Origin of the sequence: Sphingomonas sp. Leaf357 (assembly GCF_001423845.1) — a bacterium.
Taxonomy (GTDB): domain Bacteria; phylum Pseudomonadota; class Alphaproteobacteria; order Sphingomonadales; family Sphingomonadaceae; genus Sphingomonas.
This window is the reverse complement of the sequence record NZ_LMPM01000001.1, coordinates 2,565,376-2,777,194: the sequence shown is the minus strand read 5'-3', so window position 1 is coordinate 2,777,194 and position 211,819 is coordinate 2,565,376. Positions and strand designations below refer to the sequence as shown.

184 protein-coding genes, 2 tRNA genes, 1 pseudogene and 1 riboswitch (1 of these 188 cut by a window edge) are annotated in these 211,819 nt (G+C 65.4%); of the genes and pseudogenes, 77 read left to right on the top strand and 110 right to left on the bottom strand.

Translation table 11 applies throughout. The features are described 5' to 3' along the window. The 6 genes from ASG11_RS12975 to ASG11_RS12950 form a co-directional block, all read right to left on the bottom strand. Positions 1–1,053: 1-deoxy-D-xylulose-5-phosphate synthase N-terminal domain-containing protein (locus ASG11_RS12975; RefSeq protein ID WP_156363760.1), on the bottom strand; the 1,053-nt coding region annotated here is incomplete at its 3' end. A 286-nt stretch (positions 1,054–1,339) separates the two neighbouring features. Continuing rightward, the gene (locus ASG11_RS18430; protein ID WP_082472747.1) at positions 1,340–2,467 is read right to left on the bottom strand and encodes a tetratricopeptide repeat protein; all 1,128 of its coding nucleotides are present in this window, start codon (positions 2,465–2,467) and stop codon (positions 1,340–1,342) included. A 139-nt stretch (positions 2,468–2,606) separates the two neighbouring features. Continuing rightward, positions 2,607–4,367 (bottom strand): vWA domain-containing protein, encoded by a 1,761-nt coding sequence (locus ASG11_RS12965; RefSeq protein WP_156363759.1) that lies wholly within the window; start codon positions 4,365–4,367, stop codon positions 2,607–2,609. A 229-nt stretch (positions 4,368–4,596) separates the two neighbouring features. Next, positions 4,597–5,124 (bottom strand): RNA polymerase sigma factor, encoded by a 528-nt coding sequence (locus ASG11_RS12960; RefSeq protein WP_082472746.1) that lies wholly within the window; start codon positions 5,122–5,124, stop codon positions 4,597–4,599. A 241-nt stretch (positions 5,125–5,365) separates the two neighbouring features. Beyond that, positions 5,366–6,067, bottom strand: a complete 702-nt coding sequence (hutC, locus tag ASG11_RS12955; RefSeq protein WP_055779895.1) for a histidine utilization repressor — start codon at positions 6,065–6,067, stop codon at positions 5,366–5,368. Next, a complete protein-coding gene (locus ASG11_RS12950; protein ID WP_055779892.1) occupies positions 6,064–7,419 on the bottom strand; it encodes a formimidoylglutamate deiminase in 1,356 nt (451 codons plus the stop codon). The genes hutC and ASG11_RS12950 overlap by 4 nt, the downstream gene beginning before the upstream one ends. A gap of 105 nt (positions 7,420–7,524) precedes the next feature. On the opposite strand from ASG11_RS12950, the gene hutI reads away from it, so the two are divergent. From hutI to hutU, 4 genes are read left to right on the top strand one after another with little or no spacing between them, the layout of a single operon-like run. Then, the gene (hutI, locus tag ASG11_RS12945) at positions 7,525–8,730 is read left to right on the top strand and encodes an imidazolonepropionase (RefSeq protein ID WP_055779889.1); all 1,206 of its coding nucleotides are present in this window, start codon (positions 7,525–7,527) and stop codon (positions 8,728–8,730) included. Then, positions 8,727–10,256 (top strand): histidine ammonia-lyase, encoded by a 1,530-nt coding sequence (gene hutH / locus ASG11_RS12940; RefSeq protein WP_055779885.1) that lies wholly within the window; start codon positions 8,727–8,729, stop codon positions 10,254–10,256. Before hutI ends, hutH begins: the two co-directional genes overlap by 4 nt. Then, positions 10,253–11,074, top strand: a complete 822-nt coding sequence (gene hutG / locus ASG11_RS12935; protein WP_055779883.1) for an N-formylglutamate deformylase — start codon at positions 10,253–10,255, stop codon at positions 11,072–11,074. The genes hutH and hutG overlap by 4 nt, the downstream gene beginning before the upstream one ends. Continuing rightward, positions 11,071–12,723, top strand: coding sequence for a urocanate hydratase (hutU, locus tag ASG11_RS12930; protein WP_055779879.1), 1,653 nt, complete (start codon positions 11,071–11,073; stop codon positions 12,721–12,723). Before hutG ends, hutU begins: the two co-directional genes overlap by 4 nt. Here the strand turns inward: hutU and pobA are convergent. The 6 genes from pobA to ASG11_RS12900 form a co-directional block, all read right to left on the bottom strand. Then, a complete protein-coding gene (gene pobA, locus ASG11_RS12925; protein ID WP_055779876.1) occupies positions 12,720–13,895 on the bottom strand; it encodes a 4-hydroxybenzoate 3-monooxygenase in 1,176 nt (391 codons plus the stop codon). The two genes, hutU and pobA, sit on opposite strands and share 4 nt — an antisense overlap. Continuing rightward, positions 13,892–14,830 carry a Gfo/Idh/MocA family oxidoreductase gene (locus tag ASG11_RS12920; RefSeq protein ID WP_055779873.1) on the bottom strand — a complete coding sequence of 313 codons (939 nt, stop codon included), beginning with the start codon at positions 14,828–14,830 and terminating at the stop codon, positions 13,892–13,894. Before ASG11_RS12920 ends, pobA begins: the two co-directional genes overlap by 4 nt. A 119-nt stretch (positions 14,831–14,949) precedes the next feature. Next, positions 14,950–15,792 carry a class III extradiol dioxygenase subunit beta gene (locus tag ASG11_RS12915; protein ID WP_055779870.1) on the bottom strand — a complete coding sequence of 281 codons (843 nt, stop codon included), beginning with the start codon at positions 15,790–15,792 and terminating at the stop codon, positions 14,950–14,952. After that, on the bottom strand, positions 15,792–16,274 hold the full coding sequence (gene ligA / locus ASG11_RS12910; protein WP_055779868.1) for a protocatechuate 4,5-dioxygenase subunit alpha: 483 nt from the start codon (positions 16,272–16,274) through the stop codon (positions 15,792–15,794). Before ligA ends, ASG11_RS12915 begins: the two co-directional genes overlap by 1 nt. After that, a complete protein-coding gene (locus tag ASG11_RS12905) occupies positions 16,271–17,296 on the bottom strand; it encodes an amidohydrolase family protein (RefSeq protein WP_055779865.1) in 1,026 nt (341 codons plus the stop codon). The genes ligA and ASG11_RS12905 overlap by 4 nt, the downstream gene beginning before the upstream one ends. A gap of 53 nt (positions 17,297–17,349) precedes the next feature. Continuing rightward, positions 17,350–18,561 (bottom strand): LysR family transcriptional regulator, encoded by a 1,212-nt coding sequence (locus ASG11_RS12900; protein ID WP_055779864.1) that lies wholly within the window; start codon positions 18,559–18,561, stop codon positions 17,350–17,352. A 92-nt stretch (positions 18,562–18,653) separates the two neighbouring features. On the opposite strand from ASG11_RS12900, the gene ASG11_RS12895 reads away from it, so the two are divergent. From ASG11_RS12895 to ASG11_RS12885, 3 genes are read left to right on the top strand one after another with little or no spacing between them, the layout of a single operon-like run. Further along, on the top strand, positions 18,654–19,328 hold the full coding sequence (locus ASG11_RS12895) for a 4-carboxy-4-hydroxy-2-oxoadipate aldolase/oxaloacetate decarboxylase (protein ID WP_055780876.1): 675 nt from the start codon (positions 18,654–18,656) through the stop codon (positions 19,326–19,328). Continuing rightward, complete coding sequence (locus tag ASG11_RS12890) at positions 19,321–20,376, top strand: 4-oxalomesaconate tautomerase (RefSeq protein ID WP_055779861.1); 1,056 nt, start codon at positions 19,321–19,323, stop codon at positions 20,374–20,376. Before ASG11_RS12895 ends, ASG11_RS12890 begins: the two co-directional genes overlap by 8 nt. Beyond that, positions 20,373–21,275 carry an amidohydrolase family protein gene (locus tag ASG11_RS12885; protein WP_055779858.1) on the top strand — a complete coding sequence of 301 codons (903 nt, stop codon included), beginning with the start codon at positions 20,373–20,375 and terminating at the stop codon, positions 21,273–21,275. Before ASG11_RS12890 ends, ASG11_RS12885 begins: the two co-directional genes overlap by 4 nt. 222 nt (positions 21,276–21,497) lie before the next feature. On the opposite strand, the gene ASG11_RS12880 is transcribed toward ASG11_RS12885, so the two are convergent. The 7 genes from ASG11_RS12880 to cysD all read right to left on the bottom strand — a co-directional run bounded on the left by ASG11_RS12880 (position 21,498) and on the right by cysD (position 27,855). After that, complete coding sequence (locus ASG11_RS12880; protein ID WP_055779855.1) at positions 21,498–21,965, bottom strand: winged helix DNA-binding protein; 468 nt, start codon at positions 21,963–21,965, stop codon at positions 21,498–21,500. A 150-nt stretch (positions 21,966–22,115) separates the two neighbouring features. Continuing rightward, the gene (locus ASG11_RS12875; RefSeq protein WP_055779853.1) at positions 22,116–22,805 is read right to left on the bottom strand and encodes a hypothetical protein; all 690 of its coding nucleotides are present in this window, start codon (positions 22,803–22,805) and stop codon (positions 22,116–22,118) included. An 87-nt stretch (positions 22,806–22,892) separates the two neighbouring features. Beyond that, on the bottom strand, positions 22,893–23,201 hold the full coding sequence (locus tag ASG11_RS12870; RefSeq protein WP_055780873.1) for a hypothetical protein: 309 nt from the start codon (positions 23,199–23,201) through the stop codon (positions 22,893–22,895). Positions 23,202–23,398: 197 nt separating this feature from the next. Continuing rightward, positions 23,399–24,016: a hypothetical protein gene (locus ASG11_RS12865; RefSeq protein WP_236697476.1), complete on the bottom strand. Its 618-nt coding sequence runs from the start codon at positions 24,014–24,016 to the stop codon at positions 23,399–23,401. Between the two features lie 129 nt (positions 24,017–24,145). Further along, complete coding sequence (locus ASG11_RS12860; RefSeq protein WP_055780869.1) at positions 24,146–24,895, bottom strand: 3'(2'),5'-bisphosphate nucleotidase CysQ; 750 nt, start codon at positions 24,893–24,895, stop codon at positions 24,146–24,148. 8 nt (positions 24,896–24,903) lie between these two features. Then, on the bottom strand, positions 24,904–26,826 hold the full coding sequence (gene cysN, locus ASG11_RS12855; protein WP_055779850.1) for a sulfate adenylyltransferase subunit CysN: 1,923 nt from the start codon (positions 26,824–26,826) through the stop codon (positions 24,904–24,906). Positions 26,827–26,949: 123 nt separating this feature from the next. After that, on the bottom strand, positions 26,950–27,855 hold the full coding sequence (cysD, locus tag ASG11_RS12850) for a sulfate adenylyltransferase subunit CysD (protein WP_055779847.1): 906 nt from the start codon (positions 27,853–27,855) through the stop codon (positions 26,950–26,952). 186 nt (positions 27,856–28,041) lie between these two features. On the opposite strand from cysD, the gene ASG11_RS12845 reads away from it, so the two are divergent. Then, entirely contained in the window at positions 28,042–29,115 is a 1,074-nt protein-coding gene (locus ASG11_RS12845) for a LacI family DNA-binding transcriptional regulator (protein ID WP_236697475.1), read from the top strand. 183 nt (positions 29,116–29,298) lie between these two features. Beyond that, positions 29,299–29,643: pseudogene (locus ASG11_RS12840) on the top strand (aldose epimerase family protein); the annotation flags it as partial. A 16-nt stretch (positions 29,644–29,659) separates the two neighbouring features. Here ASG11_RS12840 and ASG11_RS12835 read toward each other — a convergent pair. From ASG11_RS12835 to ASG11_RS12820, 4 genes are all read right to left on the bottom strand, one after another. After that, positions 29,660–30,910, bottom strand: a complete 1,251-nt coding sequence (locus ASG11_RS12835) for a histidine-type phosphatase (protein WP_055779840.1) — start codon at positions 30,908–30,910, stop codon at positions 29,660–29,662. Between the two features lie 9 nt (positions 30,911–30,919). Next, the gene (locus ASG11_RS12830) at positions 30,920–33,502 is read right to left on the bottom strand and encodes a TonB-dependent receptor (protein WP_156363758.1); all 2,583 of its coding nucleotides are present in this window, start codon (positions 33,500–33,502) and stop codon (positions 30,920–30,922) included. 143 nt (positions 33,503–33,645) lie between these two features. Further along, positions 33,646–33,981 carry a hypothetical protein gene (locus tag ASG11_RS12825; RefSeq protein WP_055779835.1) on the bottom strand — a complete coding sequence of 112 codons (336 nt, stop codon included), beginning with the start codon at positions 33,979–33,981 and terminating at the stop codon, positions 33,646–33,648. An 88-nt stretch (positions 33,982–34,069) separates the two neighbouring features. Then, positions 34,070–34,798 (bottom strand): FadR/GntR family transcriptional regulator, encoded by a 729-nt coding sequence (locus ASG11_RS12820; protein WP_168371734.1) that lies wholly within the window; start codon positions 34,796–34,798, stop codon positions 34,070–34,072. A gap of 67 nt (positions 34,799–34,865) precedes the next feature. On the opposite strand from ASG11_RS12820, the gene ASG11_RS12815 reads away from it, so the two are divergent. Continuing rightward, a complete protein-coding gene (locus tag ASG11_RS12815; RefSeq protein ID WP_236697513.1) occupies positions 34,866–36,263 on the top strand; it encodes an aromatic ring-hydroxylating dioxygenase subunit alpha in 1,398 nt (465 codons plus the stop codon). A 25-nt stretch (positions 36,264–36,288) separates the two neighbouring features. Here ASG11_RS12815 and gtdA read toward each other — a convergent pair whose 3' ends face one another. After that, the gene (gtdA, locus tag ASG11_RS12810) at positions 36,289–37,344 is read right to left on the bottom strand and encodes a gentisate 1,2-dioxygenase (RefSeq protein ID WP_055779829.1); all 1,056 of its coding nucleotides are present in this window, start codon (positions 37,342–37,344) and stop codon (positions 36,289–36,291) included. 81 nt (positions 37,345–37,425) lie between these two features. On the opposite strand from gtdA, the gene ASG11_RS12805 reads away from it, so the two are divergent. Together ASG11_RS12805 and maiA are read left to right on the top strand one after the other, a co-directional pair. Further along, complete coding sequence (locus ASG11_RS12805; RefSeq protein WP_055779826.1) at positions 37,426–38,130, top strand: fumarylacetoacetate hydrolase family protein; 705 nt, start codon at positions 37,426–37,428, stop codon at positions 38,128–38,130. Further along, complete coding sequence (gene maiA, locus ASG11_RS12800; RefSeq protein WP_055779824.1) at positions 38,127–38,741, top strand: maleylacetoacetate isomerase; 615 nt, start codon at positions 38,127–38,129, stop codon at positions 38,739–38,741. The genes ASG11_RS12805 and maiA overlap by 4 nt, the downstream gene beginning before the upstream one ends. 83 nt (positions 38,742–38,824) lie before the next feature. On the opposite strand, the gene ASG11_RS12795 is transcribed toward maiA, so the two are convergent. Further along, positions 38,825–39,313, bottom strand: a complete 489-nt coding sequence (locus ASG11_RS12795; RefSeq protein WP_236697474.1) for a MarR family winged helix-turn-helix transcriptional regulator — start codon at positions 39,311–39,313, stop codon at positions 38,825–38,827. Positions 39,314–39,418: 105 nt separating this feature from the next. After that, positions 39,419–40,666, bottom strand: a complete 1,248-nt coding sequence (locus ASG11_RS12790; RefSeq protein WP_055779818.1) for a flavin-dependent oxidoreductase — start codon at positions 40,664–40,666, stop codon at positions 39,419–39,421. Between the two features lie 106 nt (positions 40,667–40,772). Here ASG11_RS12790 and ASG11_RS12785 point away from each other — a divergent pair, with 106 nt between their 5' ends. Genes ASG11_RS12785 through ASG11_RS12765 form a run of 5 tightly spaced genes read left to right on the top strand, consistent with a single transcriptional unit; the run spans position 40,773 to position 44,816 of the window. Then, complete coding sequence (locus tag ASG11_RS12785; protein ID WP_055779815.1) at positions 40,773–41,777, top strand: amidohydrolase family protein; 1,005 nt, start codon at positions 40,773–40,775, stop codon at positions 41,775–41,777. A 16-nt stretch (positions 41,778–41,793) separates the two neighbouring features. After that, positions 41,794–42,807 (top strand): protocatechuate 3,4-dioxygenase, encoded by a 1,014-nt coding sequence (locus ASG11_RS12780; RefSeq protein WP_055779812.1) that lies wholly within the window; start codon positions 41,794–41,796, stop codon positions 42,805–42,807. 1 nt (position 42,808) lies between these two features. Beyond that, complete coding sequence (locus tag ASG11_RS12775) at positions 42,809–43,471, top strand: RraA family protein (protein ID WP_055779810.1); 663 nt, start codon at positions 42,809–42,811, stop codon at positions 43,469–43,471. After that, entirely contained in the window at positions 43,468–44,139 is a 672-nt protein-coding gene (locus tag ASG11_RS12770) for an RraA family protein (RefSeq protein WP_055779807.1), read from the top strand. The genes ASG11_RS12775 and ASG11_RS12770 overlap by 4 nt, the downstream gene beginning before the upstream one ends. After that, the gene (locus ASG11_RS12765) at positions 44,136–44,816 is read left to right on the top strand and encodes a 4-carboxy-4-hydroxy-2-oxoadipate aldolase/oxaloacetate decarboxylase (protein ID WP_055779804.1); all 681 of its coding nucleotides are present in this window, start codon (positions 44,136–44,138) and stop codon (positions 44,814–44,816) included. Before ASG11_RS12770 ends, ASG11_RS12765 begins: the two co-directional genes overlap by 4 nt. A 1,077-nt stretch (positions 44,817–45,893) precedes the next feature. Here the strand turns inward: ASG11_RS12765 and ASG11_RS12760 are convergent. Beyond that, positions 45,894–46,961: a helix-turn-helix domain-containing protein gene (locus ASG11_RS12760; protein WP_236697473.1), complete on the bottom strand. Its 1,068-nt coding sequence runs from the start codon at positions 46,959–46,961 to the stop codon at positions 45,894–45,896. Positions 46,962–47,076: 115 nt separating this feature from the next. Here ASG11_RS12760 and ASG11_RS12755 point away from each other — a divergent pair, with 115 nt between their 5' ends. The 4 genes from ASG11_RS12755 to ASG11_RS12740 are packed head-to-tail and all read left to right on the top strand — an operon-like array spanning position 47,077 to position 53,720. Then, entirely contained in the window at positions 47,077–49,293 is a 2,217-nt protein-coding gene (locus tag ASG11_RS12755; protein WP_055779797.1) for a TonB-dependent receptor, read from the top strand. 3 nt (positions 49,294–49,296) lie between these two features. Next, positions 49,297–50,556: a cytochrome P450 gene (locus tag ASG11_RS12750; protein ID WP_055779794.1), complete on the top strand. Its 1,260-nt coding sequence runs from the start codon at positions 49,297–49,299 to the stop codon at positions 50,554–50,556. 57 nt (positions 50,557–50,613) lie between these two features. Beyond that, positions 50,614–52,551 (top strand): S9 family peptidase, encoded by a 1,938-nt coding sequence (locus ASG11_RS12745; protein ID WP_055779790.1) that lies wholly within the window; start codon positions 50,614–50,616, stop codon positions 52,549–52,551. Next, positions 52,548–53,720: an MFS transporter gene (locus ASG11_RS12740; protein WP_055779787.1), complete on the top strand. Its 1,173-nt coding sequence runs from the start codon at positions 52,548–52,550 to the stop codon at positions 53,718–53,720. The genes ASG11_RS12745 and ASG11_RS12740 overlap by 4 nt, the downstream gene beginning before the upstream one ends. 40 nt (positions 53,721–53,760) lie before the next feature. Here ASG11_RS12740 and ASG11_RS12735 read toward each other — a convergent pair whose 3' ends face one another. Beyond that, the gene (locus tag ASG11_RS12735; RefSeq protein ID WP_055779784.1) at positions 53,761–54,387 is read right to left on the bottom strand and encodes a TetR/AcrR family transcriptional regulator; all 627 of its coding nucleotides are present in this window, start codon (positions 54,385–54,387) and stop codon (positions 53,761–53,763) included. Between the two features lie 153 nt (positions 54,388–54,540). On the opposite strand from ASG11_RS12735, the gene ASG11_RS18780 reads away from it, so the two are divergent. Continuing rightward, positions 54,541–54,717: a M24 family metallopeptidase gene (locus tag ASG11_RS18780; protein WP_156363756.1), complete on the top strand. Its 177-nt coding sequence runs from the start codon at positions 54,541–54,543 to the stop codon at positions 54,715–54,717. A 14-nt stretch (positions 54,718–54,731) separates the two neighbouring features. On the opposite strand, the gene ASG11_RS12730 is transcribed toward ASG11_RS18780, so the two are convergent. The 8 genes from ASG11_RS12730 to recJ all read right to left on the bottom strand — a co-directional run bounded on the left by ASG11_RS12730 (position 54,732) and on the right by recJ (position 64,565). Next, complete coding sequence (locus ASG11_RS12730; RefSeq protein ID WP_168371733.1) at positions 54,732–56,042, bottom strand: aromatic ring-hydroxylating oxygenase subunit alpha; 1,311 nt, start codon at positions 56,040–56,042, stop codon at positions 54,732–54,734. A 261-nt stretch (positions 56,043–56,303) separates the two neighbouring features. After that, positions 56,304–57,161, bottom strand: coding sequence for a formyltetrahydrofolate deformylase (purU, locus tag ASG11_RS12725; RefSeq protein WP_055779778.1), 858 nt, complete (start codon positions 57,159–57,161; stop codon positions 56,304–56,306). Further along, a complete protein-coding gene (locus tag ASG11_RS12720) occupies positions 57,161–57,709 on the bottom strand; it encodes a sarcosine oxidase subunit gamma (protein WP_201781315.1) in 549 nt (182 codons plus the stop codon). Before ASG11_RS12720 ends, purU begins: the two co-directional genes overlap by 1 nt. Continuing rightward, the gene (locus tag ASG11_RS12715; RefSeq protein WP_055779772.1) at positions 57,702–60,662 is read right to left on the bottom strand and encodes a sarcosine oxidase subunit alpha family protein; all 2,961 of its coding nucleotides are present in this window, start codon (positions 60,660–60,662) and stop codon (positions 57,702–57,704) included. Before ASG11_RS12715 ends, ASG11_RS12720 begins: the two co-directional genes overlap by 8 nt. Next, entirely contained in the window at positions 60,659–60,955 is a 297-nt protein-coding gene (locus ASG11_RS12710) for a sarcosine oxidase subunit delta (protein ID WP_055779769.1), read from the bottom strand. The genes ASG11_RS12715 and ASG11_RS12710 overlap by 4 nt, the downstream gene beginning before the upstream one ends. Before the next feature lie 10 nt (positions 60,956–60,965). Further along, positions 60,966–62,225: a sarcosine oxidase subunit beta family protein gene (locus ASG11_RS12705; RefSeq protein ID WP_055780861.1), complete on the bottom strand. Its 1,260-nt coding sequence runs from the start codon at positions 62,223–62,225 to the stop codon at positions 60,966–60,968. Positions 62,226–62,649: 424 nt separating this feature from the next. After that, positions 62,650–62,724 (bottom strand) — tRNA-Glu (locus ASG11_RS12700). Positions 62,725–62,801: 77 nt separating this feature from the next. After that, complete coding sequence (gene recJ, locus ASG11_RS12695) at positions 62,802–64,565, bottom strand: single-stranded-DNA-specific exonuclease RecJ (RefSeq protein WP_055779766.1); 1,764 nt, start codon at positions 64,563–64,565, stop codon at positions 62,802–62,804. A gap of 51 nt (positions 64,566–64,616) precedes the next feature. Between recJ and ASG11_RS12690 the strand changes: the two genes are divergently transcribed. The 9 genes from ASG11_RS12690 (at position 64,617) to paoC (ending at position 74,792) form a co-directional block, all read left to right on the top strand. After that, a complete protein-coding gene (locus tag ASG11_RS12690) occupies positions 64,617–65,402 on the top strand; it encodes an N-formylglutamate amidohydrolase (protein ID WP_055779763.1) in 786 nt (261 codons plus the stop codon). 3 nt (positions 65,403–65,405) lie between these two features. Next, positions 65,406–65,732 (top strand): DMT family transporter, encoded by a 327-nt coding sequence (locus ASG11_RS12685; RefSeq protein WP_055779761.1) that lies wholly within the window; start codon positions 65,406–65,408, stop codon positions 65,730–65,732. Between the two features lie 87 nt (positions 65,733–65,819). After that, positions 65,820–66,060, top strand: a riboswitch (cobalamin riboswitch). A 234-nt stretch (positions 66,061–66,294) separates the two neighbouring features. Next, positions 66,295–68,220, top strand: a complete 1,926-nt coding sequence (locus ASG11_RS12680) for a TonB-dependent receptor plug domain-containing protein (protein ID WP_055779758.1) — start codon at positions 66,295–66,297, stop codon at positions 68,218–68,220. Continuing rightward, on the top strand, positions 68,220–69,041 hold the full coding sequence (locus tag ASG11_RS12675; protein WP_055779757.1) for an ABC transporter substrate-binding protein: 822 nt from the start codon (positions 68,220–68,222) through the stop codon (positions 69,039–69,041). The genes ASG11_RS12680 and ASG11_RS12675 overlap by 1 nt, the downstream gene beginning before the upstream one ends. After that, on the top strand, positions 69,038–70,021 hold the full coding sequence (locus ASG11_RS12670; RefSeq protein WP_055779754.1) for a FecCD family ABC transporter permease: 984 nt from the start codon (positions 69,038–69,040) through the stop codon (positions 70,019–70,021). Before ASG11_RS12675 ends, ASG11_RS12670 begins: the two co-directional genes overlap by 4 nt. Beyond that, positions 70,018–70,782 carry an ABC transporter ATP-binding protein gene (locus tag ASG11_RS12665; RefSeq protein WP_055779751.1) on the top strand — a complete coding sequence of 255 codons (765 nt, stop codon included), beginning with the start codon at positions 70,018–70,020 and terminating at the stop codon, positions 70,780–70,782. The genes ASG11_RS12670 and ASG11_RS12665 overlap by 4 nt, the downstream gene beginning before the upstream one ends. Positions 70,783–70,983: 201 nt before the next feature. Further along, complete coding sequence (paoA, locus tag ASG11_RS12660; RefSeq protein WP_055779749.1) at positions 70,984–71,631, top strand: aldehyde dehydrogenase iron-sulfur subunit PaoA; 648 nt, start codon at positions 70,984–70,986, stop codon at positions 71,629–71,631. Beyond that, the gene (locus ASG11_RS12655) at positions 71,628–72,578 is read left to right on the top strand and encodes an FAD binding domain-containing protein (RefSeq protein ID WP_055779746.1); all 951 of its coding nucleotides are present in this window, start codon (positions 71,628–71,630) and stop codon (positions 72,576–72,578) included. The genes paoA and ASG11_RS12655 overlap by 4 nt, the downstream gene beginning before the upstream one ends. A 3-nt stretch (positions 72,579–72,581) precedes the next feature. Then, entirely contained in the window at positions 72,582–74,792 is a 2,211-nt protein-coding gene (gene paoC, locus ASG11_RS12650) for an aldehyde oxidoreductase molybdenum-binding subunit PaoC (protein ID WP_055779743.1), read from the top strand. A 90-nt stretch (positions 74,793–74,882) separates the two neighbouring features. Here the strand turns inward: paoC and acs are convergent, their stop codons facing one another. Then, positions 74,883–76,832: an acetate--CoA ligase gene (gene acs, locus ASG11_RS12645; protein ID WP_055779740.1), complete on the bottom strand. Its 1,950-nt coding sequence runs from the start codon at positions 76,830–76,832 to the stop codon at positions 74,883–74,885. A gap of 10 nt (positions 76,833–76,842) precedes the next feature. Further along, complete coding sequence (locus ASG11_RS12640; RefSeq protein WP_156363806.1) at positions 76,843–78,858, bottom strand: TonB-dependent receptor; 2,016 nt, start codon at positions 78,856–78,858, stop codon at positions 76,843–76,845. A 685-nt stretch (positions 78,859–79,543) separates the two neighbouring features. On the opposite strand from ASG11_RS12640, the gene ASG11_RS12635 reads away from it, so the two are divergent. The 5 genes from ASG11_RS12635 to ASG11_RS12615 all read left to right on the top strand — a co-directional run bounded on the left by ASG11_RS12635 (position 79,544) and on the right by ASG11_RS12615 (position 87,120). After that, entirely contained in the window at positions 79,544–81,949 is a 2,406-nt protein-coding gene (locus ASG11_RS12635; protein ID WP_055779738.1) for a TonB-dependent receptor, read from the top strand. Positions 81,950–81,962: 13 nt separating this feature from the next. Next, positions 81,963–83,351: an MFS transporter gene (locus tag ASG11_RS12630; protein ID WP_055779735.1), complete on the top strand. Its 1,389-nt coding sequence runs from the start codon at positions 81,963–81,965 to the stop codon at positions 83,349–83,351. 40 nt (positions 83,352–83,391) lie between these two features. Then, positions 83,392–84,333 carry a TauD/TfdA dioxygenase family protein gene (locus ASG11_RS12625; protein ID WP_055779732.1) on the top strand — a complete coding sequence of 314 codons (942 nt, stop codon included), beginning with the start codon at positions 83,392–83,394 and terminating at the stop codon, positions 84,331–84,333. Positions 84,334–84,505: 172 nt separating this feature from the next. Next, complete coding sequence (locus tag ASG11_RS12620; RefSeq protein ID WP_156363755.1) at positions 84,506–86,179, top strand: arylsulfatase; 1,674 nt, start codon at positions 84,506–84,508, stop codon at positions 86,177–86,179. Beyond that, positions 86,176–87,120, top strand: a complete 945-nt coding sequence (locus ASG11_RS12615) for a formylglycine-generating enzyme family protein (RefSeq protein WP_055779730.1) — start codon at positions 86,176–86,178, stop codon at positions 87,118–87,120. The genes ASG11_RS12620 and ASG11_RS12615 overlap by 4 nt, the downstream gene beginning before the upstream one ends. On the opposite strand, the gene ASG11_RS12610 is transcribed toward ASG11_RS12615, so the two are convergent. The 5 genes from ASG11_RS12610 to ASG11_RS12590 all read right to left on the bottom strand — a co-directional run bounded on the left by ASG11_RS12610 (position 87,113) and on the right by ASG11_RS12590 (position 93,844). Then, positions 87,113–87,703, bottom strand: coding sequence for an alpha/beta hydrolase (locus ASG11_RS12610; protein WP_055779728.1), 591 nt, complete (start codon positions 87,701–87,703; stop codon positions 87,113–87,115). The two genes, ASG11_RS12615 and ASG11_RS12610, sit on opposite strands and share 8 nt — an antisense overlap. 149 nt (positions 87,704–87,852) lie before the next feature. After that, positions 87,853–91,053, bottom strand: a complete 3,201-nt coding sequence (locus ASG11_RS12605) for an efflux RND transporter permease subunit (RefSeq protein WP_055779725.1) — start codon at positions 91,051–91,053, stop codon at positions 87,853–87,855. 4 nt (positions 91,054–91,057) lie between these two features. Continuing rightward, positions 91,058–92,206 (bottom strand): efflux RND transporter periplasmic adaptor subunit, encoded by a 1,149-nt coding sequence (locus ASG11_RS12600; protein ID WP_055779721.1) that lies wholly within the window; start codon positions 92,204–92,206, stop codon positions 91,058–91,060. Beyond that, the gene (locus ASG11_RS12595; protein ID WP_055779718.1) at positions 92,203–93,465 is read right to left on the bottom strand and encodes a TolC family protein; all 1,263 of its coding nucleotides are present in this window, start codon (positions 93,463–93,465) and stop codon (positions 92,203–92,205) included. The genes ASG11_RS12600 and ASG11_RS12595 overlap by 4 nt, the downstream gene beginning before the upstream one ends. 55 nt (positions 93,466–93,520) lie before the next feature. Further along, positions 93,521–93,844: a hypothetical protein gene (locus ASG11_RS12590; RefSeq protein WP_156363754.1), complete on the bottom strand. Its 324-nt coding sequence runs from the start codon at positions 93,842–93,844 to the stop codon at positions 93,521–93,523. Between the two features lie 464 nt (positions 93,845–94,308). On the opposite strand from ASG11_RS12590, the gene ASG11_RS12585 reads away from it, so the two are divergent. The 3 genes from ASG11_RS12585 to ASG11_RS12575 are packed head-to-tail and all read left to right on the top strand — an operon-like array spanning position 94,309 to position 97,960. After that, positions 94,309–95,598 (top strand): MFS transporter, encoded by a 1,290-nt coding sequence (locus tag ASG11_RS12585; RefSeq protein ID WP_055779713.1) that lies wholly within the window; start codon positions 94,309–94,311, stop codon positions 95,596–95,598. After that, positions 95,595–96,713: a metallophosphoesterase family protein gene (locus ASG11_RS12580; protein ID WP_156363753.1), complete on the top strand. Its 1,119-nt coding sequence runs from the start codon at positions 95,595–95,597 to the stop codon at positions 96,711–96,713. Before ASG11_RS12585 ends, ASG11_RS12580 begins: the two co-directional genes overlap by 4 nt. Next, positions 96,710–97,960: an arsenic transporter gene (locus tag ASG11_RS12575; protein WP_055780852.1), complete on the top strand. Its 1,251-nt coding sequence runs from the start codon at positions 96,710–96,712 to the stop codon at positions 97,958–97,960. Before ASG11_RS12580 ends, ASG11_RS12575 begins: the two co-directional genes overlap by 4 nt. Here the strand turns inward: ASG11_RS12575 and ASG11_RS12570 are convergent. Then, positions 97,950–99,089 carry an acyltransferase family protein gene (locus tag ASG11_RS12570; protein ID WP_055779711.1) on the bottom strand — a complete coding sequence of 380 codons (1,140 nt, stop codon included), beginning with the start codon at positions 99,087–99,089 and terminating at the stop codon, positions 97,950–97,952. The two genes, ASG11_RS12575 and ASG11_RS12570, sit on opposite strands and share 11 nt — an antisense overlap. 88 nt (positions 99,090–99,177) lie before the next feature. Between ASG11_RS12570 and ASG11_RS12565 the strand changes: the two genes are divergently transcribed. Further along, positions 99,178–100,023 (top strand): LytR/AlgR family response regulator transcription factor, encoded by an 846-nt coding sequence (locus ASG11_RS12565; RefSeq protein WP_055779708.1) that lies wholly within the window; start codon positions 99,178–99,180, stop codon positions 100,021–100,023. On the opposite strand, the gene ASG11_RS12560 is transcribed toward ASG11_RS12565, so the two are convergent. Both ASG11_RS12560 and ASG11_RS12555 read right to left on the bottom strand, forming a co-directional pair. Then, positions 100,018–100,536, bottom strand: coding sequence for a YdcF family protein (locus ASG11_RS12560; protein ID WP_055779705.1), 519 nt, complete (start codon positions 100,534–100,536; stop codon positions 100,018–100,020). The two genes, ASG11_RS12565 and ASG11_RS12560, sit on opposite strands and share 6 nt — an antisense overlap. 54 nt (positions 100,537–100,590) lie before the next feature. Beyond that, on the bottom strand, positions 100,591–100,971 hold the full coding sequence (locus ASG11_RS12555; RefSeq protein ID WP_055779702.1) for a winged helix-turn-helix transcriptional regulator: 381 nt from the start codon (positions 100,969–100,971) through the stop codon (positions 100,591–100,593). A gap of 96 nt (positions 100,972–101,067) precedes the next feature. Between ASG11_RS12555 and ASG11_RS12550 the strand changes: the two genes are divergently transcribed. From ASG11_RS12550 to ASG11_RS12525, 6 genes are all read left to right on the top strand, one after another. Further along, positions 101,068–102,129 carry an SDR family oxidoreductase gene (locus tag ASG11_RS12550; RefSeq protein ID WP_055779698.1) on the top strand — a complete coding sequence of 354 codons (1,062 nt, stop codon included), beginning with the start codon at positions 101,068–101,070 and terminating at the stop codon, positions 102,127–102,129. A gap of 309 nt (positions 102,130–102,438) precedes the next feature. After that, complete coding sequence (locus tag ASG11_RS12545) at positions 102,439–102,828, top strand: PEPxxWA-CTERM sorting domain-containing protein (protein WP_156363752.1); 390 nt, start codon at positions 102,439–102,441, stop codon at positions 102,826–102,828. A 77-nt stretch (positions 102,829–102,905) separates the two neighbouring features. Next, on the top strand, positions 102,906–103,484 hold the full coding sequence (locus tag ASG11_RS12540) for a L,D-transpeptidase family protein (RefSeq protein ID WP_236697472.1): 579 nt from the start codon (positions 102,906–102,908) through the stop codon (positions 103,482–103,484). Between the two features lie 174 nt (positions 103,485–103,658). Beyond that, positions 103,659–104,186, top strand: a complete 528-nt coding sequence (locus ASG11_RS12535; RefSeq protein WP_055779694.1) for a CAP domain-containing protein — start codon at positions 103,659–103,661, stop codon at positions 104,184–104,186. Positions 104,187–104,310: 124 nt separating this feature from the next. After that, the gene (locus tag ASG11_RS12530) at positions 104,311–105,777 is read left to right on the top strand and encodes a L,D-transpeptidase family protein (RefSeq protein ID WP_055779691.1); all 1,467 of its coding nucleotides are present in this window, start codon (positions 104,311–104,313) and stop codon (positions 105,775–105,777) included. An 8-nt stretch (positions 105,778–105,785) separates the two neighbouring features. Then, positions 105,786–106,130 (top strand): hypothetical protein, encoded by a 345-nt coding sequence (locus tag ASG11_RS12525; RefSeq protein ID WP_082472837.1) that lies wholly within the window; start codon positions 105,786–105,788, stop codon positions 106,128–106,130. Positions 106,131–106,140: 10 nt separating this feature from the next. On the opposite strand, the gene ASG11_RS12520 is transcribed toward ASG11_RS12525, so the two are convergent. From ASG11_RS12520 to ASG11_RS12510, 3 genes are all read right to left on the bottom strand, one after another. Beyond that, positions 106,141–107,046: a D-alanyl-D-alanine carboxypeptidase family protein gene (locus ASG11_RS12520; RefSeq protein WP_055779686.1), complete on the bottom strand. Its 906-nt coding sequence runs from the start codon at positions 107,044–107,046 to the stop codon at positions 106,141–106,143. A 113-nt stretch (positions 107,047–107,159) separates the two neighbouring features. Further along, complete coding sequence (locus ASG11_RS12515) at positions 107,160–107,636, bottom strand: group I truncated hemoglobin (protein ID WP_082472739.1); 477 nt, start codon at positions 107,634–107,636, stop codon at positions 107,160–107,162. 15 nt (positions 107,637–107,651) lie between these two features. Then, positions 107,652–108,506 carry a DUF3034 family protein gene (locus tag ASG11_RS12510; RefSeq protein ID WP_330218899.1) on the bottom strand — a complete coding sequence of 285 codons (855 nt, stop codon included), beginning with the start codon at positions 108,504–108,506 and terminating at the stop codon, positions 107,652–107,654. 137 nt (positions 108,507–108,643) lie between these two features. Between ASG11_RS12510 and ASG11_RS12505 the strand changes: the two genes are divergently transcribed. Both ASG11_RS12505 and ASG11_RS12500 read left to right on the top strand, forming a co-directional pair. Next, positions 108,644–109,246 (top strand): methylamine utilization protein, encoded by a 603-nt coding sequence (locus ASG11_RS12505; RefSeq protein WP_055779683.1) that lies wholly within the window; start codon positions 108,644–108,646, stop codon positions 109,244–109,246. Next, on the top strand, positions 109,243–111,618 hold the full coding sequence (locus tag ASG11_RS12500) for a putative bifunctional diguanylate cyclase/phosphodiesterase (protein ID WP_055779680.1): 2,376 nt from the start codon (positions 109,243–109,245) through the stop codon (positions 111,616–111,618). The genes ASG11_RS12505 and ASG11_RS12500 overlap by 4 nt, the downstream gene beginning before the upstream one ends. A 385-nt stretch (positions 111,619–112,003) precedes the next feature. Here the strand turns inward: ASG11_RS12500 and ASG11_RS12495 are convergent, their stop codons facing one another. The 16 genes from ASG11_RS12495 to ASG11_RS12420 all read right to left on the bottom strand — a co-directional run bounded on the left by ASG11_RS12495 (position 112,004) and on the right by ASG11_RS12420 (position 133,066). After that, positions 112,004–113,188 (bottom strand): acyl-CoA dehydrogenase family protein, encoded by a 1,185-nt coding sequence (locus tag ASG11_RS12495; protein ID WP_201781313.1) that lies wholly within the window; start codon positions 113,186–113,188, stop codon positions 112,004–112,006. A gap of 119 nt (positions 113,189–113,307) precedes the next feature. Beyond that, positions 113,308–115,020: a tetratricopeptide repeat-containing sulfotransferase family protein gene (locus tag ASG11_RS12490; protein ID WP_082472738.1), complete on the bottom strand. Its 1,713-nt coding sequence runs from the start codon at positions 115,018–115,020 to the stop codon at positions 113,308–113,310. 81 nt (positions 115,021–115,101) lie between these two features. Beyond that, positions 115,102–115,749 (bottom strand): PEPxxWA-CTERM sorting domain-containing protein, encoded by a 648-nt coding sequence (locus tag ASG11_RS12485; protein WP_055779676.1) that lies wholly within the window; start codon positions 115,747–115,749, stop codon positions 115,102–115,104. A 272-nt stretch (positions 115,750–116,021) separates the two neighbouring features. Then, a complete protein-coding gene (locus tag ASG11_RS12480; protein WP_055779672.1) occupies positions 116,022–116,678 on the bottom strand; it encodes a DsbA family protein in 657 nt (218 codons plus the stop codon). A gap of 140 nt (positions 116,679–116,818) precedes the next feature. Next, positions 116,819–117,274 carry a DUF983 domain-containing protein gene (locus tag ASG11_RS12475; RefSeq protein ID WP_055780838.1) on the bottom strand — a complete coding sequence of 152 codons (456 nt, stop codon included), beginning with the start codon at positions 117,272–117,274 and terminating at the stop codon, positions 116,819–116,821. A 115-nt stretch (positions 117,275–117,389) separates the two neighbouring features. Continuing rightward, positions 117,390–118,097, bottom strand: coding sequence for a FadR/GntR family transcriptional regulator (locus ASG11_RS12470; RefSeq protein WP_055779670.1), 708 nt, complete (start codon positions 118,095–118,097; stop codon positions 117,390–117,392). Beyond that, positions 118,094–118,828: a helix-turn-helix transcriptional regulator gene (locus tag ASG11_RS12465; RefSeq protein ID WP_055779667.1), complete on the bottom strand. Its 735-nt coding sequence runs from the start codon at positions 118,826–118,828 to the stop codon at positions 118,094–118,096. The genes ASG11_RS12470 and ASG11_RS12465 overlap by 4 nt, the downstream gene beginning before the upstream one ends. A 51-nt stretch (positions 118,829–118,879) precedes the next feature. After that, positions 118,880–120,154 (bottom strand): MFS transporter, encoded by a 1,275-nt coding sequence (locus ASG11_RS12460; protein WP_055779665.1) that lies wholly within the window; start codon positions 120,152–120,154, stop codon positions 118,880–118,882. Continuing rightward, positions 120,151–121,551, bottom strand: coding sequence for an FAD-binding oxidoreductase (locus tag ASG11_RS12455; protein ID WP_055779661.1), 1,401 nt, complete (start codon positions 121,549–121,551; stop codon positions 120,151–120,153). The genes ASG11_RS12460 and ASG11_RS12455 overlap by 4 nt, the downstream gene beginning before the upstream one ends. A 28-nt stretch (positions 121,552–121,579) precedes the next feature. Continuing rightward, entirely contained in the window at positions 121,580–123,832 is a 2,253-nt protein-coding gene (locus tag ASG11_RS12450) for a TonB-dependent receptor (RefSeq protein WP_055779658.1), read from the bottom strand. A gap of 162 nt (positions 123,833–123,994) precedes the next feature. Next, the gene (locus ASG11_RS12445; protein ID WP_055779655.1) at positions 123,995–125,302 is read right to left on the bottom strand and encodes a glycoside hydrolase family 1 protein; all 1,308 of its coding nucleotides are present in this window, start codon (positions 125,300–125,302) and stop codon (positions 123,995–123,997) included. A gap of 10 nt (positions 125,303–125,312) precedes the next feature. After that, entirely contained in the window at positions 125,313–126,086 is a 774-nt protein-coding gene (locus ASG11_RS12440) for an SDR family NAD(P)-dependent oxidoreductase (protein ID WP_055779653.1), read from the bottom strand. A 13-nt stretch (positions 126,087–126,099) separates the two neighbouring features. Continuing rightward, the gene (locus ASG11_RS12435) at positions 126,100–127,587 is read right to left on the bottom strand and encodes a carboxylesterase/lipase family protein (protein ID WP_236697471.1); all 1,488 of its coding nucleotides are present in this window, start codon (positions 127,585–127,587) and stop codon (positions 126,100–126,102) included. 9 nt (positions 127,588–127,596) lie between these two features. Then, positions 127,597–129,120 carry a carboxylesterase/lipase family protein gene (locus ASG11_RS12430; protein WP_168371732.1) on the bottom strand — a complete coding sequence of 508 codons (1,524 nt, stop codon included), beginning with the start codon at positions 129,118–129,120 and terminating at the stop codon, positions 127,597–127,599. Between the two features lie 853 nt (positions 129,121–129,973). Beyond that, a complete protein-coding gene (locus ASG11_RS12425) occupies positions 129,974–130,534 on the bottom strand; it encodes a PEPxxWA-CTERM sorting domain-containing protein (RefSeq protein ID WP_055779648.1) in 561 nt (186 codons plus the stop codon). A gap of 552 nt (positions 130,535–131,086) precedes the next feature. Continuing rightward, on the bottom strand, positions 131,087–133,066 hold the full coding sequence (locus ASG11_RS12420) for a FecR family protein (RefSeq protein WP_236697470.1): 1,980 nt from the start codon (positions 133,064–133,066) through the stop codon (positions 131,087–131,089). A 205-nt stretch (positions 133,067–133,271) separates the two neighbouring features. Here ASG11_RS12420 and ASG11_RS12415 point away from each other — a divergent pair, with 205 nt between their 5' ends. Together ASG11_RS12415 and ASG11_RS12410 are read left to right on the top strand one after the other, a co-directional pair. Then, complete coding sequence (locus tag ASG11_RS12415; protein WP_055779644.1) at positions 133,272–134,927, top strand: ShlB/FhaC/HecB family hemolysin secretion/activation protein; 1,656 nt, start codon at positions 133,272–133,274, stop codon at positions 134,925–134,927. A gap of 29 nt (positions 134,928–134,956) precedes the next feature. Beyond that, entirely contained in the window at positions 134,957–137,242 is a 2,286-nt protein-coding gene (locus ASG11_RS12410) for an EAL domain-containing protein (protein WP_236697469.1), read from the top strand. A gap of 164 nt (positions 137,243–137,406) precedes the next feature. Here ASG11_RS12410 and kynA read toward each other — a convergent pair whose 3' ends face one another. Genes kynA through ASG11_RS12360 form a run of 10 tightly spaced genes read right to left on the bottom strand, consistent with a single transcriptional unit; the run spans position 137,407 to position 147,345 of the window. Further along, positions 137,407–138,246, bottom strand: a complete 840-nt coding sequence (gene kynA, locus ASG11_RS12405; RefSeq protein ID WP_055779638.1) for a tryptophan 2,3-dioxygenase — start codon at positions 138,244–138,246, stop codon at positions 137,407–137,409. Continuing rightward, complete coding sequence (gene kynU, locus ASG11_RS12400) at positions 138,243–139,436, bottom strand: kynureninase (RefSeq protein WP_055779635.1); 1,194 nt, start codon at positions 139,434–139,436, stop codon at positions 138,243–138,245. The genes kynA and kynU overlap by 4 nt, the downstream gene beginning before the upstream one ends. Next, a complete protein-coding gene (locus ASG11_RS12395) occupies positions 139,433–141,028 on the bottom strand; it encodes an AMP-binding protein (RefSeq protein WP_055779633.1) in 1,596 nt (531 codons plus the stop codon). Before ASG11_RS12395 ends, kynU begins: the two co-directional genes overlap by 4 nt. Beyond that, positions 141,025–141,429, bottom strand: coding sequence for a RidA family protein (locus tag ASG11_RS12390; RefSeq protein WP_055779630.1), 405 nt, complete (start codon positions 141,427–141,429; stop codon positions 141,025–141,027). The genes ASG11_RS12395 and ASG11_RS12390 overlap by 4 nt, the downstream gene beginning before the upstream one ends. Then, entirely contained in the window at positions 141,426–141,839 is a 414-nt protein-coding gene (locus tag ASG11_RS12385; RefSeq protein ID WP_055779627.1) for an acyl-CoA thioesterase, read from the bottom strand. Before ASG11_RS12385 ends, ASG11_RS12390 begins: the two co-directional genes overlap by 4 nt. After that, the gene (locus ASG11_RS12380) at positions 141,836–143,002 is read right to left on the bottom strand and encodes an acyl-CoA dehydrogenase family protein (RefSeq protein WP_055779625.1); all 1,167 of its coding nucleotides are present in this window, start codon (positions 143,000–143,002) and stop codon (positions 141,836–141,838) included. Before ASG11_RS12380 ends, ASG11_RS12385 begins: the two co-directional genes overlap by 4 nt. Beyond that, positions 143,002–143,811, bottom strand: a complete 810-nt coding sequence (locus ASG11_RS12375) for an enoyl-CoA hydratase family protein (protein ID WP_055779622.1) — start codon at positions 143,809–143,811, stop codon at positions 143,002–143,004. Before ASG11_RS12375 ends, ASG11_RS12380 begins: the two co-directional genes overlap by 1 nt. Next, positions 143,808–144,305 carry a MarR family winged helix-turn-helix transcriptional regulator gene (locus ASG11_RS12370; RefSeq protein WP_055779618.1) on the bottom strand — a complete coding sequence of 166 codons (498 nt, stop codon included), beginning with the start codon at positions 144,303–144,305 and terminating at the stop codon, positions 143,808–143,810. Before ASG11_RS12370 ends, ASG11_RS12375 begins: the two co-directional genes overlap by 4 nt. Continuing rightward, positions 144,302–145,066: an SDR family NAD(P)-dependent oxidoreductase gene (locus ASG11_RS12365; RefSeq protein WP_055779615.1), complete on the bottom strand. Its 765-nt coding sequence runs from the start codon at positions 145,064–145,066 to the stop codon at positions 144,302–144,304. Before ASG11_RS12365 ends, ASG11_RS12370 begins: the two co-directional genes overlap by 4 nt. Next, entirely contained in the window at positions 145,063–147,345 is a 2,283-nt protein-coding gene (locus tag ASG11_RS12360) for a bifunctional salicylyl-CoA 5-hydroxylase/oxidoreductase (RefSeq protein ID WP_055779612.1), read from the bottom strand. The genes ASG11_RS12365 and ASG11_RS12360 overlap by 4 nt, the downstream gene beginning before the upstream one ends. 554 nt (positions 147,346–147,899) lie before the next feature. Between ASG11_RS12360 and ASG11_RS12355 the strand changes: the two genes are divergently transcribed. Then, entirely contained in the window at positions 147,900–149,132 is a 1,233-nt protein-coding gene (locus tag ASG11_RS12355) for a PQQ-dependent sugar dehydrogenase (protein ID WP_082472734.1), read from the top strand. A 268-nt stretch (positions 149,133–149,400) separates the two neighbouring features. Here the strand turns inward: ASG11_RS12355 and ASG11_RS12350 are convergent. The 6 genes from ASG11_RS12350 to ASG11_RS12325 all read right to left on the bottom strand — a co-directional run bounded on the left by ASG11_RS12350 (position 149,401) and on the right by ASG11_RS12325 (position 155,461). Further along, positions 149,401–149,476 (bottom strand) — tRNA-Lys (locus ASG11_RS12350). A 118-nt stretch (positions 149,477–149,594) separates the two neighbouring features. Then, complete coding sequence (gene rodA / locus ASG11_RS12345; RefSeq protein ID WP_055779606.1) at positions 149,595–150,707, bottom strand: rod shape-determining protein RodA; 1,113 nt, start codon at positions 150,705–150,707, stop codon at positions 149,595–149,597. After that, on the bottom strand, positions 150,704–152,779 hold the full coding sequence (mrdA, locus tag ASG11_RS12340) for a penicillin-binding protein 2 (RefSeq protein ID WP_055779603.1): 2,076 nt from the start codon (positions 152,777–152,779) through the stop codon (positions 150,704–150,706). Before mrdA ends, rodA begins: the two co-directional genes overlap by 4 nt. An 8-nt stretch (positions 152,780–152,787) precedes the next feature. After that, entirely contained in the window at positions 152,788–153,312 is a 525-nt protein-coding gene (gene mreD, locus ASG11_RS12335) for a rod shape-determining protein MreD (protein ID WP_055779600.1), read from the bottom strand. Beyond that, positions 153,309–154,223, bottom strand: a complete 915-nt coding sequence (gene mreC / locus ASG11_RS12330; RefSeq protein WP_055779598.1) for a rod shape-determining protein MreC — start codon at positions 154,221–154,223, stop codon at positions 153,309–153,311. The genes mreD and mreC overlap by 4 nt, the downstream gene beginning before the upstream one ends. Before the next feature lie 191 nt (positions 154,224–154,414). After that, positions 154,415–155,461 (bottom strand): rod shape-determining protein, encoded by a 1,047-nt coding sequence (locus tag ASG11_RS12325; protein WP_055779595.1) that lies wholly within the window; start codon positions 155,459–155,461, stop codon positions 154,415–154,417. Positions 155,462–155,625: 164 nt separating this feature from the next. On the opposite strand from ASG11_RS12325, the gene mutL reads away from it, so the two are divergent. Next, positions 155,626–157,470, top strand: coding sequence for a DNA mismatch repair endonuclease MutL (gene mutL, locus ASG11_RS12320; protein WP_055779591.1), 1,845 nt, complete (start codon positions 155,626–155,628; stop codon positions 157,468–157,470). A gap of 363 nt (positions 157,471–157,833) precedes the next feature. Here mutL and rplI read toward each other — a convergent pair whose 3' ends face one another. The 5 genes from rplI to ASG11_RS12295 form a co-directional block, all read right to left on the bottom strand. Beyond that, positions 157,834–158,445, bottom strand: coding sequence for a 50S ribosomal protein L9 (gene rplI / locus ASG11_RS12315; RefSeq protein WP_055779589.1), 612 nt, complete (start codon positions 158,443–158,445; stop codon positions 157,834–157,836). Between the two features lie 13 nt (positions 158,446–158,458). Continuing rightward, positions 158,459–158,683 (bottom strand): 30S ribosomal protein S18, encoded by a 225-nt coding sequence (rpsR, locus tag ASG11_RS12310; RefSeq protein WP_034158365.1) that lies wholly within the window; start codon positions 158,681–158,683, stop codon positions 158,459–158,461. Positions 158,684–158,697: 14 nt separating this feature from the next. After that, positions 158,698–159,123, bottom strand: a complete 426-nt coding sequence (gene rpsF, locus ASG11_RS12305) for a 30S ribosomal protein S6 (RefSeq protein ID WP_055779587.1) — start codon at positions 159,121–159,123, stop codon at positions 158,698–158,700. Between the two features lie 183 nt (positions 159,124–159,306). Beyond that, positions 159,307–160,089 carry an acid phosphatase gene (locus ASG11_RS12300; protein ID WP_055780832.1) on the bottom strand — a complete coding sequence of 261 codons (783 nt, stop codon included), beginning with the start codon at positions 160,087–160,089 and terminating at the stop codon, positions 159,307–159,309. A 125-nt stretch (positions 160,090–160,214) separates the two neighbouring features. Beyond that, a complete protein-coding gene (locus ASG11_RS12295) occupies positions 160,215–160,574 on the bottom strand; it encodes an RcnB family protein (RefSeq protein WP_055779584.1) in 360 nt (119 codons plus the stop codon). A 170-nt stretch (positions 160,575–160,744) separates the two neighbouring features. On the opposite strand from ASG11_RS12295, the gene fabD reads away from it, so the two are divergent. The 7 genes from fabD to mltG all read left to right on the top strand — a co-directional run bounded on the left by fabD (position 160,745) and on the right by mltG (position 166,373). Next, on the top strand, positions 160,745–161,680 hold the full coding sequence (gene fabD, locus ASG11_RS12290) for an ACP S-malonyltransferase (protein ID WP_055779581.1): 936 nt from the start codon (positions 160,745–160,747) through the stop codon (positions 161,678–161,680). A 40-nt stretch (positions 161,681–161,720) separates the two neighbouring features. Next, on the top strand, positions 161,721–162,140 hold the full coding sequence (locus ASG11_RS12285) for a GxxExxY protein (RefSeq protein ID WP_055780829.1): 420 nt from the start codon (positions 161,721–161,723) through the stop codon (positions 162,138–162,140). 11 nt (positions 162,141–162,151) lie between these two features. Continuing rightward, positions 162,152–162,889 (top strand): 3-oxoacyl-[acyl-carrier-protein] reductase, encoded by a 738-nt coding sequence (gene fabG, locus ASG11_RS12280; RefSeq protein ID WP_055779578.1) that lies wholly within the window; start codon positions 162,152–162,154, stop codon positions 162,887–162,889. Positions 162,890–162,914: 25 nt separating this feature from the next. Beyond that, positions 162,915–163,568: a hypothetical protein gene (locus ASG11_RS12275; protein ID WP_055779575.1), complete on the top strand. Its 654-nt coding sequence runs from the start codon at positions 162,915–162,917 to the stop codon at positions 163,566–163,568. A gap of 79 nt (positions 163,569–163,647) precedes the next feature. Continuing rightward, positions 163,648–163,884 carry an acyl carrier protein gene (locus ASG11_RS12270; protein ID WP_034158361.1) on the top strand — a complete coding sequence of 79 codons (237 nt, stop codon included), beginning with the start codon at positions 163,648–163,650 and terminating at the stop codon, positions 163,882–163,884. A 136-nt stretch (positions 163,885–164,020) separates the two neighbouring features. Beyond that, positions 164,021–165,280: a beta-ketoacyl-ACP synthase II gene (gene fabF / locus ASG11_RS12265; protein WP_055779571.1), complete on the top strand. Its 1,260-nt coding sequence runs from the start codon at positions 164,021–164,023 to the stop codon at positions 165,278–165,280. Between the two features lie 124 nt (positions 165,281–165,404). Continuing rightward, positions 165,405–166,373, top strand: coding sequence for an endolytic transglycosylase MltG (gene mltG, locus ASG11_RS12260; RefSeq protein WP_055779568.1), 969 nt, complete (start codon positions 165,405–165,407; stop codon positions 166,371–166,373). A gap of 143 nt (positions 166,374–166,516) precedes the next feature. On the opposite strand, the gene ASG11_RS12255 is transcribed toward mltG, so the two are convergent. The 9 genes from ASG11_RS12255 to ASG11_RS12215 form a co-directional block, all read right to left on the bottom strand. Then, positions 166,517–166,897, bottom strand: a complete 381-nt coding sequence (locus ASG11_RS12255) for an STAS/SEC14 domain-containing protein (RefSeq protein ID WP_055779565.1) — start codon at positions 166,895–166,897, stop codon at positions 166,517–166,519. Between the two features lie 23 nt (positions 166,898–166,920). Then, positions 166,921–167,529 carry a bifunctional 4-hydroxy-2-oxoglutarate aldolase/2-dehydro-3-deoxy-phosphogluconate aldolase gene (eda, locus tag ASG11_RS12250; RefSeq protein WP_236697468.1) on the bottom strand — a complete coding sequence of 203 codons (609 nt, stop codon included), beginning with the start codon at positions 167,527–167,529 and terminating at the stop codon, positions 166,921–166,923. Further along, a complete protein-coding gene (gene glk, locus ASG11_RS12245; RefSeq protein WP_055780824.1) occupies positions 167,526–168,494 on the bottom strand; it encodes a glucokinase in 969 nt (322 codons plus the stop codon). Before glk ends, eda begins: the two co-directional genes overlap by 4 nt. Positions 168,495–168,627: 133 nt before the next feature. Further along, on the bottom strand, positions 168,628–170,448 hold the full coding sequence (edd, locus tag ASG11_RS12240) for a phosphogluconate dehydratase (protein WP_055780820.1): 1,821 nt from the start codon (positions 170,446–170,448) through the stop codon (positions 168,628–168,630). Between the two features lie 2 nt (positions 170,449–170,450). Further along, a complete protein-coding gene (gene pgl / locus ASG11_RS12235) occupies positions 170,451–171,164 on the bottom strand; it encodes a 6-phosphogluconolactonase (RefSeq protein WP_055779562.1) in 714 nt (237 codons plus the stop codon). A gap of 112 nt (positions 171,165–171,276) precedes the next feature. Continuing rightward, entirely contained in the window at positions 171,277–172,740 is a 1,464-nt protein-coding gene (gene zwf / locus ASG11_RS12230; RefSeq protein ID WP_055779559.1) for a glucose-6-phosphate dehydrogenase, read from the bottom strand. Between the two features lie 124 nt (positions 172,741–172,864). Continuing rightward, positions 172,865–173,794, bottom strand: coding sequence for an N-acetyl-gamma-glutamyl-phosphate reductase (gene argC, locus ASG11_RS12225; protein WP_055779556.1), 930 nt, complete (start codon positions 173,792–173,794; stop codon positions 172,865–172,867). After that, positions 173,791–173,922 carry a hypothetical protein gene (locus ASG11_RS19375; protein ID WP_269083388.1) on the bottom strand — a complete coding sequence of 44 codons (132 nt, stop codon included), beginning with the start codon at positions 173,920–173,922 and terminating at the stop codon, positions 173,791–173,793. Before ASG11_RS19375 ends, argC begins: the two co-directional genes overlap by 4 nt. Positions 173,923–174,103: 181 nt before the next feature. Continuing rightward, a complete protein-coding gene (locus ASG11_RS12215) occupies positions 174,104–174,424 on the bottom strand; it encodes a MarR family transcriptional regulator (protein ID WP_055780817.1) in 321 nt (106 codons plus the stop codon). Positions 174,425–174,678: 254 nt separating this feature from the next. Between ASG11_RS12215 and secG the strand changes: the two genes are divergently transcribed. Both secG and ASG11_RS12205 read left to right on the top strand, forming a co-directional pair. Further along, on the top strand, positions 174,679–175,068 hold the full coding sequence (gene secG / locus ASG11_RS12210) for a preprotein translocase subunit SecG (protein ID WP_055779551.1): 390 nt from the start codon (positions 174,679–174,681) through the stop codon (positions 175,066–175,068). A 91-nt stretch (positions 175,069–175,159) separates the two neighbouring features. Next, positions 175,160–176,794, top strand: coding sequence for a CTP synthase (locus tag ASG11_RS12205; RefSeq protein WP_055779547.1), 1,635 nt, complete (start codon positions 175,160–175,162; stop codon positions 176,792–176,794). A gap of 60 nt (positions 176,795–176,854) precedes the next feature. On the opposite strand, the gene ASG11_RS12200 is transcribed toward ASG11_RS12205, so the two are convergent. Further along, positions 176,855–177,322 (bottom strand): Hsp20 family protein, encoded by a 468-nt coding sequence (locus ASG11_RS12200; protein WP_055779544.1) that lies wholly within the window; start codon positions 177,320–177,322, stop codon positions 176,855–176,857. A gap of 244 nt (positions 177,323–177,566) precedes the next feature. On the opposite strand from ASG11_RS12200, the gene ASG11_RS12195 reads away from it, so the two are divergent. From ASG11_RS12195 to ASG11_RS12170, 6 genes are all read left to right on the top strand, one after another. Next, positions 177,567–180,014, top strand: a complete 2,448-nt coding sequence (locus tag ASG11_RS12195) for a TonB-dependent receptor (protein ID WP_055779541.1) — start codon at positions 177,567–177,569, stop codon at positions 180,012–180,014. Between the two features lie 534 nt (positions 180,015–180,548). Then, positions 180,549–181,799, top strand: a complete 1,251-nt coding sequence (locus ASG11_RS12190) for a lipoprotein-releasing ABC transporter permease subunit (RefSeq protein WP_055779538.1) — start codon at positions 180,549–180,551, stop codon at positions 181,797–181,799. A 113-nt stretch (positions 181,800–181,912) separates the two neighbouring features. Continuing rightward, positions 181,913–182,584 carry an ABC transporter ATP-binding protein gene (locus ASG11_RS12185; RefSeq protein WP_055780814.1) on the top strand — a complete coding sequence of 224 codons (672 nt, stop codon included), beginning with the start codon at positions 181,913–181,915 and terminating at the stop codon, positions 182,582–182,584. A gap of 18 nt (positions 182,585–182,602) precedes the next feature. Beyond that, positions 182,603–183,082: a glutathione peroxidase gene (locus tag ASG11_RS12180; protein ID WP_055779534.1), complete on the top strand. Its 480-nt coding sequence runs from the start codon at positions 182,603–182,605 to the stop codon at positions 183,080–183,082. 218 nt (positions 183,083–183,300) lie between these two features. Continuing rightward, entirely contained in the window at positions 183,301–186,780 is a 3,480-nt protein-coding gene (dnaE, locus tag ASG11_RS12175; RefSeq protein ID WP_055779531.1) for a DNA polymerase III subunit alpha, read from the top strand. 115 nt (positions 186,781–186,895) lie between these two features. After that, on the top strand, positions 186,896–188,485 hold the full coding sequence (locus ASG11_RS12170) for a long-chain fatty acid--CoA ligase (protein ID WP_055780810.1): 1,590 nt from the start codon (positions 186,896–186,898) through the stop codon (positions 188,483–188,485). A 323-nt stretch (positions 188,486–188,808) separates the two neighbouring features. On the opposite strand, the gene ASG11_RS12165 is transcribed toward ASG11_RS12170, so the two are convergent. The 5 genes from ASG11_RS12165 to ASG11_RS12145 form a co-directional block, all read right to left on the bottom strand. After that, entirely contained in the window at positions 188,809–189,480 is a 672-nt protein-coding gene (locus ASG11_RS12165) for a cyclic nucleotide-binding domain-containing protein (RefSeq protein WP_055779529.1), read from the bottom strand. Between the two features lie 55 nt (positions 189,481–189,535). Continuing rightward, positions 189,536–190,609 (bottom strand): PA0069 family radical SAM protein, encoded by a 1,074-nt coding sequence (locus ASG11_RS12160; RefSeq protein ID WP_055779526.1) that lies wholly within the window; start codon positions 190,607–190,609, stop codon positions 189,536–189,538. 69 nt (positions 190,610–190,678) lie between these two features. Beyond that, positions 190,679–191,206: a molybdenum cofactor biosynthesis protein B gene (gene moaB / locus ASG11_RS12155; protein ID WP_055779524.1), complete on the bottom strand. Its 528-nt coding sequence runs from the start codon at positions 191,204–191,206 to the stop codon at positions 190,679–190,681. Continuing rightward, positions 191,196–192,977, bottom strand: a complete 1,782-nt coding sequence (locus tag ASG11_RS12150) for a lytic transglycosylase domain-containing protein (protein ID WP_443024464.1) — start codon at positions 192,975–192,977, stop codon at positions 191,196–191,198. The genes moaB and ASG11_RS12150 overlap by 11 nt, the downstream gene beginning before the upstream one ends. Continuing rightward, complete coding sequence (locus tag ASG11_RS12145) at positions 192,974–193,720, bottom strand: uracil-DNA glycosylase (RefSeq protein WP_055779521.1); 747 nt, start codon at positions 193,718–193,720, stop codon at positions 192,974–192,976. Before ASG11_RS12145 ends, ASG11_RS12150 begins: the two co-directional genes overlap by 4 nt. A 116-nt stretch (positions 193,721–193,836) precedes the next feature. On the opposite strand from ASG11_RS12145, the gene ASG11_RS12140 reads away from it, so the two are divergent. The 6 genes from ASG11_RS12140 to ASG11_RS12115 all read left to right on the top strand — a co-directional run bounded on the left by ASG11_RS12140 (position 193,837) and on the right by ASG11_RS12115 (position 201,385). Continuing rightward, entirely contained in the window at positions 193,837–195,495 is a 1,659-nt protein-coding gene (locus tag ASG11_RS12140) for an electron transfer flavoprotein-ubiquinone oxidoreductase (RefSeq protein WP_055779518.1), read from the top strand. Positions 195,496–195,630: 135 nt separating this feature from the next. After that, complete coding sequence (locus ASG11_RS12135) at positions 195,631–196,455, top strand: 4-(cytidine 5'-diphospho)-2-C-methyl-D-erythritol kinase (protein ID WP_055779515.1); 825 nt, start codon at positions 195,631–195,633, stop codon at positions 196,453–196,455. A gap of 257 nt (positions 196,456–196,712) precedes the next feature. Further along, positions 196,713–198,434 (top strand): dihydroxy-acid dehydratase, encoded by a 1,722-nt coding sequence (gene ilvD / locus ASG11_RS12130; protein ID WP_055779513.1) that lies wholly within the window; start codon positions 196,713–196,715, stop codon positions 198,432–198,434. Positions 198,435–198,441: 7 nt separating this feature from the next. Beyond that, on the top strand, positions 198,442–198,804 hold the full coding sequence (locus ASG11_RS12125) for a hypothetical protein (RefSeq protein WP_236697467.1): 363 nt from the start codon (positions 198,442–198,444) through the stop codon (positions 198,802–198,804). Next, positions 198,801–200,177, top strand: coding sequence for a bifunctional ADP-dependent NAD(P)H-hydrate dehydratase/NAD(P)H-hydrate epimerase (locus ASG11_RS12120; RefSeq protein WP_055779509.1), 1,377 nt, complete (start codon positions 198,801–198,803; stop codon positions 200,175–200,177). The genes ASG11_RS12125 and ASG11_RS12120 overlap by 4 nt, the downstream gene beginning before the upstream one ends. Then, positions 200,174–201,385, top strand: a complete 1,212-nt coding sequence (locus tag ASG11_RS12115) for a class I SAM-dependent RNA methyltransferase (protein ID WP_055779506.1) — start codon at positions 200,174–200,176, stop codon at positions 201,383–201,385. Before ASG11_RS12120 ends, ASG11_RS12115 begins: the two co-directional genes overlap by 4 nt. A 60-nt stretch (positions 201,386–201,445) precedes the next feature. On the opposite strand, the gene truA is transcribed toward ASG11_RS12115, so the two are convergent. Then, entirely contained in the window at positions 201,446–202,207 is a 762-nt protein-coding gene (truA, locus tag ASG11_RS12110) for a tRNA pseudouridine(38-40) synthase TruA (RefSeq protein WP_055779504.1), read from the bottom strand. Then, complete coding sequence (gene fmt / locus ASG11_RS12105) at positions 202,204–203,109, bottom strand: methionyl-tRNA formyltransferase (protein ID WP_055779501.1); 906 nt, start codon at positions 203,107–203,109, stop codon at positions 202,204–202,206. The genes truA and fmt overlap by 4 nt, the downstream gene beginning before the upstream one ends. 54 nt (positions 203,110–203,163) lie before the next feature. Between fmt and recR the strand changes: the two genes are divergently transcribed. From recR to ASG11_RS12090, 3 genes are all read left to right on the top strand, one after another. Further along, positions 203,164–203,760 (top strand): recombination mediator RecR, encoded by a 597-nt coding sequence (gene recR, locus ASG11_RS12100; protein ID WP_055779498.1) that lies wholly within the window; start codon positions 203,164–203,166, stop codon positions 203,758–203,760. 125 nt (positions 203,761–203,885) lie between these two features. Next, positions 203,886–204,416: a peptide deformylase gene (gene def / locus ASG11_RS12095; RefSeq protein WP_055779497.1), complete on the top strand. Its 531-nt coding sequence runs from the start codon at positions 203,886–203,888 to the stop codon at positions 204,414–204,416. A gap of 1 nt (position 204,417) precedes the next feature. Continuing rightward, the gene (locus ASG11_RS12090; protein ID WP_055779492.1) at positions 204,418–204,825 is read left to right on the top strand and encodes a hypothetical protein; all 408 of its coding nucleotides are present in this window, start codon (positions 204,418–204,420) and stop codon (positions 204,823–204,825) included. Between the two features lie 15 nt (positions 204,826–204,840). Here ASG11_RS12090 and ASG11_RS12085 read toward each other — a convergent pair whose 3' ends face one another. Continuing rightward, entirely contained in the window at positions 204,841–206,505 is a 1,665-nt protein-coding gene (locus ASG11_RS12085) for a formate--tetrahydrofolate ligase (RefSeq protein WP_055780805.1), read from the bottom strand. A gap of 201 nt (positions 206,506–206,706) precedes the next feature. On the opposite strand from ASG11_RS12085, the gene rmuC reads away from it, so the two are divergent. After that, positions 206,707–208,161: a DNA recombination protein RmuC gene (gene rmuC / locus ASG11_RS12080; RefSeq protein ID WP_055779489.1), complete on the top strand. Its 1,455-nt coding sequence runs from the start codon at positions 206,707–206,709 to the stop codon at positions 208,159–208,161. Between the two features lie 52 nt (positions 208,162–208,213). Here rmuC and ASG11_RS12075 read toward each other — a convergent pair whose 3' ends face one another. The 6 genes from ASG11_RS12075 to ASG11_RS12050 all read right to left on the bottom strand — a co-directional run. Beyond that, positions 208,214–208,750 carry a hypothetical protein gene (locus ASG11_RS12075; protein ID WP_082472733.1) on the bottom strand — a complete coding sequence of 179 codons (537 nt, stop codon included), beginning with the start codon at positions 208,748–208,750 and terminating at the stop codon, positions 208,214–208,216. 222 nt (positions 208,751–208,972) lie between these two features. Next, positions 208,973–209,776, bottom strand: a complete 804-nt coding sequence (locus ASG11_RS12070; RefSeq protein WP_055779481.1) for a TrmH family RNA methyltransferase — start codon at positions 209,774–209,776, stop codon at positions 208,973–208,975. 6 nt (positions 209,777–209,782) lie between these two features. Beyond that, on the bottom strand, positions 209,783–210,055 hold the full coding sequence (locus ASG11_RS12065) for an HPr family phosphocarrier protein (protein WP_055779479.1): 273 nt from the start codon (positions 210,053–210,055) through the stop codon (positions 209,783–209,785). Continuing rightward, positions 210,055–210,462: a PTS sugar transporter subunit IIA gene (locus ASG11_RS12060; protein WP_055779476.1), complete on the bottom strand. Its 408-nt coding sequence runs from the start codon at positions 210,460–210,462 to the stop codon at positions 210,055–210,057. Before ASG11_RS12060 ends, ASG11_RS12065 begins: the two co-directional genes overlap by 1 nt. Continuing rightward, a complete protein-coding gene (gene rapZ / locus ASG11_RS12055) occupies positions 210,459–211,397 on the bottom strand; it encodes an RNase adapter RapZ (RefSeq protein ID WP_055779474.1) in 939 nt (312 codons plus the stop codon). Before rapZ ends, ASG11_RS12060 begins: the two co-directional genes overlap by 4 nt. Then, a protein-coding gene (locus ASG11_RS12050; RefSeq protein WP_055779471.1) for an HPr kinase/phosphorylase crosses the window boundary here: on the bottom strand, positions 211,397–211,819 show its 3' portion. 12 nt of this gene lie beyond the right edge of the window; the window shows 423 of its 435 coding nt (coding positions 13–435); its start codon lies off the right edge, out of view; its stop codon occupies positions 211,397–211,399. The genes rapZ and ASG11_RS12050 overlap by 1 nt, the downstream gene beginning before the upstream one ends.

Here is a 211,819-nt window from a genome sequence, read left to right as displayed (position 1 = left end):
GGTGCCCGAGGGCATCGCGGCGGTGATCGCGACGATCCGGTCGTCGCTCGCCGCTTCCTTGACCAGCTGCGCGCCGAACACGTTCTGGTATTGCGGCGGTCCCGGCGGGGCCTTCGCCTGCGCGCCGGTGATCACGTCGAACTTCTGCACGCCGTGATATTTGTCCGCCGCCGCCTCGGCCGGTGCGTAGCCCTTGCCCTTCTTGGTCACGACATGGACCAGGATCGGCCCGTCCTCGGCATCGCGGACATTCTCGAGCACCGGGATCAGGTGATCGAGATTGTGCCCGTCGATCGGCCCGACATAATAGAAGCCCAGTTCCTCGAACAGCGTGCCGCCGGTCGCCAGCCCCCGCGCATATTCCTCCGCCTTGCCGGCCGCGTCGTGGACCCGCTTGGAGAGCTTGCGCGTCACCTTCTTGGCGAAGCTCCGCAGGCCGAGATATTCGCTGGAGGAGACCATCCGCGCGAGATACGCGCTCAAGCCCCCGACCGGCGGCGCGATCGACATGTCGTTGTCGTTCAGGATCACGACCAGCCGGTTGCCGGCGCCTTGCGCGTTGTTCATCGCCTCGTACGCCATGCCCGCCGACATCGCGCCGTCGCCGATCACCGCGATGCCCTTGCCCGGGCGGTCCGACAGCTTGTTGGCGACCCCGAAGCCCAACGCCGCCGAGATCGAGGTCGACGAATGCGCCGCGCCGAACGGATCGTACTCGCTCTCGCTGCGCTTGGTGAAGCCGCTCAGCCCCCCGCCCATGCGCAGCGTGCGGATGCGMTCGCGACGACCGGTCAGGATCTTGTGCGGATAGCATTGGTGCCCGACGTCCCACACCAGCTTGTCGCGCGGCGTRTCGAACACGTAATGGATCGCCACGGTCAGCTCGACCACCCCCAGCCCCGAACCRAGATGTCCCCCCGTCGTCCCCACCGCCGAGATCGTCTCCACCCGCAACTCGTCCGCCAGCTGGCGTAACTGGCCAACCTCCAGCTTACGAAGATCGGAAGGCATCGATACGGTATCGAGAAGCGGCGTGGTGCTGACGTCGGACATCGAACCGGTCTAGCCCAGCCCCAAACGCCTGTCGATTGCCNCGAAGATCGGAAGGCATCGATACGGTATCGAGAAGCGGCGTGGTGCTGACGTCGGACATCGAACCGGTCTAGCCCAGCCCCAAACGCCTGTCGATTGCCAGAACACCAAAGCTTGAAAGGTCAGGCCAAGGTGAGATCAAAAACTTCCGTTCAAAGGCGCGCGACAGGAAAGACGGCGTGTCCGAAAGCCGAGATGCGCCCGGCCGGGCACGTCGGATATTTCCAGCCGCGTTTCGTCGAGCCATTTAGCGGATGACAGTTTCGTAGCGGGAATCGAGTTCGATCGCGCGTCGTTCGTCGGCCTCGGCTTTGCGCGTATCGCCCTTTTGACGCAGCGAAATACTGCGATGATAGCGATAGCGCGCGGTGTTCGGAGCGAGGCGCACCGCTTCATCGAGATCTAAGAGGGCAAGGTTCAGATCACCGCTGCGCCGATAGGCCAAAGCGCGGTTGAGGCGAGCCGGAGCGTCGCGGGGCGCGAGCGCGATCGCGCGGTCGAACTCGGCGATCGCGCCCGTCAATTCGGCCTGCCATGCCAGCGCCAGCCCATCGGCGAGGTGGGCCGCCGCACGCCCCCTGACGCCGGGTGCGGCTGGATCGACCTGCTTTCGGCAGGCCGAGAGATCCTGTTTCGGATCGTCGATCGTGCACGCATTCCAGTCGCCGCGCCGGAGCGGTTGCTGGGAACGGACCCGTGATCCCGTGACGACGATGTCGTTATCGGGCGTCGCAACGCGCGCCGAAGCGATGGCCGGGGCGGGCGACGCAGCCATCACCTCGTTCGGGGCCGGCGGAGGAGGGGGCGGCGGCGGAGGGGGAGGCGGCGGCGGGGGGGGAGGGGGCGGTGGTGCGACATCGGCCAGCGCGTCGCTTTGCGCGCTTTCCTCCGTTCGTGAAGATAGCGCAGGCGCCATCGGAGCGGACACCATCGGCGGAGCAGGCGAGGGGGCCGCGACGATCGCAGGAACAGCCGCTCTCGGGGAAGATCGGGTCGCCAGTGGCGCGGGAGGGTTGATGACCTCCAGCGCAGCGACCGGTGGGCTGCGACCAACCGCGTTTCCCGCCATCGAAGCGCGGTCTGGTGCCGCCGTCGGCGCTTCCCGTGGGGGCGGTGACAGGCCAAGATCGCCGGACCGCCATATCGGCACGCCGATCGTCACGACCAGCGCGACCCCGGCCAGGGCAGCAATCTGCGGCCGCGCGATCCAGCCGTGCCTCGGCTTCGGCGCGACCGTACCGTGACGACCCGTCGCCGGCGCGTCGCCCGGTGCATCGAAGCGCCGCATCGACTCCGCGATCGCCGCCTCGCGCCGCGCAGGGCGGGGTGAAGGCGGATCGGGCAGAGCCGCCGCGATGTCGTCGTTGGTCGCCATCACATCGCCTGCATGGTCGTGAGCGGTCGTACGCAATGGGCGGGACGGAGCGGCATCTGCCGGGCCTTATAGCTTCAATTGTCGGCGGGTCGAATGGGCATGAGGGTGCGACGCAGAACCGCCGCACCCTCGGCCGACCTTATTGCCCGGGTTGCGGCATCGATGCCGCCGATTTGGCGGCGCGGACCAGTTGCACGAACTCCGAGCGATAGCCGAAGCTATCCTCGCCTCGCGCACCCAGCGCAATCTTCAGGACATCGTCATATCCCATCGATCCGGTGTAGCGTCCGCCGCGCAGCAGTTCCGCGAACGCCGCGACCCCGGTTGCGAAGCGCGCATCCTGCGGTGCGTCGCCGAAGCGGGCGACTTCCGAACGCCGGTCGATCGGGGTCGAGATCAGTCGGCTAGCGCTGGATTTCGGCAATTTGTAGCGGATCTTGACGAAGCCATACTCGCCGGTGCCGGGCTCTACCGTGACCGGCGTCGCCCTAGCATAACGCAGATCGCCGACCGCGCGCGGCCCGCCGACCGGTACGATCTCGTACAAGGCGGTCACCGTCTGGCCCGACCCGACATCTCCGGCATCGACCTTGTCATTGTCGAAATCCTCGCGGTTCAGCAAACGCGTTTCATATCCGATCAGGCGATATTCGGCGACGGTGGCCGGGTTGAACTCGACCTGGATCTTCACGTCCTTGGCGATCGGGAACAGCGTCGACGTCGCCTCGTCGACCAAGGTCTTCCGCGCCTCGCCGATCGTGTCGATATAGGCGGCCGCGCCGTTGCCGTTCTGCGCCAGCGCCTGCATCAGCGCATCGTTGTAATTGCCCATGCCGAAGCCCAGCACCGACAGGAACACGCCCTTGCCGCGCTCGCGCTCGATATAGCCCTTCAACTCGTCCTGATTGCTGATGCCGATATTGAAATCGCCGTCCGTCGCCAGGATCACGCGATTGACGCCCTTGGGATCGAGATTGGCCTCGGCCAGCGCATAGGCCTGGCGGATGCCTTCCGCGCCCGCCGTACCGCCGCCCGCGCCGAGCCCGTCGATCACCGCCTTGATCCTGCCTTTCTGGCTGGCCGGCGTGGGGGCGAGCGCGGTGCCGGCATATCCGGCATAGGTAACGATCGCGACGCTGTCGTCGCCGTCCAACTGGTCGAGCAGCATGGTCAGCGACTGTTTCACCAGCGGCAGCTTGTTCGGCTCGTTCATCGATCCCGACGTGTCGATGAGGAAGACGAGATTCGCGCGCGGGCGGGTCGCACGCTGGATCTCATAGCCCTTTATGCCGATGCGGACGAGCTTGCGCCCCGCCGTCCACGGGCTGGGGAAAACCGCGACATTGCTGGTGAAGGGTTGTTCCGCGGTGCGGGGGCTGGCGTAATCGTAGGGAAAATAGTTGATCATCTCTTCGGTCCGCACCGCCGCCGGCTGCGGCAGGACATTGCGGTTCAGCGAGGCGCGCGTGAACGCGTAGGAGGCGGTGTCGACATCGATCGAGAAGGTCGAGACCGGTTCCTCGCGCACGGCCTTGAACGCGTTTTGCGCGACGCTGTTGAACTTGTCGCGGCCGACATCGTGATAGGGCGTCATGTAGCTGCGCTCCATCGGCACGATGCGCGATCCAGTGACCATCACCGGTGCCGAGACCATCGGTGGAGGCGGCGGCGGGGGAGGTGGGGGCGGGGGTGGCACCATGAGTTCGGCCGTCGCTGAATCGCGCGCCGTCGTGCGTGATGCTTTCGCACTGGTGACGACGATGTCGTTGGACGCCTCGGCGGCGGCATCGGACGGGACGGCGGCGGGCGCGTCGACGCCGGTCTTGCTGCAGGATACGACGAGCATGGCGATGGCCATGGCGACGGGGCCGGTGGCAACCGCGCGGTGGAAACGGGGCATGGATTTTCTCCCAGGACAGCGGCGCAGGATCGTCCGCATATTCACTGGGACGCGCTGGCGGCTGATTTCCTTGAGAAGTTTTTTCGAATTATTTTTCGACTGGGCACACTCCGCCAGCCGGGGCCGCTTCTCACCGTTCGTGCTGACCTTGTCGCGGCACGGTTCGGGGCACCCCATTCAGGGCGCACGGGGGTGGGGTGGCGAGGTCGATCCGGTAGCGATCGAAGACTCAGCTCCCGATTATACGCCGCACTTCATGCATGCGCCAGGACACCGTCGCTTCCGCCACACCGAGGATTTCCGCCGCTTCGGCGTGGGTCAATTGCTGCCCGGCGACCAGCACCGCCGCGTCGCGATAGGCCGGCTTCAGTCTGGCGATCGCACTTTTCAGCCAGATCGCGTCATAGGCGTCGCGGCCATCGGGAGCCTTTGTAAGGCCGGCCAGCACCGCCAGCCGATCGGTGAGACCGGCGAACGAGCGCCGCCGCCGCCGGAAGTCGCGCGCCGCGTTGAACACGATGCTGCACAGCCACGTGGTGAACTTCGCCTCGCCCCGGAAATACCGGATCTTTTCGACCAAGGTGCAGCAGACGTCCTGCGCGATGTCATCGGCATCGGCGCGCGATCCGGTAAGCTGCCAGGCGAGGCCGTGAATGCGATCGTAATGTCGCCTGAGCAACGCCTCGAATGCCGCGCGATCTCCGCCGATCGCGGCGGCGATCAGGTCCGTGTCGGGAAAAACCGTGTCTTCGCCCATCAGCGCAAGGCGCTGAACGCAGGCGACCACGGCGCGGCGGCGCTAGAGATTTCTGACCCGAATGTCGCCGCGCCCGCCACGTTTAGCTCTGTGCATCATTCCCGGCGGGGATGCCATCGCGGAGAGGGGCGTGTTATCCGGACCCTCACCGACATTCGGCCTGAGCCGGTCGAGGTGCCGGTGCCATGTCTTGCCCTTCGACAGGCTCGGGCCGAACGGACGGGGACGGATGCAGGATGTATCAGGCCAGAAAATGCGCGACGAATCCATGACGGTCCCCCGGATAGATCTGCCGGGCATAGGTGATCCGCTCCGCACCCCGCCACGTCCAGCGTTCGAGTTGCATGCAGGCCTGGCCCGGCGCGACATCGAGCGCGGCGGCCAGCACTCCGTCGGCATTGATGGCGGTGATGCGATGCTCGGCCTCGGTCCAGGCGACATGATCGAGCAGCCACGAGCCGGGCGGATCAATCGCGAAATCTGCCTCGGCGGCCGACGGTACGACATCCAGATTGATCAGCCGATATTCGAGCGCATAGGGGACATGATCGGCGAGATGGCGGCATTCCATCGCGAGGATCCGTCCCGCCCCGGATGCCAGCAATATACGATCGGCGGCGGTCGCGCGGCGGGCCTCGCGGGCATTCAGCTCGAAGCCATAGGCCTTGCCCTGCGCGGCAACCTCGTTGCGGATGTCGGGGATTTCCAGCGCGGCGCGGTGGAAGCGCGGGGTGGCGACGAACGATCCGGCGCGGCGGCGGCGGTCGAGCAATCCGGCCTGGGCAAGCGCGCCTAGCGCGCGATTTACCGTCATGCGCGAGCACGCATACTCCGTCATCAATTCGTGTTCGTAGGGGATGCGGTGGCCGGGCTTCCATTCGCCCGACATGATCCGCGCCTCGATCTCGCGCCGGATACGGTCGTGAAGGGCCGGGGGCTTCACGCCAGCAGGCCCTTCATGACATCAACATAGCGCGCCGTGATGCGCTCGCGATCATGATGACGGCCACCGCTGACGCACTTGCGCCCGGCCCGCCACACGGAGTCGATATGATCGCGCGCGCCACCGAACACCCAGCTGTCGATCAGCTGGTCGCCGTGCCGCCCGACCGAGGCGGGATGACTGGGCAGAAACGAGACGAGGTCCGCCGGTGCGCCGACGGCGAGGCCGGCGCCGGATGCGCCGAGCGCTCGAGCGCCGCCCTGGAACGCCATGCTCCACAGCGTCGCACCGGTCGAGCGGCCCGGGCCATTGGATAGGACGTTGCGCATCTCGTGTGTCAGGCGCTGGCCATATTCGAGCAGGCGCAGTTCCTCGCCGGCATCGATCCGTACGTTGGAATCCGATCCGACGCCGAAGCGCCCGCCTTGCGCCTGAAACGCGCGAGCGGGGAACAGGCCATCACCCAGATTGGCCTCGGTGATCGGGCACAGCCCGACGACCGCTTCGCTGGCCGCGATCTGCCGCAACTCGGCCTCGACGACATGTGTGGCGTGGACGAGGCACCAGCGGCGATCGACCTCCGCACGATCGAACAACCATTCGACCGGTCGCTGTCCGCTCCATGCCATGCAGGCCTCAACCTCACGGGTCTGTTCGGCGATATGGATATGGATCGGAGCGTCGGGAAGAAGGGTCGTGACGACGGCCAGTTCCGCCGCCGTCACCGCGCGCAAGCTGTGCGGAGCGACGCCGATCACCGCCTGATCCAGCCCGGCGAGCGCATGGCGGCTGTCGTCGATCAGCCGCGCGAACCCGTCGAGATCGTTGACGAAGCGGGCCTGCGTGGTGCGGGGCGGGGTGCCGCCGAAATCGGCATGGGCGTAGAAGACCGGTAGCAGCGTCAGCGCAATGCCGCTCTCCTGCGCGGCGGCGGCGATCGCCGCGGCCATCGCCGCGCGATCGTCATAGGCGCGACCGTCCGGACCGTGGTGCAGATAATGGAACTCGCCGACCCGCGTGAAGCCGCTTTCGAGCATTTCGATATAGGCCAAGGCGGCGATCGCCTGCAGCGTGTCGGGATCGAGCGCGGCGACGAAGCGGTACATCGTCTCGCGCCACGTCCAGAAACTGTCTTCGCTCCGGCCGGAAACTTCGGCGAGGCCAGCCATTCCGCGCTGGAAAGCATGACTGTGGAGGTTAGGCAGGCCGGGCATGGCGGGGCCATGGCGATCGTCGCCGGGCTCGGGCTGGACGCCGAACATCACTGCGGCGATCAGGCCGTTAGCCACGTCGATCCGTACGTCTTTCCGCCACCCTTCAGGCAGCAAAGCGGATTCGAACCACAGTCGCATGTGAAGCTCCTCGACTGGATGGCTTGGGCGAATGGACAGCGCGTAGCGCGCATGGTTATGTATATACATATTCGATTCGATGCCACCCTCCACCCGGAGTTGCCGATGTTGTGCGATCGCCTTTGGACCCGCGCCCGGATCGCGACCCTGCGTGCCGATCAGCCGGGGTCCGGCGTGATCGACGATGGGGTGATCGCGGCCAAGGATGGCCGCATCGTTTATGCCGGTGCGGCGGTGGATGCGCCGAGCTTCGCGGCGGCGGATGTCGTGGACTGCGCCGGCCGGCTGATCACGCCGGGGCTGATCGATTGCCACACGCATCTCGTCCATGGCGGCAACCGCGCGCTGGAATTCGAGCAGAAACTGGCTGGCGCGTCGTATGAGGAGATCGCGCGGGCAGGGGGCGGCATTCTGTCGACGATGCGCGCCACCCGCGCGGCGAGCGAGGAGGAATTGGTCGCCAGCGCGCTGCCCCGCCTCGACGCGCTGATCGCCGAGGGCGTGACGACGATAGAGGTCAAATCGGGTTACGGTCTGTCGTTGGACGGCGAACGCAAGATGTTGCGTGCGATCCGGGCGCTGGCCGATCGGCGCGACGTCGCGATCCGCGCAACGTTCCTCGGCGCGCATGCCCTGCCGCCGGAATATGCCGGCGATCCGGATGGGTACATCGCTCTCCTATGCGACGAGATGCTTCCGGCGCTGGCGGTCGAGGGGCTCGTCGATGCAGTGGATGGGTTCTGCGAGGGCATCGGCTTCAGTCCTCAGCAGATCGCCCGCGTGCTCGAGGTCGCTGCCCGATACGAACTACCCGTGAAGCTTCACGCCGAGCAGCTCTCGAACCTCGAAGGGGCGGCGCTTGCTGCGCAGCATGGAGCCTTGTCGGCGGACCATCTCGAATATCTCTCGCCCACCGGCGTCGCCGCGATGGCGCACGCCGGCACCGTCGCGGTGCTCCTGCCGGGCGCCTATTATTTCATGCGCGAGACGCAGCTTCCGCCAATCGCCGCGCTGCGAGCCGCAGGCGTTCCGATCGCACTGGCGACCGATTGCAATCCCGGCACGTCGCCGCTCACCTCGGTCCTGCTGGCGATGAACATGGCGGCAACCCTGTTCCGGCTGACGGTCGACGAATGTCTTGCCGCGGTCACGCGGAACGCCGCGCGGGCGCTGGGGATGGCGGACGATATCGGCACGCTGGAAGCCGGCAAGTCCTGCGATCTCGCGATCTGGGACGTCGGGCGCCCGGCGGACCTGGTCTACCGCATCGGGTTCAACCCGCTGCATGCCCGTATCTGGAGAGGGAAATGAACCGCGTGATCCTGAAGAGCGGGGGCGTGTCGCTGGCCGAATGGCGTGCGGTGTATCGTGGCGCGGACATGGCGTTGGATCCCGCCAGCGGACCGACCATCGCCGCCAGCGCCGCCGGCGTGGAGCGTATCCTCGCCCGCGGCGAGCCCGTCTACGGGATTAATACCGGTTTCGGCAAACTCGCCAGCGTGCGCATCGCGTCCGAGGATCTGGCGACGCTGCAGCGGAACATCGTGCTGAGCCACGCGGCGGGCACCGGTGAATCCAGCCCGATCGCGGTGATCCGCTTGATGATGGCGCTCAAGCTCGGCAGCCTGTCGCAGGGGGCCTCCGGCGTGGCACCGGCGACGATCGCGCTGATGGAGGCGATGCTGGCGCGGGGTCTGACACCGGTGGTGCCGTGCCAGGGATCGGTCGGGGCATCGGGCGATCTCGCGCCGCTCGCGCATATGGCGGCGGCGATGATCGGGGTGGGGGAGATGTTTGTGGAGGGGCGGCGCGTGCCGGCCGACGCGGCGTTGGCGGCGGCGGGGCTCGCGCCGCTCACGCTCGGGCCGAAGGAGGGGCTGGCGCTGCTCAACGGAACGCAATTCTCCTGCGCCAACGCGCTGGCCGGTTTGTTCGAAACGGAAACCGTGTTCCGTTCGGCGCTGGTCACCGGCGCGCTCTCGACCGAGGCAGCGCGAGGGTCGGATGCGCCGTTCGATCCGCGGATCCATCGCCTGCGCGGCCATGCCGGGCAGATCGCGGTCGGAGATGCGCTGCGCGGGCTGATGCAGGGATCGGCGATCCGCGCGTCGCATCTGATCGGCGATACCCGGGTGCAGGATCCGTATTGTCTGCGCTGCCAGCCGCAGGTGATGGGCGCGGCGCTCGACATCCTGCGCCAAGCCGCGACGACGCTTGCGATCGAGGCCAATGGCGTGACCGACAATCCGTTGATCTTTCCCGATACCGACGAGGCGTTGTCCGGCGGGAATTTCCATGCCGAACCAGTGGCCTTCGCCGCCGACATCATCGCGCTGGCGATCTGCGAGATCGGATCGATTTCCGAACGCCGCATCGCGATGCTGGTCGATCCGGCGCTGTCCGGTCTGCCGGCGTTCCTGACGCCGAAGCCCGGGCTGAATTCGGGCTTCATGATCCCGCAGGTGACGGCGGCGGCGCTGGTGTCGGAGAACAAGCAGCGCGCCTATCCGGCCAGCGTGGATTCGATCCCGACCTCGGCCAATCAGGAGGACCACGTGTCGATGGCCGCGCATGGCAGCCGGCGGCTGCTGGCGATGGCGGAGAATGCCAGCGCGGTGATCGGGATCGAGGCGTTGGCGGCGGCGCAAGGCTGCGACTTTCACGCGCCGCTCAGGTCGAGCGAAGCGCTGGAGGCGGCCCGAGCGATAGTGCGGTATCGGGTACCGCACCTGGACGACGACCGCCATTTCCATCCCGATATGGAGGCGGCCAATGCGCTCGTGCGGTCGGGTGCGCTGATCGACGCGGCCGGCGTTGACCTGCCAGGGCTGGCATGACCGATTGGTTGCAGGTCTCGCCGGGCGATGCGCCGCTGGTCGTGGCATTCCCACATACCGGCACCGACATTCCTGAAAGTATCGCAAGTCGGTTTCGCTCACCCTGGCTGGCGCGCAAGGATGCGGACTGGTGGATCGACCGGCTCTATGATTTCGCCGGCGCGCTCGGCGCGACCACCGTCCGCACGACGATCTCGCGATCGGTGATAGACGTGAATCGCGACCCTTCCGGTGTGTCGCTATATCCGGGGCAGGCGACGACGGGGCTTTGTCCGATCGAGACCTTCGATGGCGAGCCGCTGTACCGGGAAGGGCCGGAACCTAGTCCGCAGGATATCGCTGAGCGGCGCGCGATATGGTTCGATCCCTATCATGCCGCGATCGCCGACGAATTGCAGCGGCTGCGGCGCCAGTATGATCGCGTCGTGTTGTACGATGCTCATTCGATCCGGTCGATCGTGCCGCGCCTGTTCGATGGTGAACTGCCGCAATTCAACATCGGCACCTTTGACGGTGCGGCCTGTGCGTCCCGACTGACGCAGGTCGTGGCCGCGCACGCGGCGTTCTCCGGCTACAGCCACGTCGTCGATGGTCGCTTCAAGGGCGGGTGGACGACGCGCCATTACGGCGAACCGGAGGCAGGGGTGCATGCCATCCAGATGGAGCTCGCCTGTCGCGGTTACATGGCCGATCCGGCGGGCGCGATCGACGAACATAGCTGGCCGGCCCCGTATGATCCTGAAACGGCCGCGCCGTTGCGCACAATATTGCGCAACATACTCACCGCCTGCATCGATTTCGCGAGAGGATCGTCATGACGCGTCTGGACAATAATCGCATCATCCGCGCCGCCACGGGCACAGACCTCACAGCGAAAGGCTGGCTGACCGAGGCACCTTTGCGGATGCTCATGAACAACCTTCATCCGGACGTGGCCGAGAACCCGCAGGAGTTGGTCGTCTATGGCGGCATCGGTCGGGCGGCGCGCGATTGGGAGAGTTTCGATCGCATCGTGGATACCCTGCGCCGCTTGGAGGATGACGAAACCCTGCTCGTACAGTCGGGCAAGCCGGTGGGGGTGTTCCGCACGCATGCCGACGCGCCGCGCGTGCTGATCGCCAATTCCAACCTCGTGCCGCATTGGGCGACCTGGGAGCATTTCAACGACCTCGATCGCAAGGGGCTGGCGATGTACGGCCAGATGACGGCGGGATCGTGGATCTATATCGGCACGCAGGGCATCGTGCAGGGCACCTACGAAACCTTTGTGGAGATGGGGCGCCAGCATTATGGCGGCACTCTTGCCGGCAAGTGGTTGTTGACGGCGGGACTTGGCGGGATGGGCGGTGCGCAACCGCTGGCGGCGGTGATGGCGGGTGCGTCGTGCCTGGCGATCGAATGCCAGCCCAGCCGGATCGAGATGCGGCTGCGTACCGGCTATCTCGATCGCGCGGCCGAAACGATCGAGGAAGCGCTCGATCTCGTCACCAATGCCACCGCGCCGATCTCGGTCGGGCTGCGCGGCAATGCGGCGGAGATACTGCCCGAACTGTTCCGGCGCGGGGTACGGCCCGATCTGCTGACCGACCAGACGTCGGCGCACGATCCAGTGAACGGGTACCTGCCCGCGGGCTGGTCGCTCAATCGCTGGTTCGCCGAGCGCGAGCGCGATCCGGCGGCGGTCGCGACGGCAGCGAAAGAGTCGATGGCGATCCATGTCCGCGCGATGCTCGATTTCCAGGCGGCGGGCGTGCCGACGGTCGATTACGGCAACAATATTCGTCAGGTCGCGCTCGACGCGGGCGTGACGAACGCGTTCGACTTCCCCGGCTTCGTGCCGGCCTATATCCGCCCGCTATTCTGTCGCGGTATCGGGCCGTTTCGCTGGGTTGCGCTGTCGGGGGATCCAGAGGACATCTATCGGACCGACTCCAAGGTGAAGGAATTGCTGCCCGACGACGCGCATCTGCACCGCTGGCTCGACATGGCACGCGACCGCATCAAGTTTCAGGGCCTGCCGGCACGCATCTGCTGGGTCGGGCTGGGCGATCGCCACCGGCTCGGCCTCGCGTTCAACGAGATGGTCGCGAGCGGCGAGTTGAAGGCACCGGTCGTGATCGGTCGCGATCACCTCGATAGCGGATCGGTCGCCAGCCCCAATCGCGAAACGGAGGCGATGCGCGACGGCTCCGACGCGGTATCGGACTGGCCCTTGCTCAATGCGCTGCTCAACACCGCGAGCGGCGCGACCTGGGTATCGCTGCATCATGGCGGTGGCGTCGGAATGGGCTTCTCGCAGCATAGCGGCATGGTGATCGTCGCCGACGGCACCGAGGCGGCGGCGAAGCGCCTGGCCCGCGTCTTGTGGAACGATCCCGCCACCGGCGTGATGCGCCACGCCGATGCGGGGTATGAGGACGCGATCGCGTGCGCAGGGGAGCAGGGGCTGGATCTGCCCTCGATTTAGAGTGGCAGACCCACGTAATTCTCGGCGATCGCGGTCTGCATCGCCTGCGATTGCGCGACGTAATCGAGTTCGGCGATCTGCATCCGCCGCTCGAACGCGCCGTCTTCGGGGAAGCGGTGCATCAGCTTGGTCAGATACCAGCTGAAGCGCTCGGCCTTCCAGATTCGCGCGAGCGCCCTGGCCTGATAGCCGGTCAATCCGCTCTCATCGCCGCGATAGTGCGCGATGAAGGCATCGGAGAGATAGGCGATATCGGAGGCAGCCAAATTGAGGCCCTTGGCCCCGGTCGGCGGCACGATGTGTGCCGAGTCCCCCGCCAGGAACAGTCGCCCGTGGCGCATCGTTTCGAACACGTAGGATCGCAAGGGCGCGATCGAGATTTCGAGTGCAGGGCCGCGAACGACCGGGCGGCTGGCAAGCGGCGCGAAGCGGCGTTCGAGTTCGTCCCAAAGCCGGTCGGCGGGCCAATCCTCGACCCGTTCGGTCAACGGCACCTGGATGTAATAGCGGCTGCGCGTCGCCGAGCGCATCGAAGCGAGCGCGAAACCGGCATCGGTGTTCGCGTAGATCAGCTCGTCATGGCAGGGCGGCACGTCGGCGAGGATGCCGAGCCAGCCGAACGGATATTCGCGCTCGTATTCGCAGGCGACCGCCGGGATCGCCTTGCGCGACGGGCCGTGGAACCCGTCGCAGCCGGCGATGAAATCGGCGTCGATTCGCTGCGTCACCCCGTCCCGGGTGAAGGTCACGAAAGGGGCATCGCCGGTCACGTCGTGCAGCACCACGTCCTTGGCCTCGAACATGATATCCAGGTCGCGCTCCGGCGCGGCGGCGATCAGGTCGCGCGTCACCTCCGTCTGGCCGTAGACGGTGACGGGCTGGCCGGTGAGCGCGCTGACGTCGATGCGGATCAGCAGGTCGTCATGGGCGAGGTTGAAGCCGTGTTCGATCAGCCCTTCGGCGTTCAGCCGGGCGTCGATGCCGAGCCGGCGCAGCAGATCGGTGGTGGTCCGTTCGAGGACCCCGGCGCGGATGCGGCTCTCGACATAGGCACGGTCCTGCCGCTCGACGATCACGCAAGCGATGCCGGCGGCACGCAACAGATGGCCGAGCAGCAGCCCCGCCGGCCCGGCACCGATGATCGCGACCCCGGTCTTCGACGGCGCTGTCACGCGAGCTGTTTCTCGAGCGCGTCGAGCACGCGGTAGCAGGGCAGAACCTGAGCGACCGACGAATTGGGTTCGCGGCCTTCGCGGATCGCGGCGATGAATTCGCGGTCCTGCAGTTCGATGCCATTCATCGACACCGCGACGTTCGACACGTCGATCTGCTCGTCCTTGCCGGTGAACAGGTCGTCGTAGCGCGCCAGATAGGTGCCGTTGTCGCAGATGTAGCGGAAGAAGGTGCCGAGCGGCCCGTCATTGTTGAAGCTCAGCGACAGGGTGCAGATCGCGCCGCTCTCCGCCTTCAACTGGATCGACATGTCCATCGCGATGCCGAGTTCGGGATGGATCGGCCCTTCGATCGCGTTGGCCTTGACGATCGGACCGGCCTGATAGGCGAACAGATCGACGGTGTGCGCGGCGTGATGCCAGAGCAGGTGATCGGTCCAGGACCGTGCCTCGCCCTTGGCGTTCATGTTCTTGCGGCGGAAGAAATAGGTCTGCACGTCCATCTGTTGGATCGCGATGTCACCCGCGACGATCTTGTCGTGGACGAACTGGTGGCTTGGATTGAAGCGTCGCGTGTGGCCGACCATGCAGGTGAGGCCGGTCTCGCGGCTCTTGGTGAGCACCGCCTCGGCATCGGCGAGGCTGTCGGCGAGCGGGATCTCGACCTGCACGTGCTTGCCCGCGTCCATGCACTGGATCGCCTGGGCGGCGTGCATCTGCGTCGGCGTGCAAAGGATGACCGCATCGACATCGTCCCGCGCGAGCGTCTCGGCGAGATCGCTCGTGGCGTGGCCGATGCCGTATTTCGCCGCGATCTCCTGCGTCGGTTCGAGGCGGCGGCCGACGAGGCTGGTGACCTCTACGCCGTCGATCAGTTTCAGGCCGTCGAGATGCTTTTCTCCAAACGCGCCGGCTCCGGCTAGGGCGATTTTCATGCGATGCCTCCAAATTCAAAAGCGTCACCCCAGCGCAGGCTGGGGTCTCGTGGTGTAGGTCGCGCCCATTGCCGCAAGGCCCCAGCCTGCCCTGGGGTGACGGTCGGGCTGGGATAAGGTTAGCCCACCGGCTCCAGCACGATATGCCCGACCGCCGTGTTACTCGCGGGCACATGATAGTGCCGATGCAGCACCTTCGTCGTCTTGCCGAGCGCGCCGCGCATGATCAGCCACATGACCATCTCGATCCCCTCCGAGCCCGTCTCGCGCAGGTATTCGATGTGCGGAATGTGGCGCAGTTCCTGCGTGTCGCCCTCCAGCCGATCGAGGAAGCGGTTGTCCCACTCGGCGTTGATCAGGCCGGCGCGCGGCCCCTGAAGCTGGTGGCTCATCCCGCCGGTGCCCCAGACCTGGACGTTCAGATCCTCCGGGAAGCTGGCGACCGCACGCGCGATCGCTTCGCCCAGCGCCCAGCAGCGATTGCCCGAGGGCGGCGGATAGGTGACGACGTTGACCGCGATCGGGATGACCTTGCACGGCCAGGCCTCGGGCTGCCCGAACATCATCGACAGGGGCACGGTCAGGCCGTGGTCGACGGTCATCTCGTTGATGATCGTCATGTCGAATTCGTCGAGGATCAGGCTCTGCGCGATGTGCCAGGCGAGATCGGGGTGGCCGATGACGGTCGGCACCTTGCGCGGCCCCCAGCCCTCGTCGGCAGGTTCGTATTCCTCGCCGCAGCCGATCGCGAAGGTCGGGATGATCTTCATGTCGAACGCCGAGGCGTGGTCGTTATAGACCAGGATCACGACGTCCGGCTTCTGTTCGGCTTCCCAGCGCTTGGTCCAGTCGTACCCGGCGAAGGCTGGCGCCCAATAGGCCTCGGCCGTCTTGTCGAGATCAACCGCGACGCCGAGGGCCGGGATATGGCTGGTCGCGACGCCGGCAGTGATGCGCGCCATTATTTGTCCTCCATGCCGGTGACGTCGGTCGCCTCGATCGCGGCGTCCGCCTCCGCCGAGGCGTTCGCCTTGATCGAGCGCACGCCTTCGGGCGACCGGCCGCCGGCGATCATCATCGCCGAATAATCCTCGACGCTCATGCCGCTCATCGTGCTGACCGCTTGCAGGAAGCTGAGGCCGTCGGTCGAGAAGACCTTGGCGAGGAAATATATGTTGCCGCCGAGATCGAGCAGGCGGTTATAGTCGCGATCCAGCACCGCCTGCTTCTGGTCGGGCGTGATCTTCCACTCATCGAGATAGGCAGCCTCGTCTGCCTTCCAGCGTTCGCGATTCTCGGGTTTCATCAGGCTCATGGCGAACTGGTTGAGCTGATAGCCCTGCCGCGCCCGCGCCGCGGTATACACGCGCGTGCCGGGGATATCCTCGAATTCGGCGAGATAGGCGTGGATGTCGCCGACGCGGGATTCAGGGTTGTCGCTCACAGCCCGCGGGCCTTCAGCTTGGTGTCGAGGCGGGGGAACACGCGGCGGGCATTGCCCTCGAAGATCGCATGCTTCTGTTCGGCGCTGACCGGCAGGGCATCGACATAGCGCTTGGTGTCGTCGAAATATTGCCCGGTCTGCGGATCGATACCGCGCACCGCGCCGACCATCTCGCTGCCGAACAGGATGTTCTTGGTATCGATCACCTCCGCCAACAGATCGATGCCCGGCTGGTGATACACGCAGGTGTCGAAATAGACGTTGTTCATCACATGCGTGTCGAGGCTCGGCTGCTTCAGCATGTCGGCCAGCCCGCGATAGCGGCCCCAATGATAGGGCACCGCGCCGCCGCCATGCGGGATGATGAAGCGCAAGGTCGGGAAATCCTTGAACAGGTCGCCCTGGATCAACTGCATGAACGCGATCGTATCGGCGGCGATGTAGAACGCGCCGGTCGCGTGCAGTGCCGGGTTGCAGCTGCCCGAGACGTGGATCATCGCCGGGACGTCCAGCTCGACCATCTTCTCGTAGAAGGGATACCAATACCGGTCGGTCAGCGCCGGGAAGGCGAAATGCCCGCCGCCGGGATCCGGGTTGAGGTTGCAGCCGATGAAGCCCAGTTCGGTGACGCAGCGTTCCAGCTCGGCGATCGACCCCGAGAGATCGGCCTCGGGGCTCTGCGGCAGCATGCAGACGCCGGCGAAGGTTTCGGGATACAGAGCGCAGACGCGCGCAATCAGGTCGTTGGAGGCGCGGCTCCACGCCACGCTGACGGCCTCGTCGCCGATATGATGGCCCATCGTCGAGGCGCGGGGCGAGAAGATCGTCATGTCCGCGCCGCGCTCCTTCAGGAGCTTCAGCTGGTTCGCCTCGATCGTCTCGCGAATCTCGTCGTCGTGGATCGCGGGGTAAGGCGGGGGCGTCTCGCCCGCCTTGAAGGCCGCCTTCTGCGCATCGCGCCACGCGTCGTGCTGTGGCGGCGCGGTGGTGTAATGGCCGTGGCAATCGATGATCATCGTCATGTGCGCGGCGTGGCGCAATGCCGGAGACGCGGCCAATCGAATGCTCTACCGCGCTATTGGTTTTGTTGAATTCTTGTCATCGCCGCTGCATCGATCAGACAATCTAGAAAGGCGCTTTGCGCGGCGGTGGGGTGCCAGTCCACGCGCGTGGAAATACCGATCGTGCGGATCCCCTGATTGCCCGGCAGCGGAATACGCGTCAGCATGCCGGTGGTTACTTCGATCGCGATCTGGTCCGGCGACAGAAGTGTCAGCAGGTCGCTGTCGACCAGCAGTCCGCGCACGACCATGACCGACCCGCACTCGATCGGCGCGGGCGGATGGTCGCGGCCTTCGAAAAGTGTTTCCCATTGCGCGCGAAGTGGCGTGCCGGCCTGGCCGACGATCCAGCCATAGAGGGCCAGATCGTCCAGCGTCGGGGCGGCCTTCCTGGTGAGCGGATGACCGGCGCGGGCGACCACGGTCAGGCGATCCCGAAACAAGGGGCGCTGTACGATCCCCGCCGGAGCCTCGTCGCGCAGCGCGCCGAGCATCAGATCGATCACGCCGTCGCGCAACGGCTCGACCAGATCACGCCACGCGCCTTCGAAGATTTCGATCGCTACGTTCGGCCCGGTGCGCAGGAATGCGCCGAGTGCATGCGGCAACACCAATGCGCGCGACAGCGGCATCGCGCCGATCGCCAGCCGGGCGGGCTGCCCGGCATCGCCAGCGATCTCGCTGAGGCCGGCGGCGATCTCGCTGGCGGCGAGCCGAAGGCCGCGGGCGAAGCGCTTGCCGACGATGCTGAGGGCAACGCCACGTCCGCGACGCTCGACCAGTGCAACGCCGCAAATCTGCTCCAGGTCGCGCACTGCCCGGTGCAAAGCGGGTTGCGACAGACCGGTCGCGCGCGCGGCATCCACGAAACTTCCGGCATCGGCGAGCTGCAGAAAGGCGTGCATCTGGGTCGTCGTCATCAACGCCTCCGGCCGCGCGAAGCCGCGTGAGGATCCGCGGAACGCGGCGCGCGTCGCGGCGGATAGCTGGGCGAAGGCGGCATCGACGCGTTCCGCCAGCATCCGGCCCGCGGGCGTCGGCGTCACACCGTCGCTGCGCCGGTCGAACAGCGTAGCGCCGATGCGGCGCTCGAGTTTCGCCAGCCCCTGAGTCAGCGCCGGTTGCGACAGGTTGACCGCGGATGCTGCGGCGCTCATCGTGCCGTGCGTCGCGATGACGGAAAGGGCACGCAGGTGGCGCAGGTTGAGGTCGAATACCGAGATCATCCACCAGCTTTAGCAAAAACTTATTGCCGTGCCAGGATATCGATTGGCCGCTGGGCAGTTCGTCCCGCCATGGCCAAATCGAGGAGAACATCATGGCTGGTCGGGTCGTCACCAATATCGCGCGGGCGGATCCCGCGGTCATCGCCGGCCTTGCCGCCGCCGGTGTCGCCACCGTGCATGAGGCGCAGGGGCGGATCGGTCTACTCGGTTCGCGGTTGCGGCCGATCTACGCTGGCGCGCGGATCGCTGGATCGGCCGTGACGATCTCATCCCCGCCTGGCGACAACTGGATGCTGCACGTCGCGATCGAGCAGTTGCAGGAGGGCGATATCCTCGTACTGGCTCCGACCAGCCCGTGCGAGGACGGCTATTTCGGCGATCTGCTCGCCACCTCCGCGATGGCGCGTGGCTGTCGCGGACTGGTGATCGACGCCGGCGTGCGCGATGTCCGCGATCTGACGCAGATGGGCTTTCCGGTCTGGTCGAACGCGGTGTTCGCACAAGGCACGATCAAGGCGACGTTGGGATCGGTGAACGTGGCTATCGTCTGCGCCGGTGCGGCGATCGCGGCGGGCGACGTGATCGTCGCCGACGATGACGGCGTCTGCGTCGTGAAGCGTGTCGATGCCGCAGCGGTGTTGGCCGCGGCGCAGATGCGTGAGGCGAACGAGGAATCCAAGCGTCAGCGGCTTGCGGCGGGCGAACTCGGCCTCGACATCTACGACATGCGCGGCAAGCTCGCGGCATTGGGCCTGACCTATGAGTGACGGCATCGCGTGCATGTGGATGCGCGGCGGCACGTCGAAGGGCGGATTTTTCCTGCGTGACGATCTGCCCGCCGACACGGTCCAACGCGATGCGATCCTGCTCCGCGTCATGGGATCTCCGGACCTGCGCCAGATCGATGGCATGGGTGGTGCCGACCCGCTGACATCCAAGGTTGCGATCGTGGCCGAGTCGACCCGCGACGGCGTCGATGTCGATTACCTCTTCCTTCAGGTGTTCGTGGATCAGGCGATCGTCAGCGATCGGCAGAATTGCGGCAATATCCTGGCCGGCATCGGCCCGTTCGCGATCGAGCGCGGGCTGGTCGCGGCGCAGGACGGGGAGACGAAGGTCGCGATCTTCATGGAGAATACCGGACAGATTGCCGTCGCCACCGTTGCGACGCCGGGCGGCATCGTCACCTACGCCGGCGACGCGCGGATCGATGGCGTGCCGGGCAGTGCGGCACCGGTATCGCTGGAATTCCGAGACACCGCCGGGTCGTCGTGCGGGGCCTTGCTCCCCACGGGCAATGCGGCCGATACGATCGATGGCGTCGCCTGCACGTTGATCGACAACGGCATGCCGTGTGTCGTGCTGCGTGCCGAGGATGTCGGGGCGACCGGTTATGAGGATCGCGAGACGCTCGACGCGGCGGACGCCGTCAAGGCTAGGATAGAGGCGATCCGCCTGCAGGCCGGGCCGCTGATGAACCTCGGCGATGTCGCCGATGCGTCCGTACCCAAGATGATGCTGGTCGCGCCGCCGCAAAACGGCGGGGCGGTGACGGTGCGCAGCTTTATCCCCAAACGCGCTCATGCCTCGATCGGCGTGCTCGGCGCGGTGAGTGTCGCGACCGCCTGCCTGATCGACGGATCGCCCGCCGCCGCCGTCGCACAGGCTACCGACGGCAAGGTGAAGACGCTGTCGGTCGAACATCCGACCGGCGAGATGACCTGCGTGTTGTCGCTGGACGATGACGGGCAGGTGGCGACCGCCGCCCTGTTGCGGACGGCGCGGAAACTAATGGACGGAGAGGTGTTCGCATGAGTGTCGATGCGCAGGGGCGGATCCGGAGCTGGACCCAGACGCCGTCCAAACCCCGCTTCGTGCCGCCCGCCGGCGCGGTTGACGCACATTGCCACGTGTTCGGTCCCGCCGATCGCTTCCCGTTCAGCGCCAAGGCCAAATATCTGCCGCAGGATGCCGGATCGGAAATGCTGTTCGCGTTGCGCGATCGACTGGGCTTCGCCCGCAACGTGATCGTGCAGGCGAGCTGTCACGGCACCGACAATGCCGCCGTGCTGGATGCCATTGCACGATCGGACGAACGGGCGCGGGGCGTCGCAGTGGTGGATCCCGCGATCGATGCGACCGCGTTGCAGGGGTTGCACGACGGCGGCGTGCGCGGCATCCGCTTCAACTTCCTGAAGCGGTTGGTCGACGATGCGCCGAAGGATCGGTTTCTCGACGTCGCGGGGCGCCTGCCGGCGGGCTGGCATGTGGTGGTGTATTTCGAGGCGGATATCCTGGAGGAGCTTCGCCCGTTCCTCGATGCGATTCCGGTGCCGATCGTCATCGATCACATGGGGCGTCCGGATGTCGCGCAGGGGCCGGACGGTGCCGATATGCGCGCGTTCCGCGCGCTGCTGGATTCACGGGACGAGGTCTATTTCAAGGCGACCTGCCCAGATCGGCTCGATGCCGCGGGGCTGCCCTGGGATGCGTTCGTCGATGCAGTCGCGCCTCTGGTCGCCGATTATCCCGATCGCGTGATCTGGGGTACGGACTGGCCGCACCCGAACATGCAGGATGCGATCCCGGACGATGGCGCTCTGGTCGATATCATCCCGCGCATCGCGCCGACGGCAGAATTGCAGCGCAAGATGCTCGTGGACACTCCAATGCGGCTGTACTGGTCGGATTTGGCATCGGTACCGACACCGTGACGTTCGCGGCGTCGATTATCCGGCAGGGAGGATCGACGCGCCGCCGAACCAACGGGCGCGCCATCGCGAAATACTCCGGTTTGGAGAGAACCAAATCGGGATGGCTGGCGAGATCGTCAGGATTTCGATTTCGGACAAACACGCCGGCTGGTCTGCCCGCTCCCGATCAAAAAGTCGCTCGATCTCACGTCGAAATGCCTCGATCTGCAAGCAAATCAGGCGTCAGGTTGCGGTGTTGTACAATATCGCCTTCATCCGCAGCAGCCACCCGCCGACGGTATCGAGCCCCGACGGGGTAAGGCGGATCATGGTCGAGCGGCGGTCGCTCGGCCTTTCGTACATCTCGAGCAAACCGCGAGCGGACAGCAGATTGATCCATCTGAGGGCCGTCGTGCGCGGAACGCCCGCCGCCGCGCAGCACGCGCCCGACGTCGTGCCGCGGTCTTCCTGATGGTCGATGAAGAGACGCAGCACGATGTTTGTGGCGGGATCCACGAACAGCGCGGGATCGAAAAAGGCCGCCGTAGCCTCCTGTCCGGCGGCGATCCTCCGGGCCAGAGCAAGCGGTGTGATCTCTTCGGGGATGGCTTCGATATTTCTGGTGTTGCCGAGTTCGATCGCTACCGCATCCAGGTCCGTACATAAAGCTTTGATGCGGCCAACCAGACGATCGTTACTGCCGCTGTCCATAAGATATAGTCCAAGCTCTTCGGTGCTTTAGTCCGGACATGACCTATCCGATCCGATCGCGGGGCGAAACCCGCGCCCGGTGCTTGAGCTGGTCAACAGAGCGTCTGACGCCAGCACCGCGCGATCTATCGCGAACCGGGTTTGCCGTCGTCAACGCACCGCGCTGTCAGCGGCCTGCACCAGCAAGCGGGGGAAGACAGCCTCCAGCGGCTTGGTATCGGGCAAGATGTAGACGTAAGCGCCCTTTTTCTGAGCGAGCGGGCGGAGCACTCTGCCGTAGAAGGTCATGGGCACGTTGATGCACCCGAAGGTTATGCGGTTGTCGTCCGGTGTGGGTGACAGCATTCGTTCGCGGCGGCGCTCCTTTTTACTCGCGCCTTTTGGAATCGGGTGCAGCGCCACGGAGGTGGCGTAATCGACCCACAAGATCCGTTCCCGTCCAGCGGCCAGTCCGAATTTGGCGAGGAAACGCCCCGCGGGCGTCGTCTTTTCGGCGGGGCCGATTTCGGCGAGATTCTTGCTGCCGATGCCGGGCGTGGCGTCGTCGCCGACCGCCACGCCGATCAACACCGGGACCGCACCGAGCGAGGTCCCCTTTGCACTGAACGGGAAAAGCGCGGCATTCGTCTTGTCGACGATGATGTACGGCAATCCTCTGTTGTCGCCCGAGGCCGCGATCCAATCGGCGACACGAATGGTCGCGGACGATGGGATCATCGCTGCTTCAGCCTCCTGGCCTGTGAGCCGCAGGGGCGGCTGGGCCGTCTCCACCGACTGAGCGCTGGCCAAGCCAGGGGCGAATAAAGCAAACCCGGCTAGCGCCAGAAGAACGTTCACCATCTATTCCAGCGCTCAAATGTAATCGGTCGCTCCACCCAGGAACGACCGATACGGGACAATGACACGATCAGCAAAGGCTGCCCGGTATCAGTTGCGCGGGCGCTTCCGCTGTTTTTCCTGCACCTGCAAGCGCTGATCGATGCCGTCCACCCGGCCGGTGATCTGATCGAGACGCTGACCATTGTTCTGCGCCTGCCCGGATGCAGCCTGCGCCTCGGCCAGCGCAGACTTGGCCGTGCCGTCGGTCTGCTGCAATCTTGTCTCCAGCGAGTCGACGCGCTGGCTGACGGGCGCGATCTGCTCGCGCACATAGGATTTCGTAGCGCAGCCGCCAAGGCCGACCGCGCCCGCCAAAATCACAAAGGCTGGGGCAAGTTTCGTCATAGATTGCGACATCATGTTTTTTCCAATCGTTAACCAACCGAATCATTCCAAGCCCAGCGCCGGTGTCCCGACAATCCGATTCTGTTCAGTCGTGCATCTTACCGGGCCAGCGGATGTCGGCGAGATGCGCGCGATCGTCAGCCTTTCCGGCGATATCACAGGCATCGACGCGTCTCGCGCGCGGGCAAGAAAGCCGCGCGGCGCTGCCCTCAGTCCTTTGATCGCCGCTTCGGTTCGACAGCAAATGGATCGATCGGGATATCGTCGTCCCGTTCCGCCCGGTCGGCCTTGATCCCGGGGTTCGCGCGCTGAATTTCGACGCAACGGCGCAACTCCGCCACCGCCGCGCCGCTACCGGCGAGGTTCAGCTTCTCTACGGCCACATCGCCACGATCAATGTCGAGGAACTCGGAGGTGGCGAAGAAGGACGGGAATTCCGTTTCGAAATTCGTGACGAACCCTTGCTTGCCATCCGCCGCCATGCCCACCGCAGGGTGTTTGGAATAAACGCCTTTCGACAGACGGAAATTCAGCTCCAAGCGATCCTTCGACCGGATCGACCAATTCCGATTCAGCACCGAGAGATGGTTGGACCCGTCGATATCCAGCCCCAAAAGCAGCGTTGTCGCCCCGGGCCGATCGTATTCCTTGGTCACAAAGCAGCCTTTCCGGTCCTTGCTGGCCGCCACCGCCCAGCCACCGACATTCCGCGCGGAATAGCTGCGGGCGGACGCATGAGCGGTCGCGCACAGTCCGGTACCCACGATGACCGAAAGGAGTGCGGGCCGGACAGCTGCCCCTAGCCGTGCATGCAGCATCTCACGCATTCGGCGGACATCCGATCGATCGTTGCGACATCGCCATGGCTGCATTCCTTCGAGTCGACTTTAACCGGCGGCGGCGAGATAGGCCACGCCTTCGGCCGGGGCCGGGCCCGATGTCATGTTGGGGAGCTATCAGGTTTCAAGCAACGCCGCGACCAAGGCCAGCACGCGCTCGGCAAGCTCGGCGCGGCAGATCAGCAGATCGGGCAGATACGGGTCGGCACAATTGTAGACCAGGGGCGATCCATCGACGCGGCTCACGTGCAGCCCCGCGGCTTGCGCCACCGCGATGGGGGCGCAATTATCCCACTCATATTGGCCGCCGGTGTGCAGATAGATGTCCGCCTCGCCGCGCACCACGGCCATCGCCTTGGCCCCGGCGGAGCCCATCGGCACGAGATCGGCGCCGAATGCCTCGGCCACCGCAAGCGCCTCGCGCGCGGGGCGCGTGCGGCTGACAAGCATGCGCAGCGGCGTGCCGGCGGGCTTCAGCGGCTGCGGCGCGCCGGACGTCAGGGTGAGGCCAAGCCCCGGCAGCGCGACCGCGCCGACCGTGGCGACGCCGTCGATCGACAAGGCGACATGCACCGCCCAGTCGGTGCGGCCTTCGCCATATTCGCGCGTGCCGTCGAGCGGATCGACGATCCAGGCGCGACGGACCGAGCAGCGGTTGATGTCGTCCTTTTCCTCCTCGGACAGGACCGCGTCGTCGGGGCGTGCGGCTTTCAGCGCACGCATCAGAAAGGTGTTGGCCTGTTCGTCACCGGCCTTGCCCAAATCCTTGCCGGTGAGGCCGCTCCCGGCCTGAAGGCCGAGCAGGATCTCGCCCGCTTCGGTCGCCAGACGCTCGGCGAGCTTCACGTCGCTTTCGATGATCGTCATTTTCATGGTCACTTCAGGGGCATGATCTTGCGGACGATGAACTCGGCGGCTTCGGCCGGAGTCATCTCGACCGTGTTGACCCGAATTTCTGCGTTCAGCGGGGCTTCGTACGGGCTGTCGATGCCGGTGAAGTTCTTCAGATCGCCGGCACGGGCCTTCTTGTACAATCCCTTCACGTCGCGCTGTTCGGCCACCTCCAGCGGCGTATCGACGAAGATCTCGATGAACTCGCCCTGCGGCAACATCGCCCGGATCATGTCGCGTTCGGCGCGGAAAGGTGAAATGAACGCGGTGAGGACGATCAGGCCCGCATCCGCCATCAGCTTCGCGACCTCGCCCACGCGGCGGATGTTCTCGATCCGGTCGGCCTCGGTGAAACCGAGATCCTTGTTGAGCCCATGGCGGACATTGTCGCCGTCGAGCAGGAAGGTGTGGCGGTTCATCAGGTTGAGCGACTTCTCGACCTCGTTGGCGATGGTCGATTTGCCCGAGCCCGACAGGCCGGTGAACCACAGGACGCGGGGGCGTTGGTTCTTCAGATCGGCATGCGCAACGCGGCCGATGTCGGTCGCCTGCCAATGCACGTTCTGGGCGCGGCGCAGCGAAAAGTGCAGCATGCCCGCCGCGACGGTCGCGTTGGTGATCTTGTCGATCAATATGAAGCCGCCGAGGGTGCGGTTCTGCGTATAGGGTTCGAACACGATCGCGCGGTCGGTGGTGATCTCCGCCACGCCGATCGCGTTCAACTCCAGAGTCCTGGCCGCCAGATGCTCCATCGTGTTCACGTTGACCTGATATTTCGGCTCCTGCACGGTCGCCGACACGAGCTGCGTGCCGAGCTTCAGCCAGTAGGCCCGGCCGACGACGAGGGGATCGTCGTCCATCCAGACGATCGTCGTCTCGAACTGGTCGGCCGTTTCGGGCGGGGCATCGGCGGCGGCAATGACGTTGCCGCGCGAGCAATCGATCTCGTCGGCGAAGCAGAGGGTGACCGACTGGCTGGCGACGGCTTCATTCAGATCGCCGCCGAGCGTGACCACGCGGCTGATCGTGCTGGTCTTGCCGCCGGGCAACACGCGGATCGCATCGCCCGGCTTGACCGTGCCGGTCGCCACTTGCCCCGAAAAGCCGCGAAAATCGAGGTTGGGGCGGTTGACCCATTGCACCGGCATGCGGAACGGCCGCGCCTGATCCTCGTCCACGCCGACCTCGACGCTTTCGAGATGCTCGATCAGCGTCGGGCCGGAATACCACGGCATGTTGTCCGACTTCAGAGATACGTTGTCGCCCTTGAAGCCCGAGATCGGCATCGGCGTGAACGCGGTAATGCCGATCTCGCGCGCGAACGCGGTGTAATCGGCGAGGATCGCGTCGTATTTCGCCTGATCGTAGCCGATCAGGTCCATCTTGTTAATCGCCAGAACCAAATTTTTGATGCCGATCAGGTGTGCCAGATAGGAATGTCGGCGGGTCTGCGTCAGTACGCCCTTGCGCGCATCGATCAGGATCACGGCGAGATCCGCGGTGGATGCGCCCGTCACCATGTTGCGGGTATATTGCTCGTGGCCGGGCGTGTCGGCGACGATGAATTTGCGTTTCTCGGTCGAGAAGAAGCGGTAGGCGACATCGATCGTGATGCCCTGTTCGCGCTCGGCCGCCAAACCATCGACCAGCAGGGCAAAGTCGATCTCTCCGCCCTGCGTGCCGACGCGCTTGCTGTCGGCCTCGAGCGCGGCGAGTTGGTCCTCGAAAATCATTTTCGAATCGTAGAGCAGGCGTCCGATCAGCGTGGATTTGCCGTCATCGACCGAGCCGCAGGTGATGAAGCGCAGCATCGTCTTGTGCTGATGCCGGTCGAGATAGGTGTCGATATCCTCGGCGATCAGCGCTTCGGCTTGGTAGACGGAGTCTTGGGATGCGATGTCGTTCATGTCTTTATCTCGTTATCCCGGCGGAGGCCGGGATCGCCATGTCGAGGGCGCGCACATCACGTCGAGCGAACCCGGCCTCCGCCGGGGTCGACGCCACGTCATGCATGGGCGTGACGTGGCGCGTCAAAAATACCCCTCCTGCTTCTTCTTCTCCATGCCTGCCCCGCCAGCGTCCTTGTCGATCGCGCGGCCCTGACGTTCGCTGGTGGTGGTCAGCAGCGTCTCCTGGATGATTTCGGACAGGGTAGAGGCCGTGCTTTCGACCGCGCCGGTCAGCGGGTAGCAGCCCAATGTGCGGAAGCGGATCGAACGTTCGACCGGAACCTCGCCGGGCGCGAGCGGGAAGCGTTCGTCATCCACCATCAGCAACATACCGTCGCGTTGGACCGTTGGGCGATTGCCGGCAAAATAGAGCGGGACGATCGGCACGTCGTTCAACTGGATGTATTGCCACACGTCGAGTTCGGTCCAGTTGCTGATGGGAAAGACGCGGATGCTCTCGCCCTTCGATTTTCGCGCGTTGTAGAGGTTCCACAATTCCGGGCGCTGGCGCTTCGGATCCCAGCCGTGGCTGGCGGTGCGGAATGAAAAGATGCGTTCCTTGGCGCGAGACTTCTCCTCGTCACGCCGCGCGCCGCCGAACGCCGCGTCGAAGCCGTATTTATCCAGCGCCTGCTTCAGCCCTTCGGTCTTCCACATGTCGGTGTGCAGCGCGCCGTGATCGAACGGGTTGATGCCGCGTTCGATCGCTTCGGGATTTTGATAGACCAGCAACTCCATCCCGGCATCACGCGCAGCCTTTTCGCGCAGTTCGTACATCGCGCGGAATTTCCACGTCGTATCCACATGCAGCAGAGGGAAGGGCGGGGGCGAGGGGTAGAAGGCCTTGCGCGCGAGGTGCAGCATGACGGCAGAATCCTTGCCCACCGAGTAGAGCATCACCGGCTTGTCCGCCTCGGCGACGACCTCGCGCATGATGTGGATCGCCTCCGCTTCGAGCCGTTCCAGATGGGTAAGTGTTCGCGTCATCGTGTCATGTCTCCGCGGAGGCCATGCCTCGGACGGAAAGGTCCGGCAATCAATCCATTCTTGGGGGTGGGGATGTGCTGCTATCTTCCAAGCGACGGTAGCGCTGCCATCGATCGTCGAGCTTGTGCATTATCGAGTGGTATGACGGTCCTTGTCGGAGGCGGTCGGGCCGATTAGGCGAGGGGAATGGCGACGAACGACATGGAACCCGCCGGGCGCAGGCCCCGCGCCGGCTCGCGCGGCCCGACGGTGTCGGATGTCGCGCGTCTGGCCGGGGTTTCGCCGATGACGGTCTCGCGCGTGATCAATTCCGAGCCAAATGTCCTGCCGCCGACGCGCGACAAGGTGCTCACGGCGATTGCAACGCTCGGCTACGTACCGAACCCGGCCGCACGCAGCCTGGCGGGCGGACAGCAATGCCGCATCGCTCTGCTCCACGCCAATCCGAGCGCGGCCTATCTCAGCGAGTTCCTGATGGGCAGTCTCGCACAGGCGAGTCTGGTCGACTTGCAACTGGTCGTCGAGCATTGCGATCTGTCGGACGCGCCTCAAGCGCTGGTTCGGCGGCTATCAGCACACCGCGTCGATGCGGTGTTGGTGCCGCCGCCGCTCTGCGACGATGCCGAGCTGCTGGCGGCGCTGCTCGCGGCAGGATTGCCGATGGCGCAGATCGCCACCGGGCGGCCGGTCGCCTTCGCGCATGCCGTCACGATCGACGATGAACGGGCGGCCTACGCGATGACCGCGCATCTGATCGCGCTCGGGCATCGCCGCATCGGTTTTATCGCCGGGGCCGTGGACCAGACCGCGAGCGCGGCGCGCCGTGCCGGTTACGACCGGGCGCTGGCCGAGGCAAAGATTCCTGCCGATCCCGACCTGGCGGTGCAGGGCGACTTCACCTATCGCTCGGGCCTGAGCGCCGCCGAAACTCTACTGGCGCTGGTGCAGCGCCCAACTGCGATTTTTGCCAGCAATGACGACATGGCCGCCGCCGCCGTGGCGGTCGCGCATCGCCACCAACTGGATGTGCCGGCCGACCTGTCGGTCTGCGGTTTCGACGACACGGCGATGTCGACCACGATCTGGCCCGAGATCACCACCATCCATCAGCCGATCGCCGACATGGCGCGGCAGGCGACGGCCCTGCTAACGGAAACGGTGCGCGGTCGACCCGCCGCGGGCGATCCCGACGTCCAGCACGTGCGACTCGATTTCGAGGTGATCTGTCGTGCCTCCGATGGGCCACCCCGGGCCGCTTGACTCCACACGCCTGCTGGTCATGTTAGGGCTCACGACGCAATGGCGGGCGGGGATGAGATTGCGCACACCACTGGCGAACGCGAGAGCCTGACCTTCATCTGCCTGATCTTGGCCGTTGCGACGATCGGCGGTTTCATTTTCGGTTACGATTCGGGCGCGATCAACGGCACGCAGGAAGGTCTGCGGCATGCGCAGATCGCGATCGGTCGTGGGTACGACCACAATTTCTGTCTCGACAAGGGCATGACGCTGGAGCCGCAGTTGGCTGCCCGGCTGGAAGATCTCACCTCCGGCCGGCGTCTGGATGTGTTGACGACCGAACCCGGGCTGCAACTCTACACCGCAAATGCCTTCGACGGCAGCGTGCGCGGCAAGCAGGGGGTTCTGTATCGCATGGGCGACGGAATCGCGCTGGAGCCCCAGAAATTTCCCGATACCCCCAACCAGCCGGCGTTCGGATCGGCTCGCCTGGATCCCGGCCGGAGTTATCGCCACACGATGATTTATCGCCTGTCCGTCATCAGCTGAAGGGCGATGGAACCGGTTACTTGGCGGTCGCCAAAACGGGCTCTAGCCGCGCTGCCAACAGCGCATCGAACGCGGCGGCGGAACACAGGCCTTGCGTCCGCAACGCGAAGCACCCCTTGATCGGCATGATGCTGTACATCGGGCGCGTCGACGTCAGCGTCCGGATACCGTCCAGCGTCTGGGATCGATACGCCGCGCGGACGTAACGGTGCCCGGCGGAGTCGACGAGCCGCTCGAGGATGATCGCGCCGCCGGGCGAGGGGTCGTCGGCCGCCAATCCCGGAACGCGCCAGTGCAGGTCGAGCAATCCGGCGAAGCTGGCGATATTGGTGTCGTGGCCCGACACCATCGTCACGGCGGCGGCACCGGACCGTGTGTCGCTGATTGCGCGGCGCATCAAAGCGCCGATCCCCGACATGTTGCGCGCGGCGACATAAAGCGGGCGAGCAAGCAGCTGGAATTCGACCGCATGAAGTTCCGATGCGCGGGCGATATCGCCGGGCGTGGCGCGGCCCCAGCCGACCTCCGCCATCGGCTTGCCATCCGCATATTCGAGCAGCAGGATCTGGGCGACGGTCGAAGCGCGATCGAGCACGCCCGCCAGCTTGGGACGACTGTCCGGCTTGGTCGGTGCCAGGCCGGAAGGCTCGCGCGGCAGCCCGCAGGCTTCTTTCGCCGGGCCGCAAAGGATCGCATCGAGCCGCGCGAGCACCGGCTGTAGACGACGCTCATGTGCGGCGATGCCGCCCGTTCCGGCGTCGGCCAACACGGCGGCGCGGGCCTGCGCGGCGTCGAACGCCACGGCACCCTCGTCGATCGGCGAGAATAATGTATCGGGCTGGTCCTGCGGCCGGTGGACGATATCGACCGTACAGCCGGGCGCGATTGCCGCTGCCCACACCGTCGCGGTGGCAATGGTGCGCTGATCGCTGTCGGCAACTATGCGTACGGCATTTTGCCTGCATCCGGCCTTCGGCAACAGCCCGTCGGCGATGAAACGCGTCCGATCGGCCGCCCCAAGCCGTTTCAGGGCTTCGGCCCCGTGGGGGGTAAGGTAGCCTGGGGCGACCGGCCAGGTCGGCCATGGCTCGGCCGCGACCCCGGCTGGCATCGGCGGTGCCTTGGTCGGCGGGCGCACCCCGTGGCGCATCAAAATGACCACGCGATCGACGCGCAACCCGTTCGCCCGCGCGGGTGTCCGTGCATCGGCCGCCCCGCCGGCACCCAGAACCAGCATTGCTGCCGTGAAGTATCCGATCCAACGCATCGTCTGCTCCTAGAAATGCAGCTGCGCGCCCCAGCGAAAGCTGACGTCGTAGCGTTCGCGCTCGACCAGTTGCGCCTTCGTGCCGATGTACCGCCGCCACGGCGCATCGGTAAGGTTCGTCGCGCTCGCGAAGAACGTCAACTGGGGGGTGACCTGGTAGCTCGCATTGACGTCGAGCTGGCCGTTATTGTCGGTATATTGGTCGAGCGCTGGGGTGGCGCCCAGCGTGTCGAGATAGGCCGAACGATAGGAATAGGCCGCACGTATCGCGAAGCCGTATTTCTCGTAGAAGATCTGCGCGCTGCCGACATTCTTGGACTGAAGAAACAAGGGAATGTCGCCGGTGCGCGGAATCGGGCCCTGGATCGTGCCGTTTCCATTGCCCTCGATCCGCGTATAGTTCGCCGCCACGCCGAAGCCGTCGAGCGGCGAGGGCAGGAACGTGAAGCGGCTCTGCAGATTGACCTCCACGCCGTACACCTTGGCCCGGTCGATATTGAGCGGGGTCGAGACGCTGGCATTAATCAACGCCTGTCCCGCGAAGGTGCCGGTCTGGCCGAGCAGCACCTGCGCGTAGATCGGATCGTCGAGCCGCTTGTAGAATCCTCCGATTGAGATCAGCCCTTGGCCGGGCAGATAATATTCGATCGCGCCGTCGAAGTTCAGCGCCTTGTAAGGCTTAAGGTTCGGATTGCCCTGCGCGACCGAGTTCGGGCTGGTGGTCAGATCGACCGAGACGTACGGCGCAAGCTGCGCGTAATTGGGCCGGCCGATCGATGTCGTCACAGCGGCGCGCAGGACCAGATTGTCGGTCGCATCGTAGCGCGCGTTGAGGCCCGGAAACACGTCGGTATATTGCTTCGACCCGAAGCTGTTGAAGTCTGAATTGATCGCCGACGTCGCGGTGATCAGCTTGGCCTTGGTGCGATCGCGGGTCGATTCCACGCGGACGCCAGGCACCAAGGTGAATTTGTCGAACTTCAGCGTCGCCATGGCATCACCGGCGACGATCCGTTCCTTGACGTCATAATCGTTGGCCAGGCTGTTGTTGAGCGAACTCGCCGTGTTGAGCGTGATGGTGCCTGGATTGGCGGCGAGGAAGGCCTGCGCCGTGTCGTACCCAATCCGCGGCCCGAACGTATAGTCGCTGCCATAGAAGCTGGTGTCGCCAAGATAGGAGACATTGGCGAGCGTGAACGTACGACCACTGGTCAAGCCATAGGTCACGTAATCGCGATTGTTGGTCTTGTGTCGGTCGAGATATTTCGCGCCGATCTTGATCGACGATGCGCCGCCCCCGATCGCGATCGGCAGGGTGTAATCGATCCGCCCCTGCGCCAGCTTCTCGACCGCGAGGCGCTGATCGTAATTGACGCTGTTCAGCGTGAACGCCGTCTGCGCCACGGCGTTGGTCTGGACGAAATCGTACGGAGTATCAGACACATCGTAGTTGACCGTCAGCGCGGTGCCGCCGGTGCGGAAATTATATTCCGATCGCAACGGATCGCGCTTTTCGGCGCGGGTGTAGCCGCCGCTGATCGCCAGCGTACCGGTGCCCAGCAACGTCTCGCCACCACCCTGTATCGATTTCGTATTGTCCTTTTCCTGCCGGCGTCGGACGCGCACGCTGCCACGGCCGCGAAAGGTGCCGGTGGTCGCGGTCTGGTTGGTGAACGCGGATTCGTTGTCGATGATGAACTGGTCGCGCGTCTCGTTGTCGTCGAATTTCGAATAGGTGCCGCGCAGGAACAGCTTGGTCGTGTCGCTCGGCCGCCAGTCGAGATTGAGCACGACGCCGGTGCGCTTGCGCGTCAGATTATAGTCGCGCAGGCCATATTGGTCGGGCACGACGAAGCCGTTGGCGGGAACGGGCACACGATAATTGGTCGAGCCCTGGAAATTCTCCGATTCGATCGGTCGTTCGGAATGGTTGACCGACAGAACCGCGCCGAACTGCCCGTCCGGCCCGAACAATCCGCCGATCTGCGCGTCCGCCTCGTAAGGATGCGCCCTGTTGAGCTTCGACCAGCCGTACGCGATGCGGGCATCGGCGAAGTATCGTTTGTGGCGATCGAATGCCGACAGGGTGCGGATATCGACGGAACCGCCGATCGCATTGGCGTCCTGGTCGGCGGTCAGCGACTTGGTCACGACCACCGCGTTGATCAGCGCCGAGGGGATGTCGTCGAGCTTGACCTGGCGGCCTTCCGGTTCGGGCGCCGGCAGCGTCATGCCGTTCAGCGTGACGTTGACGAGATCCGGATTGATGCCGCGAATGATGACGTAGCGCCCTTCGCCCTGATCGTTGGCGACCGACACGCCGGGCAGGCGGCGCACCGCTTCGGCGACGTTCTGGTCGGGCAGCTTGCCGACATCGTTGGCATAGATCGCCTCGACGAAATTATCCGACTTGCGCTTTTCCTGGAGCGCGCGGCGTTCGCCGGCACGCGTGCCGGTGACGACGATGTCCGCCGTATCGGGCACATCCGCAGTCTCTGGCGTCCCGGCCATATCCTGGGCCGATGCCGTACCCACCAGCAGGCTGCTCACCGCAGCGCTGGCAACCAGCGCGACCTTCAACGTCCTAATCACGATATTCCCCCGGGCCAATCGCGGCCGCGCCGGCCTTACGGAGCGTCCGCGACAAATCGGCGAACATCCGGTGACAGATTTAAGACAGCGATCGCGCCTCGATCAGGACATCACGGCTTTGGCAATCTCCTGCCGGATGACGGTCAATCGTCGCCGACCGACGCATACCAATCGGCATATGGCGTGGTGCGCGCCATCCGTCGCGTGAGATCGGGAGCGTCGTCGTCCCACCACACCGGGCCGCGCTCGCCCAACAAGGTTTTTGCCCTGCCGACGGCTTCATGGGCGCTGTTTTCCGCATCCTTGTCGCCGGTCCGCCTCGCCGCCGCGACCGCACGGCGGGCATCCATCAGCTGGCCCACCAGATCCGCACGCCGTTCGTCAGCGAGGCGTGGATCGGACGCTCGCCACAATCTCCCGCGAACGACGAGGTAGCGGCCATCGGGCGTCGTCAGCGGCGGACTGCGCTCTTGGCTCATGCGTGCATCGCCGCTCGGCGCGAGGATTTGTCCCCCGTCGCGACAGTGCATGGCCTGTCCGGAACCGGAACGGCATCTCGGAAGACGTTCACGCGGATGGCGGTTTGCGCAGAGCATGCGCGCGCACCTCTTCCAGATGATGGCGCATTCTCGTTGCCGCTTGATCGGCATCGCCCACGGCAATGGCATCCACGACGGCATGATATTTGACGAGCACGCCGCGCGCACGCGCCGGGGTGGTATCGCTGCCGTAAGTCGCCTCGAGCAGTTGGAGAATGCCCCGCAGGACCACCGCCAGCGCGACGTTGCGCGCGACCCGCGCCAGTTCGGCGTGGAAGGTGCCGAGCAGCCGCGCGAACCCGGCACCGTCCGCGACGGTATCGGCCGCGCCGGTCAGGAGCGCACGCAGATGCTCGACGTCGAGCGCACTGGCCCGCTCGGCGGCGAGCCGGGTGATCATCGCCTCGGTCGCGATCTGCGCCTCGATCAGATCGCCGCGCGAGACGCCCAGCAGCGTCATCTGGATCGCCAGCGCATCGGCGAACCGGCCGAGTTCGGCGACGGCGATGCGGATGCCGCCGCCGGCACCGCGGCGGATCTCTATCACACCGGTCGCCGACAGCGTCCGCAACGCATCGCGCATCGCCATGCGGCTGACCGCGAAGGCCTGAGCCAACGACGCCTCGCTGCCGAGATAGTCGCCGGGTTTCAGCTCGCCGGCGAACAGTTGGTCGCGAATCTGCGCGATGATGTCTGCGGAGAGCGTTCCCTCACTCCGGGCCTCGCGCCACGTTCCGCGATGGGGAAGGTCTGCCATGGTCGTCATAAACCACCAAGCCGCGACGCGGTCGAGGCCCGTCTAAATATGATATATTTGATTGACGATGCGGCGCGGCGGGTGCCATGACATCTCCGCCAAAGATGGCCTCGGGCCGGTGCAGGAGAGCGATATGGACGCGGCGCAGAACGAACTGTTGACGCGGGTCGGGCCCGGAACGCCGATGGGCGACGTCCTGCGCCGCTACTGGTTTCCGATCGCCGGCGTCAGCGAGTTCGACACGCAACGCATCAGGGCGATCCGCCTGATGGGCGAGGATCTGGTCGTCTATCGCGACCTGAGCGGCAATTTCGGGTTGATAGAGCGGCAATGCGCGCACCGTCGGGCCGACTTGTCCTACGGCTTCGTCGAAAAATGCGGGCTGCGATGCAGTTATCACGGCTGGGCCTATGACCAGGGCGGCCAGTGCGTCGAGATGCCGTTCGAGGATACGGTCGTCCCCAAGGCCAGGTACCGGGACAAGATAAGGATCAAGGCCTATCCGGTCCGGGCGCATGCCGGATTGCTCTGGACCTATATGGGGCCGGCACCCGCGCCCGAACTGCCCGATTGGGAGCCGTTCGGCTGGCAGAACGGCTTCCGTCAGATCGTCATTTCCGAACTGCCGTGCAACTGGCTGCAGGCGCAGGAAAATTCGATCGACCCGGTGCATTTCGAGTGGATGCACATGAATTGGGGGCGGCGCCAGGAGGACGAGAATGCCGAACTCGGGCCCCGGCACATGGAAATCGCGTTCGACGAATTCGAATACGGCCTGATCTACAAGCGCAAACGCGAAGATCTGATGGAAAAGCATGCGATGTGGACCGTCGGTCGCGTGTGCCTGTGGCCCAACGCCTTCTATCTCGGCGACCATTTCGAATGGCGTATCCCGATCGACGACGAAAACATGCTCAGCATCGGCTGGATGTTCAATCGCGTGCCCAACGAACAGGAGCCGTATGTGCAGGATCGCATCCCGACTTGGCGCGGCCCGATCGTCGATCCCGAGACCGGTCGCTGGCATAGCCGCCATGTGATGAACCAGGATTTCGTCGCCTGGGTTGGGCAGGGCGTGATTGCCGACCGCACCAAGGAAAAGCTCGGGCTCAGCGACCGGGGCATCCAGATGTTGCGCAAGCAATTGCTGAAGGACATTGCCGCCGTCGCGAAGGGCGAGGATCCCAAGGGTATCATTCGTGATCTCGCCAAAGCGGGCAACGTCGAACTGCCGACGGCGGAACGCGATCTGTTGGTCGGGGGCGCGTCGCTCGCTTCCTTCATGAACCACCCGTTCTTCGGCCACCATATGCACGAGTTCCTGTTCCAGGCCGGCCAACCGCGCGAGGTCTGGGAGGAGTTCTGCGCGGCGATGGGGATTGCGCCGGGCGAGGGACATGGCGCTCCGCCCCCCGCCGCGCGGTTCGGCGTCGCCGTCAAGGAGGAAGAAACCGCGGAAGCCTGAGCGGCGACCGCCGCAGGCCTTCGCTTTACCCCAAGGTCTGCCGCCACAGGAACAGCTTTTCCTGCGTGGCGCGGTCCGAATAGCTGAACAGCACAAGGTCGCTGTCGGCGAGAAAGCGTCGTTCGGACCAGGAGGGCACGACCACGATCTCGCCCGGGGTAAGGGGGAAGGACTTGCCGTCGATGACTAGCGTGCCGGTGCCCTCGACTACCACGTTGATCATGCCGTCGCTGGAGTGTGCCGGCGCGGTCTCGAACCCGGCGGGGACCAGTCTGGCGAAGGCGGACATCGTCGCCATCACCGGACCGCCGTCGACCGGATTGGTGAACTCCATCAGATAGGCATCGTGCGCGTGCGGGGTTTCGCTGCGGCGCAGCACTTCCAGCGTCTCGCGCCAGTCGGCGAATTTGTAGATGAACAGCGGGTTGCCCTGGCCGGCAAGCCGCCCGGCATGCACCGGACGCATATTGCGACCCCAGCGCATGGCCGCATCGCCCGCGGGCCGCGAGGTCGGCCACGCGCCGCGATCCTCGCGATGTTCGGCGAAGCTCGCATCGAGCATCTGGACCAGCGGGATGTCGAGCCCGTCGAGCCAGATCATCGGCTCGTCGGTCTCGTTGCCGTGATCGTGCCAGAGCCAGGCCGGGGTCAGGATCAGATCGTGCTTCTGCATATACGCCCGCTCGCCGTCCAACGCGGTGAATGCACCTTCGCCCTGCATGATGAAGCGTAGCGCGTTCTGCGCATGGCGGTGCGCCGGGGCGACCTCGCCGGGCAGGATCAGTTGGAGCCCGGCATACAGCGTGTTGGTGATTCTCGACTGGCCGGGAAGCGCGGGGTTTTCGAGGATCAGCACGCGGCGCTCGGCCTCCGCCGCGGTGATGAGTTCGCCTGCTTCGATCAACAGCGGTTGGACGCGATCGAAGCTCCATGCCGCAGGAACGGCCGGGGTGCGCGGCGTCGGCGTCACCAGGGCGGACAGTACGGCCCATAAAGGTGCCAGCGCCTCCGGCTTCAGCCGATCGTAGAAGTCGTTGCGCGCCGCCTCGAGATTGGTCGGCATTCCAGTGATCGTGGCCATGACGGAAAATGTCCTCTTTATGCTTGCGTCGGCATACGCTCTTGTCCACGGTTTTTCCAGACAATCGTCAGAGGACTGATCATGCCGCATGTTTTCACCCTGCCCGAACGCCCTGCCGCCGCCATCGCGGGAACCGACGATACCTTCCCGGTCGGCCGCATCATCTGCATCGGTCGCAACTACGAGGCGCATGCCCGCGAGATGGGGAAGGATCCGAACCGCGAGGCACCGTTCTTCTTTGCCAAATGGGCCGACGCGCTGACGCCCAATGGCGCGACGATCCCGTATCCGCCCGAAACGAAGAACTACCATTTCGAGGGCGAACTCGTCATCGCGATCGGCAAGGAAGGCGCGAAAGTCAGCGAGGCCGACGCGCTGGGCCTGGTGTTCGGCTACGCCGTGGGGCTCGATATGACGCGGCGCGACCTGCAATTCGAAGCGCGCGACAAGGGCCGGCCGTGGGAGATCGGCAAGAATTTCGCCTTTTCGGCACCGATGGCGGCGATCCGCCCGGTGAGCGAGGGCCATGTCGCGTCCGGCGCGATCCAGTTGCGCGTGAACGGGGACCTGAAGCAGGACGGCGACGTCCGCGACCTGATCTGGGATTGTGCCGAACAGATCGCCTATGTCAGCCGCTTCGAACGCCTGCTGCCGGGGGACCTGATCTTCACCGGCACGCCCGCGGGCGTGGGTGCGGTGGTGCCGGGTGACGCGATCGACGTGACGATCGAGGGTCTGGCACCGCTTCGGGTGACGATCGGCGAGACCGAGGCGGATTTCGCATGATCCTGCACGACTTCCCGCTGTCTTCGGCGAGTTACCGCGTGCGCATCGCCCTCAATCTCAAGGGGCTGGCATATGAAAAACGCAATTACGTGCTGCGCGCGGGCGAGCATCGCATGCCTGCGTACCGGGCGGTCAATCCCGCCGGGCTCGTCCCGACGCTGGAAACCGACGGGGTGCGACTCGGGCAGAGCCTGGCGATCATCGAATATCTCGACTCCGTCTGCCCGACACCGCGGATGATCCCCTCGGATCCGATCGTGCGCGCGCGGGCGATGGAGATGGCGCTGACGATCGCTTGCGACATCCACCCGATCAACAATCTGCGGGTGTTGCAATATCTCGAGCATGAGATGGGACAGGACAAGGCGGCGGTCGACGGCTGGTATCGTCATTGGGTGGAGCAGGGTTTCGCGACGCTGGAAGCGCTGCTGCCCGACACGCCGTTCGCCGGGGGCGAGGCGCCCGACATCGTCGATGCCTGTCTGGTGCCGCAGATATACAATGCACGCCGCTTCAAGGTCGATCTGGCGCCATTTCCGAGGCTCACGGCGATGGCGGATCGCGCCGGCGCATTGCCTGCGTTTCTAGAAGCTGCCCCGCCTGCCGCCTGAAAAGGCCGGTGTTGCTCGTCATACGTTCTCTCCACGTTTGGGGGAGAACGGTGCCATTTCCAAGCGGGGCGGCCGATCGTAGTTCAGCGACGCTTTTTCGCCGTGTTCGGCACTCCACTCGGTTCGGCTCGGATCGGCGCCCGGGTCTGCTCGTTGAACATTTCGACGAACTGTTCCAGCAAGCTCAGGAACTTGGCCGCGTCCTTGGCCGAAAACGGCTCAAGCGCGCGTTCGCGTGCGCGTTGCGCTGGTTGTGAAACCCGATCGAGGATCGCGTGCCCCGCGTCCGAAAGCGTGATGATCTTCCGCCGCCGGTCGATCGGGTCGTCACGGCGCTCGATATAGCCCGAATCCGCCAGTTTGCTGACGACGAGCGCCGTTGTCGACCGGTCGATACCGACCAGAGTCGCGATGCCCACCTGATCGAGGCTTCCGCGCGCTCGCAGGGCCAACATCGTACCGAATTGCGTGGTGGTGAGGCCGAGTTCCGCGGTCTCTTCGAGAAAGAGCGCCACGCTGATCTGGTGCGCCCGCCGCAGCAGGAAGCCTGGTCGCCCGTAAAGCGAGTCCAACGATTCCCCGCCCGGTTCTCCATCCTGCACCATGCTTAAGCCTCACGAATTTCAGTCCTCCGCCGCTATTAGCCGATCTGTCCGGTCGTGTAAGCCGCTCGCCGGTCAGGCAGGATTCGGGTGCTGCAGGCTGAAACCGGCAACCTGCTTGTACCGGTCGGAAAGGTCGCGCAGTTCGTGCTGCGATATATAGTCCTCGAGATTGTCGAAGGGACGATCGCCGACCAGTTCCTCGACCTTCAGGTTGATGATGTCTGGCGGGCTGGTACGGTTGGTGCGCACGATCTCGGCCGTCGCCGGGCGGCGTTCCGCCTCATATGTCGCGAACGCGGCGCGCGGATCCTCGCTGCAAGCGAGCAGGTCGGCCAGCGTGCGCACGTCGATCAGCGCCTGCGCCGACCCGTTCGATCCGCGCGGATACATCGGGTGCGCGGCGTCGCCGGCGAACGTCACGCGACCGAACGTCCAGCGCTCGACCGGATCCTTGTCCACCATCGGATATTCGAGCACGGTCTCGGCATCGCGGATCAGCTGGCCGACGTCGAGCCAGTCGAACCTGAAGCTCTCGTAGATCGGCAGGAAGTCGGCGCGGTCGCCTGTCGTGTTCCAGTCGTTGCGATGCGCACGCTCGGTTTCGATCTCGGCGATCCAGTTGATCAGCTGGTCACCTGTTCCGTCGATATCGTCGACGATCGGATAGACGACGATCTTGCCGGTCTTGATCGATCCGATCCGCATATAGGTTCGCCCCCCCAGGATCGGCCGGTGACGGGTCACGCCGCGCCACGTGTTGATGCCGGTGAACGCGACCGTCTCGTCGGGGTAGAACAGGCGCCGCACCGCCGAATTGACGCCGTCGCAGGCGATCGCGACGGCGGCGGTGACCGCCGGGCGCGACGATCCGTCCGACGTCGCCCGGAAGTGCAGCGTGACGTCGGCGTCGGTCTGGTCGAGGCCCACGAACTGATGATCGCAGGCCACGGCATCCGCGCCGAGCCGCTCGCGCACCGCCGCAAGCAGGATGCCGTGCAGCCGCCCGCGATGGATACCGACTTCGGGCTGGGGATAGCCGGCGAGCTTCCCGCGCGGCTCGCCGAACAGTTTCTGCCCGAAGCGGTTGAAGAACGCGCTCTCCCGATTCTCGATGCCGGTCGCGAGCACGGTACCCGCCAGGCCAAGCGTCGCGATCTCGCGCATGCCGTGCGGCAGCAGCGTGATGCCGACGCCGATCTCGGCGATCTCGGGTGCCGCCTCGTAGACCCGGCACGCAATGCCGTCGCGATGCAGGCCCAGCGCGAGGGCAAGCCCGGCGATCCCGCCGCCGATGATCGCGATGCTGCTCGGGGTATCCATGACCGGTCCGTCCTAAATGGGTTGCACGTCGGACCAGCATATAATATCAGACGTCTGACAATGTCGAGACCGATCGATTCATGCCGGGATTGGCGGAGAGGGCCAGATGATCATTGATTGCCACGGGCATGTGAGCGCCCCGCCCGAACTGTGGGCATACAAGTCCGCCGTCCTGTCGCATCGCGGCAGCCACGGGCGCGGCGGCGTCCGCGTCACCGACGACCAGATCCGGGCGGCGGCGAACAAGAAGGAGATGGCGCCGTGCGGGCATCTCGACATGCTGCACCGGCACGGCACCGATCTGCAGCTGATCTCGCCGCGCCCGTTCCAGATGATGTCGAGCTTCGAGCCGGGCCGGGCGGTCCATTGGTTCGTTGAAGAGTGCAATACGATCATCCACCGCAACGTCACGCTGTTTCCCGACAGGTTCGTCGGCATCTGCGGTCTGCCGCAGGTCGCGGGCGAGCCGATCGAGAACACCTTCGCCGAGTTCGACCGCTGCGTGTCGCTTGGGTTCAAGGGCTGCCTGCTCAACCCCGATCCCTATGAGAATAGCGGCACCCACCCGCCGGGGCTAGGCGAGCGTTACTGGTATCCGCTGTACGAGAAGTTGTGCGAACTCGATCTGCCGGCGCACATTCACGCGACCGGATCGCGGCAGGACCGCGAGCCCTATTCCTTGCATTTCATCAACGAGGAGACGACCGCGGTCTACAACCTCGTCAATTCGGACGTGTTCACCGACTTCCCCGATCTCAAGATCGTCGTCAGCCATGGCGGCGGTGCGATCCCCTATCAGATCGGCCGTTTCATCGCCGGCAACATCTATGCCGGCAAGGACTTCCGCGAGAATTTCTCCAAACTCTATTTCGATACTGTGCTGTATACCGAAGGCGCGCTCCGGCTGCTGATCGAGACGGTCGGCGCAGACCATTGCCTGTTCGGATCTGAATGCCCGGGGGTCGGATCGCAATACGATCCGCAAGGCTCGCAGGTCCGGACGATGGATGACATCGCGCCGACCATCGCCGGATTCGACTGGCTGTCGGACGCGGACAAGAAGCTCATCTTCGAGGACAATGCGCGCCGGGTCTTCAAGCTCGACGTCTGATAGCGGAGAATAGGTCATGGCAGAGATCGTACTCGGCATGTGGACCACCCACGGCCCGACATTGTCGACCACGCCCGACGAATGGTTGCTGCGGCTGCCCGCCGATCACGCCAACAAGGCGCATTGGTATCAGACGGGCCGCTATGACTTCGCGACGCTGGTCGAGATGCGTAAGAGCGAGGGGTTGGCCGAGAAGAGTTCGCTCGATGAGCGGACGAAGCGCAATGCCGCCTGCCGGGCCGCGATGAACGAGATGGCCGACGTGTATGCGGCCACCGGGTCGGACGTCGCGGTGATCTTCGGCAACGACCAGCAGGAACTGTTCAACGACGCCCTGATGCCGGCGTTCACCGTCTTCAACGGCGAGGCGGTGTGGAACGAGCCTTCGTCGGACGAGCAGGCGGCGCGCCATCCGCCCGGCATCCATGCCGCCGAACCGGGGCATAAGCCGCCGGTCTATACCGAATATCCCGGGCATCCCGAACTCGCCAATTACCTGATCGGGGATCTCGTCTCGAACGGCTTCGACATCACGCGCGCGAGCAAGCTGCCGCGGCTGGAGAACCACTGGCACAGCGGTATCGGCCACGCCTTCGGCTTCGTCTATCGCCAGATCATGCGCGATCAGGTGTGTCCGCACGTTCCCATAATCACCAACACCTTCTTCCCGCCGAACCAGCCGACCGCGCGGCGCTGCTTCGAGATGGGGCGCACCGTGGGCCGGGCCCTCAAGGCCTGGAAATCGGATGCGCGGATCGCGATCTTCGGCTCCGGGGGCATGTCGCATTTCGTCATCGACGAGGCATTCGACCGGAAGATCTTCGACGCGCTCGCGGCGCGCGATGCCGAGACGCTGTGTGCGATCGGCGAGGATTGGCTGCAATCCGGGACCAGCGAATTGAAGAACTGGATCGCCGCCGCCGGCGCGCTGTTCGAGACCGATCTGGCCGGCGAGGTGGTCGATTACCAGCCCTGCTACCGGTCCGAAGCCGGCACCGGCACGGCCAACGGCTTCGTCTACTGGAACTGAGATGGATGACTTCGCCACCCGCCTTGCGCGGCTCGATGCCTGTGCGATCTCCGATGCGCTCGATCAACTGGGTTTGCCCCCGTCGGTAACGGGGCTGGGGTCGCATGCCGCACGGGGCCGTGTCTCCGGATCGATCATCACCGTCAAGCTCGCGGCGGGCAAGCCGCCCGAGGGCACGACGCCGCGTCACCTGTGCACCACCGCGATCGACTTGGCGCAGCCCGGGCAGGTGATCGTGGTCGAGCAGCGCACCGGTATCGAGTGCGCCGGCTGGGGTGGCATCCTGTCCAACGCGGCGCGCGGGCGCGGGGTGTCCGGCGTGATCGTCGAGGGCCTCGCGCGCGATGTCGATGAGGCTGCCGATATCGGCTTCCCGGTCTATGCCCGGGGCAGCACGGCCCGCACCGCGCGTGGCCGCATCTACGAGACGGCGACGGGCGAACCCATCACGGTGGGCGATCTCACCGTCGCGACCGGAGACTGGGTGATCGCGGATGGCAGCGGCGCGGCGTTCGTGCCCGCCGACCGCATCGCCGACGTGCTTGCCGCCGCCGAACGGATCGCCGCGCGCGAGGGCGGCATGACCAAGGCGGTTCTCGCCGGCCATCCCGTGTCGACCGTGATGGGCGGGGATTACGAACATCTGCTGGAGACGTTTGCATGAGCGAGGGGCGAGTGACCGACACCAACGTGGCACGCGCGGCGAAGCTGGAGACCGCGACGCTCAGCGACGCGCTCGACAAGCTCGGCATCGCCGGACAATGCCTCGGCATCAAGCCGCTGGACCACAAGTTTCGCTTGGCGGGGCGTGCCTTCACATTGGCCTATGCCCCGGTCGGCCACCCGCTCGGCACGGTCGGCGATTTCATCGACGACGTGCCCGAGGGCCATGTCGTGGTGATCGATAATGGCGGCCGGCCCGACGCGACGGTGTGGGGCGACATCCTGACCTTCACCGCCGACAAACGCGGTTTGGGCGGCACGGTGATCGACGGGGCGTGCCGCGACACGCATCTGGCGCTCGACCTCGGCTATCCGATGTACAGCCGCAGCTATTCGATGCGCACCGGCAAGGACCGGGTGCAGCTCGACGCGACTCAGGTGATCGTGACGATCGGCGACGTGCGTGTTGCGCCGGGCGACATCGTGCGCGGCGATTCGGACGGCGTCGTGGTGATCCCCGCCGATCGCGAGAACGAGGTACTCGACGCCGCCGAGACGATCGACGCTGCCGAGATGCGGATTCGCGATGCCATCGCCGGCGGGCTGCGGCTCGACGAGGCGCGCAAGGCTCAGCAATACCACCTGCTCCAGCGCCGCGACGCGCAATGACCTACAGCGCCGAACAGCTGGCCGAAGCGACCCGGCTCGGCGCTGCGACGTTGCACGAGGCGGCGGGGCGGATCGGCGCGCTGCCCTCCGCAATCAAGCCGGTCGCATCCGAGATGCGCATCGCGGGACCAGCCTTCACCGTGCATATTCCCGCCGGCGACAATCTGTGGATCCACCGGGCGCTCTATCAGGCCGCGCCAGGCGACGTGCTGGTCGTCTCGACCAGTGGCGGTACCGAATGGGGCTATTGGGGTGACATCCTCAACACCGCGGCGATTGCGCAGCGGCTTGGCGGGCTGGTGATCGATGGCGGCGTGCGCGATGTTTCCGCGCTGTTGACGATGCCGTTTCCGGTCTTCTCCAACGGCATCTGCATCAACGGCACGATCAAGGGTTATGACGCGACCGCATGGATGCGCCAGCCGATCCGGATCGGCGCGGTCGTCGTACGGCAGGGCGACCTGATCGTGGGCGATCGCGACGGCGTCGTTGCGCTGCCCGAAGCGGTCGTGGCGGACGCGCTGGTGCGCGGCGCGGCGCGCGAGCGCGACGAGACCGAAAAGATCGCTCGCATCACCGCCGGCGAGCGGACCATCGACATCTACGGTTTCGGCGAGAGGGGGGGCGTACTAGCGTGTGACCCGATTACAGGCGCGTTTTCCTCGTGGAGAGGGTAGTTGCTGCATCCCTCTGCGTTGAAGCGGTCGAGTAGCGACCCGATCCGTTTCCATGTTGCCTCTGCGATTAGTTCATCAGCTTTTCGGAGTAGCGTCTTGAGCTTGAAGAACATCTGTTCGATCGGGTGAGGTTGGGACTATATGGCAGCAAGAACGGAAAATGGGCGCCGGCCTTGCGGGTCGCCTGGCGGACGACTTGGCCCATGACGGAGCGCGGCGATGAAGATGACGTTCGCCCGCGACAGTGCTGGAGCTTGGCCACCAGACGCTCGCCGCGCAGGGATCGCCAGTGGGCCCGGGTCATGTTCGGTCTCGCTCACGTCTCGTCGATAAGGACGAGGCGGCGCGGATCGGCTCATGCCGATGGCGTCGCCAACGTTCCTGCTTGCGGGCCAAGTCCGGCCACTTTTGCTCGGCTGCGTGCAGGCATTTTGAACGTCAGTCCCGCCTGCCGGTAGGAAACGCGAGGCCGCCTCGTAGCTGACCCGCACGTAGCGCGCCGTCAGCTAGGCGACGATCGTCCGCAACCTCAGGTACGGACTCTCGGCGATCCGCGCCAGCAACTACTCTCAGTCGCCTGCAAGAGCCGTCCGCCAGAAGCCACCCGTCGGGCGCGCCGATGCATCGCCGGTTGTGCGCTGCCGATATGACCAGTGTACCGCCGTCGCCACGCGCACCCCGAAACGCGTAGCCGCCCCGCAAAACGTCGCTCCCGACGCACGCATGACACAACACTTTGCCGAAAATCCTGAGAATAGGAAAGCGCCATCGCCGTCGGCCTTCTACCAGGCCAGCGGCTTGACCCACATGTTATTCAGTAGGAAAACTTTCAATTCGTCAGGTACGATCGCGCTTTGGCGACCGTGGGTGGCAAGAGCCGGCGACATTGTCTCGTCGGTCGAGGTCTAGTTCCATCTTCAATTTCTTTCTTCTTGATGGGCAGCTGAAACGCTGAGACCTGTAAGTCCCCAAGGTACTCCTGCCCATGCTAGGTCCTAAGCGGAACTGTCGGTCGAGTACAATCCTCATCGCGTGCCGATGCGCTGCCGCGCATGGTATTCCCGCGGGCAAGATCGATCAGGTGTCTCCGGAAGTGCCGTGCCCGCGAAACCGTGATGGCGGCACTCCGAAATGTTTGCGGAACGCGGCGGTGAAGTTGGTCGGTTCCGAAAATCCCAGCGCGATCGCGATCGATCCGATCGAGTTTGCCGGGTCGCGGAGCATTTCGCATGCCTTTTGCATGCGTTGATCCAGACAGTATTGCTGCAGCGACAGGCCAAACATCTGGCGAAATCCGAGTTGCAATTTGTTGCGATTCAGCCCCGTCATCGCCGCCGCGTCTTTCAGCAAGATGCCCTCCGCCGCCACGGCATCGGCGTGATTGCGGAGCGCTACGAGGGCGCGACGATCGTTAGCCCCCAAACGGATGGCGGCACGCGTTCCGACGGGTTGTCGCTCCCAAGATTGCAGCGCCTGCCTGACCGTGTCGAGGGCGAGCGCTTTGACCTGAACCCGGCGCCAATTGTCCGAGCCTTCCAACGTGAACATCCTGCTCGCCAGTGCGAGGGTGGCCCGATCGAGCGGGAATTGGCCGATGACGGTCTGGTCCCGTTGCCAATTGGAGAACAGCGCAGGTGGCAGGTCCGTCGCGTCAAGGCCAAGCGTCTCGCCCAGAAAGCGCCGGGACATGTTGATCGCGCAGAATTTATATGCGGTATCGCGGCGAAATACCCCCGTTAGGCTCGATCCGGACGGCTGGATGATGAATGTGCAAGTGGATGCCTTTTCGTGCAGCATTGCGTTCGCCGCACTGTACAGAGCTCCCCCCAAAAATGCGAAGCGCAGGCGCAGGCAGTCTTCGGCCGCAGAGGCTGTCAGGCGCCACGCACGCGACACAAATCCGTCCATAAGATGGACGCAGCATCCAGGGTCGGTAGCGTAAAATCGTTCGCCACCGCTTGCAAACATATTGGGGATGGCATCGGACGGCGTGACCGGACGGTGATCCAGGTGCATGGATACCGGTGTGCCCGAGACCGCAGGATCCCGTGCGATCAGCCAGCGCAGCTTCGCATCGACCGTCGATTCCTGGGCCCAAATCGCCTCGCTCGCCGGAAACAGGCCAGTCGGTGATGCTGATTTCATCATTCCATGCTGTGTACATCTTGTTCTCGAGCACGCCAAGCATAGCATCGTAACGCTAACGTCACATCCGACAGGACGTTGCAGAGGCTGATGGCATCACCGGGAACGGGAAACGATGAAACAGGATTTTATTGCGCAGCTACGCAAAAATGGCAGCTTGGTGGCAGCATGCATCCTTTGCACGTCAACGGCACATGCACAATCCAACGCAAGTCCCACGGAGTCCGAGGCCACGGGCGACATCATCGTCACCGCCCAGAAGAAGAGCGAGCGTCTGCGGGATGTGCCGCTGGCCGTATCGGCTATCCTGGGTGACGTTCTGGCGGAGCGTAATCAGGTGAGGTTGCAGGATTACTTCGCGACCGTTCCGGGCCTGAATATCAGCGCGCAGGGCAATGGGCAGGTCAACGTGGCGGTCCGCGGTATTACCACCGGCCAGACCACCAATCCGGCGGTCGGAATCGTTATCGACGACGTTCCGTTCGGCTCGAGTAGCGTCCTCGGATACGGGTCGCGCATCATTCCCGACCTCGATCCCGCGACGCTCGACCGCGTCGAAGTGCTGCGCGGCCCGCAGGGGACGTTGTATGGCGCGAGCAGCATCGGCGGCTTGATCAAATTCGTCACCAAGGATCCGTCGACAGCCGGCGGCGAAGGCCGAGTGGAAGGCGGGATCAACAGCGTTGCGCATGGCGCGATGGGCTTTTCAGGCCGTGGTTCAATCAATGTGCCGCTCGGCACGACGCTGGCGGTGCGTGCCAGCGGTTTCTATCGCCGTGACGGCGGCTATGTCGATAATCTGACCACCGGCCAGAAAGACGTCAATCGCACCGATACTTATGGTGGTCATATCGCATTGCTGTGGCGGCCCGTGGATCCGTTGACCATCAAGCTTGCCGCGCTGCTGCAAAACGTCGAAGGTGACGGCTCGGGAGATACCGACACCGATTATCGCACCCAGCCCTTGTTCGGTGACTTGACGCAGCGGCGTGTTCCCGGCGCTGACCATTATGACTTTCGGTCGCGCCTCTATTCCGCCACCTTGTCCTATGATTTCGGCGCAGCGACGCTGACATCTCTTAGCAGCCTAGGCACGAGTGACTACCGCGCCTCCGTGGAATCGACATCGCGCTATGGTGACTTGGCCGATTCGGTTTCCGGCGTGCCCGGTGCGGCGCTCGTCAACGATTTCCATACGCGCAAGTTCAGCCAAGAAGTGCGCCTGGCAGGGGAGGGCGCGGTCCTGGACTGGCTGGTTGGCGGATTCTACACCGACGAGAAGACCGACGCCGATCAGAAAATCTTCGCGCTGGCCGCGACCGGTGCCAATCGCGGGTTGTTGCTCGAAGCCCTCTTTCCGAGCACGTTCCGCGAATATGCCGGTTTTGCCGCACTGACCGTGAAGCTCGGCGAGCGGTTTGATATCCAGTTCGGCGGCCGTTACGGCAGCAACAGGCAGGTCTACACAGAAATCGGCAGCGGGCCGCTGGCCGGCGATTATCGCCTCGACCAGACGTCAAAGGACAGCAAGTTCACTTATCAGGTCACCCCGAGGTTGCGGCTCAACCCCAATCTCATGATCTACGGGCGTCTCGCGACCGGCTATCGGGTCGGCGGCCCCAACCCGCTGTCGACGGCGGACGCGACCTCGGCAGGCGTGCCCAAGGAATTCGGCCCCGACACGACGACCAATTACGAATTGGGCGTGAAAGGCAGTCTGCCCGATCGCAGCGTCTCGTTCGATGTCTCGGTCTATCGGATCGATTGGAAAAACATCCAGTTGGCGCTGACCAACCCGACCAACGGCTTCTTCTATTTCATCAACGGTCCGCAGGCGAAGAGCCAGGGCGTCGAGGCCAGTGTAACGCTGGCGCCGGCCAAGGGCACGAGCTTCGTTCTGAACGCGGCCTATAACGACGCGCGGCTGACCAGGGATTTGCCGACCGGCAGCGGCTATGGTTTCGCGGGAGACCGCCTGCCATTCAGCGGAGACCTTTCCGCCAGTGCGGCGTTCGATCAGGATTTCACGCTGGGTGCCGATACCACGGCGTTCCTCGGCGGCACGGTGACGCTGGTCGACGATCGCAAAGGCGAATTCGGCGCCAACGCCGCCGCTCCGCGTGTGGAATATCCCGGCTATGCCACGCTCGATCTGCGCACCGGGGTGAAATATGAGGGCTGGTCGCTGACTGCGTTCGCCACCAACCTGACCGATCAGCGCGGTGTCGTCGGCGCGACCGCTAATGCGCGCCGCGTCACTGTCACCACCTCCTTTGGCGTGAACTACATCCGGCCTCGCACGGTCGGATTGTCCATCGCCAAAACGTTCTGATCGGTGAGCGAGGAGAATCAGAAGACGGACGTCGTGGCTGCATTGCCTCCGTTGTCGACGGATTTAGACTGGCCTGATGACCTGACGCCGTTCGACCCGTTCGACGTGGGCATCCAAACGTCGCCTTATGCGCATTACCGATGGATGCGGGCCAACGCGCCCGTCATTCGTGCCGGCAACTCCGATGCGCCGCTGTATATCGTCAGCCGTTTCGCTGACGTGACCGCGGCCTTGCGCAACGCGGCGGTCTTTCTGTCGCAACCGCCCGGCGCGGTAGTGCCGCCGGGATTTCTGCTGAGCCTTGATGCGCCCGACCATCCGCGCCTGCGGCAGATGGCGAGCAAGGCGTTTACGCCCCGCGCGGTTCAGGAGTTCACGCCGCGGATCGCCGAGCTGATCGCGAAACGTTGGAATGTCGTTCTCCAAAATGGCGGCGGTGAAGTCATGGGGCTGTTTGCCAGTCCGCTGACCATCAGCGTCATTTCCACCCTGCTTGGAGTACCCGTAGAACATTCGGCGCAGATGCGCGATTGGACTACGAAAATCCTGGACTATGTGGCGATCCTGCTGCGCGGCGTGCCCGGCGGTGCGGACGATGCCGCCTATGTGGCGTTGACATCTTACATTGGCAACGTGCTCGACGCAGCCAGCGACAGCCAGGCCGACAATGTTGTGAGTAACCTCGCAAGGCTTCGGGCGAGCGGCGAACTGACAGCCGAGGAAGCGTCCGGCTTCGCCGCACTGATCTTCATGGCCGGGCACGAGACGACGACGTTGCTGACGGGAAACTGCCTCGACTTCCTCAGCCACAATCCCGTGTGGTTGCCGTTTCTGCGGACCGAAAAAGGGGCCGCAGCCTTCCTGAACGAGATGCTACGATATCGCCCGCCGGTGCATCGGCTCTCCCGGTTTGTGGGCGAGGATACGGTCCTCGGCGGATATCGCTTGCCGGCAGGTGCGAGCGTGCGCCTCCTCGTCGCATCGGCCAATCGCGACGATACGGCATTTCCGGATGGCGACACCTTCGACCCGGCACGCTCCAATGCGGCGCATGCGGCATTCGGGTATGGGCCACATATGTGCATGGGCTCGTGGCTGGCGCGGCTGGAGGTTCGTCTGATTCTCGAGCGGATCGGTGCGACAGTGTCGGATATGAAGCCCGATCCGACGATCGAGACCGAGGCATTGACAGGCGGCGCCTTCGCAACAGTCGGCCTGAAGAATCTGGGTTTAAGCGTTACCCCACTTCGCAACGTCACGTAAAATGGGTTGGTGCATGAGGATCAAGGCGGATGCGCCGTCACAGGAGAGTGCATTCGCATGGCCATGTCCGCACACGATACCGTCACCCGAATCTACGCGCGGCTGATGCGCGCCGGCAGTGGCAAGCCGTACGACGCCACCGATCTCTGCACGCCCGACGGCGGACGAACCATGTTTTTCATCGGCAAGGTCTGCGGCGCCGACGTCACCGAAACCCCGCGATCGGTGGTGTATCGCGACGACCGGTCCGGCGATCTTGTCTCCCTGCACGATGGGCCCGCCAAGCTGCTTACACTGTCCGCCATATCGGGCCGTCTCGCTTTTGCGGTGAGCAACGCCGATGGGGCGGACCGGCTGGTCGTGATGGCGTCCGACGGATCGGTCGAGGACGAGTTTTGCACGCTCGGAAGACTCGAACAGATCGATTGGTCGCCGGACGATACCGCGCTCCTGCTGCTGGTGGCCGGTCCCGGTACAGATACCACCACGCTTGCCGGATCGGTCAGCGTCGGACGGCACGATACGGCATCATCCTGGGATCCCGTGATCGATGATGGGGCACCGGACCCAGACGATTGGCGTCACCTATCGATTTACCGTCCAAGCAAGGGGGCGCCGGCGACTTCGTTGCCAGTTCCCGGCATGGTGTGGGAGGCATCGTGGTGCGGCGATACGGCCATCGTTGTGCTGCGCAGCGATCGCAGCGGCGAGGCCGCTTGGTATCGCGCCTCCCTTGCGATGCTGGACCTCACCTCCCTCAAGCTGCGTCCGCTATTGGAACCCGCCGATCAGATCGGCCATGTCCGGGGTGCACCCGATGGCCGAAGCGTCGTCTTCGTCGAGGGCGTGGCAAGCGATCGCGGCATCGTCTGCGGCAGCCTGAAGCGCATCGACGCATGCGGCGGGGCAGTCGACTGGCTCGATACGGGCAGGGCCGAAATCACATCGGTTGCGTGGCGAGGCCATAGCCTGCATCTGGCCGGACAGCGCGGCCTGACCACGGTGATCGCGGATCATGACCTGACGCCGGCGGGATACGCCGAACTCTGGTCGGCCGACGATTGGTCTTGCGGCGCGCAGTTCCCGACATCGCGGCCGAGCGGGGCGGCGGGCGCGGTCGCCGTGCTGGAAAGCCAGACCAGCGCACCGCGCTTGGCGGCAATCGGCGTCGACGGGATCGAGGTCATCCGCGTCCTGGCCGACGGCAATGATCGCGGTGATGGCGTCATGACGACGGTCCGCTGGCCCGCACCGGACGGCAGCGAAATCGAGGGATTGCTGGTGCGGCCGGTAGGCGCGGCCGGCCCGTTGCCGACGGTCGTCGAAATCCATGGCGGCCCGGTCTGGGCGTTTCGCGCGCGTTGGGAAGGGCGGCAGCGCGCCGCGCCGGCGCTGATCGCGAACGGCGTCGCGATGTTTTACCCCAACCCCCGGGGCAGCAGCGGTCGCGGGCAGGATTTTGCGCGCGCAGTGCTTGGCGACATGGGCGGGGCCGATGCCGGAGACATCATCGCGGGGATCGAATATCTGATTGCCCAGCGACTGGCGGACCCAGAGAGGATCGGCCTGACCGGATCAAGCTATGGCGGCTATATGTCGGCCCTGCTGCCCAAGCTGATGCCGCAGATTGCGGCAGCGGTCTGCATCTCGCCAGTCAGCAACTGGTTCAGCCAGCATTTCACGTCCAACATGCCGATCCTGGAAGACCTCTTCCTCGGCGGCAGGCCCGCCACGCTCAGCAACACCTACGTCGGGCGCAGTCCTGCCCTGTCTGCGGCAAAGACCCAGGCGGCTACGTTGATCCTCGCCGGCGCGCTCGACCGCTGCACACCGATCGGCCAGTCGATCGAACTGCATCGATCGTTGCTCGAGCAGGGATCGTCGAGCATGCTGATGACCTATCCAATGGACGGACATAGCCTGCGCGGCCCTCGCAGCTACATCGACAGCGCCGCGCGCGTTCTCGACTGGTTCACGCGGCACATGTCGGCATGAGGAGCATCCTGCGCCCGGCCGGTTTCCTGGGCCTCGATGCCTGCGAATGGGCAACGATCGCGATCGCTCTAGCCGCAGCGACACTGCCGGCGGTGTTGCCGCTGATGGTCGGCGTCCTAGCCCGACAGTTCGGTATGGGGTTGGATCAGGCCGGGTATGTCATCGCCATCAACATGGGCAGTATCCTGCTCGGCTCGCTGGCCTGCGCCGTGCTGGGCCGACGATTTTCCTGGTTCGCGCTGATCGTGGGCGGATTGCTGGTCATGACCGCGGGCAACGTGCTGACGTTGAGCACCAGCGGGCTGACCGCGCTGGTGGCGACGCGGCTGATCTCGGGGCTTGGCGAAGGCGTCGTCGCCGCATGCTGCTATGCGCTGATGGGACAGGCCCGACTGCCCGGCCGGTCGATCGCGATCTATGCCGGCGGCCAATCGATCGTTGGCGCGGCAGCGATGGCGGTACTGCCGACGCTGATCGCGCATCATGGCTGGCATGTGTTCTACCTGTTGGTGGTGTTCGCGGCGCTCCCGGCGTTCGCGCTCGTGCCACTCGCAGTGCGCGGCCGCGAGCAGGTCCAGCGCGCTGCCGGTGCGGGACGACCGGCGTTGAATATCTCGGCATTTGGCGGGCTGCTGGCGATCTTCGTTTTCTTCGTCGGTCTGGCGATGGTCTGGGCGTTCATGGAGCGGCTGGGCAGCGCCCGGCACTTGAGTTTGTTGCAGCTGTCGGCCGCGATGTCGGCATCGTCCCTGGCGGGCCTGGCCGGGTCGCTGGCGTCCGGTGCCGTGACCGACCGCCTGCGCCTCGGCATCGGGCTGGGCTTCGGTATCGCATTGATCGTCGCTAGTCTGGTGATGATGTTCGTCGGTGGATTCGCTCCGTTCACGGTTGGGGTCTGCGGCCTCTATTTTGCCTGGACGTTCCAGTTTCCATTCTTGTTCGAATGCCTTGTCGCTGTTGATCGCGACGGCCGCGCCACCGTCCTGACGCCGGTTGCCACGGGTGGCGGCTTGACAATCGGCCCCGCCATCGGTGGCTTCGTCTTGCAGAACGGCAGTTTGTCGTTGCTGTGCTTGACGTGTCTGGCGCTGACGCTGGCGGGAACGGTCTTGGCGTGGCGCATCGGCGGCAAGAGGCGTTCCGCGGCGGTCGAAGAAGCGACAGCGTAACGGCGTAGGCGTGAACACAGTGCCCCTGCGTCGCAAACGATCAGGCCGGTGTCGCGCCCGCCTCCCGCCGCAGCTGCAGCCGCTTAGTTTCCAGCAGCGATCGCAGGACGGTTTCCTGCTCGGGCGTGGACCGCTGCCCGGTCAGCACCTCGTTGTAGAACGGTGCCAGTCGAATACGTTCTTCCAGATCCTCCTGGATCGCCAGCGCGTAATAGCCGATCTGGTGGAAATATACCACACGCGCACGGACCAGCGACTCGTCTGGACCCATCCCCATTTTGCGAAAGTGGTTCTGCAACAAGGCGACCCAAGCATCGTCGGTTTCGTGGACCAGCCGCGCCACATCGGGGCTTTTGCGCGCCCAGGCGCGGATGGCGGTATCGACTTGCGGCACGATCGGATCTTCGCCCAGCCAAATGTGCATGACCTCTACGAAGTCAGGTGGATTGGTTGCCCACCGCGCGGAAATCTCCTCGATCTCGCGCAGGTTGTGCCCGCGCCAATCATCAAGCAGCGCATCGAGCAAGGCCTCGCGGTCTTCGAAATGCCAGTAGAAGCTGCCGCGTGTGACGTGCATCAGTTTGGCGAGCCGATCGACCTTGACGTCGTCGATGCCGGATTTGACCAGCACTTTCTGCGCCACCGCCACCCAATCGTCGCGGGTCAATCTTCGGCCAAACGCCATATCTTTGCTCCAGTCCCGATAATCAGACGAATACTCGAGCGGATACAGGGAGCCGCGGCTAAGCGGAAGCACCACAAGGATCGCGACGGCGCAAATGGTGAAGTCGCGCCGGGTCCGGGAGGGGGGGGCAGGGCTGTGATGGATGGCACCGGATCCCTGCTGTTCGACGTACCACTCCGATCCGGCATGGTGTTCAGTTCGGAAGCGTTCCTGACACACACCCGTGTGGGGGCGGCAACGTTCGAACAGAACTTCATCATCACGGACACCGGGACCGAGTTGCTGACGAAGACACCGATGATCTTCTGGTAAGCGTCGTTCGACTATTAGGTCGATAGCGGGGCGGTCACAATCGTTTCAGGCATCCCCTGCTCGTCGCGTGGAGGACGAGTGGGGCGGCTGCGATCGCTCGCCCCCGCGACCAATTGCGCCATTTCGGCTAGATAGGTCTTCACGAACAGCGCCGTTTCGCTCTCGAGCAGAGTATAGGGTCCAGGCCGGTAAGCGACCGATCGCACGCCCGCCGCATTATCCTCGACAATGCGCTTGTCCTGCACAGTCGTCACGTCCCACATCCAGCTTACGGCATCGACGTCGATCGTCTCCGGATCGGCTTCTTCATCGACCAGCCAAGTCAGGATCATATTCGTCTGCTCGGGTCCGAGTGGTACGATTTGGACGAGGGTCGCATAGTCGTTGGCCGCGCTCACGAACGCCAACCGGCCGAGTCGGACCTGGGTCTCGCCACCGTCGAAGACGGCATAGTCACCCATCAGCGCGGCCACCGGCTTTCCGTCGCGCGATAGGCTGAGGCGGCCAGATCCGATCGGCCACCTATTGATCCGATACGGCACGCGCGCGAGGCCGCCATCGGCATCGACCCGCGCGTTGAACGATCCGTCCGCGCTGACCTCCTCGCGCCAGAGCGCAACATTCTCGTGCCAGGCCGCCGCCTTTCGGTCGTCGCGAACGGCACTGACGCTGACGTGGCCGTTCGCGCTGAAATATTCCGGATGAGCGGGACGGCAATGGTAGCATTCATAAGCGTTCTCGACGACGAGCTTCCAATTGGCGTTGGTCGGGTACGATTTGCGCGCGACGATGCGCGCCCGGGCCAGTCCGTGCCGCCGGAGCATCGGTGTCAGTCCGGCGATCGCGGGCTCGATGTCCGGCAGATCCTTTCCAGCGGGCACGCAGAAGATCAGCCCCTCGACGACGCGTACCGGAACGGCATGAAGGCCGAGTTTGGCCGGATCCACCCCCTCAGGCACGTCTTGGCGGCTCTGCAATTCTCCCGTCAGGCGGAAGGACCAGGCGTGATACGGACATACCAGGAAGGGCGCACGGCCATCGGTCTTGCATAGCCGAGATCCGCGATGCGTACATACGTTGTAATAGGCATGGACGTCCGTGTCGCTCGCCCGCACGACGATGATCGACTGGCCGTAGAGCTCGCGGACGATATAGCTGCCCTTGGCCGGTACTTCGCTGATGTGCCCCACTACCGTCCACTGGCGAGCTATCCACTCGTTCTCCTCGAAAGCGTAGATGTCGGGATCGATGTAGAACGGCTGTTCGAGCGACCAGTCCGGGCGCTGCCGGGCGAGCAACGATGTGAGCGTGGCGAGGTCTGTCATCTGCGGTCCCTTGACGCGATACATCTGGCGACGGCCAACTGGTCGAGCAGCATACAATACTGTATGGTGTGGACGGTTATAGTGTCAATTGTGCTAATAGGCCGATGCTGGACGTGGCTTGATCAGATCGGTTCGCTCACCGGCGCTCGAGCAGAGCCTGCCGAAGCACTGCTTTTCCACGCCTCTGATCGGCATGAACAGTTGAGCTCTTGGACAAGTTTGACGCATCGAGGTGAGGGGCTAAGGCCGTCGAGAGCAAGTCTAATCGAAAACTATTGTCTGCCGTCCGTTCAACATCACCCGGTGATCGACCTGCCAGCGTACTGCCCGCGCCAGCACAGAACATTCGACTTCCTCGCCGATCGCAACCAGATCGTCGGCGGTGCGCGCATGGCTGACGCGTCGTGTTTCCTGTTCGATGATCGGCCCTTCGTCGAGATCGGTGGTCACGTAATGGGCGGTCGCTCCGATGATCTTCACGCCGCGTGCATGGGCCTGATGATATGGCTTCGCGCCCTTGAAGCTGGGGAGGAAGCTGTGATGGATGTTGATGCAGCGACCTGACACGACTTCGCAGAGCCGGGGCGAGAGGATTTGCATGTATCGTGCGAGGACCACCAGATCGACTGCCAGACCGTCGAACATCGCAATGATCTGGGCCTCCTGCTCGGCCTTGGTGTCCTTCGTGATCGGCAAATGGTGATAGGGCAGGCCGTGCCACTCGGTGATTCCCCGCATATCGTCATGGTTCGATACGACGCCCACGATATCGATCGGCAAGTGACCGCTCCGCCAGCGGTGCAGCAGGTCGTGAAGACAGTGGCCGAATTTCGAGACCAGGATCAGCACGCGCGGCCGGACGGCGCAATCGAACACCCGAGCCTCCATCTCGAACCGCGCCGCGATCGGCGCGATGCCCGTGCGCAAATCTTCGACCGTCGGCGGCACCGCGCCTTCCGCGGCGAACGTCACGCGCATGAAGAAGGCCCCTGTGCCTGAATCCTGGTGCTGGTGCGCCTCGACGATCGAGCATTCCCCGTCCGACAGCCATGTCGCCACGCTGGCAACGATACCGCGCCGGTCGGGGCATCGGATGGTAAGGGTATAGGTGGGGTACATCAATCCACGTCCTGGGAGCGAAATTCGATCGCGGCATCCTCGAACCAAAGATCGAGATGCCGTGCGTAGCTGGCGTCGGCATAGACGTGGAACACGTCTTGACCGGGGACGCGATCGATGATGACGAAGATTTGTGCGAGCGATGACTGGGCGCAGCGTCCCTCGCCGAAGACGCGCGGATGAAGGTCTAACGGGCAGCCCTTCGCGATCAAGTCGCGGGCGCGGCGCCCTTCGACGGCATAGACGACAAGGCCTGCGCCGACATCCGCGAGATGCGCGACCCTAGTCCCCCGCGCTGCATTGTGGAACGCGCCGCGGTCGAGCGGGCGACTGACGAGCATCCACTCGCCCGGTGCGAGCACGAGCGCCCGCGGCGCTTCGCCTGCGGCATGATTGGTTGTGCGGGGCAGCACGATGTCCAGAGCCTGGCACAGCCCGCTGAGCAGCGCGTCGTCATGGCCGCGCAGGCGCACGATCTGGATTGCCGGTGTGACCAGCCGCCGAACCCCGACGCCATGGGCGACAACGTTCAAATGATCCTCAGCCACGCAGACGCTCCCCGGCGGCATCGTAGAACGTCGGTGAGACCACCGTGGCTGTGTGCGTCGTGCCACCGCCCTCAATCCGCACCGTTTCGCCCATCCGAGCAAACCCGCCGCGCAGCATGCCGAGCGCGACCGGATGCTTCAGCGTCGGGCTAAAGGCGCTCGACGTGACATAGCCTTCGCTATGGCGCGTGCCGGTCGTATCGGGCGCGGTCGCATGACCGCCGATCGGTAGCGGCGGTGCTCCGGCAGGCGAAGCGAAGCCGACGAATTGCAAGCGATCGGCCCGTTGGTCCTCGGCGCGCATCAGCGAACGCTTGCCGATGAAGTCGTTGCCCTTTTTCAGGACATGCGACCATCCGACATCGAGCGCGTTGGTGGTGCCGTCTGTGTCGACGCCGATGTGCAGGTATCCCTTTTCGGTCCGCAGCACCATCCAGGCGTCGATGCCGACCGGCGTCAGCCCATGCCCCGCCCCGACCTCCATCAGCTTCGTCCACAGAGCTGACGTGCTGGTCGCGGGTACATTGATTTCGTAGGAGGTCTCGCCGCTATAGCTGACGCGGAACATCCGCGTCGGCAGGCCCGCGATCGTCCCTTCGGCGAAGCTCATGTGCGGAAAGTCGTCCAGGGGAACCGTGGTCCCGGTCTCGTGCACGATATGGCGTGCCTGGGGACCGGTGATCGTCAGGACGCCCCAGGCCGACGTTACGGGCGCGACCAGCACGTCCAAGTCGAGCCACTCGCACTGGAGCCATTCCTCCATCCACGCCGCGATCCTCTCGGCACCGCCGCTCGACGTGCAGATAAGGAAATGGTCGTCGCCCAGCCGCGTCGTCACGCCGTCGTCGATGACGACGCCCAGTTCGTTCAGCATCAGGCCGTAACGGACTTTGCCCCGCTTCAGCGTCGACATGGTGTTGGCATAGACGAGGTCGAGGAAACGGCCGGCGTCAGGCCCTGTCACCTCGATCTTGCCCAGCGGCGACCCCTCGAAAAGCCCGGCTGTCCGGCGCACTGTTCGAGCCTCGCGCTGTTCGGCATCGTGCGGGCTCTCGCCACTGCGCGGATAATAAGCCGGGCGCATCCAGCCGCCATAATCCTCGAACACCGCGCCGGCCGAGACGTGATCGTCGTGCGCCGGCATATGGCGGCGCGGTCGAAACAGCTCGCCGCGATTGCGCGCCGCCATCGCGCCGAGCGGCACGGGCGTGAAGGGATAGCGATAGCGGGTATGGCCGGTCTCTTGCACGCTGCGACCGGTCAGCGCGCCGAGAATGGCGAGAGCATTCACGTTCGAGGTCTTGCCCTGATCCACCGCCATGCCGAGCGTCGTGTAGCGCTTGAGATGTTCGACCGACCGGAAGGATTCGCGCGCCGACAAGGCGATGTCGGTGACGCTGACATCGTTCTGGAAATCGACGAACGCCTTGCTCCGCCCGGCGTCGATTGACCAGCACGGCATCAACGATGCCTCGGCACGTTCGTTGGCGACCACGGGCTTTGCATCAGACGCGGGCGCAAACCCAATGGCCATCGCCGCCGCCGCGCCTGCCGTCGTGCCCGATTGCACGGCAGCGTGCGTAGAAAACGCGCCCGCGGCGGCACCGACGGAGCATTCGTTTTGGACCGAGTGGTCAGGGACGAAGGCTGCAATGTCTTCGGCGTATCGCGTGGTACCGCCCGACTGGCTGAACAGATGCGTCGTCGGATTAAAGCCGCCCGACATGGCGAGATGATCACAGGCGATCCATTCCTGGCCGTGGCTAGTACGGACCTGCGCGCCGGACAGGCGGTTGCGGCCGCGCGTGTCGATCACCGCGCCGCCAGCGATCGATCGAATGCCACGTTGGCTCAGCGCGTTCGCCAGATCCGAAGCCACGGTTTCGCGTACATCGACGACCGCCGCGATCGTAACGCCGCTGTCGGCCAGCGGGAATGCGGTGCGATAGGCAGAGTCGTTGTTCGTGAACACGAGTCCCCGGCGGCCCGCTAGCGCCGCGAACCGGCGGGCGTAATGGCGTACCGCCGAGGCGAGCATGATGCCGGGCCGGTCGTTGCCTGGAAACACCAGCGGTCGCTCGATGGCTCCGGTGGCGAGCACGACGCGCGCCGCGCGGACCTGCCATGTCCGGTAACGCGCCCGGGTCGGGTCGGCGGCGCATGCCATCTCGTTACCGAGCTGCTGCACCATCGTCAGGCTGTTATGGTCGTGATAACCCAGTACGGTCGTGCGCAACAGCAGCTTGGCATCATGCCGCCCTGCAATGTGTTCACCCACCCGCGTGGCCCAAGCGTCCCCGTTCTCGCCATCGATGACGATTTCGTCGTACAGCAGGGCACCGCCCAGACTGAAATCTTGCTCTGCCAGGATGACGCGGGCACCGGCGGCCGACGCCGCGTCAGCGGCGGCGAGGCCGGCCGGGCCACCGCCCACCACCAGAACGTCGCAATGCGCGTATCGGCTTTCGTAACGGTCCGGATCGACGTCTGTCGCGACCTTGCCGAGCCCAGCGGCGCGACGGATGATGCCCTCGTACAGGTGCCAATCCGGCCACATGAACGTCTTGTAGTAGAAGCCCGCAGGAAGAAAGCGCGCGACCAGATTGTTGATGCCGCCGACGTCGAACCGGCTGTTTGGAAAGCAGTTGACCGGCTTGGCCACCAGTCCGTCATAGAGGAGCACCTCGGTCGCGCGCATGCTGGGCGTTGAGCGCGCGCCCTGGCCCAGCTGTACCAGCGCGTTGCTCTCCTCGACACCCGCAGCGATGATGCCGCGCGGACGGTGATATTTGAAAGATCTGCCCACCAGCGTGATGCCATTCGCCATCAGCGCGGATGCCAGCGTATCCCCTGCATAGCCCGTATAGCTGCGTTTCTCCCAAGTGAAACTCAGCGGCCGGGATCGATCGACGCGTCCGCCGGCGGCGACGCGAGCTGTTTGCCCGCCCGTCACAGCCCGTCGCTTCCGTCGAAGGCGACCGGCGGACGCTCGTGCATCGCATAGATCGCTTCGATGCGATGCGTGACGGTGTGACGCGCCACGTTGAACCAGCGCCGGCAGCCGAAGGCGTGGACCCAGCGTTCGTAATGCACGCCCTTGGGGTTGCTACGCGCGAACAAGTACGCGCTCCAGTCGGTATCCGATACGGTTTCGGCGGGGCCGGGCCGGCTGACATGGCTTTCACCACCGCACCGGAACTCCAGTTCGTCGCGTGGCCCGCACAGGGGGCAATTGATCAGCAGCATGGTTCGTCCCTCAATGCGCGATGCCGGAGGCGGCGGCTTCGTCAATCAGCGCGCCGGTCGAAAAGCGCGCAAGCGAGAAGGGCGCTGCCAGGGGATGCGGCGCGCCGGTCGCCATGTGGTGCGCCAGCAGCGTGCCGCCTGCCGGGATCGCCTTGAACCCGCCCGTGCCCCAGCCGCAATTGATCAGGAGATTGGGGATTGGTGTCGCCCCGAGGATCGGGCTCGAATCCTGCACGACATCGACGATGCCGGCCCATTGCCGCAACAACCGCACACGCCCCAAGCGCGGAAACTGCTGCGCCACGGCGCCCAGCACGTTGCGCGCCATCGGCATGTTCCCGCGTTGCGCATAGGATGGGTAGAGATCGAGGGCGCCACCGATCACCAGTCCGCCCTTGTCGGACTGGCTGAGATAGACTCCGGTGGCCAGCGACAGCACGACGGTATCGAGCACCGGTTTTAGGGGTTCGGTGACGAAGGCCTGCAACGCATAGCTGGTGACGGGCAGGCGAAAGCCCGCCATTTCGGCAAGCGTGGTCGAATGTCCCGCCACCGCGAGTGCGACCGAGCGGGCGGCGATCGGTCCGCGGCTCGTATCGACGCCAGCGATCGTGCCGTCGGTCGCGCGGCGAAATCCGGTCACCTCGCATTGCTGGATGATGTCGACTCCCAGTGCGTCTGCGGCGCGCGCATAGCCCCATGCTACGGCATCATGGCGTGCCGTGCCGGCCCGTTTCTGCAGAAAGCCGCCCATCACCGGGAAGCGTGCTTCCGGCGACATGTCGAGGATCGGCACTCTGCGCGCGATCTCTTTGGTGTCGACCATGACGGTATCGACGCCGTTTATGCGCATCGCTTTGACCCAGCGGGCGGCGGCTTCCAGATCGTGCCGGCTGTGCGCCAGCGTGATCATCCCGCGCTGGCTGAACATCACGTTGTAGTTCAGTTCACGAGCCAGCCCTTCGTAGAGCTTGAGCGACATGTCATAGAGCGCAGCGCTCTCGCGGTAATAATAATTCGAACGAATGACCGTCGTGTTGCGGCCCGTGTTGCCACCCCCCAACCAGCCCTTTTCCAGCACGGCGACGTTGCGCATGCCGTGGGTCTTGGCGAGGTAGTAAGCCGTGGCCAAGCCGTGGCCGCCGCCGCCAACGATAATGGCGTCATAGGCGGCCCTGGGCTCGGGATTGCGCCAGGCCTCGCCCCAGCCGCTCTGACTTCGCAGGCCTTCCCGCACTACGCGCCAGCCCGAATAGTCCAGCTTTGCCAACGGAACCACCTCGCGAACATACACAACTGTATGTAAGACTTGTATGGCGGGGCTTACTGAGATTGCAAGGATCTTGTGCACGGAGGCGATCGGGCGTGCGGTCGCACATCGTTGCGCACCGGGCCGCGCCGCGCGCATCGAGCCGACATCGCGGCGCACGGCACCTCCGGTGACGCATCCGGGACACCTTACGGCCCTGCTTGCCAGCGCCGTAAGGCTTGGAGATTCCGACAGCGCATTCCAGTCGTTGGTGGAGCCGTGTCCTAGCTCAGTCGGATACCGCAATCCGAAGTTTCAGGGGTCACCGACCGTTTGCGGTACGTTCTGGCATTCGCATTTGTCGGTCGAGGTAGTGCCCGTGTCAGTCCAAGCTGTCCCGGCCGGTGGGTCGGCACATACCACCGGTCCCGCAACTTCAATGATTTGGTGACCCCTACGGGAATCGAACCCGTGCTTCAGCCGTGAAAGGGCCGCGTCCTAACCGCTAGACGAAGGGGCCATGCCGGCAGCGCCGGTTGGTTGGAGGCGGTTAGGGAAATGCGCCGCGCTGGTCAACCCGCTGATTTGTCCGTTTGGTTAATCGGCCCAGGCGGCGTCGTCCAGATGGAGTTCCGCCGCCGGTTTCGCGCCCCAATCGTCGATCTTCACCCGGCCCGCGAGCCAGAGTCGCCGATGGGGCGGCGCGCCGAGCAGCGCGGCGCCGAGCGAGGTATCGGCTTGGCGGAAGGCGACGGCTTTCAGCGACCGGCCGTCGTCGCCGGCGATGATGACCCGGACATGGCCGTTGCCGACGATCTCTGCCTTGATGATCCGCACCGGGCCGGCGACGATCCGGGGCTGGGGCCAGCCCATGCCGTAGGGGCCGCCTTTGTCCAGAGCTTCGACCAGCGCGGGGGTGACGCCACCGGGGGCGAGCAGGGCGTCGAGCAGCAGGGCGCGATCGCCGATCGAGCGGGTGACGGCGTCGGCGAGGCGAGTTTCGAGGAAGTCGCCGAACGCGGCCAACTGGTCCTCGGCGATCGTCAGGCCGGCCGCCATCGCATGGCCGCCGCCGGCGACGAGCAGGCCGCTATCCTTGGCCGACAGCACCGCCGCGCCGAGATCGACGCCCGAGATCGATCGGCCCGATCCCTTGCCGATGCCATTTTCGTCCAGGGCGATGACGATCGCCGGGCGGCCGTATTTCTCCTTCAGGCGGCCGGCGACGATGCCGATCACGCCGGCGTGCCAGCCACGCCCGGCGACGACGAGCACCGCACGCTCCTTCGCCACGCCGGCCAGAGCGTCGGCGGCCTCCTGCACGATCCCCTCGATCGCGCGCCGCTCCTCGTTCAGCCGATCGAGTTCGGCGGCGATTGCGGCGGCCTCCTGCGGTTCGCGCGTGGTGAGCAGGCGCACGCCGAGATCGGACTTGCCGACGCGGCCGCCGGCATTGATGCGCGGACCCAATGCGAAGCCGAGATCCTGCGCGGTCGGCGCGCGGGTGAGGCGGCTGGCGGAGATCAGGGCGTTGAGGCCGATATTTCGTCGCTGCGCCATCACTTTCAGCCCCTGCGCGACAAAGGCGCGGTTGAGCCCGCGGAGTTGCGCCACGTCGGCGACGGTGCCCAGGGCGACGATGTCGAGCAGATCGAGCAGGCGCGGTTCGGCTGTGTCGGCGAAGGCACCGCGCGCGCGCATCACGCGAATCAGCGCCGCACCGAGCAGGAAGGCGACGCCGACCGCCGCGAGATGACCGTGCGCCGCGCCGTCCGTCTCGTCGAGCCGGTTCGGATTCACCAGCGCATGGGCGTGCGGCAAGGCGAGCGTGCATTTGTGATGATCCACGACGATCACGTCGACCCCGGCGTCGCGCGCGGCTTCGAGCGCGTCGAACGCCTGCGCGCCGCAATCGACCGTGACGATCAGGTCCGCGCCCTCCGCCTTCAGGCGCAGCATCGCGGCACCGGACGGGCCATAGCCTTCGATCAGGCGATCGGGGATATAGGCCTTCGCCTCCAGCCCGAGATCGCGCAGCAGCAGGATCATCAGCGCGGCGGAGGTCGCGCCGTCCACGTCGTAATCGCCGAAGACGGTGACCGATTCTTTGTGCGCGATCGCATCGGCAAGCCGTTCGGCCGCCTTGTCCATATCGCGGAAGATCGACGGATCGGGCATGAAGGTGCGGATGCTGGGGGCCTTGTGCGCCTCCAGATCCTCGCGCGGGCAGCCGCGGGCGAGCAGCAATTGCGTGACGAGATCGTCGGGCGCGAAGCCGGGATCGCGCGTGTCGGTTTCCAGCGCGCGCCAGCGCCACGGCTGGCCGAGAATCGACCGGGTGATGTTCAGGACGGTGTTCATGATGTGACCGAAGGCTTAGACGAGCGGCGAACGGTTAGGAAGGACGGCGACATGACGGCGGCATTGCTGGGCGCGAACGATCCGTCGCCGGTACAGGTGATCAATCCGGGCGGCGCCTCGCCTTTCCTGCTGATCGGCGATCATGCCGGGAAGCTGGTGCCCGAGAGCCTCGCCGGATTGGGCCTGCCGCCGCAGGAACTCGCGCGACACATCGGCTGGGATATCGGCATCGGCGAACTGGGGCCGATGCTGGCCGAGGCGCTGGACGCGGTGTTCGTACGGCAGACCTATTCGCGCCTCGTGATCGACTGCAATCGCGATCCGGCGCGGGCCGATGCGATGCCCGAGGTGAGCGACCTGACCGTCGTGCCGGGCAATCGCGATCTGGATGCAGCCCAGCGCGCGGCGCGCGTGGCGGTGATCCACACGCCGTATCAGGAAGCGATCGGCGCGGAGATCGCGCGGCGCGATGCGGCGGGGCAGGGGACGATCCTGGTGGCGCTGCACAGCTTCACCCCGATGTTGCGAAGCGCGGGGCAGACCGTAACGCGGCCGTGGGAGATCGGCGTGCTGCACGATGGCGGCGATACCGCGTTCGCGCAGGCGCTGCTCGCGGCGTTGCGGGCCGACGATACGCTGACGGTCGGCGACAACGAGCCCTACAGCATGGACGCGATCGACTACACCGTGCCGCGCCATGCCTATCCTGCGCGCCGCCCCTATGCCGAGATCGAGGTGCGGCAGGATCTGATCGGCACGGCCGCCGGATGCGCGGACTGGTCGGCACGGCTGGCGGCGGTGTTGCGCGCGGCAGCCTCCGGCATCGGCGGGCGCTGAGCCGTGCCGAACTGGATCTGGCTGTCGGTGGCGATCCTGTCGGAAGTGATCGCCACGTCCTTCCTGAAATCGGCGGAAGGGTTCACGCGACCCTGGCCGTTGCTGATCGTGGTGGTCGGCTATGCCGCCGCTTTCTATTTCCTGTCCTTCGCGCTGCGATCGATCCCGATCGGCGTCGCCTATGCGATCTGGTCCGGCGCGGGCGTCGTGCTGGTCACGGCGGTGGCGTGGATCGCCTATGCCCAGAAGCTCGACACGACCGCGCTGGCCGCGATCGGGCTGATCGTGACCGGCGTCGTGATCCTGAACCTGCGCACCGGGCACGGCTGAGCGCGGAGCGCCGCCTCGCGCGGATTTCGTTTGCGCGGCGCAGCATTTCCACTAAGGGCGCACTCGAAACCGGATGCGAACCATCCGGCTTCGCATGATCGCGCCGGTGCCCCGCAAGGGGCTCAAATGTGGAATGCGGTGCGGGAGGGGTTCCTCCCAAAGCCGCGGCTGTCCCTGCAACTGTAAGCGGAGAGCGCGATGCACATGTCCTGTCCAGGCCCTTCGAACGGGGGCCGGCGGGACGGCCACTGGATCGAGACGATCTGGGAAGGCGTGCATCGAGCCGTGACCCGTGAGCCAGGAGACCTGCCGGCGCTGTCGCTCATGCTCTCGCGTCCAGGGGATGGCCGAGGCACGGAACGAGTCCGTTCGAGCGACGAATCGGGTTCTGGCGAAGCCATGCTTTGCCGGCGGCCCGAACCGTGCGGCCGGGGCCGCACACGGTGTCGAGGCAGCCGGGCTCCGCGTCCGTTCGGCTGAACCGTCGCCGTCGTTCGCGTTTCGCCACGCGACACACGGCCCCAGTCGCGTCGTCCAGAATGGCGCGGGGGGACTGAACATCATGAAGACCGTTTTCGTATCTCTGCTGGCGCTTGTCGCCGCCACGCCTGCGCTCGCCCAGAGCGACGCCTCGCTGCCGCCCAAGGATGCCGAGGGCAACGACATCACCGTCACCGCATCCCGCTCGGGCGAGGGCATCGCGGTGAAGGATCTGCCGGCCTCGGTCACGGTGCTGAGCAGCGAGCAGATGGAGGAGCGCCAGACCCGCATCGTCTCCGACATCCTGCGCGACGTGCCGGGCGTCGCCGTCAACCGCTCGATCGGCGGCCTGACCGACATCCGCATTCGCGGCAGCGAAGCCAATCACGTGCTCGTCCTGATCGACGGGATCGAGGCGTCCGACCCTTATCAGGGCCAATACGATTTCGGCACGCTGATCGCCGACGACAAGGCGCGGATCGAAGTGCTGCGCGGGCAGCAATCGTCGCTCTACGGATCGGACGCGATCGGCGGCGTGATCCAGTATATCACGCCCACCGGCACCGAATCGCAGGGCCTGAGCGCTCGCGTCGAGGGCGGATCGTTCGGCACGGCGGCGGGCGCGGCGCGCTTCGGCGGGGTTGCGGGCACGCTGGATTATGCACTGTCCGGCACGCTCTATCGCACCAACGGCACGCCGACCGCGCGGGATGGCACGCGCGACGTGGGGTACACTGGCGTCGGCGCGAGCGCGAAAGTGAACTGGACGCCGTCCGACATCTTCAAGCTGACCGGCGTGGGTCGCTACAGCTATACCGATGCGCTGAGCAACGACACGGCGTTTTCCGGGCCGAAGTTCGGCTATATCGTCGACACGCCGGGCACGCATTTCCGCAACAAGGCCTATTACGGCCTGCTGCGCGCAGCATTGTCGCTGGCCGACGGCAAGTGGAACACCGCGCTGACCGGGCAGATCGCCGACACGACGCGGACCGGCTACAGCGCGTTCGGCGTGGATTATGGCGACAAGGGCCGCCGCTACAAGGGATCGCTCGAATCGAGCTTCCAGTTCGGCAGTGACGAGTTCCGCAGCAAGCTGACCGGCGCGGTGGATTACGAGCGCGAGGAATTCCAGAACACGGTGGCTTCTCCGTTTTCGTTCAGCGGGCGCAAATCGACCGAGAATTGGGGGTTCGTCGGCCAGTATGAGGGCACGATCGCCGATGCGCTGGTGCTGGGTGCGTCGATCCGTCGCGACCAGAACGATCGCTTCGCCGACGTGACGACCTATCGCCTGCAGGCCGGATATCGCTTGCCGTCCGGTTTGCGCGCGCACGGCGCGTACGGCACCGGCGTCAAGAATCCGGGCTATTTCGAACTCTTCGCCTATGCGGACGGCCGCTATATCGGCAACCCGAATTTGAAGCCGGAAAAGTCGAAAGGCTGGGAAGCGGGCCTCGACCAGGAATTCGCCGGCGGCAAGGCGAAGATCGGTGCGACCTATTTTGACAGCAAGTTGGAAGACGAGATCTACACGACCTTCCCGGCGCCGACCTTCGTTGCATCGCCGGCCAACCGCACTACCCTGTCGCGGCAGAAGGGCGTCGAAGTGTTCGCCTCGGCCCAACCGATCGATCAGCTTCGCTTCGACATTGCGTACACCTATCTGCATGCGCGGGAGAACGGCACGGTCGAGGTGCGCCGCCCGAACCATATCGGCAGCTTCAACACGACCGTGTTCAGCATGGACAAAAAATTCTCGACCACGCTGACCGTGCGCTACAACGGCCGGCAGGACGATGTCGCCTTTACCGATCCGAGCTTCATTCCGGTACGGGTGAGCTTGCAGGAATATGTGCTGGTGAACCTGAACGCCGAATATAAATTGAGCGATCGCTTTTCGGTCTTCGGCCGGGTCGAGAATCTGTTCAACGAGCGCTACGAAGAGGTGTTCAGCTTCGCCACGCCGGGGCGCGGTGCTTACGGCGGCGTGAAGGCACGCTTCTGATGAAGGTGCGGCCGGCATGGCTCGCGTTGCTGTCGCCCGCGCTTCTGGGCGGCTGCACCGCGAGCGTGCCGGCCGCGTCCGTTCCGGTCGCACGGCCGATGCGGGTGATGAGCTTGAACCAGTGCACCGACCAATTGGTGCTGGCGCTGCTGCCGCCTAGCCGGATCGCTTCGGTGACGTGGCTGTCGCGCGATCCGCGCTATTCGGCGCAAGTCGCGGCGGCGCGACGCGTGGCGGCCAATCACGGCAGCGTCGAGGAGGTCGCGCGGGCGCGGCCCGATCTGATCGTGACCGATACCTTCTCCAATCCTGGCGGGCGCGCGATGTTGCGGCGGCTGGGCTATCCGGTGCTCGAACTGGCGGATTCCGGTGATGTCGCAGGGATACGACGCAACGTCGGCGTGCTGGCGGCGGCGCTCGGCGAGCGCGCGCGCGGCGAGGCGATGATCGCGCGGATGGATGCGCAACTGGCACCGGTGCGCAGCGCAAGGCCGATCACTGTCGCCGCCTGGGGGCGGGACGGCATGAGCGACAGTCCTTTTCTCTCAGCGATCGTCGCTGCCGCCGGACTGACCAGCGTGGGATCACGCGGCGGGATCGAGGCCTTGTTGCGGGCGAAGCCGGATTTCCTGGTCCGCGGCGTGGCCGACCCACGTGAGGGGTCGTTGGGCGATAACGTCAGCGGTCATCCATTGGTGCGGCGTTTCTGGCCGGCGGCGAAGCGGCTGACCGTGGCGCAATCGGCGACGATCTGCGGCACGCCGGCGATCGGCGACGCTGCGGTCGACCTGCGGCGACAGGTGGCGGCGGTGACATCTTGAGCGCGCGCTGGCTGATCGTGTTGGTAGGTGCCTTGGTGGCACTGGCCTTCGTGTCCCTGCTCGCCGGATCGGTCTGGATGACGCCAGGCGAAGTGATCCAAGCATTGGCGGCACCGCGCGATAGTCTCGCACGGCTGATCGTGATCGAGGTGCGTTTGCCGCGTGTGGTGCTGGCGGTGTTGGTCGGCGGCATCCTCGGGCTTTCGGGGGCGGTGTTGCAGGGGCTGCTGCGCAATCCACTGGCCGAGCCTGGGTTGCTCGGCGTGTCGTCGGGCGCGTCGCTCGGCGCGGTGATCGCGATCTATTACGGGTTCGCCGCCAGTTTCGGACTGGCGACGCCGGTGTTCGCGATGGTCGGGGCGCTGGTGACGGCGGGCGTGGCGTTCGCGCTGTCGCGGCGCGGGGGTACGCTGTCGCTGATCCTTGCGGGCGTGGCGATGTCGAGCATTGCGGGGGCGGGGGTGAGCCTCGCGCTCAATCTCGCGCCCAATCCTTTCGCGGCCTACGAGATCATGACGTGGTTGATGGGGTCGCTGAGGGATCGCAGTTGGGATCATGTGCTGCTTGCCGGGCCGTTCATCGCCGTAGGCGCTGCACTGTTGCTCCTGACCGGCCGCGCGCTCGACGCGCTGACGCTGGGCGAGGCGCAGGCGGAGAGTTTGGGCGTGCATCTCGGGCGGGCGCGGCTGTTCGCGCTGCTCGGCACGGCGCTGGGCGTCGGCGCGGCGACGGCGGTGACCGGGGCGATCGGGTTCGTCGGGCTGGTCGCGCCGCATATCGTGCGGCCGCTGGTCGGGCATCGGCCGGGTGCCACTTTGCTGCCGGCGGCGATCGTAGGTGCGCTGGTCGTGCTGGCCGCCGATCTGGCGACAAGGATCCTGGATTTCGGCACGGAGATCCATCTCGGCGTGTTCGTGTCGGTGATCGGGGCACCGTTCTTCCTGTGGCTGGTGCTGCACGTGCGGAGAACCGCGCCGTGAGCGACCTTGTGTTGACTGGTATCGCCGTGCGGCGGGGCGGGCGCGTGGTGCTCGACGCCGCCGATGCGCATTTCGCGGCGGGGCGGCTGACGGCGGTGATCGGGCCGAACGGCGCGGGTAAATCGACGTTGCTGGAGGTCGCCGCCGGCTTGCTGGCGCCGGAGGCGGGTAGCGTGACGCTGGGCGGTCAGGCGCTGTCCTCCTTGTCGCGGAAGGTGCTGGCCACGCGGCGCGCCTATCTGCCGCAGAACCCGCGGATCGATTGGGCGATCAGCGTGGAGCGCGTCGTCGCTTTGGGGCTGATCGCGCATCTGCCGGCCTTCGGGGGGCTGCCCGGATCGTGGCGGCCGAAGATCGATGCGGCGCTCGCGCGCTACGATCTGGCGGATCTGCGCGACCGTCCGGCGACACAGCTGTCGGGCGGCGAGCTGGCCCGCGTGATGCTCGCCCGCGCGACGGTGGGCGAGCCGGAGCTTCTGATCGTCGATGAGCCCACTGCCGGGCTCGATCCGCGCCACGCGCTCGATGCGGGACGGCGGTTGCGCGCGCTGGCCGATGGCGGCTGCACGGTGATCGTGGCGTTGCACGATCTCGATTTGGCGATGCGCATCGCCGACGATGTGGTTGCGGTGAAGGGCGCGCAGGTCGTCGGGCAGGGCGGGGCGGATGCGATGTTTACCGATGCCAGGCTCGGCACGCTTTACGATGTCGAGGCTCGGGTGATCCGACAGGATGGCGGGGCGACGATCCGCTTCGTTTGAGCGGCACCTGCTATATCTCAAAGAATATAGTATGGGTCAATTAATGAAATCCCGATATAACTTCATGCCGCTGAAGGTATCAATGCTCCGCATCGTTTCGCATGCACGATGCGTTACACTCGCCATGCGTAGTGAAACAGTTCGGCAAGGCGGTGCATCGGCGTCGTCCATCATGGGCCGAAACGGAAGGGGCGAGATATCATGGAAACATCCGGCGAAGTCGAGGTTTCGCGCCGCGGGATCCTGGTCGGCGGTGCCGCGGTGGCGGCATTGAGCGCGGTGCCGGAGGCGCAGGCCGCGAGGCCCGCCACGCAGGCTGCGCCCGAGACCATGAAGGTGTCGCTACAGGTCAACGGTAAGCGTCGCGACCTGGTCGTCGATACCCGCACCACCCTGCTTGATGCGTTGCGCGAGAATCTGCACCTGACGGGCACCAAGAAGGGTTGCGACCACGGCCAATGCGGCGCTTGCACCGTTTTGGTCGACGGCGTGCGGATCAATTCCTGTCTGACGCTCGCGGTGATGCACGAAGGCGATAAGGTCACCACGATCGAAGGGCTGGGAACGCCCGACAATCTGCACGCGATGCAGGCGGCGTTCGTCAAGCACGATGGGTATCAGTGCGGATATTGCACGCCGGGCCAGATTTGTTCGGCGGTGGCGGTGCTTGACGAGATCAAGGCCGGCGTGCCGAGCCATGTCAGCGCCAGCCTGGTCGACAGGCCCAAGGTCACGAACGATGAGATGCGCGAGCGGATGAGCGGCAACATCTGCCGCTGCGGTGCCTATTCGAACATCCTCGAGGCGATGACCGAAGTCGCCCAGGGTCGAGAGGGGGCCAAAGCATGAAGCCGTTCACCTATACCCGTGCAACGTCGCCTGCCGAAGCGGCGGCGGCGGTCGCCCGCACCCCCGGCGCGAAGTTCATCGCCGGCGGCACCAACCTGCTCGACCTGATGAAATTGCAGATCGAGACGCCCGCGCATCTGATCGACGTGCAGGATCTGAAGCTCGATCGGATCGAGAAGACGAAGGACGGCGGCCTGCGCATCGGCGCGCTCGTTAAGAACACCGCTTTGGCGTCCGACGAGACGGTGCGGCGCGATTATGGCGTGCTCAGCCGGTCGCTGCTCGCCGGGGCTTCGGGTCAGTTGCGCAACAAGGCAACGACGGCGGGCAATCTGCTGCAGCGTACGCGCTGTCCGTATTTCTACGACACCAACCAGGCGTGCAACAAGCGCAAGCCCGGGTCCGGCTGCGCCGCGATCGGTGGATTCAGCCGGCAATTGGGCGTGATCGGCACGAGCGACGCGTGCATCGCGACTCATCCGAGCGACATGGCCGTGGCGATGCGCGTGCTGGATGCGAGCGTCGAGACGGTGAAGGCCGATGGCGCGACGCGCAGCATCCCGATGGCGGATTTCCATCGCTTGCCCGGCAACACGCCGCATATCGAAACCGCCTTGATGCCGGGCGAACTGATCACGGCCGTGACCTTGCCCAAGCCGATCGGCGGCATGCATCTTTATCACAAGGTGCGGGATCGTTCGTCCTACGCATTCGCGCTGATCTCGGTGGCGGCGGTGGTGCAGCAGGACGGCACGGGCCGCGTCGCGGTCGGCGGCGTGGCACATCGGCCCTGGCGGGTCGAGGCGGCGGAGGCGGATCTACCGCGCGGTGCGCGGGCGGTGGCGAGCGGATTGCTGGCCGGCGCGAAACCGTCTCACGAAAACGCATTCAAGCTTCCGCTGGTCGAGCGCACGCTCGCCGCGGTCCTGGCCGAAGCGAAGGGCTGACCCATGAAATTCGACACACCAGCAGGCCGGAACCCGATCGACCAGTTGAAGGTCGTCGGCAAGCCGCACGATCGCATCGACGGCAAGTACAAGACCACCGGAACGGCACCCTATGCCTATGAACGCCACGACGTCGCGTCCGATCAGGCGTACGGCTACATCGTCGGATCGGCGATCGCCAAGGGCAGAATCACCTCGATCAACCTAGCCGACGCCAAAACCGCCCCCGGTGTCCTGACGATCGTAACGGCGCAGAACGCCGGCAAGTTGGCCAAGGGCAATTTCAACACCGCCAAATTGTTGGGCGGGCCAGATATCGAGCATTACCATCAGGCGATTGCCGTGGTCGTGGCGGAAACGTTCGAGCAGGCCCGTGCCGCGGCCGCATTGGTGCGAGTTGAATATGCTCGCGAGGCTGGCGGCTTCGATCTCGCCGCCGCCAAGGACAAGGCTACCAAGCCAGCCGGTGGCGGCTTTGGCGGGGAAGCGGATTCCAGCTTTGGCGATTTCGCTTCGGGTTATGCAGCCGCGCCGATCAAGCTCGACCAGACCTACACGACACCCGATCACAGCCATGCGATGATGGAGCCGCATGCGACGATCGCTGCTTGGGAGGGCGACAAGCTGACGCTGTGGACCTCGAACCAGATGATCGCCTGGAGCAAGGGCGACGTCGCCAAGACGCTCGGCATTCCGAAGGAGAATGTCCGACTCGATTCGCCCTATGTCGGCGGCGGGTTCGGTGGAAAGCTGTTCGTGCGCGCCGACGCGATCATGGCGGCGCTGGGCGCGAAAGCAGCCGGGCGGCCGGTAAAGATCGCGTTGCCGCGTCCCTTCATGATCAACAACACGACGCATCGGCCCGCTACGATCCAGCGCATCCGTTTGGGTGCCGACAAGACCGGCAAGCTGATCGCGATCGGGCACCAGAGCTGGTCGGGCGATCTGCCCGGCGGCGGGCTGGAGACGGCGGCCGCACAGACCAAGATCCTCTATGCCGGTGCGAACCGCATCACGCAGCAACGGCTGGCGGTGCTCGATCTGCCCGAGGGCAATGCCATGCGGGCGCCTGGCGAGGCACCGGGCTTGATGGCGCTGGAAATAGCGATGGATGAACTGGCCGAGAAGCTGGGCATCGATCCGATCGAGCTTCGCGTCATCAACGATACTCAGGTCGATCCGGAAAAGCCGGAGCGTAAATTCTCGCAACGGCAGTTGATCGAATGCCTGCGCACGGGTGCGGACAAGTTCGGCTGGGCGCAGCGACACGCAAAGCCGGCGATGGTCCGCGACGGACGCTGGCTGATTGGCATGGGCGTGGCTGCGGGATATCGCGGCAGCCTGCTGATGAAATCCGCCGCGCGGGTGCGCCTCGACGCCAAGGGGATCGTCACGGTGGAAACCGACATGACCGATATCGGTACCGGCACCTATACAATCCTGGCGCAGACGGCGGCCGAGATGATGGGCATCGACCTTGATCAGGTGAAGGTGGTTCTAGGCGATTCCGATCATCCCGCGTCGGCCGGCTCGGGCGGGCAATGGGGGGCGAACAATTCGACCTCCGGCGTATATGCCGCCTGCGTGAAACTGCGCGAAACGGTGGCGCAGAAGCTCGGCTTCAATTCCGCCGACGTGCAGTTCAGCGCCGGCAAGGTGACATCGGGTAATCGCAGCGCAAAGCTGGGGGATGCCGCCAAGGATGGCGAGATCGTCGCCGAGGACGCGATCGAATATGGTGATCTCGACAAGAAATATCAGCAGGCGACGTTCGCCGGTCATTTCGTCGAGGTCGCGGTGGACAGCTATACCGGCGTAACGCGCATTCGTCGTATGCTCGCGGTATGCGCGGCGGGGCGGATCATCAATCCGAAATCGGCGCGCAGCCAGGTGATCGGCGCGATGACCATGGGCGTCGGCGCGGCGTTGATGGAGGAACTGGCGGTCGACAAGCGCTTCGGCTTCTTCGTCAATCACGATCTCGCCGGATACGAGGTCCCTGTGCATGCGGATATTCCGCACCAGGAAGTGATCTTTCTCGATGAGGTCGATCCGCTGTCCTCACCGATGAAGGCCAAGGGTGTCGGCGAGCTCGGCCTGTGTGGCGTTGGCGCGGCGATTGCCAATGCCATATACAATGCGACTGGCGTGCGAGTGCGAGATTATCCGATGACGTTGGAGAAGCATCTGGATCGTTTGCCGGCGGTGGCTTGAATGCATGTTTCGAACGCTCGGCCGATCCTCTCGTTTGATCGGTTCTTCGCATATCTTCACCCTGGGCAGTGTTTGGGGTGAAGATATGCTTCAGGCCGATGCCTGCCGCACCCGGTTCGCGACAAGATCGTCCACCACGTTCGGGTCCGCCAACGTGCTGGTATCCCCCAGGCTCGACAGATCGCCCTCGGCGATCTTGCGCAGGATGCGGCGCATGATCTTGCCCGAACGGGTCTTGGGCAGGCCGGGGGTGAACTGGATCGCGTCGGGCGTGGCGATCGGACCGATTTCCTGGCGGACCCATTTCACCAGATCGCGGCGCAGCTCATCGGTCGGGTTCTCGCCGGCGTTGAGGGTTACATAAGCATAGATCCCCTGGCCCTTGAGATCGTGCGGAAAGCCCACGACGGCGGCCTCCGCAACGGTCTTGTGCAGGACCAGAGCGGATTCGACCTCGGCCGTGCCCATGCGGTGGCCGCTGACGTTGATCACGTCGTCCACGCGCCCGGTGATCCAGTAATAGCCGTCGGCATCGCGGCGGCAGCCGTCTCCGGTGAAATACGTGCCGGGATAGGTGCTGAAATAGGTCTGGAAGAAGCGGTCGTGATCGCCCCACACGGTGCGCATCTGCCCCGGCCAGCTCCGCGCGATGACGAGATTGCCCTCGGCCGCGCCTTCCATCATCTTGCCCTCGGCATCCACAAGTTTGGGTTCGACGCCGAAGAACGGGTGGCTGGCACTGCCCGGCTTCAATGCGGTCGCGCCGGGCAGGGGGGTGATCATGTGTCCGCCGGTCTCGGTCTGCCACCAAGTATCGACGATCGGGCAGCGCCCGCCGCCGACGACCTCATGATACCAGCGCCAGGCCTCGGGATTGATCGGTTCGCCGACGGTGCCGAGGAGTTTTAGTGAGGAGCGGTTGGTTGAGGTGACATAAGTGTCGCCTTCCTTCATCAGCGCGCGCAGCGCGGTCGGCGCGGTGTAGAGCTGGTTGACCTTGTGGCGATCGACCACCTCCCAAATGCGCGACGGACTAGGCCAGTTGGGCACGCCTTCGTACATCAAGGTCGTCGCGCCGTTGGCGAGCGGGCCGTAGACGATGTAGCTGTGGCCGGTGACCCAGCCGATGTCGGCGGCGCACCAGTAGATGTCGCCGGCGCGGTAATCGAACACCAGTTCGTGCGTCAGACTGGCCCAGAGCAGATAGCCGCCGGTGGAGTGCAGCACGCCCTTGGGCTTGCCGGTCGATCCCGATGTGTAGAGGATGAACAACGGATCCTCGGCATTCATCGGTTCGGGCGCGCAATCGGCGGACGCGTCCGCCATCAGATCGCCATAATAGAAATCGCGTCCTTCGGTCATTGGAACGTCGCCGCCGGTCGCCTTCACGACGATCACCGTGTCGAGGCAGGAGGTCAGCTTGGCCGCGGCATCGACATTGGTCTTGAGCGCGACCGCCTTGCCGCCGCGCCGGCCTTCGTCGGCGGTGATGACGATGCGCGAATCGCAATCGGTGATCCGGCCGGCCAGCGCATCGGGCGAGAAGCCGCCGAACACGATCGAATGCACCGCGCCGATGCGGGTGCAGGCGAGCATCGCCACCGCCGCCTCCGGAATCATCGGCAGGTAGAGCGTGACCCGGTCGCCCTTGCGAACGCCCCTGGCCTTCAGGACATTGGCGAACTTGCAGACCTCGACGTGGAGTTCGGCATAGGTGATGTGGCGCGGGGTCGCCTTCGGATCGTCGGGCTCCCAGATGATCGCGACCGTGTCGCCGCGCTCGGCCAGATGGCGATCGAGGCAATTGGCGGAGACGTTGAGCACGCCATCGGCGAACCAGCGGACGGCGAAATTCTCTTCGCCAAAATCGCTTTCGTCGGCGCGCGTGGGTGCGGTCATCCAATCGAGCCGCTGCGCCTGTTCGAGCCAATAGCCGGTGGGGTCGGCGAGTGAGCGCGCGTAATCGGCGGCATAGGTCGCGGCATCGATACGGGCGCTGTTCGCCCATTCCGCTGGCACCGGATAGATGTCGTCGCTCACAAACTCTCCTCTAGTTCAGGCGGATGCCGATCCACAGCGTCCGCGGCGTGCCGAGATCGATCGAGCCCGCCTGGTTGCGGGTGACGACCGTCTCGTCGAAGATGTTCTCCGCGCGGCCGACCAGCGAGACATGCCTGGCGATCGGCACCCGGACGACCGCATCTACCGTCAATGCAGCGCGGAGTATATCGGTCTGGAGGTCGTCTTCATATTGTTTGCCGACGTAGCGGACAGTGCCGGAGAGCGACCAGTCGGTGGCGGGTGCCCAACCCAATGTCGCGCTGGCGGCCTGGCGCGGGCTTTGCGCGGGCACGAAGCCGTTCAGCCCGATCGACGCGCCGCTCGCACGGACATGGGCGTCGCTGAACGCATATGAGGCATCGAGGAAGATCGGTCCGCGTATGACGCCGGCGGTGATCTCCACGCCCTTTGCCACGACCGCATCGACATTGCGGCGCTGGCGCAGGTTGGTGCCGATCGTCACATTGGCGATGGCGTCGTCGAGGCGGTTGTAGAAGGCGGTGACGCCGATCTTCACACCCTTGGCCGGGGTCAGGTCCGCGCCGCCTTCGAACCCGCGCAGCTTTTCCAGGCCCAGAGCGGCATTGGCTTGAGTCGTGACCGGAAACACTACGAACGGACGGTAGAGTTCGTTGAGCGTCGGAAGACGGAAGCCGGTATAGCCCGCGACGCGCAACGCCACCGCATCGGTCGCGCGAAACAGCGCGCCGGCGCGTCCGGTCGCCTCCACGCCGTTGCGATCGCCATAGCGTTGATCGGTGGTGACGCTGCCGGCATTGGTCTTCTCGCGGAAGAAGCCGTCGGTGATGGTCCAGCGATCGCCGCGCAGCCCGCCGGTCAGGATCAATCGGCCGATCGTCCAGTCGTCCTCGACGAACAGGCCGGTGGTGCTGGTGTCGCCGCCGGCATTGCGCCGCGCGGTGACCAGGCCGGTGACGGTGCTGTAGGCGTCTTCGAACAGCTGGCCGTCCGCCTTGCGCGCGTCCACGCCGATGCGCAGGACGTGATCCGGTCCGACCGGAGGACGGATCTCGATCTTGCCGCCGATGCCGGTGGAGGGCGTGTTGCGCTGATCGAGGCTGAGGCGGAAATTCGTGCTGCTGATCACCCTGTTGCTGAAGTTGCGCGCCTGAACATAGGCCAACGCATCGATCTGCCAGCGCCCGCGATGGACCAGCCGTATGCTTGCATCCTCGCCCTGCGAGGAACTGTCGGCACCGGCGAAGCGCAACGTGCGATTGTCACCGAACAGCAGGCCACGAAATTGCAATTCGGTGTCGGCATCGACCGGGGCCACGGCGCGCAGTCCGGCGGACCAGTCGCGATAGCGCGCGCGGACCGTGGCGGGGACGCGCTGATCGCCAGGCGTAGTGAAGAAGCCATCGCCGCGTTCGAACCGGCCCGACAGGGTGGCGAAGCCGCCGCCGAGATCGGGCGAGACCGAGCCGGCCACGCTCATCGCATTATTGCTGCCGTAAAAGGCGCTGCCGGAATAGTTCGGCAGATCGGCGCGCGTTGCGCTGACCAGTTCGACCGTGCCGGCCACCGCGCCGGCCCCGAACGGCCCGGATCCACCCCCGCGCGTGATGCGCACGCCGGACAGGCGATCCGCCGACAAGGCGGTGAACGGGATATAGCCGAAGAACGGATCGGCCAGCGGTACGCCATCGAGCAGCACGAGCGCGCGGCTCGACGCGTTGCCGCCGAGCGCGCGGAGCGTAACGCCCTGCGCGGAGGGGTTGGCCGATCGGCTGTCCGACCGGCGGAATTGCTGGAAGCCGGCAACGTCCTTCAGGACATTCTCGACCCGGTCGGAAGCCTCGTCGTTCAGGCGGGCGCGGTCGATGATCGATGAGCCATAGGCTGGCGTGCCGGGCGGCAAGGGCAGGCCGGAGCCGAGCACGACGATCTCGCTTTCGTCCTCTGACGCGGGCGGCGCGGTCTGGGCCAAGGCCGGTAGCGGCAGCAGCAGAGCGATCAGGGGCAATCCGAAGAAGCGGCGCATCGAGAACATGGACTTTCGGAAAAAAAGAGAAGGGCGGCCCGAACGACGGACCGCCTTAGTGGTTTTAGAGCGTACGAACATTCAGTCTTTTTGCGGTCCACTCGCCGGTCGTATCCGTCCCCCCGGACTTGTTCCGGGGTCCACCGTGTCGGCAGCCTGATCATCAACCTCATGGTTCTGGTCAAGCCGCTTGGTTGACCCTGGAACGGGTCCAGGGTGACGGCTGGGCGATGGGTAATGCAAGCACCGCACGCCTAAGTCGATATATCGCTCTTTGCGGCCACGCTTCGGAGAGACAGGATCACGCCCGATGCGGGCAGGTAGCCGCGCTTTGCGAACGGCAAGTCGAACTATGCTCGCTAAATCCCATTCGTTCGATAGGAATAGTGTCGTTACGGCGCGAGACTGGTTTCGGGTCGATACGGTTCAACCATGCGAGGAGTTCTCGATGATGCGTTGCCATTATCTCCATCGGCCCCCCGGGACGCGCTGTCGCCCCTGAGGCCCTGACGGCCATTCACCCATCGTAGCAGCCTGAGCGCCCTACCGGCGCAATGGTGACGCTGTGTCCGCTCCGCACGCTTATCCGGCTTGCGGGACGGGATAGCTGCGCCCGCAGCAGATGGCCGACGACACACGACGATTACCGAACAACTCTTCCAAAACCATAAGGGGAAGGGCAGCGATGACGCATGCCTATCGACGACTGAAACTCATCGCCGGCGCAGCGCCCCTGGCATTTGCTGCGCAGCATGCGGCCGCGCAGACCGCCGCACCGATCAAGATCGCGAGCGCGGATCCGGCCGCGCCCGCCACCGCGCCGGAATCGCTGACGACCGATGCGGAGCCGTCCAGCGAGGTCATCGTCACCGCTCGTCGGCGCGAGGAACGCGCGCAGGACGTGCCGATCGCGTTGAGCGTCGTGGGCAGCGAGCAGCTGGCGGCGCGGGGCGATTTCCGGCTCGATCAGGTGCAGCAATTGGTGCCGTCCCTGCAGGTGTTCAGCTTCAATCCGCGCAACACCAACATCAATATCCGCGGTCTCGGATCGAACGTGGCGCTGACCAATGATGGGTTGGAAAACGGCGTCGGCGTCTATGTCGACAACGTCTATTACGGGCGCGTCGGGCAGAGCCAGTTCGATCTGGTCGATCTCGATCATGTCGAGGTGCTGCGCGGGCCGCAGGGCACGTTGTTCGGCAAGAACACCACGGCGGGCGCGATCAACATCAGTTCGAAACTGCCCAAGTTCGATTGGGGCTTCGACGGGCAGGCGGATGTCGGCAATTACGATTTCTCTCAGCTGCGCGGATCGCTCACCGGGCCGCTGATCGACGGGCTTGCCGCTTTCCGGCTGAGCGGTGCCTATACCGACCGTGGCGGCTTCCTCTACGATACGACGACCAAGCGCGACGTGCACGATTATCGCAACGCGACGATCCGTGGGCAGTTGTTGCTGACGCCGGCGCCGAACCTGACGGTGCGGCTGATCGGCGACTGGGGGCAGCAGGACCAGAATTGCTGCATCAACGTGCTGGTCGGCAGCTTCGGCACCTACGACAATGGCGCGGCGATCGCGAACACCTTCGCCGATCGCACGACGCGGTTGGGCTATACGCCGCCGCCGTTCGATCCCTTCGCCCGACGGACCGACGCCAATTCGCGGTTCCAGGCGAACATGAACACCTGGGGCCTGTCGGGCGAGATCAATTACGATATCGGCCCGGCGACGATCACGTCGGTTACGGCCGGAAGGCGCTGGAACTGGTATCCGGGCAACGACAGCGATTACACCGCTTTGTCGATCAACCTGCAGAGCCAGCAGCAGAATTTCCAGCGCCAGTTCAGCCAGGAAGTGCGCATCGCCTCCAACGGCAAGAATATCATCGATTATGTCGGCGGGCTCTATTATTTCTACCAGAACGTCATCGGGCGCGGGACGACCGAATACGGCGCGGATGCGGGCGCGGCGCTGTACCCCACCGTGCCGGTGGCGGTCGCCAACATCGCGGCAAACGGCCTGCTTACCAACTCGCAATCCGACCCGCACACGCGCAGTTTCGCGGTGTTCGGGCAGGGGGTGTGGCATATCGACCCCGCGCTCAGCCTGACCTTGGGCCTGCGCTACACCCATGAAGACAAATGGGGATCGTACAGCAGCACTCGCGTGTTCGCGCAACCGACGACCGGCTTGAACGCCACGCAGCTCGCGCAGGTCGCCACGATCCGCAACACGTTGAGTCCGATCGCCGCCTTCGACGTCTCGGCTAAGAACGATAGCCTGTCGGGCCTCGCGACCCTCGGCTGGAAACCCTCCGACGATGTGCTGCTCTACGCGACCTATTCGCGCGGTTCGAAATCGCAGGGGCTGAACCTCACCAATCTGCCCGCGGGGGTGTCGGCACTGGTCGAGCCCGAGAAGGTCAACAATTACGAGATCGGCGTGAAGTCGCAATTCTTTGATCGCGCGGTCACGGTGAACCTGGCTGCGTACCAGACCGACGTCACGCAATATCAGACGACGATCGTGCAGCAGATCATCGGCACCACGACGTACATCAACTATATCGCGAACATCCCCAAGGTCCGCTCGCGCGGGTTCGAGGGCGATGCCGCGTGGCAGATCGACCGCCATTTCGGCGTGACCGGATCGATCGCGTACACCGACGCGACCTATGTCGATTATCCGAACGGCCCAGCGCCGGTCGAACAACTGAACCTGGGCCAGGTGCGCAGCATGACCGGACAGCCACTCGCGGGCGTGCCGAAATGGTCGGCGGCGCTGGGCAGTGACGGCACCGTGCCGCTCCGCAAGGGCGTGGACCTCTACGGCCATGCCGACTGGTCGTACCGCTCGTCTTATTACACCGTTGCCAGCAACAGCCGGTACGGGCTCGTGCCGGGTTATGACGTGGTCAACGCGCGGGTCGGGGTGCGTCTTGCCGACGGCAGATACGATCTGTCGCTATGGGCGCGAAACCTGCTGAACAACGAGTATTTCCAGACGCTGAGCGTGCTCAATTACGGCCTCGTCACCGCGACATTGGGCGATCCGCGCACCTTCGGCGCCACCTTCCGGGTCAAATTCTAGTCAGGAGTGGCAGATGGCCAGCATCCCCTATTTCGCGCACGTCGCGGACACGCCGCAACCATCCAACGCGCGAAGCGATCGACCGGACGGATTGCGTCTGCTCGGCTTCGGGTCGCTCGCAATCCCGATCGCGGGGGCGGGCCTGCCGCTCGTGCTATTCGTGCCGCAATTGTATGCGACGCACTACGGATTGTCGCTGGCGGCGATAGGTCTGGTGTTCTTCATTGGTCGCTTCTGGGATGTGGTGAGCGATCCGCTCGTTGGCGCATTGAGCGACCGGACGCGCAGCCGGTTCGGGCGGCGGCGGCCATGGATCGCGGCGGGCGGCGTGCTGTTCGGCGTCGGATCGACCCTGTTGTTCTTTCCGCCCGATATCGTCTCTCCGCTCTATCTCGGAGTGGTACTGTTCATCTTCTACAGCGGCTGGACGATGATCGAGATTCCCTTCTCCGCCTGGGCGGGGGAGTTGTCCGGCGAGTATCACGAACGCACGCGCGTGGTGACCTATCAGGCGACGATGCGCGCGATCGGGCTGGTGCTGACGCTGATCCTGCCGACCTTGCTCGAACAGGTCCGCCCGGCCGATATCGCGCTGAAGCTGCACGTCGTCGGCGGGTTCATCCTGATCACGTTGGCGCCGACCTTGCTGCTCACATTGTTCGCGTTGCCGGAACCGGCGCGCCCGATCGAGCGCCTGCCGCGTGCGCGCTTCTGGCAGACCGCGACGTTGATCCTGCGCGACCGGCTGCTACTGCGCGTGCTCGCCTCCGATACCGTGGTGACGGCGGGGCAATCGATCCGCGCCGGGCTGATCGTGTTCTTCGCGGTCAATTACATGGGGCTGCCGGCCTGGGCGAGCGGGCTGTACCTGCTGCAATTCACGTTCGGTATCCTCGCTGGGCCGATCTGGCTCGCGATCGGCAAGCGCCACGGCAAACGGCGCACCGCGATCGCCGGGGAACTGGCGCAGGCGGCGATCAATATCGGCCTGATCGCGGTCTTCCCCGGCATGCTGTGGCTACTGATCGCGCTCGCCGTGGCGCAAGGGCTTACACAAGGGTCGGGCAACCTGATGCTGCGCGCGATGGTCGCCGACGTGGCCGATGCGCACGAGTTGGAGACCGGACACAACCGCACCGGCCTGTTCTTCTCGGTGTTCAGCCTGACGATGAAGCTGGGGCCGGCGATCGGCATCGGGCTCGCGCTGCCTTTGGTCGCGTGGTTCGGTTTCCAGCCCAAGGGCCATAGCTGCCCGGAATCGTTGGAGGCGCTGAAATACGTCTTCGCGCTCGGCCCGGCGCTCGCACACATCGTCGCCGCTTCGCTGATCTGGCGCTTTCCGCTGGACGAGGCCGCGCACACCGAGATCCGGCGCGCGCTGGATACCCGCGCTGCGACCTGAGTGTTCCCCCCGTACCACCGCAGAGAGAAGGAGAAGTGCCATGACTGCCTTGATCCACCATTTCGACAATGTGAAAGACGCCGACAATCCGCTGGACGTCGTGCCCGTGGGCGGACGCATCGGGGCCGAGATCCGGGGCGTTAAGCTCGACGGCGATCTCGACGAACCGACCGTCGCGGCGATCCGTGCGTCGCTGCTGCGCCACAAGGTTATCTTCTTTCGGGGCCAGACGCACCTGACCGACGAAAGCCACGAGGCGTTCGCCGCCAGGCTGGGCGAGCCGCTGGCGCATCCTACCGTGCCGGTGGCGGAAGGATCGCGCTTCCTGCTGGAACTCAACTCGAAGGAAGGCGAGGCGGCATCCGCCTGGCATACCGACATCACGTTCCTGCCGGCCTTTCCGTCCGCATCGATTCTGCGCTCGCTGATCATCCCGCCGGCGGGTGGCGATACGCTCTGGGCGAACGGCGCGGCGGCCTATGCCGATCTGCCCGCCCCGCTCAAGGCGCTCGCCGACCGGCTGCGCGCGATCCACACCAATGCCTATGATTATGCCGCCTCGCGACCCGAAGCATCCGAAGACCAGATCAAACGCCATCGCGAGATTTTCGCCTCGACGGTATACGAGACCGAGCATCCGGTGGTGCACGTCCACCCCGAGACGCAGGAACGCGTGCTGTTGCTGGGCAATTTCGTGAAGTCGTTCGTGGGGCTCAACCGCGATGACTCCGCGCGCATCTTCAGCCTGTTGCAGGATCATATCACCAAGCCGGAGAATACCGTGCGCTGGCGCTGGAACCCGGGCGACGTGGCGATCTGGGACAATCGCGCGACGCAGCACCGCGCCATCGCCGATTTCGGCAAGCAGCGCCGCCTGCTGCGCCGCGCGACGATCGCGGGGCAGGTGCCGGTGGGCGTCGATGGCTCCGGCAGCCGGGTGGTGAAGCCCGAGCCGCAGCTGGAACTCGTCGCGGCGGAGTGATCAGTATGGCATCGTCACCCCGGACTTGGTCCGGGGTCCACCAGGCGGCGTGCTTCGAAGCAAGAGATTAGAACGACAAGCATGCGGCACGGTGGACCCCGGAACAGGTCCGGGGTGACGTTGTGTTTTTGGCAAAGCGGAGCGCTCTTCGCGTTCGATGTCCCAAGAGGCAATGATGAAGAAACGATATCTGTTACTGTCCGCGACGGCGGTGCTGGCTCCATTGGCGCTTCTTCAAGGGGCGGCGCCGGCCGCCCCGGCCAGGGCGGCGGACCCGGCGCGCAAGCCGAACATACTCATCATCGTCGCGGACGATCTCGGCTATTCCGATGTAGGGGCGTTCGGGGGCGAGATCCGGACGCCTAACCTCGATGCGCTCGCCTCGCGCGGGTTGAAGCTCACCGGCTTCCATTCCGCCCCGGCCTGTTCGCCGACCCGTTCGATGCTGCTGTCGGGCACCGACAACCATCTCGCCGGGCTCGGCAATATGAGCGAGTTGCTCGCGCCCAATCAGCGCGGCCAGCGCGGCTATGAGGGCTATCTGCCGAGCGATATCGTATCGCTGGCGGATCGGCTGCACGATCTGAATTACGCGACGTTGATGTCGGGCAAATGGCATCTCGGCACACGGGCCGAGGATAGCCCGGCGCGGCACGGCTTCGACCAGAGCTTCGATCTCGCACAGGGTGGCGGCAACCATTACGGGCTCGATATCTCGAAGAAGCCCGGCGATTTCGGCACGACCTATTGGGAGAACGGCCAGCAGCTCGCCACGCTGCCCGCCAACTTCTATTCGTCGGACACCTATGCGACCAAGTTGATCGAATTCCTCGGCAAGGCGGACAAGACCAAGCCGTTCTTCGCCTATCTCACTTTCACCGCGCCACACTGGCCGCTTCAGGCACCTGACGAGGATGTCGCGCGCTACAAGGGCAAATACGATGCCGGGTTCGAGGTGCTGCGCGAACACCGGCTGGCGCGGCAAAAGGCGCTGGGGCTGATTCCTCAGAACGTCGTCGCGCATCCGATCGAGGTGCTGAAGGGCAGCAAGCGTTGGGCCGATCTGTCGCCACTGGAAAAGGCCGAACATTCGCGCGCCATGGAGATCTATGCGGCGATGGTAGACCGGATGGACCAGAATGTCGGCCGCGTGATCGCGCATCTGAAGGCCACCGGCCAGTACGACAACACGATCATCCTGTTCACTGCCGACAATGGGGCGGAGGGACTGGATGTCGCGCGCGCGGAAATTCCCGGCCTGTCGCTGCGCGTGAAGGCTGCCGACAATCGGCTGGAGAATTGGGGCAAGCCGACATCGTATATCGGCTATGGCCCCGGTTGGGCGCAGGCGGCGACCGCGCCGTCCTGGCTCTACAAGGGTTTCACCACCGAGGGCGGCACCCGAGTGGCGGCGTTCATCGACTGGCCGGGCGGCAAGCGCAGCGGCGTCTCGGGCGTGTACGGCACGGTGATGGACGTGGTGCCGACCTTGGTCGAGGCGGCGGGCGGCGAATGGCGCGGTAGCAGCTATGCCGGCCGTACGGTGCAGCCGGTGCGTGGGTCGAGTTGGCGGCCCTATCTCACAGGGGCGGCGAAACGCGTTCATGCGCCGGACGAGCACGTCGCCAGCGAATTGTTCGGTCGCCGCGCGGTGCGGCAGGGCGACTGGAAGGCGGTCAATCTCGGTGACGGCTGGCGGTTGTTCAACCTCGCCGACGATCCCGGCGAGACCCGCGATCTCGCCAAAAGCGAGCCGAAGCGGCTGGCTGCGCTCGCCGCCGCCTGGGACGGTTATGGCAAGCAGGTGGGGGTGATCCTGCCCTCCACGCCGGCGACGTTCCCGTGATCCGGCCGCTGCTGCTGGTGGTCGGCGCGCTGGCACTGCTCGGGGCGGATGCACGACCGGTGCCGGCGCGATCCGCCGTCGCGCAGCGCTGCGGCGGCGATCGCAGCGACGGCAGCGTGCTGGTGCCCGCCAGCCGGTTCGCGATCGGCAGCGATCGTTTCTATCCCGAGGAAGGCCCGCCGACGCCGGTCGAGGTCGACGCCTTTCGGATCGATGCACATGAAGTCACCAACCGCCAGTTCGCCGCCTTCGTCGCGGCGACCGGCTATGTCACCGAGGCCGAGCGGCCGAACGGCGGCGCGTTCGTGTTCGTGCCACCGCGCCTGCCAGGCGATACGCCGGACCCGGCCGAATGGTGGCGCTTCGTGCGCGGTGCGAACTGGCGGCATCCGCACGGGCCGCATACCGATCTGAAGGGCCGTTCAGAGCAGCCGGTGGTCGATGTGACCTATGCCGATGCGGCTGCTTACGCTCGCTGGTCGCGGCGGGCGCTGCCTAGTGAAGAGCAGTTCGAGGCGGCCGCCCGCTTCGGTCTGCGCGATCCCGATGCTCGGCCCGATGCGCGCCACGCCAACACCTGGCAGGGGAATTTTCCGAACCGGAACAGCGGCGAGGACGGTTTTGTCGGCCCCGCGCCGGTTGGGTGCTTCGAGCCGAACGGGGTCGGCGCGTACGATTTGATCGGCAATGTGTGGGAATGGACCAAGAGCTGGTATCTCCCCGGCCACGGCGCGTTCGCGACCGGCGACGGCACACCCGGCAACCCGAGCTTCGATCCGCGCCAGCCCGGCGCGCGGGCGCGCGTGATCAAGGGCGGATCGTTCCTGTGCGCGAGCAATTATTGCGCCCGCTACCGGCCCGCCGCGCGGCATGCGCAGGAGGAGACGCTGGCCGCGTCGCATCTGGGGTTCCGGACGGTCGCGTTGGGACGTTCTAGATAGAGTGGATCGGCGCGAGCGGGGCGATGTACGCCACCGCGCGATCGTCGTCCGATGCCACGCGCGGATCGAGCAGGGCAAGATAGGCCAGCAGGCGTTCCTCTGCCGCCGTGCCGGTGCTCGATCGATTGCTCGGGTGATCGGATGACGGTGCGCTAAGATCGACGAACCGGCTGCCCCAACGGTCGGCGAGGGCCAGCACCTGTTCGACATACAGGGTCACGTCGTTTGCCACGATCGACGGGAAGGGCAGGCGGTGCGTGGGGCCGGTGCTGGCGCTCGCCGCGATCGGTGCTTGGCCGAGTTCAACATGCAGCGGGGAGCGGAACACCGCGCCGCGCACCGCATCCAAATAGCTGCGCGGCGAGAGCTGTGCCCACCACGCCACCGCCAGGCACGCGACGCCGCGCGCGACGATCACCGCCGGTATGGAGCGGCGAGCGAAGGCCGCGTCGAGCTGCAAGGCCCAGCGTCCGTTATGGAATTTGGCCAGGTCCAGTTCGACATGGTTTACCGCGTTCGGCAGCTTGGGGTCGCCCTTTGCGGTCACCAGGATCGGTTGGACTTGATCGGACGCGAAATCCATTACGGCTCTCCCTGTTCGGGCGCGCGGTGTCGGTCTGCCATTATGGGCGCGCCGACTCCGACTACGCCCCCCGCAGGAGAGGCTATTCCTACCGTGGCGGAGGACAATGGGGTTGCGCCGGATCGCCGCGCCGCTGCGCCGAGTGGATTTCACCCGCCGGGTTCCGCCCGGTCGCGCTTCGCCAACGTGCCGCCGAATCGAGCGTAGAGCGTCGGCAGGACGAACAACGTCAGCAACGTCGCAGAAATCAGGCCGCCGATGACTACGGTGGCGAGCGGCTTCTGCACCTCCGCGCCGGCACCGTGGCCGAGTGCCATCGGCACGAACCCGAGCGACGCGACGAGCGCGGTCATCATCACCGGTCGCAGGCGGAGCAGCGCGCCTTCCCGCGCCGCCTGCGCACGATCCATCCCCTGTCGCCTCAGATCCTGGATCGAGCTGACCATGACCAAGCCGTTGAGCACGGCGACGCCGGACAGCGCGATGAATCCGACTGCCGCCGATACCGAGAACGGCATGCCGCGCAGCACGAGCGCGAGGATGCCGCCGACCAGCGCGAGCGGAACGCCGGTGAACACCAGGGCGGCGTCCCGGACCGATCCGAGCGCGCCGTAGAGTAGCAGCATGATGACCGCGAAGCAGATCGGCACGACGATCGACAGCCGCGCGCGGGCGGCGGCCAGATTTTCGAACTGACCGCCCCATTCGAGATAGGTGCCGGGGGACAAAGCGACCTGTGCATCGAGCGCCGCCCGTGCGTCGGCGACGACGCCGGCGACGTCGCGCCCACGCACGTTCGCCTGCACGACCACCCGCCGCTTGCCGTTCTCGCGGCTGATCTGGTTCGGACCGTCGCCGATCGCGATGTCCGCGACGCTGGCGAGCGGCACGAACGCTCCGCTCGCGGTCGGCACCGGCAATTGCCCGAGCGTCGGCAGATCCGAGCGGGAGGCCTCCGCCAACCGGATCACGACCGGAAAGCGCCGGTCGCCCTCGAAGATCATGCCGGCCTGCCGCCCGCCGATCGTGGCGGACACGAGATCCTGCACGTCGCCCGCCGTGACGCCGACTCGGGCCATCGCATCGCGGTTCGGACGGATGTCGAGCAAAGGCAGTCCCTCGGTCTGCTCGACGCGCACGTCCGCCGCGCCGCGCACCTTGCGCAACACCTCCGCGATGCGAACGGCGCTGGCGTTCATCTGCGCGAAGTCGTCGCCGAAAACCTTCACCGCGATATCCCCGCGCACGCCAGCGATCAGCTCGTTGAAGCGCATCTGGATCGGCTGGGTGATCTCATACGCATTGCCGGGGATGGTCGAGACCTTCTTCTCGATCCGCTCGACCAGGTCGCTTTTGGGCAAAGACGGGTCGGGCCACTGGGCGCGGGGTTTGAGCATGACGAACGTGTCGGTAGCGTTGGGCGGCATCGGGTCGGACGCGATCTCCGACGTGCCGGTGCGCGAGAAGGCGTATTCGACCTCCGGTTCGCGCGAGATGATCTTCTCGACCGCGAACTGCATCTGCTGGCTCTGCTGCACCGACGTGCCGGGCGGTCGCCACGCCTGTACGAGGATGTCGCCCTCATCGAGCTGCGGCAGGAATTCCTGCCCCAAAGTGGAGAAGGCCAGAGCCGCGAGCACCACGCCGACGAGCGCGCCGCCGATCGTGAGGCTCGGCCTGCGCATCGCGACGTCCAGGCCGGGTTCGTAGCGGCGTTTGATCGCAGCTATGATCCGGCTTTCCTTCTCGTCGACCCGCCCGCCCAGGAACGCGGCGATCGCCGCGGGAACGAACGTGACGGAAAGGACGAAAGCGAACAGCAGCGCGATGATGACGGTCAGCGCCATCGGCTCGAACATCTTGCCCTCGACGCCCGAAAAGGTGAGCAACGGGGTGTAGACGAGGACGATGATCGCCTGTCCGTAGAGCGACGGGCGGATCATCTCGCGCGCCGACGCCGCGACCACGGCGAGGCGTTCGCTCAACGGCAAGGGGTCGCCCGCCTCATGCTGCCGCTCGCGGAGCCGCCGCAGCGCATTCTCGACGATGATCACTGCACCATCGACGATCAGGCCGAAATCGAGCGCGCCGAGACTCATCAGGTTAGCGGACACGCCGGCACGCAGCATGCCGGTCGCGGTCAGCATCATCGTGATCGGGATAACGAAAGCGGCGATCAGCGCGGCGCGGAAATTGCCGAGCAGGGCGAACAGGACAACGATCACCAACAGCGCGCCCTCGGCCAAATTGCGGGCGACGGTGGCGATGGTCGAGTTGACCAATTCGGTGCGGTCGAGCACCGGCTTGGCGACGATGTCGGTCGGCAGCGATCGACCGATCGCCTTGAGCCGGTCCGCCACCGCCGTCGCGACCGTGCGGCTGTTCTCGCGAATGCGCATCACGGCGGTGCCGACGACCACCTCGTGCCCGTTTTCCGATGCCGAGCCGGTGCGGATGCCTTGGCCCGCGCGCACCTCAGCCACCTGACTGAGCAAGACCGGCACGCCCTCGTGCGAGGTCACGACGGTGCGCGCGAGTTCGTCGGCGGTGCGGACGCGGGCGTCGGACCTGACGAACAGGCCGGCACCGTTCAGATCGACCGTGCCCGCGCCGACGCTGGTGTTGCTGCGCTCGAGCGCGGTCGCCAGGTCGCCGACGGTGAGGCGCATCGCGGCGAGCCGCTGCATATCCGGAATGACGAGATATTCGCGATCGTAACCGCCGAGCGAATCCACGCCGGCCACCCCCTCGGTGCCGCGCAATTGCGGCGCGACGATCCATTCCTGCACGGTGTGCAGATAGGTCGCCTTGTCGGCCTCGCTGACGAGATGCTCGCCCTCCGGCGTGATATAGCTGCCGTCGCGTTGCAGGCCGGGTTCGCCGTCGCGGTGCCGGACCTGATCGAGTTCGCGATATTCGACCGTCCACATGAAGATGTCGCCAAGACCGGTGGCGATCGGCCCCATTTCCGGCATGACGCCGGCGGGAAGCCGCCGCTCGGCCATTCGCATCCGCTCGGCGACCTGCGCGCGGGCGAAATAGATATCGGTGGAATCGGAGAACACCGCCGTGATCTGCGCGAAGCCGTTGCGGTTCAGCGAGCGGGTGAATTCCAGCCCCGGAATACCGGCGAGCGAGGTTTCGATCGTGAACGACACCTGCCGCTCGATCTGGTCGGGCGACAGCGACGGCGCGAGGACGTTCACCTGCACCTGATTGTTGGTGATATCCGGCACGGCATCGATCGGCAGACGTTGCAGAGCGAAGATGCCGGTCAGGGCGGCGATGACGGTGAGCAGCAGGACGAGCCAGCGGCGTTCGACCGAGAAGGTGACGAGACGGGAGATCATGGGTTCACATCTCCATTTCGCCGCTCTTGCCGAGTTCGGCCTTGAGCGTGAAGGAGTTGGTGGTGGCGATCCGCTCGCGACCGGTGAGGCCCGAGGTGATGACGACCTGATCGCCGTTGCGGCGGCCGGTTCTGACGGGCAGCGCGTGGAAGCCAGTCGGCGTGCGGGCGAATACGATCGTGCGGTTTTCCAGCGACTGTATCGCGGTGGAGGGCACCGCGATGCTGCGGTCCCCGGTGGCTGGCAGCAGGAATGCCGCCTTCACCGGCTCGCCGACGCGCCACTGGCCCGTCCGATTGTCCAGCGCGGCGATGATCTGGACGAGGCGCGTGCCATCGTCGAGCACCGGCGAGACGAAGGTAACGCTGCCTTGCTGCCGCCGGCCGGCAGCGGTGACCTCGACCGGAATGCCGGGGCGGACGCGCCCGGCATCGGCCGGGGACACCGACGCCGTAATCGTGACGCGCCCCAGATTGGCGACGCGGTAGAGTTCGGCATTGGCGTCGACCGTCTGGCCGAGCGTCGCGGGGCGGGCGATCACCTGCCCCGAAATCGGCGAGCGCATCGCGATGCGATTGAGCGCTCCGCCGCCCCCGCCGGTCGCGCCGAGTTGTTGTTGCGCCAGGCGAAGCGCGATGCCCGCCTCGGTCGCTGCCGTGCGGGCCGCGAGCAGATCCTGTTCCGGCGAGACGCGTTCGTCAAACAGGCGTTGTTCGCGCCGAAGGTTGGACTGCGCCAATGCCAGCCGCGCCCGTGCCGCTTGCACCTCGGCGTTCAGCGATGCGGCCTCGCGGCTTTCAATCACGGCGAGCGCGTCGCCCTGGCGAACGGGCTGGCCAAGGTTGCGGGTCAGCGCGACCAAGCGACCGCCGATCGTCGCGGAGACGATCTGCAATCCTTGCGGATCGGCCTGGACGAGCGCCGGCACTTCTAGCGCGCCGGCGACGCCGCCGACCGTCGGGATCGCGACTTCGATCCCGGCATCGGCGATCTGGCGCGCGGTGAGCGTAACGGCATCCTTGTCTGCCGTGTTCCCCGCGCTGTTTTCCATTCCCGCCATGGCGTCGGGCTTGTCCTCGATCTTGCCGCCACAGGCACCGAGCGCCAGCGGAATCAGCGTAGACGCGAGCGCGGCTTTGATCATGCTGTTCATCGTGTGTCCTTCAAGAGTGGGGGTGCCGGGGCGACCAGGCGTTCGAGCCGCGCCTCGGCATCGTGATAGGCGGCCAGCGCATCGATCGCGGCCGAGCGGGTTTCGGCCAGCGTGCGTTCGGCCTCGAGCAGATCGAGCTGGCCGAATTTGCCCTCGCGGTATCCGATGCGGGCGATACGCGCCGCCTCCTGCGCGGCGGTAAGGGTCGGCCCGGTGGTGTTGCGGGCAGTGATCGCGGCGTTAGCGGCATCTGCTCGCGCGGTGGCGATCGCCTGTGCCGCATCGAGCATAGCGACGCGCCGGTTGGCACCCGCCTGCTGGCGCTGGGCGGAGGCCATGTCGATCGCGGCCCGGCCGTTGTTGAAGAAGGGTAGCGGCACCGAGACGCTGAACACGCCGGCGATATCCTTGCTCGCCTGGATCCGCCGCGCCGCCGCGCCGATCGTGATGTTCGGCACGCGCTGGCTGCGGGCGAGCCGGACCTGTGCGGTGGCCGTGGACAGATCCGCCCGCGCGGCGATGGCGGCGAGCGTATCGCCGATGTTCACCGCGCGTGTCGGCACTGCCATATCGACGCGGTCGAACCACCCGACATCAAGCCGGCTCGTCATCTGACCCGTCAGCAGCGCAAGGTTGTCGATCGCGACCTGCGCGGAGCGTTCGGCCCGCTCGGCGGCCCCTTGCGCCGTCAAGCGGGCGACGTCCGCGCGCTGCTCCTCGAGCGGCGATGCGCGGCCCGCAGCCACGCGCACCCGAGCGGCGCGCAAGAGTTCGGTCGCGATCCCGACCTGATCACGGGCATTGGCGGCGCGGCGCTGGCTGGCGATCGCGGCGCCGTAAGCCTGGGTCACGCGCAAGCGCAGATCGGCTCCGGCGATCACGGTGTCCAGTTCCGCTCGCCCGAGTTGCGCGTCGGCAAGCGCGACGCGCGCGGAACGCTTGCCGCCCAACTCGATCGGCAGCGACAGGCCGGCGGTCGTCTCGGACGAGCGCAGGCCGCGATAGGTGCCGGACCCGGCGACGTTCTCGGTCATCGCCTCGAACGACGGATTGGGTCGGAGACCGGCGATCGTGCGCTGCGCCTGCGCCGCCCGGACGCCGGATTGCGAGGCCTCGATTGTCGGAGAGGAGGCGCCGGCCGCGGCCAGCGCGTCGGCCAACGTCAGCGGCGGCTCGGCGGACGCCGACGCCTGACCTTGCGCCTGCAGCGAAGATGCGCAGGCGCCAGCGACCAGAACGGCCGCAAAGATGCGATACATGGAATACTCCTGACAGGGTCATGATCGGGCGCGATCCGCGCGCCCGCGTGACGTGTCAGGCTTTGGGTGGGCGCAGGGCCTGTTCGAGCTCGCGGCCGGCCAGCGTTTCACCGCGCTGCGCGACGAACACGCGCGGAAGAGCAACCGGTGCGGCAGCGATGGCGCTGGTCATCGGCGTGCCGACATGATGGCCGTGGCAGCTGAGATGACGCGGACAATCCTTGTCGCAATCGGCCGGCTCCTGATTGCCATCGCAATAGACTGGCTCGTGCGCTGCCGCCGACATTTCGGGGCAGGGGCCGACTTCCACAGCCTGCGCCATGCCGGTCCACCCGGAGACCAGCATGATAAGGGAGAGGAAGAGAACCAGCTTGCGCATCGACCCAGCCATAGCATCACTTCCGGCCGATGTAATCTTCTTCGTAGAGCTTCGGTGATCGACGCAGGGCGGGCATCGCGTCGTTCCTCTGGGTGGATCGAAATTCAGGCGTCGGCGGGTTTGAGAGCGGTGTCCCCCAACTAATCCGTCGCCCCGGACTGGTTCCGGGATACACCAGCGGATTTCGAGATGGAAAATGGCATGCTTGCGGACCGCTCGGCACGGTGGCCCCCGTAACGAGTCCGGGGTGACGGACAAATTGATATAAGCTCGATGCGACAACGAAGGTCGATTGGCTCACAGCCGGACATTGTAACAAAATATTTCTCGAAACAGCGCCAATTTGGTGAACCGAATATGAACGAAGCCGTTCAGGCCGGAATGTCGGTATCGCGCCTAGGGTGCGGCCAAATGGCAGCCGGGATGACCGGGACGCTTCAATCCAAGGTGAGTGAGAGAATTTGATGGCGACCCGTGCGATGGCCTCACCGGCCGCCAGCTCTGATGAAACGAAGCGTGCCAAGGGGGCGCTGCAGGCGCTCAATTTCTTCATGGCGGATATGCAGGCCGGGATCGGCCCGTTCCTGGGCGTCTTCCTGCAGCAAAAGGGCTGGACGGCCGGCCCGATCGGCACCGTGATGACCGCCGGCGGGGTCGCCGGCATGATCATGACGGTGCCGGCCGGAGCGTTCATCGACCATACCGAGAAGAAGCGGCTCGTCGTCATCGTCACGGGCATCTGCACCGTCATGGCGTCGTTCCTGATCCTGCTGTCGCAATCCGGTCTGGTCGTTACCGTCAGCCAGGTCGCGACCGCCATCGCCGGGGCCGCGATCGGTCCGGCGGTGACCGGCATGACGCTGGGGATCGTCCGGCAGAACGGGTTCAACGCGCAGAACGGGCGCAACCAGGCCTGGAACCATGCCGGCAATATGGTGGGTGCGGGCCTGTCGGGCTATCTCGGCTGGAAGTTCGGCATGCCGGCGATCTTCTATCTTGCCGCCGTGTTCGGCGTGCTGGCGATCATCGCCGTGCTGACCATCCCGGAAAAGGCGATCGACCATCGTGCGGCACGGGGGCTGGAAGGCAAGGCCGGGAAAGGCGAAAAGGACGAGAAGGGCGGGCAGGCCGAGGGTTTCAAGACGCTGTTGCGGAACAAGCCGATGCTGATCCTCGCCGCCTCGCTGGCCTGCTTCCATCTCGGCAACGGTGCGATGCTGCCGCTGTACGGGCTCGCGGTCGTCGGCGCGGGCAAGGGCAATGCCGCCCTGTTCGTCGCCGAAACGGTAATGGTCGCGCAGGCGGTGATGATCGTCACCGCGCTGATCGCGATGCGGATGGCGGCGGGCCGGGGCTATTGGCTCGTCATGCTGATATCGTTCGCGGCCTTGCCGTTGCGCGGGATGCTGGCGGGGACGTTCATCGAGCATTGGGGCGTATGGCCGGTGCAGGCGCTGGACGGGATCGGCGCGGGATTGCAGAGCGTCGCAGTGCCGGGCCTGGTCGCCTGCCTGCTCAACGGCACGGGACGCGTGAATGTCGGGCAGGGGGCGGTGATGACGATCCAGGGCCTCGGCGCGTCGCTCAGCCCCGCGATCGGCGGCTGGCTGGCGCAGGAACTCGGCTATCACGTTGCCTTCTACATCCTCGGCAGCTTCGCGCTGATCAGCGTCGGCCTGTGGGTCGGTTTCGCCGGAACGCTGCGACCGGCCTGCGCGGGCACCGGTGATGACGGAGCGGAGGAACGATCGTGACCGCGTCGATCAGCTGGGTTCATATCGGCGATCTGCATATGGACGAAGCGGACGGCTTGATCAGCAAACCGCGCCTTCAGGCGATCGTCGCCGAGATCGAAACGCATATCGGCGCGGCCGCGGATTTCATCTTCCTGCCGGGCGACAATGCGAACCATGCCACGCCCGAGCAATATCGGCATATCACTGAGGCGCTGGCACCGCTCGGCCTACCCTGGCGAGCGATCCCGGGCGATCACGATTTCGAGGGCGGAGATCTGGTCAATTACGAAGCTGCCTTCCCGGAGGTGAATCGCCCTGAAGCCGAGGTGATCGCGGGACATCGCTGCATCTTTCTCGACATGATCTCGGCCGGTGCCGGCGGCCCGGATTTCCGGCTGACGATGCATCACCGTAACCGATTGCTGGAGGAACTGGCGCGCGCCGAAGCGGAGCGGCAGACCCCGATCGTGTTCATGCACGCCTATCCCGGCGATCTCGCCGCCGATGGCGAAACGATCGCGCAGACCTTCGCCGACGCGCGCGTCGCGTTCGTCGCTACCGGCCATACGCATTACAACGAGCTGCTCAACGACGGCCGCGTCGTCTACGGCGCGACGCGCTCGATCGCGCAGATCGAGGAGGGCGACGGACAGCCGGGCTATGCGCTCATCACGGTGCATGATCGCGTCCCGAGCTGGCGCTTCAAGCGCCTCGGCACGCCGTGGCCGTTCGTCCAGATCGCGGCGCCGGCCGATTACCGGATGGTCACGCGGCCGGCCGACCCGCGACAGGTGCCGCGTCCGGGCGAGGTCGAGGTGGTCGCGAAAGTGTACGGCTGGTCCGGCGAATCCGTCACTCTACGGATCGGAGACGAGGACCACGCGATGACATGCGCTACGGAGAACGGCCTGATGCGGGCCACCGTGGCACTTGAGGCCGGCCTGCACACGCTCTTCGTTGCATCCGGCGAGGATCGCGACACTATCCGTGTGCTGGTGCGGGCGGAGGACGATATTCCGCGCCGGGGCGTTCCGATCGCGCCGGGGCGGGACATACACGCGATCGGTGCCTGGCCCGAACACGGGATCGAGGGCACGCAGCTCGGCCCGAACAAGAACGGGCGGCATTGGTGATCCTGGCATCGGGTGTGACCTGGGGAATCTGCGCCGCCGCGACTGCTGGTGTGATCTCGCGGCCGTTCCGCTGGCCCGAAGCGATCTGGGCCGTGTCCGGTGCTGCGCTGTTGCTGATCTTCGGGCTGATGCCGCCGGGCGCGGCGCTCGGCGCGGTGGGCAAGGGGATGGACGTCTATCTGTTCCTGATCGGCATGATGCTGCTCAGCGAAACGGCGCGCGAACAGGGGCTGTTCGACTGGGTCGCCGCGACCGCGGCGATCAGGGCCCGGGGGTCGACGCTCCGGTTGTTCACCCTGGTCTATGTCACAGGGATCGTCACGACGACGTTTCTGTCCAACGATGCGACCGCGGTCGTGCTGACCCCGGCGGTCTACGCCGCTGCGCGGAAGGCCAAGGCCGAGCCGCTCCCCTTGCTGTTCGCCTGCGCGCTGATCGCCAATGCCGCGAGCTTCGTGCTGCCGATCTCGAACCCGGCGAATCTGGTCCTCTACGGCGGGAAGATGCCGCCGCTCGGGCAATGGTTCGGATCGTTCGCGCTGCCGTCGCTGGCCGCGATCCTCGTCACCTATCTGGCGCTGCGTTGGGTGGAGCGGAAGCGGCTGGTGGGGGCGTGCGACTGCGACGTCGATCGCGCCCCGCTGTCGACTGGCGGCAAGGCGGCATTCGGCGGGATCGCCGCGACAGCGATCGTGCTGATCGTCATGTCGGCGTTCGATCTGCCGCTGGGGCTGCCGACATGCATTGCCGGTGTCGCGACCATGCTGGGGGTCTGCGCCCTGGCCGGGCGTTCGCCATTCAAGGTCGCGGCATCGGTGTCATGGAGCGTGTTGCCGCTGGTCGCCGGGCTGTTCGTGCTGGTCGAGGCGCTGGACCGGACGGAGGTGATCGGCCATGTCGCGCAGGCGTTGCGGGAGGCGGCGGCCGACCCCGCCCGCGCCGCCGCCGTTTCGGGCACGATCCTCGCCTTCGGTTCGAACCTGATGAACAACCTGCCGGCGGGCCTCGTCGCCAGCACCGCCGTGGCGCAGGCGCATCCGCCCCGATTGGTCGTCGACGCCCTGCTGATCGGCGTCGATCTGGGGCCCAATTTGTCGATCACCGGATCGCTCGCGACGATTCTCTGGCTCCAGGCGATCCGCCGGGAGGGTGAGGATGTCGGCTTCTGGCGCTTCCTCAAGGTGGGGGCGGCGACGATGATCCCGGCGCTCGCCGCGGCGCTTGGAGCACGCCTGCTCATCGGCTGAGCGAGGCCGCGGGCCGCAGCCCGATGAACGGTCGCAGCCAGCCGATCCGGCGCCCAATATCGTAGAACAGCCAGCAGCCGATCGCCGTGGCGGGCACGAGGAGCGCAAACTCGGCTGTGGCACCGATGTTCAGCGGCTTCAGCCAGGCCTCCACGACGACGATGATCGTCTGATGGATGATGTAGAAGGGAAATGTCGCCTCGGCGAGGGTGGCGCGCCAGCGATGGTCGCGGTTCCAGAAACTCTCGGCGATGCCGATCAGCGCGGCGATCGCGGTCCATGTCTCCAGATGGCGGACGATCCGGTACGTCCAGACCACCTCGGCGCTGTCGGGAAAGGTGAAATCGGGCCAGCGGAGCAGCAGCGCCGCGATCATGGCGAAGCACAGTCCCGCGACCGCCGCCGCCGTCCGCCAATGCCTGGCAAAGGCCGCCAGCACCACAGGCGATCCGGCCAGGCCGAAACCGAACAGGAACGCCGGGACGTAACGCAGATGCGCGACGCCATCGTTGATCAGGTCGTGCGTGTCTTCGGGCCGATGAAACAACACGGTTTCGATCAGCAGCAGATACGCCGCCGGCACCGCGATCGCGCGCCAGCCCGCGAAGACCCGGTCGAACAATGCCTGGCCGCGCGAGGACCGGTTCAGCCACATCGTCACCACCAGCGCCGCCGTGTACACCCACAGGTACAGCACGAACCAAAGGTGGTTCCAGGTCGGCAGGACGATGCCGTCGAGCGTGCCGAAGCGGAAATAGTCCCGCGTCCAGAAGTGGAGGAAGCCGGCCGCATAGCCATGCTGCGTCGACAGTTCGACCCAGGCCTGGGGCGGCACGATGACCGCGATACCGAACGCCAGCGGCACGATCAGGCGGGCGGTGCGATTGCGGAAGAACGCGCCGATGCCGCGCGACTTCGCCGCCAGTGCCCGGCTGGCATAGCCGGATACGACGAACAGCAAGGTCAACCGCCACGGGCTGGTCAGGAACATCGGGATCTCGGCCCACGCGATCGGCTGCGCCGTCTTCACTTGGAAGCCCCATGGCACGAACACCATGCCGACATGATAGAGGATCAGCAGGCCGAACGCCCCGATCCTCAGCCAGTCCATTCCGTAATGCCGCTCCATATTCGCCTCCGAAATCCGTGATCAGGCAAGGGTGGCGGGGGACGGGAACGGGCACTATCACCGAGGGATGGCAGGCGGATCGGCAGGGATGGCGGCGGGGCGACCGGGGACGAGCGGCGGCTGGCGCGGGATGAACGGGGCGCAGCGCCGGATCTTCATCCTGTTCGTCGCCGGGTTTCTGGCCGTCGTGGCGTTGATCCTCATAGCGAACGCCGAATCGACGATCAGCGATCTGGCCGTCTCGGGTGCGCGCATCGCACCGCATTTGGTCTGGTCGTGGGAATGGAGCAGCATGATCGGGTGGCTGAGCCTGTACCCGTTGCTGTGGTGGGCCGTGGCGCGGTTCAAGCCACCGCGATCGTCCTGGCCGCTCGCGATAGTGCTTCTGATCGGCGGGGCTGTCCTGGTCTCCGGCTGGCATATCGCGGTCATGGTGGCGATCCGGCACGTCTATTACGAGGCCACGGGATACGGTCCGTACCGGTTCTTCGGCGTGATCGGCGACCGCCTGCTCTACGAGTTCCGGAAGGACGTTTCGACCTACGTGCAATTCGTGGCGATGGCGGCGCTGGTCCAGTGGCTGATCGTGCGTGCCGCAGAACCGCAGGCTACCGAGGCGGCTCGAACCCTGATCGTTCAGGACGGCAGCATTCGCCATGCCATTCCGGTCGCAGAGATCGACGCGATTCGTGCGGCCGGGAATTACGTCGAGATCGTGTGGCAGGGGAGGACGGTGCTGCACAGGACGACGCTCACCGCGACCGAGGCCGAACTCGGCGACGCCTTCGTTCGCATCCATCGCGCCTTGCTGGTCCGGCGAGACGCCATCCGCCGCATCTCGTCGGACAGATCGGGCGATTTCGTCGTGACGTTGCACGACGGAGCGGAATTTCGCGGCAGTCGCCGGTATCGCGGTGCCGTCGAAAATCTATAGGCGCCGGTCGCGCCAGGCAGCACCGACCCCAGCCACGAAGTCGTAGGGAATTGCGGCGGCTTCGCGCAGCCACATCTTCGTCTGCAATTGCCGGGAGCCGCGTGCGGCAAGGCGCACCGGGCGGCTCGCAAGCCCCATCAGACGGAACAGCATGCGGACACGCGGCTGATGATAGGCATCCGTACAGGTCAGGATCGCGGCATAATTGTGGGCCCGGGCATAGGCCGACGCGGCTCGAACCGTCTGAAGCGTGTCGGCGCTGATGTCGTCCAGGATGAGCCGGTCGGCGGACACGGCACCGTCCAGCATTTCGGCCATCACCGTGGCTTCGGACGGCGGATGCGTTCCGACGCCGCCCGACAGGAAGAGGTCCACGTTCGGGTCCGCCTCGGCGACCGCGGCGGCATATCCCACGCGTCGCGCCAGCGCCGGGCTCGCGCTGCCATCGGTGCGGACGGCCGCCCCGAACACGACGGCAAGCGTGCGTCCGGCTTGAGAAGTGTCGTCGATCATGACGGCCACGTAGCCGAGCCGGCCATGATCCGATACTCCCTTCGCTTTCAGGGGCTAACCGCGCCGGGCGGTCGGCCTGCTGCCGAGCTGATCCAGCGCATCTGCATTGTCCCGCCCCCAATCGTGGAGCAGTTCGATCGGCTCCACGAAACGCACGCCGAGCGGGGTGAGGCGATATTCCACCGCTGGCGGGACGGCGCTCTGCACGTGCCGCGTGAGCAACCCGGTCTCTTCCATTTCGCGCAGCGTCTGGGTCAGCATCTTCTTCGAGATGCCCGGCAGGGTCCGCTGCAGCGCGCCCGGCCGCGCGACGCCGTCATGCCGCACATGGATCGTATGGAGCACCATGCTGGTCCATTTGGTGGCGAACAGCGCCAGCACCCGGCGCGGCGCGCAATCCTCCCGCCACTCGTCCGCGATCGTGCCCGGTTGCATCTCTGGTTACCTTTAGGTGTCTACGTCCCCGAATGGTGCCGTCTAGAAGCTCGGGCCGGCGCTGCCTAGATCAATGGCGATCGGAAGGAAACGAGCATGATAAGAACGGCACTGGTGGTTGGAGCGAGTGGCATCGTCGGCAGTGCGACGGCGGCGCTGTTGGCAGAGCAGGGCTGGGCCGTTCATGGCCTGGCGCGGCGCCAGATCAAACAGGCCGGCGTTCGACCGCTGTCCGTCGACCTGCACGACGCGACAGGGACGGCGGCGGCGTTGAGCGAGCTGCAGCCCGACGCGGTGTTCATCACCACCTGGGCCCGACAGGACAGCGAGGCCGAGAACATCCGCGTCAACGCCGCGATGGTTCGCAACCTGCTCGACGGTCTGCCGAAACCGCGTGGTCCGCGCCATGTCGCGCTGGTGACCGGACTGAAACACTATCTCGGCCCGTTCGAGGCCTATGGAAAAGGTGCCCTGCCGCAGACGCCGTTTCGCGAGGAACAAGGGCGGCTGGATGTGGAGAACTTCTATTACGCGCAGGAGGACGAGATCTTCGCCGCCGCAAAGCGTGACGGCTTCACCTGGAGCGTGCATCGCCCGCACACCGTGATCGGCCAGGCCGTGGGCAATGCGATGAACATGGGCACCACGTTGGCGGTCTACGCGACCCTGTGCCGCGAAACGCGGAGGCCCTTCACCTTTCCGGGCTCCGCGGCGCAGTGGTACGGCCTGACCGACATGACCGACGCCCGTCAACTCGCCCGGCATCTTCTATGGGCGACCGAAACGGACGCGGCGCACGATCAGGCTTTCAACATCGTCAACGGGGACGTCTTTCGCTGGCAATGGATGTGGGAACGGATTGCCGAGTGGTTCGGGATCGCAGCGGCGCCGTTCGACGGCACGGTGCGTCCGCTCGAAATACAGATGGCTGAAGATGCCGAGCTGTGGCGGGCGATTGCGGCGCGCGAGGGGCTGGCCGAGCCCGATCTGTCGCGGCTTGCCTCTCCCTGGCACACCGATGCCGATCTCGGCCGGCCGATCGAAGTGGTGACCGATATGTCGAAAAGCCGGCGCTTCGGGTTCACGGCATACCAGCCTACGGACGATGCCTTTTTCGATCTGTTTGCAAGGCTTCGCCTGGATCGTCTGATTCCCTGACGCTGCCGTCATGAAACTTTTTCGACGCCCGAAGGTTGTCGGCTGATGGGGATGAAAACAACTTCGGGTTCGAGGATAGGGCGTTTCGGAAGATCGCATGCCCGCAAGGTTCTGGTTCTACTCCCGGCTGCCTTACTAACCGCCGGTCTATCCTATAGTCTGTCCTCACCGACCAACGGATCGCTGATCGCCGCGGCGCTTGCCGATCCCTTGTCTGTTTTCGCCGATCGATCGCCAGGCACCAGGACGTCGGCGGCGCTCAATCAGACGAAGAAGGCGCGGGCACACGATAAGAACGCGTCGCGCGCGGTGGCGGCCCTTCCCCCCAGCGAACGCGTGCTGAGCAATGTCCGGACCCGGCCGCCTGCCGCCGTGTCGGACGCCCCGCAATATACCGACGCGCTCCTGACAACGCCGTTGGCGACCGATGGCGCGGCGATCATCCCCGACATCGGAGTGCTTCCGCCGGTCTCGGTCGCACCCACCGGCGTCGGATCGATCCCGGGGTTCGTACCTGGCGGTGTGGGGTTCCTGCCTGGCGGCGGCGGCGGTGGAGTTACCCCGGTCGAACCGGGCGTGCCGGGCGTGCCGGAACCCTCGACCTGGATGATGTTGATCGCAGGGTTCTTTGCGATTGGCTGGGCGTTGCGCGCCAAGTCGCGCGGCTTTTTCGGGGAGCGTGAGCGGATCTCGGGATGAATGGCGCGGGTCAGCGACCTTCGTCTTCGATCTGGCCGTATTTCATCGTCGCCATTGTTCTGTGCATAGGCGTGATCGTGATTTGGTCGGCCGCCGCCGACCGTAGAGAGGTCGAGACTGTGCGGGTCCAGCCCGCTCCGGTCGGATCGCGGATCCGCTATCCCGTCGGGCGTTATCCGAAACTCGTGTCGCCAGACGGTAGCGTTCACGAGGTTCGGAGCATACTCAACGAACGCAAACCGATTCGGTTCGGCGACTATGTCTGGAACGACGGCGGCGTCCCGAAGGGGCCGGCCTGGATCCGGGTTGATCTGGCGCGCCAGACCATGTCGGTCTTTCGCGCAGGGCATGAAATCGGGTCGGCGGTCATCCTGTTCGGCACCGACGGCAAGCCGACGCCGTCCGGCGTGTTTCCGGTCCTCGCCAAAGCGGAGACGCATCGCTCTTCACTGTATGATGCGGAGATGCCGTTCATGCTTCGGCTGACCGGCGACGGAGTCGCCATCCATGCGAGCAATGTCCGACAGGGATCGGCCACGCATGGTTGCGTCGGCATTCCGGAAGGGTTCGCTCGGCTGGTCTTCGCGGAAATGCGGCGCGGTGACGAAGTCGTCATCATGCCGGAGAGTGGCAACGGCGCGCCGGGGCGGAGCTAGGCGGCATCGGGCACGGTTTTGAAGGCCACGAGAACCGGCACCCCGGGCTCGATTGGTCCGAGGCCGGTCTACATCCCTTGCGCGAGAACTGCCTAACGCCCCCCTAACCACAGCCTGAAACCTCGTTGAGAGGGGATCGTGTCACCTTTTCCGTCCTGGACGGGAGATGGATCGATGCACGGTGGATACGCGCTGCGACGGCTGGCGGCTTTCTCGTTTCTGAGTGTCGCGGCGCCGATGCTGATGGGCGCGACCAGTCTCGCGCAATTCTTCGACGCGCGGATCCTGGCCGTCCATAACCGCGAGCGCGCGACACTTGGGATCGCGCCGCTGCGCTGGAATGCCGATCTGGCGGTATCCGCTCAGCGCTGGGCCGACCATCTGGCCGCCACCGGATCGTTCGAACATGCGCCCGAACGGCCGACCGATCCGCAAGGGGAGAACCTGTGGGCGGGGACGAAGGGCTATTACCCGCTCGAGGCGAGGATCGAGGCGTGGATCCGCGAAAAGCGCTACTTCAAGCCGGGGACGTTTCCGGACAACAGCGTCACCGGCAAGGTGGCCGATGTTGGGCACTACACCCAGCTGATGTGGCGGGACACGCGTGAGGTCGGCTGCGCACAGGCGACCAGCGCGCGCGAGGACGTGTTCGTCTGCCGCTACAGCAGCGCGGGCAATTATATCGGCGAACGGGCCTTCTGACCGCGCATAAATTTCAGTCTTTTCCGGATCATCGGGCAAAGTTCGCCGTGACCCGTTCAGCTTGAGGCTCTATGAGCCGAAGCATGAGCGGGCGGCAGTGCGACCTTTGCAGATGGACAGACCGATGAACTACGGACGCCGTTTCACCCGCCGGATCGGCCCCGCGCTGACTCCGGCGCTGACGATCGCCGCGCTGATCGCGCCAGTGCCCGGTTTTGCGCAGCAGGCGATCGTGGTGCCCCGGCCACTGCTCAGCCCCGCCGTCGTGCTCCCGACCTTGACCGATGCCCAGGCAGCTTTGCTCGCCACGCTGATCGATCGCGATTCGATCGCGCAGGGGTTGCAGGAAAGCGCGACGCCGCGCGCCGTTCCGCTGGATCGCGATGCTTTGGTGCGCGCCGCGTTGGATCATGCGAGCGCGGTGCATGCCGGGCGGCTGATCGAGGACGATTTCCAGCTTGAATGGGGCATCAGGCCCCCGGCCTATGATCCCTTGCCCGCATTCGCCGCCGCCGTGGCTGGCGACCGGCTGGCGAGCTGGATCGCGTCGCTGCCACCGCCTTATGCCGGCTACGATACTTTGGTCGCCGGGCTCGCGCGGTATCGCGCGCTGGCTGCGGCGGGTGGCTGGACCGCGCTTGCCGGTACGGACCTGAAGCTCGCCGCCAGCGGCCCGGCGGTCGCGGCGTTGCGGAAGCGGATCGCGATCGAGGATGCCGCGTTCGACGCGACTGGGGACCGCTACGATACCGCTTTGGCCGAGGCGGTGCGCCGCGCGCAGCAACGCTATGGGCTGAACCCCACCGGCGCGGCGGGTACCCAGACGATTGCCGCGCTGAACGTGCCGGTCGAGGCGCGCATTCGCCAGATCATGGCCAATATGGAGCGCTGGCGCTGGCTGCCGGGCGTACTGCCGAAGAACCGCATTCAGGTGAACATCGCCGCGGCGGTGCTGACCGTGTTCGAGGGCGATACGCCCGTGATGTCGATGAAGGCGGTGACGGGTCGGCCGGGCGCGGAGACGCCGATGCTCGTGTCGCAGATCCACAGCGTCGTGCTCAACCCGCCCTGGAACGTGCCGTCGTCGATCGCCAACCGCGAATTGTGGCCGAAGGAGAAGGCCAAGCCCGGTTATCTCAAGCGCAACGGCTTCCGCATCATCGACACCGGGGATGGCGGCAAGCGGCTGCAGCAATCCTCGGAGCGCAGCGCCCTGGGCAAGTTCAAGTTCGACTTCGACAACCGGTTCGCCGTTTATCTGCACGATACGCCCGCGCAATCCGGCTTCGCCAAGTTCGACCGGCTGTCGAGCCATGGCTGCGTACGGCTGGAAAAGCCCGCCGATCTCGCGAAGCTCCTGCTCAAGAACACGCCCGAATGGTCGCCCGACGTGATCGATGCTACCGTCGAGGAGGGCAAGACGGTGCGCGCCAGCATGTCCGACCGCGAGGCGGTCTACCTGCTGTACTGGACCGCATTCGCCAATGCGAACGGCGTGGTGAGCTTCCGCAATGATCCCTATCGCTGGGATGGAACGCTCGCGAGCAAGATCGAAACCCGACAGGCGCGCCAGGCGCTCGCCTCGCTGTGAGAGACACGATGATCAAACCGACCCGTTCGCCCAAACTCGTCACTGTTCTGCTGTTGGCCTGTGCGCTGGCCGCCTGTTCGCGTGACGAACCCGAGCGCGCGCCGGAGAACGACGTTCAGCAGATCGAGGACCTACCGCCGACACCGACCCCTACGCCCAGCCCGACACGGGTCGCACTGCCGGCACCCGACGCGACGGTTCAGTCCAACGCCATGGACGAGTTGACCGAGGCGCCCCCGGAGCCGGACGAGCAGATGCTGGACGACGCGGCCGCGTCCGGCATGACGTCGCGGGCCTCACGCAGCGATCCAGCGCCGCAACAGACACCGGCCGAGGTCGTGGAGCAAAAATAAACGGCGGTTCTTAAGGTCTCGCTCGCGTCTTCGCGGCCTTTACTCTCTTGCTCGGGGTTACCGTTTCGTCGCGCGATTTTGGACGCCGAACGACCGGCGGGATGAAGCCGAGTTCGAGCAGGTTGGCGACACGCAGATCCCGATCGGCCGCGGTTCGCGCGCCCAGGACGATCACGACGATGCGAACGCCCTTCCGCTTGGCGGAGGCCGCGAGATTGTAGCCCGCGTCGATCGTGTATCCGGTCTTGATGCCATCGACCCCGGTGACCTTGCCGAGCAGATGATTGTGGTTGCGCATCGTCCGCGTATTCCAGCTCACTTTGCGCGTCCCGAAGACGTCGTAATATTCGGGATAGCGATGAATGAGCGCAAGCGATAAGGTCGCCATGTCACGCGCCGTCGTGCGATTGCCGGGGTTCTTGAGCCCGGTCGCATTGGCGAAGTGGGTGTTGCGCAATCCAAGACGACCGGCGGTCGCGTTCATGCGGGACACGAATCGATTTTCGCTGCCCCCCAGGGCCTCGGCCATCGCGACGGTGACGTCGTTGGCGGAATCCACGGCCATGATGCGGAGCGCGTTGCGCACAGATAGGGTCTTGCCCGGGGCGATTCCGAGACGCGAGGGCGGTTGATTGGCCGCATGGCGAGAAATCCGGATCGACGTGTTCGGTTTCACGTCTCCTCTGGCCAAGGCCTCGAAGGTCAGGAACATCGTCATCATCTTGGTCAGCGATGCCGGTGCCCGAACCCGCTCGGGGGCATCGCGATAGAGGGTTGCGCCGGTCGCGGCGTTCACCACCAGCGCGGACACGGGCGGCAAGCCCTTTGGCCGGGCTTCTGCGATCGTCGGAAACGCGGTAATCGTCACCGCCGCCATCGTCAGTCGCAACGCTGCGTTGCGCATCACCATCCACATAAAGTCACTCAGTCGTTCGAATCGTCACGGCTCGGTATCTTATGGGCGAGGTCGGCAGAACTGCCGATGAACGTATCGAGCGGGTAGAGTAGGAGGGAGCGAAAGCCGGAACGTCAGCGGACGACGGTATCGCGCTTCATCGGCGCGAGCTTCGCCAGCAGACGGTTCTGCGCGAAGAACGGCACCTTCTCCTGCCGCATCGCCGCCTGAAGGTTCTCGACCAACGCATTGAAATCGGCGGTCTGTAGGCCGAGATCCTTGTGCGAGGCCTTCATGTCCCGCCCGGTATAATCGCATCCACCATTCAGGATGAAGCAGAACTGCTCCTTCAGCGTGCGCCGCAGGCGCACCATATCCTGGCCTTTGAAGATATCGGAAATGCGCGGATCGGCGATGCTCCGCGTCACCAGCTCATCGACAACGCGCGCGATCCCGGCCTTACCGTGAAAGGCCCGGAGCATGCCCGGCCCGGCAAACGGCGTCGCCCCGGCATTGGCGTTGCTCTGCGTGTAGGGATCGACCGGGTCTTCCGGCGGGGGAATGGGCGTTGCCTGCAAGCCGAGCAGGGCGGCAAGAACGATGCTTATCACTGAGTCCGGCTCCGCTTAGAAACTGCCCTGCAGCGACAGGAAAGCGCCGCGCTGACGCCGCACCGTAGCGATATCGCCGAGATCGGCATAGGCTGCGGTGAACGCGACATTCCTGGAAACAGACCAGGCGGCGAATGCGTCCAGAGCGCGCTGCTCGCGTGCGAAACCGAGATTGCTCGGCCGAGTGCGCACTTCCGCGCCGACGAGCAGGTTGCGCTTGATCAGCATCCCCGCCGATCCTTCGAATTGCGGCTTGTATCGGTTTTTCAGATCCCCGCCGAAGCCGAGCAAGCCGAACTGATTGGCCTTGGTGAACCGAACGGTCGCATCGACCACCAGCGACCTCGACAGGATCACCTTGGTCGCGGCGACGTAGAAATCGGTGCCGTTCGATTGCTTTCCGCCAACCGCCGCGATGATCGGTGCCTTGTCGGCGCGCTTGTGCTGAACGCCGATCGAAATCTGCGGCAGGATCCTGTCCTGATCGTACAGCGCGCTCCCCGAGATCCTCACCTTCACGCCGTAGACGTCCTGACCGAACTTGAAGCCTTTGCCCAAGCCAAGCGCCGCGCCCGCCTGTCGCGTATCGAAAGTCTGCCGCGCATAGGAAATCTCGACCCGATCCCTGATGCCGATGGCGACCCCCGCGCTGGCGAGATCGAAATCGGGGAGCGCGACATAGGTGGCGTGCACTTTGCCACCGATCCCGGCATCCGTTTCGTTTCCGGCGATCAGCGCCCAGGTGGCCAGGCCGCCGCCCGCTGCGCCCTCGATGCTGCTAACGCCACCGGTCAGCAACATCTTGCCGCCCTGGCGCATCTCACCCGCCACCGCCGGCCCGGCCATCGCGACGGCGATCAGAGCCGTCACCAGCCGAATCAGCATTTGGGCAAACATCGAGAATAGGCTCCGGAGTACAATGACATCCCGCTCATGGCCCCCGATGGTTAGCGTCCCATGAAGATGCGGTTTACTCGTCGGAAAGGCTCTCAGGCCTATGTCCGGCTATGCTGTTCCGTGCTTACCTCGCCCTGTTGGCGACCGCTGTTACCCCCGTCGCCGCGCACGCCGCGACCGCCAATATCGACGTACGCGGAGCGGACGGGAAACCGCTCGTCGGTGCCGTCGTGATGATCGATACGCCGAAAAAACCTGCCGCCCCGATCCGGTTCGATTGGGGCACGGCGATGGCCCAGCGCAACATCCAGTTCGATCCGCACGTCCTGATCGTTCCGATCGGCTCCACCGTGACCTTCCCGAATTTCGACAAGGTCCGGCACCACGTCTATTCCTTCTCCAAGGCCAAGAAGTTCGACCTGAAGCTGTACGGCAAGGACGATACGCGTAGTGTCGTCTTCGATCATACCGGTGCGGTCGCGCTCGGCTGCAACATCCATGATCAGATGAGCGCCTTCATCATCGTCGTCGACACGCCGTTCGCGGTGCAGACCGACGCCGCTGGCCACGCCACGATTTCCAACCTGCCGGCCGGCGGTGCCACGGTTCGCGTCTGGCACCCGTCGATCCGCGCGGCCGACAACATGCTGGCGCAAGCGGCGACGATCGGCGCGGGCGGTTTCACCAACACCTATACGATCACGGGCAAGTGACCCGCGCCCTCGCGATCGCGCCGATCGTCGCGCGGCTGTTCGACTTCCGTCATCTCCGCACCCGGCTGGCCGTGCTGTATGCCGGGTTGTTCGCTATCGCGCTGATCGTGGTCGCGATCGTCGCACAGGTGATGATCCGGGCCCATGCCCAGGCCTCGGTGCGCGCGGAGCTTTCGACCAGCGGCACGGTCTATGATCGCATCTGGGCGCTGCGCGCGAAATCCTTGACCGGTTCGGCCGACGTGCTGGCCCGCGATTTCGGCTTTCGTACTGCCGTGGCGAGCGGGGACCGTCCGACGATCGCCTCGGCCGTCGCCAATCTGCGTACCCGCGCCGGCGTCGCCAATGCCTTCGTCGTGGAGACGAGCGGTGACGTGATCGGCGATGGACCGGCCGATCTGCGCGCGGCGCTGACGGCGCTGCCGTCCAGGTTCGTCAATGGCACCAACAATGCCGTGATCGCGAGCGGCGCGGGCACATACCGTCTGATCGTGGCGCCGATCATGGCCCCTGTGCAGATCGGCCAGGTGGTCTTCGCCGTGCCGCTCGACGCCGCCGAGATGCGGGCGCTCGAACGCCTGTCGGCGATCCCGCTCACCGCGACGATGCTCCATCGCCGCGCCGATGGCCATTGGGCCACCACCGATCGAGTCGCCGCCGGCGACGCCGCGCTCGACCGGTTCGTGGCCGGCGCGATCCAGTCGGCGGGTGCGGCCCCGGCGACGCTCGATTTGCCGGGCGGAAAGTCCTTTGCGCTCGCCATCCCGCTTGCCGGACGCGGCACGACGCCCGAGGCGGCGTTGCTGCTCAGCTATCCGCTGGACAAGGCGCTCGCCTCCTACCGCTCGCTACAGATCGGGATCGCGCTGGCCGGCGTGATGGGCCTGATCCTCGTGCTGCTCGGCAGCCGTCGCCTCGCCAGCGGCATCGCCCGCCCGATCGCCGCGCTCGACGCCGCCGCCAAAGCTTTGGAGGAAGGCTCGCGGGCCGAACTCAAGGTCGAGGGATCGGACGAGATCGCTCGCCTCGCCGAGAGCTTCAACACGATGTCGGCCGGCATCCTGGAGCGCGAACATCGCATCACGCATCTCGCGTTCCACGATTCGCTGACCGGCCTGCCCAACCGCACCTATTTCCGTCAGCAGCTGGAATCGGCGCTGATCCGTTCGCCAAAGATGGGCGAGAAAGCGGCGGTGCTGTGCCTCGATCTCGACGGGTTCAAGGGTGTCAACGATACGCTCGGCCACCCGATCGGCGATGCGCTGCTGCGTCAGGTCGGACTCATGCTCGCCGATCTCGTGCGGGACGGCACCGTCTCGCGGCTGGGCGGCGACGAGTTCGCCATCATCCTCGCCGGCCGTCTCGACGACGATCGCCCCCGTGCGCTGTCGCAGGAGATCATCGACCAATTCCGCAAACCCGTGCTGGTCGATGGCCACCAGATCGCCACCGGTGTCAGCATCGGCATTGCGATCGGACCGGGCGACGGTGCCGATGCGGATCTGCTGCTGAAAAGCGCCGACCTCGCTTTATACCGCGCCAAGCAGGACGGCCGCGGCGTGTTCCGGTTCTTCGAACCCGCGCTGGACGCTGCCGCGCGCAAGCGCCGGCAGCTCGAACTGGACCTGCGCGAGGCGATCCTTACCGGCCAGTTCCGCCTGAACTACCAGCCGATCTTCGATCTGGCGAAGGATCGGATCGGCTGCTTCGAATCGCTGCTCCGCTGGGAACATCCCGTGCGCGGTAACGTGTCTCCGGTGGAATTCATCCCGGTGGCGGAGGAAACCGGCCTCATCGTCGCGATCGGCGAATGGGTGATGCACGAGGCATGTCGGCAGGCGGCGGAATGGCCTGCCCATGTCCGGGTCGCGGTCAACGTCTCGCCGCTGCAATTCCGCAATTCCGGTTTCTCGAACATCATCTTCCAGGCGTTGACCCGCAGCGGCCTGCCGGCGAACCGGCTGGAGATCGAGATCACCGAATCCGTCTTCCTCGATGGCGAGACCGGCGTGCTGCAGGTGCTGCACCAACTGCGCGGCATGGGCGTACGCATCGCGCTGGACGATTTCGGCACCGGCTATTCCTCGCTCAGCTATCTCCGCAGCTTCCCTTTCGACAAGATCAAGATCGACAAATCGTTCGTCGATCGGGTCGCACAGGACGAAAGCTCGGCCGCGATCGTCCATGCCATCGTCGATCTCGCGCGGGCGCTGAAGATGGAGACTACCGCCGAGGGCGTCGAGGACCGCGAACAGCTCAACGAGCTGCGCGGGCAGGGCTGTTCGAGTATCCAGGGTTATTGGTTCAGCCGCCCGATCGAAGGCGACGCCGTTATGGACATGCTGGCGGGGAAGATGTCGGCCGCGGCTTAAGGCATAGGCGAGGCGGCCGGCTTACGCTTCGCCGTCACGCATCCTGCAAGAAACTTAACCCCTCAGGTCTCGCCCTCGCAGCAATGGCCGTCAGGGCGGCACGGCGGCCATCGCCTCGCGCGTCCATATGGCGAGCCTGGGAAAGCTCGCCACGCGTTTCGAGCAACGCGTTCATGTCCAGGGTCGCGGCCGGCGTCGGCAGCCTCCCGATATTGTTTCGAGCAGTGCGTGATCTGCCAAGCAGAATAATTGCCCGGCCGCCCGTCGTCGCCAAGCCCGATCACATCAGGATCCTTGCCGTGCAACTCGGCCCCGTCGAGTCGATGCGCATCACGCATGGCGGTGGTGCTGGTATTGGCGGCCTGATCCGGGGCACCCGCCGTGGTCAGGTAGCTTTCCGGTCGCGCTTGAGCTTTTTGGCGAGGCTCCATTTATGGACCTCGGTCGGGCCGTCATAGATGCGGAACGCGCGGATTTCGCGGAACACCTGCTCGACGATCGTATCGCCCGTCACGCCCGTGCCGCCCATCACCTGAACGCATTTGTCGGCGACGCGCATCAGTGCTTCCGACACCGCGACCTTCGTCATCGAGCTTTCCGCACCGCCCGCCGCGCCGCTGTCGAGCACGCCGGCACACCAATCGATCATCAATTCCGCCTGCTTCAGGTCGATCAGATTTTCCGCCAGCATGAAGCCGACGCCTTCGTGATCGATCAGCGGCTTGCCGAAGGCGTGGCGACGGCAGGCATAGTCCGTGGCGATCTCGTTCGCGCGGAGACACGCGCCGAGCCAGCGCATGCAATGCGACAGGCGCGCCGGGGCGAGGCGGATCTGAGCATATTTGAAGCCCTCGCCGCTATGTCCCAGCATCTGGTCGGCGGGAACGCGAAGATTGTCGATCTTCACCACCGCATGCCCGCCGGGCATCGACGAATCGATCGTGTCGAGTATGCGTTCGATCGTGATCGCGGGATCGGGCAGATCGACCAGGAACATGCACGCGCCGTCCTCGGACTTGGCCATGACGATGCCGACCTTCGCCCCCTCCGCACCGGTGATGAAAGCCTTGCGCCCGTTCACGACCCAGTGATTGCCGTCCATCACCGCGGTCGTCTTCATCATCGACGGGTCTGATCCCGCGCCGCCCTCCTCGGCCAATTCGGTCATGAAGAAGGCCGATCGCGCGTCGCCGGCGACCAAGGGGTCGAGGAAGCGCTTCTTCTGCTCCGCGCTGCCGACCTTGCCGAGCAGGAACATGTTGCCCTCGTCCGGTGCGGCGGTGTTGACCGCGATCGGGCCGAGCGGCGACAGGCCGGACTGACGCAGCACGAACGCCGTTTCGCGTTGATCGAGGTGACTGCCACCGGGCAAAATGTGCGGCGTCAGCACGCCGGCGGCGCGCGCCAGCCCGCGCAATTCACTGACCAGCGCGTCGGACGGCCCGTGCGGACCGCATCGGGGGTCGCGTTCGTAGGGAGCGACCACGCCGCGCACGAACGCCTCCACCCGCGCGCCGATCGTTAGGGCGCGCTCGCTGGGGCCGGTCACGCCGGGGGCTGGGTCGCTCATTCCGTTTCTCCTATTCGTTCGGCTCAAGACTGCGTTTAAGCCGCGCCGTTCCTGTCCCGGCACATGACACGCCCATCTCGATCGTCTCTACGACGGCATCGCGGCGCGGCCGTGGCCGATCACGGCGCGGCGAGCTCGCCTAGCGCGGCGCGGAGATCATCCACATAGGGCGCGAATCCCGCGACCAGCGCGTCCGCATCGCGGTTGATCGGTCTGCGCACCTGTTCAGCGCTAGGCGTGAAGACCGGGCGATCGGATTCGTGGAAGCGCAGGCATTCGGGCGCGAAGGGCAGGCCTAGATGATCGAGCAGATTCCGCACCGTCGCTTCGGTATCGTCGATCAGATCGGCAAGCCGGACGCGCTGGATCCGCCCCGGGCGGACCGCGTCGAAATGAGCGATCAGACGATCGTAGGAGCGATACGCATCGACCAAGCTGTCGATGGCATAGGTGAACGACGCGCCTCGGGCAAAATGCTGACGAAACATCGACAGGCAGTTCGCAAGCGGGTCGCGCCGCGTGTCGATGATCCGCGCATTCGGCAGGATGAGCTGGATCAGGCCGATATGCAGCCAGTTCGACCATTGCTTGTCCAGGAAATGCGGGCGATCGGTGCGCCGCTTGGCGGCGACGCCACTCAAATATGCCGCCCCGAGCGCGCGAAGTTCGTCCGGCCCGCAATCGGCAAGGCTTTGGGGGTAGGGGGGCTTGCCCGGCCGCTCGGCGTCATCGAGCGTGCGGACGATCAGGCCCAGTTCGGGCAGTTCCTGCGTCCCCTCGATCATCGGATGCGCGGACAGGATTTGCTCCAAGAGCGTCGATCCGCTGCGGGGCATGCCAAGGATGAAGATCGGGGCACGTGACGGATCGCCCGATCCTTCGTGCCGTGCCAGAAATTCGGGCGTGAAGAGAGCGATCGCGCGATCGACCAGTTCCGAGGCGGTAACGCCCGGCACCTCGGGCTGGACGCGCAACCGATCGCGGTTGGCGACTCGGTAGGCTGCCATGGCCGCGCCATAATCGCCGCGATCCTCGAGCGCTCGGGCGAGCGCGAAATTGAGATGGTACCGATCGTGATCTGTTGGCGCTTTCGAAGCTAAAAGCGCGCGTATGGTCACGATGTCGTCGTCCTTGAGCGCGCCGACCTTCAGATTGGCGAGCTGCCACCAGGCGTCCCCTTGATGTGGGATCAGCGCGATGACCCCGCGATAGGCGGCGGCGGCATCCTCGGCTCGACGGAGTGGCCGTAGCTTATGCCCATAGTCCAAGAGGATGTCGGCGCGTCCCGGATGCGCCTTTGCCAACGCCGCATTGATTTCAACGGCACCGCCGACATCGCCCTGGCCGACCAGCGCCCCCGCACGAAGGCGAAGATATTCGACGTTGTTCGGCATCGCGCGCAGCAGGTGGGCCGTCTCTGTCAGCGCCTCTTCAAAGCTTCCCCGCATCAGGCATGCCACGGCGAGCCGATAGCGCGCTTCGGCGAACGCAGGCACGATCTCGACCGCGTGACGGAGCGCGCGTTCGGCGTCGTCATACTTGCCGATCGCGACCATGGCCTTGCCGAGCAGGTGGAGCGCCGCGGGATCGTCCGGGTCACCGGCGAGATGCTGGGTGAGCAGAAATTCCGCCGAGCCGAAATCGCGCCGCTCGATCGAAGCCTCGATGCTGCGCAATACGGGGTGCGTCAAAGGGGCGGAAAGATAACGCTGGAACGCTTTGGCAGCGCCCTTGCGATCGCCCCTGGCCAACAGCTTGGCGGCGCGACGGCGCCAGTCCAGCGGCGCATCCGGCCTGCGTGGGGTCTGCCCTGAAACCATTGGTTTTCCCATGGCCGAAGCTCTTAGACCGAAACAGCAAAAAGCCGCCAGTCTTTCGACCGGCGGCTTTCCCTTCGCGCGATAATGGCGAAATTAGGCGAACTTGACCGTCGTCTTGACGCTGCGCTTGCGCGCAGCCGCACCGATCATGCCGAAGCCGAGGATCATCATGCCCCAGGTTGCCGGCTCGGGAACCGCGCCACCAACAGCGGCCACGGTCAGCGCGGCGCCCGAATTCTCGTAGACGAGCTGCGTGATCGTCGCCGGGAAGCCTAGGCCGGTGCCCGTGCCGGTGCTGGTCGTGATGCGAGCATAACCGTAATTGGTCTGCCCGGTGGCTTCGTTAAGGAAGCTGAAGCCGAGGACATGGTTACCGGCGGTCTGGAACAGAGTGCCCAGAGTCTGGAACTGATTGAACTGGCCCGCCGATCCGATGACGGTGCCTGCAGCCAGATCGCGGGCGATCGCGGTCGTGCCGGGAGTTCCCGTGGCGAGAATGCCGTAGGGCGAGCCGGTGCCGTAAAAGGTCAGTCCGGCGTTATTGTTGTAGGGGTTGAAATCCCAGCCCGACACTGCGGCGCCGGACGTGCCGGTCGCGCCCGTCACGACGTTGATGTAGATGCCATCGATCGTGTTCGGCACGTTGATGACGACGTTCGATACCACCACAGCGGCCTGAGCCACGGACGGAAGGCTCATCAGCGCAGTTGCAGCCAGCAGGCTTTTCGTGATCATTTTCATTTCAGTATCCCCATATTACGCGCGCCCCATTGCACGCTCCCGCCGATACTTGAGCAATAAGCGTGCCAGTGGCGGATTCGCTGAGGTTCAAACCAAAAAAAATCGCGGTGATGCCGATGTGTAAAATAAATTTACACTTTTTATTAAGGATTTTGTGGGCTCGGTTCTTGTCGTCTGTTCGAGTTCGGGCTTTTGATCTGAGTGTTTCGCCGGAACTCTCAGAACATGAAAAGACTATTGGCGGGCAAGCACTCGGTGACGCTTTCCAGTCTTTAATGGACACTGGCGGCTTGGCGCCCTTCGGCTAGCAGCCTTCCGAACTCACTCCGACTCAAGACGCCCAACGCGACGACCGTTCCCGCCAGGAAGGCAGGCGTGCCCTGAAAGCCCAAGCCGAAGGCGGCACGCCGAGTGGAGCTCAGTTGATGCTCTATCTCCGGCGCATATGCCTGCAGATCACCCTGCACCCTCCGCCAGTCGCCTCCCGACCGCACGACGCATTCACGCAGGATTGCGTCGTCGAGCAGGCGTCGCTCCGCCATCAGGCAGGAATGCAGCTTGGGATAGATGCCCTGCCGGTCCGCGGCGATCGCGACACGTGCGGCTCGCTCCGATCGGGCTCCGAAGATAGGCCAATCCCTATACACCACGCGAACGTGGCCATCTTCCGCGATCGCGGCCGCCATCGCGGGCTCGGCGAGTTTGCACGCCGGGCATTGGTAATCGGTGAACACTACCAACGTCAGCGTCGGTTCGGGCGGAGATCGGGATGGAACGGCTCGGTCGTTCAAAATGCTCGCCACCGTCTGGTTCGCACCCAGATCACGGCCGACCGGCACCGAGCGCCGTAAAATACTTCCGATCCCGAGACCCAGCAGAACCAGGATCGCTAGAACGGTCAACTGCTGGAAGGATAGGGGAGTTTTCATCGAGCCAACACCTGCAGCTTACGCGGATCGCATCGAACGAAATGACTCCCCGTTAAGCAACACCGCTTCTAACGGGTTTCGTAACTCTTCACCCCAGATATCATCGCGCTGGAGCCGCGTCCTCTCGATGACCAAGCGACCTATTGGTCGAAGTCACTCTGGCCTGCCCGCGTGCCGTGAAGTTGCGCCCAGAGTTGCTGCGTTCCCGCCTCTTGAGCTCGATTGACGTATTGCGAAGCCACCAGCCATCCCTTGATCGGCCTGAGTGGCAACAAGGTTCCGAGCGCCATGAAGGGTACCGACGTGACCAGATGCACCCATGCCGGGGGATCGAATGCCACCTGGATCCAGACGACGAACGCGATCAGCGGCAGCGCGATGACGCAGAGCGAGAAGAATGCCGGCCCGTCGTCCGGAGCAGCGAAGCGATAGTCGAGCGCGCAATGGTCGCAGCGATCGGCGATCTTCAGCCAGGACTTGAACATCGGTCCCACGCCGCAGCGCGGACAAAGCCCTTTCCAGCCACAGCGCATGATCCAGAGGAATTTGCCCTTGCCGTCGCCGTGTCCGACGGGCACCTGATCTGACTGGTTCATGATGTTGTAGATAGACTGCCGATCCGTAACCGCCATGAGACAAATTGTCTCACGCCGACCATATCGTCTCGTGTCAGCAAGACGATGCACGTTGCTGCCGTCGATGATGCGTGCGTCAGCTGCGGGGTTGATTGAACAGATCGCTGATCGATTCATCGAAATGCGCATCCATCATCGCCGTTGCCGCTATGGGGTCGCGATCGGCTATCGCGCTGGCGATGGACTGGTGATGCGCGAGCATCAAATCCTGTTGCTCGATATCGGTACGGGTGCGCCATGCCGTCGGCACGGCGACCAGCATCAGCGCTTCGAACGATCGGACGATCTGCAGGAACAGGGCATTTCCGCTGGCCTGGGCGATGGCCTGGTGAAACGCGATGTCGTGACGGGTTCGGGCGGCAAGATCGTTGCGATCGACGATCATCGCCGCCGCCAGATCGGTGATCAGCCGGGCTTCGGTGCCGCTGCGGTTGCGTGCGGCGAGTTCGGCGGTGCGCAATTCCAGCGTCCGCCGCACATCCCACACATCGGCGACGGAAATCTGCGCGGTGGCCACGGCGTGGTCGAGCGAGGCGCTCATCACCATGCCGTCGATCGCCGCGACGCGGGCCCGGCGGCCGTTGGCGACGTCGATCTGGCGTAGGGCCGCCAACGCGCCGAATGCCTCGCGCATGACCGCGCGGCTCACGCCCAGGTCGGCAGCGAAATGTCCTTCGCCGGGCAGCGTGTCGCCCGGCTTGAGATTGTTCGACCGGATATGATCGCGCACCCGGCGCACCGCCTGATCGACCAGACTGCCGCCGATCGCCGAGACGACGTTCATGCCGCCATCGCCGTGGCGCGCAGGCGGGAGGGAACCACGCCATAGCGACGCGAGAAGGCGCGCGTGAAGCTCGCATTGCTGAGATATCCGCAGGCATAGCCGACCGACGATACGGGCAGGTCGGTTGCCAGCAACATCTGCCGTGCCCCGCCAAGCCGGCGCTCGGAGATCGCGTCGGCGACACTCAGGCCGAATAGCGCGCGAAACCCGCTCGTCAGCTTGACCCGGTTCACCCCGCAGGTGCCCGCGATCGTATCGAGCGTCAGCTTCTCCCGCCATTGTTCGTCGATGATCTGTCGCGCATGGACGATCCGTCGCGTATCGCGTTCCGACAAGGTGGCGTCGGCATTGGCTGGCACCAGCGCGTCGCCGAGCAGGGCGGTGAAGCTTTCGCAGAGCAATTCGATGCTCTTCGCGCCGCGAAGGGTGATGCCTGCCGCGCCGTCCAGCGGGCAATCGCGAACCGCCAGGGCGATGCTGCGCAGATCGCTGGGCAGATGATATGTTGCCGGAACAGTCGGAACATGTCCGAACAAGCGGCGGCAGGCGTCTTCGGTAACGCAGAGTCGCAGCGCGACGGCATCATTCGTCTCACCGGCCGTCTGGACCGCCATGACCGGCAGTTCGCCGAGGCTGAACGCCAGTACGACGGGGGAATCGAGCCCGAGCTCCTCAATCACGCCGGGGCCGACGATCGCCATCATTTCGGGCGATACCGTTATGCGTTCCATGCCGCCTCTCCTTGAAGCCTTCCTAAACCTATCGGATAGGTTGGGCAATAGCTATCTTACAGGTGCGCGACGCATGGCGACGTAGAACGAACCGAATGCCAGACAACTCGTGATCATGCCGACCAACGTCAGGCTCACCGCGAGATGCTGCTCGCCGCCGAGCAGAAGACTGACCCAGCCGACCAATGGCGGCGCGACGCCGTATCCGACGAGCCCGGCAAACGCGATGAACGCGCCGAGGCACAGGCCACGCAGCTCGTTGGGCAGCAGCACCGTGATCGCAACCGAGGTGATCAGCCCGGTGATCGTGCCGGCGAGGATTAACGTACCGAGCGCCAGCGCAAAGATCGGGATCGACCCGCTTAAGGGGAACAGCGCGGCGGGGATCCCGATCGCCGCGGCCGCGACCGCGCCGATCAGCAAGCCGCCGCGTCGGCCGCTCTTCTGGCCCAGGTCGGCAACGATGCCGCCGAGCAGGGCGCCCGCGATGCCGGTACCGAGCAGCAACGCGCCCATCCAGCCGCCGAACTGCTGCGGCGTCAGGCCGAAGTAGCGGGTGAGCATCGGAGACGCCCAGATGCCTGCCGCGGCATCGGCCATCACCACCGACACCTGGCCAAGAAACAGCGGGATCAGGAATGCGCGGCGCGCCCATAGCTCGTCGGCCACGACCCGGAATGCCGCGCGCGGCCCGGCCGCCACCTCGTGGCGCGCAGGCTCGGCGATCAGGAACAGCGGCAGGCTGGCGAGGGCCGCGATGGCCGCCAGCGCGAAATGTGCCTCGCGCCACGGCAAGCCGCCCTTGAAGAGGTTGAAACCGCCCGCGAAGATCCCGAACAACCAACCGGTCAGCGCGAAAGCGCAGGCGAGCCCGAGCGATTTGCCGAGCGTCACCATCAGCATCGCGCGCCCGCGCTGCGCCGGAGCGCACATGTCGGCCGCCAGCGACAACGCCGCGGTGAGCCCACCGGTGGTCGCCACGCCGGTCATCATGCGGGCGACGAACAAGGTCGGCACGTTGCCGGCGAGGGCGGTCAGCAGCGATCCGCCGACCGCCAGCAGGGAGAACAATAGCATCAGCCGCATCCGGTTCCAGCGATCGACCAGAATGCCGATCGGGATCGAGAACAAGACCAGCGGCACGGCCGCGCCGACGCCCTGGATCAGCCCGAGCGTGACGTCGCTCAGGCCCAGTTCGGCCTTTGCTCCGTCCTGCACCGTGCTGAACGACCCCATCTGCGTGAAGCCGACCGCCAGCGCGAGTGCGAGTACCAGCAGGCCGGGAACGGCGTGACCGAACCGCTGGTCGCTTGGCTGGTCGTTCACAGGGAGAAGATCTTGCCGGGGTTGAACAGGTCCTGCGGATCGAGCGCGCGTTTCAGCGTACGCATCACCTCCACGGCCTCGCCGAGTTCGGCGACGAGCCAATCCTGCTTGCCGATGCCGATGCCATGTTCGCCGGTGCACGTCCCGTCCATCCGCAGAGCGCGCTGGACCAGCCTGGCGTTGATCCCCTCGACCTCGTGCAACTCCTCCGTCGAATTCGGGTCCATCGAGAAGATCACGTGGAAATTGCCGTCCCCGACATGGCCTAGGATCGTCGCGGGCACCGTGCCGGCCTCAAGATCGCGTTTCGTCTCAAGGATGCATTCGGGCAATCGGCTGATCGGGACGCAGACGTCGGTCGTCCAGCCGACCGCTCCCGGACGGACGTTGACGGCAGCGTAATAGGCCTCGTGCCGCGCCTTCCACAGCTTGGCGCGCTCCTCGGGCAGGTTGGACCATTGGAACTCACCGCCGCCGTTCGCCGCGGCCAGATCGCGCACCAGCGTCACCTGTTCCTCGACCCCGGCGGGTGAGCCGTGGAATTCGAAGAACAGGGTCGTCACCTCGGGATAGCCGAGCTTCGACCAGGCGTTGACCGCCGCCATCTGCTTGTCGTCGAGGATCTCCACCCGTGCGAGCGGGACGCCGCACTGGATCGACTGCACGACGGTGTCGACCGCGCCTTGCAGGCTGTCGAAGCCGCAGACCGCCGAGCTGATCGTCTCCGGAATGGGGTGCAACCGGAGCGTCACCTCCGTGATGATCCCGAGCGTACCTTCCGATCCGACGAACAGGCGGGTCAAATCGTATCCTGCCGCGGATTTGCGCGCCCTAGTGGCGGTCTTGATCGCCTTGCCGTCCGGGGTGACGACGGTCAGCGACAATACGGCTTCGCGCATCGTGCCGTAGCGCACCGCGTTGGTACCACTGGCGCGGGTCGAGGCCATGCCACCGATCGTGGCGTTGGCGCCGGGATCGATCGGGAAGAACAGGCCCTGATCGCGCAAGTGGACGTTCAGTTCCTCGCGCCGCACCCCGGCCTGCACCGTACAGTCGAAATCCTCGGCATGGACCGCGACGATCTCGGTCATCCGCGACAGGTTGACGCTCACACCGCCGCGCACCGCCAGAGCATTGCCTTCGATCGACGTGCCCGCACCGTATGGAACGATCGGCACGCCGGCCGCCGTGCACAATTTGACCAGATCGACCACCTCTTCGGTCGACTGGGCGAACACGACCGCGTCCGGCGGCATCGGCGCGAAATGCGCTTCGCTCGCGCCATGCTGGGCACGGGCCGCTTCGCCCGTGTCCAGCGCGTCGCCGAAACGCTGCCGCAGCGCCGCGACGAAGCCGGGATCGAGCGGCGGACGGGCATGGATTTTGTCGATATGCATGAATTCGTCCTTTGCCCGGCTCTTCCGATCAGAAGCGGAACGCTGCTTCCAGGCCGATCGTGCGAGGCTGGATGTAGGATGCGTTATACACCTGTCCGGCGGTGTTGCTCGGCGCGAGACCTGCCGCCGAAACGACGTTGATCGCGCGTTTGTCGGTCAGGTTGCGAGCGAACGCCGAGAGCGACCAGGCACCGTCACCGACGCCCGCGCGCAGATCGAACGTCGTATAGTCGTTCAGGCGTTTGGGGAATTTCTGGCTGTAATCGGAATTGCGATTGCCGACATAGTTCGCACTGCCGCCGATATTCGCCTTCATCGTGCCGCTCAGCGGGATGTCGTAATCGGCGGTGAACGACCCCGCGAGCCGTGGAACGTAGGGCAGGCGATCACCGTCCACCCCGCCGGCCGCCGGTGCGGCGGTGATCAGCTTGGCATCGGTATAGCCCGCATTCAGGCCGAAGTTCAGGCCAGCGACCGGGCGGTAGCGCAACGTCGCCTCTGCCCCCTGGCTGCGCGCCTTGCCGCCATTGACGAAGAAGTTGAACCCGGCGGCGCTGGTCTGGATCTGGATGTCCTTCCAGTTGGTGTAGAACAGTGCGGCATCGATGCTGAGCGAGCGATCCGCGGTCTGCCCCTTGAATCCGATCTCGTATTGGGTCAGCCGGTCGGGTGCGAACGTGTCCGGCGCGACGAACACGCTGGGCGGCGGCACCGCATTCGGTCCGCCAGGGCGATAGCCAGATGCGACCCGACCGTAGACCATCGCGTTTTCGGAGAACTTGAACCGCGGCGAGACGAGATAGGTGGCGATGTTCGCCTTTTCCTGTCCCGTGTTGATGCGGCGCGCGCCGATGATCAGGCCGGCATAATCCTGGAAATAATCCTGCTTGTCATGGCTGTAGCGAACACCGCCGAGGATATCGAACTTGTCGCCGAGATGCACGGTCGCGTTTCCGAAGAGCGAATATTCCTCGTACTTCGACAGGATCGCCGCGGTCACGATATTGGGCAAGGCCACCGTCGCACCGGTCGTCGTCAGAAACGGATCGAAGCTCGGAATGCGGTTGGAATCCTGTTCGTGCGTCCAATAGAAACCGGCCTGCAGATCGAGCAGCCCGTTGGCGACGCCGTTCGCATTGGCGCGAAGTTCTTCCGACCAGCGTTCGGTGCGCGTGTTCTGCGTCGATCGCACGCCGAGCGTGGGAATGCCGAACAGCCCGCCGAGCAGCGCCCCGAAGCTGCGCGTGGCGTCGTTCACCTGGCTGAGCGCCGTGTGCTGATACGTGGTGGAAGAGACCAGATCGATCGCGCCGAGATCGGCGCGCAACGTGGCGTTGTACAGGCGGAACTTGATGAAGCTGCCCTCCACCACGTTGCGGTTCTGCGTCAGCCGGCCGAACAGGGGTTGCAGCGTCACCGCGTCGACGTCGACGGTGTTCAGGCCCCGCGTCGTGGTGTCCTGGCCGATCGCCGAGAGATCGAGTCGCACGTCCGGCCCCAGCTTCATCGCCAGCACCGCCCGCCCGCCACGCACCGTGGCCCGGTTGACGTCTTTGCGCCCGATGCGTGCGTTGACGTTGTCGATGTAACCGGCGTCGCGCCGATAGAAGCCGCTGACATGGAAGGTCAACTGATCGGTGACGAGCGGCACGTTGATCACGCCGCGACCGGCATATCCCGTACCGCCGTGCGCGACATTGGTGACATTGCCGGAAACGCGCCCTCCGAGATCGGTGAAGCTGGGCGATGTGGTCGCGAACTTCAGCAGGCCACCGACGGCACCCGCGCCGTAGAGCGTGCCCTGCGGACCCTTCAGCACTTCGATCTGCGACAGGTCGGAGGGGTCGAGATCGGGCGTCGTGGTGCTGCCGCCGGTATAGGCGTTGACCGATCCGATCGGTGCCTCGTCGATATAATAGCCGGTCGAAGACGCCGATTGCGCCGCGCCGGTTGTGATGCCGCGCAACGTGACCTGCGACTGGCCGGTGCGCACCGACGTCAGCGACAGGCCGGGCACGCGGGTGGCGTAATCGGAGAAGCGAACCACGCCCTGTTTGGTCAGATCGGTCGCCGAGACCACGGAGACGGATGCCGGCACGTCCTGCAACCGCTCGCTACGCTTTTGCGCGGTAACGACGATCTCGGCTGTGTCGCTGGTGTCCGAAGTAGGCGTCGCTTGAGCGGCGGTCGCATCCTGCGCAACGGCGGCGACCGGAAGGAGTGCCACGAACGCGGCACCGGTCAACAGCGCGCGCTTGGTGAAATATTGAAAGCCCGACATCGTCTCTCCCTTGAAGACGCTGTCCCGCGCCTATCTTATCGTCCAACCTATCAGGTAGGTGAAGACGTCCTATCAGATAGCGAAGGTCGTGCACCCAGCATGACTATGCCGATCGGATGCCCGATTGTGCTGGAGAGAATTGGCCGGAGCAGGGATGGGTAGTCAGATCAGTCCGGACTTCACGATCCGGCCTAAATGATGGGCGCTTGCCTTCGGCGTACGCTTGAACGTCTTGCGATCAACCGCGACCAACCCGAAGCGATGGTCGTATCCCCGCGTCCACTCGTAATTGTCGAGCAGGGACCAATGCAGATAGCCGCGCAGGTCGATCCCGTCGGCAAGGCACTGCCGCACCTCAGCCAGCGTCGCATCGATGAAGGCGATGCGGCGCGCATCGTCGCCGGTGGCGATACCGCTTTCGGTAATGAAAACGGGCTTACCGCTCGCTTGCGCGGCGTAGCGCACCATCGCACCAAGAGCGGGCGGATAATATTCGTAGCCGGAATCGGTCTGCTCGGCACCGGTCGGCACGGGCAGGGCGCCATCCGGACCGATCATCACGCGCGTATAGGTCTGCACGCCGATGAAGTCGGACGGCACCGAGGGTTCGAGCCACGTGTCGTACAACGCACGATTGAGCGCCGCCACTTTCGCCGTCCCCCCGGTGGCAGGCTGGAATTCCTGCATCGACAGGCTGATGCCAACCTTTGCCGGGCCTGCTGCCTTGATCGCGGCATAGGCCTTGACATGGGCGATGCGGGTCGGCGGCTCGATCCGCACGGCATCCGCGAAGATCCAGGAGCCGAAACGATCCGACCCGCAGGCTCTCGCGGAGGCGGCGAGCATGCGATCGATCAGCGGCCGCGCCTTCTCGGACCCGGGCGCCAGCACCGTGATGAGGCGCGGGGCATTGATCTCGTTGAAGGTTGTGGCGGCGGTCAACAGCGATCCGAAATGACCCGCAGCGGTGCCCGCGAAGCGAGCGAACAGATCCGGCGCGTCGGGCGCCTCGAAGCCGCCCCGCGCGGCGAACCAGCGCGGCGTCGTGAAGTGACAGAATGTCACCATCGGCGACAGGCCGAGCGCGTGGCATGTTTCCAGCATGGTTTTGTAGTGATCGAGTTCGGCCAGCGAGAACACGCCGGGGCGAGGTTCGATCCGCGCCCATTCGATTCCGAAACGATAGCAGTTGAAGCCCAGCGAGGCTGCGATCCGCATGTCCTCGCCATAGCGATGATAGCTGTCGCAGGCATCGCCGGACGGCTCACGAAATAGCGTGCCCGGGACAGTCTCGTTCAGCCACATGTCCGAATTGACGTTGTTGCCTTCGCTCTGATGGGCGGAGATCGCCGATCCCCACAGGAAGCCCTTTGGCACTTTCCGGTGCCCAGGCGGCGCGGCGGCCGCAACGCCGGGAACTCCGGCCAAGGTCAGCGCGCCCAGCCCGGAAATTACGGTCCGCCTATCCATCTCTCTGTCCTTACCAGCAGCTATAGCCGCCGTCGGCGAGCACGATGCTGCCGGTCATCAGGCTGGCCGCATCGGATGCCAGGAAGAGCACGACGGCGGCGACTTCCTCAGGTTCTCCCAGTCGCGCCTGTGGCGTGCCGTCGATCCAGCGGCGATACATTTCGGATTGCTGGTCGGCAAAGGCGTTGAGCGGTGTCGCGATATAAGTCGGCGCGACGGCGTTGACGCGAACGCCGCGATCCGCCCATTCGGCGGCGAGGCTCTTGGTCAATTGATGCACCGCCGCCTTGGAGGCATTGTAATGCGCCTGGCCCTGCGGGCGATTGACGATCACGCCGGACATCGATCCGATATTGACGATGCTGCCCGATCCCGCCGCCAGCATGTGCCGCCCGAACGCGCGGGCACACCAGAAACTGCCGTTCAGATTGACGTCGAGCACGGCACGCCAGCGCGCATCCTCCATTTCCTCGGCGGCGATCTCGCTCAGCGCGATGCCGGCATTGTTGATCAGGATGTCGATCCGTCCGGTGCGGGCGATCAACGCATCGGCGGCAGCGGTGACGGCGTCGGGGTCGGTCACGTCCAGCCGCAGGCCGGTAACGTCACGACCCTTGGCGGCAAGCGTCTCACACGCTTTGGCTAAGGCGGCCGGGTCGAGATCGGCGATGGTGACGCTCGCGCCGGCCTCGGCCAGGGCATCGGCAACGCACCAGCCGATGCCCTGCGCGCCGCCGGTGACGAACGCGACCCGGCCGTCGAGGCGGAACCTGTCGAGATACATGATCCGTCTCCCGTCAGGACAGATAGGGCGCGGCGGGCATCGGCGGCTCGGTCACCGTTTCTCCGCGCGCCAATTGATACACCTGCCGCGTATCGGCCTCGAATGCCGGCCACGGCAGATAGCCATCGGTCGCGAAGCGGACCCACAAGGCATGGATGCGGGATGCCAGTTCCTGCGGTGGCGCGGTGCCGGTGAGTCCTTCGGGGCCGGTGGTGACGGAGAGGCAATCGAACACGAACGGCAGTTCCATACCGTGCGCCGCACCGAGCCCGCCGCCTGCCGGAGACTGCCATTCGAATTCGTACATGTGCGTGGTGCCGCGATGCGCCGCGGCGAACATTCGTGCCGGCCAGCGGAACACCAGGTCGGTGGTCGCATCGACGAACACGTCGCCGATCGGCCGTTTGCCCGCGCCATAGGCCTTCAGCACGCTCCACGCGCGCGGCATCGACTTACGCAGCACGAACCACGCCAGCAACCGCCCGATCTTGGCCTTCACCCCGGTCGGCACGAAATAGAGGTTCATTTCCTCGGCATTGCTGCCGATCAGCACCTGGATATCCGCGCCCACGCCCTTTTCCAGCGCGGCGACCGGCTTGTCGGGGAGAACGTCGTCTCCGAACACCGGCACGAACCGACTGATGCCGAACACCGGCTCGCGACCCTGCGCATCGCGCAGATCGATGCGGGCGGTGGGTTTGGACACCGCCTCGACCGCGTCGAGACCCGCATCCGGGCCGACAGCGCGGAAGCCCGCCGCGTCCGGGGACACGTTAAGCAACCCCGCGACCTTTTTCACCAGCCGCTGCGCGACCGAGATGTCTCGAACCATCGCGCCATGTCCGCTCTGCACGATCGCGCGACCGAACAGGCCTTGTGCCAGTGGCGACGCGATCAGGTCGGCGATCGCCATCGCACCGGCGGACTCGCCGAACACGGTGACATTGGTCGGGTCGCCTCCAAACGCCGCGATGTTATCCCGCACCCAGGTGAGCGCGGCGATCATGTCGCGGAGGCCGAGGTTGGTCGGCACGCCGGGAATGGGCAGGAAGCCGTCGATGCCGAGCCGGTAATTGATCGCGACATACACGATGCCGTCGCGCGCGAAGGTCGTGCCGTCCTGAACCGACGCATCCTTGCTGCCGACGACGAAGCCGCCGCCGTGAATGAACACCATCACCGGGCGCCCGGCGGCATCGACCGGCGCGACGACGTTGAGCGTCAGATAATCGTCGCCGCGTGCCTGGCCATCGCCGACCAGGGGTATGATGTCGAGGCCCGGAAAGTCCTTGATCCGCTGCGGTGCGCTTGCTCCGCGCATCGTGGCGTCGCGCTCGCCGCTCCATGGATCGACCGGAGCGGGCGGGGCAAAGCGTCGTTCCCCGACCGGCGGTGCGGCATAGGGGATAGCGAAGAAGCTGCGCACGCCGCCGTCGCGCGTTCCAACTATCGTGCCGGCGGTCAGGACGACGCGCTCGTCGTTGATCATGCTGCTGTCCATCGACATGTCCTATTGGCTCGCGGCCGGAGACGTTGCGGCTTCGCCGGTGATCCCGTCCCACAAGGCGCGGATCGCGGGGTCGGGGTCCGCGACGAGATGCGGCACCTGGTCGTACACCATCGTCTGACGGCGGCCGGTTTCGTACCGCGGCCAGCTCGGCAGGCCGCCACCGGACGGCACGCCTGTCCGCGCGAAGGTCGCGAAACTGTGCTGGAACATCCTCACCATGGCGGCTGGCGGCGTCGCGCCGACCAATTCCGGCGAGGTGGCGAGCGCATCGAACAGGAATGGCAGTTCGATTCCGTGCGGCGAGCGCAATGCGCCGCCCAGAACCGGCGTCTGCCAATCGGTGCGGTACATCCAGACCGCGCCGCCGTTGTTCGCTGCCTGCCGCGCTGCCAGCACCTGCGCGCTGTGCGTGAAACCATAGTCGGTGAAGATGCTAGCGAAGATCTGCGATGCCGTATCCGTTGGGCGTCGCGCCTTGTACGCGGCCATCGTGCGATCGACGTTCGGTGCGCCGACCATGGGCGTGATCGCCGTTCGCACCATCGCCTCGTCCATCTTCGGCCACATCGGATTGGCGATCAGGATCGACGTCGCCTCGTCGCGGGCGGTTCCGATCAGCAGGGGAATGCGAGCGGCGGCTTTCGGCGCGTCAGGGGTGAAGAGCTGGCGCGGTACGGTCTGCCCGTCGATCCATGGCTTGAACGACAGGATCCCGACCGCATCGACGGCCGCCGTCAGATCGGCAAGCGGAACGTCACGCAATTTCGCCGCCTCGGTCGTCTTCAGGTTGAGCCTGGCGAGCAGCTTGTCGCGCTGCGCCAAGGCCTCGGCGGGAGTCTGCTCCTTGAGCGATCCGCCGCTCTCGATGATCGCCTTGTGGAAGAGCCCCTCGGCGGTCGGCATTGCCAGTAGCACGGAGATCTTCGCCCCGCCGCCCGATTGACCGAACACCGTCACGTTCGCCGGATCGCCGCCGAACCGCGCGATGTTCGCTTTGATCCAGCGCAGCGCCTGGACGATGTCGAGCTGCCCGACATTGGCGGGTGCGCCGTCGATCCCGAGGTTCAGATAGCCAAGGGCGTTCAGCCGGTGGTTCAGGCTGACCACCACGACGCCCTCGTTGCGCGCCAGACCGGCGCCGTCGTATAGCGGATCATTGGCAGATCCGAAGCCGTATCCGCCGCCGTGAATCCAGACCATCACCGGGCGGTGCGGCTTGGCGCGTGATGGCGTCCAGACGTTGAGCACCAGGCAATCCTCGCCCGCCGGATCTGCCGAAAATTTGATCAGATCGTGCGGCACTTTATGGTCGGTCTGCGGGCACCGTTTCCCCATCGCCGTCGCCGCACGGACCCCGGTCCATTTCTCGGGCGGGCGGGGTGCCTGGAAGCGATGCGCTCCACCGGTGTCCGCACCATATGGAATGCCGAGATACGCTTCGACATGATCGACGATTTTGCCCTCGATCCGACCGTCGACAATTGCGACCTGTGGCCCGCTGGCCGCCGCCATTGTCGGAGCCATTGCGCCGATCATACCTGCAACCAGCATCGCTTTTATGCCCATATCCGACCACGTCCTTTACGTCGCTGAACGCTATCGATGCATGTCCGCCAACAAACCAGCCGCCGGTCCGGGGGATCAAACCTAAATGCCGATCTGCATGATCGCGGATAAGGCGGCAGGACTGACCGCGCCGGGGATGCGGGCGTCGGTGAGCCGCGAATCTTGTCGACGTTGAGGCACCGGCGGAATTTTGCGGCAATCGCGGCGCTTTTGCTACGGCAACGCGACGGGGATGCGACGGCGACGCGACACGAAGGTCACAAGATCGCAGCACCGGCGCGATACTGGCGCGACAGGCGCGCGACACGTGCGCTCCAGAGGCGCGCCGGGATGGTGACGGGCGCGGGCGGTGGAAGTTCACACAAAGTCACACGATCCGAGCATGTGCGCCGGGGATGCTTCGACCAAGAGGCTTTGCAGCGCGCGCCGGATGGTGGCGACGCCGATGGGCGGTATCAACGACGCAAGGAGCGGAGCTGGATAATAGCGCGGCTCGGACTTTGTAGGACAGATCGAAAACGGATTTTAATGATACACTACGGCCATCGCCGCGCTCCGATCGCTGCCACGCCGATCATGGTCCGTCGCAGCAGCACACGGCCAACGGCCTCGCGGGGTGGCCGGCCATCGCATTGCTCGCAGCTTCGCGAAAAAGGCGCGAAAATGATGTCGATCGGCCATGCGAAACGACGAAGAAAACGGACGGGACAGCCGATGATTTGGGCTGGAGCTGCGCAAATTCGCAATGCTCACAGCAAAAAGCCGCCAGCCCTAGGGCCAGCGGCTTCTCGTTCGCGTGACGAAGCGAAATTTAGGCGAACTTGACCGTGGTCTTGACGTTGCGCTTGCGGGCAGCGGCACCGACCATGCCGAAGCCGAGAACCATCAGGCCCCAGGTTGCGGGCTCAGGCACAGCAGCCGTAGCGATCGTCAGGTTGTAGGTACCGAAGTCCTGGTTGTCGAAGCCCGTGATGACGGCGGTGTAGGTCACCGACGGATCGAGCGTGAACGTGAAGCCCGACTGCGTCAGGCTACCGCTGAGATCGTCGTTGAACGCGACGAGGTTCGTCAGCGGCGACGCCGGGTTGAAGGCACCGGCGTACAGCGCCAGGAAGGGATCGTACAGCGCGGTCGTGCTGGTCAGCAGGAACGTGTACGAACCGCCAGCGAGCGGCGAGAACAGGAAGGTGTTGTACGCCACTGCCGTACCGACGGCCGACGTCGAGGTGAGGGTGGTCGGACGGTTGAAAACCGGGCCGCCGCTGGTGTCACCGATGACCGTGTAGACGACGGCAGCGTTGGCTGCCGGGGCGGCTGCGACGGTGAAAGCAGCAACTGCGGCGGCGGTAGCGATCTTGGACATGAAGCTCATGGTAGCACCTTATGGTTGCGGGATAATCCCGAGTTCAAACGTTATCGGTGACCACTAAGCATGACTCGTGCCAACCGCGAAAAAGCGCGGTTTCCAAGACCTCATCAAGGCCAGTTGTAATCGTCAGCGACAGGTGGCGAGCGAAAACGCGCGATACTCAGCGACCCGGCCATGAACGACAGACGGAGTTCACCGATCTCTCATCGGCTCGCTCGGTGATGCGGTTGCCGTTCGTACATCGGCATTTTTAATAAGGTAATCGCGGCATCTGCTCGCTATCGCGCGTCGCCAAGGACACCGTGATCGCTGAAGGGCCAACGGCGGCCCCGAATGGTAGGTCATGCCGCCCCCATTTTTGGGGCTTCGCTCACGGAAGGAAGCGCCGCAACCTTGCGCACGTTCGGTGCTCCGCCCATCGTTTTCGTTGGGCGTCGCGGCAACGAGAACGGCCAACGTCCCAGGGTATCAGAAGCTGCCGCCTAAATATTCCGCCTAAAATCCATGATCTAGCCACCGACTTTCATCACCGATGCGAAGATGGAGGACGACGGATCACCCGGCTCGTCCTTTGCCCTTGAGAGCATCCTCCGCAGCTTTGGCAGCGTCATTGATGGCCTTGTTGGCGGCATTCGCTGCAGCTTGAGCCGCCTTTGCCGCGTCGTCGGCGACCTTCTTGGCGTCCTGGGCGGCCTTTTCCTGAGCCTTTGCCAAATCGGCGGCGAGTTTCGCGGCCGCTTTTTCCGCTGCCTTGGAAATGTCGTCGGCGAGTTTTGCGGCTTGATCCGCTGCAGCCTTGGCTGCCGCATCGGCCGCCTTCGCCGCATCCTTCGATGCTTGTTCCGCCGCCTTGTCGGATGCTGCTTTCGCCGCATCCTTGGCGGCTTTGTCGGCATCCGCTTGCGCCGCGTCAGCAGCGGCCTTCGCCGCCTTCTTGGCCGCATCGTCGGCGTCCTTCGCGGCCTTCTCCGCGAGTTTGCCTGCATCCTTGGAGGCTTGTTCGGCAGCATCCCTGGCAGATTTTTCCGCGTCTTTCAGAGCCTTTGCCGCCTGATCCGCCGCTGCTTTGGCAGCATCCTTGGCGGCCTTGTCGGCCTGTGCCTGAGCAACGGCGGTGATCGCCTTTGCGGCATCGTCGCTTGCTTTGGCGGCATCTCGAGCGGCTCTTTCGGCATCCGCTTGGGCGATGGGATCGCCAAGTGCGGCCGCAGCTTTCGCCGCCGCCTGGGCCGCCGCCGTCGCCGCCTGATCGGCCAGGCCCTGAGCCGCGGCGAGAGACGCCGCTTTGGCAGCCCGGTCCGCTTCGGCCGCCGCCGCATCGTTTCCGGCGTTCTGAGCCGCCGTCGCCGCGGCGGCCGATGCACGGGCGGCGGCATCTGCCGCGTCTTGCGACGTCCGATCTGCGGCGGCCTTGGCGGCATCCTCGGCGGCCCTGATCGCTGCGGCCGCTTCGGCATCGGCCTGCGCGCGCGTGGCGGCTTTGGCGATACGGTCCGCCTCGGCCTTGGCCGCAGTGTCGGCGGCGGCGGCGGCTGCAACCGCGGCATTCTGCGCGGCCAGCTTGGCGGCGGCGGATTCGGCCTCACCGTTCACCTTGTCGGCATTGGCCTGCGCGCTGGCGGAAGCAGCACGCTGTGCGGCTGCATCCGCAAGCTGCGCCGCCTGATCGGCGTCCGCCTTGGCTTGCGCAGCGGCTGCGGCAGCCGCGTTCTGGCTTTCGGCGGCGAGATTTGCCTTTTCCTGCGCCTCGCTGGCGGCGATCGATTTGCTGGCCGTCGCGACGGATTTGATCGCAGACGAGGACGCTTCGGTCGTCGTCTTCGTTACCGTTGCCAATTCGGCGACGTCGGCATTCCCGCTGATCGTTCCGCTCACCAGTCCGCCGGTGACGGTGGCGAGCGAGACAGGTGCTTCATATACCGCCACCGCGATCGCCGGTGTCTCCGCCGGCGCAGCGGCGGTAACGAGCGGGGTGGCGGGTGCCGGCGCGGCGATCGTCGGGGCGGCGGGCGATTCGAGAACGCGCGTCACGCCTGCGGTCTCGACGCGCATACGGTACAGATCCTGCGCGCCGACCATCGCGACCGATCCCGGCCGCAAAAGATCGTGCGCTCCGCCATCAGGCGTGGCCACATCGACCGCGCCCTCGAGCACCTGCACCGAAGCACCCTTCGACGTAATGCCGACCGAGAAGGTCGTGCCCTTCACGACGGCCGCAAGATAAGGCGTCTTGACCTCGAAATGCGGCGTCATCTTCTTCTTGATCATGAAGACGATGTTGCCGACTTCGGCGAACACCTGCGTGAACCCGGTCGCCTGGACCTCGGCAGGCAAGCGCAGCCGCGACGAGGCGGCGACCATCATATATTCGGTCCCGCGCACCAGCACGGCGCGACTGCCGGGGCCGGTGGTCACCGTATCGCCGGCGGCCACCTGTAAGCCGCGCGCCGCGACCTTCGTCACGCCGCTATGCGCGATCTGAACATTGCCACTCGTTTCGCTGACCTTCCAGCCGAGGTCGTTGGCCATTGCCATCGACGAGCAGCTTGCTGCCAGAACAGCGATCAAGTGTTTACGCAAAACGTCTCTCCAACCCGGTCTCGATACCGAGGCGCTAGGGGGCAGACTTTGCGATGGTGTTCAACGACGCGGTAAAGAGGGTTTTTACTAACATTGCGCGTCTAACGTTTTGGAAACGCTTGACCGCTAACCCCGTCCTTCTGGAATTCGGGGATCTTGGATGCGGCGTGGGTTGGGTGGAATTTTACTGGCGGCCGCGATGTTCTGCGCGTCGGGAGCCGCGGCGCAGGTAGGGCTCAACCAGGCCGATCCTTCGATCGTCGTGCGCTCTCTGCCGAAGCCCGCAGCCCCCGCCGTCGAGCCCGATCCGCTCGTCATCACCGAACCCTCCACGGTGATCGGGTTGGCGCGAACCGGGACGCCGAGGATCGCATCCGCGATCGTGGTGATCGGCGCGCCGGAGATTGCGCGCAGTGCATTCGCCGAGGCGATCATGCCGTATATCGGCCGCGACTTGCCCGCCGCGGCCTTATCCAGTTTGGCCAGTGACATCGCCAATGGCGCTCGCAAGGCCGGTTACCCTTTCGCAAGCGCATGGGTTGAGCCGCAGACCATGGCGGACGGCATCCTGCGCGTGAAGCTGGATGCGGGCACGCTTTCGGCGGTTCGGGTGATCGGCGCGAACAACGCCCTGGCCGACCGACTCCTGACGAAATCGCTGGTGACGGGTCGCGCTGTTCGCCGCGAGACGCTGGAACGGGCGATCCTGCTGGTCGGGGACATTCCTGGCGTTTCGGTGGTGGAAAGCCGGTACATCCGTCAGGACGGCTTCGGCATCCTGCTCGTCACGATCAAGCAGGATCGCGTCGGAGCCTATGCGCAGGTCGACAATCGCGGCAGCACGGAGGTCGGGCCGATCCGGTCCACCGTGCTGGGCAGCCTGCGCGGCCTCTTGCAGCCGGGTGACGAATTGGGCCTGATCAGCGCGCAGACGCCGTTCCAGCCTTCGGAATTCTTCTTCGTTCGCGGGCGGTATACGAGTCCGCTGAGCGCGGCCGGCACGACGCTGTCCGTTTCAGGGTCCTACGGACGGGCACATCCCGGCGCGTCGCTGCTGCCCTTGCGGGTGATCGGCGAAAGCGTGGACGGCAGCCTGAGCTTGTCGATGCCGCTGATTCGTGGGCAGAAAAAGAGCATGTGGGCGAATGTGGAACTGCGCGGCCTGCGCAGCCACCAGACGTTGCTCGGCAGCGATCTGCGGGACGACCGGCTGGCGACGTTGACTGGCGCACTGAACGGCAACAGCCGCTTCGGGCCGGGCGTTCTGCGCGGTTCGGTCGCGTTGGTCGCCGGTTTGCCGGTTCCTGGCGTGACGCATGAGGGCGACCTGCGCACGTCCCGCAGCGATGGCGATGCGCGGTTCCTGACCGTGAATTACGATCTGGAATGGGTGGTTCCCTTGGCGTCCCGCTTCAGCATCGCCGTGTCGTCACAGGCGCAGATCGCGTCGCGCCCGCTGCTTGCCACGATGGAGATCGGTGTCGGTGGCCCATCGTTCGGGCGCGGTTACGATTATGCGGAGCGGACGGGCGATAACGGAATTCTCGGCGGTGCGGAGTTGCGGATGAATTTGGGCCGCGTCGTTCGCAATGTGATCGATCGCGCGCAAATTTACGGTGCCGTCGATGGCGGCTATGTCGGCAATCTGCGCAACGGATCGGGTGGTGGCGCCCTGCTCTCCACCGCGGCCGGGCTACGTCTGGGGCGCGGCCGTCTGGACGGGATGCTGGAGGTGGCGCTCCCGCTGAACGAGGATCGGTTCGACACCAGGAACCGCCAGCCGCGCATCTCCTTCCGACTTTCGCGCGTGTTCTGATGCGGATGGGTCGTCTTCGTGGCAGGGTGATGCGCGTGCGTCCGTCGTCGTGGATGATCCTGGCGGCCACGGCCTTTTTCGGGCTATATCTATCGCTGAGCATGACCGGCGCGGCAATGGACCGGGCGCTTTCGCCGGCGCGTTTCGGCATCCTGCATCGCGCCGCCAGCGGCACGGTCGTCATCGTCGAGATGGACGCTCAAAGTACGGCAGTGATCAAGCGCTGGCCGTGGTCCCGTTCCTATTACGCCGCCGCCGTGGACCGGCTGCGTGAAGCGGGTGCCTCACCGATCGTGTTCGATGTCGAGTTCTCCTCTTCATCGGATTCTGGCGGGGATCGCGCGTTCGCCGCCGCGCTGGCGCGGGCGGAGGGCAGGGTCGTGCTCCCGACGTTCGGGCAGACCGCGAATTCGACCGATCAACGCACGATCGATGCGTTGCCGATTCCCGAATTCCGCTCGCATGCCGCTCTGGCATCGGTGAATATCGCGCCCGATCCGGATGGTCAGGTGCGCACAATGCCGTTCGGTACGATGACCGCAGGCGTTCCGCGGCCGTCATTGTCGGCCTATATCGCGCAACGGTCGGGTGCCGCAGATACCGGCTTTCCGATCGACATGTCGATCGATCCGGCGACGATCCCTCGGCTCAGCTTTATCGATGTCGTCCGGGGGCGCTTCGACCCAGCCACGGTGCGCGGCCACAGCGTCCTTATCGGGGCGACCGCGATCGAGATGGGCGACCGGTACGGAACACCGCAATGGGGCGTCATTCCCGGTGTCGTGGTGCAGGCGATGGCGGCGGAAACGCTGTTGCGCGGGGTGCCGGGGGAGGGAGCGGCGCTCGTGCCGTATCTGATCGCGCTGCTTGCGGCCGCCGCGATGGTGGCGGCGGCATCGACCCGACGCCTGCTGTTCGCCAGCGCCCTGTCGCTTTCTGTAACCGTCGCAGTCGTCTTGGCGGTGCAGCACTGGCTGTTGGTCACCTACCCGCTGGCCGTCGCACTTGGCATGATCTTTCTGGCCGGCATCGCTTGTGCGTTGCGCGACGTCAGCGACAGTTTCAGGCTGCAGCGGACGATCGACGAAGCGACTGGATTGCCCAATGCGCGTGCGATGTCCGCGGTCGTCGACACGACCGACGCAATTACGCTGATCGCGATCCAGATCGACAATTACGATAGCCTGTTGGCGGTGCTGGGCGTCCGCGGGACGAGCGATGTCGTGACACGCGTATCCGAGAGGCTTGCGCTGATCGCCGACGAGCGGCGCGTGTTTCGTACCAGCGAGCGGCAACTGGCCTTCACATTGCCGGCCGATCAGCCGATCGAGGATACCCTAGACGGCCTTCGCCTCGTGTTGCGCCAGCCGGTCGAGGTCGCCGGACGCCGGGTCGACGTCGCTGCCTCGGCAGGTGTGTCGTCGGGAACGGACACCGTCGAACACCTGCTGGTCGAAGCGGCGATCGCGGCCGACGATGCGGCGAGGGCAGGGGTCTTCTGGCGCAGCAGCACCCACGAAACCGAGGATCGCGACGTCGCCATATCACTGATGGGCGAACTGGACGACGCCTTGGCCGCCGACCAGATCGAGGTCTTCTATCAACCCAAATACAACCTGCGCGAAGATCGCATCACCAGCGTCGAGGCGCTGGTCCGCTGGCAACATCCGCAGCGTGGCTTCATCGGACCCGATCTGTTCATTCCGCTGGCGGAAAAGACCAACCGCATCGAGCCGATGACGCTTCATGTTTTGCGCAGGGTCGTCCGCGATCTGGCGGCGTGGCGATCTACGCATGCCGACGTCACGGCCGCGGTCAACATCTCTGCAAACCTGTTGTCCGACGCGTCGTTCAACACCAGGGTCGAGGCGATCCTGCGGGCTTCAGGCTTGCCGAATTCGTCTCTGGTGTTCGAAGTCACCGAGTCCGCGACCATGTCGGACCCGGTCAGCGCGATCGCCGCGCTGAAGCGGTATCGTGATCTTGGCATCGCCGTGTCGATGGACGATTATGGCACGGGCCAATCGACGCTGACCTATCTCCGCCAGTTGCCGCTCAGCGAGTTGAAGATCGACCGGAGCTTCGTGCAGCACGCTCACCGCAATGCCAACGATGCGCTGCTCGTACGATCGACCATAGAATTAGCGCATAACCTCGGCCTGAAAGTGGTTGCGGAAGGCGTGGAAGATGTCGACTGCCTCGCATTCCTGCGCGATTGCGGGTGCGACCTGATCCAGGGCTATCTCATCTCGCGTCCCGTACCGCTGCCCCGGTTGCTGCAATTGCTCGATGCGAGCATTGCTCAGGTCGCGTGAGATGCAGTCGTTCGCATTCGCCCCGCTTGTCTTGGTGGAATGGTGGCCGCAGATCGTCGCCAGTATCGCCACAGACCCTGCTGAAAAGGGCGCCTAGGAGGATGAGGTAGGTGGTCGCTAATTCGAACGGGCGACCAGACGGCACACGATCGTGGTGAACGCAATCACAACTCTGTGCGCACTTTCCACAATTCGGGGAACAGCACGACATCGAGCATGCGGCGCAGGTAGGAGACACCGCCCGTACCTCCTGTGCCGGTCTTCAGGCCGATGATCCGCTCGACGGTCGTTACGTGATTGAAGCGCCAGCGACGGAAATAATCCTCAAGATCGACGAGCTTTTCGGCCAGTTCGTACAACGCCCAATGCGCTTCCGGCGCGCGATAGATCGCCGCCCAGCTGGCCAGCACCGCAGGATTTTCCGTGCGTGTCTCGCGCCAGTCGCTCCGCGTCGCATCGATGCCGATGTCGAAGCCCCGGCGGGCGATCAGCCGAAGTGCCTCGTCGTACAGGCTCGGCGCACCAAGGATCGCTTCCAGCATGCCCGTAGTATCGGTGCGGTGGGCGTGGGGCTTGAGCATCGCCAGGTTGCGGTTGCCGAGCAGGAATTCGACCGCGCGATACTGATGCGACTGGAAGCCGGACGACTGGCCGAGCGAATCCCGGAACATCGTATATTCGCTCGGGGTCATCGTGCGCAGCACGTCCCAAGCGCCGTTCAACTGTTCGAAGATGCGCGACACGCGGGACAGCATCTTGAACGCCGGTTGCAGCCGATCCTCGCGGATCGCCGCGATCGCCGAGCGAAGTTCGTGGATGGCCAGCTTCATCCACAGTTCGGAGGTCTGATGCTGAATGATGAACAGCATCTCGTCATGCGCGGTGGACAGCGGCGACTGGGCGTCGAGCACCGTTTCGAGGCGGAGATAATCGCCATAGGACATGCGCCCGTCGAACGACATCTGCGCACCTTCCGCCGCCGGATCGTATGGGCATCCGCTCATGTCACGAGTCCTTGCTTGCGAAATTCCGGCGCGTCCCAGGCGCGCGTGTTCATCACGTCGGCGATGATGTCGACCGCCGCGACGATATCGCTCTCGCCGATATAGAGCGGGGTCAGGCCGAAGCGCAGGATGTCGGGCGCGCGGAAATCGCCGATCACGCCGCGCGCGATCAATGCCTGCATGATCGCATAGCCGTCCGGGTGCCGGAATGACACCTGGCTGCCGCGCACGCCGCCGTCGCGCGGCGAGGCAAGCACGAGGTCCGGACACCGCGCTTCCACCTCGGTGATGAACAGGTCGGACAGGCGCAGCGACGCCGCGCGGATGTCGCCCATATCCACATCGTCCCACACGTCGAGCGCGGCATCGAGCGCGGCGAGCGCTAGGATCGGCGGCGTGCCGACGCGCATCCGCTCAATCCCGGCACCGGGCCGATAGGACACATCGAACGCGAAGGGTGCCGCATGGCCCATCCACCCCGACAAGGCCGGCCGCGCGACGTCCGCCAGGCGGGGCGCGACATAGATGAAGGCCGGCGATCCGGGGCCGCCGTTGAGATATTTGTACGTGCAGCCGACCGCGAAATCGGCATCGGCCGCGGCGACATCGACCGGCAGCGCGCCGGCCGAATGCGCGAGATCCCAGATCACCAGCGCGCCCATCGCATGCGCCTTGGCGATCAGCGCCGGCATGTCGTGTCGGCGCCCGGTGCGGTAATCGACCTCGGTGATCATCACCACCGCAACGCTCTCGTCGATCGCGCTTGCGACATCCTCGGGCGCGACGATCCTGAGATCGTGGCCGCGCCCGAGCGAGGCGAGCAACCCTTCGGCCATATACAGATCGGTCGGGAAATTACCGCTGTCCGACAGCACCACGCGGCGTGTCGGCACGAGATCGAGCGCCGAGGCGAGCGCCTGATAGACCTTGATCGACAGCGTGTCGCCCATTACGACGCTGCCTTTTGGCGCGCCGATCAGCCGGCCGACCCGGTCGCCGACGCGGCGCGGCAGGGTTATCCAGCCGGCATCGTTCCAGGCGCGGATTAGCTGCTCGCCCCATTCGGCGGCGACCGCGTCCGCCAGCCGCGCGTGCACGCCGCGCGGCAGCGGACCCAGCGAATTGCCGTCGAGATAGATCACGCCGGCCGGAAGCTCGAACAGCGCGCGCGTGGCGGTGAAGTCGGTCAAGGCTGGGTCTCCGGATGGCGCAGGGCGGAACGCTGGATCTTGCCGGTCGCGGTCTTGGGCAGCGCGCCGAGAAACACGATCTCGCGCGGATATTTGTACGGCGCGATCTGCGCCTTCACATGGTCCTGCAGTGCCTTGGCGAGCGCCGCCCCGGCTTCATGTCCCGGGGCAACGACGATGAACGCCTTCACTTTCATGCCGCGATCGGGGCATGGCGCGCCGATGACCGCGCATTCCCGTACCGCCGGATGCGCGCACAAGGCGTTTTCCACCTCCGGCGCGCCGATATTGTAGCCGCTTGACACGATCATGTCGTCGGAGCGCGCGACGAAGTGGAAATAGCCATCCTCGTCGCGCCGGTAGGTGTCGCCGGTGACGTTCCAGCCGTCGACGACATAGACTTGTTGGCGATCCTCGTCGTCGAGGTAACGGCAGCCGGTCGGGCCGCGCACCGCCAGCCGCCCGGTGCCGCTCGCCATCGGCTGGTTGGTCTCGTCGAGCACGGTAACATCGTATCCTGGCACCGCACGACCGGTCGCGCCGGGCCGAATGTCGGATCCGGAGGCCGAGACGAAGACGTGCATCATCTCGGTCGCGCCGATACCGTCGACGATCTCAAGCCTCGTCGCCGCGCGCCAGGCATGCCAGACGTTTGCTGGCAGATGCTCGCCGGCGGAGACGCAGGTCCGCAGCGATCTTGGTACGTCGGTCAGGCCGGTGAGCATCGCCTTGTATGCGGTGGGCGCGGTGGCCAGGATATTGACGCCCATCCGCTCCACCGCATCGATCAGCGCCGAGGGGGTCGTGTTCTCAAGCGTCACGGCCGTGCCGCCGAAGCGCAGCGGGAAGATCAGTTGCATGCCAAGGCCGAAGGTGAACGCGATCGGCGCGGAACATAGCCAGCGATCTCCGGCGCGCGGCGCGAGAACTTGCCGAGCGAAAGAATCGGCGGGGGCAAGAATGTCGCGGTGATACTGGATGCAGCCCTTGGGCGTGCCGGTGGTACCTGACGTGAAGGCGATCAGTGCCGGGTCGTCGCGGTGCGTGGCGACGGCGTCGAAGCCGGGGGCGACGGCGGCCATCCGCGCTTCGAGTTCGCCGGTGCCGGCATCGCCATCATAGACCAAAGTCGAACGCAGCGTCGGGCAGGTCGCTTGCGCCGTTCTGAAATCGGCCAGGCAGCGGCTGTCGACGATCGCATGGCTGACCGCCGCCCGCGCGACGATATCCGCGATCTCGCCCGCGCGCAGGATCGGCATGGTCGCGACCACCACGCCCCCGGCCTTGAGGATACCGAGCCAGGCGGCGAACATCGTCGCGGTATTGGCCCCGCGAAGCAGCACCCGGTTGCCGGGAACCAACCCCGCCTGCTCGACCAGCACGCGAGCGATGGCATCCGACCGCTCGTGCAGTTCGCCGTAGCGCCAGCTAACGCTATCATTGGCGATCGCGACCATGTTGGGGTCAATCCCGTCCAACAAAGCGACCGCGGAGTTCAGGCGCTCCGGATAGTCGAGCAAGCGGAATTCCGGTTGGAGCGATGGAGGCGGCAGTCGGTCGCGCACGAACGTGTCGACATGCGCGCTGGTCATGGCAGCGGCACCATCGCGGTTGTTTCGATCTCCAGCTTGGCGGTCGGTTCGATCAGGCCTGCGACGATCACCACCGCCATCGTCGGAAAATTGCGGCCCAGCAACTCGCGATAGATCGCGCCGACCTCGCGGGCCGATGCGAGATAGTCGTTGCGATCGGTGATGTACCACGTCATCCGGACGATATGCTCGGGCGCGGCGCCGCCCTCCGCCAGGATCGCCAGCGTGTTGACCAGTATTTGGCGGAACTGGCCCGCGAAGTCGGTCGCGACGAAGTTTTCCTGCGCGTCCCAGCCGATCACGCCGGCGGTGAAAACGGTTCTGCCGGTCGCGGCGATGCCGTTGGCATAGCCTTTGGGCCGGTCCCAGCCGGCGGGCTGCAGGATCTCGTGAACGCTCATCGCATCGTCTCCTCGATCCGCGCGCGCCAGTCGTTCGGCCAGGGCAGCGGGCGCATCGTCGTCATGTCGATCAGCACCTGGGTATAGCGGGTGGTCAGGCGATGCTCGTTGCCGCAGCGCATCTCGAGCACGAAATCGATCGAACTGGTGCCCAGCCTGTCGACGCGGAGCGTGAAATCGAGCCAGTCCCCCAGGCGGCTGACACTGACAAAGCTGGTCACCAATTCGACCGTGGGCAGCGCTCGGTGCAGCTCCAGGTGGAGGATGCTGCGTGGCACGCCGAGTACGATTTCGGTCCAGTCCTCGATCACCCCGTCGGCCAGTTCGAACAGGCTTGGATAATAAGCGATCCCCGCCGCATCGCAGTGTGCGAAGCGCAGTCGACGGCGGGCAGGGAAGGGGCGGCTCATCGCCGATATGCCTTCAGATGCTCGCGGGCGATCACCACACGTTGGACCTCGGAGGCGCCTTCGTAGATCCGGAGCGCCCGTACTTCGCGGTAGAGCGCCTCGACGGTGGCCCCGACCGTAACCCCCATGCCGCCGAACAATTGCACCGCCTTGTCGATCACTTGCTGCGCACTGTCGGTGGCGTGCAGCTTGGCCAGAGCGGCTTCGCGCGTGTTCCTGACGCCCTGCACATCGCGCAGCCAGGCGGCCCGGTAGATCAGCAAGGCGGCGGTATCCACGTCGAGCACCATGTCGGCGAGCGTCGCCTGAGTCACGGCATTGTCGGAGAGCATGCCGTCGCCAAGCTTGCGGGTCAGCGCGCGTTCCGTCGCCTCGTCGAGCGCACGACGGGCGCAACCGAGCGCGGCGGCCCCGACGGTGGTGCGGAAGATATCGAGCGTCGCCATCGCCTGGGCGAAGCCTCGCCCGGGTTCGCCGAGTAGCGCATCGTGGCCGAGCCGGACGTTGTCGAACCGCAACGTCGCCAGCGGATGTGGCGCGATGACCTCAATCCGCTCACTCGCGTCCAGCCCCGCGGCGTTGGCATCCAGAATGAAGGTCGAGACGCCCTTAGCGCCCGGGGCCTCGCCGGTGCGCGCGAACAGGACGTAGAAATCGGCGATACCGCCGTTCGAGATATAGGTTTTTGCACCGTTCACCACATAATCATCGCCGTTGAGCGTCGCAGTGGTTTCCATCGCCGCGACGTCCGACCCCGAGGCTGGTTCGGTCAACGCGAAGGCCGCGATCTTCTCGCCGCGCGCGACGGCCGGCAGATACGCCTGTTTCTGCGCCTCGGTGCCGAACAAGGTGATCGTGCCCGACCCCAAGCCCTGCATCGCGAAGACGAAGTCGGCGAGGCCGGAATGGCGGGCGAGCGTCTCGCGGATGAGCGCCAGCGAGCGAACGTCGAGCGTTTCCAGCGCGCCGCCATAGGCCGCCGGCACGCAATAGCGCAGCCAGCCGCCATCGCCGAGTTTGCGTACCAGCGCGCGGCATTCGGCATCGACGTCGTCGCTGTGGGACGCGTTGACGTTTCCCACGCACCACGCTTCCAGTGCGTCGCCCAACTTACGATGCGCGGTATCGAAGAACGGCCAGTCGAGAAAGCTGCGGTCGGCCATCAATTGCCCTCGAACACCGGCGTGCGCTTTTCCGCAAACGCCTCGAAGGCGCGGCGGAAATCGCCGGTCGCCATGCAGATCGCCTGCGCCTGCGCCTCCATCTCGATCGCGGTGTCGATGCCGACCGCCCATTCGGTCGCGAGCTGGGTCTTGGTAATGCCGTGCGCGAACGTTGGGCCGCTCGCCAGCGACCGCGCCAGCGCGGTCGCCTCGTCGATCAGCGCAGGCCGTTCGACCAGACGGTTGTGGAAGCCCCAGCGCTCGCCCTCGGCCGCCGTCATGACGCGTCCGGTATAGAGCAGTTCGGACGCGCGCCCCTGCCCGATGATGCGCGGCAGCAGCGCGCAGGCGCCCATATCGCATCCGGCCAGGCCGACCCGGGTGAACAGGAACGCTGTCTTCGTCTCGGGCGTCGCGAGCCGCAGATCCGAGGCCATCGCCATGATCGCCCCCGCGCCGACGCACACGCCGTCCAAAGCGGCGATGATCGGCTGGGGGCATCCCCGCATGGCCTTGACGAGATCGCCCGTCATTCGTGTAAACTTCAGGAGCTCGGGCATCGCCATACCGGTCAGCGGGCCGATGATTTCGTGAACGTCGCCGCCGGACGAGAAATTGCCGCCCGCGCCGGTGACGATCACTGCCTTGACCGCGTCGGCATAGACCAAGGCACGAAACGCGTCGCGCAGCTCGGCGTAACTCTCGAACGTCAGCGGATTCTTGCGCTCCGGCCGGTTGAGCGTGACGGTCGCGACGCCGTCGTCGAAGGCCCAGCCGAAATTGGTGGGCGCGAAGGTCGCCGGGTTCATGGCCGTTCCTTTCGGGTCGCCTCGCCGAGCGAGGCCTTGAGGTGGCCGAGCGCGGCATAGAGCCCGTCGCGCTCGGAGGTGTCGAGGCTGGAGAACAGATCGTCGATCCAGCCGTGATGCGCCGCCGCCATGACCGAGAACTGCGCGCGGCCGGCCGGGGTGAGGCTGACGACTGACGATCTCTTGTCGGTCGGGTGCGATGCCGTCAGGACCAGGGCATCCCGGCGCAGCGACTGGACGATCGCCGTCACGTTGCCGTTCGAGACGAGCAGCGCCTTCGACAATTCGCCCATCGTCATGCCGCCGTCGCTGCGATCGAGCGCGGCCAGCACGTCGAAACGGGGCAACGTGCTGGCGAACTCGCCACCGAGGCGGCGCTGGACCAGCTTCTCGATGGTCATCGTGCAGCTCAGCAGCCGCAGCCAGATGCGCACGCTGGCGCGGTCGTCGAGCCCGCCGCCATGCTTTTCCGAGATGGCGAGGTTCGTGGTCATTGCGTTTCTCCGCCCGATACCGAAATCGTCTGGCCGGTGATCGACGCACTGCCCGGCCGGCACAGCCAGACGACGGCATCGGCGACCTCGCGCGGTTGAATCAGCCGGCCCTGCGGGTTGAAGCGCGTCAGTTCGGCCACCGCCTCATCGGCGCTGCGCCCCGTCGCGCTGCGGATCTTGTCCACGGCGTCAGCGACGATCGCGGTGTCGGTGAAGCCGGGGCAAACTGCATTGACGGTAATATTCGTCCCGGCGAGCTCGAGCGCGAGCGCGCGCGTAAGGCCGACCGCGCCATGCTTCGCTGCGGTATAGGCGGCGGTATAGGCATAGCCGCGCAGGCCCGCGGTCGAGGCGATCGTGACGATCCGGCCGGCTTGCGCCTCTCTAAGATCGGGCAGCGCCGACTGGCAGCAATGAAATAGCGCATCGAGGTTGACGGCCATGATGCGGCGCCAGTCATTCTCGGCAACGCGGCCGAAAGGACCGCTACCGGCCATGCCGGCATTGTTGACCAGGATCGCGATCGGGCCATGCGCGGCGCGCGCCGTCGCAAAGGCGCGATCGACCTCCGCGCGCACCGATACGTCGGCCCCGGCCACGCACGCGCCGCCGATCTGCGCGGCGACGGCATCAAGCGGCGCGCGCCGCCGTCCGACCAGCGTCAGGACCGCGCCCTGCTCGGCAAGCGTGCGAGCGATCTCGGCGCCGATCCCGGTGCCGCCGCCGGTGACGATTGCGTGAAGACCCGCGAGAGCCGTCACGCGCGCCCCTCCATTTCGGCGGTGCGCGCAAGGTTGCGCGTGATCTGCGCCTGGCCACCAAGATAGGGTGGTGGGACGAAGATGTTTGCATGCCCGGCGCCGGCGGCGGCGCGCAACGTCCACATCGGGTCGATCAGGTGCGGCCGCGCGAGCGCGACGAGATCGGCGCGGCCCGCGGCTAGGATCGAGTTGACGTGGTCGGGTTCGAAGATGTTGCCCACCGCCATCGTCGCGACCTTCGCCTCGTTGCGGACGCGATCCGCGAACGGGGTCTGGAACATCCGGCCATAGACCGGTTTCGCGTCGGCCCAGGTCTGCCCGGCCGACACGTCGATCAGATCGGCTCCGGCATCCGCGAACGCCCGTCCGATCGCGACCGCCTCGCCGGGCGTCACCCCATCGTCGCCAGACCAATCGTTGGCGGAGATGCGCACCGACATCGGACGTTCGGCGGGCCACGCCGCCCGCATCGCCACGAACACTTCCAACGGAAAACGCAGCCGGTTCTCCAGGCTGCCGCCGTATTCATCGGTGCGCCTGTTCATCAGCGGCGTGATGAAACTCGACAGCAGATAGCCGTGCGCGGCGTGAAGCTCGACCATGTCGAACCCGGCGTCCGCTGCTCGGTGCGTAGCGGCGACGAACGCCTCGCGAACCGCGTCCATGTCGGCACGCGTCATGGGCCGCGGGATCTGGTTGGCCGTGTCCCAAGGCACGTCCGACGCCGCCAGCAGCGGCCAGTTGCCTGTGTCGAGCGGGATGTCATACCCCTCCCAGCCGACCTTGGTCGAGCCCTTGGGGCCGGCGTGGCCAAGCTGCAGACAGATCTTCGCTGCACTGTTGTCATGCACGAAATCGGTGATCCGCCGCCACCCGGCGACATGGGCATCGTCATACATGCCCGGGCAGCCGGGCGTGATTCGCGCGTTGGCCGTCACGCAGGTCATCTCGGTGAACACAAGGCCCGCGCCCCCTTGCGCGCGCGCGCCGTAATGGACGAGATGGAAATCGCCGGGTGTGCCGTCGGTCGCCGAATAGGTCGCCATCGGCGACACGACGACACGGTTGGCCAGCGTCATCTCGCGCAGCCGGTAGGGCACGAACATCGGCGCGACCGCCGCATCCGCGCCGCCCGCGAACCAGCGCTCGACCCCCTCCAGCCACGCCGGATCGCGCAGTCGCAGATTCTCGTGGCTGACGCGCTGCGAGCGGGTCAGCAGCGAATAGGCGAACTGGATCGGCTCGAAGCCGAGGTAGCGGTCGAGCGTCTCGAACCATTCGGTCGAGTTGCGCGCGCTGTTCTGCAGCTTGAGCACCTCGACGGTGCGCTCGGTCTGATATTCGGCCAGCGCCCGGTCGCGCGAGAGGCCCGGCCGATTGAGCACCTCGGCAAGCTTGATCGCATCCTCAAGCGCCAGCTTGGTGCCCGATCCGATCGAGAAGTGCGCGGTGTGCGCGGCATCGCCCATCAGGATCAGCTTGTCGTAGTTCCAGCGGTCGCACAGCACGCGCGGAAAATTGATCCAGGCCGCCGACCCGCGCAGGTGCGCGGCGTTGGTCATCAGCGCATGACCATCCAGATGACGCGCGAAGATCGTCTCGCACCGGGCGATCGCCGCGGGCTGGTCCATCGTGTCGAAGCCAAGCCCTGCCCAGGTATCGGGCGCGCATTCGACGATGAACGTCGAGAGATCGTCGGCGAAGCGATAGGCGTGCGCCCAGATCCAACCCGCCGCGGTCTTCTCGAACGCGAAGGTGAAGGCGTCGAACGTCTTGTGCGTGCCCAGCCAGACAAACTTGTTGCGGCGGATGTCGATATCGACGCCGAAATGCTCGGCGTAGCGCTTGCGCAAGCGGCTGTTGAGACCGTCGGCGGCTATCACCAGATCGTAATCGGCATAGTCGGCGAGATCGTCGCTCGACTCGGCCTCGAAATGCAGGACCACGCCGAGGTCGCGGGCACGCTCTGTCAGGATCTCAAGCAGGCGCTTGCGACCGATGCCGATGAACCCATGTCCGGACGATCGGATCGCCGTTCCCTCGATCGACACGTCGATGTCGTCCCAATGCGCGAACTCGTCGGCGATCGCACGCCCGCTGACAGCGTCGTTCGCCATCAGATTCTCGACAGTCTGGTCGGAGAAGACAACGCCCCAGCCGAACGTCTCGCCGGCGCGATTGCGCTCGAACACCTCAATCTGGTGCGCTGGCTCGCGCACTTTCATCGAGATGGCGAAATACAGGCCCGCCGGCCCGCCGCCCACGCACGCAACACGCATCAGTCCGCCTCCAATTCGTTCAAGCTTGAAGCAGTTTTTAGTCGGTTGCAAGGCGCAGAACGAATGGAAATTGGCCATACACCCCTGGGAAGGCCTGCTTTGCCCGACACACACCCCACCAATGACGAAGTGGCTTCGGCGCGATGGCGTGTGTGCTGCAAGAAAACGACGCCGACAGGATCACGTTATCGCTTGGCACGATGTTCTTGGCAGGCGAGTCGTGCGGTATACCAAGACGTGAAAATGCGCGGTGCGGTTGTCGATCGGGGCGGTAGTCGAGCCAACTCGGGACTGAGGAATCTGCGGGGTATGTTCTGGTTCGACGCGGATAACGAGGACAGCGACCGAATGCCAATAGTGTGGTTGCGGCCTGAGGTTGGAGCCGACCTCATGCATGTAACCGCAAAACGTGACCTTGAGAGCAAAAGAACGCCGACAGTGCATTTATGCCGCTCGGCATTTGAGCCGCCCTATTAATGTCAAAGGGGCCATGCCAAACGAGTAGATGACAAGAATAAATCTATGAGGTAGCGCCCAAAAAAACGGGGGGCGCAATGTTTATCAAGCATTTTTCTACAGTTTTTGGCAGCGCGCTGGTTCTGGCGTTGACAGCATGTGGCGGCGGCGGTGCGGGCAGTTCACCTGCTGTAGTGGCGCCCACCCCGACGCCCACGCCGACCCCCACACCTATCCCCACCGAGAAGGCCCAATTCAAGATGGGCGGCAACAATGTGGATATCGCCAATGTCGCGAAATTCGACACGCCGTGGGCCGTCAACTTCCTGCCTGATGGCCGGATGCTGGTGACCGAGGCTTTCGATGGCATCCGTTTGGTGACCCAGCTTGGAGTGGTCTCTGCGCCGCTTGCGGGGCTGCCGGAAAGTCTGAACGTTCCCTTCGATGTGGTTGCCAGCCCGAACTTTGCGACCGACCGCACGATCTTCCTAAGTTTTGCTGAGGTAGGTCCAGGCGGAACCCATATTACGCGAACAACGAATCCCACTGGCCCGCAGGGTTTAGCGGTGTTGGTGGCAACGCTGAACACGCCGACAGGCGGCGTTCCGTCGCTGAGCAATGTCCGAGTGATTTGGCGACAGTCCCCCCTTGTCGTCGCGCTGGGAGAGTATGGGGGGAAACTGGCTTTTTCGCCCGATGGGAAATATCTGTATATCACCGCCGGTGATCGCTCGACATTTACACCGGCGCAATCGCTTGAGAACAGTATAGGTAAAACCCTTCGCATATTTCCTGATGGGAGCATCCCACCGGATAACCCTGGCGTGGGCAAGCCGGGTGTCTCGACAGATATTTACAGCTTGGGGCATCGTAATTCCTATGGAATCGCGTTCGATGCGACCGGTCAGCTTTGGGAAAGTGAGCATGGACCAAAGGGCGGCGACGAATTAAATTATATCAACTCCGGCTCAAACTACGGCTGGCCGTCTGTCTCACTGGGGGACAATTACGATGGTGGGCTGATTCCAAAGCCTTCAAACAGCGATCCGTTCGTCCAATCCGCAACGTCATGGACCCCCGCGATCGCGCCTGCCGGGATGATTTTTTACACTGGCGGTTTTTTCCCGACGCTGAAGTCCAATGCCATACTTGGAGGTCTGCAGGCGAAGGGGCTTGTGATCGTCAAGGTTGCCGGTCTGACGGCGGCCGAGGTCGATCGCTTGCCGCTTAACGCCCGTATCCGCGACGTCCGGCAAGCACCAGACGGCTCGATCTGGGTGTTAGAGGATGCGCCTACCGGGAGATTGCTGCGGCTGACGCCAGCGGGCTAGAGCTTCTTCCTCGTGTAGATTAGCAATTGCAAAAAGCCGCCGGCCGTTCAGCCAGCGGCTTAGTGGTTTTGGGAGCAGAAACTTTTAGGCGAACGAGCCCTTCGTCTTGTAGCGGAGCGTGCGCATCGCTGCGCCCATTATGTACGAGAGCAACCTCGGAGACTGCGCTGGCACCAAATCCGTCTGGAAGATGACGTGGCGATCAGGCAGCCCCAATCCGGGTCGAAAATGGCGCGGCACGATCGACGAGTAAATGACTGGTCTAAAATGGTGGACGCACTTGGGCTCGAACCAAGGACCCGCTGATTAAGAGTCAGCTGCTCTACCAACTGAGCTATGCGTCCGTATCCGTTGCGGTATCTTGCGGCGCTTTGGAGGGCGCCACCGCGATCGGGGAGGGCGCGAACTACCACCGCTTGCGGGGAATGCAACTCCTTTTTGGCACTTTGCCTGCGCTTTTCGTTACCAGCGGTTGGTCTGGCGGTTTTGGCGATCGATCGACATCAGGATGCCGAGGCACAGCAGCACCGTGAGCTGCGCCGAACTGCCATAGCTGATGAACGGCAGGGGGATGCCGACGACCGGGGCCAAGCCCATCACCATCGACATGTTGATCGCGACATAGAAGAAGATCGTCGCCGAGAGTCCGGCGGCGGTCAGCCGCGCGAAGCGGGTCTGCGCGTTGAGCGCGACGTTCGCGCCCCAGAAGATGATCGTCAGGAACGCCGCGATCACCAGCACCCCGCCAAGCAGGCCCCATTCCTCCATCATCGTCGCGAGGGCGAAGTCGGTGTGGCCTTCGGGGAGATAGTCGAGGTGACTCTGCGTGCCGTTGAGGAATCCCTTGCCGAAAATACCGCCCGATCCGATCGCGATCTTGGACTGGCTGATGTGATAGCCGGTGCCGAGCGGGTCGCTTTCGGGATCGAGGAAGATCAGGATGCGGTGGCGCTGGTAATCGTGCAGCACGTAGTTGACCGCGAGCGGCACGAGCGCGCCGAGCGCCAGCGCGCCGCCGACGAACAGCCGCAACGGCACGCCGGCCAGGAACACCACCGTCACGCCGCCGGCCATCACCATCAGCGCGGTGCCGAGATCGGGTTGCTTCATGATCAAGGCCGCCGGGATCAGGATCAGCAACGCGGCGGGCCAGATCGCACTGAACTTGCGCGTTTCGCCCGGCGGCAGCAGGTCGTAGAATTTCGCGCAGGCCAGCACGATGAACGGCTTCATGAACTCGGACGGCTGCAGGCGGATCAGCCCGAGATCGAGCCACCGCTGGCTACCGCCCCGGACGGCGCCGAGCAATTCGACCGCGATCAGCGAGAAGACCAGCACGCCGTAGACCGGCAGCGCGGCACTGCCCCAGAACGATTCGCGCACGCGCGACAGCAGGATCGCGCCGGACAGCAGCACGCCGAAGCGCACGCCCTGATTGAGCGCCCAAGGCTGCCAGCTACCGCCTGCCGCCGAATACAGCACGACCAGGCCGAACGCTCCGATCGCGCACACCAGCAGGATGATCTTCCAGGGGAGTTGCGCCAGCGGGGCGGGTACGAAGTTGCGGGTGCTCATTGCGGTTCCGGCGATCCGGTGGTCTGCGCGACGCCGTTGCCGGTCGCGGTATCGTGCGCCTGCGCCTCGGCGGTGGCATTGGCGGCGGCGGTGGCGGCTTCCACGGCGGGGGCGTCGGTCGCGGCGGCAGCGTCCTGCTCGGTCGCGGCCCCCACTGCGGGCGGCGGCGCGGAGGCGGCGGCACGGTAGGCGGCGGCCTCGGCCGCGTCGCGCGTGGCGATGTCCCCGCCCCAGGTCGGCTCGAACTCGGCGAGCGATTGCAGTGCCCGCTCGCGATCGAACATATAGGTCATGATATCCCGCCCGGTGAGCGGCGTATCGAGATTGGCGACGGTATGGCCGTTATGCTCCAGCACGATGCCCATCGCGTATTTCGGCTTGTCGGCCGGCGCGAAGCAGACGAGCAGGGCGTGATCGCGCATCTTGAACGGCAATTGGCCGTTCTTCAGCACGCCGCCGGCGCGTTCCGCCATGGTGATGCGGCGCACCTGCGCGGTGCCGGTCTTGGCGGCCATGGCGACGCCTGGCACGAGCAGGCGAGCCCGGCCGCCGGTGCCGCCCTGGTTGACGACGCCGAACATCGCGTCTCGCACGATCGCGAGATGCTCCGCCGAAAAGGGCAGGGGCTCTGCTACCGGGGCGGGGCCATCGATCACCAGACGCGGCTTGAGATCCCTGCCCGACCCGATCCGTGCCGCCATCATCGCCAGCTGGAACGGGTTGGCCAGCACATAGCCCTGGCCGATCGAGGCGTTGAGCGAATCCGCGACGGTCCAGGCCGTCTTGTATTTCTTCTGTTTCCACGCGGCATCGGGCACCGTGCCGTAACGCTGCGATCCGAACGGCAGATCGTATTTCTGACCCAGGCCGAGCGTCCGCGCGATCGGGGCGATCGTGTCGTAGCCGACACGCCGCGCCATCTCGTAGAAATAGATGTCGCAGCTCTGCATCACCGCGTTCTTCATATCGAGCGCGCCGTGGCCGCCACGTTTGTGGCAATGGAACACGCCGGTGCCCAGGCGCATCGCGCCGCTGCAGACCACGCGCGCGTGCGGATCGACCCCGGCGTGAAGCAGGGCCAGCGCGTTCATCGGCTTGACCGTCGAGCCGGGCGGATAGAGGCCCTGCAACGTCTTGTTCATGAGCGGCACGTGATCGTTGTCGGACAGCATCTTCCATTCGAGATGGCTGATCCCATCGGAAAAGACGTTTGGATCGTAAGCGGGCATCGAGACCATCGCGAGGATGTCACCGCTGTCGCAATCGATCATCACCGCCGAGCCGCTGTTCGTGCCGAGGCGCCGGGCGGCATATTCCTGCAAGCCGGCGTCGATCGTCAACCGCGCGGTCTTGCCCGGCACGTCCGGGCGAGTCTCGAGTTCCTTGACCAGCTTGCCGCGCGCGGTGACCTCGACGCGCTTGGCGCCGGCCTTGCCCCGCAACGACGCTTCCAGGGTCTTTTCCAGGCCATCCTTGCCGAGCTTGAAGCCCGGCGTGACCATCAACGGATCCTTGGTCTTGCGATACTGATCGGCGGACGCCGCGCCGACATAGCCGGTGAGATGCGCGACCGCCGGGCCGGAGGGATAATTGCGCGAGAAACCGCGCGTCGGCGCGACGCCGGGCAGTTCGGGCAGGCGCACGCTGACCGCGGCGAAGCGCTCCCAGTCGAGGTTCTCGATCACCTGCACCGGCTGGAACCCGGCGGCGTGCTTCAGGTCGGTATCGATACGCTCGATCTCTTCCGGCGGCAGGCCGAGGATCTTGCCCAACAGGGCCAGCACGCGATCCTTGTCCTCGAGCCGGTCCTTGATGATGTCGACGCGGAAATCGGTGCGGTTGTTGGCGATCGGTGCGCCGTGGCGATCGACGATCCAGCCGCGACGTGGCGGCACCAGCGTCATGTTGACGCGGTTGCTTTCCGACATCGCCTGGTAATGTTCGTTCTCGGCGATCGACAGCCAGGCCATGCGCCCGGCCAGCATCAGCCCCACCGCACCTTGCCCGACGCCGAGCATGACCGCGCGGCGCGAGAAACTGTACGACTGCGATTGTTCGGTGGCGCTCCGCATGGGCCGGTCTATGCGCTCTCGCGCTTCCCATCAAGCCAGGCGCACACGCGCGCCACGACTGGGAAGAGCATGATCGAGATGACCGCCTGCATCAAGAGCACGGTATCGACATGAGCGACGATCGGCGTGGCGAACAGCCGTCCGGCGATCAGGCAGAAGGCGATCGCGCCCGAAGCGATGAGCCAATCCTGCCAGAAGTCGCGAAACACGAGGCGCTGTTCGATCAGATCGATCGCAAAGAAGCAGAGCGTCCAGAGCAGCATCGCGCTGCCCAGCGGCTGACCGCTCAGCAGATCGTCGAACAGGCCGAGCGGCAGGGCGGCCCAAATGTGGAAATTGTCCGAGCGCATCAGCCGCCAGCCGAGCAGCGTCAGCAGGCCCAATGGCGGCAGCACCGGAACGGTGGCGATGAACGGCCAGATCGTGAAGAGCGACGCCAACATCACCGTCAGCGCAGGCAAGGCGCGCGACAGCTTTCCGGCGGGCGCGGGATCGAACGGCCCGCGCCGCGGCTGTGGCTGCGGACGTTTCATTCGTCCGTGGCCGGATTGGGCTTGGGCTTGGCCGTCGGACTGGGGGAAGGGACCGGAGCCGGCGGCGGCGGTGGCAGGAAGATATCCTGCACCAACGCGAAATCCAGCGTGTCGGCGCGCGCGAAACTGCGGGCGAGGGCGCTGTCCTGCCCGCGTTCGATCACGCGCGCGACCGGGATGCCGGGGGCATAGATGCCGCCATTGCCCGACGTCACGAACACGTCGCCCGGCGCGAGCGAGACGTTGGACAAGGTGCCCGCGTTGATCTGCAGCAATCCATCGCCACGCCCGTTGGCCAGCGCGACGAGGCCATCGCGGGTGCGACGCACCGGTACGCGGCTGTCCGCATCGGTGATCAGCAACACGCGCGCGGTGTTCGGTCCGGTCTCCAGGATACGCCCGATCAAACCGTCGGGGCCGCGTACCGGCTGGCCCTCCTTCACGCCCTGCCACGATCCCGCGTTGAGCGTGGCGATCCGCCGCGTGCTGGAGGCCGAGGAACTGACCAGACGCGCCGCGACGACCGGCACGGCGATCCGTTCCCGGATCCGCAGCAGGGCCGTCAGGCGGCGATTGTCGCGCGACAATGTCCGGGCGCGCAGCAGCAATGGCTGGACGTCCTTCAGTTCGCGGCGCAATTCGGCATTCTTGTCGACGGTGTAGAAATGTTCCGAAATCGCTTCGGGGATCGCGGTCATGCCGCGACCGATACCGGCGATACCGGACGAGACCGGCGTGGTGATCTCGGCGATCGCGGCCCGCAAGGCGGCGAAGGCCGGCGGATTCAACGTCGCGAGCGCAAGCAGCACCGCCGCGACAATCGCCCCGGCGATCGCGATGACATATCCCAGGAACAGACCGTATTGCGCCCGCCGCGAAAACCCCGGGCGCCGGTTGCGAGACGGCGCCATTCTATCCCTTCATCTGCCGCCCGGTCGCAAGTGACCGAGCGCGTTCGATTGTCCTGTCCGAAAGACGGACGATCACCTTGCCGTTCGTTTCGAGCGCAGTCGAGCAACAGATTGCAAAGGTTGCGCGATGTTTCTCGACGATGCTCGAGACGACCGGGGGAATTGCCCTCGATCAGCCCAAACTGCCGGCTTCAGGCGCTGTGCAGCACGCCGCGGAACATCGGATCCTCCAGCGCGCGGCCGGTGCCCAAAGCGACGCAGATCAGCGGATCGTCGGCGATCGTCACCGGCAGGCCGGTCTCGTCGCGCAGCACTTCGTCGATGCCGCTGAGCAATGCGCCGCCGCCGGTCAGGACGATGCCCTGATCGACGATGTCGGCGGCCAGCTCCGGCGCGGTGTTTTCGAGCGCGATGCGCACGCCTTCGACGATCGCGCCGACCGGCTCGCTCAACGCTTCGGCGATCTGGCCCTGGTTGATCTGGATTTCCTTCGGAACGCCGTTGACGAGATCGCGGCCCTTGACGTGGATCGTCAGGCCGATGCCGTCCGCCGGGGGCTTGGCTACGCCGACTTCCTGCTTGATCCGCTCGGCGGTGGAATCGCCGATCAGCAGGTTATGGTTGCGGCGGACGTAGGAGACGATCGCTTCGTCCATCTTGTCGCCACCGACCCGCACCGACGTGGTGTAGGCGAGGCCGCGCAGGCTCAACACGGCGACTTCGGTCGTGCCGCCGCCGATATCCACGACCATCGAACCGATCGGCTCGGTGACCGGCATGTCGGCACCGATCGCGGCGGCCATCGGCTCCTCGATCAGCCAGACCTGCGACGCGCCGGCATTGGACGCGGCATCGCGAATCGCGCGGCGCTCGACCGAAGTGGAGCCCGAAGGCACGCAGATCACGATCTGCGGCCAGCGCAGGAACGGCTTCTTGCCGCCATGCACCTTGCGGATGAAATGGCCGATCATCTGTTCGGCGACGTCGATATCCGCGATCACGCCGTCGCGAAGCGGCCGGATCGCCTGGATGCTGTCGGGCGTCTTGCCCATCATCAGCTTGGCGTCCTCACCGACCGCCTTGACCTTCTTCACGCCGTTGATCGTCTCGATCGCGACCACCGAAGGCTCGTTCAGCACGATGCCGCGCCCGCGCAGATAGACCACGGTGTTCGCGGTGCCGAGATCGATCGCCATGTCGTGCGACATCAGTCTGAACAGGCGCGAGAAGAATGCCATGGGTCGTTCCGTTATTGGCCGCCCCGTGCCCGGGGCCGGCGGTGCGCGTCATCATCGGGTGCGAAGCGGCTTATGTAACGGCGACCTGAGCATGGGGTCCACGCTCAGGTGTGCCGTTCAGTTCCGGGTCGCGGGATGCCGTCGCTTGGTCTAGAGCAACCCCCATGTCAATACGACGCCTGCCCGAACATCTCGTCAATCGTATCGCCGCCGGTGAAGTGGTCGAACGGCCGGCCAGCGCGTTGAAGGAACTGGTCGAAAACGCCGTGGATGCGGGGGCGAGCCGAGTCGATGTGCGCCTGTCGGGCGGCGGAATCGACGGTATCGAAGTGATCGACGACGGGTGCGGGATGACGCCTTCGGACATGGCGCTGGCGCTGGAACGACACGCGACCTCGAAGCTGCCCGACGAGCGAATCGAAAACGTCGCGACGCTCGGTTTTCGCGGTGAAGCGTTGCCCTCGATCGCCAGTGTCGCGCGGATGACGCTGGAGAGCCGGGTGCGCGGCGACGCTGGGGCCGCCGGGGGCTGGGCGCGCGTCGTCGATAATGGGATCGTGGTGTCGGACGGGCCGGCCGGGGTGCCGCCCGGCACCCGCATCCGGGTCGAAGGGCTGTTCGCGCGGGTGCCGGCGCGGCGCAAGTTCCTGCGCTCGGCGCGCTCCGAATATGCCGCCTGCCTCGATGTGGTGAAGCGGCTGGCGATGGCGCGGCCCGATATCGGCTTCTCGGTCGAGCATGACGGGCGGCGCGCGTTGCAGGTGGCGGGCGGCGAGAGCCTGCCGCAACGCGTCGCGGCGCTGACCGACAAGGGCATGATCGACAACGGCGTGGGCGTGGATCTGGAGCGCGAGGGGCTGAGGCTCGGCGGCATCGCCGGGCTGCCGACGTTCAATCGTGGCATCGCCGATCATCAATATCTGTTCGTCAACGGCCGGCCGGTGAAGGACCGCCTGCTGATCGGCGCGATCCGCGGCGCCTATGCCGAGATGATGCCGCGCGACCGGCACGCGATGGTCGCCCTGTTCCTCGACGTGCCGAGCGATGCGGTGGACGTGAACGTCCATCCGGCGAAGACCGAGGTGCGGTTTCGCGAACCGGCGATGGTGCGCGGGCTGATCGTGAGCGGGCTGCGCCGGGCGCTGGACGAGGCGGGCCATCGCAGCGTGCAGCGTCCGAGCGAGGATGCGATGGCGGCGTGGCAAGCCGAAAGCCCCACCGCTTCGGAGAAGGTCTTGGGATGGGGAGGTGCGTCAAATATCGGTGCCGGTGTCGGTGAGTCTTCCCCCATCCATTACCCATCTCCTGAAGGGGAGGGGCTCCGCTTGTGGGACCGCCAATACTCGGTTTCAGACCGCCGCCAGACCTTCGTCGCACCACCGATGGCGCGCGCCGAACCCTCCTACGCGCCGCCACCGGAAACCGTCACGCACCCGCTCGGCGTGGCGCGGGGGCAGGTCGCCAAGACCTATATCGTCGCCGAGGCCTCGGACGGCCTGGTGCTGGTCGATCAGCATGCCGCGCACGAACGCCTTGTGCTCGAACGGATGCGCAAGGCGATGGCGGACGGCGGCGTGGCGAGCCAGGCGCTGTTGCTGGCCGAGGTGATCGAGCTCGACGAACCTGCCTGCGACCGGCTCGAAGCGCGTGCTGCCGAACTGAGCGAGTTTGGCCTGGATCTCGAACGCTTCGGCCCGCGTGCGATGCTGGTCCGCGCGGTTCCCGCGCTGCTCGGGCAGAGCGATGTCGTCGGCCTCGTGACCGACCTTGCCGACGAACTCGCCGCGTTCGATGAGGCGCTGTCGCTGCGGGAGCGGCTGGATGCGGTCGCGGGCACGATGGCCTGCCACGGCTCGGTCCGCGCCGGGCGTGTCCTGTCGGTCGCCGAGATGAACGCGTTGCTCCGCGAAATGGAGATCACGCCGCATTCCGGCCAGTGCAATCACGGTCGCCCGACTTGGGTGAAGCTGGCGCATGGCGATATCGAGAAGTTGTTCGGGCGGAAATAGACTCGGTTCGTCGCGGGACGCTTTCGGGCTGCCGCAGCGAGATTTCCGTTCATCCGCTGGAAACCTTTGGCCCCGGTGCGCATTTAGTGATCAGGTCCTCAGATCACGAAGTGAATTCCCCATGAAGAGCATTGCCCCGTTGATCTTCGCACTGATCCCGCTGGTCGCCGTCGTCGGCGCATGCGTGGCGGTGCCGTGATCTGAGTTTGGCGCTTTCTCCCCCCCGGAAAGCGACAATCGAGCGAATGGGCCGTCCGGAGCGATCCGGGCGGCCCTTTTCTTTTGTTTCACGATCCGGAAACGTAAACAAAAAGGCCGCCCGGATCGCTCCGGACGGCCTTTTCGATAGCTTGAACGAGAGGCTCAGCCTTCGGTCGTGGTCGCTTCGTCCGATGCCGGGGCGTCGGACTGGACCTCGGCGGTCGCGCCCGGCTCGGCGTTCGGATCATAGGCTTCGACGAATCCGGCCTCGTCCTTCTCGAACATGGCCTCCATCACGTTGACGCCCTGCGCCTGCATCTCGGCCTCTTCAGGCGAGCGTGCGACGTTGACCTTGACGGTCACGGCGACTTCCGGATGCAGCGTGACCTTCACCTCGTACACGCCGATCGCCTTGATCGGCTTGTTGAGGACGATCGCCGACTTGGCGACCTTGTGGCCGTCGGCTTCGAGCGCTTCGAGCAGATCGCGCACCGCGACCGAGCCGTAGAGCTGGCCGGTGTTGGACGACTGGCGGATCAGCGTCAGCGTGGTGCCGTCGATGTCCTTCGCCTCGATCTCGGCCTCGCCGCGACGCTTGGCGTTCTCGGCAACGATCGATTCGCGGTTCTTTTCGAACACCTTGAGGTTGGCGGTGTTCGAACGCAGCGCCTTCTTGTTCGGCAGCAGGAAGTTCCGGGCGAACCCGTCCTTCACGGTGACGACGTCGCCGATCTGCCCAAGCTTTTCGACGCGTTCCAGCAGGATGACTTGCATGGGTCTGTCCCCCTTACTTAACGATGTAGGGCAGCAGGCCCAGATGACGGGCGCGCTTGATCGCCTGGGCGAGTTCGCGCTGCTTCTTGCCGCTCACCGAGGTGATGCGGCTCGGGACGATCTTGCCGCGCTCGGACACGAAGCCCTGCAGCAACCGGACGTCCTTATAGTCGATCCGTGGGGCGTCCTTGGCCGAGAACGGGCAGGACTTGCGGCGGCGGAAAAATGGGCGTGCCATTGTCTATATGCTCCTTATTCGCCGTCGAAGTCACGACGCGGGCGCTCGGAGCGCTCGGGACGATCACCACGGTCGGGGCGGCCGCCTTCGCGGTCGCTGCGACGCTCACGGTCACGATCGGACTTGCGCATCATGACGCTCGGGCCGTCTTCATGGCCTTCGACCTTGACGGTCATGTAGCGGATGACGTCTTCGTTGATCTGCGTCTGACGCTCCAGCTCGGCAACGACATCGCCGGGGGCATCGATTTCTAGCATGACGTAATGTGCCTTGCGGTTCTTGGCGATCTTGTACGCCAGGCTGCGCAGGCCCCAATTTTCCGTCTTCACGACGCGACCATTGTTGTCGTCGATGATCTTCTTGGCGTTTTCCGCCAGAGCGTCCACCTGCGCCTGTGCCAGATCCTGGCGCGCAAGGAACACGTGCTCGTAAAGAGCCATGTCTTGTCCTTCGTCTTGGCCGATCGCTGACGCCCGCACCATGCGAGACGCCCCTCCGGCTGTCGTACTCAATGCAACGGGGCGGGCCGCGTGTGCGGACCGCCCCGAAGCGGCGGTCCATAGCGGATTTCGGGGAGAAGGCAAGGTGCTTGATGCCTGCGGAGGTGGAGTGGCCGGACGCCGTCAGAGGATGGGTTGCGCCACCAGCTTCGCTTCAGCGTCGCATCCGGTTGGTTTCGCTGCCGCCGGGTTTGCCCGCAGCGCCGCGATCTCCGCCTTCGCCGCTGCGACATCGGCGATGAACGATGCCTGCCCGTGTTCCGCCGCGACGCTGGACGATGCGGTGATCCGCCCGGCCTCGACCGCGCTGGCATTGTGCACCCCGCAGACGATGCGGCTTTCGCCATAGGCCCGCCCCCGCGCCAGAATCGGCGTGGCGCGATCCGGCGCGAGTTCGGCGAGGATCAGCGCCCAGGTCCAGCCCCAGGTCGTGTGGCCGGAGGGGTAATCGTAGCTGCCCTTCAACTGCTCCGCCGGTTGGCAAATCGCGCCGGTATCGATCTGGAACGGGCGCAGTCGCTTGTAGAAGTCTTTCGCCGCGCCGGATTGCGTGCCCGAATCCACTCCGGCCTTGGCGATCAGCTTGACCGTCAGCGGTGCAGTTTCCGGGCTCAACGTCACGCCCAGCGCGCAGGAATACGCGCTCGCCATATATGGCACGCTGGTGGTCACGTCGCGGGTGGCAAGGTCGCCGCGCGGGGTCTTGAGCAGTGCGCGCGTCGCCTTGAAGATCGCCCGGTCGGCTCGCCCGCGCTCGTCGTCGGGCTTGGGCGCGGGCGATAGCACCTGCGTGATGTCGAGCGTGCCGGAGGGCAGATAGCCGGACCGCGCCTGGCCGTTGACCAGATAGGGCACGCTCGCCGTGCCGGCGACGGCCGCCGCCAATACCCAGGTCCGCATGCGCATGTCCGGTCGCTCCAGCAAGGTCCGGCGAGTCTGATGCCAGATGCCGATGCTCCATAGCAAGATGGCGGCGGAACCGAAGTCCCGCCGCCACCCGGCTGGCATGCCCGATGATCTACCGGGTGAAGTTACCGGATCGCACCGGTGACGACGGCGGCGATCAGCCCGCTGGTGATGCCGACCAGAACCGCATCGTTGCCCGAGCGGACATAATGGTAGCCGCGCGGCGGGGCGCGCAGGCCGCGATACTGGCGATAATCGATCTGGCGATAATTCTGCGCATAGCGACGGTCGAAGCGCTCGCCCTTGCGCCAGTTGCGATATTGCGGTGCCGCCTGACGGGTGACGGTGCGCTGCACGACATTGCCGTTGCGCTTGACGATCGTGGTGTCGCGACGCTGCTGATATTGCTGCGCTTCGGCCACCGTGGCGGCGAGGGGCGAGATGGCGACCGTGGCGGCCAATGCTGCGAGGATGATCTTCTTCATGGTTTTAACTCCCGAAAAACCCGGCGCCGTTCTTGGCGTCCTCTCCTAAATGGGAGGCAGGTGTCGCAGCCCCGTCCCAACAATGCGACGAAATGGTCGCAAATTGTCGCAAGCTTGCCGGGGGCTTCGCGCATGTCTAGTCCGGCGCGCCTGATCACGGAGCGAAACCCATGCGAGCATTCATCTTTCCCGGGCAGGGCAGCCAGGCCGTCGGCATGGGCAAGGCCCTGTCCGACGCCAGCCCGGTCGCCAAGGCGGTCTTTCAGGAGGTCGACGAGGCGCTGGGCCAGCATCTCTTCCGCCTGATGACCGAGGGGCCGGAGGATCAGCTCGTACTGACCGAGAATGCCCAGCCGGCGATCATGGCGAACGCGATCGCCACCTTGCGCGTGCTGGAGCGGGAGGGGGGCATGCGGCTGGCCGACAAGGCGGATTACGTCGCCGGCCACTCGCTCGGCGAATATACGGCGCTGTGCGCGGCGGGCGCGCTGGATCTGGCGACGACGGCGATCCTGCTCAAGCATCGCGGCCAGGCGATGCAGGCCGCGGTGCCGGTGGGCGAGGGGGCGATGGCCGCCCTGCTCGGCGCCGATGTCGAAAAGGCCAAGGCGATCGCCGCTGCCGCCGCCGAGGGCGAGGTGTGCACCGTGGCGAACGACAATGATCCGTCGCAGGTGGTGATCTCCGGCGCGCGCGGCGCGATCGAGCGGGCGATCGCCATGGCGAAGGACATGGGTGCCAAGCGCGCGGTGCTGCTGCCGGTTTCCGCGCCGTTCCATTGCCCGCTGATGCAGCCGGCCGCCGACGCGATGGAAAAGGCGCTGGCCGAGGCGCGCATCGATGCGCCGTTGGTGCCGGTGTTCGCCAACGTCACGGCGGCGGCGGTCAGCGATCCCGACACGATCCGCCGCCTGCTTGTGGAGCAGGTGACGGGCATGGTGCGCTGGCGCGAATCGGTGCTGGCGATGGCCGGGACCGGCGTGGACCGCTTCGTGGAATTCGGCGGCAAGGTGCTGAGCCCGATGGTCAAACGCATCGCCCCCGACGTCGAGGCGACGAGCGTGATCACGATGGACGATATCGAAGGGCTTTTTGCAAGCCTCTAGTAGGATGGTTCACGCGGAGGCGCGGAGACGCGGAGAAGACGTGCGGGATATCGATGAGATAAGTGGCGATGTGCTCGCCGTAGCGCTGCGACTGCACCGTGATCTTGGGTCAGGGCTGCTTGAGAGCGTGTACGAAACCGTTCTGGCGACCAAGCTGATCGAAATGGGATATAAGGTGGCGCGTCAGCGCCCCGTTAACATCGAATTCGAGGGGATGGTTTTTGAAGCCGCGTTTCGTATTGATCTGTTGGTCGATGAACGTCTGATCGTAGAAATTAAATCCGTCGAACGTTTAAATGCAGCTCATGGCAAGCAATTGCTAACGTATCTGCGATTGACCAAACAGCCCGTCGGGATGCTCATCAATTTCGGCGGCGCAACGCTCAAGGAGGGAGTACGGCGGATCGTCAATGAACACCGCTCCTCCGCGTCTCCGCGTCTCCGCGTGAACAAAATCTAATGGAGTAACTGATGTTCGACCTCACAGGGATGACCGCGCTCGTTACCGGCGCATCGGGCGGGATCGGCTCCGCCGTCGCTCAGGCGCTCGCCGCGCAGGGGGCGCGGTTGGCGGTGTCCGGGTCCAATCTCGGCAAGCTGGAGGCATTCAGGGACAGCCTCGGGGGGGACCATGTCGCCTTGCCGTGCGACCTGTCCGACGGGGCGGCGGTCGATGCGCTGGTGCCATCGGCGGTCGAAGCGTTCGGCAAGCTGGACATCGTCGTCAACAACGCTGGCGTCACGCGCGACAATCTGGTGATGCGGATGAAGGACGAGGAGTGGGATACCGTCATTCGCGTCAATTTGGAGGCGGCGTTCCGGCTGGCGCGGGCGGCGGCGCGGCCGATGATGAAGGCGCGGTTCGGGCGGATCGTCTCGATCACCTCGGTCGTCGGCACGACGGGCAATCCGGGGCAGGCGAACTATGCAGCGTCCAAGGCGGGCCTGGTCGGCATGTCCAAGGCGCTGGCGCAGGAACTCGCCAGCCGCGGCATCACCGTCAATTGCGTCGCGCCCGGCTTCATCACGTCGCCGATGACCGATGCGCTGCCCGATGCGCAGAAAGAGGCGCTCAACGCACGAATTCCGGCCGGAAAGATGGGCGAAGGCGCTGACATCGGCGCCGCGGTCGTCTATCTGGCGAGCAGGGAAGCCGGCTACGTCACCGGCCAGACGTTGCACGTCAACGGCGGCATGGCGATGATCTGAACCGGCGCTGTAGGGGAGACGCACGATGCTGAAGTCGGGGTTGAAAAGCGTAGTTCTTCTCGTGGCGGGGCTGGCATCGTGGCCCGGCGTCGCGGCCGCGCAGAGACTCGGCCCGGACTACAGCCAGCGCGGTTTGCCCGGCGGCAACGACACCACGTCGAGCGCTTCCGACCTGAGTTCGCGCGATACCGGGCCGGTCGCGTGCGTCTATCAATTCTCGCACCGCATTCCGTTCGACGATCTGATCGACATCGTCAGAGCCGGATATGCCGCGAAGACCCGCAAGCAGCAGGAGACGTTCCACCTGCTCGGCGAGACGATCGCGACGTGCCGCGCCGGACAGGGCTGGGGCGCGGTGCGCCAGAACGCCGCCCTGCAGTATTTTTCGGGACGCATCTTTCTGGACGACGCCGTGCGGCAGGGCCGCGACCTGGGGCTGAATGCCACCATCCTGCGCGCGCTGTCCGACCATCTCGACGCGGCGACGAAGGCGGCGTTCGATTCCGGCAAGGTGGACGGCACGCAGATGGCGACCGCGATGGCGGGAATGGGACCGGCAGGGCTGGATCCCGCCAAGTTCGACGACGATCAACGCACGCAGCTGGCCCATCTCGTCGCGCAGGGATTGTGGGGAATGCATCTGCAAGAGGTGGCCCGGGCGTCCTTCAAGAAGGGTTGAACCCCTTGCGCAGGCTCCAAGCGCGTTCTACGTGCGTTCAGCAATTACCAAAAACCCCCAGCGATAGAGGGACGATACCATGAGCGAGACCGCAGACCGCGTTAAGAAGATTGTCGTCGAGCATCTCGGCGTCGAAGCCGACAAGGTCACCGAGGACGCGAGCTTCATCGACGATCTTGGTGCGGACAGCCTCGACATCGTCGAGCTGGTGATGGCCTTCGAGGAAGAGTTCGGCGTCGAGATCCCCGACGATGCCGCCGAGAAGATCACGACCGTCAAGGACGCGATCACCTTCATCGACGAGCATAAGGACTGATCGGCGGGCATGGGTTCTCGCGCAATCGCGCGGCCCGCGCCCATCGACCGCACGAAGACATGAACGGCTCCCCGTCCCGGCGTATCGCACAGGGGCGGGGGGCCGTTCGCTTTTGAAGAGATACGGAGAACCACCCATGCGCCGTGTTGTCGTAACCGGACTTGGCCTCGTCACCCCGCTCGGCGCAGATGTCGAAACGGCGTGGAAGAACATCATCGCCGCGAAATCCGGCGCCGACGTGATCACGCGTTTCGACGCCAGCGAATATAAGTGTCGCATCGCCTGCGAGGTGAAGCCGGCCGATCACGAATATGGCTTCGATCCGAACAAGCGCGTGGATCACAAGGTGCAGCGGCAGGTGGATCCGTTCATCATCTACGGCATCGACGCGGCCGGTCAGGCGCTGGAGGATGCCGGGCTGCTCGACATGACCGAGGAGCAGAAATATCGCGCCGGCTGCTCGATCGGCGCCGGGATCGGCGGGCTTCCGGGCATCGCCAGCGAATCGATCGTGCTGTATGAAAAGGGACCGAGCCGGGTCTCGCCGCATTTCGTGCACGGGCGGCTGATCAACCTGATCACCGGGCAGGTGCAGATCAAATACGGCCTGATGGGCCCGAACCACGCCGTCGTCACGGCCTGTTCGACCGGCGCGCATTCGATCGGCGACGCCGCGCGGATGATCGCGATGGACGATGCCGACGTGATGCTCGCCGGTGGCGCGGAAGGCGCGATCTGCCCGTTGGGCATCGCCGGTTTCGCCCAGGCGCGCGCGCTCAGCACCAACTTCAACGATACGCCGGAACGCGCCAGCCGCCCCTATGATGTGGACCGCGACGGTTTCGTGATGGGCGAGGGCGCAGGCGTCGTCTGCCTCGAGGAATACGAGCACGCCAAGGCGCGCGGCGCGAAGATCTATGCCGAGGTGATTGGCTACGGCCTGTCGGGCGATGCCTATCACGTGACCGCCCCGCATCCGGAAGGGTCGGGCGCGTTCCGGTCGATGGAAATGGCGATGCGCAAGTCGGGCCTGCAATTGTCGGACATCGATTACATCAACGCGCACGGCACTTCGACGCCTTTGGGCGACGAGCTTGAGCTGAACGCGGTGCGCCGTCTGTTCGGCAGCAATATCGATACGCTGTCGATGTCCTCGACCAAGTCGGCGATCGGGCATCTGCTCGGCGGGGCCGGTGCGGTGGAGAGCATCTTCTGCATCCTGGCGATGCGCGACCAGATCGTGCCGCCGACGCTCAACCTCGACAATCCGAGCGAGAATTGCGTCGGCGTCGATCTCGTGCCGCACACGGCGAAGGAGCGGAAGGTGAAGGCGGTGCTGAACAATTCGTTCGGCTTCGGCGGGACCAACGCATCGCTGGTGATGAAGGCGATTTGACGATCAATCGCGTCTTGTTTCCCGGCGAAGGCCGGGGCCCGGTCGGGAGCCGTTCGTTGGTTGGTGCCGCGCTTCGTTACATCCACCTTCGCGACTGGACCCCGGCCTTTGCCGGGGAACAGAAATGAGGAAATTCGGCTGCCTCATTCTCCTCCTGGTGCTTGTCGCGCTCGCCGGCGGGTTCGTGGTGATGCAGCAATGGGGCCATGCCGGCCCGTCGCCGCGCAACATCTCGATCCAGATCGCACCGGGCACCAGCCTGGCGAGCGCGGCCGAACAGCTCGAGAAGGCCGGCGCGATCAGCTCGGCCAGCCGCTTCCGCCTGCTGGCCCGCGTGTTCGGCGGCGGGCAGGGGATCAAGGCGGGCGAATATCGCCTGCCCGCGCATCTCAGCCAGTCGGATATCCTGAAGCTGCTGCAAGGCGGCAAGACGCTGCAGCGCTTCGTCACGATTCCCGAAGGATACCCTTCGGTGATGGTGCATGACGTGCTGATGAAGTCGCAGGGGTTGGTCGGCGAGGTTCCCGTGCCGGTCGAGGGCACCATCCTGCCCGACAGTTACAGCTTCCAGCGTGGCGATACGCGCGCCTTCATGGTCGAGCGCATGCAGCGCGCGATGACCGGATACCTCGCCGACGCCTGGGCCAAGCGCAAGCCGGGTATCGCGGTGAAGACCCCGCGCGAGGCGCTGATCCTCGCCTCGATCGTGGAGAAGGAAACCGGCAAGCCGACCGAACGCCGCACCGTCGCCGCAGTCTATTCGAACCGGTTGAAGCGCGGGATGATGCTGCAGGCCGATCCGACGATCATCTACCCGCTGACCAAGGGCCGGCCGCTCGGTCGCCGGATCCTGCGGTCGGAGGTTAAGGCGGTGAACGGCTACAACACCTATGCGATGATTGGCCTTCCGGCGGGGCCGATCGCCAATCCGGGACGGGCAAGCATCGATGCGGTGCTCGATCCGGCGCAGTCGAACGCCTTGTATTTCGTGGCGGACGGCACCGGCGGGCACGTATTCGCCGACACGCTGGAGCAGCACAACGCCAACGTGCAGAAATGGTATGCGATCAGGAGGTCGCGCGGCGAGATGTGATCGGTGACTCCTCCCCGGTACGGGGAGGGGGGCCGTTCGCGTTCTTCACGCGAATGGTGGAGGGGGCTCTCACCGAGCGGGACGTTGCCGGCCCGCCCCCTCCGTCAGCCTTCGGCTGCCACCTCCCCGTGCCGGGGAGGAGCTTAGACGGCGTCCGGGATCATCACGCCCGTTAGCCACTCCAAAGCTTCATCACGCGTGTCGAACACACGCAGGTTCGGGGCGTCGATCGTGCGTTTCACCTGCAGGCGGTTCAGCGTCGAGCCGACCACGATCGCGACGGCGCGGGCGCGCTTCGCCTTGTCGTGGCGCATCACGCGATCGAATGCCGCGGCGATTGCCGGGGTCTGCACCGCGAAGGCGCTCGCATCGCTCAGCACCGCATAGCGACGGCTCGTGAGACGCAATTTCGTGACCGTGTACAGCAACGTGGCGGTGAAATGTGCGAAAGTCGCCGCGCTCCAATGCCCTTCAAGGCGCAGATGCAGGATGCCGGTCTGATCGTCGAAGCGGATTTCGAACATCTTCGTCGATTAGCGGCTCTCGGTTAACGCCCGCCTAGCGCCGCCGCTGCCCGCGCCCTCGCTTCGACCTCGGCCATCGAGCCGCCGACGACCCAGCTGCCGCCGACGCACAGCACCGGCGCGAAGGCCAGCCAGTCGGGTGCGGTCGCTTCGCCGATCCCGCCGGTGGGGCAGAACTTCGCCTGATAGAAAGGCGCGGCAAGCGCCTTCAACGCCTTCAGACCGCCACTCGCCTCGGCCGGGAAGAACTTGAAATGCGTCAGGCCCATGTCCAGCCCGCGCATGATGTCGCCGGCATTGGCGATACCGGGCAGATAGGGCACGCCGCTTTCGATGATCGGCGTCGCCAGCCGCTCGGTCAGGCCGGGCGAGACGATGAACTCCGCGCCGGCATCCATCACCTGAGCGAATTGCGCGGTGTCGACCACCGTGCCGGCGCCGACGATCGCGCCCGGCACCTTCTTCATCTCCTGCATCGCTTCCAGCGCGCAGGGCGTGCGCAGCGTCACTTCCAGGACGCGCAGGCCGCCGGCCACCAGCGCCTCGGCCAGGGGGCGCGCGGTGGCGAGGTCGTCGATCACGAGCACGGGGATGACGGCGCTGGTCCGCATGATCTGTTCGATGCCCGTCACCGGCTATGCTCCTGCGCGAAGGCAGCGGCGGCGCCGTAAAGGCCGGGCTGCGGATGGATGATGAGTTTGACGGGGATCGCCGCCATCATGGTCTGGAACCGCCCCTTGGCGGCGAAGCGCTGCGCGAAACCGGAGCGTGCGAAATGATCCTTGAGCCGCAGGCCGAGCCCGCCGGCGATCACCACGCCCCTGGCGCCATGGGCGAGCGCGAGATCGCCCGCCACCGCGCCCAGGCTGAGGCAGAAGCGATCGAGCGCGGCGAGCGCCAGACTGTCTTTGCCCTCCAGCGCCAGGCTCCAGATCGTCTTGTCGTCCAGCCGCTGGACGGCGCGACCTTCGATGTCGGCGAGCGTCTCGTAGATCGCGACGATGCCGGGGCCCGCAACGATCCGCTCGGTCGAGACCCGGGTGAAGGTCTTGCGCAGATGCTTGACGAACGCGTCCTCGATTCCGTCGAGCGGGGCATAATCGACATGGCCGCCTTCGGTCGGGAGGACGTGATAGCCGTGATCGGTGTTGACGACCTGCGCGACGCCGAGGCCGGTGCCGGGGCCGCAGACCGTGATGACGCCGGTGTCGGGAAACGCCTCGTCCGGGCCGGCGAGGTGTAGGAAATCCTCGGCGCGCGCCTGCGCCACGGCATGGCCGACCGCGCCGAAATCGTTGATCAGGCTGAACGTGTCGACCTGCAGGCGATCAGGAATCAGGGCGGGGCGGATGATCCAGGGATTGTTGGTCATCTTGATGACCTCACCGCCGATCGGCGAGGCGACCGCGATCGCGGCGGCGCGCGGCAGGTCGCGCCCCGCCTGTGCGCCGAACGCCTGCCATGCGGTCTGCAGGCTGGCATAATCGGCGGTCTTCAGCGTGACCGGCTCGCCGAGCGCGACGACGCGGCCGTCGGCCACCTCGGCGATCGCGAAGCGGGCGTGCGTGCCGCCGAGATCGACTGCGACCAGTTCCATCATGCAAATACTCCGTCATCCTGAACTCGTGTCAGGATCCAGGCGCGGTCAGCGGCCAAAAAGACAGTGTTCGTCAGGCGAGCGACCGCGCCTGGATGCTGAAACAAGTTCAGCATGACGGGGGTGGCGCCATTCACCAGCCCATCGCCGCGAGCATCGCCGATCCGCCGCGTTCCGCCTCGTTGGCGGTCGTGCGCATCAGTGCGAACATCTCGCGGCCCATGCCGATCGCCGGGGCGGGTGCCTCGGCGAAATCGCGCGCGGCCCATTCGGCCGGATCGACCAGAGCGACCAGTTCGCCGGTCTCGGCGCTCAGGCGGATGACGTCGCCGTCGCGGACCTTGCCCAAGGGACCGCCGCCCAGCGCCTCGGGGCTGGAATGGATCGCGCACGGCACCTTGCCGCTCGCCCCCGACATCCGGCCGTCGGTGACCAGAGCGACGCGGAAGCCCTTGTTCTGGAGGACGCCCAGAGGCGGAGTCAGCTTGTGCAGTTCGGGCATGCCGTTGGCGCGCGGGCCCTGGAAGCGGACCACGACCACGACGTCGCGATCGAGTTCGCCGGCCTTGAAGGCGTCCTGCACCTCCTGCTGGGTCGAGAAGACGCGCGCCGGGGCCTCGATCGTCCAGCGATCGCGATCGACGGCGCTGACCTTGATGCAGGCGCGGCCGAGATTGCCGGCGAGGATGCGGAAGCCGCCTTCGGCCGAGAAGGGCGCGCTCGCGGGGCGGACGATGCTGTCGTCCTTGCTCGCGCCCGGATCGGTCCAGGCAAGCGTGTCGCCCCGCATTTCGGGCTTGGTGCCGAAATCGGCCATGCGGTCGCCGCCGGCGGTCAGCACGTCGCCGTGCATCAGCCCGGCGGAGAGCAGTTCGCGGATCACGTACGGCATGCCGCCGGCATACTCGAACTGGTTCACGTCGGCCGAGCCGTTCGGATAGACGCGCGCGATCAGCGGTACGACCTTCGACAGGCGATCGAAATCCTCCCAGTCGATCACGATCCCGGCGCAGGCGGCGATGGCGGGCAGGTGGATCAGATGGTTGGTCGATCCGCCGGTCGCGAGCAACCCGATCGCCGCATTGACGATCGCGCGTTCGTCGACGCACCGGCCGATCGGGCGGTAATCGTCGCCTTGCCAGCCGATCTTCGCGATGCGGTGGACGGCGGCGCGGGTGAGTTCCTGGCGCAGCTTCGTGCCGGGGTTGGCGAAGGCCGCGCCGGGGATGTGCAGGCCCATCATCTCCATCATCATCTGATTGGAGTTGGCCGTGCCGAAGAAGGTGCAGGTGCCCTTGCCGTGATAGGCGGCGATCTCGGCCTCGAGCAGTTCCTCGCGGCTGGCGTCGCCCGTGGCGTAGCGCTCGCGCACCGCGGCCTTGGCCTTGTTGGCGAGGCCGGTGCGCATCGGGCCGCCGGGGATGAGGAGCATCGGCAGATGCCCGAAGCGCAGCGCGCCCATCAGCAGGCCGGGTACGATCTTGTCGCAGATGCCGAGCAGGGCCGCACCCTCGAACAGGCCGTGGCTGAGCGCGATGCCGGTGCTCATCGCGATCGTGTCGCGGCTGAACAGCGAGAGTTCCATGCCGGGATAGCCCTGCGTCACGCCGTCGCACATCGCCGGCACGCCGCCCGCCACCTGCGCGGTGACGCCGGCCTCGCGCGCCCAGACCTTCATCTGTTCGGGATAGCGATAATAGACCGCATGGGCCGAGAGCATGTCGTTGTACGCGGTGACAATGCCGATGTTCATGGCCTGGCCCGGCTTCATGACGTCACGGTCCTCGTCCGTCCCGGCATAGCCGTGCGCGAGATTGGCGCAGCCGAGCGAGGGGCGTTCGAGGCCATGATCGCGCTCATGCCGGATCAGCGCGAGATAGGCGTCTCGCGTGGGCCTGGACCGCGTGACGATGCGATCCGTGACGGCCCCGATCTCGGCATGCAGCGCGGGCATCGTCATTCGCTCCAGTGGATGTCCACGGGCAGTTCGGCATCGGCGAGCACGCGACCGATCGGGTATTTCGACGACGGACCCTGTTTGATCGCGTCCTCGATCACCTTGCGCTTGGCGTCGCCGGTGACGGCGATCAGGAGCGCCTTGGCCGAGACGATCGCGGCGCGGCTGAGCGTGATGCGCGCGACCGGAGCCTCGGGCGGCAGCGGATCGGGCATCACGCCCAGCGCGCGACGCTCGTTCGGGCCGGCGATCGCTTCCTCGAAATCGGCGCCGGGGAAGATCGATGCGGTGTGGCCGTCAGCCCCCACGCCGAGCAGGCACAGGTCCAACGGCCAGTGCAGGTCCTGCATCAGCGCATCGGCCGAACGCCCGGCCGCCTTGTAGTCGGCCGCCTTGTCGCTGACGATCGGCATCACCCGCGCCCCCTTGGGCAGGAAGGTCTTGGCGATCATCGTCACGTTCGACAGCGGATCGCCGAGCGGCACGATGCGCTCGTCGGTCGGGATGATCGTGACCCGCTTCCAGTCCAGTTTCGTCTCGGCGAGCTTGGCGTAGATCGGGATCGGCGTCTTGCCGCCCGACAGCGCGATCACCGCACCGCCGCGCGCATCGATTGCGCTTTCGATGATGAAGGCGATATCGCCGGCGACCGCCGCGGCCATCTCCTCGGCGTCCTCGTAATCCCACCATTCGATTTCATGTTCGTCGCTCATGATAACTCCAAATTATAAACTCGTTCGCTTCGAGCGAAGTCGAGAAGCTTGCGTGCTGGACCGAGTCTCTACTGCGCTCGATACGAACGGAGCAAAAGCGGTCAGGTGCCGTTCAATCGTCCTGCCAGGTCACGCCGTCGCGCTCGGTCAGCGCGATCGCCGCCGACGGGCCCCAGGTGCCCGAACCGTAGCTCTTCGGCTTCACGCCATTGGCGTCCCAGCCGGCGCGGATCGCGTCGGTCCATTCCCATTGCGCCTCGACCTCGTCGCGGCGCACGAACAGCGTGGGATCGCCTTCGATCAGGTCGAGCAGCAACCGCTCATAGGCAATGCGGCGCCGCGCGCCGGCGAACGCCGCGTCCATGCTGAGGTTCAGCGGCACTTCGCGCAGGCGGATGCCGTCGCGGTCGAGGCCCGGCTCCTTGGCCATCACCAGCAGCTGGACATATTCCTCCGGCTGCAGGCGGATGATCAGCACGTTGGGCTGGAGCAGCCCGCCACGCCCGGCGAACATCGAATGCGGCACCGGCTTGAACTGGATCGCGATCTCGCTGCGGCGGACGGGCAGGCGCTTGCCGGTGCGGATGTAGAACGGCACGCCCTGCCAGCGCCAGTTGTCGACGTGTGCCTTGATCGCCACGAACGTCTCGGTGTTCGACGGCTTGCCCAGTTCGTCGCTGTAGCTCTTGACGATCTCGCCCGCGACCGCGCCCTCGCCATATTGGCCGGTGACGGTGAGGTGTGGCACCTCCTCCGGCGTCATCTTGCGCAGCGAGCGGATCACCTTGGCCTTCTCGTCGCGCACCGCCGTGCCGTCGAAGCGGGCAGGGGGCTCCATCGCGATCAGCGCCAGCAGCTGGAGCATGTGGTTCGTGACCATGTCGCGCAGCGCGCCGGCGGTCTCGTAATAGCCCGCGCGATCCTCCAGCCCGACCGTCTCGGCGATCGTGATCTGCACGTTGTCGATCCCGCGCGCGTTCCACACCGGCTCGAAGAAGCTGTTGCCGAAGCGCAAGGCAAGGATGTTCTGCACCGTCTCCTTGCCGAGATAATGGTCGATGCGGAACGTCCGCTCCTCGGGAAAGGCGCTGGCGACGGTGTCGTTGATCTCGCGGCTGCTCGCCAGATCGTAGCCGAGCGGCTTTTCGAGCCCGATGCGCACCGTCGGCCCGGCCAGGCCGGCGGATTCGAGGCCCTTGATCACCGGTTCGAACAAGGACGGCGCGGTGGACAGGAAGATCGCCAGACCACCGGCGACATCGCCGACCTTGGCCGACAGATCCTTGTAATGCGCCATGTCGGTCGCATCGAGCGCCTGATAGCCGAGCCGCTCGAGGAACGACTTGACCGCCTTCTCGTCCTTGCGATCCGCGGGCAGGAACTCGTCAAGCGCGGCCTTGGCGAATTTGCGATAGCTCGCATCGTCATGCTCGGAGCGTGCGGTGCCGGTAATCGTCAGGCCATCGGGCAGCAATCCGTCGGCATGCAGGCCGTAGAGCGACGGCAACAGCATGCGTTGCGCCAGATCGCCGGTTGCACCGAACAGAAGCAGCTTCGCCACCGGATTGCGCGTCATGTCGACCTCATTCTTGTGTGCCGGTGCCGTAGCGGTGGCATGGGGCGGGGACAATTGGAATACGTGTGCGGTGGAGCGAAATTTAACCCTTCCCCGACATCCATCCGGCCGAACCGAGGACGGCTTAAAGGATCAAGCCCGCCACCGGGTCCAGCCCGGCCATCACATTGAGATTCTGCACCGCCGCGCCGCCCGCGCCCTTGCCGAGATTGTCGAGCGTCGCGATCAGCAGCGCCTGGCCGGTATCGGGATTGCCGCACACGCGGAGGGTCAGGCGATCCGTGCCGGCGTCGTTCTCGATCGCGACCATCGCCGCATCGCCCTCGGCGACCGTGATCAACGGGCAATCGCGATAGGCCTCGCCGAGCACCGCCTCGCAGACGTGGAGGGTCGGGCGGCGGGGAAAGGCGTGGAGGGGCAGGGGGACCTGAACGACCATGCCGCGATAGGTATCGACCACCGCCGGAGTGAAGATCGGCGGATGCTCGACCCGGGCGTGCTTCTGCATTTCCGGCACGTGCTTGTGCGCGAGGCCGAGGGCATAGGCGCGGAAGGCGGGCGGCGTCGCGCTGCCTTCGAACTCCGCGATCATCGCCTTGCCGCCACCGGAATAGCCGGAGACGGCGTTGACCGTCAGCGGCCAATCGACCGGTACCAACCCGGCGCGGACCAATGGGCGGACGAGCGCCAGGAACCCGGTCGGGTAGCAGCCCGGATTGCTCACCCGCTTCGCCTCGGCGATCGCGGCCTGCTGTCCCGGTTCGAGTTCGGGGAAACCATAGGTCCAGCCGTCGCCGACACGGTGGGCGGTCGACGCGTCGATCACACGGGTGCGGTCGTTGGCGATCAGCGATACCGCCTCGCGCGCGGCGTCGTCGGGCAGGCACAGGATGACGAAATCGGCATCGTTCAACGCCTCCGCCCGCGCCGTGGCGTTCTTGCGCTTGTCCTCGGGCAATTGGATCAACGCGATGTCGCGGCGGCCGGCCAGCCGGTCGCCGATCTCGAGACCGGTCGTGCCGACGGCACCGTCGATGAACACGTTGACGGTCATTTCGCCGTCCCGGCGATGGCCGAAGCCTGGATGTAACCGACCAGCCCGCTTGCGCAGGCGATGCCCCAGGCGTTGTTGCCTGCCAGTTCGAACACTTCGAAATCCTCAGCGTTGGCGAGTTCGGCCATTATAGGCGAATTCGCGTCCGCCCCTTCCCGCAGTGGGACAGCCCGACCGAGCTTGACCGCCATGGGCGCAGCGTAATGTGGAGCAAACACACGATCGGCGAGACGCACGTCGGCAAGATCGCCGCGCACGGCGTGGGTTCGTGGGTCGAGCGTGACGGAGCGGCCCGAGAGCGCGAAGCTCCTACGCGGCGTTTCGACGTACGGCGGGTTGCTCGGCCTCGCCGAGGAAATGCCCGAACTCTTCAAGAAACTCTGCCCCTTCAGTGGTGCGCGCGACGAAGATGTTTCGCTTGTCCGTATCGTCGCGCTGCCGGCGCAGATAGCCGAGAGCACCCAACCTGTTCAAGGCGCGCGTCACGACCGGTTTCGAGACGTTGAGCGCCCGGGCCAAACCGCGCACCGTGTGCGGGCCGGGTTTGAGATAGACGACGAGCAACAGCGCCATCTGGCGGTTGGTCAGATCGGGTTCGCCAGAGCGGACGTAATCGACCAGCGCCTTCATCCAGGTCGCGAGCGTCGATCCGAGGGTCTGTTCGAGGATTGTTGCCACGATCTCCGTCCAATTTTGCTTGATGCACGGGGGCTTGCATCGCGGTTCATAACGATCCGATGACGATAGGGTTTCAGTGCGGACGCGGAATGTTAATTTTGTTACGATGCAACTGCTTCGGTCCGGCCGGCCGTCTGCCCGGTTGATCGGAGCGGCGCGCTCCCCTATGTGGCCGCTTTCGCAAACCATAGATCGCCCGCACAACCATGTTCACTTTCCTGCTCGTCGTTCACGCCATCATCGCCGCCGTTCTGGTCGGCGTGATTCTGATGCAGAAGTCGGAAGGCGGCGGCCTCGGTACCGGCGGCAGCCCGGGCGGCCTGATGTCGGCGCGCGGCGCGGCGGATTTCCTGACCCGCTCGACCGCGGTGCTGGCCACCGCATTCGTCGGCATGTCGATCCTGCTCGCGGTGCTGGCGTCGAGCGGCCAGACGGTGAAGGTCGATACCTCGCTCGCAACCAAGCCCGGCGCTCCGGCGGCTCCGGCCGCGGCACCTGCTCCGGTCGATGCCGGCAGCGCGGCGGCGATCGCGGCGAACCAGATGGCACCGGCGGCGGCACCCACCGGCAACAGCGCGGTGCCGCTCGCGCAGTAAGCGCCGACGCCGCTTCGATTCGTTTTATTCTCAGGTAACCGGAGTCGCGCGCTTGCCGCGCGGCACCGATAGACGTTAGGCGTTTTCTCCCATGGCGCGGTTCATCTTCATCACCGGCGGCGTGGTCTCCTCGCTCGGCAAGGGTCTCATGGCGGCAAGCCTCGCGGCGCTCTTGCAGGCACGCGGCTACACCGTGCGCATCCGCAAGTTCGATCCGTATCTGAACGTCGATCCGGGCACGATGTCGCCATACCAGCACGGCGAGGTCTACGTCACCGACGACGGGGCGGAGACCGATCTCGATCTCGGCCATTACGAACGCTTTACCGGCGTTCCCTCGCGCCAGTCGGACAACATCACCTCGGGCCGCATCTACAGCCAGATCATCGCGCGGGAGCGGCGCGGCGATTATCTGGGTGCCACGGTGCAGGTCGTGCCGCACGTCACCGACGCGATCAAGGAGTTCGCCCAGGCGCAGAGCGACGACGTCGATTTCGTGCTGTGCGAGATCGGCGGGACGGTCGGCGATATCGAATCGCTGCCGTTCATCGAGGCGATCCGGCAACTCCGCAACGATCTGGGGCGCGGCAATTCGGTCAGCATCCATGTGACGCTGGTGCCGTACATCGCGGCGGCCGGCGAGCTGAAGACCAAGCCGACCCAGCATTCGGTGCGCGAACTCGCGGCGCTCGGCGTACAGCCCGACGTGCTGGTGTGCCGCTGCGAACATCCGTTGCCGGAAAGCGACCGGGCCAAGATCGCCCTGTTCTGCAACGTCCCCAAGGAAGCCGTGATCCCGGCGCTGGATGCCAGGAGCATCTATGCGGTGCCGGTGCAATATCATCAGGAGGGCCTGGACGACGCGGTGCTGAACGCGTTCGGCATCCTGCCGGGCCGCTCGCCCGATCTGTCGCGCTGGACCGACATCATGGACCGCCTGACCAATCCCGAGGGCGAAGTGACCGTCGGCGTGGTCGGCAAATATGTCGGGCTGCAGGATGCCTACAAGTCGCTGAACGAGGCGCTGGTGCACGGCGGCATCGCCAACCGCGTGAAAGTCAATATCGAGTGGATCGACGCCGAGCTGTTCGAATCCGCCGATAACGACATCGCCGCCCGGCTCGAGCCGCTGCACGCGATCCTCGTGCCCGGCGCCTTCGGGTCGCGCGGCGCGGAGGGCAAGATCGCCAGCGTGCGCTTCGCCCGCGAACGTGAGATACCCTATTTCGGGATCTGTTTCGGGATGCAGATGGCGTGCATCGAAGGCGCGCGCGATCTCGCCGCCATCGCCGACGCCAGTTCGACCGAATTCGGCCCGACCGAGGAACCGGTGGTCGGCATGATCACCGAATGGATGACCGCCGAGGGCGTCGAGAAGCGCGAGGCGGGCGGCGACCTGGGCGGCACGATGCGGCTGGGGGCCTATGCCGCGAAGCTCGACGGCAACAGCGTCGTGTCCTCGATCTACGGCGATACCGACATCTCCGAACGCCACCGCCACCGCTACGAGGTCAATACCGCCTACCGGCAGGCGCTGGAGAAGGGCGGGCTGGTGTTCAGCGGCATGTCGCCCGACGGCATGCTGCCCGAGATCGTCGAACGGCCGGATCATCCGTGGTTCGTCGGCGTGCAGTTCCATCCGGAGTTGAAGAGCAAGCCGTTCGACCCGCATCCCCTGTTCGCGAGCTTCATCGCCGCGGCGGTGAAGCAGAGCCGGCTGGTCTAGGCGCACGATAAAGGCGCCCGGAACGATCCGGGCGCCCCATTTCAAACGACGTTGAGCGCGTTACGCGGCCTTGGCCTCGTCGGCGTCTTCGACTGCGATCAGCGGTGCGCCGGTCTTGATCGGCACCGTCTTCGGCTTCATCGCCTCCGGCACCTCGCGGACCAGATCGATCACGAGTAGGCCGTCGTTGAGCCGTGCATCGTCGACCCGCACGAAATCCGCGAGTTCGAAACGGCGTTCGAAACCGCGATTGGCGATGCCGAGGTGCAGGAAGGTGCCGGCATTGTCCTTCTCGTCCTTCTTGCCCTTCACCTGCAGCAGGTTCTGCTGCGCGACGATCTCGATCTCGTCGCGGGCGAAGCCGGCCACGGCGAGGGTGATGCGATAGCGGTCGCCATCGATCCGCTCGAGATTGAACGGCGGATAATTGTCCGGGCTGGCCTGACGGGTGCTGGTTTCCAGCATGTCGAACAGCCGGTCGAACCCGACGGTCGAGCGGCGGAACGGGGTCAAATCGAACTGACGCATGTTTAATCCTCCAAAAGAGCAATCAACGGTGTGAAAGGGCGCCCGCCACGGCGCGACGCCCAGCTTTCGCGGCCCCGAAGGCGCCGCGCGGCAGCGATCTGGGAAGCACCTTTTTCGGCTTCAAGAGGCGGGTGAACGAAATTTACGCGCTGAAAGCTCAGCTTCACGGCGGGCAAGCGACCGCATGTTGTTATCCTATTAAAACGATGGACAATAGGCCGCATAATCTGCGGGGGAACCACACATGTCCACGACACTGTCGCTACTGTTGGCGTTGCAAGCCGCATCGGGAACCACCGCGCCCGAGCCCGAACAGCTGGCGGCCCCCGCCGGGCAGGCCGCGAGCGAGGCGCAGCCGGACGCGGCGTCGGCAGCCCCCGGCGACATCGTCGTCACCGCGCGTCGCCGCGTCGAGCGCGTGCAGGAAGTGCCGATCGCGATGTCCGTGATCGGCGGGGCGGAGATCGAAAAGACCGGCGCGTTCAACGTCAATCGGCTGCAGCAGCAACAGCCCTCGCTGCAATTCTATTCGAGCAATCCACGCAATTCGGCGATCAACATCCGTGGCCTGGGCGCGCCGTTCGGCCTGACCAACGACGGGATCGAACAGGGCGTCGGCTTCTATGTCGATGGCGTCTATATCGGCCGCGTCGGCGCATCGACGTTCGATTTCGTCGATGTCGCGCAGGTCGAGGTGCTGCGCGGGCCGCAGGGCACGCTCTACGGCAAGAACACCACCGCCGGCGCGCTGAATATCACCACGCGGCCGCCGAGCTTCTCGCCCGAGGCCAAGGCCGAGCTGAGCGTCGGCAATTACAATTTCGTGCAGGCCAAGGCATCCGTATCCGGGCCGATCACGGACAACGTCGCGATCCGGTTGTCTACCTCCGCCACGACGCGCAAGGGCACGATCTACAATGTCCGCACCGACGAATATCTGCATCGCCAGCGCAATTTCGGCGTGCGCGGGCAGCTGTTGTGGAAGGCGACGGATACGCTCGACCTGACGCTGTTCGGGGATTTCAACGTGCAGAGCCCGGATTGCTGCGTGCAATATTACGCCCGCGTCGGGACCACGCAGCGCGCCGCGAACCGCCAATACAACGCGCTGGCCGCCGCCTTCGGCTATACCCCGCCGAGCACCAATCCCTTCGATCGGGTCACCGACCTCGACGCTAGCATCAATTCGCGCCAGGAAATCGGCGGTGCGTCGCTGGTCGCGAACCTCGATCTCGGCGCGGCGACGCTGACGTCGGTGAGCTCATGGCGCTATTGGGACTGGCAGCCGCAGAACGACCGGGACTTTATCGGCCTGCCGATCACCACGGTGTCGCAGAACCCCTCGCAGCAGAAACAGGTGTCGCAGGAACTCCGCCTGGCGTCGGATGGCAAGAATACGCTCGATTACACCGTCGGCGCATTCTACTTCCATCAGACCATCAACACGCAAGGATCTCAGGTTCAGGGCTCGGCGGCGAGCCGGTATCTGCTCAATCCCGGCAACGTCCCGGTAGGATCCAGCGGCTGCGCGACGCCAACCGCCAACGCCTGCAACCCGGCGGTGCTGGACGGTCTGACTTCAACCAATACGATCAGCTTCGACAACACCAGCTTCGCGGTGTTCGGCAAGCTGAACTGGGCAGTGGCCGAGGGCTTCCATATCCAGCCCGGCCTGCGGCTCAACTACGACAAAAAGAGCGGATCCTACGTCTCGGTGGTCCGCACCGGCAGCGGCAGCACCACGCTGAACGCCGATCAGGCCGCCACGCTGGCACCGCAAAGCTATGCGCCGGAATTCAGCGCGTGGAACGTATCGGGCGACATCACCGCATCGTATGATTTCACCCGCGATGTCCACGGCTATGCGACCTACGCGAAGAGCTTCAAGTCGGGCGGCATCAATCTGTCGGGTCTGCCGCTCAACGCCGCCGGCACCGCGGTCGATCTCACCACCCAAACGGTAAAGCCGGAAAAGGTCGATGCCTATGAAATCGGGCTCAAGACCCAGTTTCTCGATCGTCGCGCGACGCTGAACCTCGCGGCCTTCTGGACCGAGATCGCCGATTATCAGGCGACGGTGAATAACGGCCAGCTCACGGTGATCCGCGGCTATCTCGCCAATGCCGGCAAGGTTCGCTCGCGCGGTTTCGAATTCGATTCGAGCTTTCGCCCGAGCAAACGGCTCAACCTGTATTTCAACGGTGCCTATACCGATGCCACCTACCAGCGCTTCACCAACGCGCCGTGCCCGCCCGAACTGTCCGGCGGCACGGTGACGACCGGCACGCCCGGGCCGGCTGGCGTGGCCGGCGGCCTCAGCCCGGTCGTGTGCGACATTTCCGGTCAACGCCTGCCGGGTATTTCGAAATGGTCGCTGTCGGCGGGAGGCGAATACAATATTCCGGTCGGCGGATCCGGGGGCGAAGTCTATCTCGGCTATGACGGTAATTACCGCTCGCGCTTCTCGTCCAACCCGTCGCCATCGGCCTATACGTGGATCGAGGGTTATTCGCTGTCGAACTTCCGCGCCGGGTATCGCAAGGACGATTTCAACGTGTTCGGGTGGGTCCGCAACGCCTTCAACCAGAATTACTTCGAGTTGTTGTCGACCCAGTCGGGCAGCACCGGGCTGATCGTGGGTCAGCCGGGTGATCCGCGGACGTACGGGCTTACGGTGAGCAAGTCTTTCTAAGTTACCGGTATGACCTCCAACCGTCATCCCGGCGTAGGCCGGGATCCAACGTGCCGCACTGGCTGTTCTCGATTGTCGAAGCGCAGCGTTTTCCGCTCGTTGGATCCCGGCCTGCGCCGGGATGACGGATAGGGCTATGGAAAGGACAACGGCAAAGCCGTCGTCGGCCGGGCGGGCTTGAAGGCCGCCCGCCGGCCGTTTTGGGCGATCCGCGCTCTCGCGCGGACCGGCGCGACGCGGTCGCGCCTTCGCCCAAAAGCAAACGCCCGGGCCGTTTCCGACCCGGGCGTCCTGCGTGACGATCGCTCGTCAGCCCCCTTTGTCCCGCTCCCGTGCCACACCCTAAGGCGGCGATGAAAGCATTCCCCGAACCACGGCCGTTGCCTGTGTCTCAGTGATTGTGTTGCTAGGCAGGATGGCGCGATTTGTCACCGGCAATGTGGTCAATGCGGTTGGATTGCGGCCACCCTGTGGCGATTCCGCAACAGGGTGTTTCTGTTGCCAGCGCGGGGCCGCCGCCCTAGAGCGAGCGCCATGATCCTCTCCCGTTACGAACGCATGATCGCCCGGCGCTATCTGCTGCCCGGCAAGGGCGAGGCGTTCATCTTCCTCGTCGCCTCGATCAGCCTGGTCGCCGTGATGCTCGGGGTCGCCGCTCTGGTGATCGTCATGAGCGTGATGAACGGCTTTCGCGCGGAACTGTTCGACAAGATCGTCGGGCTGAATGGCCATGCCGTGGTGCAGGGAATCGGCGGGCAACTGCCCGACTGGCGCGATATCGTGAAGACGGCGCGCGCCACTCCGGGGGTCACCTCCGCCACGCCGCTGATCGAGCAGCCGCTGATGACGAGCTATAACGGCCGGGTCGAGGCGGTGCTGGTGCGCGGCATGCGCGTGGCCGATATCCGTGCCAACAAGACGATCAACGGCAAGGTCGTGCTGGGCTCGCTCAACGTGCTGACTGCCGGCAGCAACAAGATCGCGATCGGTTCGCGGCTGGCCGATGCGCTGGGCGCGACGGTTGGCAGCGAGATCTCGCTGATCAGCCCGCAGGGGCAGACGACTCCGTTCGGCACCGTGCCGCGCATCGTGTCCTATACGGTCGGCGCGATCTTCGAGATCGGCGTGTACGATTACGACAAGGCGTACATCATCATGCCGATGGAGGACGCGCAGACCTTGCTGCTGATGGGCGACAGCGTTGGCATGGTCGAGGTGCAGACCGAGGATGCCGACCGCGTCGGCGCGATCCTGGCTCCCTTGCAGGAAAAGGTCGGTCGTCGCGCGGTGATCGCCGACTGGCGGCAGATGAATGCGCAATTGTTCGAGGCGCTGGCGGTGGAGCGCGTGGCTATGTTCACCGTGCTGTCGATCATCATCCTGGTCGCGGTGTTCAACATCCTCTCCTCGCTGATCATGCTGGTCCGCGCCAAGACCCGCGACATTGCGATCCTGCGCACGATGGGCGCGACGCGCGGCGGGCTGATGCGCATCTTCATGGTCGTCGGCACGACGATCGGCGCGCTGGGCGTGCTGGCCGGATTGCTGCTCGGCTTCATCTTCCTGTTCTACCGCCAGGGCGTGGTGAACTTCGTGCAGTTCGTGACGGGGCAGAATCTGTGGGATCCCTCGATCCGCTATCTGACGGAACTGCCGTCCAAGACCGATCCGGTCGAGATCGTGGTGATCGCGCTGATGGCCCTGGTATTCAGCTTTCTCGCGACGCTCTACCCCGCGTACAAGGCGGCGAGCACCGATCCGGTTCAGGTTTTGCGGTATGAATGATTTTCGGCTCTCAAACCCCGTCCGTCCTGAGCTTGTCGAAGGACTGTCCTTCTTCTCGACCGGCGACAAGAAGGGCAGTGCTTCGACAAGCTCAGCACAGACGGGAGATGGGCATGACTGACATCCTCCACGTCACCGGCCTGACGCGCAGCTTCTCGCAGGGCGGCGTCACGATCGACGTCCTGCGCGGCGTCGACCTGACCGTTGGCCAGGGCGAGATCGTCGCGTTGCTCGGGCCGTCCGGTTCGGGCAAGTCGACCATGCTGCAGGCGGTCGGCCTGCTCGAAGGCGGGTTCGCCGGGTCGATCATGATCGCGGGCGAGGAAGCGGCGAAGCTCGACGCGCACGGACGCACTCTGGTGCGGCGCGACCAGCTCGGGTTCGTCTATCAATTCCATCACCTCTTGCCCGACTTCAACGCGACCGAGAATGTCGTGCTGCCGCAACTCGTCCGTGGCGCCACCCGCGCCGTGGCCGACGAGCGCGCCGTCAGCCTGCTCACCGCGCTGGGCCTGGGCCACCGCCTGACGCACCGCCCGAGCCAGCTGTCGGGCGGCGAGCAACAGCGCGTCGCCGTCGCCCGCGCACTCGCCAATCGCCCGGCTCTGGTGCTGGCGGACGAACCGACCGGCAATCTCGACGAAGCCACCGCCGACGTCGTGCTGACCGAATTCCTCCGCCTCGTGCGCGGTGAAGGGTCGGCGGCGTTGGTCGCTACGCACAACGAGCGCCTCGCCGCCAAGATGGACCGCGTCGTGCGGCTGCACGAAGGCCGTCTGGCCTGATCGGAAGGAGTTTCTGCCATGACCGCGATCACCGACCTGACCGTCAAGGCCGCCGACGGCACGCCCGCCGACCTCTCGACTTATGCCGGCAAGGTGCTGCTCGTCGTCAACACCGCCTCGAAATGCGGCTTCACCCCGCAATATGAGGGGCTGGAGGCGCTGCACCGCGATTACGCCGGCAAGGGGTTCGAGGTGCTGGGTTTCCCCTGCAATCAGTTCGGCGCGCAGGAACCGGGCGACGCGGCGGAGATCGCGAATTTCTGCGCGCTGACCTACGACGTGACCTTCCCGGTCTTCGCCAAGGTCGACGTCAACGGCGCGAACGCCGATCCGCTGTTCGTGGAACTCAAGAAGCAGGCACCCGGCTTCCTGGGCACCGAGGGGATCAAGTGGAACTTCACGAAGTTCCTCGTCGGCAAGGACGGGCAGGTGGTAGAACGCTACGCGCCGACGACCAAGCCCGAGGACATTCGCAAGGATATCGAAAAGCTTCTCTAGCTGAGCCACGAACCGTCATCCAGCGCCACAAACCGTCATCCCAGCCAAGGCTGGGATCTCAAGTGACTCCTGTCGCGCCTTCGCCGCATGAGAACCCAGCCTTCGCTGGGATGACGAGGTGAGAGTTGAGGACGCCGCGCTAATTTGGATGACGAGGGGAAGGCGAAACGCGCCGAACCCAGCTTCCCGAATCATGCCGCAGCCCCCATAGTCCGGCGATGCCGCATTCCGCCTTCGTGCCCCTCCGTATCTTCTCGTCCTACACGATGCTCGACGGCGCGATCGAGCCGAAGGCGATCGCGAAGCGCGCGCAGGAACTCGGCTTCCCCGCCGCCGCGCTGACCGATCGCAACGGGCTCTACGCCGCGATGGCCTATTCGGACGGGTGCAAGGGCGCGGGCGTGCAGCCGATCATCGGCACGATGCTCGGCCTGGCCCGGCCCGACATGCCCGAAGGGATGGAGGCCCCGCTCGACTGGATCGCGCTCTATGCGCAGGACGAGACGGGCTACGACAATCTCTGCGCGCTGGTCAGCCACGCGCATCTCGGCCGCCCGGTCGAACAATCGCCGCATGTCGATTTCGCGATGCTGGCGAAGCACACGGACGGGCTGATCGCGCTCACCGCCGGGCGCGAGGGCGGGCTGACGCGGCTGCTCGCCGACGGCCAGACCGACCGTGCCGAACGGTATGCCGACCGGCTCGAGGCGCTGTTCCCCAACCGCCTCTACATCGAAGTCACCCGCCGGCTGGACGAAGTGGAGGGCAAGGCGGAGGCGCCGCTGCTCGACCTGGCGTATGCGCGCGGCCTGCCGCTCGTCGCCACCAATCCCTGCTGCTTCGCCGACGAGGATTTCAGCGAGGCGCACGACGCCATGCTGTGCATCGCCAATTCCACCTATATCGCCAGCGAGGATCGCCCGCGTTCCTCGCCCGACGCGTGGATGAAGCCGGCCAAGGACATGCGCGCGCTGTTCGCCGATCTGCCCGAGGCGATCGCCAACACGCTCGTGGTCGCGCAACGCTGCGCCGTCTCCGCGCCGTACCGCAAGCCGATCCTGCCCAGTCTCGCCGGCGATCGGGATGCCGAGTCCGCCGCCTTGCGCGCCGACGCGCATGCCGGGCTGACGGAGCGATTGCGGAAGGGGCTCGCACCCGACACCACGGAAGAAGACTATCGCAAGCGGCTCGATTTCGAACTCGACGTCATCGTCTCGATGGGCTTTCCCGGCTACTTCCTGATCGTCGCCGATTTCATCAAATGGGCCAAGGATCACGATATCCCGGTCGGCCCGGGCCGCGGTTCGGGCGCGGGCTCGGTCGTCGCCTGGGCGCTGACGATCACCGATCTCGATCCGATGAAGCTCGGCCTGCTGTTCGAACGCTTCCTGAACCCGGAGCGCGTGTCGATGCCGGATTTCGACATCGACTTCTGCGAAACCCGGCGCGAGGAGGTGATCCGCTACGTCCAGCGCAAATACGGCTCGGATCACGTCGCGCAGATCATCACCTTCGGTCGCCTGAAGGCGCGCGCGGTGCTGAAGGACACCGGCCGCGTGCTGCAGATGAGCTATGGCCAGATCGATCGCCTCGCCAAGCTGATCCCGAACCACCCGACCGATCCCTGGACGCTGGATCGCACGCTGAACGGCGTCGGCGAGTTCCACAACGAATACAAGGCCGATAGCAACGTCCGGCACCTGATCGATCTGGCGATGAAGCTGGAGGGCCTCCCGCGCCATAGTTCGACGCATGCCGCCGGCGTGGTGATCGGCGATCGGCCGCTGGCGCAGCTCGTGCCGCTGTACCGCGATCCGCGCTCCGACATGCCGGTCACGCAGTTCGACATGAAATATGTCGAGGGCGCGGGCCTCGTGAAGTTCGACTTCCTCGGGCTGAAGACGCTGTCGGTCCTGAAGAAGGCGATTCAGCTGCTCGCCAGGCGCGGCATAACGCTCGATCTCGACAGCCTCGAATGGACCGACGAGGCGACATTCAAGCTGATCCAGAGCGGCAATACGGTCGGCGTGTTCCAGATCGAGTCCGAGGGCATGCGCCGTACGCTCACCGCCGTGCGGCCGACCGTGTTCGAGGACATCATCGCGCTCAACGCGCTGTATCGTCCGGGGCCGATGGACAATATCCCGATGTTCGGCCGCCGCAAGAACGGTGACGAGCCGATCGAATATCCGCACCCGCTGCTGGAAGGCATCCTGAAGGAGACCTACGGGATCTTCGTCTATCAGGAACAGGTGATGCAGGCCGCGCAGATCCTCGCCGGCTATTCGCTCGGCGGCGCCGATCTGCTGCGCCGCGCGATGGGCAAGAAGATCAAGGCCGAGATGGACGCCCAGCGCCAGACCTTCGTCGAGGGCTGCGCGACCGCGCACGGCATCGGCGCTGCCAAGGCCAACGAACTGTTCGACTTGATCGACAAGTTCGCCGGATACGGCTTCAACAAGAGCCACTCGGCGGCGTATGCGTTGCTGACGTATCAGACGGCGTATCTGAAGGCGCACCATCCGCACGAATTCTTCGCGGCCTCCATGTGCTACGATCTGCATCTGACGGATAAGCTGGCGATCTTCGCCGACGACATGCGCCGCATGGGCGTGGCGTGCCTGCCGCCGTGCGTGAACGCGAGCGAGGCGGAATTCGGTGTCGAGGAAACCGAAGACGGCCTGGTCGTCCGCTACGCGCTCGCCGCACTGAAGGGCGTGGGCGAGGGCGCGATGGAAAAGCTGGTGATCGAGCGCGGGCAGAATGGCCCGTTCGCCAGTATCGACGATTTCGCCCACCGCGTCGATCCGCGCCTGCTCAACAAACGCCAGCTGGAAGGGCTGGCCGGGGCCGGTGCGTTCGACGGCATGAACAAGAACCGCGCCGGCATCTTCGCCGTCGCCGAAACCCTGCTCGCCACCGCCGCGCGCACGCAGGAGGCGAAGATCAGCGGGCAGGGCGGTCTGTTCGGCGAGGGCCAGGCGTCCGAGCCGGCGATCAAGCTGCCGCTCGCCGCGCGCTGGACGCTGGCGCAGCGCATGGAGCAGGAAAAGGAGGCGTTCGGCTTCTATTTCTCCGCGCACCCGGTCGATCGCCACGCCCATCTCGCCAAGGCGCACGGCGTCCGCCGCTACGCCGCCTTGGCCGAACTCCAGATTCCCGACGACGGCAGCCGTGCCGGGGCGACGATGGCGGCGCTGGTGGAGGATGCACGCTGGCGCACCTCGGCGCGCGGCAAGCGCTATATGATGGCGACGCTGTCGGATCCGTCCGGCCAGTTCGTCGCGACCTGTTTCGATGACAATGTCGCCGCCGACCTTGAGGAAGCCGCAAGGGTCGGGGGCTGCGGCATCATCACGGTCGAACTCGATCGCCGGCCGGGCGAGGATACGCCGCGCGTCTCGATCAAGCGGATCCAGCCGTTCGAACAGCTCGCCGCCACCGCGCGGTTCAACCTGGTCGCCGATGTCGGCTCGCCCGCCGCGATCCGGCAATTGGGCGAGATTCTGTCCGAACATCGCGGCGCGCGGGGCGAAGTGTGGGTCAATGCCGCGCTTCCGGACGGCGGCTCAGCCCGAATCCTGCTGGGCCGCGATTTCCTGCTCGACGGGGAACTGGCGGGGCGGATCGAACTGCTCGACGACATCGACAGGGTGGAGTTGAAGACCTCGGAGACCCGGCTCGCATTGGTCGGCTGACCGCCGAACGGAACGATTTCGTTACATTGTGAGGATTGCCCCCCGCATTCGTATCATTATGCTGCGCGCCGACAGCCGCGCGGTGCAAGACGACGCAGGCGGGAGAGGAACGACGATGCTCGGTGGAATGCAGGATTTCGAATTGCGCGTGCCGCGGCTGCTGGATCATGCCGCGCGCGAACATGCCAAACGCGAGATAATCACCCGCTGGGCCGACGGACGCGAGACCCGCAGCGACTGGGCCGGCATCGCGCACGATTCCAGGCGACTGGCGCAGGCGCTCGAACGGCTCGGCCTGAAGCCGGGCGATCGCGTCGCCACGCTGGCGATGAACCATGGCAGCCACCTCGTCGCCTGGTACGGCACGATCGGCATGGGGGGCGTCGTCCACACGATCAATCCACGCCTGTTCGACGAGCAACTCGTCTACATCGCCAACCACGCCGAAGATCGTGTGCTGATCTATGACAAGCTCTTCCAGCCGATCGTCGATCGGCTCAAGCCGCTGTGGACCAGCATCGAGCATTATATCTGTTTCGATCGCGACGGCGCGGATGGTTTCGACGCGCTGCTGGATGCCGAGGATGGGCAATACGCCTGGTTCGAGGGCGGTGAGCGCGAGCCGTGCATGCTGTGTTATACCAGCGGCACGACCGGCAATCCCAAGGGGGTGCTCTACACCCACCGATCGACGCTGCTGCATGCGATGCACGCCGGCTCGCCATCGGTGATGACGCTGAGTTCGCGCACCGCGATCCTGCCGATCGTGCCGCTGTTCCATGCCGCCGCCTGGGGCCTGTGCTTCGCCGCGCCGCTCGCCGGATCGAAGATGGTGTTCAGTCAGGTCAACAATGCCGACGCCTTGTGCGGGCTGATGAATCGCGAGAAGGTCACGCTGGCGAGCGGCGTGCCGACCGTTTGGCTGGCGCTGTTCCAGCATATCGACGCGACCGGCGAACTGCCCGAGACGGTCGAACAGATCACCGTCGGCGGATCGGCCGCGCCGCGTGCGATGATCGCCCGGTTCCTCGATATGGGCATTCAGGTCATCCACCTTTGGGGCATGACCGAAACCTCCCCGGTCGCCACCGCCGCCAGCCCGCCGCCCGGCTGGGAGGACATGTCGCGTGACGAGCAGCTCGACATGCTGCAGAAACAGGGCAGCATTCCGTTCGGCATCGAACTGCGCGTGCTGGACGATGATAATGCCGAACAACCGCGCGACGGCGTGTCGTCGGGCCGGTTGCAGGTGCGGGGGCCTTGGGTCGTGAAACGCTATTTCGGCGCGCCCGAGGATGCCGTCGATGCGGAGGACTGGTTCGACACCGGCGACGTGGCGGTGCTGCATCCCGACGGCACGATGCAGATCACCGATCGCGCCAAGGACGTGATCAAATCCGGCGGCGAATGGATCAGCTCGGTCGATCTCGAGAATGCGGCGGTCGGCTGTGCCGGGGTCGCCGAGGCGGCCGCGATCGGCATCTACCATCCGAAATGGGACGAGCGCCCGATCCTGCTGGTGGTCAAGAAGCCGGGCAGCGAGGTGACGCCGGCCGAGATCAACGCGCATCTTGAGAACCATGTCGCGAAATGGTGGCTGCCGGACGAGATCCTGTTCGTGGACGACCTGCCCCACACCGCGACCGGCAAGCTGCTGAAGACGGAATTGCGCGCGCGGTTCAAGGATTATCGGCTCGCGGCTTGAGGGGGAGTAGTCCCACGACCCATGGTGCCGAGCCGCCAAACCAATCCGTTCGTCCTGAGCCTGTCGAAAGACGTGTTCCACGCAAGTGAGCGTGTTTGGGGCACGTGCTTCGACAAGCTCAGCACGAACGGGAAGGGGGTTAGAATTCGCCATAGAGCCTTTCCCTGGCGCTTAAAGCGCTTCCCCCGGCGGAGGCCGGGGTCCAGTCGTGAAGGTCGATGTTACGTCGCGCAGCGTCCGATCACTTCTGTGTCCCGACTGGACCCCGGGCTTCGCCGGGGAAGCGCACTGGTCATTGGAAACGAGAAACTAAAAAGCCAATCTCAAGCCTGCGCCGTCGCCAGCGCCAAAGCGCGGCTCGTCTCCACCAACTTCATCCGCAACGTGTGCGAGAAGTTCCGGCCGATCGCGTTGCGCACCTCCTGATTGGCGGTGATGTACGCCCGCAGCGCCGCCGCCTCGGCGCACCAGAATCGGGCCGGGGTTTCCAGCACCACCGTGGCGGTCGCCGGTTCGCCGGTCAGCGCGCTCGCCTCGCCGATCAGGTCGCCGGCATGGCAGGTCGCGACCTTGCGTCCGGACACCGTGACCGTGGCGTCGCCGCTGAACAGATAGACGAGATGCGCGGTATCCTCGCCCTCGCGGGTCAGCGCTTCGCCCGCCTCGCCGGAGATCCAGTATCCGCGATCGATGAAATGCCGCGCGGCCGAGGGTGAGACGCCGGTCAGCAGGCTGTCCCGCATCGCGGCGTCCTCGACCGAGAACCGCGCCGCCTTGTTGCGGGTCAACGCTGCCAGCCCCAGAACCGCACCGCACAGGACGATCGCCGCTGTCCAGCCGATCGCCACCCAGCCGCTGTGCCAAAGATAAGCGTGCCCACCCAGCACCGCGGCCGCCAGCGCGATCAGCCAGCGTGCCCGCGCGTTGCCGACGATCAGCGCTGCCAGCAGAAGGGCGTAACCGAGATGCAGGCTCAACGCGGGAATCGCGAACACATCCGTCCTTTCGATACGCTGCCCGGATACCGGGCCGGGCCGCACTTTCGTTACCTTAGCCGAACAATTCACCTTGCGGACCTTGCGGCGGCCTGAACAGGTCTCGGCGTACCGATATCCGCTCTCTGTTCAGCCCGTATTTCCGGCATGCAATATGAAAGCGCGTGCGCAACAGATCGCCGAACGCGCCTTGGCCGCGAAACCGGCTGTGGAAGTTGGGATCGTTGTCCCGACCGCCGCGCAGCGAGCGGATCGTCGCCATCACCTTGGCCGCGCGATCCGGAAAATGCTCGTCGAGCCAGGCGCGGAACAGCGGCGCCACCTCATGCGGCAGGCGCACCGGCAGGAAGAACGCCGCCCGCGCCCCGGCGTCCGCCGCGCGTTCGAGGATATGTTCCATTTCGTGATCGGTGATCGCGGGAATCACGGGCGCGATCGAGACATAGGTCGGGATGCCGGCCTCGCTCATCCGCTTCACCGCCGCCAGCCGCCGGGCGGGGGCGGGGGCCCGCGGTTCGACCGTCATCGCGATCCTGGGGTCGAGCGTGGTGATCGAGATCGCCACCGCGACCAGCCCCTTCGACGCCATGGGGCCGAGCACGTCGATATCGCGCGTCACCCGGTCCGATTTGGTAGTGATCGTCAGCGGATGGTTCGTCTCCGCCAGCACTTCGATGCAGGCGCGCGTGATGCGCCAGTCGCTTTCGATCGGCTGATAGGGGTCGGTGTTCGTCCCGAACGCGATCGGCAGTGGCTCGTAGCCGGGCTTGGACAGTTCCGCACGGAGCAAGGCCGCGGCATTCGGCTTGGCGAACAGCCTGCTCTCGAAATCCAGTCCGGGCGACAGATCGTGAAACGCATGGGTCGGCCGCGCGAAACAATAGATGCAGCCATGTTCGCAGCCCCGATACGGATTGATCGAGCGATCGAAGCCGATGTCCGGCGACTGGTTCTTCGAAATGATCGTGCGTGGCGTCTCCACCGTCACCGTCGTGCGCAGCCGGGGCGGCGCGCCGTCCAGATCCTCGCGCGCATCGAGCCAATCCCCATCGGCCTCTGTCTGCGGCAGGTTGAACCGACTGCTCTCCCGATTGAGCGTCGCGCCGCGTACTGCCCTCGGGTTTGCCATGTTCCGAGACTTAGTCCAGAAGCTGGAACGTAACAAGAACAAACAACCGTGCGCCGGCAACTGACTGGATCAGCGCTCCGTCAGCCGCGGCATAAGCTCCACGAAGTTGCACGGCTTGAACCGGCTATCCAGTTGATGGACCAGGATCCCGTCCCAGCCGTCCTTCACCGCGCCGGTCGAGCCCGGCAGCGCGAAGATATAGGTGCCCTGCGTCACGCAGGCGCAGGCGCGCGACTGGATCGTGGAGGTGCCGATCGTCTGGAAACTGAGCCAGCGGAACAGTTCGCCGAAGCCCGGGATCATCTTGTCGGCGACCTGCTCGATCGCCTCGGGCGTGACGTCGCGCCCCGTCACGCCGGTGCCGCCGGTGGTGATGACGCAATCGACCTGATCGTCGGCGATCCAGCGTTCCAGCTTGGCGACGATCGCCGGCACGTCGTCGGTCACGATGCCGCGATCGGCCAGCACATGGCCCGCCGCGTTCAGCCGGTCGACCAGGATCTGGCCGGATTTGTCGTCGGCCAGCCGGCGGCTGTCGGAAATGGTGAGGATCGCGATCCGAACCGGCAGGTGCGTCGCGCCTTCATCAATTGGCACTGAGGATCGTGCCCTTCACCGCCGTCAACCGCACCGCGCTCGCGCCCGCCATGCCGGGAAAGCGCGGCCACATGCCCTGCGTCAGCGCCATGCGGCTCGGCGAGACCGTCTTGCCGCCCTGCGATTCGTACATCCAGTAATTTCGCAGCACCGTGGCGACATAGCCGCGCGTCTCCCAATACGGGATCGATTCGATGTACAGCAGCGGATCGCCGCCGTCGCGCGACATCGCGTTCCACAATTGCACCGGCGCCGGGCCGGCATTGTAGGCCGCGATCACCTTGGGCAGCAGACCGCCGGTCAAGGGCAGATCGCGCAATTGCTCGAGATAGGATTGCCCCACCTCCATATTGACCGAAGGCTTGCTCAGCGCCGAGCGATCGTAGATCCGGCCGTGCTTGCGCGCGATGTCGGTCGCGGCGGCGGGCATCACCTGCATCAGGCCATACGCGCCGGCCTTGCTGATCACGTTGGTGCGGAAGCGCGATTCCTGCAGCGTGTGGGCGTAGACGAGCGCCTTGTCGACGCGCCAGCCGCCATCCGGCGTCCAGTTCGGCGCGGGATACCGCGCGGCGAGCGAGGGCTGCGCGCCGACCGGCCCGTTCTGCGACAGCCAGACCTGCGTGCCGGGCAGATCGAAACTGGCGGCGAGGCGCACCAGCGCGCCGAATTCGGACGGATCGCCGAGCTTGGCCTCCTGCCGGATCACCTCGTCCGCCAGCCCCGTCTCGCCGATTTCGACGAGCGCAGCGGCGACGCGCACGTTCGGACGGCGGCCCAGCACCTGCCAGTCGGCGGCGACATAGCCGTCCGGCTTCGGCATCACTTCGCGAATGCCCAGCGCCTGACGCGCGAGCAGGCCGTAGAACGTCTCCTTGTACTGCGCCGCGCTCTTCAGCCGGCCTTCGATCCGGTCGGGACGGGCGCAGACCATGTCGGCGCGCGCCGCCCAGTACAGGGCGGCGGCGCGCAATTCGATGTCGCCCGCCCGGCCGGCGACGCGTTCGAACCCGCTGCCGGCCGTCGTGCAATCCTTCTGACGCCATGCCGACAGCGCGCCGACCCATTCGCCCTGGATCGACCAGTCGCCGGTGCCGTTCGCGGCCTTGGCGGCCATCGCGCGGGCATTGTTGTCGTCACCTTGCAGATAGTAGATCCAGGCGACCTTCTGCTGCCATTCGGTCAGCGCCTCGGGCGTCAGCCCTTCGGTCGATTCCAGCAGGGCCTGTGCCGACGTGCCGTCGTCGGCCTTGATGAAGGGCTGCATGCGGATCGCCAGTTCGGCGGTCGACATGTCGGTCTTGATGCTCTTGGCGCGGGCGCGGACGGGCGCGCTGCCGAGCCAGGTCAGGCGATTGCCCTCCGGCAGCGGCGGCAGGTCCACCGCGCCGCGCGACCGGGCCATCGTATAGAGTTGCTGCGCCTGGGGCAGTTCCGGTGCTTCCGCGAGCAGCTGCATCAGCGGATCGAGATCGGCCTTGGGGGACCCCTTGGCGGTGAGCAATTCGGCGCGGGCGATGGCGTGCAGCGGGCCGGGCTTCATCGATGCGAGCAGCAATTGCGCGTCCTGCCACTTCTGATCGCGGATCAGCGCGAAGACGTTGCGATATTCCTCGCGCTGGCCGGCGTCGAGCTGGTCGGGAATGCCCGCCTTGCCGCGGGACGGCTGGCCGATCGCCGACTGGGCGGTCGTCGCCTCAGCCGGCTCCGCCGCATGGGCGATGGCGGGTGCCGCCGCCGCGATACAGGCCAACGCCAGAACTGCCTTCACGATTCCAATCCCCCGATCAGCATCCGCAAATCTTTCCAAGCCTCGGCCTTCTTGGCCGGTTGTTCGATCAGGAAGCGCGGATGGAACGTCGCGACCCCCTGGAAATCCACGGCCACTGTGCCTGCCGCATGGTTAACCGTTCGTAAACCCCCGCGCGCGCGGAGAAAATCCATCCCGAGCAGCGCACGGCTGGGCGCATTGCCCATCAACAGCACCCTTTTCGGGGCGGCGAGCGCGATGTGATGCTTCAGGATTTCGCTCAGCCGGGCCTCGATCTCCGGCGCGATCCGCCCGGCGGCGGGCCGGCTGTTGCACAAGGGGACGAGATAGACCGTCTCGCGACTCAAGCCGATCGCGGCCAGCATCCGATCGAACAATCGTCCGGCCGCGCCGCTCATCAACACGCCGCTTTCGCCGTCCTCGCGCTCGGGCATGTCGATCACGATCATGATATTCGCGGCGGCATCGCCCTGCGCGGCGATCGCCCTGCCGTGCCACGCCGCCTCTGGCGTTTCCGGCCCCACGCGCCACGCCTCGAACGCGGCCAGCGTATCGGGCATGGTGCCCGACGCCGTTACGGCATCGGCGATCGTTACGTTGGGATCGGCAGCCGGCAAAGGCGCGGGGCGGGCCAGCCAGTTGCGTGGACACTCGTCGATATTGGCATCGACGCCGGCCTCGCGCCACCAGTCGAGCGCACTCGCAGCCGCTTGATTCCAGTCGAAATTCTGATCAGCCCCCATGTCGTCCTTAGAGTGTGTTATTGACGCGAAGGTCAACTTGCTGGCACCGCAACTTGGACAGGACGTTGCTGCGACGCGACGAGAGTGCATCGCACGGCCCCCGATGGAGACGAAGAGTGAGCGAACGCGAATCCATGCCCTATGACGTCGTGATCGTCGGCGCAGGCCCCTCCGGCCTTTCCGCGGCGATCCGGCTGAAACAGCTGGCCAATGAGAAGGGCGGCGAACTGTCCGTCTGCGTGCTCGAAAAGGGCTCGGAAGTCGGCGCGCACATCCTGTCCGGCGCGGTGATCGATCCCCGCTCGCTCGACGAGCTGATCCCCGACTGGAAAGAAAAAAGCTGCCCGATGGCCGAGGTTCCGGTCAACGACAATCAGCACTGGATTCTGACCAAGAAGAAGCGGTTCGGCATGCCGCACTTCATCACGCCAGGCTTCATGCACAACAAGGGCACCTATACCGGAAGCCTTGGCAATTTGTGCCGCTGGCTGGCGGGGCAGGCGGAGGAGCTGGGGGTCGAGATCTTCCCCGGTTTCGCGGCGGCGGAAGTGCTGTTCAACGAGGACGGCTCGGTCAAGGGCGTCGCGACCGGCGACATGGGCGTGGCGAAGGATGGGACGCACAAGCCGGATTATACGCCGGGCCTCGAACTCCACGCCAAATACACCTTCTTCAGCGAAGGCGTGCGCGGGCACCTGTCCAAGGAACTGATCCGCACTTTCGATCTCGCCAGGGATAGCGAGCCGCAGGTCTACGGCCTCGGCATCAAGGAATTGTGGGACATCGATCCCGAACTCCACGCCCCCGGCCGCGTCATCCACACGCAGGGCTGGCCGCTCAGCGAGACCGGCTCGAACGGCGGTGGTTTCCTCTATCATCAGGCCAACGGGCAGGTCGCCCTGGGCTTCGTGACCTGGCTCAACTATTCGAACCCCTATCTCTCGCCGTTCCAGGAAATGCAGCGCTGGAAGACGCATCCGGCGATTTCGGAAATCCTGAAGGGTGCCAAGCGCGTGTCTTACGGCGCGCGGGCGATCAGCGATGGCGGGTTGCAGGCGATCCCGAAACTCGTCTTCCCGGGCGGCGCGCTGATCGGCGACAGCGCCGGCTTCCTCAACGTGCCACGCATCAAAGGCACGCACACCGCGATGAAGAGCGGCATGATGGCCGCCGAGGCCGCGTTCGACGCGGTGGCGGCGGGTCGCGAGCATGACGAACTCGTCGCCTACCCGGAGGCGTTCGACGCGAGCTGGGTGAAGAAGGAGCTGTCGATCGTCCGCAACGTTCTGCCGTTGGTCGAGAAGTTCGGCGACCTGATCGGCACGGGGCTGGCCGGCATCAACATGTGGCTGGAAAGCTTCGGCCTGAAGATGCCCTTCACGATGAAGCATCATCCCGATCACAAGAGCCTGTGGCGCAAGGATCTGGTCCAGAAGATCGATTACCCGAAGCCCGATGGCGTGCTCACCTTCGATCGCCTGTCCTCGGTGTTCCAGTCGAACACCAATCACGAAGAGGACCAGCCGGTCCATCTGACGCTCAAGGATCCGGATATTCCGGTGAAGTACGATCTGCCGATGTACGACGAGCCGGCGCAGCGTTATTGCCCGGCCGGCGTCTACGAGATTGTCGGCGAGGAGACCGGGGACCCGAAGTTCGTGATCAACGCGCAGAACTGCGTCCATTGCAAGACCTGCGACATCAAGGATCCAACGCAGAACATCAATTGGGTCGTGCCGGAGGGCGGCGGCGGGCCGAATTATCCCAATATGTAGTCGGCGGGCAGAGCCTTTCCAAATTCGTCATCCCGGACTTGATCCGGGATCCAACGCTCCGCAAACGCAACTGCTGCCTGTCTCGTGGCACGTTGGATCCCGGATCGAGTCCGGGATGACGGTTAGGTTGTTCCGATGATCCTCGAACTCGCCCCGGCCAAGATCAACCTTGCGCTCCATGTCCGCGCACGCCGGGCGGACGGCTATCACGAACTCGAAACCCTGTTCGCCTTCCTGCGCGACGGCGACCAAATCCGGATTTCGCCCGGCCCGGCCAGCTTCACCATCGACGGCCCCTTCGGAGCAGGGCTCGCCACCGAAGGCGACAACCTCGTGACACGTGCGATGAAATCATTCGCTCAAACATTTGAGATCGAACCCGAATACATTATTGTGCTGACCAAGAACCTGCCGATCGCCTCGGGCATCGGCGGAGGCTCGGCGGATGCCGCCGCCACGCTCCGCGCGCTGGCCCGTCTGAACCACATCGCGCTCGACGACCCCCGCTTGTTCGCCTGCGCCGACGCACTCGGCTCCGACGTGCCGGCCTGCCTGCTCGGCCGCAGCGCGATCGGAACGGGCCGGGGAGAGCAGCTCGCGCCGTTGGACGGCCTCACCGACACACCCGTCCTGCTCGTAAATCCCGGCGTGGCCGTGTCCACCGCCGCCGTGTTCAGGGGTTGGGGCGGAAAGGATCTAGGCCCGATCGGCGAGGGGCCGCTGCTTGATATCGCCAGGGCCGGCCGCAACGATCTGGAGCCGCCGGCCCGCGCGCTGGCGCCGGTGATCGGCGACGTGCTGGACCGGCTCGCGAAGACCGCGCCGAGCCTTGCCCGCATGTCCGGCTCCGGTGCCACATGCTTCGCACTTTACGCTGACGGGTCCGAACGCAGTCGCGCGGCGGACGCGATCCGCGCTCATGACCCCGCTTGGTGGTGTCTCGAATCGACACTCGCGTAACGCTTTTCCGTACCGCTTCGGGACGGCCAGGAAATCGTTAACCTTTGTCGGGCGCGCGAATCCTCGATTGGCCCCGCTCTTGCTGAACCTCTACCAGAACGGATCCGCCGCCGGGGAGCGCCGCGTCCGCCGATGATCTGCGGATGCCGCACGTCATTCAGCAAAGGGGGCGGCGCACGCAAGTTCGTCGCCCTTTTTCACGCGCGTGACGCAACACACTTGCGCCAAAGGGCCTTCTCGCGACATAGGCGCAGCCCATGAGCAACCGTTTCGACAAATCCACGCTGCCAAGCCGCCACGTCTCGGTGGGCCCGGAGCGCGCGCCGCATCGCAGCTATTACTATGCCATGGGCCTGAGCGAGGAGGAGATCGCCCGCCCGTTCGTCGGCCTGGCATCGGCGGGCAACAATTCCGCGCCGTGCAACACCACGCTGGATGCGCAGGCCGATGCCGCGCAGCGCGGCGTGGAACAGGGTGGGGGCATGCCGCGCCGGTTCAACACGATCACCGTCACCGACGGCATCGCGATGGGCCATCAGGGTATGAAATCCTCGCTCGTCAGCCGCGAGGTCATCGCCGACTCGGTCGAACTCAGCGTGCGCGGGCATTGCTACGATGCTCTGGTCGCTTTTGCCGGTTGCGACAAATCCCTGCCCGGCATGATGATGGCGATGCTTCGCCTGAATATTCCGTCGATCTTCGTCTATGGCGGATCGATCCTGCCCGGCCGCTTCCACGACAAGGACGTGACGGTCGTCGACGTGTTCGAAATCGTCGGCCGCTATGCCGCCGGCACGTGCCCGATCGAGGAGGTCCATGCGCTTGAGAAGGTCGCGTGCCCCGGCCACGGTGCGTGCGGCGGGCAATATACCGCCAACACCATGGCCTGTGTTGCCGAAGCGATCGGCCTTTCGCTGCCCAACAGCAACATGATTCCGGCACCGTACAGCACGCGCGAACAGATCGGGGTCGCCGCCGGTGCGCAGGTGATGGACCTGCTTGCCGCCAATATCCGCCCGCGCGACATCTGCACCCGCGCGGCGTTCGTGAATGCCGCGCGCGTCGTCGCCGCGACCGGCGGCTCCACCAACGGCGCGCTGCATCTGCCGGCCATGGCGCACGAAGCGGGCATCTCATTCGATCTGTTCGACGTGGCGGAAGCCTTTAAATCAACGCCTTACCTTGCGGATCTGAAACCGGGTGGAAAGTATGTCGCGAAGGACATGTACGAAGCCGGTGGCGTCTACATGCTGATGAAGACGATGCTGGCGAACGATCTGCTCGACGGCAATTGCCTCACCGTCACCGGCAAGACGCTCGGCGAGAACATCGATCAGGTGACGTGGAATCCCGACCAAAAGGTCATATACGACGTCACGACCCCGATCACCCCCACCGCCGGCGTCGTCGGGCTGCGCGGTACGCTCGCACCCGACGGCGCGATCGTGAAAGTCGCGGGCATGCACCGCCTGCAGTTCGAAGGCCCGGCGCGCGTGTTCGAATGCGAGGAGGATACCTTCGCCGCGGTCGAGAACCGCGAGATTGTAGAAGGTCAGGTCATCGTCATCCGCTATGAAGGGCCGAAGGGCGGCCCCGGCATGCGCGAGATGCTCTCCACCACTGCTGCCCTTTACGGCCTCGGCCTCGGCGAGAAGGTTGCGCTGATCACCGACGGACGCTTCTCGGGTGCGACGCGCGGCTTCTGCATCGGCCATGTCGGCCCGGAAGCCGCCGATGGCGGTCCGATCGCCCTGGTCGAGGATGGCGACATCATCCGCATCGACGCCGAGGCCGGCACGATCGACCTCGACGTGCCGGAGGACGTGCTGGCCGAGCGGCGTGCCAAGTGGCGTCCGCGCGCCAACGACTATCAATCGGGCGCACTGTGGCGCTATGCGCAGAATGTCGGCCCCGCCTATCAGGGTGCCGTCACCCATCCGGGAGCGCGCGCCGAAACCCATGTCTATGCGGATATCTAGCGCACTATTGCTCATCTTCATGCTGGCCGGTTGCGGTGAGGCAAAGACCGACCACGCGACGCTGGCCAAATATGAAGCCACCCGCCGCGATCCCACGGATGATCTGATCGACTGTGCGCACCATGCCGCAGCGCTTGCCCGTGCCTGCACCGTCGACCGCCAGACCGGCGACGATGGTCTGATCCTTACCGTTCGCCATCCAGACGGCGCTTTCCACCGCTTGCTGGTGACGAAGGATGGCCGCGGCGTTATCGCAGCGGATGGGGCCGAGCAGGCGGTGGTCAGCGTGATCGGTGACGACCGGATCGAAGTCGCCCTGGGTGGCGATCGCTATCGCCTCCCCGCGACGACCAAGGCGCAGAAGCCATGACGCCACTTGCCGGCCAACCCATCCTCACCGCCGCGCAGATGCGAACGGCCGAGGATGCCGAGATCGCGAATGGCGCCACGGTGGAAAGCCTGATGGCTCGCGCCGGGCAGCAGATCGCTGCCGCGGTCCGCCGCCTCGCGGGCGCATCGCCGATCCTGATCCTGTGTGGACCCGGCAACAATGGCGGCGACGGCTATGTCGCCGCACGGCTGTTGGGAGATGCGGGGCTGGACGTGCGCGTGGCGGCGCTGGCCGATCCGAAGACCGATGCGGCGACGGCGGCAAGAGCAGGGTGGCAAGGGGCGGTGGAGCGCTTCGCCGATGCCGAACCCTCCGCCATTTTGATCGATGCCTTGTTCGGCACCAGTCTCACGCGACCAGTGGACCCAGCCATGGCAGCAAAGCTCGCCGCGTTGGTGGCCGACGCGCAACTGTCGATTGCGGTCGATCTCCCCAGCGGCGTCGCCACCGACGACGGCAAGGTGCTGGGCGACGTTCCGACCTTCGACGTCACCCTCGCACTGGGTGCTGCCAAGCCATCGCATCTGCTCCAGCCCGCCGCGCGTCATTGCGGCGACGTACGCGTGCTCGATATCGGCGTCGCGGCATCGTCCGCCGCGCATGTCCTGGCAAGGCCGTACCTGCCCGACCCCGGGCCTGACTCGCATAAATACACGCGCGGCATGGTCGCCATCATCGGCGGCGCGATGCCGGGCGCTGCCCGCCTGGCCAGCATCGCCGCGATGCGCGCGGGTGCCGGGTATGTCCTGCTGCTCGCCGACACGCATGGCCCGCCTGACGCCTTGGTCCACACGCCGTTCTCCGGTCATGCCATCGCCGATCCCCGCATCGGCGCTCTCCTGATCGGCCCCGGACTCGGCCGCGACGACGACGCCAGGGGGAAGCTCCACGCCGCGCTCGCCACCCCGCACCCGCTGGTGATCGACGGCGATGCGCTCCACCTGCTCGATCTGGCGGACACAGCGGGGCGCAAGGCTCCGGTCATCCTCACGCCGCACGCGGGCGAATTCGACGCCCTGTTCGGCAAAGCCGACGCCGGCAAGATCGATCGCACCCGCGACGCTGCAAATCGGTCGAGCGTAACCGTCGTGTTCAAGGGTGCCGACACGGTTATTGCCGCAGCCGATGGCCGCGTCCGCGTGTCGCAGGCCGCCAGCGTCTGGCTCTCCACCGCCGGCACCGGCGACGTGCTGGCCGGGACGATCGCCGCGACGCTCTCTGCCGGGCTCGATCCGCTCGACGCCGCCGCCGCCGGGGTGTGGCTACACGGAGAGGCCGCGCGTCGGCTGGGCCCCGCGTTCATCGCCGACGATTTGGCGCACGCGCTCACCGACGCTAGGGCGTCGTTATGACCGATACCATCATCCGCGTCGCCGCGCGCGGCGAAGGCCTCACCGCCGATGGCCGCAGCGCTCCGCTCGCCGCGCCAGGCGACACGTTGACGCCGGCGTTCGAGGTGATCCCCGGCCCGCACCACCAGACGCCGCCCTGCCGTCATTTCCCGACCTGCGGCGGGTGCCAGCTCCAGCATCTCGACGATGAGAGCTATGCGCAGTTCATCACCGATCGTATCGCGGGCGCGCTCGCCGCGCATGATCTCGTAGCCGATATCCGGCTGCCGAAACTCTCGCCTCCGAAGAGCCGCCGCCGCGCCGCGCTGCAAGCGGAGATGAAGAACGGCAAGGTGCAGATCGGCTTCAGCGAGAATGCGAGCCATGTTCTGGTCGACATCCAGGAATGCTGGGTACTCACGCCGGAATTGTTCTCGGTCGTCGGGCCGTTACGACGCTTGCTCGCAAAATTTCTCAAAAAGAATCGCCGCGCCCGTCTGCGCCTGACGCAGGCGGATCAGGGTATCGACTTGCTCGTCGAGGGTATCGAGGCCGAAGGGCTCGATGCCGCAGAAGCCATCAGCGATTTCTGTCAACAGCATGGCGTAGCGCGTTTCGCGATCGACAGCGGCCTCGGCCCCGAAGTGCGTTGGGAGCCCGAGCCGGTCACTATCACACTCAACGGCGTCGCCGTGCCTCTGCCCACTGCCTCGTTCCTTCAAGCAACAAGCGAGGGCGAGACGGCGCTGATCGCGGCGGTGCGGGAAGGGGCGGGCGATGCCCCGACCGTCGCCGATCTCTTCGCCGGCCTCGGTACCTTCACCTTCGCGCTATCCGCTAAGGTTTATGCCGGGGAGGCAGCGCGTGAGGCGATCCTGTCGCTCAAATCCGCCGCGGCGCGCATGGGTCGCCCGATCTTCGCCGACCACCGCGACCTCTACCGTCGCGCGCTTACTACCGCCGAACTCGACCGCTTCGCCGCGATCGTGCTCGATCCACCACGAGCGGGCGCGCGGGAACAGGCGCTGCTCCTCGCACCGTCCAAGGTGCCGACACTGGTATATGTTTCATGCAACCCCAGCAGCTTTGCCCGTGATGCGCAGATTATTTGCGGAGGTGGTTACACGCTCGACTGGATCCAGCCGGTTGGGCAATTCCGGTGGTCCACCCATGTCGAACTGGCGGCGAAGTTTAGCCGGACACCCAGCCCCAATCCCCGCCCGTCCTGAGCTTGTCGAAGGACTGTCCTTCTTCTCGACGGTCGAGAGAAAGGCAGTGCTTCGACGAGCTCAGCACGGACGGGTAGGGGATTCTGGATAGTCCGCCCCGACGAAGAACAGTCCATCCGGCGGCGCATTCAGCCCGAGCCGCGTGCGATCCTTCGCCGCCAGCGCGTCCGCCAGATCGTCCGCAGACCATTTGCCTTGCCCTACCAGCGACAGGCACCCGACCATCGATCGCACCTGATGATGCAGGAACGACCGCGCCTCGGCGAACACGCTGATGCGCTCGCCGTCCTGCACCACCTCCAGCCGGTCCAACGTCCTAAGGGGGCTATCCGCTTGGCAATGCGCCGAGCGGAACGTGGTGAAGTCATGCCGCCCGATCAGCCGCGCAGCACCCTCGGCCATCGCCTCCGCATCCAGCCCCTTGGGCACGCGCCACGCCAGCCCGCGTTCCCAGGTCAGCGGCGCGCGACGCAGGACGATGCGATATTCGTATCGCCGCCCGAAGCACGAAAAGCGCGCGTGCCAGTCGCCGGGCACTACAACGCAATCTAGGATCGCCACCGGGGCCGGCCGCAGTTTCGCGTTGATCGCCTCCATCAAACGGAACGGCGCGATCGGTTTCTCGACATCTACATGCGCGCGCATCGCGGTGGCATGGACCCCGGCATCGGTGCGCCCGGCGGCATGGACCGCCGCCGGCTCGCCCGTCACCGCCAGCACCGCCGCCTCGATCGCCGCCTGAACGCTGGGGGACGATGTCTGCCGCTGCCAGCCAGCGAACGGCCGCCCGTCATATTCCACCGTCAACGCAAAACGCGTCAAAGCTGCGTGCCTTCCGGGATCGGGAAGCCGCGCAACAGTTCCGCCGCTGTCATGACCCCGCGCCCGGCGCGCTGGAGGAGGATGGGGCGGATCGCACCTTCGCCACAAGAGATCGTCAGCGATGCGTCCACCACGATCCCGCCGGGATGACAGATATCGGCCGGATCAATCTCCGTTGCCAGCACCCGAACCCGCTCGCCACCGATCTCGAACCAGGCTCCCGGGGGATTGAACCCGCGCACTTGGCGTTCGATTTCGGTCGCGCTCTTCGAGAAATCCAGCCGCGTCTCCGCCTTGTCGATCTTCGGCGCATAGGTGATGCCATCTTCGGGTTGAACGATGGCAGGATAGGCCGCGAGATCGCCCAACACCCGAACCATCAGCGCCGCCCCCATCGCACTCAATTCGTCGGTCAGTTCGCCCGCCGTCTTGCCGCCGATCGGCGTCCGCCCCTCCAGCCGCACCGGCCCGGTATCCAGCCCCGCCTCCATCTGCATGATCCCGACACCGGTCTCCGCATCGCCCGCGAGGATCGCGCGCTGGATCGGTGCCGCCCCCCGCCAGCGGGGAAGCAAAGAGGCATGCACATTCAGGCACCCGAAGCGCGGCGCCTCCAGCACGGCGCGCGGCAGGATCAGCCCGTACGCCGCGACCACCGCCACGTCCGCGCCGAAGGCGGCGAACTCGGCCTGTGCCGCCGCATCCTTCAACGATACCGGCGTCCGCACCGTGATCCCCAGTGCCTCCGCTCGCGCCTGAACGGGGGAGGGCGTAACCGCCTTGCCGCGACCGCTCCGTCGGGCCGGCTGGCTGTAGCTTGCCACCACCTCGTGCCCGGCGTCGACCAAGGCCTGCAACGCCGGCACCGAGAATTGGGGCGTTCCCATGAAGATTATGCGCATGATGCATGCTCTGGCCGCTTGGCATTACCCCGCGCAACCCCCTATCTGTGCCGCATGGCCTCTCCCGAAATCGACGCGCTTACCCAGGCGCTCGCGCGGCTCCCCGGTCTCGGCCCCAGATCGGCGCGGCGCGCGGTGCTGCATCTGTTGAAGAAGCGCGAAACTGCGCTTGCGCCCCTGCTGAGTGCTTTGAGCGCGGTTGAGGACAATCTCGCAACTTGCTCGACTTGCGGCAATATCGATACGACAAATCCATGCGCGATCTGCGCCGACCACCGGCGCGACGCCCGCGCCCTGTGCGTGGTCGAGGAAATTGCCGACCTCTGGGCGCTCGAACGCTCGCGCCTGTTCCCCGGCCGCTTTCACGTCCTGGGTGGCCGCCTCTCCGCGCTGGAGGGCATTCGCCCGGAGGATCTCAGTATCGATTCGCTCGTCCGCCGCGTCGAATCCGGTGGCGTGGACGAGGTCGTGCTGGCGATGAACGCTACGCTCGAAGGTCAGACCACCGCACACTATATCGCGGAGCGTATCGAGCGCTTTCCGGTTCGCGTTACGCAGCTCGCCCACGGCCTGCCGGTCGGCGGCGAACTTGATTATCTCGATGAGGGCACGCTGGCGCAGGCGCTCAGGGCAAGGCGGCCTGTGGCCTGATCTGCGAAGTGGCTCGTTTTTCTCTTTCCGCATCCTCGTGGCTTCGTGCAAGCAACGAAGGCATGAAGAAGTCTGCGGACAAGGGTGAACTTGACGCAGAGCCGTCACTTTCCTAGCTCGCCTGCATGGCAATCCTAGACATCCTCGAAGTCCCACACCCCGGTCTGCGCGCCGTCGCCAAGCCGGTCGCGGAGGTGGACGACGCCGTCCGCGCAATCGTCGCCGACATGTTCGACACGATGTACGATGCGCGCGGCATCGGCCTCGCCGCAACGCAGGTCGCGATCGAACAGCGCATCGTCGTCATCGATCTTCAGGAACCCGAAAGCGACGAAGAGGACGCCAAGCCCGTCCGCGCACCGCATGTCTTCATCAACCCGGAAATCGTCGCGCTCAGCGAGGAATACGCCAGCTACAACGAAGGTTGCCTGTCGATTCCCGAGCAATATGCCGAGGTCGAACGCCCCGCGCGCTGCACGATCAAATGGCTGGACGACAAGGGTGGCGCATACGAAGCCGAATTCGACGGCCTGATGGCAACGGCGATCCAGCACGAGATCGATCACCTTAACGGCGTGCTGTTCACCGATCACATCTCGAAACTGAAGCGCGACATGCTGATGAAGAAGCTTGCCAAGGCGCGCAAAGCCGCTTGAGGTGAGGTTAGCCACGACCCTGTCCAGCTTCGTGTTCCTGGCCGCAGCAACGCCGGCCGACTCACAAGATCAGGCGCGGGTTGTGGCACCGGACTTTTCAAAGGCGACTAGCCGTTCTGCTGCGAAGGCCTTGGCGACCAAAGGCGTATTGACGAAGATCCTGTTTTTTCCGGCTGAATTGGGCGGCGAGGACGTCAAAGATAATGTCGGTTATATCACGCTCGAGGCCTTTGCGGATCGGGAGCGAATTATTGCGAAACTCTCGAAACTGCGCAGCGAGGGCCGGATCGATAAGTTGACGGTCGTTCCGGAGTATAAGGGCCGGAGTTTCGTTCCCTCCAAGATCGTGTTCCGGACGGCGCTCGGGCAAAAGCCCGGCACTTTCAATCCCGTAATAGTGATCTGGTGAGTTTGGGATCGAGCGTTAGAATAACCCCTCGATCTCCCCGTCACCCCCGAACCGGATCGCCTCCGCCGCCGGCACGCGCGGCAAGCCCGGCATCGTCATGATCTCCCCGCAGATCGCCACGACGAACCCCGCGCCGGCGCTGAGGCGCACTTCGCGCACCGGCACGACATGGCCGGTCGGGGCGCCCAGCTTCGCCGGGTCGGTCGAGAAACTATATTGCGTTTTCGCCATGCAGACGGGCAGGGTGCCGTACCCGGCGTCCTCCCAGCGTTTCAACTGCGCATGCACGCCTGGATCGGCGATCGCCTCCTCGGCGCGGTAGACGCGGGTCGCCACGGTGTTGATCTTTTCGAACAGCGACAGATCGTCGCCGTAAAGTGGCGCAAATTGTGCTGCCCCATGGTCGCACAGGTCCGCGACCTTCTCCGCCAGCGTCTCGGCGCCCGCGCCACCATCCGACCAATGGGTGCACAGCACCGCTTCGGACCCCTGCGCCGCCGCGATCTCACGGATAACGTCGAGTTCGGCGTGACTGTCACCATCGAAGCGGTTGATCGCCACCACTACCGGCACGCCGAACATCCGCACATTTTCGATATGCCGCGCGAGATTGACGCCACCGCGCCGCACCGCCGCAACATCCTCCGCCCCCAGCTCGGCCTTGACGACCCCGCCATTCATCTTCAGCGCGCGTACCGTCGCCACGATGACGGCAGCAGCCGGCTTCAGCCCGGACTGACGGCACTTGATGTCGAAGAATTTCTCCGCCCCAAGATCCGCTCCGAAGCCGGCCTCCGTCACGACATAATCGCCCAGCGCCAGCGCAGTACGGGTTGCGATCACCGAATTGCAGCCGTGCGCGATATTGGCAAAGGGCCCGCCGTGCACGAAGGCTGGCGTGCCCTCCAGGGTCTGAACGAGGTTCGGCTTGATCGCCTGCGCCAGCAGCACCGCCATGGCGCCATCGGCCTTGAGGTCGCGTGCCGTCACCGGCCTGCGGTCTCGTGTATAGGCGACCACGATCCGCCCCAGCCGCGCCTCCAGATCGTGCAGGTCGGTGGCGAGGCAGAGGATCGCCATTACCTCGGAGGCGACCGTGATGTCGAACCCGCTCTCGCGCGGGAATCCATTCGCCGGCCCGCCCAACGATTGCGCGATATCGCGCAACGCGCGGTCGTTCATGTCCAGCACCCGCCGCCACACAATCCGCCGCACGTCGATATCCAGCGTGTTACCCCAGTGCACATGATTGTCGATCATCGCCGCCAGCAGATTGTGCGCGCTGGTGATGGCGTGGAAATCGCCGGTGAAATGGAGGTTGATGTCCTCCATCGGCGCGACCTGAGCGTAGCCGCCGCCCGCCGCGCCGCCCTTGGTGCCGAAGCATGGCCCGAGGGAAGGTTCGCGCAGGCATAACACCGTCTGCCGCCCGATCCGGTTCAGCGCGTCCGCCAGGCCGACCGAAGTGGTCGATTTCCCCTCGCCGGCCGGGGTCGGGTTGATCGCCGTCACCAGGATCAGCTTGCCCTGCCGGCCCGTGGCTGGAACGCGCGACAGATCGATCTTCGCCTTGAAGTGTCCATAGGGCTCTACCGCATCCGACGGTATCGCCAGTTTGGCGGCGATTTCCCCGATCGGTTGAAGGCGAGCGGCACGCGAGATTTCGATGTCTGACAGCATGATATCTTCCGTAAGCTGGACGGACGTCATCGCAAGCCAAAGTGCGGATTTATCTCTGTCCTCTAACGCTCGTTCGATCTATGTTCCCGCCATGCGTTGCCCTATCAGCTTTTCGACCCGCCATTGGCCCGATCATCGTCATGGGAGCCGGTTTTCGCACACCAATAGCGTTAATTTCGTCACCTTCGCCGAGGCTCTCTGATGGAGATTTTGATCGCGGCGCTTGTCGCCATCATCATTGGGCTGGCGTTGGGTTGGCTGTTTGGTAATCGCACCGCCGCACTGGCGCGCGCCGAACGCGATGCCCGTACCGAGGAATTCAAGCGCGCGATCGTCGATCTTACTTCGGCGGAAGAACGGGCGCGGGGCGTGGCCGAATTGCGTGATGAACTTGAAGCGATTCGCGACGAACGCGACATTGCTCGGCTGGAGAACGTCCAGCTAAAGACCCACTCTGCCGCCTTCGAAGCGCGGATGATTCAGCAGCGCGAGGACAACGAAGCGCGTCTGCTCGAACAGCGCGACGTTCACAACGCCCGCATGCTCGAACTGCGCGAAGCCAAGGACGTCATGGCGGCGCAATTCAGCGACGTCGCCGGCAAGCTGCTGACCGAGGCGCAGACCAACTTCCTTAAGCGCGCCGACGAACGCTTCAGGCAATCCGAGGAGACCGCCGGGCAAAACCTCAAGTCGATGCTGCAGCCGGTCAGCGATCGGTTGCTGAAGTACGAGGAAGCCGTGGGCAAGGTCGAGAGCGAGCGCAAAGGCGCGTTCAGCGAGCTCAAGGGCCAGATCGAACAGATGCGCATCGGCCAGGAAAAGGTGTCGAGCGAAGCCGCCAAGCTGGTCAATTCGCTGCGCAACGCCCCCAAATCGCGCGGTCGCTGGGGTGAACAACAGTTGAAGAATGTCTTGGAATCCTGTGGCTTATCAGAGCATACCGATTTCCAGACCGAAGTGTCGATCTCCGGTGGCGACGAGGGCGGGCGTCTTCGTCCCGACGCGATCGTCAACGTGCCCGGCGGTCGCAGTCTGGTGATCGATGCCAAGGTGTCGCTCAACGCCTATCAGGACGCGTTCGGTGCCGTCGACGAGGCCGAGCGGACGAGGGGCCTTACTTTGCATGCCGCTTCGATGAAGGCGCACATCAACGGCCTCGGCAACAAGGCCTATTGGAGTCAGTTCGCCGACGCCCCGGATTACGTCATCATGTTCGTGCCCGGCGAACATTTCCTCTCCGCGGCGCTCGAGCAGGAACCCGGTCTGTGGGACTTCGCGTTCGAGAAGCGCGTGCTGCTGGCGACCCCCACGAACCTCATCGCCATCGCCCGAACGGTATCGGCGGTCTGGCGGCAGGAGCGGTTGGCGAAGGAGGCGCGCCAGATCGGCGAACTGGGCAAGGAACTCTACGATCGCCTGGCCAAGGCAGCGGGCGACCTGCGCAAGGTCGGCGGCGGGCTGACCTCGGCGGTCAACAATTACAACACCTTCGTCTCCAGCTTCGAGAGCCGCACCCTTGTCACGGCGCGCAAGTTGAAGGATCTCAATATCGAGCCCGGCGCGCGCGAAATCGAGGCGATGCAGCCGGTCGATGCACTGGCGCGCTATGGCGACGCGCCGGCGTTGCTGGAAGAGGCGGACGAGACCGCGACGTGATCGCCATGAGGCAGCCGGCATCCACCCGGAATGGCGGCTGCCTAAGGAACGATCAGGCAAGCGTGCTGATCAACAGGCCGGTCTGCGTGCTGCTGGTGGTCGAACTCGTACCGGTGACACTGTAGGAATCCTTCGAATCCTGCGTATTGCGCAGATTTTCGAGCATCTTCATCAGCGCGTCCAACTGGGTGGATGCCGTATCGGTACTGGTCGTCGCACTGGTCGAGTCCGTGGAATCTTCCGAACCCGGCGGCGGTCCGCGACGGCCCTGCATCCCGCCCGCGGCCTTCGGCCCACCTTCGGCGAAGAAGCCTTTTAGTTCGGTCGCCTGAGCGTCGGTCAGCGTACCCGAACTGACCTGTTCGTCGATCATCGCACCTATCTTGTCCTTGAACGAACCGGACGTCTGCGTGCCGCTCGATCGACTGGCGGAAAGCGAGGAATCGATGCTGTCGAGCGCACTGCTGAGCGCCGTCTGGTCGGTTGCGCTGATCGTTCCCGCAGACACCGCCTTGGAAATGCGATCGTTCATCTGCGCCCGTGGCGAGGTCGGCGGGGCGAAGCTTGATAGCGAGGATATACTATTCATGAGACACTCCTTTGGACGCCGGCAAAGGCCGGTGGCACAGGCTCTCACAAATTCGTTGAGATATGGTTTATCCGGGATTCACCAAATTCGCGATGGGCGTCGGGGTGAGGAATCGAGATACGTCGAACCGATTGATCGTGCCGCTCTAGAGCGCGATCGTCTCGTCAATATTTCGATTCATTGCAGCGTGTGACAGCCGTCACGGGGCTATCTTTGCCAAGGTCAGCCGATACGGCGTTGCGCCAGCACCTCATAGGCCATCACCGCCGTCGCCACCGCGGCGTTCAGGCTGTCGGCCTTGCCCAGCATCGGCAACTTGACCAGCAGGTCGCACTCCGCGGCCATCTCCGCCGGCATGCCCTGCGCCTCGTTGCCGGTCAGCAGGAAGGTCGGGCTGTCATATGTGGCCGTGCGGTAGTCGTTCTCGGTGTCGAGGCTGAGGCCGACCAACTGCCCCGGCCCTGAGCGCAGCCACGGCAGGAACTCGTCCCATTCCGCCATCACCACCGGCACGGTGAACAGCGCACCCATGCTGGCCCGCACCGCTTCGACCGAGAAGGGATCGACGCATTCGCCGATCAGGATCAGCCCGCCCGCGCCGACCGCATCGCCGGTGCGCAGGATCGTCCCGAGATTGCCCGGATCGCGCAACCGCTCCGCGACCAGCCAGATATCGGCGGATGTGCGGTCGAGCACCTTCAGCGCGCCGGCGAATTCGGCAAACACGCCGACCACGGCCTGCGGATTGTCCTTGCCTGAAAGCTTGCTGAGGATGTCCGGCACGGTCTCGATCGCCTGCCCACCGCTATCCTCGACATCGAAGATGAGCGTGCGGACCAGCGGATGGCCAGCGCCTTCGCGAGAGAAGAACAGATATTCGGGAATGCGCCCGTTCTCGCGCGCCTCGGTCAGGATGCGCAGCCCCTCCGCAAGGAACAGCCCTTCTTCGCGTCGATGCTTCTTTTCACGCAGCGACCGGATGCGTTTGATGAGCGGATTGGAAAAGGCGGTGATCTCGCGCGGCATCCGGGATCAATCCTCCCCGAACTTCGCCTCGACCAAATCGCACAGTGCCCCCACCGCCGCTTCGTCGCCTTCGCCGTCGGCCGAGATGATGATCGAATCGCCCATCGCCGCGCCGAGCATCATCAGGCCCATGATCGACGTGCCGGTGACCGATCCCGCGCCGTCCTTCTCCACCGTCACCTCGATCGGCTGGGTGGAGGCGAGGGTAACGAATTTGGCGCTGGCGCGCGCGTGCAGGCCGCGCTTGTTGGTGATGAGGACGGTGCGCTGTACCGGCATCAGGCGGCGGCCTCGCCGAGCACTTCGGACGCGACGGTGATATACTTGCGCCCGGCCTCGCGGGCCGCGGCGACCGCATCGACGACCTTCATCTTCGATCGCGCCGATCCCAGGCGGATCAGCATCGGCAGGTTGATCCCCGCGATCACCTCGAACCGCCCCTTTTCCATCAGCGAAATGGCGAGATTGGAGGGCGTTCCGCCGAAAAGATCGGTCAGCAGGATCACGCCCTGGCCGGCATCAACGTCGTGGATCGCGTCGGCGATATCCTTGCGGCGCGCTTCCATGTCGTCCTCGGGGCCGATCGCGATCGTCGCGATACGCTCCTGCTTGCCCACGACGTGCTCCATCGCGGTCACGAACTCCTCGGCGAGGCGTCCATGCGTCACCAGAACCAGGCCGATCATTCCAACTGCGTTCCACTGCCAGTGCCGTCTGCCGGAGCGCCCTCCAGGCTATCCTGGGGCGCGGCGGCCAGATCACGATGGGAGACCGTGGGCGAAAATCCCGCGGCGCGCAACGCCCTTGCGATGCGTTCGGTGACGTGAACCGAGCGATGTCTCCCCCCGGTACATCCGAACGCCATCGTGACATACGATTTTCCCTCCGCCTTGTAGCGCGGGAGCAACAACAGCAGCAGCGACTCGATCTGCGCCAGTGCCGGCTCATAGGCCGGGTCGTCGGCGATATAGGCGCTGACATCGGCGTCGAGCCCGGTGCCCGGGCGCAGATCCGGCACCCAATGCGGATTGCGCAGGAAGCGCATGTCGAACACCAGATCGGCGTTGCGCGGCAGGCCGCGTGCGAACCCGAACGACGTCACGGATAGGGTCGGGGCACCTAGCCGCTCGCCCGAGAACGTCTCGCGCACCTGTTGCGCGAGCTGATTGGCAGTGAGATCGGTCGTATCGATCAGCCGGTTGGCCCAGCGCCGCAGCGGCGCGAGCAATTCGCGTTCGCGGGCGATGCCGTCGCTCGCCGGACGATCGAGCGCCAACGGATGGCGCCGCCGGGTCTCCGAATAGCGCCGTTCCAGTTCCGCGCCCGAGCAGTCGAGGAACAACGTGCCGATGTCGTGCCCGTGTTGTTCGCGCAGCGTCTTGATTCGCTGGACGATGCGATCCGGATCGAAATCGCGGGTCCGCGCGCCGATTCCGATCGCCAGCGGCAGATCGTTGCCTTCCGATCCCTCCGGCAAGGCGGCGCCTAGCAACCGATCGAGCAGCAATAGGGGGAGGTTGTCGACCACCTCCCACCCGAGATCCTCGAGCGTTCGCAAGACCGTCGATTTACCCGCGCCGGACAGCCCGGTGACGAGCAGGATATTCTTCGGGTCGGCCATCAGGCGATCTGCCTCTTCAGTGCGAGTTCGACCTTGATCGGCGCCGATGGCTCGCGGGCATCGAGCGCGATCTCGGGAATGACGATGCCGGCGATGCGCCGTTCCACCGTCTCCAGCGGCATGCGCTCGACGGCATCGGTCAGCCGCACAAGCAGAGCCACTTCCACTCCCTCGGCATATTGCATCGGCAGGATGCCGATGCCACGCACCTCGATTCGGCCAGCGATCGTCCGGGGTGCCGTAGCGCGAACCGTTCCGTTATCCGCCTGGAGGATCGTTCGATCGTCGCTGATCAGCACGGCTCCGCGATCGATCAGACGCAGCGCCAAGTCCGATTTGCCGGCACCGGACGGTCCCTCGATCAGCACTGCATGGCTGCCGATCGCCACCGCCGTCGCATGCAGCGTTTCGCTGGTGAGAGT

Bases quoted from the DNA above. Each gene is read 5' to 3' on its own strand.
- ASG11_RS12560 (WP_055779705.1), bottom strand. From the start codon at position 100,536: ATGATCGACGACACTTCTCAAGCCGGACGCACGCTTGCCGTCGTGTTC.
- ASG11_RS12160 (WP_055779526.1), bottom strand. From the start codon at position 190,609: ATGGCAAACCCGAGGGCAGTACGCGGCGCGACGCTCAATCGGGAGAGC.
- ASG11_RS12495 (WP_201781313.1), bottom strand. From the start codon at position 113,188: ATGAGCGACCCAGCCCCCGGCGTGACCGGCCCCAGCGAGCGCGCCCTA.
- ASG11_RS12710 (WP_055779769.1), bottom strand. From the start codon at position 60,955: ATGCTGCTGATCAATTGCCCCCTGTGCGGGCCACGCGACGAACTGGAG.
- ASG11_RS12180 (WP_055779534.1), top strand. From the start codon at position 182,603: ATGACCGCGATCACCGACCTGACCGTCAAGGCCGCCGACGGCACGCCC.
- ASG11_RS12425 (WP_055779648.1), bottom strand. From the start codon at position 130,534: ATGAGCTTCATGTCCAAGATCGCTACCGCCGCCGCAGTTGCTGCTTTC.
- ASG11_RS12630 (WP_055779735.1), top strand. From the start codon at position 81,963: ATGGCCAGCATCCCCTATTTCGCGCACGTCGCGGACACGCCGCAACCA.
- ASG11_RS12530 (WP_055779691.1), top strand. From the start codon at position 104,311: ATGAACTACGGACGCCGTTTCACCCGCCGGATCGGCCCCGCGCTGACT.
- mreC (WP_055779598.1), bottom strand. From the start codon at position 154,223: ATGGCGCCGTCTCGCAACCGGCGCCCGGGGTTTTCGCGGCGGGCGCAA.
- ASG11_RS12950 (WP_055779892.1), bottom strand. From the start codon at position 7,419: ATGCGACTGTGGTTCGAATCCGCTTTGCTGCCTGAAGGGTGGCGGAAA.
- ASG11_RS12845 (WP_236697475.1), top strand. From the start codon at position 28,042: ATGGCGACGAACGACATGGAACCCGCCGGGCGCAGGCCCCGCGCCGGC.
- ASG11_RS12595 (WP_055779718.1), bottom strand. From the start codon at position 93,465: ATGTATCGCATCTTTGCGGCCGTTCTGGTCGCTGGCGCCTGCGCATCT.
- maiA (WP_055779824.1), top strand. From the start codon at position 38,127: ATGATCCTGCACGACTTCCCGCTGTCTTCGGCGAGTTACCGCGTGCGC.
- ASG11_RS12325 (WP_055779595.1), bottom strand. From the start codon at position 155,461: ATGGCATTCTTCTCGCGCCTGTTCAGACTGATGTCGCACGACATGGCG.
- ASG11_RS12525 (WP_082472837.1), top strand. From the start codon at position 105,786: ATGATCAAACCGACCCGTTCGCCCAAACTCGTCACTGTTCTGCTGTTG.
- ASG11_RS12755 (WP_055779797.1), top strand. From the start codon at position 47,077: ATGAAACAGGATTTTATTGCGCAGCTACGCAAAAATGGCAGCTTGGTG.
- ASG11_RS12960 (WP_082472746.1), bottom strand. From the start codon at position 5,124: ATGGGCGAAGACACGGTTTTTCCCGACACGGACCTGATCGCCGCCGCG.
- ASG11_RS12775 (WP_055779810.1), top strand. From the start codon at position 42,809: ATGGATGACTTCGCCACCCGCCTTGCGCGGCTCGATGCCTGTGCGATC.
- ASG11_RS12905 (WP_055779865.1), bottom strand. From the start codon at position 17,296: ATGACGATGATCATCGATTGCCACGGCCATTACACCACCGCGCCGCCA.
- ASG11_RS12590 (WP_156363754.1), bottom strand. From the start codon at position 93,844: ATGCGCAAGCTGGTTCTCTTCCTCTCCCTTATCATGCTGGTCTCCGGG.
- rapZ (WP_055779474.1), bottom strand. From the start codon at position 211,397: ATGGCCGACCCGAAGAATATCCTGCTCGTCACCGGGCTGTCCGGCGCG.
- ASG11_RS12600 (WP_055779721.1), bottom strand. From the start codon at position 92,206: ATGAACAGCATGATCAAAGCCGCGCTCGCGTCTACGCTGATTCCGCTG.
- argC (WP_055779556.1), bottom strand. From the start codon at position 173,794: ATGACCGTCAACGTGTTCATCGACGGTGCCGTCGGCACGACCGGTCTC.
- fmt (WP_055779501.1), bottom strand. From the start codon at position 203,109: ATGCGCATAATCTTCATGGGAACGCCCCAATTCTCGGTGCCGGCGTTG.
- recJ (WP_055779766.1), bottom strand. From the start codon at position 64,565: ATGAACACCGTCCTGAACATCACCCGGTCGATTCTCGGCCAGCCGTGG.
- ASG11_RS12380 (WP_055779625.1), bottom strand. From the start codon at position 143,002: ATGGCCGACCGCAGCTTTCTCGACTGGCCGTTCTTCGATACCGCGCAT.
- ASG11_RS12880 (WP_055779855.1), bottom strand. From the start codon at position 21,965: ATGGACAGCGGCAGTAACGATCGTCTGGTTGGCCGCATCAAAGCTTTA.
- ASG11_RS12760 (WP_236697473.1), bottom strand. From the start codon at position 46,961: ATGAAATCAGCATCACCGACTGGCCTGTTTCCGGCGAGCGAGGCGATT.
- ASG11_RS12255 (WP_055779565.1), bottom strand. From the start codon at position 166,897: ATGTTCGAAATCCGCTTCGACGATCAGACCGGCATCCTGCATCTGCGC.
- ASG11_RS12610 (WP_055779728.1), bottom strand. From the start codon at position 87,703: ATGGATTTCGCGTCCGATCAAGTCCAACCGATCCTGGTGACCGCAAAG.
- ASG11_RS12765 (WP_055779804.1), top strand. From the start codon at position 44,136: ATGACCTACAGCGCCGAACAGCTGGCCGAAGCGACCCGGCTCGGCGCT.
- ASG11_RS12435 (WP_236697471.1), bottom strand. From the start codon at position 127,587: ATGGACAGCAGCATGATCAACGACGAGCGCGTCGTCCTGACCGCCGGC.
- dnaE (WP_055779531.1), top strand. From the start codon at position 183,301: ATGCCGCATTCCGCCTTCGTGCCCCTCCGTATCTTCTCGTCCTACACG.
- ASG11_RS12585 (WP_055779713.1), top strand. From the start codon at position 94,309: ATGGCGACCCGTGCGATGGCCTCACCGGCCGCCAGCTCTGATGAAACG.
- ASG11_RS12885 (WP_055779858.1), top strand. From the start codon at position 20,373: ATGAGTGTCGATGCGCAGGGGCGGATCCGGAGCTGGACCCAGACGCCG.
- mltG (WP_055779568.1), top strand. From the start codon at position 165,405: ATGAGGAAATTCGGCTGCCTCATTCTCCTCCTGGTGCTTGTCGCGCTC.
- ASG11_RS12640 (WP_156363806.1), bottom strand. From the start codon at position 78,858: ATGCGCCGCTTCTTCGGATTGCCCCTGATCGCTCTGCTGCTGCCGCTA.
- rpsR (WP_034158365.1), bottom strand. From the start codon at position 158,683: ATGGCACGCCCATTTTTCCGCCGCCGCAAGTCCTGCCCGTTCTCGGCC.
- ASG11_RS12085 (WP_055780805.1), bottom strand. From the start codon at position 206,505: ATGCTGTCAGACATCGAAATCTCGCGTGCCGCTCGCCTTCAACCGATC.
- ASG11_RS12275 (WP_055779575.1), top strand. From the start codon at position 162,915: ATGCTGAAGTCGGGGTTGAAAAGCGTAGTTCTTCTCGTGGCGGGGCTG.
- ASG11_RS12895 (WP_055780876.1), top strand. From the start codon at position 18,654: ATGGCTGGTCGGGTCGTCACCAATATCGCGCGGGCGGATCCCGCGGTC.
- ASG11_RS12915 (WP_055779870.1), bottom strand. From the start codon at position 15,792: ATGGCGCGCATCACTGCCGGCGTCGCGACCAGCCATATCCCGGCCCTC.
- hutU (WP_055779879.1), top strand. From the start codon at position 11,071: ATGACGCGTCTGGACAATAATCGCATCATCCGCGCCGCCACGGGCACA.
- ASG11_RS12465 (WP_055779667.1), bottom strand. From the start codon at position 118,828: ATGGAACGCATAACGGTATCGCCCGAAATGATGGCGATCGTCGGCCCC.
- ASG11_RS12470 (WP_055779670.1), bottom strand. From the start codon at position 118,097: ATGAACGTCGTCTCGGCGATCGGCGGCAGTCTGGTCGATCAGGCGGTG.
- pgl (WP_055779562.1), bottom strand. From the start codon at position 171,164: ATGAGCGACGAACATGAAATCGAATGGTGGGATTACGAGGACGCCGAG.
- ASG11_RS12480 (WP_055779672.1), bottom strand. From the start codon at position 116,678: ATGAAAACTCCCCTATCCTTCCAGCAGTTGACCGTTCTAGCGATCCTG.
- ASG11_RS12870 (WP_055780873.1), bottom strand. From the start codon at position 23,201: ATGTCGCAATCTATGACGAAACTTGCCCCAGCCTTTGTGATTTTGGCG.
- ASG11_RS12390 (WP_055779630.1), bottom strand. From the start codon at position 141,429: ATGAGCGTTCACGAGATCCTGCAGCCCGCCGGCTGGGACCGGCCCAAA.
- cysN (WP_055779850.1), bottom strand. From the start codon at position 26,826: ATGAACGACATCGCATCCCAAGACTCCGTCTACCAAGCCGAAGCGCTG.
- ASG11_RS12890 (WP_055779861.1), top strand. From the start codon at position 19,321: ATGAGTGACGGCATCGCGTGCATGTGGATGCGCGGCGGCACGTCGAAG.
- ilvD (WP_055779513.1), top strand. From the start codon at position 196,713: ATGAGCAACCGTTTCGACAAATCCACGCTGCCAAGCCGCCACGTCTCG.
- ASG11_RS12520 (WP_055779686.1), bottom strand. From the start codon at position 107,046: ATGTGGATGGTGATGCGCAACGCAGCGTTGCGACTGACGATGGCGGCG.
- paoC (WP_055779743.1), top strand. From the start codon at position 72,582: ATGAAATTCGACACACCAGCAGGCCGGAACCCGATCGACCAGTTGAAG.
- ASG11_RS12635 (WP_055779738.1), top strand. From the start codon at position 79,544: ATGACGCATGCCTATCGACGACTGAAACTCATCGCCGGCGCAGCGCCC.
- ASG11_RS12385 (WP_055779627.1), bottom strand. From the start codon at position 141,839: ATGAGCCGCCCCTTCCCTGCCCGCCGTCGACTGCGCTTCGCACACTGC.
- zwf (WP_055779559.1), bottom strand. From the start codon at position 172,740: ATGACGCGCAATCCGGTGGCGAAGCTGCTTCTGTTCGGTGCAACCGGC.
- ASG11_RS12820 (WP_168371734.1), bottom strand. From the start codon at position 34,798: ATGGCAGACCTTCCCCATCGCGGAACGTGGCGCGAGGCCCGGAGTGAG.
- glk (WP_055780824.1), bottom strand. From the start codon at position 168,494: ATGGAACTGGTCGCAGTCGATCTCGGCGGCACGCACGCCCGCTTCGCG.
- fabG (WP_055779578.1), top strand. From the start codon at position 162,152: ATGTTCGACCTCACAGGGATGACCGCGCTCGTTACCGGCGCATCGGGC.
- ASG11_RS12270 (WP_034158361.1), top strand. From the start codon at position 163,648: ATGAGCGAGACCGCAGACCGCGTTAAGAAGATTGTCGTCGAGCATCTC.
- ASG11_RS12170 (WP_055780810.1), top strand. From the start codon at position 186,896: ATGCTCGGTGGAATGCAGGATTTCGAATTGCGCGTGCCGCGGCTGCTG.
- rplI (WP_055779589.1), bottom strand. From the start codon at position 158,445: ATGCAAGTCATCCTGCTGGAACGCGTCGAAAAGCTTGGGCAGATCGGC.
- mrdA (WP_055779603.1), bottom strand. From the start codon at position 152,779: ATGCGGAGCGCCACCGAACAATCGCAGTCGTACAGTTTCTCGCGCCGC.
- hutG (WP_055779883.1), top strand. From the start codon at position 10,253: ATGACCGATTGGTTGCAGGTCTCGCCGGGCGATGCGCCGCTGGTCGTG.
- ASG11_RS12490 (WP_082472738.1), bottom strand. From the start codon at position 115,020: ATGGGAAAACCAATGGTTTCAGGGCAGACCCCACGCAGGCCGGATGCG.
- ASG11_RS12550 (WP_055779698.1), top strand. From the start codon at position 101,068: ATGATAAGAACGGCACTGGTGGTTGGAGCGAGTGGCATCGTCGGCAGT.
- ASG11_RS12655 (WP_055779746.1), top strand. From the start codon at position 71,628: ATGAAGCCGTTCACCTATACCCGTGCAACGTCGCCTGCCGAAGCGGCG.
- mutL (WP_055779591.1), top strand. From the start codon at position 155,626: ATGTCAATACGACGCCTGCCCGAACATCTCGTCAATCGTATCGCCGCC.
- ASG11_RS12920 (WP_055779873.1), bottom strand. From the start codon at position 14,830: ATGAAAATCGCCCTAGCCGGAGCCGGCGCGTTTGGAGAAAAGCATCTC.
- ASG11_RS12555 (WP_055779702.1), bottom strand. From the start codon at position 100,971: ATGCAACCGGGCACGATCGCGGACGAGTGGCGGGAGGATTGCGCGCCG.
- ASG11_RS12215 (WP_055780817.1), bottom strand. From the start codon at position 174,424: ATGAAGGCGCTGGTCGATTACGTCCGCTCTGGCGAACCCGATCTGACC.
- ASG11_RS12115 (WP_055779506.1), top strand. From the start codon at position 200,174: ATGACCGATACCATCATCCGCGTCGCCGCGCGCGGCGAAGGCCTCACC.
- ASG11_RS19375 (WP_269083388.1), bottom strand. From the start codon at position 173,922: ATGGCCGAACTCGCCAACGCTGAGGATTTCGAAGTGTTCGAACTGGCA.
- ASG11_RS12485 (WP_055779676.1), bottom strand. From the start codon at position 115,749: ATGAAAATGATCACGAAAAGCCTGCTGGCTGCAACTGCGCTGATGAGC.
- ASG11_RS12730 (WP_168371733.1), bottom strand. From the start codon at position 56,042: ATGACAGACCTCGCCACGCTCACATCGTTGCTCGCCCGGCAGCGCCCG.
- gtdA (WP_055779829.1), bottom strand. From the start codon at position 37,344: ATGGCCACGATCACTGGAATGCCGACCAATCTCGAGGCGGCGCGCAAC.
- ASG11_RS12135 (WP_055779515.1), top strand. From the start codon at position 195,631: ATGATCCTCGAACTCGCCCCGGCCAAGATCAACCTTGCGCTCCATGTC.
- ASG11_RS12770 (WP_055779807.1), top strand. From the start codon at position 43,468: ATGAGCGAGGGGCGAGTGACCGACACCAACGTGGCACGCGCGGCGAAG.
- ASG11_RS12785 (WP_055779815.1), top strand. From the start codon at position 40,773: ATGATCATTGATTGCCACGGGCATGTGAGCGCCCCGCCCGAACTGTGG.
- hutH (WP_055779885.1), top strand. From the start codon at position 8,727: ATGAACCGCGTGATCCTGAAGAGCGGGGGCGTGTCGCTGGCCGAATGG.
- ASG11_RS12375 (WP_055779622.1), bottom strand. From the start codon at position 143,811: ATGAACCCGGCGACCTTCGCGCCCACCAATTTCGGCTGGGCCTTCGAC.
- ASG11_RS12605 (WP_055779725.1), bottom strand. From the start codon at position 91,053: ATGATCTCCCGTCTCGTCACCTTCTCGGTCGAACGCCGCTGGCTCGTC.
- ASG11_RS12065 (WP_055779479.1), bottom strand. From the start codon at position 210,055: ATGCCGGTACAGCGCACCGTCCTCATCACCAACAAGCGCGGCCTGCAC.
- fabD (WP_055779581.1), top strand. From the start codon at position 160,745: ATGCGAGCATTCATCTTTCCCGGGCAGGGCAGCCAGGCCGTCGGCATG.
- secG (WP_055779551.1), top strand. From the start codon at position 174,679: ATGTTCACTTTCCTGCTCGTCGTTCACGCCATCATCGCCGCCGTTCTG.
- ASG11_RS12675 (WP_055779757.1), top strand. From the start codon at position 68,220: ATGAAGGTGCGGCCGGCATGGCTCGCGTTGCTGTCGCCCGCGCTTCTG.
- cysD (WP_055779847.1), bottom strand. From the start codon at position 27,855: ATGACGCGAACACTTACCCATCTGGAACGGCTCGAAGCGGAGGCGATC.
- paoA (WP_055779749.1), top strand. From the start codon at position 70,984: ATGGAAACATCCGGCGAAGTCGAGGTTTCGCGCCGCGGGATCCTGGTC.
- ASG11_RS12860 (WP_055780869.1), bottom strand. From the start codon at position 24,895: ATGACGATCATCGAAAGCGACGTGAAGCTCGCCGAGCGTCTGGCGACC.
- def (WP_055779497.1), top strand. From the start codon at position 203,886: ATGGCAATCCTAGACATCCTCGAAGTCCCACACCCCGGTCTGCGCGCC.
- ASG11_RS12875 (WP_055779853.1), bottom strand. From the start codon at position 22,805: ATGGTGAACGTTCTTCTGGCGCTAGCCGGGTTTGCTTTATTCGCCCCT.
- ASG11_RS12780 (WP_055779812.1), top strand. From the start codon at position 41,794: ATGGCAGAGATCGTACTCGGCATGTGGACCACCCACGGCCCGACATTG.
- ASG11_RS12455 (WP_055779661.1), bottom strand. From the start codon at position 121,551: ATGCATATCGACAAAATCCATGCCCGTCCGCCGCTCGATCCCGGCTTC.
- kynA (WP_055779638.1), bottom strand. From the start codon at position 138,246: ATGAGCGGATGCCCATACGATCCGGCGGCGGAAGGTGCGCAGATGTCG.
- fabF (WP_055779571.1), top strand. From the start codon at position 164,021: ATGCGCCGTGTTGTCGTAACCGGACTTGGCCTCGTCACCCCGCTCGGC.
- ASG11_RS12200 (WP_055779544.1), bottom strand. From the start codon at position 177,322: ATGCGTCAGTTCGATTTGACCCCGTTCCGCCGCTCGACCGTCGGGTTC.
- ASG11_RS12620 (WP_156363755.1), top strand. From the start codon at position 84,506: ATGATGAAGAAACGATATCTGTTACTGTCCGCGACGGCGGTGCTGGCT.
- ASG11_RS12965 (WP_156363759.1), bottom strand. From the start codon at position 4,367: ATGCCCCGTTTCCACCGCGCGGTTGCCACCGGCCCCGTCGCCATGGCC.
- ASG11_RS12680 (WP_055779758.1), top strand. From the start codon at position 66,295: ATGAAGACCGTTTTCGTATCTCTGCTGGCGCTTGTCGCCGCCACGCCT.
- ASG11_RS12370 (WP_055779618.1), bottom strand. From the start codon at position 144,305: ATGACCACGAACCTCGCCATCTCGGAAAAGCATGGCGGCGGGCTCGAC.
- ASG11_RS12625 (WP_055779732.1), top strand. From the start codon at position 83,392: ATGACTGCCTTGATCCACCATTTCGACAATGTGAAAGACGCCGACAAT.
- ASG11_RS12190 (WP_055779538.1), top strand. From the start codon at position 180,549: ATGATCCTCTCCCGTTACGAACGCATGATCGCCCGGCGCTATCTGCTG.
- purU (WP_055779778.1), bottom strand. From the start codon at position 57,161: ATGTACCCCACCTATACCCTTACCATCCGATGCCCCGACCGGCGCGGT.
- ASG11_RS12120 (WP_055779509.1), top strand. From the start codon at position 198,801: ATGACGCCACTTGCCGGCCAACCCATCCTCACCGCCGCGCAGATGCGA.
- rpsF (WP_055779587.1), bottom strand. From the start codon at position 159,123: ATGGCTCTTTACGAGCACGTGTTCCTTGCGCGCCAGGATCTGGCACAG.
- ASG11_RS12360 (WP_055779612.1), bottom strand. From the start codon at position 147,345: ATGCGTGTTGCGTGCGTGGGCGGCGGGCCGGCGGGCCTGTATTTCGCC.
- ASG11_RS12475 (WP_055780838.1), bottom strand. From the start codon at position 117,274: ATGAACCAGTCAGATCAGGTGCCCGTCGGACACGGCGACGGCAAGGGC.
- ASG11_RS12300 (WP_055780832.1), bottom strand. From the start codon at position 160,089: ATGCGCATGCGGACCTGGGTATTGGCGGCGGCCGTCGCCGGCACGGCG.
- ASG11_RS18430 (WP_082472747.1), bottom strand. From the start codon at position 2,467: ATGGCGACCAACGACGACATCGCGGCGGCTCTGCCCGATCCGCCTTCA.
- mreD (WP_055779600.1), bottom strand. From the start codon at position 153,312: ATGAAACGTCCGCAGCCACAGCCGCGGCGCGGGCCGTTCGATCCCGCG.
- ASG11_RS12395 (WP_055779633.1), bottom strand. From the start codon at position 141,028: ATGACCAGCGCGCATGTCGACACGTTCGTGCGCGACCGACTGCCGCCT.
- ASG11_RS12355 (WP_082472734.1), top strand. From the start codon at position 147,900: ATGTTTATCAAGCATTTTTCTACAGTTTTTGGCAGCGCGCTGGTTCTG.
- ASG11_RS12815 (WP_236697513.1), top strand. From the start codon at position 34,866: ATGCGGCGCGGCGGGTGCCATGACATCTCCGCCAAAGATGGCCTCGGG.
- ASG11_RS12740 (WP_055779787.1), top strand. From the start codon at position 52,548: ATGAGGAGCATCCTGCGCCCGGCCGGTTTCCTGGGCCTCGATGCCTGC.
- ASG11_RS12835 (WP_055779840.1), bottom strand. From the start codon at position 30,910: ATGCGTTGGATCGGATACTTCACGGCAGCAATGCTGGTTCTGGGTGCC.
- ASG11_RS12900 (WP_055779864.1), bottom strand. From the start codon at position 18,561: ATGATCTCGGTATTCGACCTCAACCTGCGCCACCTGCGTGCCCTTTCC.
- ASG11_RS12415 (WP_055779644.1), top strand. From the start codon at position 133,272: ATGCGGCGTGGGTTGGGTGGAATTTTACTGGCGGCCGCGATGTTCTGC.
- ASG11_RS12505 (WP_055779683.1), top strand. From the start codon at position 108,644: ATGCTGTTCCGTGCTTACCTCGCCCTGTTGGCGACCGCTGTTACCCCC.
- recR (WP_055779498.1), top strand. From the start codon at position 203,164: ATGGCCTCTCCCGAAATCGACGCGCTTACCCAGGCGCTCGCGCGGCTC.
- rodA (WP_055779606.1), bottom strand. From the start codon at position 150,707: ATGAGCACCCGCAACTTCGTACCCGCCCCGCTGGCGCAACTCCCCTGG.
- ASG11_RS12060 (WP_055779476.1), bottom strand. From the start codon at position 210,462: ATGATCGGCCTGGTTCTGGTGACGCATGGACGCCTCGCCGAGGAGTTC.
- ASG11_RS12185 (WP_055780814.1), top strand. From the start codon at position 181,913: ATGACTGACATCCTCCACGTCACCGGCCTGACGCGCAGCTTCTCGCAG.
- ASG11_RS12450 (WP_055779658.1), bottom strand. From the start codon at position 123,832: ATGTCGGGCTTTCAATATTTCACCAAGCGCGCGCTGTTGACCGGTGCC.
- ASG11_RS12565 (WP_055779708.1), top strand. From the start codon at position 99,178: ATGGCGGCGGGGCGACCGGGGACGAGCGGCGGCTGGCGCGGGATGAAC.
- rmuC (WP_055779489.1), top strand. From the start codon at position 206,707: ATGGAGATTTTGATCGCGGCGCTTGTCGCCATCATCATTGGGCTGGCG.
- ASG11_RS12445 (WP_055779655.1), bottom strand. From the start codon at position 125,302: ATGGATAGGCGGACCGTAATTTCCGGGCTGGGCGCGCTGACCTTGGCC.
- ASG11_RS12410 (WP_236697469.1), top strand. From the start codon at position 134,957: ATGCGCGTGCGTCCGTCGTCGTGGATGATCCTGGCGGCCACGGCCTTT.
- ASG11_RS12440 (WP_055779653.1), bottom strand. From the start codon at position 126,086: ATGTATCTCGACAGGTTCCGCCTCGACGGCCGGGTCGCGTTCGTCACC.
- ASG11_RS12420 (WP_236697470.1), bottom strand. From the start codon at position 133,066: ATGGCAATGGCCAACGACCTCGGCTGGAAGGTCAGCGAAACGAGTGGC.
- ASG11_RS12295 (WP_055779584.1), bottom strand. From the start codon at position 160,574: ATGAAGAAGATCATCCTCGCAGCATTGGCCGCCACGGTCGCCATCTCG.
- ASG11_RS12825 (WP_055779835.1), bottom strand. From the start codon at position 33,981: ATGAGCCAAGAGCGCAGTCCGCCGCTGACGACGCCCGATGGCCGCTAC.
- ASG11_RS12790 (WP_055779818.1), bottom strand. From the start codon at position 40,666: ATGGATACCCCGAGCAGCATCGCGATCATCGGCGGCGGGATCGCCGGG.
- ASG11_RS12205 (WP_055779547.1), top strand. From the start codon at position 175,160: ATGGCGCGGTTCATCTTCATCACCGGCGGCGTGGTCTCCTCGCTCGGC.
- ASG11_RS12070 (WP_055779481.1), bottom strand. From the start codon at position 209,776: ATGCCGCGCGAGATCACCGCCTTTTCCAATCCGCTCATCAAACGCATC.
- ASG11_RS12690 (WP_055779763.1), top strand. From the start codon at position 64,617: ATGACGGCGGCATTGCTGGGCGCGAACGATCCGTCGCCGGTACAGGTG.
- ASG11_RS12805 (WP_055779826.1), top strand. From the start codon at position 37,426: ATGCCGCATGTTTTCACCCTGCCCGAACGCCCTGCCGCCGCCATCGCG.
- ASG11_RS12535 (WP_055779694.1), top strand. From the start codon at position 103,659: ATGCACGGTGGATACGCGCTGCGACGGCTGGCGGCTTTCTCGTTTCTG.
- ASG11_RS12865 (WP_236697476.1), bottom strand. From the start codon at position 24,016: ATGCGTGAGATGCTGCATGCACGGCTAGGGGCAGCTGTCCGGCCCGCA.
- ASG11_RS12075 (WP_082472733.1), bottom strand. From the start codon at position 208,750: ATGAATAGTATATCCTCGCTATCAAGCTTCGCCCCGCCGACCTCGCCA.
- ASG11_RS12145 (WP_055779521.1), bottom strand. From the start codon at position 193,720: ATGGGGGCTGATCAGAATTTCGACTGGAATCAAGCGGCTGCGAGTGCG.
- ASG11_RS12430 (WP_168371732.1), bottom strand. From the start codon at position 129,120: ATGGCTCCGACAATGGCGGCGGCCAGCGGGCCACAGGTCGCAATTGTC.
- ASG11_RS12570 (WP_055779711.1), bottom strand. From the start codon at position 99,089: ATGGAGCGGCATTACGGAATGGACTGGCTGAGGATCGGGGCGTTCGGC.
- hutI (WP_055779889.1), top strand. From the start codon at position 7,525: ATGTTGTGCGATCGCCTTTGGACCCGCGCCCGGATCGCGACCCTGCGT.
- edd (WP_055780820.1), bottom strand. From the start codon at position 170,448: ATGCCCGCGCTGCATGCCGAGATCGGGGCCGTCACGGATCGCATCGTC.
- ASG11_RS12745 (WP_055779790.1), top strand. From the start codon at position 50,614: ATGGCCATGTCCGCACACGATACCGTCACCCGAATCTACGCGCGGCTG.
- ASG11_RS12195 (WP_055779541.1), top strand. From the start codon at position 177,567: ATGTCCACGACACTGTCGCTACTGTTGGCGTTGCAAGCCGCATCGGGA.